Source organism: Rhizobium redzepovicii (genome assembly GCF_019793435.1).
Lineage (GTDB): Bacteria > Pseudomonadota > Alphaproteobacteria > Rhizobiales > Rhizobiaceae > Rhizobium > Rhizobium redzepovicii.
The window spans coordinates 1-228007 of record NZ_JAILYH010000005.1 but is presented as its reverse complement, the minus strand read 5'-3'; the positions used below and the strand labels follow the sequence as shown (position 1 = coordinate 228007).

Sequence of the window (228007 nt, the reverse complement as noted above, 5' to 3'; positions counted from 1 at the left end):
TTGCGGCCGATGTCGTTCATCAGCGCGTCAATGTCAGGGCTTAGCGCAACGGTATCAAGCATGGGCCGCGTCCTTCTTCTGCCTTTCCGATTTCTGTCTGATCTGCGCGGTCATCACCATGTCGTCGCGATGGACCATGGCGGCACGGCCGGGATAACCGAGAATGGCCTCGATCTCCGCCGACTTGCGGCCGGCAATCCGGCGGGCATCCTCGGCATCGTAGCTGACAAGCCCGCGGGCGATCTCACGACCTTCAGGGCCGACGATCGCCACCGTATCGCCGCGGCTGAACAGGCCGGAAACGCCGCGCACACCGGCCGGAAGCAGGCTCTTGCCGGCGCCGAGGGCGGTGACGGCGCCGTCATCGACACGCAGTTCGCCGGCCGGCTGCAACTGTCCGGCGATCCAGGTCTTGCGGGCGGTGACCGGCGTGCCCGACGGCGCGAACCAGGAAGAACGGGCGCCGTTTTCGATCGCCGACAGTGGGCTTTCAGTCTTGCCGGAGGCGATGATCATGGCGCAGCCCGATGTCGTGGCGATCTTGCCGGCATCGATCTTGGTGCGCATGCCGCCGCGCGAAAGCTCGGAAGCCGCGCCGCCGGCCATCGCCTCGATCTCCGGGGTGATTTCGGAAATCGTCTCCAGAAACGTCGCGTTCGGGTCGAGATGCGGCGGCGCGGTGTAGAGGCCGTCGATATCGGACAAAAGGACGAGCAGATCGGCGCCGGTCATCGTCGCGACGCGGGCAGCCAGGCGGTCGTTGTCGCCATAGCGGATTTCGCTGGTGGCGACCGTATCGTTCTCGTTGATGATCGGCACGGCGCCGATTTTCAAAAGCTGATTGATGGTGGCGCGCGCATTGAGATAACGGCGGCGCTCCTCGGTATCCCCGAGCGTCAGCAGGATTTGGCCGGCGACGATCTCGCCGTGCGACAGGCTTTCCGACCAGGCGCGGGCCAGCGCGATCTGGCCGACGGCCGCCGCCGCCTGGCTTTCCTCCAGTTTCAGCGCGCCGGACGGCAGGTCGAGCACCGAGCGGCCGAGCGCGATGGCGCCGGAGGATACGACGAGCACGTCGATGCCCTTGGCCTTCAGCCCCGCAATGTCGGCGCACATGGCGTCAAGCCAGGCCTTTTTCAGCCCGGCCTTGCGATCGACCAGCAGGGCCGAGCCGATCTTGATGACGATGCGGCGGTAGCGGCCGAGCGGCTTACGGCTGGTCATCGGCCCCATCCTCGCCAAGGTCCTCAGCCTCATCGGCGACAGCAATGTCGCGATGGCGCAGCTTCGGCACCTTGGCCGGCTTTTCCTCGGCATTTTCTTCGACGATGATGTCGCGCAGCGCACGCAGCACCTCGGTCATGCCCTTGCCGGTGACGGCCGAAATCTGGAACGGCGTCTTGCCGCAGGCCTTGGCCAATTCCTTCGTCTTTTTCTTCAGTTCGGCTTCGTCGAGCACGTCGATCTGCGACAGCGCCACGATCTCGGGCTTGTCCGTCAGATCGTTGCCATAGGCTTCGAGCTCGTGCTTCACCGTCTTATAGGCCTTGCCGACCTTTTCCTCCTGGGCGGAGACGAGATGGAGCAGCACGCGGGTGCGCTCGACATGGCCGAGGAAACGGTCGCCGATGCCGACGCCCTCATGGGCGCCTTCGATCAGGCCCGGAATGTCGGCCAGGATGAATTCCCGCTCGTCGATGGTGGCGACGCCGAGATTGGGGTGCATCGTGGTGAAGGGATAATTGGCGATCTTCGGCCGGGCGCGGGTGACTGATGCCAGGAAGGTCGACTTACCGGCATTGGGCATGCCGACGAGGCCGGCATCGGCAATCAGCTTCAGCCGCAGCCAGATGGTCTTTTCCTCGCCGGGCAGGCCGGGATTGGCCCAATCCGGCGCTTGGTTGGTCGAGGTCTTGAAATGAGCGTTGCCGAAGCCGCCATTGCCGCCATGGGCGAGGCAGTAACGCTGACCTTCGACGGTGAGATCGCAGATCAGCGTTTCCCGGTCTTCCTCGAAGATCTGGGTTCCGACGGGAACCTTGAGCGTCACGTCGCTGCCATTGGCGCCGGTGCGGTTCCTGCCCATGCCATGGGTGCCGATCGTCGCCTTGAAATGCTGCTGAAAACGGAAATCGATCAGCGTGTTGAGGCCGTTGACGGTCTCGACCCAGACATCGCCGCCACGACCGCCATCGCCGCCGTCGGGGCCGCCGAACTCGATGAATTTCTCGCGCCGGAAGGAAACGCTGCCCCCGCCGCCGTCTCCGGATCGGATATAGACCTTTGCTTCGTCGAGAAATTTCATTTTACTTCCAGTATCCGGTGGCAGTTGGACGGCCCGTCTTGGCCCATTCGATATAGGCGGTTCCGACGGAGGTCAAAGATTATCGTGAATTTTGCGAGCTATAACATACAGTACGGCTTCGGTCTTGACGGCAGATACGATCTCGCGCGCATTGCCCGGAGCCTTGAGGGCGCCGATGTCATCGCACTGCAGGAGGTGACCCGCGGCTTCTCGCGCAACGGTTTTGCCGACATGGCGGCCGACTTTGCAGCCTGCTTTCCCGACTATTTCTGGGTGTATGGGCCGGCCTGCGACATCCATGTCGAGGCGGATAGCGGTGGTCGTCAGCCGGTGCGGGGCACCCGCTTCCAGTTCGGCAATATGGTGCTGTCGCGCTGGCCGATCCTTTCGACCCGGACGCTGCTTTTGCCGCGCAGCCGCACGATCGGCAAGATCAACCTGCAGCGCGGCGCGACCGAGGCGGTGATCGCGGTACCGGGCGGGGCGATCCGCGCCTATTCCGTTCATCTCGACCATGTCTCTCCCGACGAGCGCATTCGCCAGCTGCAATTTCTGAACGCGCATATCAACGCTTTCGTCCAGGAGGGCGGGTCGCTGACGGGGGGTAGCGAATTCGATCTGCCGGAGCCGCCGCTGCCGGAGGATTACGTCGTCATGGGCGATTTCAACATGGAGCCGGAATCGCCGGAATATTGCGCACTTGCCGGCGCCGGCGGCGGATATTACGGCCGCATCTCCAGGATCGGCACGCCGGTCGACGCCTTTGCGGCGCTCAAAGCTTACCGCCCGGAGAGCTACAGCTGGATGAATCCCGACGATCACGGCGAACGCATGCATCTCGATTATTGCTTCGTCAGTTGCGGCCTCGAGGGCCGGTTGAAATCCGCCCGGATCGATACGCAATCCGTCGGCTCTGATCATTTTCCCCTATGGGTCGAGATCGGCAATTGACGGAGACGCCGCCGCGGGCGGCGGCATCTCCTTTGTGATTACGCCACCTTGCGCGGCTGCAGCATGCCCGGCTGCAGCACGGTTTCGATGTGCGAGACCATGGTGTTGCGGGCGAAACAATAGATTTCGCCGCAACCGGTCATGCGGAAACCGAGCTTCTCCTGCAGCCGCAGCGAAGCCGGGTTGTCGGCGAAGACGCCGGAATGGATCGGCGTCTCCGGCATGCGGCGCGAAAAGCGCTCGATAATCCCAGCCACCGCCTCGCTCATATAGCCGCGCCGCCAGTAATAGCGGTTCAGCCAATAGCCGAGGTGCCAGCGGCCGTGGCGCAGCTCGATCGAGACGTTGCCGATATGGACATCGTCCTTGCCGGTGATCGCCAACGGCCAGTCCGGCAAGGCGCCCGAGGTGACCGGAACCAGCCAGTCCAGTGCATCCTGCCGGTCGAACGGCGCGGGCACGCGGGACAGCATGCGCGTGACGGCGAAATCGGAAAGCGATTCCGCAATCGCTGGCGCATCGCTCAGCCTGTGGGGGCGGAGCGTCAGCCGGGCGGTCGAGATGACAGGCGCGGGGCCTGGCATCATCGGCTTTGTCTCCGGCCTTTGCAGCGCGGTCGTGCTCATGCGATGTTCCCCCAGCTTCGGAGCGACATCCAGGTCTTGCGGTCGAGCCTGTACCATTCCACCGGCACGTTGCTGCCGAGCGCCAGCGAAGCGGCAAGCCCCGATCCCTGGAACTGGAAGCCGCACTTCTGGATGACGCGGCGCGAGGCGACGTTCATCACCCGGCAGCGGGCGTCGATCTGGTCGATATCCTGGCGTGTTCTGAACACCATATCGACCAGGGCATGGCAGGCCTCGGTGGTATAACCCTTGTTCCAATAGGGCTCGCCCAGCCAGTAGCCGATCTCGACGGTCCTGCCGTCGGCATGCGGCTCGACACCGCAGCAGCCGATAAAGGCGCCGTTTTCGGCTTTGGTGATTGCATAGACGCACTTGCCAATCTCGCCATTTTTCGTGCGACGCACGAAGTCGGCAGCATCATCGGCGGTATAAGGGTGCGGCATACGCGATACCATGGTGGCGACTTTGGCGTTATTGGCGAGATGGGCAAGGGCGTCGATGTCTTCTTCGTGGGGCGCGCGCATGACGAGCCTTTCCGATAACAAGACAGGGCAATCGGTCCTTAACCGCTCCGGCCTCAGCCGTTCTTGGGAAGCCACCTGGCCTTCCCGGGGCGACCGAGATTGGTCAACCCTTAACAATTCGCCTTGCATGTTCAGTCCTCCTGTTTGGACAAAGAAAAAGGGGAGATGGCGCCCCATCTCCCCTGTTTTCTGGACTGAACCTGGTACGGCCAGCCGGGTCGATGAGACGCCGGCTGTTTTAGAGCGCTACCGGCTTATTCCGCTGCTTCCGCTTTCGGCATGACAGACACGTAGACGCGACCGTTGGCCTTGGTTCGGTAGTTCACATTGCCGGCGGTAAGCGCAAAAATCGTGTGATCCTTGCCGAGGCCGACGTTGGAACCCGGATGCCACTGCGTCCCGCGCTGACGCACGAGGATGTTGCCTGCGATGACGGCTTCGCCGCCGAACTTCTTCACGCCAAGGCGCTTGGATTCGGAATCGCGACCGTTGCGCGAGGAACCGCCAGCTTTTTTGTGTGCCATTGGAGTTCTCCTTTAAACCTTGTCCCGTTGATCTTACTTGGCAGCCACGATGTCCGTGATACGGACGACCGTGTGATGCTGACGATGGCCGCGCGAACGCTTCGAATTCTGACGGCGGCGCTTCTTGAAGGCAATGACCTTCTTGCCGCGGTTCTGTTCGACGACTTCTGCCTTGACAGAGGCGCCGGTGACGAAGGGCGCACCGATCGCAGCGTCGGCGCCTTCGCCGATCACGAGCACTTCGGTGAATTCAATGGAGTCGCCAGCGGTGGCTTCCAGCTTTTCGATGGTCAGCACGTCGTTGGCTGCCACACGGTACTGTTTACCGCCGGTCTTGATGACTGCGAACATTTTTTATCCTTTCATGTTCGTTCCAGCTCTCCCCGCTGATCAGCAGGGTGGCCGTCTTTTTATCAGTCGAAGTTAAGCAGGGATTTCAGAGGGCTGGCCTCGAGCTCTTCCTGCCGGTGAAACGCCCCACGCGAGCGCGGGACTGGCAAGGCACGGATTACTCCGAACCTATTGCGCAGCCGAGATACGCGAGTGACAAAAAAGTGTCAAGGCAAAAGGATGGAATGCTTCGACTTTTCGGCTTGCCAACCCGTCACAGGCTCGTTATGAGAACGCCCGCGCCGAACAAGCGCCGACCTGACCGCGGAGAGGTGGCAGAGTGGTCGAATGCACCGCACTCGAAATGCGGCATACCTGCAAGGGTATCGTGGGTTCAAATCCCACCCTCTCCGCCATGAATTTCCCGGGATTATTAACGTTTTGAGATTACCGGGAGATTGCCGTGACCGGCGCTCAGAATCGCATGCATTCCAAGGCCGCACGAGAGCCGCTCCCGAATCAAACATCGCGCTTTGCTTGCGCTGATTCTGCCCGATATGCATTGAGCGAAACAGGCAGGAGACAAATATACGGGGTGGCTCTTGGTGCGGTATCTCGTCAGGTACCCAGCACCTTCTTCACCCAGGTGCCAACCTCATCACCGCTGCTCATATCTGCCTGCACCAGCCCATCGATCATGAAGGTCGGCGAGACGTGGATGCCGTTTTGCCGGGCATATTTGCAGTGCCACTTGATCTCCCGGTCGAGATCCGGGATTGCGAAGGCTTCTTTCAGCTTGACGCCGCTGTAGCGTTCCAGGCGCTCGATGATCTGGTTCGGCGTCACATCCATATTCGGGCCGCCGGCATGGCGCTCGAATTCGAATTCCTCCCGGTGAGCCGCGATGGCGGCCATCACCTTCTTTGCTGTCTGCTTGCCACCTTCCAACGTTGAGGCTGCGATGATGCAGCGGACGAGGACACCCGAATACATATGCCAGGGCTGCGACTGCAGGCGGATCTTCACGGTGATCCTGTCTTCGCCCGCCTGGCTCAGCAGTTCTTCGAACTTATTGAACGCTCTGACCGAGTAAGGGCAAGTCGGCTCCAGAAAGGCTTCGAAGATGCGGGATCCAGTGCCCCAAGTCAGCGGATCGGCGTGCCAGGAAGTGGTCGTCATGGAATTCCTCTCTGAGGTAAAGTATCCGGAGCAACTTAGGTCACCAGGCTCCAGAAGCCATGCTTCTTGCCGTGCCGACGTTTGAGTTCCGCGACATAGAGGTCATGGGATCTGGTGTTGCCGAAATCATCGATATGAGGCGCAAAGGATGCACAGTCCGCCAGATGCCTCGCCGCATGCTTATAGCGGCCGGACCGGCCGCTATCGAGCGCGAAATCGATAATGGAGCGCAAGACAATGGTTGCCGCGAGCGGATGTTTCTCCGCCAGAGCTTCGGCCGCCAGCGTCATCAGCTCATAGAGATTGCCATCCAGTTCCGCCTTTCTGCTCACTACAAGTTTTGCCGCCTCGGCAGGCGTCGGCCAATTGAGAAAAAACGCAAGTGCCTGGTGGACGTCAGGAAAAGCCCGGGCATGGACAAATGCCTTCTCCTCGGCCTCAAGATCGTCGAAATCAGGCAGCCGCCTGAGGAAAGCCTTGAGGTGCTCGCTATGCAGCGACTGCTCGAAACATGTCCATCTATAGGTCTGTGCCTCCGCTGCACGCCCCAGGGCCTCGAGCGTCTCAACGCGCGCGCGCTGCCATTCGAATGGCATGTCGGCCCAGCCTCTCCTGTCGGCCTCATCCAACGTCTCAAGCGCTTCCTTCGCCCGACCGGCCGAGAGCAGACGATTGGCGATGTCGGCAGCTATCATCGGCGCCTTGCGCGCGTCCTCGGGGTGTTGGCCAATGTAGGCATCAACATCGCCCTGGGCGTCGGCAATTTCCTGCAAGGCTATGCGCACCGTTAGATCTCGCTGCGTGCCGCCGATCTCATCTTCGTAAAGGGGGCCCGCGCTGCCCCAGCCGATGATCTCGCGCTCGTCTTCCGCCGGCTTGTCTTTCGGCTCCTTGGACCATTGGACGAAGAGGGTCTTCAAGCAATCGAGACCATCCTTGCCGAGAGCTGGCGCCATCGCCGCAATCAGGTTGTCGTACTGGCCGTAACCATCGTCTTGCACGGCTTTGAACACCTTCTCGGCCAGGACATTGGAGTCAATCTTGGCGGACGCGGCGATTGCGGCAGCATCCTCGCAAGCCTGATGAAAACTTTGGATGACAGAACCGCTGCTCTCGTTGGATCTCTCAAAGATCGAATTCGCCAGGGCGAGGAACTGCCATATCAGTTCGAAGGCCTCCTGGGGATCATCTGCGGCAACCGTCTCTGTGATCGTCTTGCGCTGCGTTTCCAGGTCGGTCTTCAGCGCCTTCACTTTGCGCCAGTTGATGAGGGTGCGAGCGCGGGCGATGCTGGCAAGCCGCTTTCGTACCTCACGCGCGACCTCGGCGCTGCCGTAATTGCCGGCAAGCTCCATTCGAAGCCGTCGCTTGTGGGCAGCACTGCCCATGCTGATCTCGACCAGCAGCTCGGCAAGGCGATGCGCACCAAGGGATTCAAGATTCTTCGCATTGAGTGTTGTCTTGGCTGCCATCGGTCATCGCTATCGTTTCTGCGATGACCCTACCCTGCAGGCGGTGCGAGGCCAAGGTCCGGGAATGTGCACAGGGATAATCCTCTGTGCCTCGCTATTAGCTAAAAACTAACGCTGCCTCGTAACGACTCCTAAAGCCGGTTTTGGCACCTTGTTGCCTGTCGAATATTGCTTCCAATTTCTCGCTGGGGTTGATTATGAGTCATAATAAAGACGCCTGGGTCAGCCAGCGCGCTTATTCACTATGGGAATCGGAAGGCAGGCCGGATGGGCGTGGGGAAAGCCATTGGGCGCAGGCGCTGAGGGAGTTCGAGCAACTGGAGCTGACGAAGGCCTCGCCTGATGGAAACGATCTCATCGAGAAGCTGAAGGCAGCCGGGCGGCTGATGCGGATCTATGACGAGTCGGCGCCCGCCGTTCAGAACGACCGGCAGATGAAGGCGGCTCGCTAGGCCGTATTTTTCAATCCTTGGGTTGCCGAAATATTCAGCGGCATTCCAGGCGGACGATCGGCCTTGCCGGCAGGCGTCTTGCCACCTCGACGAAACCGGCATCCAGAAACATCGACAGCGTTCCCGGATAGAGCTCGGCTCCGTTCGAAGCACGGGCTGCCTGATCGACAGGGTAGGCTTCGAGACATTCGGCGCCGTTCGCGCTTGCGAATTCGACGGCGTGTTTCAATAACAATCGCGACAGACCCTGCCGCCGGAACGGCTTGCGGGCGATGAAGCAATTGATCGACCAAACCGGCTTGTCATCCACCGGCGCAAAGGGTTTTGAGCGGCGCAGCCGATCGAATACGGCGCGTGGCGCGACACCGCACCATCCGGCCGGTTCATTCTCGTGATAACCGAGAATACCGGGCGGGCGCCGTTCGGCGACGAGGCTTCGGAACCAGGTGCGATTTCCCTCGCCCCATCCTGCCTTGTAGTCGGCATTCGGACGATACCAGTAAGCGCAGCGACAATTCCGGCCGTCGGCGCAATCGTCGAAGACCGCTTCGATATCGGCCAGGCGGTCGGTGGTTGCGGGGAAGAAAGAGAAGCGATCCTGCATCCGGGCAAATTATGGCGCGGGCGGGTGATCGGCAAGCAGTCGCCCGTGCCGGCCGATCAGCCGCGGCGGCCCACCAGCTTGCAATGCTTATTCTTTAGCGGCCGACGTCGTCCGGCTGTCGCCGCCGGTCGGCATTCGCCGGCGTGCGGCTCGCCCTGACGCTACTGGCGTGCGGCCCAGCTCAGGCCACGCCGCAGGATGAGGGGCATGTAGGGATGGTCGAATTCGGCTGCGACATGGCCGAGGGCGGAATAGAAGATGCGGCCGGCACCGAAATGGCGCTTGAAGGCGACCGGCATCACGACATTGCGGGCTGCCGGATCATAGGCGCCGGTGAAGGTGGTGGTCGCCAGGATTTCGACTGTCGGATCATAATGCAGATAATATTGCTCCGACCGGTAGTCGAAATCGGGAATGCCGTCCATGACCGGATCGTCCTGGCGGGTGACGGCGACGCGGAAGTCGATGATGTTGCCGGGATGAGCGACCCAGGTGACGCCGGAGACATAGCGGAAAGGCGCGCTTTCCTTGAAGGAGGTGGCGAGCGCGCCGTGATGGCCGGCAAGCCCCAGCCCGCCGCGCACGGCTTCGACCAAGGCGCTAGCGTGGGGTTTTTCCAGCGTTTCGCCGGTGATGATCGGCACCAGCAGATCGGCTTTGGCGAGCGTCGGCGATCCGAATATGCCGAGATCGCCGGTGACCTCGACCGTAAAATCGTCCTCGCGTAAGAGATCGGCGACGATATGAGCGCATTGCTCCGGCTCATGGCCCTGCCAGCCGCCCCAAACGACCAATGCCTTCCTCATTCGCGCGCTCCCCTGTCCGATTGCCGCGGTCCGTTGCATCATGGTGGTGAACGCCCCTTAGAGGGGGCGGCTATGCAAATCACGCGAATAATTCGCGAAGGTTGGCGGTTCGGGCCAAATCATATAGGGCCGGGGCAGTTCGGCATTTGACGTATTGTCCGTTCACGCCGATCGTAATTCCTTCTTTTTATTGACGTGTATCTCGTCTAGGTTTCTTTCATCTCTCGCTAATAATAAGGGTGGTGCATGGCAGGTGAAACTGTTCTTGTCGTCGGCGGCGCCGGTTATATCGGCTCGCATACGTGTCTCGACTTGGCGAACAAGGGCTACAAGCCTGTCGTCTTCGATAATTTTTCCAACGGCCATCGCGAGTTCGTCAAATGGGGGCCGGCCGAGGAAGGCGATATTCGCGATCGCCCCCGGCTGGACGAGGTGCTCGCCAAGCACAAGCCGGCAGCGATCCTGCATTTTGCAGCACTGATCGAGGTCGGCGAATCGGTCAAGGATCCGGTTTCCTTCTACGAGAACAATGTGATCGGCACGTTGACGCTGCTTTCGGCGGCGCAGGCGGCCGGCATCAATGCCTTCGTCTTCTCCTCCACCTGCGCCACCTACGGCCTGCCGCAGAGCGTGCCGCTCGACGAGACGCATCGGCAGGTGCCGATCAATCCCTACGGGCGGACGAAATATATCGTCGAACAGGCGCTTGCCGATTACGACCAGTACAAGAGCCTGCGCTCGGTGGTGCTGCGCTATTTCAATGCCGCCGGCGCTGATTTCGAAGGCCGGATCGGCGAATGGCACCAGCCGGAGACGCATGCGATCCCGCTGGCGATCGACGCGGCACTCGGCCGCCGCCAAGGCTTCAAGGTGTTCGGCAGCGATTATGAGACGCGCGACGGCACCTGCGTGCGCGACTATATCCATGTGCTGGATCTTGCCGATGCGCATGTGCGCGCCGTCGAATATCTGCTGAAGGGCGGAGAGTCCGTCGCGCTCAACCTCGGCACCGGCACCGGCACCACGGTCAGGGAATTGCTCGGCGCGATCGAGGATGTGTCGAACCGGCCTTTCCCGGTCGAATATATCGGCCGACGCGAAGGCGATTCGCATACGCTGGTCGCCAATAACGACAAGGCGCGCGACGTGCTCGGCTGGGTGCCGCAGTATGATCTCAATCAGATCATCCGTTCCGCCTGGAACTGGCATGCCAAAACCAACCAGCATTGAGCCCGGAATTGAGAAGGGCGCTAGGCCGAACATCCTGCTGATCACGGCGGACCAGTGGCGTGGCGATTGCCTGTCGGTCGTCGGTCATCCTTGCGTGAAAACGCCCAATGTCGATGCGCTGGCGCGCCAGGGCACGCTGTTCCGGCGGCACTATGCAGGGGCGGCGCCCTGCTCGCCGGCGCGGGCCACACTCTATACCGGCCTCTACCAGATGAACCATCGCGTCTGCCGCAATGGTTCGCCGCTTGATGCCCGCTTCGACAATCTGGCGCTGGCCGCCCGGCGGGCGGGATACGACCCGACGCTGTTCGGCTATACGGACACGGCGCCCGATCCGCGTGGCATGGATGCCAATGATGCGCATCTGACGAGTTATGAAGGCGTGTTGCCAGGCTTTACTTCACGCCAGCTTCTGCCGGAGCATGAAAGGCAGTGGCTCTCCTGGCTCCGATCCCGCGGTCATCGGGACGCCGTCAGCCGCGACATCCATATTCCCGTCGGCGCTGCAGCCGGCGACATTTCCGATGCGGCGCCGGCCTATTCCAGCGACGAGACCCAGACGGCGTTCCTCGCCGGCGAGTTCATCCGCTGGCTGGGTGAGCAGGACAGGCCGTGGTTTGCGCATGTCTCTTTCCTGCGCCCGCATCCGCCCTTTTCGGTGCCGGAGCCATTCAACCGGATGTTCACGCCGGGCGAGGGGCCGGCTTTTGCGCGAGCGGCAAACGCCCAAGCGGAAGAGGCGCGTCATCCCTATCTCGCCTATGCGATGCCGCGCACCGGCAAGGGCAGTTTCATCCACGGCGCGAAGGGGCCGCTCAGCGATTGGAACGGCGAGGATTTCGCGGCGATCCGGGCGATCTATTACGGCATGATAGCAGAGGTCGATGCGCAGCTCGGCCGGATCTGGCAGGCGCTGCAGGATGCCGGCGCTTGGGACGATACGCTTATCGTCTTCACCTCGGACCACGCCGAGATGGCGGGCGACCACTGGACGCTGGGGAAGGGCGGCTTCTTCGACGGCAGCTACCATATTCCGCTTGTCATTCGCGATCCCGCAAGCGGGGCGGCGGCCGGGGTCGTCGACGATTTCACCAGCGCTGCGGATGTTTTTCCGACCCTCTGTCAAAGGCTAGGCATCGAGGCGCAGAACGGGCTCGACGGCCGATCGCTCATGCCTTTCGTCGAGGGCGGTAGCGCGGACGGCTGGCGGGATGCGGCATTCTGGGAATTCGATTTCCGCGATATCGCCGGCGGCGAGACGGAGCGGTATTTCGGGCTCAGGTCGAACGAGTGCAATCTCGCGGTGATCCGCGACGCGCGGTTCAAATATGTGCATTTTTCCGCCTTGCCGCCGTTGCTCTTCTATCTCGGCGACGATCCGATGGAGCTTAAGAATGTCGCGGCCGATCCCGCCTATGCGGCGATCCGGCTCGACTATGCCGAAAAGCTGCTGTCGCTGAGGGCGCGGCACCTCGATCAGACGCTCGCCTATACCGAGCTGACGGAAAAAGGGCCGGTGACGCGCCGGCCCTGATGCCTTTTACCCGAGATAATCGCGCTTGCCGATCGGCGCACCCTGGTTGCGCAGGATGGCGTGGGCGGTAGTGACGTGGAAATAGAAGTTTGGTAGGGCGAAGGCGGTGACATAGTCGACGCCCGGAAGCACGATGCCGCTCTTGCCCGGCAGGGTGATTTCCCGCGCTTCCGTGCCCTCCAGCGCTTCCTCAGAGAAGCCGGCGAGATAGGCTTCGGTCTTGGCCAGACGCTCGCGCAGTTCGTCGAACGTCTTCTCATTGTCCTCGAATTTCGGGGCGTCGGTGGCGGTCAGCCTAGAGAGGGTGAATTTGGCGCTGTCGCTGGCGCGCTGATACTGGCCGGAGAGCGGCAGCATGTCGGGCGCGAGACGCGCGGCGACCAAGACGGCGGGATCGATGTTCTTTTCCTTCGCATAGGCTTCCGCCTTGTCGAGATAGGTTTTCAGGCTGGCGAGGCCGCGCTGGAACATCGGAACGGTGAGGCGATAGATCGAAATGGACATCTGTCCTGTCTCCAAAATCTTTAAATGACTGGCCGCGTCGAGAAATCGAAGACGCCTGCGGCCGCGGTCCCGCCTTCGATCTCCATAGATGGAGGCGGTCTTGGTCTTTCACAACAGAGGCAATGCAGGCGGTGATCGCGACGTGCGCGGCCTTGCGTCTTCTTCCCGATCTCGTCGCCGCGAAAGAGGCTTGACGCCGTTCCCAGAAAATGGAATGAATATTCCGAAGAGCAAATTTTACGGTTTGTTTGTTCCGTTTTGCACGGAGCGCCGCAGGAGAGGCGGCAGGAAATCGCGGCTCCAGGGCAAATGCCTGGGGCTCCGGCGTGAGGAGGGTGCAGCCGGGCACCGTTTGTGGAGGAAGTAAAATGAAAAAGTTTATCCTGGGCACTGCGATGGCGCTCGTCATGTCGACGGCCGCTCACGCAGAAACCGTCGGCGTTTCGATGGCGAAATTCGACGACAACTTTCTGACCGTGCTGCGAAACGGCATGACCGATTATGCCAAGACGCTGAGCGGCGTAACCCTGCAGGTCGAAGACGCGCAGAACGACGTTTCCAAGCAGCAGAGCCAGATCCAGAATTTCATCGCCTCCAAGGTCGATGCCATCATCGTCAACCCGGTCGATACCGACGCGACCACGGCAATGTCGAAGCTCGCCGCCGATGCCGGCATTCCGCTGGTTTACGTCAACCGCCAGCCGGTCAATGTCGACACGTTGCCGGACAAACAGGCCTTCGTCGCCTCCAACGAGCAGGAATCCGGTACGCTGGAAACCAAGGAAATCTGCCGCATTCTCGGCGGCAAGGGCAAGGCCGTCGTCATCATGGGCGAGCTTTCCAACCAGGCTGCGCGCATGCGCACCCAGGACGTCCATGACGTCATCAAGACCGATGAATGCAAGGGCCTGGAGATCGTCGAAGAGCAGACGGCCAACTGGGATCGTACCCAAGGCGCCGACCTGATGACCAACTGGCTCTCCAGCGGCATCGAATTCGACGCGGTTATCTCCAACAACGACGAAATGGCGATCGGCGCCATCCAGGCGCTGAAGGCAGCCGGCAAGGACATGACCAAGGTCGTCGTCGGTGGTGTCGACGCCACGCAGGACGCGCTTGCCGCCATGCAGGCAGGCGATCTCGACGTCACGGTGTTCCAGGATGCCGCCGGCCAGGGCAAGGGTTCGCTCGACACGGCGCTCAAGCTCGCCAAGGGCGAAAAGACCGAGAAGAAGGTTTATATTCCCTTCCAGCTCGTCACGCCTGAAAACGTCAAGGACTTCGTCACCAAGAACTGAGGCGAACGCCAAACCGGATGCGGGCTTTGCCCGCATCCTTTTCGCCTGTCCGGAGGAGATGATATGGCCGTCAGCCCGACAACCATGGCCGCCGTGCGCGCGAGCGGCGCAGTCCCGAATGCGGAATATCTGTTGAGCGCCGAGGGCGTTCGCAAGGAATTTCCCGGTGTCGTCGCCCTCGACGACGTGCAGTTCCGGCTGAAGCGCGCCTCCGTGCATGCGCTGATGGGCGAAAACGGCGCCGGCAAATCGACGCTGATGAAGATCCTCGCCGGCATCTACATACCCGATAAAGGTGACATCCGCCTGAAAGGCATCGAGATCCAGCTGAAATCTCCGCTCGACGCGCTGGAGAACGGCATTGCCATGATCCATCAGGAACTGAACCTGATGCCGTTCATGACGGTTGCCGAAAATATCTGGATCCGCCGCGAACCGAAGAACCGCTTCGGCTTCGTCGATCACGGCGTGATGCATCGCATGACCGAAGAGCTGTTTGCCCGGCTGAATATCGACATCGATCCCGATATCGAGGTCCGGTACCTGTCGGTCGCCAACCGGCAGATGGTCGAGATCGCCAAGGCGGTTTCCTATAATTCCGACGTGCTGATCATGGACGAGCCGACTTCGGCGCTGACCGAGCGCGAGGTCGAGCACCTCTTTCGCATTATCCGCGACCTCAGGGCGCAGGGCATCGGCATCGTCTACATCACCCACAAGATGAACGAGCTTTTCGAGATCGCCGACGAGTTCTCCGTCTTTCGTGACGGCCGTTATATCGGCACGCATGCCTCCACCGATGTGACCCGCGACGACATCATCCGCATGATGGTCGGGCGCGAGATCACCCAGATGTTCCCCAAGGAAGAGGTGCCGATCGGCGAGGTCATGCTCTCGGTCAAGGATCTTTGCCTCAACGGTGTCTTCAAGAACGTCTCCTTCGAGGTGCGGGCGGGCGAGATCCTCGGCGTGGCCGGCCTGGTCGGTTCCGGGCGGTCGAATGTCGCCGAAACGCTGTTTGGCGTGACGCCGGCAAGCTCCGGCTCGATCGAGCTCTACGGCAAGCCGGTGACGATTTCCTCGCCGACCGAGGCCATCCGCCACCAGATGGCGTTCCTGACCGAGGACCGCAAGGATACCGGCTGTCTGCTGATCCTCGATATTCTCGAGAACATGCAGATCGCCGTGCTGCAGGACAGATACGTCAAGGGCGGCTTCGTGCAGCAGGGTGCCATCGAGGCGACCTGCGAAGACATGGCAAAAAAGCTGCGGGTGAAAACCCCCAATCTCTACGAGCGGGTGGAGAATCTTTCGGGCGGCAATCAGCAGAAGGTGCTGATCGGGCGCTGGCTGCTCACCAATCCGCGGATCCTCATCCTCGACGAGCCGACGCGCGGCATCGATGTCGGGGCCAAGGCGGAAATCCACCGGCTGGTGACCGAAATGGCGCGAAACGGCGTGGCGGTCATCATGATCTCATCCGAGATGCCCGAGGTTCTCGGGATGAGCGACCGCATCATGGTCATGCATGAGGGACGCGTGACCGGTTTCCTCAATCGCGATGAAGCAACGCAGATCAAGGTGATGGAGCTGGCTGCGCAGTGATGCGCCGTCCGTCATCGCCCAAGGGAGGTTTGACATGAGTACCAAGGCAGCAGAGGGCGCGGCTCCGCTCGCAACCCGGCAACGGCGGCGGCGTTTGCCGACCGAGCTCAGCATTTTCCTCGTGCTCGTCGGCATCGCGCTCATCTATGAAGCGCTCGGCTGGATGTTCATCGGCCAAAGCTTCCTGATGAATTCGCAGCGCCTGACGATCATGATCCTGCAGGTCTCCGTCATCGGCATCATCGCCGTCGGCGTCACCCAGGTCATCATCACCGGCGGTATCGACCTGTCATCCGGCTCGGTCGTCGGCATGACGGCGATGATCGCCACGAGCTTCGCCCAATCGTCGACCTGGGGACGGGCGGTCTTTCCGTCGCTGACCGACCTGCCGGCTTTCGTGCCGATCATGATCGGGCTGCTGATCGGGGCGGCCGCCGGTCTCGCCAACGGCGCGCTCATCGCCTACACGAAAATCCCACCGTTCATTGCAACGCTCGGCATGTTCGTTTCGGCCCGCGGTGTCGCGAAGTGGTATACGAAGGGACAGCCGGTTTCCGGGATCACCGAGCAGTTTCACTTCATCGGCACCAAGGCGTGGCCGGTCGTCGTCTTCCTGGTCGTTGCGCTGATCTTTCACATCGCGCTGCGCTACACCCGTTACGGCAAGTTCACCTATGCCATCGGCGCCAACCCGCAGGCGGCACGCGTTTCCGGCATCAACATCGAGGCGCATCTCGTCAAGGTCTATGTGATCGCCGGATTGCTGGCCGGCTTGGCCGGCATCGTCACGGCGGCACGCGCCGAAACCGCGCAGGCCAGCATGGGCGTCGGATATGAACTCGATGCGATCGCCGCGACCGTCATCGGCGGCACTTCGCTCACCGGCGGCGTCGGGCGCATCACCGGCACCGTCATCGGCACCATCATCCTCGGGGTCATGACATCAGGTTTCACCTTCCTTAGGATCGACGCCTATTACCAGGAGATCGTCAAAGGTCTGATCATCGTCGCGGCTGTGGTCATCGACGTCTACCGCCAAAAGAAGCGCCGCAAGCACTGATCTCAGATAGTGCGATCCGAATTGTTTTCGCGGGGGCTTCGGCCCCCGTTCCGTTTTTAGAGCGCGAGAACGGATTTATAAAAAAGAGGTGGCGAATTCCGTCAGCTTTTCTATTCTGGTCTTCCCGCTCGGGCAGCGCAGGAAGACAGATGCAATTCGTATTTGACGGCCACAACGACGTTCTCCTTCGACTCTGGACACATTCAAAAGACGGCAGCGATCCGATCGCGGAATTTGCAGAGGGCACGACGGTCGGGCATATCGATGCGCGCCGGGCCAGGGAGGGTGGCCTTTCAGGCGGTCTTTGCGCCATCTATATTCCCTCCGGCGATCTGGTCTTTGCCGATCCGGATGCCGAAGGCCGTTATATCACGCCGATGGCGGCCCCTCTCGATCCGCTCCCTTCCCTTGCCATTGCCACTGAAATGGCCGCGATCGCGCTGCGGCTCGACCAGGCCGGCGCCTGGCGGCTCTGCCGGACGGTAAAAGATATCCGCGGCGCCATGGCCGACAATATTTTTGCCGCCGTCCTGCATATGGAGGGCTGCGAGGCTATCGGCGCCGATCTTGCGGCGCTCGAGGTGTTCTACGCAGCCGGGCTGCGGTCGCTCGGGCCGGTCTGGAGCCGGCACAATGTCTTCGGTTACGGCGTGCCCTTCGCCTTCCCGATGTCGCCGGACACGGCGCCCGGTCTTACCGATGCCGGCTTCGCGCTGGTCAGGGAATGCAATCGTCTCGGCATCGTGGTCGACCTGGCCCATATCACCGAAAAGGGCTTTTGGGACGTGGCGAAGACGACAGACCAGCCGCTGGTCTCCAGCCATTCCAATGCCCACGCATTGACGCCGGTCGCGCGCAATCTGACCGACAGGCAGCTCGATGCGATCCGCGAAAGCCGCGGGCTCGTCGGCATCAATTATGCCACCGCCATGCTGCGTCCCGACGGCCGCTCGGATAGCGATACACCGCTTGCCGACATGGTCCGCCATATCGACTATCTGGTGAACCGCATCGGCATCGATTGCGTGGGCCTCGGATCGGACTTCGACGGGGCCACAATTCCTGAGGAAATCGGCGATGCCAGCGGCAATCAGAAGCTGATTGCCGCTCTCAGGGAGGTTGGTTATGGTGAGGCCGATCTCACGAAACTTGCCCGTGAAAATTGGCTTCGCATCCTCGCACAAGCCTGGCGGGAGGACGACGCCTAAAGCGTTGCGCACCTCTGGACGCGCCAGGAATGGGCAATAGTTTTAATGAGGCAGGACCGACAAAACGCTTCGTAATCAATCAAAACAGGGGGAACTGACCATGATGATGACCAAGCTTAGCCGCAATTTCCGCATGCTTTCCACGGGGGCTGCTCTTTCGCTGCTGATGATGACAGCACCCGCCGCCTTCGCCGAGACACCCAAGGATACGCTGGTCGAGGGCTTTGCCATCGACGACATCATCACGATGGATCCCGGCGAGGCGTTCGAGCTTTCGACCGCCGAAGTCACCAGCAACAGCTACAGCCTGCTCGTCCGTCTCGACATGGAGGACACGTCCAAGGTGAAGGGTGATCTGGCCGAGAGCTGGAGCGTTTCCGATGACGGTCTGACCTATACGTTCAAGCTTAAATCCGGCATGAAATTCGCTTCCGGCAACCCGATCACCGCCGAGGACGTCGCGTGGTCGTTCGAGCGCGCCGTCAAGCTCGACAAGAGCCCGGCCTTCATCCTCACCCAGTTCGGCCTGACCGGCGACAACGTCACCGAAAAGGCCAAGGCGGCCGATGCCGGCACCTTCGTCTTCACCGTCGACAAGGCCTATGCGCCGAGCTTCGTGCTCAACTGCTTGACGGCAACGGTTGCCTCCGTCGTCGACAAGAAGCTGGTGATGGAGCATGTGAAGGCGGTGACACCCGATGCCCAGCACAAATACGACAATGATTTCGGCAATGAATGGCTGAAAACAGGCTATGCCGGCTCCGGGGCCTACAAGCTGCGCGAATGGCGCGCCAACGAAGTGGTCGTTCTGGAACGCAACGACAATTATTACGGCGACAAGGCAAAGCTCAACCGCGTCATCTACCGCTATATGAAGGAAAGCGCTGCCCAGCGCTTGGCGCTCGAAGCCGGCGATATCGATATCGCCCGCAACCTCGAGCCTGGCGACATCGACGCCGTTTCCAAAAATGCCGATCTCGCGACGACGAGCGCGCCGAAGGGCACGATCTATTATGTCAGCCTCAACAACAAGAACGAGAACCTGAAGAAGCCCGAGGTCCAGGAAGCCTTCAAATACCTGGTCGACTATGATGCGATCGGCGCAACGCTGATCAAGGGGATCGGCGAAATCCACCAGACCTTCCTGCCGAAGGGCCAGCTCGGCGCGCTCGACGAAAATCCCTACAAGCTCGATGTCGCCAAGGCCAAGGAACTGCTCGCCAAGGCCGGCGTGCCCGATGGTTTCTCGATCACCATGGATGTGCGCAACACGCAGCCGGTGACCGGGATCGCCGAATCCATGCAGCAGACGCTGGCGCAGGCCGGCGTGAAGATGGAAATCATCCCGGGTGACGGCAAGCAGACGCTGACCAAGTACCGCGCCCGCACCCACGACATGTATATCGGCCAGTGGGGCTCGGATTATTTCGACCCGAATTCCAATGCCGATACCTTTACCGGCAATCCCGACAATTCCGACGCCGGCACGGTGAAGACGCTCGCATGGCGCAATGCCTGGGAAGCGCCGGAGCTCGACAAACAGGCGAAGGCCGCACTGCTGGAACGCGATGCCGCCAAGCGCGCCGCCATATATCAGGATATCCAGAAGAAATATCTGGCCAATAGCCCCTTCGTCTTCATCTTCCAGCAGACCGAAGTGGCCGGCTACCGCAAGAACCTGAAGGACTTCAAGCTGGGTCCGAGCTTCGACACCAATTTCGTCGGTCCGATCGCCAAGGAATAGTCCGGCAGGATCGATCGCTTGAGCACCGTCGAAACAACACAGGAGGCGCGGCCCCGCAAGGGCCGTGCAGGGGCCTTTACAAAGGCTGCCGGGCGGTTCCTGTTTGCCGCCGTCACCACCTATCTCGGCCTCCTGGCCGTCACCTTCTTCATCGGCCGCGTCGTGCCGATCGATCCCGTGCTCGCCATTCTCGGTGACCGCGCGCCCAGCCACGTCGTCGAGCGGGTGCGCCAGGAAATGGGCTTCAACCTGCCGCTCTATCAGCAGTTCTTCATCTATATCAAAGGTATCCTGTCCGGTGATTTCGGCAATTCGGTGCTGACGACCAATCCCGTCATGGTCGATATCCGCCGCGTCCTGCCGGCAACCATCGAGCTTGCGACGCTCGGAACGCTGATCGGCGCTTTCGTCGGCGTGCCGCTCGGCGTTCTCGCCGCCGTGCGCCGCGGCAGCATCGCCGACCAGGTGGTGCGCGTCGTCGGCCTCGTCGGTTATTCGGTGCCGATCTTCTGGCTGGCGCTGATTTCGCTCGTCATCTTCTATGCGCAGCTGCGCTGGGTGGCATTTCCCGGCCGCATCGACATCGTTTTCGAATATACGTTCACGCCGATCACGGGCCTGTATCTGCTAGATAGTGCCTGGCAGGGTCAATGGGACGTCTTCTACGACGTCTTTCGCCACATCATCCTGCCTGCATCGCTGCTCGGCTATTTCTCGCTCGCCTATATCAGCCGCATGACGCGCAGCTTCATGCTGAACGAGCTTTCCCAGGAATATATCGTCGCCGCGCGCGCCAAAGGGCTTTCGGAAACGCGGGTGATCTGGGGCCACGCGCTGCGCAATGCCGCCGTGCCGCTGGTCACCGTCATCGCGCTTTCCTATGCCGGCCTGCTCGAAGGATCGGTGCTGACCGAGACCGTCTTCTCCTGGCCCGGCATCGGGCTTTACATCACCAATTCACTGCAGAACGCCGATATGAACGCCGTGCTCGGCGGCACCATCGTCATCGGCACTGTTTTCATCGGCATCAACCTTCTGTCCGATCTTCTCTACCGGACGCTCGACCCGAGGACGCGAAACCGATGACCGCTCCCGCCAGCCCATCTCCTGCGATGAGCCGCCGCGAATGGTTGTTGTCCGACCGGCCGCAATCGCGTCTGCAGGCGCGTCTTGGCCGCGCCTACGTCACCTGGCGGCAGTTCACGGCCAACCGGCTTGCCGTCGTCGGCCTGCTGATCATCGTCGCGCTGCTTTTCGTCGCCGCCTTCGCCAATCTCATCGCCACGCATGATCCCGTCGTCGGCGATCTGCGCAATGCACGGCTGCTGCCGCCGGGAACGGCTGAATACCTGCTCGGCACCGACGACCAGGGCCGCGATATCTTTTCGAGGCTGATCTACGGATCGCGTTTGACGCTGCTCGTCATCGTGCTCGTCGCCGTTATCTCGGCGCCGATCGGCCTGATCGTCGGCACGGTTTCCGGATATGCCGGAGGCTGGGTCGATGCGACGCTGATGCGCATCACCGATATTTTTCTCGCCTTTCCGAAGCTGGTGCTGGCGCTCGCCTTCGTCGCCGCGCTCGGCCCTGGCATTCAGAACGCGATCATCGCCATCGCCATCACATCCTGGCCGCCCTATGCCCGCATCGCCCGCGCCGAGACGCTGACAGTCCGGCGCTCCGACTATATCTCGGCGGTGAAGCTGATGGGCGCCTCGCCGTTCCGCATCATCCTGCGCCATGTCATGCCGCTCTGCATTTCCTCGCTGATCGTGCGCGTGACGCTCGACATGGCGGGCATCATCCTGACGGCGGCCGGTCTCGGCTTCCTTGGCCTCGGGGCGCAGCCGCCGCTGCCGGAATGGGGGGCGATGATCGCCTCGGGACGGCGTTTCATTCTCGATCAATGGTGGGTCGCAGCCATGCCCGGCATCGCCATCCTCATCGTCAGCCTCGGTTTCAATCTGCTCGGCGACGGCCTGCGCGACGCGCTCGATCCGAAGGAGGCCGGCCAGTGACGACACTTCTGACGGTCGACAATCTCAAGGTCAGCTATCCCACGCGCACCGGGGTGATCGAGGCCGTGCGCGGCGTCTCCTTCACGCTCGGCAAGGAAAGGCTCGGCATCGTCGGCGAATCAGGCTCCGGCAAGTCGCAGACCGGCCGGGCGATCATGGGCCTGACGCCGAAACACGGCGTTGTCACCGCCGACAGGCTAGACTTCAACGGCATCGACCTCATCAAAGCCTCCACCGGCGAAAGGCGCAGGCTGCGCGGCAAGCGCATCGCCATGATCCTGCAGGATCCGAAATATTCGCTCGACCCGGTCATGTCGATCGGGCGGCAGATCTGCGAAACCTTGCGCACGCATGAAAAAGTCGGCAAGGCGGAGGCGCGCGAGCGGGCGCTCGCCATGCTGGAAGCGGTGCAGATCCGCGACCCGAAACGGGTCTTCGACCTGCATCCGCACGAGGTTTCGGGCGGCATGGGGCAGCGGGCGATGATCGCCATGATGCTGATTGCCGGGCCCGAACTGCTGATTGCCGACGAGCCGACCTCGGCGCTGGACGTGACGGTGCAGCTCGATGTGCTCAGAATCATGGACAGGCTGGTGGCGGAGCGCGGCATGGGGCTGATCTTTGTTTCCCATGATCTCAGGCTGGTTTCCTCCTTCTGCGACCGGGTGATCGTCATGTATGCCGGAAAGATCGTCGAGGAGCTCGCGGCCGCCGATCTCAAACATGCGCAGCATCCCTATACGCAAGGACTGCTGAACTGCATGCCCGAGATCGGCTCGAACCGTCATCCGCTGCCGGTGCTCGACCGCAGGCCGGAGTGGGCGGCATGATCGCAGCTCTGGAGATCGACAATCTCAGCGTCGTCTACGATGAATTTCATGCGCTGAAGGATGTCAGCCTTGCGGTCGAACGCGGCGAATCCTTTGGCCTCGTCGGTGAATCCGGTTCGGGAAAATCGACCTTGCTGCGCGCTGTCGCCGGCCTTGCGCCGATCAGCAGCGGGGCGATCCGCATCGATGGCGAAGCGCTGAGGGGTTCGAAGCGCAGTAAAACCTTCTATCGCCGCGTGCAGATGGTCTTTCAGGATCCCTATGGTTCGCTGCATCCGCGCCAGACCATCGACCGGCTTCTGCTCGAGCCGCTGGCAATCCATGATATTGACGACAGCGAGAGGCGCATCGAACGCGCCCTCGACGAGGTCGGCCTCGGCAATGGTTTCCGTTTCCGCTATCCGCACCAGCTCTCGGGTGGCCAGCGGCAGCGCGTGGCGATCGCCCGGGCATTGATCGTCGAGCCGTCGATCCTGCTGCTCGACGAGCCGACCTCGGCGCTCGACGCCTCGGTGCAGGCCGAGGTGCTGAACCTGCTGGAGCAGATCCGGCGCGACCGCAAGCTCACCTTCGTGATGGTGAGCCATGATCTAGGCGTCGTCACCCATATGTGCGAAAGGCTGGCGGTGATGCGCAACGGCGCCGTCGTCGAGCGGCTGAGCTCCCGGGAACTGGCGGAGGGTGCGGTTCATGAGGACTACACGAGAAATTTGATGATCGCCAGCAAGGGGTTCGTCAAAGCCTGAAAGCCAATCTTTTCAGCGCGTTGAAAAGAAAAGACCAGCGGCGGCGTTAAGGATAAGATTTTCCTAAAAGACGACCATTCAACTAGACTATTGACAGCTGCCCCGCTTCTGTCATGATCCTGTTAACGATTGTTAGCTTTCGTGATCGATGGAGGTTGAGGCATGTTCTTTCTCGGTGGGATGACCATGGGCTACCTCGATCCTCCCGTGAAAGCCGATCGCCGGGAACAGGTTTCGGCCTCCATTCCTGCGGAAAAGGATCGTCGGCTGATCGAGATCCCCGCCAACCCGTCTCAGACCGAGGACAGCGTCGAGCGTCCGTGGATCTGGGCATGGCGCACAGTCTGCTAAAATGCGGACTGCTAAAAAGACAGGCTGCTGAAAGGGCTGGTTGAATTTTCTCTTTCGTTCGCTCTGGACGGAAATTTATCTCTACCTACTTGATAGAGAATATAAGAATATCAACGCGAGCCGCACAACCGGCCGCTTAAAAACAACGGAGGCGACATATGGCAGATCTGGGTATTTCGCATGCTCACGTGAACCAATACGGTTCCGTAGAGACCAAGAAGCCGCTGACCACACGCCATAGGCTTCAAACGATGCTCCATGGAGCCATTTTCACCGCGGCATTCCTGTTCGTCGTGGCCATGGTTTGCGGCGTCGTCGGCTGATCGGCGAATGTTAGACGCCGGCGAATGCCGGCGTTGCGGCGGTTTTCGCCTGGTTGATCGGTATCCGATCCCCTTTTTTCTTCTGTACGTCTTCATTTCATCACGAGCGGCCGCATCGAACTTACTCGTGCGACGCATTTCCGATCTTTTGTCTGCATGTCGGCGTTTTCGAACCGATGATGCCATCCGAGATCGCGCGTCTTCTCCCAAAATCGAAGAGCTTTTGCATTACCGGAACCGGGGCGGGCATTGTGTCGTTCATGCACGTCCCAAGCGCGCCGGGCGCGCCGCTCATGCCTCTTGACTTGAATTATCCCGATAGTGTCCAATTTTCGACATGGCTTTCGCGGAGAGGGTATCGATGGTCTTGATCACCCGTCGGGCCGCGCCCTGGACCGGGGCTTAACCCGTTCGCATCGCTTGGCCCAAGCGTCATTTATCCCGGCTTCATCGATCTTCGAAGAAACGGGCTCCGTTCATGTAGCAGTCATGATAAGCAGTGCAAAAGGCTGAGCAAAACAGCCATAACTTCGTTTGGATCCAGAACCGAACCCATGTCTATTTCAAATCTTTCTCCGAGCCTTCCGCGCGAACCCGAGACGAAGCAGATCGATCACAATGATTCGATCCGCTCGACCTATCTTGCCATCGAGGACATCAAGGCGATCGGCAATACGGTCGCCCGCGGCGGCGTCGACCGGCTGCCGGCTTTCGCTCCCTTCGACTTCTTCGCGCGTCACAAGGAAAACGAGAAGGAAATTCTGCGCGTCTACCGGACTACGGCGACCGACGTAGAGGCAGGAGAGACGATCACACCTGCGGCGGAATGGCTGCTGGACAATCATTATATCGTCGAAGAGGCGATCCAGGAGGTGCGGCGCGACTTCCCCCGCCGCTTCTATCGCGAATTGCCGACTATGGTGGTTGGCGGTGTCGAGGTGCCGCGCACCCTCGTGCTGGCCTGGCTCTATGTCGCTCACACCCACAGCACGATCTCGCAGGAAAGCCTGACGGCGCTGGTCGACGGTTTTCAGGCCAGCGAGACGCTGAGGATCGGCGAACTGTGGGCGTTGCCTTCGCTTGTGCGTTACGTGCTCGTGGAAAATCTTCGCCGCATTTCCAGCCGTGTCGAAGCCAGCCGCCGCCTGCGCCGCCGCGCCAACGAGGCGGCCGACGAATTGGTGCGCCTGACCGATCCGGCCGCGGCGGCCGCCTATCTGAAGACGCTGGAACCGCTTGCCGAGGACAATACCTTCTCGACGCAGTTCCTCTATCGCATGCGTGACGGCTCGCAGACGTCGAGCCTTGCGATCACCTGGCTCGACGAGCGGCTGGAAGAGCTTGGCCGCAACACCGAAGAGGCGACGACGGCCGAACACAGCCGTCTCTCTTCCGGCAACGTGACGATGGGCAACATCATCCGCAGCCTTCGCGAGATCGACGATGCCGAATGGTCGGTCTGGGTCGAGCAGGTCAGCCATGTCGACAAGTTGCTCTGGGAGCATTCTGATTACGGCATTCTCGATTCCGGCTCGCGCAATAAATACCGCAAGCAGATCGAAAAGCTGGCCAAACGCTCGCCGCTGACGGAAATGGAAATTGCCCAGCTGGCGCTCGACATGACGGATGCCGCCAAGGCCTCCGACGAGCCGCAGCCGCATGAACCGAATGTCGGCGGATTCCTGTCCGGCGCCCAGCGGCCGAAGCTCGAGGCGCGGGCGAACTATCGCCCGACAGTCACCCAACATTTCGTGCGCGCGGTGCGCCGGTTCAACTGGCTGGCAATTGCCGTGCCCGTCATGCTTTTGACGATCATCGCCATGGCGGTCGTCGGCCGATTCATGGCCAATGCCGGCATGGGGCCGATCGAAATCGCCCTGCTGCTGATCATGTTCTCACTGCCCGCGTCGGAGGGGGCGACGGGCCTCTTCAACACCGTGCTTTCCTTCTTCGTGACGCCCGCGCGCCTTGTCGGCTACGAGTTCAAGGAAGGCATTCCGGAGGATGCCCGCACACTGCTCGTCGTTCCCTGCCTGATCTCGAACCGCGACAGCGTTGACGATCACGTGCGCAATCTCGAAGTGCATTATCTCGCCAATCCGCGCGGCGAACTCTATTTCGCGCTGCTCAGCGATTGGCCGGACAGCGAGGCTGAGGAAACGCCCGCCGATCTCGAGGTTCTCGATTATGCCAGGCGCGAGATCGCCAATCTTTCCGCCCGTTATGCCTATGATGGCAAGACGCGTTTCTATCTGCTGCATCGCCGCCGCCTGTACAATCCGTCCGAAGGTGTGTGGATGGGCTGGGAACGTAAACGCGGCAAGCTGCACGAGCTGAACATGCTGCTGCGCGGCGACCGCGACACGACCTATCTGCCGGGCGCCAACACCGTGCCGGCCAATGTGCAATATGTCATGACGCTCGATGCCGATACGCGCCTGATGCGCGATGCCGTCACCAAGCTCGTCGGCAAGCTCTATCATCCGATCAACCGCCCGGTCATCAACCCGAAAACCGGCCGTGTCGAAAGCGGCTACGGCGTGCTGCAGCCGCGCGTGACCCCGTCGCTGACGACGGGCAAGGACGCGTCGGTCTTCCAGCGCGTCTTTTCGATCAATCGCGGCCTCGACCCTTACGTCTTCACCGTGTCCGACGTCTATCAGGATCTCGCCGGCGAAGGCACCTTCACCGGCAAGGGCCTCTATCATGTCGATGCCTTCGAAGCCTCGCTGAAGGGCCGGATCGACGAAAACTCCGTGCTCAGCCACGATCTTCTCGAAGGCTCGATGGCGCGCTGCGCGCTGGTCACCGATCTCGAACTGGTGGAGGATTTCCCGATCCGATACGAGGTCGAAACCTCGCGCCAGCATCGCTGGGCGCGCGGCGACTGGCAGCTGCTGCCTTATATGTTCAATCCGAAATACGGCGTCACAGCACTCGGCCGCTGGAAGATGTTCGACAATCTGCGCCGCTCGCTGACGCCGATCGCCTGGTTCTTCGCCTCCGTGCTCGGCTGGTATTTTATGGGCCCGCTCGGCGCGCTTATCTGGCAGATTCTGCTGATCTTCTGCCTCTTCGTCGCGCCGACGCTGTCGCTGATCAACGGTATCATTCCGCGCACCAGCGATATCGTCGCCCGCGCCCATCTCTATACCGTCTGGTCCGATATCACGGCCGCCAATGCCCAGGTTGCTCTGCGGATCGTCTTCATCGCCGATTCCGCCGCCATGATGGCCGATGCGATCGGCCGGTCGCTCTACCGTCTGTTCGTCAGCCGCAAGCTGATGCTGCAATGGCGGACCGCCGCCAGCGTTCAGGCCGGCGGCCAGGGGACGCTGATTTCCTACTACAAGGCGATGTGGCATGCGCCGGTGCTGGCGCTGCTGGCCCTTGGTTTTGCCGCCCTGCCCGGCGACAACGCCTTCGTCGTCGGCATACCCTTCGCGCTGTTGTGGATCCTGTCGCCTGTTGTCGCCTGGTATGTCAGCCAGTCGGCGGAGACCGAGGACCGGCTCGAGGTCGCCGATTCGGTGTCGAGCGAACTGCGCAAGATCGCCCGGCGCACCTGGCGTTATTTCGAGACCTTCACCACCGCCGAGCAGAACTATCTGCCGCCTGACAATATCCAGGAAACGCCGCATGTGATCGTCGCGGCGCGCACCTCGCCAACCAATATCGGCGTCTATTTGCTCTCCGTCGTCTCCGGCCGGCAATTCGGTTGGTTCTCCTTCGAGGAGACGCTCGATCGGCTGGAGCAGACGATTTCGACGATCGACAGAATGGAGAAATTCCGCGGCCATCTGTTCAACTGGTATCACACCGATACGCTGCAGACGCTCGGGCCGCGTTATGTCTCGGCCGTCGACAGCGGCAATCTCGCCGGTCATCTGATCGCCATTTCGTCGGCCTGCCGCAACTGGGCCGAGGCGCCCTCCGCCCATATGCAGGGCAATCTCGACGGCGTCGGCGACACGGCCGGCATTCTCGGCGAAGTGCTGGCGGACCTGCCGGATGACCGCAAGACCGTGCGGCCGCTGCGCCGGCGCCTGGAAGAGCGCATCGTCGGTTTCCAGAACGCGCTTGCCGCCGTCAAGCGCGAGCATGAATTCGCCTCGATCCGCATCATCAACCTCGCCGTTCTCGCCCGCGATATCGAGAAGCTCGCCGCCAATCTCGACCATGAGGTCAAGTCGAAACAGAGCGAAGAGGTCACCCAATGGGCGGCATCCCTGGTGAAGGTCTGCGAGGCGCATATTTCAGACAGCACTTTCGACCTTTCCAAGGTCGATGCGTTGAGGCCGCGCTTGGTGGCGTTGCGCGACAAGGCCCGCGATCTGGCTTTCTCAATGGATTTCGGCTTCCTGTTCCGGCCGGAGCGGCGCCTGTTGTCGATCGGCTACCGCGTCGAAAGCGGTGAACTCGACCAGGCTTGCTACGACCTTCTCGCCTCGGAATGCCGCCTGACCAGCCTGTTCGGCATCGCCAAGGGCGATCTGCCGACGGAGCACTGGTACCGTCTCGGCCGCCAGGTCGTGCCTGTGGGGTCGCGCGGCGCGCTGGTCTCCTGGTCCGGCTCGATGTTCGAATATCTGATGCCGCCGCTCGTCATGCAGGAGCGCGGCGGAGGCATTCTCAACCAGACCAACAATCTGGTCGTCGTCGAACAGATGAATTACGCCCGCAAGCTCGGCATTCCGTGGGGCATTTCGGAAGCGGCCTTCAATGCCCGCGACCATAACCTCAACTATCAGTACACGAATTTCGGCGTCCCGACACTCGGCCTGAAGCGTGGCCTCGGCCACAATGCCGTCATAGCGCCCTACGCCTCGCTGCTCGCCAGCCAGTACGACCCGCCGGGCGCGCTCGAAAATCTGCAGAGGCTGCGCAAGGTCGGTGCGCTCGGCAAATTCGGCTTCCACGATGCCGTCGACTTTACGCCGACGCGCGTGCCGGAAGGCAAGAAATGCGCCGTGGTCTATAATTATTATGCCCACCATCACGGCATGTCGATCGCAGCCGTCGCCAACGTCGCCTTCAACGGCCATCTGCGCGAACTCTTCCACGCCGATCCGGTCATCGAGGCGGCGGAGCTTCTGCTGCAGGAAAAGGCGCCGCGCGACATTCCGGTGATGAGCGGCAAGCATGAATCCGACACACCGGCCAGCATCCAGGAGGATCTGCTGCGGCCGGAGATCAGGAAGATCAGCGATCCGGCGTCACGCGACCGCGAACTCGTATTCCTGTCGAACGGCCATTATTCGCTGATGTTGACGGCGACAGGCGCCGGTTATTCCCGCTGGAACGGCCTTTCCGTTTCCCGTTGGAAAGCCGATCCGACCGAAGACCGCTGGGGCAGCTTCATCTTCCTGCGCGATACCGCCACGAACGAATGGTGGTCGACGACATCGGAGCCGAAGGGTGTCGAAGGCGAAGCGATCAAGGTCGAATTCGCCGACGAGAAGGCGCAGTTCACCAAGACGGTCGGCGACCTGACGAGCGAGGTGGAATGCATCATCGCGACCGAGCATGATGCCGAGGCCCGCCGCGTCACCCTGCTCAACATGGGTACGGAAGACCGTTTCATCGAAGTCACCTCCTATCTCGAACCGGTGATCACCTCCGACGATACCGACAATGCGCATCCGGCGTTCGCCCGCATGTTCGTCAAGACCGAGATCGGCAAGCGCGGCGACGTCATCCGCGCCGAACGCAACAAGCGCGATCCGAACGAGCCGAACATCAGCATCGCCCATCTGATCGTCGACAATGCCGGCGACACCCGCCATACGGAATTCGAGACCGACCGCCGCAAGTTTATCGGCCGCGGCCGCAGTCTTGCCAATGCGGCGGCCTTCGATCCGGGGGCGACGCTTTCCGGCAGCGACGGCTTCATGCTCGATGCGGTGATGTCGCTGCGCCGCACCGTCCGCGTGCCGGCCGGCAAGAAAGTCAGTGTCATCTTCTGGACGATCGCAGCGCCGAGCCGCGACGAAGTGGACAAGGCGGTCAATCGCTACCGTCATCCCGACGCCTTCACCCACGAACTGGTCCAGGCCTGGACGCGCACGCAGGTGCAGATGCGTCACGTCGGCGTCACCTCGCAGCAGGCGGCGGCCTTCCAGCATCTCGGCCGCTACCTCGTCTATCCCGACATGCAGCTGCGCAAGGATGAAGCGACCGTCGAGGCCGGCCTGCAGTCGCAATCGGCGCTGTGGCCGCTGGCGATCTCCGGCGACTTCCCGATCTTCACGCTGCGCATCAACGACGACATGGATCTCGAAATCGCCCGCGAGGCGCTGCTGGCGCAGGAATATCTGCGCTCGCGCGGCGTCACCGCCGATCTCGTCATCATGAACGAACGCGCCTCTTCCTATGCGCAGGACATGCAGCATGCGCTCGACGCCATGTGCGAAAACGTGCGCCGAATGGGCCAAGCCGACGGCTTGCGCCAACATATCTTTGCGGTTCGCAAGGACCTGATGGAGGAGAGCACCTATCACGCGCTGATCGCGGCTTCCCGCGTCACGCTGCATACGAAGAACGGCAAGGTGGTCGACCAGATCAACCGCGCCGTCGCCCTGTTTGCCCCCTCCAAGGAGGAGCTGCAGGAGATGGAACGGGCCGAGCGCAACAAGGTCCCGGTCAAGCGCGTCGCGCCGGTGCCGCCACCCGCCGTGCCCGCCGTCGTCATCGAGGAAGAGGGCGATCTCGACTTCTGGAACGGCATCGGCGGCTTTGCCCGTGACGGACGCGAATATATCGTTCGCCTGCCCGGAGGCCACGCGACGCCGCAGCCCTGGATCAATGTTATCTCCAATGACAGGTTCGGCTTCCACGTCTCGGCCGAGGGCGCGGGCTTCACCTGGAGCGCCAATTCGCGCGACTATCAGCTGACCTCCTGGTCGAACGATGCTGTGATCAACCGGTCGGGCGAGGCGTTCTATCTCGCCGATCTCGACAGCGGTGCGGTCATGACACCGTTCGCAGCACTTTCCCGCCGGCCGGACATCCGTTTCGAAGCCCGCCACGGGCTCGGCTATTCCGTTTTCTCCAGCGTTCAGCACGATATCGCGCTGGAGCTGACGCAGACGATCGACCGCGAAAGGCCGGTGAAACTGCAGCGCCTGCGCCTGCGCAACACCGGTTCGACCAGCCGCAGGCTGCGTCTCTACGGTTACGTCGAGTGGATCCTCGGCAGCAATGCGGCACGCACCGCGCCCTTCATCCTGTCGAAACACGACGAGGAGACGGGGGCGCTGTTTGCCAGCAATCCCTACAGCATCGATTATTCCAACCGCACCGCCTTCTTCGCGGCGAGCGAGGCGCTTTCGAGCTTCTCGGCAAGCCGTCGCGAATTCGTCGGCAAGGCGGGAACGATCCAAGCGCCGCAGGCCGTGATCTCCGCCGCCTCGCTTTCCGGCACGGCCGACCTCGACGGCGATCCGGCCGCAGCCCTTGCGATCGACGTCCAGCTTGCCGCCGGCGAGGAGCGCGACTTTACTTTCTTCCTTGGCGATACCCCGACGGAGGACGAAGCGCGCAGCATCATCGCCGATATCCGCAAAGTTTCGTTCGACGATGCCGTCGAGACGAACCGGGCCTTCTGGCGGGATTTTACCGGCAGGCTGCAGATATCGACGCCGGATCGCGGGATGAACAATCTCGTCAACACCTGGCTGCCCTATCAGAGCCTCGGCTGCCGGATCATGGCCCGCACCGCCTTCTACCAGGCAAGCGGCGCCTTCGGCTTCCGCGATCAGCTGCAGGACACGCTGGCCTTCGTGCTGCACGAACCCTCGCTTGCCCGCGGGCAGATCCTGAATGCCGCTTCGCGCCAATTCCGCGAAGGCGACGTGCAGCATTGGTGGCTGCCGGGAACGGGTGCCGGCGTGCGCACATTGATTTCGGACGATGTCGTCTGGCTCGCTTACGCGATCCATCATTATTGCACCGTTACCGGCGATAAGAGCGTGCTCGACGAGGAGATCGCCTTCCTGGAGGGACCGGCTCTGCTCGAAGGCCAGCACGACTCCTTCTACCGGCCGGAGATTTCCGAGGATAAGGCGAGCGTCTACGAGCACGCGGCGCTGGCGCTCGATCTCGCCATCGCCCGCAAGGGAGCAAACAGCCTGCCGCTGTTCCTTGGCGGCGACTGGAACGACGGCATGAACCGCGTCGGCATCGGCGGGCGCGGCACCAGCGTCTGGCTCGGCTGGTTCCTGGCAGGCGCCTTGCGCTCCTTCATTCCCTATGCCGAAGAACGCGGCGACACGGCCCGCACAGAGCGCTGGTCGGCGCATCTGACCGAGCTGAAGAAGGCGCTCGAAACCGCGGCCTGGGACGGCGGCTACTATCGCCGCGGCACGTTCGACGACGGCGCGCTGCTCGGCTCCAGGGAAAGCCCGGAATGCCGGATCGATTCGATTGCGCAGTCATGGAGCGTGCTGTCGGGAGAGGGGGATCCGGCCCGCGCCGTAAAGGCGATGGATGCCGTGCTCGACCAGCTGGTCGACGAGGATGCCCGCATCATCCGGCTGTTCACGCCGCCTTTCGTCAACTCCGCCAGGGATCCCGGCTATATCAAGGCCTACCCGCCGGGTGTGCGCGAAAATGGCGGGCAATATACCCATGCCGCTACCTGGGTGGTGATGGCGCTGGCGGAACTGAAGCGGGGCGACGACGCGTTGCGCTGCTTCCAGATCCTCAACCCGATCACCCATGCGCTCGACAAGGCTTCGGCGGAGCAATACCGCGTCGAACCCTATGTCGTGGCGGCCGACGTTTATGGTCATGAGCCCTATACATCGCGCGGCGGCTGGACCTGGTATACCGGCTCTGCCGGCTGGCTCTACCGCGCCGCCGTCGAGGGCATCCTCGGCATCCGGCTGAAGGGCGACCGGCTCTACGTGCGGCCGTCGCTCCCGTCGGAATGGGACGGTTTTGCGGCAGAGGTGGAACAGGGCGGCGACAAATACCGCATTTCGGTCTCAAAAGCGTCCAATGACAGCGGCTACACTCTGTCTATCAACGGCTGCGAAGTCACCGATCCCGAAGAGGGATATCCGCTCGGATAACAGCGTTCTCCACGCTGAAAAACACGGCGATTCGCGACGGCCAAAACGGAACCCTTTTGGCCGTCGTCGCGTTTGCAAATCGGATAATAAGGAGAAACCCATGGCTAGCACGCCGACCGAAGCCATTGTCACCGGGCGCAGTTCCCTATCCGCAACTGCGCCGATGCGTGACACCAGGCTCGATGTCTTGCGCGGCGTGGCGCTGATCATGATCTTCATCAATCATGTTCCCGGACAGATCTTCGAATATGTGACGACGAAGAATTTCGGCTTCTCGGATGCTGCCGAGGCCTTCGTGCTGATCTCGGGCATAGCCGTCGGCCTTGCCTATGGTTCCGGGTTCCGGCCGGGCAACCGGCTGAAGATGGCGGTCAAGGCGGCAAAACGTGCCTTTACGCTCTATCTCGCGCATATGATTACCACCTTCATGACACTGGCGCTGTTCATCTGCGGCGCATGGCTGTTTCACCGGCCGGGCCTGCTGGTCGAAATCAACATTCTGGCGGTGCTGATGAACCTGAAGGAGGGTATTCCGGCGCTGCTGCTGCTCGGCCATCAGATCGGCTACAACAATATCCTGCCGATGTACGGCGCCTTGATGCTGATGGTGCCGATCATCCTGCTCTTGAATGCGCGCAGCCCGTTGCTGGCGCTCGGCGTTTCCGGCACGGTCTGGCTGCTTGCGGGCATTTATCAGGTGGCGCCGCACAACATGCTGATCGAGAGCTATTGGTTCCTCAATCCGCTTTCCTGGCAGTTCCTGTTTACGATCGGCATCGTTTCGATGCTGCATATCAAGCGGGGCGGCACGATCCCGCGGCATCCGCTGCTGTTTGCGGCCGCTGCCGGCTACGTCGCCCTATCCTTCGTCTGGGTGACCGGCCATCTCTGGGCCTTCGGCAATTCGCTGGCAGCCCTTGGCCTGCCGCCTGTCATCACCGGTTTCGACAAGACCTTCCTGTCGCTGCCGCGGCTGCTGCATGTGCTGGCGCTGACCTATCTCGTCATCAACATTCCGGCGCTCTCACGCATTCTGCGCCGCCCTGCGGATCATCCGCTGACCATCCTCGGCCGCCATTCGCTCAACATTTTCGTCGCCGGCACGATCCTCGCCATGATCGGCCAGGTGGTGCTCTATATCACCAACAAGGACCCGCTGGTCGGCCCGCTGTTCGTGATCGCGGGCGTCGCGACGCAATTCGCCTATGCCTATTATCTCGAACGCAAGCGCCAGCAGGGCAAGGTCAAGGGGAAACTCGTCACCGAGCCCGCCAGCATCCCGGTGCCCGTCCGTATCGGCGGAACGGCCAACGCCTATCGCCGCAACGAACGGAAATAGGTCTCGGATGCGGCTGCCAGATGAAGGAGCCGGTGGCCGATGGCCGCCGGCTCAATTTTTATGGACGAGAATGTTCACCAGCTTGCCCAAGGGATCGCGTACATAAAAGCGCCTGACGCCCCAAGGTTCGTCGGCCGGCCCATACTCGATCGCAAAACCGGCAGCCGACATCGCCTCGAACACGGCATCGAGCTCATCAACTTCGATCGATAGATCGGGCACCGGCGTTCCGGAACCGCCCTCGGTAGCGATGCTCAGCTGAACGTTCATCGGTCTCGCGGCGCCGAAGGTCGTGATCCAGCCGTGATCCATGACGACGTCAAGACCGAGGATATCCTGATAGAAGCGCCGGGCCGGCGTGATGTCGGGTGTCTGGATATTAGCGACGATGCGCAAGACCTTCATGGGCTTTCCTTCCGATGCTTGCTGACAAGGCGGAAGGTAGGAAGATCGGCAGGGTGGTCAATCGGGGTTTGGCTTAGAATGGCGACGCGGCGGAGTGTAGGCCCCCTCTGCCCTGCCGGGCATCTCCCCACAAGGAGGGAGATCGGCTGGGCGCGATGGTTTCCCCAAGCAATGACCAACTGATGTTCCGCACCGCAGTAGAGAGGGATTGAGGGTCAACCACTGGCCAATCTCCCGCCTTGTGGGGAGATGCCCGGCAGGGCAGAGGGATAGCCACACGGCAAACTGCCAATGCATTATTGTCCATATCAGCAGTGGGAGAAAGCAAAGTCCTAAAGCGTGGCATATGAAGGCGCGCCTAACCCAGCCCAACAAAAAAGGCCGGAAGGGAGCTACCCTTCCGGCCTTTGTCTTGAAAACCGAACCGATCAGGCGGCTTCGGTTGCGTGGGCCTTGCGGACTTCTTCGTCCGTCAGGATGCCGCTGGCGCGCAGCAGGGCGGCGAAGCGGCCGTTGCTGTGGCTTAGTTCATCGAAGCTGCCCTGTTCGACGACGCGGCCGTCATCCAGGAAGAGCACCATATCGGCTTCGCGGACCGTCGACAGGCGGTGGGCGATGATGAAGGTGGTGCGATTCTCACGCAGATTGTCGATCGCGACCTTGACGCGGTTTTCGGTCTCGACGTCGAGCGCCGAGGTCGCCTCGTCGAGCACCAGGATCGGCGCGTCCTTGAGGATGGCGCGGGCAATCGCGATGCGTTGGCGCTCGCCGCCGGAGAGCTTGTTGCCGCGTTCACCGACATGCGTATCGTAGCGATCCTCACGGGTCTCGATAAAGTCGGCGGCGGCGGCGGCTTCGGCCGCACGGCGCATTTCCTCTTCGCTCGCACCTTCGCGGCCGAGGCGGATATTCTCGCTGATCGAGCGGTTCAGCAGGCCTGCGTCCTGGAAAACGGTAGCGATGTGGCGACGCAGCGACTTGCGAGTCACCTTGGTGATGTCGGTGCCGTCGACGAGGATCTGGCCGCCCTGGGCGTCGTAGACGCGCTGCAGCAGATTGACGAGCGTCGTCTTGCCGGCGCCGGTCGGGCCGACGATCGCAACCGTCTGGCCTGCCTTCACCGAGAAGGAGACATTGTGCAGGCCCTGCGAGCTATTGCCGAAGCCGAAGGAGACGTCGCGGAATTCGATCGCACCCTTGACGTCCTTGATCTCGCCATTGCCGGCCGGTTCTTCGCGTTCACGCACCGAGTCTTCGAGCACATAGAATTCCTCGAGCTTGGAACGGGCTTCGAAAATCTGCGTGGCGAACTGGCGCATCAGGTCGAGGCGGCCGATCAGCAGGTTGGCAAAGCCGATGAAGGCGATGACGTCGCCGACGCGCAGCTGGCCGGCCTGGACGAGCATGGTGCCGATGATCAGGACCACCATCATCGCAATTGTCGAGGCCATGCGGTTCAGCGCGCTGGCGATCGCCCACCAGTCGAGCACCGGATACTGGGCTTCGAGCAGGCGGTCGGCAAAGGATTTCAGCGCCCGGGTTTCAGCCTCGATGCGGTTGTAGCTGTGCAGGACCGAAACGTTGCTGATCGAGTCGCTGACATGCGAGAAGACCGTGTGATAGTGGTTTTCGACCGAAGCCTGACCGTCCTTGGTGCGGCTCATGACGACGCGGCCGATCAGCCAGTAGGCGACGGCGAGCACCATGAGCACCGCGGAAAGGCGCAGGTCCATCGACATTGCGGTCGGGATCAGAAGGGCAAGCGCGATGACCGTCGACAGGTGGTTGCGCATGAATTCCAGCCAGAGGCCGAACAACGTCTCGCAGGCGCGCAGCAATGTATGCAGCGCGTTGGAGGTACCGCGCTGATGGTGCCAGCCGAGCGGCATGGAAATGATCCGGCCGAAGGCTTCCGTCAGCAGCGTCGCCCGCCGGCCATGGGCCAGCCGGTCGGCCTCGCGGGCGACCAGGACAAAGGCGACGGTGTTGAAGACGGCGAAAGTCGCCCACATGAAAAGGATGGGCTTGACCTCACCCTTGCCGGAAATCGCATCGATAATGCGACCGAACAGGATCGGCTCCGCGATGGTAATCGTTGCCAGAACGATGTTTGCCACCACGACCAGGGATACGCGCAGCTTGTAGGCGCCAAGATAGCGCAGAGCTCTTGCATAGACCTTGAATAGCGTCACGTCGAACCTCTTGTGCATCTGCGAAAACGGGATGATGCCATGCTACAAAAGGCTACCTGAACCGGCGATTAACGGAGTATTCAGGGTTCAATCCAGGCGACGATTCACCCCATCGTACTATCGCAGGATGCGACGAGATAGGCTATGGCGCTGAAATTGTTACTCGGCTATATCCCCGCAACAATTTGCGCTTGCATTTTAATAAATTTTTAGCGCAGCATTAAATTAGAGACTGCATTTTTTGAGACGACCGTTTCGCGACCCATTTGAAAGCCGCCGACGGCCTCGGATGCGGGCGTCACGTCCGGGCAAGGGGCATTTTGTGAATATTAATTTGTTAATTCAATTGCTTATAGTTCTGGAAGAATCGCCGAACTCTCGGGCTGTGGTGACCGAGCTCGAACGGGTGATCGACGATAGCGGCTTCGAATATTACGGCCTGCTGCGCTATTTGCCGCAAAATCCTGTGCAGCGGAATCCGGAACCTCGGGCGGCGGCGCTTGCCGATCGCTGGCCGGAACAATGGCCGCAAATCTATTCCGCGAAAAAATATGTCATGATCGATCCGATGGTGCGCTATCTCGCCCATGCCCAGCGGCCTTTCCGCTGGCGGGAAAGTTTGGCAGCCTTCGGCAAGGATGCGCAGCGGCGCCGCATGGAGCAGATGATGGTCGATGCTTTCGGTCACGGACTGGAAGACGGTTATATCTTTCCGGTCCACGGACGGAACGGCATTCTCGGCAGCCTCAGTCTCGCCGGCAAACCTGTCGAGCTGTCGCCGGTGGAGATCGCCTTGTTTGAAGCGGTGGCGCGCAAGAGCTTCTGGCGATTGCTCGAACTGAAGGACGAGGCGCAGGCGCTGGAATCCGTGCTGCCGGCCGACACGCCGCTGACGCGACGTGAAATGGAGATCCTGCATTATCTCGCCGAAGGCATGACCTCGATGGAAATCGGCAAGGTGCTGAAGATCTCAAACCACACCGTGGACTGGTATATGAACGGCTTGCAGAACAAGCTGAAGGCGAAAAACCGGCAACAGGCGGTGGCGCTTGCCTTTCGTCACCGGCTGATAAGCTAAAGCAGCCTGCTGACAATATAAGCGATTTTCATACTACCTCTTTGATTTCGATCAGGATTCGGATCTGGGCCGATCCGGCGAGGCTGCATCCGCATCCAGAATGGCGAGAAATTGCATTTCGCAGTCGCAAGAGAAATTGAACTTCCTGTGACAAGAAGTTAAGAATTTCCTTCGCGGGTGCAGCATGCCCGCGTCTGAACGTCTGAGGAGACCGTTTTGCCCATTTCCAAGATTCTCGTTGCCAATCGCTCCGAAATTGCCATTCGCGTGTTCCGCGCGGCCAACGAGCTTGGAATAAAAACCGTGGCGATCTGGGCTGAGGAGGACAAGCTGGCGCTTCATCGCTTCAAAGCGGACGAAAGCTATCAGGTCGGCCGCGGCCCGCATCTGGCGCGTGATCTAGGACCGATCGAGAGCTATCTGTCGATCGACGAGGTGATCCGCGTCGCCAAGCTCTCGGGCGCCGACGCCATTCACCCGGGTTACGGCCTGCTGTCGGAAAGCCCCGAATTCGTCGATGCCTGCAACAAGGCCGGTATCATCTTCATCGGCCCGAGGGCCGATACGATGCGCCAGCTGGGCAACAAGGTTGCCGCCCGCAATCTGGCGATCTCGGTCGGTGTGCCTGTCGTGCCGGCGACCGAGCCGTTGCCCGACGATATGGCCGTGGTGGCGAAGATGGCGAAAGAGATCGGTTATCCCGTGATGCTGAAGGCCTCTTGGGGCGGCGGCGGGCGCGGCATGCGCGCCATCCGCGACCCGAAGGATCTTGCCCGCGAGGTGACCGAGGCCAAGCGCGAGGCGATGGCCGCCTTCGGCAAGGACGAGGTCTATCTGGAAAAGCTCGTCGAGCGCGCCCGCCATGTCGAAAGCCAGGTTCTCGGCGATACGCACGGCAATGTCGTGCATCTGTTCGAGCGCGACTGCTCCATCCAGCGCCGCAACCAGAAGGTTGTCGAGCGGGCGCCGGCCCCTTATCTATCCGAGGCGCAGCGCCAGGAACTTGCCGCCTATTCGCTGAAGATCGCCGCGGCGACCAATTATGTCGGTGCCGGTACCGTCGAATATCTGATGGATGCCGATACCGGCAAATTCTACTTCATCGAGGTCAATCCGCGCATCCAGGTCGAACATACGGTGACCGAAGTCGTCACCGGCATCGACATCGTCAAGGCGCAGATCCACATCCTTGACGGCGCCGCGATCGGTACGCCGGAATCCGGCGTTCCCGCTCAGGCCGACATCCGTCTCAACGGCCATGCGCTGCAGTGCCGTATCACCACCGAAGATCCGGAGCACAACTTCATTCCGGATTATGGCCGCATCACCGCCTATCGCTCGGCCTCCGGCTTCGGTATCCGCCTTGATGGCGGCACCTCCTATTCGGGCGCCATCATCACCCGCTATTACGATCCGCTGCTCGTCAAGGTCACGGCCTGGGCGCCGAACCCCTCCGAAGCGATTTCCCGCATGGACCGGGCGCTGCGCGAATTCCGTATTCGCGGCGTCGCCACCAATCTGACCTTCCTCGAAGCGATCATCGGCCACCCGAAATTCCGCGACAACAGCTACACCACCCGTTTCATCGACACGACGCCGGAGCTCTTCCAGCAGGTCAAGCGCCAGGACCGCGCAACGAAGCTGCTCACCTATCTCGCCGACGTCACCGTCAACGGCCATCCCGAAGCCAAGGACCGACCGCGGCCGCTGGAAAATGCTGCCCAGCCGGTCGTTCCCTATGCCAACGGCAATGGCGTCAAGGACGGCACCAAGCAGCTGCTCGACACGCTCGGCCCGAAGAAGTTCGGCGAATGGATGCGCAATGAGAAGCGCGTGCTCCTGACCGACACGACGATGCGCGACGGCCACCAATCGCTGCTCGCCACCCGCATGCGCACCTATGACATCGCCCGCATCGCCGGCACCTATGCGCATGCGCTGCCGAACCTGCTCTCGCTTGAATGCTGGGGCGGCGCCACCTTCGACGTCTCGATGCGCTTCCTGACCGAAGATCCGTGGGAACGGCTGGCGCTGATCCGCGAGGGCGCGCCGAACCTGCTCTTGCAGATGCTGCTGCGCGGCGCCAACGGCGTCGGCTACACCAATTACCCCGACAATGTCGTCAAATACTTCGTCCGCCAGGCGGCCCGCGGCGGCATCGATCTCTTCCGCGTCTTCGACTGCCTGAACTGGGTCGAGAACATGCGGGTGTCGATGGATGCCATCGCCGAGGAGAACAAGCTCTGCGAGGCGGCGATCTGCTATACCGGCGATATTCTCAATTCCGCGCGCCCGAAATACGATCTGAAATATTATACCGACCTTGCCGTCGAGCTGGAAAAGGCCGGCGCCCATATCATCGCGCTCAAGGACATGGCCGGCCTGCTCAAGCCCGCGGCGGCGAAGGTGCTGTTCAAGGCGCTGCGCGAGGCGACCGGCTTGCCGATCCATTTCCATACGCATGATACGTCGGGGATTGCGGCGGCAACCGTGCTTGCCGCGGTCGAAGCCGGCGTCGATGCCGTCGATGCGGCGATGGATGCGCTCTCCGGCAATACCTCGCAGCCCTGTCTCGGTTCGATCGTCGAGGCGCTGCGCGGGTCGGAGCGCGATCCGGGCCTCGATCCGGAATGGATCCGCCGCATCTCCTTCTATTGGGAGGCCGTTCGCAACCAGTATGCCGCCTTCGAAAGCGATCTGAAGGGGCCGGCCTCGGAAGTCTATCTGCATGAAATGCCGGGCGGCCAGTTCACCAACCTCAAGGAGCAGGCCCGCTCGCTCGGTCTGGAGACCCGCTGGCACCGGGTGGCGCAGGCCTATGCCGACGCCAACCAGATGTTCGGCGATATCGTCAAGGTGACGCCGTCTTCCAAGGTGGTCGGCGACATGGCGCTGATGATGGTGTCCCAGGACCTGACGGTTGCCGACGTCGTCAGCCCCGAACGCGAGGTCTCCTTCCCGGAATCGGTCGTCTCGATGCTGAAAGGCGATCTCGGCCAGCCGCCGTCGGGATGGCCGGAGGCGCTGCAGAAGAAGGCGCTGAAGGGCGACAAACCCTATACAGTGCGTCCCGGCTCGTTGCTGAAGGAGGCCGATCTCGATGCCGAGCGTAAGGTCATCGAGACGAAGCTGGAGCGGGAGGTCAGCGACTTCGAATTCGCTTCCTATCTGATGTATCCGAAGGTCTTCACCGATTTCGCGCTCGCTTCCGATACCTACGGCCCGGTCTCGGTGCTGCCGACGCCTGCCTACTTCTACGGCCTCGGTGATGGCGAGGAGCTGTTTGCCGATATCGAACGCGGCAAAACTCTTGTCATCGTCAACCAGGCGATGAGCGCCACCGACAGCCAGGGCATGGTCACCATCTTCTTCGAGCTCAACGGCCAGCCGCGCCGCATCAAGGTGCCGGACCGCGCCCATGGGGCGACGGGAGCAGCGGTCCGCCGCAAGGCCGAACCCGGCAATGCCGTCCATGTCGGTGCGCCGATGCCGGGCGTCATCTCGCGCGTCTTCGTCTCCTCAGGCCAGGCCGTCAGCGCCGGTGACGTGCTCGTCTCGATCGAGGCGATGAAGATGGAAACGGCGCTGCATGCCGAGAAGGACGGCACGATCGCCGAGGTGCTGGTCAAGGCGGGCGATCAGATCGACGCCAAGGACCTGCTCGTCGTCTACGGCGGCTAAGCAATTCGGCCTGCCGGAGCGCTCGACGTCGCTCCGGCAGCGCATCATTCGTGATCAATCACCCGATTGTGTGCGTTCGGCCGACGGGAATGCGGAACTTTTGACCGTTTCCTGCAGCCCCCGGCTTGCCGGGCATGGGGCTTATTTCCTAGAAATGGCGGGCGCATAACCCTAAAGGATTATACGCCATTGAAAGCGAGGAGCGTTCGTAGCGCGTCCTATCGGCCGTAACGTTCCAGCAAACCCGTCATTCAACAGGAAAGATCCCCATGAGCAAGCTGAAGATTGCCGTCATTGTCGGCAGCACGCGTATCGGCCGTTTCGCCCAGCACCCGGCCAAGTGGATCGCTGACCTCACCGGCCAGCGTTCCGATCTGGACGTCGAGGTTCTTGATCTTTTCGACTATCCGATGCATTTCTTCGGCGAAGAGCGCGCCACCACGGCGGAAAGCGAATCCGCCGAGCGCTGGAAAAAGAAGCTGCGCGAATTCGACGGCTTCATCTTCACCGTCGCCGAGTACAACCATGCTCCGACGGCGGTTCTGAAAAACGCGATCGATCTCGGCGAATTCATCCAGAAGCCGGTCGGTTTCGTTGGTTACGGCGGCGTCGGTGGCGCACGGGCGGTCGAGCAGCTGCGGCTGATCTTCGTGGAAATGAGCGCTGCTTCCGTCAAGACCGGGGTCCACATCGCATTCAGCGAATACCTTGCCGTTCTCAAGGAGGGCAAGGGCCTTGGCGACTACCCGCATCTCAACGAAGCCGCCAAGAACCTGCTTGACCAGATCACCTGGTGGGGCAATGCGCTGAAGGCCGCGCGCGCCGTCGTCACGGCCTCCTGACCGGTATTCCGGCAATGCCGGGATGGCAGCATCCCGGCATTGCCTCAGATATCGTAGGTATGGGCGGCGGCGTTGATCGTCGAGATGAAGCGCTTGGTGCGTTCGCGTTCCGGCGCAGTAAAGATCGCCCTGGCGCTGCCCGTCTCGACGACGCTGCCCGCTTCCAAGAAGACGACGTCATTGGCGATCTTCGAGGCGAGCCGGAGATCGTGGGTCGCCATCACCATCGTCGTGCCCTCGCGGGCAAGCTGACCCAGTACGTCGACCACTTCGGCCGAGAGTTCCGGATCGAGCGCCGAGGTCGGCTCGTCGCAGAGAAGTACGCGCGGCGACGGCGCCAAGGCGCGTGCGATCGCCACACGCTGCTGCTGACCGCCTGAGAGCGTCGACGGCCAGGCGTCGGCCTTGTGGGTCATGCCGACCTTGGTCAACAGCTCCATAGCGCGTTCACGCGCCTTTTCCCGCGGCCATTTCAGCACTGTCACCAAGCCCTCCATGACATTCTCGATCGCGGTCTGATGCGGGAAAAGCTGAAAATTCTGGAAGACCATGCCGGTCTGGCGGCGGATCTTCTGGATCGCCTGCCAGCTCGTTCGTTTGCCCGGGGCAAAGGACAGCGTTTCTACGCCGAGTCGGATCGCGCCTGATGTCGGGATTTCGAGCAGGTTGATGCAGCGCAGCAGCGTGCTTTTGCCGCCGCCTGAGGGGCCGACCAGCGCGGTGACGCTGCCTTCGGGAATACGGATGGTGATATCCTTGAGGATGACGGCGTCGCCGAAGCGCTTTTCGATGTTGGAAAGCTCGATCATGCATTGGCCTCCAGCATGCCGCCATACCGTGCGAAGCGGCGTTCCAGCCGTACCTGCAGCTGCGAAAGGACGGAGCTCAGCACGAGATAGAGCAGCGCCGCCTCGATATAGAGGATCAGCGGCTCATAAGTGGTGGCAACGATGCGCTGCGCCGCCTGGAAAAGCTCCGGCACGGTGATGGCGGCGGCCAGCGAAGTATCCTTGACCAGCGAGATGAAGGTGTTCGACAGCGGCGGCACGGCGACGCGGGCGGCCTGCGGCAGGATGGTGCGGCTCATTGCCTGCCGCCAGCTCATGCCGATCGAATAGGCGGCCTCCCACTGGCCCTTGGGCACCGAGGAGATGACGGCGCGAATGATCTCGGAGCTGTAGGCGCCGATATTCAGGGTAAAGCCGATCAGGGCGGCGGGAAAGGCATCGAGCAGAATGCCGATGCTCGGCAGGCCGTAGAAAATCACGAAGAGCTGCACGAGCAGCGGCGTGCCGCGGATGACCCAGACATAAAAACGGGCGATGGCCGCGACAGGTCCCGGGCCGAAAAGCCGGGCAATCGCGGTGATCAGGCCGAGGATCAGGCCGAAGACGAAGGACAGCAGCGTGAGGGGAATGGTAAAGATCAATCCCGCCCAGAGGAGCGAGGGGAGCGATTCCGCCATCAGTTGAAGCCAGTGGGGCAAAGGGGTGCTCCCTCTCGTGGATTGGTGCGTTCGAGCTGTACCCCTCCCCAACCCCTCCCCACAAGGGGGAGGGACTTGCCCAGTCTCTCGCCGCGCGAAATAGCAGCCGAACTGCGGGCCGAAACGGTTATTTTGAGATGAGGCGGTCCGCCTTCGAAATCCCTCCCTTGTGGGGAGGGGTTGGGGAGGGGACTTTCTTGAATGGACTTACTTCGAAACGTCCTGGCCGAAATACTTGTCGGCGATCTTCTTATAAGTGCCGTCGGCCTTGATGTCGGCGAGCGCCTTGTTGATTTCGGCCAGAAGCTCCGGCTCATTCTTGCGGATGATGACGCCGGAATAATCGGCATTTTCCTGTTCGGCGGCGATCTTCACCGGCGCGTCCGGCTTGTGCTTCTTGAAATCGAGGAAGGAGAGGCTGTCGTTGATCGTCGCGTCGGCGCGCTTGGTCAGCACGAGCTGGATCGACTGGTCGAAACCATCGGTGCCGACGAGTTCGGCGCCGGCTTCGGTTGCGATCTTGCCGAAGTTGCTGGTCAGCGACTGGGCGGATTTCTTGCCCTTCAGGTCTGCGAAGGTCTTGATGCTGTCGTCGCCGTCGCGGACGATCAGCACGGCCTTGGAGGCGATATAGGGCTCGGAGAAATCATATTTCTGCTTGCGGGCTTCGGTGATGCCGACCTGGTTGATGACGGTGTCGTAGCGCTTGGCATCGAGGCCGGCGATCAGGCCATCCCACTTGCCTTCGACGAACTCGGCCTTGACGCCGAGCTTGGCAGCGATCGCTTCGCCGATCTCGACGTCGAAGCCGACGAGCTTGCCGCTTTCGTCATGATAGGTGAAGGGCGCATAGGTGCCCTCGGTACCGATCTTGAAGACGCCGGCCGATTTGATGGCGGCGAGGTTTTCGCCGGCATGGGCGGGCAGGAGGGCGGCGGCCTGAATGAGGGCGGCTACGGCGACGGTTTTCAACCAGTTCATTGTTTTATCCATCCTTGGGAGGTTGTCATCGGATGAGGGATAGTTCGCAGAAATTTAGGGCGCCGGAAGCGTAAAAAACTGCGAATAAAAGCAGCAACTGCAAATATTTTTCTCAAGCGGCCGTCTGAGCTGTGAATCCTGCAGAAACGGGCATCACGCCGCGATGCGGCGGCGCAGCTTTTCGCTGACGATGATAATCAGTCCGGCGGCGAGGATCATGGCCGCGCCGAATACGACATTGGGCGTGGGGATATCGGCCCATATCAGATGACCCAAGAGAAAGGCCCAGACGAGGGAAGTATATTCGAACGGCGCGAGCACGGAGACCGGCGCCTGCCGCATGCCCTCGAAGAGAGCGAACTGCGCGGATCCGGCGACGACGCCGGTGGCAATGAGAAGCGGCAGCTGTGCCATGTCGGGGGTCTTCCATGTGCAGAGAACGGCAACACCGGTCATCACAAGGAAAAAGACGTTGGAAACGGTAAGCTGGACGATGGTTTTCTCGTGCAGCGAAGTCTTGCGCAGCAGCACCATGGCCGAGGCCCAGAGAACGGCTGCCTGCAGTGCCAGGTAAACCGGCCAGGAAATGGTGAGACCGATGGGGTTGCAGGCAATTAGCACGCCGACGAAACCGACGCCGACGGCAAGCCAGCGCGCAGGCGTGACCTCTTCTTTCAAGATGAGCCATGCAAGCACGGTGCCGACGATGGGTGCTGCGTAATAGAGCGTCGTCACTTCGGCCAGCTGCAGGCGGCTTGCCGCGGAATAATAGGAAAGCCAGGCACAGAGAAGAAGGATGCTGCGGGCGATCATCGGCTTGATGATCGGCGATCGCATCGTCTGGCGGACGAGCTTGCCGCGGCCAAAGGTAAGGATGGTGAGACTGCGGAAAAACAGGATCTGCCAGACCGGAATGCTTGAGGTCAGGATCTTGATAATCGCATCATGGAATGTGAACGCCATATAGGCGAGGCTCGTGAGCAGGATGCCCAGGCTGACGGAGTTTTTCACGGGAGCGCACCAGATGGCAGAATGCCGGCGGGGAAGTGGGGAATGGTCGATCGATAGGCCTCTTGACCGGTCAATAGGCGATCTTTCGCATGGTGGAGCTTTGTTTCACAACGTCAGGAAATGTGTGTTTGTGCATATTGTGTGCCGGATCATAAGCGTTTATGCACGTTTCTAGTTTCACAGATTTCAATCCGGTAAAAACATGCAGGATTTTTTGTTGCGCGAGCGCCAGGGCGTGATTTCCGAGAGGCTGCGGCTGAACGGCCGCGTGCTGGCGACGGAACTTGCGCTCGAATTCGGCGTCTCCGAAGATACGGTGCGGCGCGATCTGCGCGAAATGGCCGCGGCAGGGCTTTGCGAGCGGGTCTATGGCGGCGCATTGCCGATCTCGCCGGCGCATGGAAGTCTGACACAGCGGATCGGTTTTGCCGTTGACCGGAAACGGGCGCTGGCGCGCGCTGCGACACAGCAGATTGCCGCCGGTTCGACGGTATTCTTCGATGCCGGCAGCACCAATCTGGCGATTGCCAACGCACTGCCGGCTGAACTTGCGCTGACGGCTGCAACGAATGCGCCGGCGATCGCCGCGGCGCTGATCGACAAGCCTGCCGTCAACGTCATTTTGATCGGCGGAATGGTGGACCGGCAGACGGGCGGTTCGCTCGGTGCCAAAGCCTTGCGGGATATGGAGCAGATTTCGCCCGATCTCTGCATTCTCGGCGCCTGCGGCGTCGATCTTGAGGCCGGCATCACCGTGTTCGGTTTCGAAGATGCCGAGTTCAAGCGCTATGCGGCGTCGCGAAGCAGAAAGGTATTGGTGGCGGCAACCTCGGAGAAATTCGGCACTGCCGCCCCCCATAGCATTCTGCCAGTTGCCCATTGCGAATGCCTGGTGGTCGAGCACGATGCCGATCCGGCCATTCTCGCCGATTACCGCGCGCGCGGATGCAGGACCGTCGTCGCCGAGAAAACGAACTGAGACCCTCGTCATCGAGTTTAGGGAAACCGGGCGTGCAAGCCCGGCAATGAGGAAAGACCGAGAAATGGACAGTCATGTGAATGCGCCGCCGGCAGCTCGAAGCGGCTTCATCACCAGAAGCAGGGCGGCGGTTTCCCTGCTCTTTCTCATGAACGGCTTCGTCGTCGGCTGCTGGGCGCCGAAGATCCCGGATTTTGCCGAGCGGTTGGCGCTCTCCAAGTTCGAACTCGGGCTGATGATCCTTGTCTTCGGCGTCGGCTCGCTGGTGATGATGCCGATCGCCGGGGCGCAGATTGCCAAACACGGCTCGCGTATCGTCGTTCAGCTGCTGGCTGTCTGCGTGCTGCCGCTGCTCCTGGCATTGACGCTCGCGCCGAATGTGATCACCGGGGCAATCTCGCTCTTCCTGTTCGGCGGTTTTATCGGCGCCATGGATGTGGCGATGAATGCCAATGCCGTGTCGGTCGAAAAATCCATGCGTCGCTCCATCATGTCGTCCTGCCACGCTTTCTGGAGCCTCGGCGGGCTGATCGGCTCGGGTCTCGGCGGCATCGTGATCTCCAAGCTGGGCATTCTCGGCCATGCCGAACTGGCGACGGTGCTGGCGGCGATCTTTCTCGCGATCGCCTGGCCAATGATCCTGGCCGATCCGCCGCATCCCGATGCCAAGAAGGAAAAGACCAGGCTGCCGATGGTGCCGCTGCCGTGGCTGCTCGGATTGATGGCCTTGTTCTCCATGGTGCCGGAAGGCGCGGTTCTGGACTGGGGCGCGCTCTATCTCCGCCAGGAAATGGATGCCTCCGTGGCGCTCTCCGGCCTTGGTTTTGCAGCCTTTTCGGCGACGATGGCAATCATGCGCTTTGCCGGCGACCTGGTGCGCGACCGTCTGGGCGGCGTCAAAACGCTGCGGATCTGCACCGTGTTTGCCATCGTCGGCATGCTGCTTGCAGGTCTGGCGCCGAATGCGGAGATTGCCATTCTGGGCTTTGCCTTTTGCGGCATCGGCATCTCCAACATGGTGCCGATCGCCTTCTCGGCGGCGGGCAACATTCCCGGCCTCAAGCCCGGCATCGGCATCTCGGTCGTCACGACCATGGGCTATTCCGGCATGCTGGTTGCGCCGTCCTTGATCGGCTTCGTCGCCGAGCATGTCGGCTTTGCGGCGGTCTTCATGGCGCTGCCGGTACTCCTGCTCGTCGTTCTGCTGTTCTCCAAACTAGCCCGTTATGCCGACGGAGTCTCCGGCGGCGGCCATTAAGCCGCCTCCCAACAAAAGTGATATCAGGAGCGGTTGACAAGAAAGCAGTCATGATCCACCTGAAAGGCACTGTTTTCAGGGGTCCAGGAACTCTTAATGTCTCCAATTGCCGATTTTGATCCGAAACCGCGCCGCGCATCCGTTGCCGTCGATGTCGGCGGCGTCATCGTTGGCGGCGGGGCGCCGGTCGTCGTGCAATCGATGACGAACACCGATACGGCCGATATCGATTCGACCGTCGCGCAGGTCGCCGCACTCCACCGGGCTGGCTCGGAGCTGGTGCGCATCACCGTCGACCGAGACGAAAGTGCGGCCGCCGTGCCGAAGATCCGCGAGCGGCTGTTGCGGCTCGGCATGGACGTGCCATTGATCGGCGACTTCCACTATATCGGCCACAAACTGCTTGCCGATCATCCTGATTGTGCCGCAGCGCTGGCGAAATACCGCATCAACCCCGGCAATGTCGGCTTCAAGGACAAGAAGGACAAGCAGTTCGCCGAGATCATCGAGATGGCGATCCGCTATGACAAGCCGGTGCGCATCGGCGTCAACTGGGGTTCGCTCGATCAGGATCTCCTGACGGCGCTGATGGATGAGAATGCCGCAGCCGGCTCGCCGTTTTCGGCCCGGCAGGTGACGCGCGAGGCGATCGTGCAATCGGCGCTGCTTTCGGCGGCCCTTGCCCAAGAGATCGGCTTGCCGCGCAACCGCATCATCCTGTCGGCCAAGGTCAGCCAGGTCCAGGACCTGATCGCCGTCAATTCCATGCTCGCCGAGCGTTCCAATCACGCGCTGCATCTCGGCCTGACCGAAGCCGGCATGGGCACCAAGGGCATCGTCGCTTCGTCGGCGGCGATGGGCTTCGTGCTGCAGCAGGGCATCGGCGATACGATCCGCGTGTCGCTGACACCGGAGCCGAACGGCGACCGCACGCGCGAAGTTCAGGTGGCGCAGGAAATCCTGCAGGTCATGGGCTTCCGCCAGTTCGTGCCCGTCGTTGCCGCCTGTCCCGGCTGCGGACGCACGACGTCGACGGTGTTCCAGGAGCTTGCTCAGAACATCCAGAACGACATCCGCAAGAACATGCCGGTCTGGCGCGAGAAATATCCGGGCGTCGAGGCGCTGAACGTTGCCGTCATGGGCTGCATCGTCAACGGACCGGGCGAAAGCAAACATGCCGATATCGGCATTTCGCTTCCCGGCACCGGCGAGACTCCGGCAGCCCCCGTCTTTATCGACGGCCGGAAGGCGCTGACGTTGCGCGGTCCCAATATCGCCGCCGACTTCGAGGCGCTCGTCGTCGACTATATCGAGAAGCGTTTCGGCCAGCGGACGGCGGCGGAATGAAGGTCGGCGAATTCGCATGAGCCGCTACTGGTCGCCCATCGTCAGCAAGCTCCGACCCTACGTCGCCGGGGAGCAGCCCCGCATTCCCGGTCTGGTCAAGCTCAACACCAACGAGAACCCCTACGGGCCGTCCCCGAAGGCGATCGAAGCGATCGGCCAAGCGGCGGATGATCGTTTGCGGCTCTATCCCGATCCGGCGGCGACGGAATTGCGCGAGACGATCGCTGCCCGTCACGGCCTGACGGCGGATGAGGTCTTCGTCGGCAACGGCTCCGACGAGGTCCTTGCGCATACGTTTCAGGCGCTGCTGAAACATGAGCTGCCGCTTCTCTATCCCGATGTGAGCTACAGCTTCTATCCGACTTATAGCCTGCTATACGACATCGAAGCGATCGAAGTGCCGGTCGATGACAAGTTCCAGGTCCGGCTTGCGGATTACGACAGGCCGTGCGGTGCGATCATCATACCCAATCCGAATGCGCCGACCGGCATCGGCCTGCCGCTTGCCGACATAGAGGCGCTTGTCGCCGCCCATCCGGATGCGGTCGTGGTGATCGACGAGGCTTATGTCGATTTCGGCGGTGACAGCGCCATTCCGCTCATTTCCAAATATCCCAACCTGCTTGTCGTTCAGACCCTGTCGAAATCCCGCTCGTTTGCGGGCCTGCGAGTCGGCTTCGCGCTCGGACAGCGGGACCTGATCGAGGCGCTGGTGCGCGTCAAGGACAGCTTCAATTCCTATCCGCTCGATCGCCTGGCGCAGGTTGCCGCAACGGCAGCGATCAAGGACGAGGCGTGGTTCGAGACATGTCGGAGGAAGCTGATCGCCAGCCGGAACGGTCTCGTCCGGGACCTCGAAGCGTTGGAATTCGAAGTGCTGCCGTCTCAGGCGAATTTCGTTTTCGCAAGGCATGAAAGCCGGTCGGGTGCTGCGCTTCAAGCGGCTCTGCGGGAGCGTGGCGTTCTCGTCCGGCATTTCGCCAAGCCGCGCATTTCGGATTTCCTGCGCATCAGCATCGGCACGGACGAGGAATGCGCGCGTCTGGTTTCCGCCCTCAAGGAAATACTGGCAGCCTGAGTGACGCTTCAGCTCTTCCGGTCGGCGATGAAATGTGCCGCCGCGATCAGCGTCGAGGCGCGGGCGCCGTAGGGGGCAAGCAGCGCCTCGGCATCGCGGACATGCTGGCGGAGCTGCTCCTCGGCCCATTCGATGCCATGCAGCGCCACGAGCGTTCCCTTGCCGCGGGCCGCATCCTTGCCGGTCGCCTTGCCCATGGTCGCGGCATCAGAGGTCAGGTCGAGAATGTCGTCGGCGAGCTGAAAGGCAAGGCCGATCTTTTCGCCGAAAGCACGCAGGCGGCGACGATCTTCCGGCGGACTCGCCGCGATGAGGGCGCCGGCTTCGCAGGCGAAGCGGATCAGCGCGCCGGTTTTCATCGCCTGCAGGCGGATGATGCCGGCCTCGTCAGGGGCTTGTTTTTCCGCCGCGAGATCGAGCGCCTGGCCGCCGGCCATGCCGCCGAGACCGGCGGCGCGGGCAAGCGCCAGCACCAGCGAGGCCTTGCTCGTATCGGCAAGCGTAGTTTCCGGCGCGGCGATGATATCGAAGGCGTAGGTCAGCAGGCTGTCGCCTGCGAGGATCGCGGTGGCTTCATCGAACTTAATATGAACAGTCGGTTTGCCGCGGCGGAGATCATCATCGTCCATGGCGGGCAGATCGTCATGCACCAGCGAATAACAGTGGACGCATTCGAGTGCGGCGCCGACGCGGCGTGCGGCCTCGGCATCACCGCCAAGAAGGGCGGCGCTTTCGACCACCAGGAACGGGCGCAGCCGCTTGCCGCCGTTCAGCACGGCATAGTGCATGGCGCTGCGCAGCGTCTCGGGCCTGGCGATTTCGTCGGAAAGGGCGTTCGGTAAAAGCAATGCATCGAGCAGCGCCTCGATCTCGCGGGCGTTGTTCTTCAGCCTCGTCTCGAAAGTGTCCCGGTTCGCATCCATGGGCGCTGTTTGGCATGAGCGCCCCCGGGCTTGCAACGGAATTGTCGATGGCGCGGCAAGATTCGCCACGCACTCTGGCATAAGCGGCCTACAGGCGTTATGAGAACGACAGGAGCGAAATCGGGTTGGGGACATTGGATATAGCGCCGGAGAGAGAGGACATCGCCGACATGCCGGCTCGCCGGCAATGGTTCGGAGACCGGCGCGTGTTGAAACGCATCGTGCTTGCCGTGCTGGCGCTGGTGATCCTTCCTTACGCGCTGATCTTTTTCTACGTGCTGCCGTTCATTCACCCCGTCTCGACGCTGATGCTGCGCGATCTCGTACTGCTGCGCGGCTATGACCGCAGATGGGTGTCGCTTGATGAGATCGCCCCGGTTGTGGTGCAGTCGGTGATGATGTCCGAAGACGGGCAATATTGCTTTCACGGCGGTGTCGACTGGGCGGAAATGCGCCTGCTGGTCGAAGATACGCTGAAGGGCCAGGCAACGCGCGGCGGCAGCACCATCCCGATGCAGACGGCGAAGAACCTCTTTCTCTGGAACAGCCGCTCCTTCGTGCGCAAGGCGATGGAGCTTCCGCTGGCCGTCTCCACGGATTTCGTCCTGTCGAAACGGCGGCTGATGGAAATCTATCTCAACATCGCCGAATGGGGTCCGGGCATTTACGGCATCGAGGCGGCGGCTCAGCATCATTTCATGGTGCCGGCCTCGAAGCTGACACGGCGCCAGGCATCGCTGCTTGCGGTCTCGCTGCCGAACCCGATCGACCGCAATGCCGGCAAACCAGGCCGCGGCCTTCGCCGGCTTGCCGGCGTGATCGAGAGACGCGCACAGGGTTCCGGCGATTACATCAAATGCATCTATGAGTGAGAGCAGAACTTGTCATTGGTAGCCTCGAGCGTCATCTGACATTCTTGGTTCTGCCATATGGGCGGTGCAGTCCAAACAGAACCTTCGAGTCGCCCATGACCGCTACGATGTTTTCTCCCGAGCTTCTCTTCTATTCGAAGACGCACAATCCGAACCCGCCCGCCCATCTCGGCAGCCGTTATCGCAAGGTCGGCGGCTTTTTGCCTGAAGCCGGGAACACCATTGTCTGCCATGCCGAGAAAGGCTCGCGGACGCAGACGGTGCTAATCGAGGCGCGGGAGAAATATCTGGCGATGCCGGAGGCCCAGCAGTTCCTCTTCACGCCGATATCGAGCCTTCACATGACGCTTTTCGAAGGCGTCATCGAGACCAGGCGCCGGCAGGATTTCTGGCCGGGCGATCTTCCGCTCGAGACGCCGATCGGCGACATGACCGAACTGATGGCGGCGCGGCTCGAAGGTTTTTCGATGGCCGACCCCTTCAATGTCGCCGTGGTCGAAGCGCGCCCGTCGGGCCTGCTCCTCGACGGAGCGACGGAGAACGACCGCAAGGTCATGCGCGCCTGGCGCCACGCGTTTGCCGATCTCCTCGGCTATCGCCAGCCGAACCATGAAGACTACAAGTTTCACATGACCTTCGCCTATGCGATCGAACGGCTGGAGGACGAAGCCTTGCCGCGCTGGCAGGCGATGCTCGATGACGTTGCCGAGGACATCCGCCGCAAGGCCCCTGTTTTCGAGCTGACGCTACCGGCATTCTGCGTCTTCGAGGACATGAACCATTTCCACGAATTGCTGATTTTCGATTTCGACGTCTGAACGGGAGAAGCCCATGGATAGACCGACGCTCTATATCGCCAACAAGAACTATTCCTCCTGGTCTTTCCGGCCGTGGATGGCGCTGACGGGCCTCGGTATCGATTTCGAGGAGGTCCTGATCCCCTTCGACGACGCAGCGGGCAATCCCAATATCAAGGCCGTGTCTCCGACCGGGCGGGTGCCGCTTCTGCAGCATGGCGCGTTGAAGATCTGGGAATCGCTGGCGATCATCGAATATGCCGCCGAGCTGCATCCGGACGCCGGTCTTCTGCCCGCCGATCGCGCCCAGCGGGCGCTCGCCCGGTCGGTTTCGATGGAGATGCTCTCGAGCTTCCGGGCTCTGCGCAGCGCCTGCCCGATGAATATCCGCCGGCCGAAGGCGAGGATCGCGCTGCCGGATGGTGTCGATACCGATATTAGCCGCATCGAGGCGATCTGGCGGGATCTCTTGCAGCAATCCGGCGGGCCGTTTCTCTTCGGCGCTTTCGGGGGCGCAGATGCGATGTTTGCGCCCGTCGTCAACCGGTTCGAGATCTATGAGCTGGTCGACCGAAGCGATACGCTCGCCTATATGCAGACCATGAAGGCGCATCCGGCTTGGCGCAAATGGGAAGAGGCGGCGCGCGCCGAGCCTTGGGTTGTGCCGGAAGACGAAGTCTGAGGTGGGAATCATCGGCGTGTCAAAAAATATGCATGGGGACTGGTCAAGGCCGCGCCTTGCATGTATAAGCGCGCAAAATTCCGAAATCGCGACATGTCCGTTTCGGCCGCCAGTCTGGCCGTGGGAATGTTTTGCCCGCAAGTGGAGTAATAGAAATGGCTGTACCGAAGAGAAAAACAAGCCCGTCCAAGCGCGGGATGCGCCGTTCGGCTGATGCGCTGAAGGCTCCGACCTATGTCGAAGACAAGAACTCCGGCGAACTTCGCCGTCCGCATCACATCGACCTGAAGACCGGCATGTATCGCGGCCGCCAGGTTCTGACGCCGAAGGAAAGCGCATAATTTCCGATTAGGCTCGTCCGATCGAACGCTTAAAGGCCGGCGTCACGCCGGCCTTTTCATATTCAGCGATATAATATTTGCAATGACTTGCGGTGGGGCAATGCTTTGCGGCAGTATTCTTCCAGCCGCCAAGGAGATTGCCGATGATAGCTGCAATGCCGCTGATGATTATCCCGTTCGTTCTCTACAACCTGGCGATGCTCGGCCTGATGGGCGAGGGCGGTATTCCGGCGCTGCAGCATGACGTCATCGTGTTGTCGATGATATCAGGCGCGATCTGGAGCATGGCGCTCGGCGATCTTTTCATCGTCATCGCGCTCGTCGTGCTGTTCTTCGAAATCCTGAAAGCGACCAGAACGGGTCCCGGCAACCTCATCAACCACATATTGTCGATGCTGGTTTTCATCGCCTTCCTGGTCGAGTTTCTGCTCGTCCGAGATGCTGCAACGCAGGTCTTCTTCATTTTGATGACGATCGCTCTGATCGATGTGATTGGCGGGTTTGCCGTGTCGATCCGGAGCGCCGGACGGGATGTCTCGATCGGATTATAGGTTGTCGAGTTTGTTCTGAAGGGCGCGGAGCTGTTCCTTCAGCTCATCGATATCCTTGGCCTCGGCCTTGCGGCTTTCCTTGGCCGGCGGCGTCATGAAGGGCGAGAACATCTGCATCGCCTGCTGAAACAGCTCGGTGTTGCGGCGAACCTGGTCCTCGACCATCTGCATCGGCAGTTGCAGGTTCTTGCCGAGCGGCGTTTCACCGAAGGCCCGGTTTACCTGCTCGCGCATCTGGGATTGCTGTTCGCTGAAGGCGCGCATCGAATGTTCGAGAAAGCTCGGCACGACCATCTGCATCTGGTCTCCGTAATAGGTGATGAGCTGGCGCAGGAAGGAGATCGGGAGAAGCGTGTTGCCGGTCTTCGATTCCTGCTCGAAGATAATCTGGGTCAGCACCGAATGAGTGATGTCATCTCCGCTTTTTGCATCCTGGACGGTAAATTCTTCGCCCTTCTTCACCATCTCCGCCAGGTCTTCCAGCGTGACGTAGGTGCTGGTGCCTGTATTGTATAGGCGGCGATTGGCGTATTTCTTGATGACTATCTGACCCTCATGCTTCGCCATATCAGTCTCCTGGACCCCCGTCTGAATTATGGATATTCCTCCACTTCAGACTGTAAACGCAAAAGAAGGCCGGTGACAATCTCTTTGTGCGATGCGGCAAACCTTTCACAGAGCAGATGAATTCGGGCTTTCGCGTTCGTGCCGAAAAATGACCCCGGCCGGTCTTCGCGTTTGACTTGCGCTCCAAGCTTTGCCAGTTTCCTCTTATGTAAGTGAGACGAAAACGAGGAGCGTCCCCATGAGCAATTCATCCATCGTCATCGCCAGTGCAGGTCGAACGGCCGTCGGCTCGTTCAACGGCGCTTTCGCAACGGTTCCGGCGCATGAGCTCGGCGCGGCCGTCATCAAGGGTGCGCTCGCGCGCGCCGGCGTCGATGCCGGCGAAGTGGATGAGGTGATCCTCGGTCAGGTGCTCGCTGCAGGCGAGGGCCAGAACCCGGCGCGCCAGGCGGCGATAAAAGCCGGCATTCCGAAGGAGGCGACAGCCTGGGGCGTCAACCAGCTCTGCGGTTCGGGTCTGCGCGCCGTCGCGCTCGGCATGCAGCAGATCGCCACCGGCGACGCCAAGATCATCGTTGCCGGCGGCCAGGAATCCATGTCGATGGCACCGCATGCCATGCACTTGCGCGGCGGCGTCAAGATGGGCGACGCCAAGATGGTCGACACCATGATCAAGGACGGCCTGACCGATGCGTTCCACGGCTACCACATGGGCATCACCGCCGAGAATATCGCGCGTCAGTGGCAGCTTTCGCGTGACGAGCAGGATCAGTTCGCCGTCGCCTCGCAGAACAAGGCGGAGGCGGCGCAGAAGGCCGGCCGCTTTGCCGACGAGATCATCCCCTACATCATTCAGACGCGTAAGGGCGACGTTACGGTCGATGCCGACGAATATATCCGTCATGGCGCCACGCTGGAGGCGATGGGTAAGCTGCGCCCGGCCTTCGACAAGGAGGGCACGGTGACGGCAGCGAATGCTTCCGGCCTCAACGACGGCGCCGCTGCCGCGGTGCTGATGAGCGAAGCGGAGGCGGTCCGTCGCGGTATCCAGCCGCTCGCCCGCATCGTCTCTTGGGCGACCGCCGGCGTCGATCCTTCGATCATGGGCACCGGCCCGATCCCGGCGTCGCGCAAGGCGCTCGAAAAGGCCGGCTGGTCGGTCGGCGATCTCGATCTCGTCGAAGCCAACGAGGCTTTCGCGGCGCAGGCCTGCGCCGTCACCAAGGATCTCGGATGGGATCCTGCGATCGTCAACGTCAACGGCGGGGCGATCGCGATCGGCCATCCGATCGGCGCTTCCGGCGCGCGCGTTCTCAATACGCTGTTGTTCGAAATGAAGCGCCGCGGCGCCAAGAAGGGGCTGGCCACGCTTTGCATCGGTGGCGGCATGGGTGTCGCCATGTGCTTCGAAGCACTTTAAACAGCATACGATCCGTCATTGATTGAAAAATCCCGCCAGAGCGGGGCGAAAACAAAAGGGGAGCGGAACATGAGCAGAGTGGCTGTGGTCACCGGGGGTACGCGCGGCATTGGTGCGGCCATATCCGTGGCGCTGAAAAACGCCGGATACAGGGTTGCCGCCAATTATGCCGGCAACGACGAGAAGGCCAAAGCCTTCCACGACGCCACCGGCGTGCCGGTGTTCAAATGGGATGTTTCGGATTACGCCGCCTGCGGCGAGGGGATCGCCCGGATCGAAAGCGAGATCGGGCCGGTGGAAGTGCTCGTCAACAATGCCGGCATCACCCGCGACGCGATGTTCCACAAGATGACGCCGCAGCAGTGGCACGAGGTGATCAATACCAACCTCACCGGCCTGTTCAACATGACGCATCAGGTCTGGACCGGCATGCGTGACCGCAGCTTCGGCCGCATCGTCAATATTTCGTCGATCAACGGCCAGAAGGGGCAGATGGGTCAGGCGAACTATTCGGCGGCCAAAGCCGGCGATCTCGGCTTCACCAAGGCGCTGGCCCAGGAAGGGGCGGCCAAGAACATCACCGTCAATGCCATCTGCCCCGGTTACATCGGAACCGAGATGGTGCTCGCCGTGCCGGAGAAGGTGCTGAACGAACGTATCATTCCGCAGATTCCCGTCGGGCGTCTCGGCGAGCCTGAGGAAATTGCGCGCTGCGTTACCTTCCTCGCCTCCGACGATGCCGGCTTCATCACCGGCTCGACGCTGACCGCCAATGGCGGGCAGTTCTTCGTCTAACCGGCCCCGGAAATCGGAATCGACTTGAAAGCGATAGCGCGTCTTGCCGGACGCGCTATCGCTCTTTGTATGGATGCCCGCCGTGCGGACATCAGGAACGGCCGCCGGTGTTTTGGTGACGCCGTGGCGGAATCTTGACCGGCACGCGCTGCGGCGAGCGATCCTGGCCGCGAAGAGCTGAAATCGCGCTTGTGAGGAAAGCCAAGGCGATGAGAATGGCGACAGCGGAATTCAGGAAAATCTGACCCATGGAAGCGTTCCTTTCAGATGCGCCGGGCGGATTCGCCTGCCCACTGCGCTCATGAAGGAAATGTGCACCTGCCTGATGGAGGTCGGTAGGTTTGGCTTTGGCGACCGATCGTCAACGCCGCGTTGACGGAGGCGGCCATCAAAGAAAAACGGGCGCCGAAGCGCCCGTTGGGAAGTCCGATATGCTTTTGCCGATCAGTAGCGGCAACGGGCCTCGTAGCGGCGGCCGTAGCGGTCGCGATAGACGCAGTAGCCGCGGCGTTCGACCGACTGGCCGATGAGAGCGCCGGTCAGACCGCCGGCAACGGCGCCGACGGCGGCACCACCCCAGCTGTTGGTCACGGCACCGCCGATGACCGCGCCGGTGCCGGCGCCGATCGCCGTTCCCTGCTCGGTCGCTGTGCAGGATGCCAGGGCGCCGACGAGCGCACCAATAAGAACAATCTTCTTCATCATGTCGTAACTCCCCAGGTTTGTTGGCCTTTAGATGCGGCCCATGAGTACAAGGATAATGATAATCACGAGAACTAGCCCCAAACCGCCAGAAGGTCCATAGCCCCAGCCACGGCTATAACCCCAATTCGGCAAGGCTCCGATCAAGAGCAGAATGAGGATAACAAGAAGTATTGTGCCAAGCATGGTGTGTTTCCTTCATTTCATCCGCAATTTGAATGGACCAGAAACACGCATTGGCGATTTTTGTTCCCGGTTAAGCCAGGAAATGTGACGCGCTGGGACCCCCGCCCTATCGAAAACCTGCCCGTATGGTTAAAAAGGCGTTTAAATACAACATGTTGCGGTGAACAAAGCGAGAAGGTCCCGATGTCGCCGATTCGTCAGCGATTCGTTCCGTATTTGATCGGCGCGCCGCCGGCGACCATCCCGGCTTAACGGGATATGAATCCGGCTTCCGAAAGATTAATGCCGATGGACAAGGCGGAACGGGGACGCCGATCGGCGATACGCATATAGCGCATGGACCGAGTTTCGCCACCAGATGTGGCCGTGAACGAAAGGCGAAAACGATGCGGTCAGCGATTCGTCGCCGATTCGTTCCGGCTTTGGTCGAGAGGTTAATTTCAGGCGCAATTTTTGATTGTTCGCCACTGGCCGGATTCGCCGATGGCGGCGACGAAAATGCCAAGCGGAGGGAGTCAGACGATTCAGCATCTAGTGGGAAAAAGTGATTCAAAATCAATACTTAGCCGTGAACAAAAGCTGAATCATCGGGAGTCAGCGATTCGTCGCTGATTCGTTCTCACGCTGTTCCGAATCGCAAATACCGGCGGTCCGCGTGACTCGCCAAGGTCGTAATCCCGGCAGCATTTTAAAATCTGCCCTTGCGTTTGCGGCGGCGGCTGTCCATGTGTTCTCTGGCTTCCGTCGCGGGAGCACTGTTTTCCTGGGGGCTGCCCGCCTCATTTGCATGGACCATGACTCTGACTTCGCAGCCGATGATTCTGAGCGGGCGCGGTGTGACCGCGGTGCTTGGGCCGACCAATACCGGTAAGACCCATTATGCCATCGAGCGCATGGTCGCTCACGGGACCGGCGTGATCGGCCTGCCGCTCAGGCTGCTGGCGCGTGAGGTCTATACGCGGGTGGTGGAGAAGGTCGGCGCGCAGAATGTGGCGCTGGTCACCGGCGAGGAAAAGATTTCGCCGCCCAATGCGCGCTTTTCGGTCTGCACCGTCGAGGCGATGCCGCGTGAGACCAAGGCCGCCTTCGTCGCAATCGACGAGGTGCAGCTCGCCGGCGATCTTGAGCGCGGCCATATCTTCACCGACCGCATCCTGCATCTTCGCGGCCGCGAGGAAACGCTGCTGCTCGGCGCGGCAACGATGCAGCCGATCCTGCAGCAGCTCCTGCCCGGCATCACGATCGTCGAGCGGCCGCGGCTTTCGCATCTTTTCTATGCCGGGCAGAAGAAGATCACCCGGCTGCCGCAGCGCTCGGCCATCGTCGCCTTCTCGGCCGACGAGGTCTATGCGATCGCCGAACTCATCCGCCGGCAGCGCGGCGGCGCGGCTGTCGTGCTCGGCGCGCTCAGCCCGCGCACCCGCAATGCGCAGGTGGCGCTTTATCAGGCGGGCGATGTCGAATATCTGGTGGCGACCGATGCGATCGGCATGGGCCTCAACCTCGATGTCGATCACGTCGCCTTCGCCCAGGACCGGAAGTTCGACGGCTACCAGTTTCGCAATCTCAATCCGGGCGAACTCGGCCAGATCGCCGGACGCGCCGGGCGGCACGTTCGCGACGGTACCTTCGGCGTCACCGGACAGGTTTCGCCCCTGGACGAGGAGCTGGTACAGCGCATCGAAGGGCATGAATTCGACAACGTCAAGGTTTTGCAGTGGCGCACCACCGAAATGGACTTCTCCTCGATCCAAGCGCTGCGCGCCAGCCTCGAGGCGGGACCGCGCGTAGCGGGGTTGACGCGGGCGCTGCCTGCGGTCGACCAGCAGGCGCTGGAACAGCTTTCACGTTATCCCGAGGTGATCAACCTTGCCGACAGGCCGGCCCGGGTCGAAAAACTCTGGGAGGCTTGCGCGCTTCCCGACTATCGGCGTATCACCCCGGCACAACATGCCGATCTTATCTCGACCCTCTTTTCCGATCTCGTGCGCTATGGCACGGTGAACGAGCAGTTTCTCGCGGAACAGGTTCATCGCTCCGATCGGACAGATGGGGAAATTGACACGCTTTCGGCGCGAATCGCGCAGATAAGAACCTGGACCTATGTTTCGAATCGGCCTGGTTGGCTTGCCGATCCGACACACTGGCAGGAAAAGACGCGGGAAATCGAAGATCGATTGTCCGACGCGTTACATGAAAGGTTGACGAAACGCTTTGTTGATCGCAGGACATCTGTGCTCATGAAGCGCCTGAGAGAGAATGCGATGCTGGAAGCTGAAATCAGTGTGAATGGCGATGTCTTCGTTGAAGGACATCATGTAGGGCAATTGAGCGGATTCCGCTTCACGCCGGTGGCGGGAACGGACGGACCGGATGCCAAGGCGGTTCAGGCTGCGTCGCAGAAAGCGCTCGCGCTCGAATTCGAGGCCCGTGCGGCTCGAATCCATGCCGCTGGCAACAGTGACCTGGCGATCGGTTCGGATGGCCTGATCCGTTGGATCGGCGACCCGGTGGCGCGGCTTTCGGGCAGCGATCACATCATGCGTCCGCGGGTGATTCTGCTGGCCGACGAGCAGTTGACGGGCAATGCCCGCGATCATGTCGCCGCCCGTGTCGAACGCTTCGTCAATCATCATATCAGCACGGTGCTGAAGCCGCTCGATGATCTGTCGCGCGCCGAGGACCTGCAGGGTCTGGCAAAGGGGCTCGCGTTCCAGCTCGTCGAAAACCTCGGCGTGCTGTTCCGCCGTGACGTGACCGAGGAGGTCAAGTCGCTCGATCAGGAGGCCCGCGCCTCGATGCGCCGCTACGGCGTGCGTTTCGGCGCTTACCATATTTTCGTTCCGGCACTTCTGAAGCCGGCGCCGGCCGAGCTCATCACGCTGCTCTGGGCGCTGAAGAACGACGGTTTGGACAAGCCGGGCTACGGCGATCTCATTCCGGTGCTTGCCGCCGGCCGCACCTCGGTCGTCACCGACCCAAGTTTCGAGCGGATGTTCTATAAGCTCGCCGGCTTCCGCTTCCTCGGCAAGCGTGCCGTGCGCATCGACATCCTCGAGCGGCTTGCCGATATCATCCGGCCGCTGCTGCAGTGGAAGCCCGGTCAGAGCAACCGGCCGGAGGGCGCCTATGACGGCCGCCGCTTCACGACGACGACGGCGATGCTGTCGATCCTCGGGGCGACGCTCGAGGACATGGAAGAAATCCTCAAGGGTCTCGGCTATCGCGCCGATGCGGTGAAGGCGGAAGAGGCATCGGCACATCTTGCGACGCAGGATGCGGCCTCAGTGCCGGCAACGGCCGCGGAAGCGCCTGCCGACGATACAGCTGAAAAGGCCGATCACGACGATGCCGACGGCGCGACGGAAGAAACTGCCGCCGAGCCATCTGTGGCCGAGGCAGCTTCTGCTGATGTCGACACGCCGGTGGCGGAAACGGTGAAAACCGCGGCTCCTGATGAAGCGGTCGAGACATCTGCTCCTGATGAAGCTTCCGCGCCTGAGGAAGCGGTGTCCGCTTCCGAGGAAACCGGCGAGCCGGTGGAACCGAAGCCGGTTCTTCTGTGGCGTCTCGGCGGCCGCAACGACAATCAGCGCCAGGCGCGCGGCGGGCATGGCGAACGCCGTGGCGGCCAGGGCCAGGAGCGGGGCCAGAACCAGGAACGCGGCGACCGCAATCGCCGGCCGGGTGGTGGTGAAGGCGGCGATGGCAATCGCGGCGGCGAAGGCCGCGACAATAATCGTCACAACCGCGGCAAGGACGGCGGCAACCGCGATGGCGGCCGGCCGCAGCAGCCAAGAGGCGACCGCAACAACCAGCCACGGGGCGACCAGCCACGCGGTGACCGGCAGGACCGCAAGGATCGCGGCGAGCGAAATGACCGCAACGATCGCAACAACAACCGCGGCGGTTCGCAGCCGCTGCGCTTCGAAGCCAAGCCGCCGCGCAAGGAGAAGCCGATCGATCCGGATTCGCCTTTCGCCAAGCTCGCGGCTCTCAAGGAGCAGATGAAGAAGTAATCATGAGCGGGGAGACACAGCCGACAAGCGGTTCGCGCCAGCGCATCGACAAGTGGCTGTTCTTCGCGCGTATGGTGAAGTCGCGCTCGCTGGCGCAGAGCCATATCCAGTCGGGCCATGTGCGTATCAACGGCGAGCGCTGCAATCATCCGAGCCAGATGGTCAAGCCGGGCGACCGTATCGAGCTGACGCTGGAGCGGCGCGACGTCGTTCTCGTCATGCGACTCGCCGGCGAGCGGCGGGGGCCTTACGAGGAGGCCCGCCTGCTCTACGAGGACCTGTCGCCGCCGCCGGATGAGGCAAAACGCCTCAGCCCCTACGAGCAGGCGATCCGGGCGACCGGCACCGGCCGGCCGACCAAAAAGGAACGACGCGCAATCGACAGGCTGATGTCGGACGAGGATTAGAAAACTCTGCCCGCGGTGGCGGCTTTTGCAGATCGTTTATCCTTGAAATCCGGCGTTAAAGCCGATACGTCACTGACAACCTGCCGGAAGCGTGCTTGCCTCCCAAGCCTGCCCACGCTTTTCCTCCGGCACGGGGATAGGCGCGACGTTCCAGGTTGCCCGGCCCCATCAGCATGGAATCCTGGAGTTCTTCATGACCTACGTCGTGACCGACAATTGCATCAAGTGCAAATACACCGATTGCGTGGAAGTCTGCCCCGTCGATTGCTTCTACGAGGGCGAGAATTTCCTCGTCATCCACCCCGACGAATGCATCGATTGCGGCGTCTGCGAACCTGAATGTCCCGCCGAGGCGATCAAGCCGGATACCGAGCCGGGCCTCGACAAATGGCTGAAGATCAACACCGAATATGCCACCATCTGGCCGAATATCACGGTCAAGAAGGAGCCGTTGCCGGAGGCCAAGGAGATGGATGGCGAGACCGGAAAGTTCGAGAAGTATTTCTCGGAAAAACCCGGTTCCGGCGATTGAGACGGCGGCCATAATCGGCCGCCGGATTGAGGCGGCTGTGGGGTAAAACGTTTTAAAAGCTGCGTGAGGAATATGGGGGACATGTGTTGCCCGCATGACTCAAGCGAAGCAAATTATTGATTTCCTCATATTTTTATGATAGGTTTCGTCTACTGTTCCATTTGTGGCATGACGCATGCCCAAAACCATCACGAAAGCAAAACCAAATCCGTACGCGGTTTCCGTGACATATCAACGCTTTGAGCGCCGGGTCCCAAGATCGTGCGCAAGAAGTTCTTTGCTTTTGCCCGATGGGACCAGAGTGAAGTCACCCGACGGATTCTACCGTCTCACCCGGGCCTGACTGACCCGGCTCCGGCCGCCGCCGGAAGCGTAACAGGGAGTTTTTGAATAGAATGACGACTCAGCAGAAAAAGCCTTCCACAGCACGCCATGGCTTCAAGACCGGTGAATCGATCGTCTACCCCGCTCACGGCGTCGGTACCATCACCGCTATTGAAGAGCAAGAAGTTGCCGGCATGAAGCTCGAACTTTTCGTTATCGATTTCGAAAAGGACAAGATGCGCCTGAAGGTTCCGGTCGCGAAGGCGATGAGCATCGGCATGCGCAAGCTTTCGGAAACGGATTTCGTCGAGCGTGCATTGAAGGTCGTGCAGGGCAAGGCCCGCGTCAAGCGCACTATGTGGTCCCGCCGCGCCCAGGAATACGATGCCAAGATCAATTCCGGCGACCTGATTTCCATCGCTGAAGTCGTGCGCGATCTCTATCGTGCCGAAAACCAACCTGAACAGTCCTATTCCGAGCGCCAGCTTTATGAGGCTGCACTCGACCGCATGGCGCGCGAAATCGCCGCCGTCAACAAGATGTCGGAAACCGAAGCCGTCCGCCTCGTCGAGACCAATCTCAACAAGGGTCCGAAGCGCGGCAAGGCGATCGAAGAAGACGATTCGCAGGACGAAGCCGCTTAAGGCGACCCTGTTTTTCTTTGTCAAAAAACCCGGTGCAAGCCGGGTTTTTTATTGGAACTTTTTCACGGCTGCCGCGTTTAACACACGTAATTGCGGACTGCTCGCCGGGCAATGTGCCTCGACGGGCGAACTGCTATTCCGTCAATGTTCGATGAGGAGCGGATCATGCCTTTTCAATATTGCCCATCCGGCAAGGTGAAGAAACAGGTCCAGCCCGGCCGTCTTAACGGCCCATGATGAGAAATAGGGCCTCCCCCTGAAAAGTCCAGGGGCGAGGCCTTTATGCATTCAGATCCCCCATTCAGTCCGGACCGCGATGTTCCGGAAGGTGCGTTTTATTGTTCATTTAGGGCGAGAGGCCTGTTTCAGGAGATCGAAATGAAGAACATGTCTGCAGACCGGCGCATGATCAAGATCGCGATGGCCGCCCCCTACCTCGCCCGTCAGGAAGAGCACGATCTTGCCATCCGCTGGAAGGATCACGACGACCGCGGCGCGCGCAACCAGATCGCCATGGCCCATATGCGGCTCGTCATATCGATGGCGGGCAAGTTCCGCAATTTCGGCCTGCCAATGAGCGATCTTGTGCAGGAGGGCTATGTCGGCCTGCTCGAGGCGGCCGCCCGCTTCGAGCCGGAACGCGATGTGCGTTTTTCGACCTATGCAAGCTGGTGGATCAGGGCTTCGATTCAGGATTATATCCTGCGCAACTGGTCGATCGTGCGCGGCGGCACGAGCTCGGCCCAGAAGGCGCTGTTCTTCAATCTGCGTCGTCTGCGCGCCAAGCTCGCCAAGGGCGACACCCAGCTGACGCTGCAATCCATTCACCAGGAAATCGCCGCGGCGCTTGGCGTCAGCCTCGCCGATGTGCAGACGATGGATGCCAGGCTTTCCGGCAACGACGCCTCGCTGCAGGCGCCTTCGGTCTCCGGCGATGCCGAGAGTGCAGAGAAGATGGACTTCCTCGTCAGCGACGATCCCCTGCCGGATGAGCAGGTTTCCAACATGATCGACGGCGAGCGCCGCCGCGTCTGGCTCGCCTCGGCGCTGAAACATCTCAACGAACGCGAGATGAAAATCATCAGCGCCCGGCGTCTGGCGGAAGACGGCGCCACGCTCGAAGAACTCGGCGCCGATCTCGGTATTTCCAAGGAACGTGTGCGGCAGATCGAAAGCCGGGCGATGGAGAAGCTCCGCAGCGCGCTGGTCAACGCCGATCCGCACATGGCGGCCTATGCTTAGATTTAAAGTTCTGCTGCGTCCCGAGGGCGTCGAAAGACGCCCGGCGCCGTAACTTCGTTCCCCTCCAGCAGCACTGACTCGCCCGGCGTAAGCCGGGTTTTTTTATTCGGCGATGATCTTGACGCGATCGCCGGGTGAAACGGCTGCACCCGTGGGCAGGGCATTGATGAGTTTGAAGAGATCGAGTTTGCGATCGGTGCCCATCATGCGGGCGGCGAGCGTCGAGATGTTTTCACCCGGTCGGACGGTGACGACACGGATGCGCAGCGGCTTCAGCGAGGCTGCCTCCGCCGGCGTCATGCGCCGGAAACTTGCGCGCAGGACATTGGCGGTCGGCTCAAGGGCGTCGCTGCCTTTCGGCACGGCGGTCAGGAAACGGAAGATCTGCGAATTGTTGCGGATCACGGTAACGTCGAAATCCCAGCGATCCGCGCTTGCACGCGCTGTGGCTGCTTCCATGCCGTTGATGGTGACTGGCTGGATGGTCGACGGGTCGAGGCCGGTCACCCAGCCGCTGGAGATATAGTTGGTGAGGCTCTGGTTCTGATTGTCGGCGACGCCGTCGAAGCGGACAGCGATGTCGTTCGGGCCGGTGGCCATCACGGCTTCGACCTTGTTGTCGATGTGAAAATCCGGTGGCACGTCAAAGCGGATGCCGAGGCCTCCATGCAGGAAGGTCTGGCCGCGCACATAGCCTTCCTCCGGGCTGTCGCCGTAGAGCAGGCCGTCTATGCCGTCGAGATAATAGTCGCGGCCCTTGTCGCCGACCGACCCTTCCTGGCCGAAGGCCCGCGCATGGGTGCGGGCAAGCTCGATGCGCTGGGCGGAATTCGGATGGCTCGACAGGAAGTCGAGGCTTTGATCGGCTTCGGGATCGACCGACATGAAGCGGCTGTACGCCGCCATGGAATCGAGGAAGCGGGCAGCGGAATAGGGGTCGTAGCCGGCTTCGCCGAGCATGCGCACGCCGATGACATCGGCCTGCAATTCCTGCTGGCGGGAGAAGGCGGCGAGCCGCAGTTTGCCGCGGGCTAGCGCCTGCTTGCCGGCGATATCGCTGGAAAGGACCTCGGCGACGACGCGGCTGGCGATGACCTCAGCCTCTTCGCGCTTCTGCCGCTCGATGCCGTGGTTCGCCGTCACATGGCCCATCTCGTGCGACAGCACGGCGGCGACCTCGGAGGCGTCGTTGGCAAGGGCGAGCAGGCCGCGGGTGACGTAGAGATAGCCGCCCGGCAGCGCAAAGGCGTTGATCGCCGGTGAATTCAGGATGGTGATGCGGTAGGACTGGCTCGGATTTTCCGACACCGCCGTCAGCGCGCCGGCGATGCGGGCGACGAGGCGCTCGGTCTTGGCGTCCTTGTATTCGCCGCCGTAGCTTGCGACGATGCGCGGATGTTCGCGGGCGCCCATTGCCGCGCGCGGGTCGTTCTTCTGCACCTCGTCGACGATCTGCGGATTGGAAGAAGGCGACACGCTCGGCTGATAGGATTGCTCGATCAGCGTTTGACAGCCATTCAGCGCCATTGCGATGGTCGAAAGCAGCATCAGGCGACGCGCGAAGCGCCGGGGCGCGAAGATGGCATCACTGGAAAGCGCGGGCGATTTCCACGTCGTCAAGCTTTCCAGTCTGGTTCTCCGCATCATGTCGCTATTTTGCCGGTTCGCCGCAGATTGGCACCGACCGTGGCAAGGGGAATTCAACAGGTGCCCACCCCTGATCTCGCGCTGCACAATCGGCCGATACAAGTCCTTGCTGTAGCTGATTTACGCATCGGTTGCATAGCGAGACTCTGCTTAAATGTGGCGGCGTTGCATTTTGGCAAGCCTCGGGCGTTGAGGCCTCCCTTCGCTCGGATGAAATTATGGCGAAAGTTCCGTCAGAAAGCGGAGATTCGTCGACTGCGCGGAAAAAGAACGGCCCGATTGAAGCAATCGAGCTGATGGGGGCAGTCAGCCGGGAAAATTACAATCCTTGATGGTCCTGTTCCAGAAGAACGCCTTCCGATGAGGTATCCGCCCCGATTCGTTATTCCGCGGCTTCGGCCGTCGTCGGTTGTGGTCTTATCGTCTCGCCGGCGCGGGGCAGTTGCACAGGCTTCAGCATGAGAGCGGCCACAAGGCCGATCACCGCAAAGGCGCAGGCCGTCAGGAAGAGCGGCGAGAAGGCGGCGGCATAGAGGTCGGCGACAGACTGGCGGCTTGCTTCGGGAAGGGAAGCCATCATCTTCGGCGTCAGCTGCTCGATATCAGCGACACCGGGAATGGACACGCCGACCTTGTTAAGCTGAGAGGCGATGATGGCGCCATAGATGGAGATAGCGATCGACGCACCTCCCATGCGCGACAGCGTCACCGAACCGGTGGCGGCGCCGACGTCGCGGGCGGACGCTGCATTCTGCACGCCGATGACGGGAACCTGCTGGGCAAGGCCGATGCCGATACCATGCAGCATCATGATCGCGCCGATGAAAGCGATCGGCGTTCCCGCATGGATCTGCGACATCAGTGCGAAGGCGATGGCGCTGCAGGTCAGGCTTGCAATGGCGAAGGGCTTGTAGCGCCCCGTCTTTGAGATGATGCGGCCTGCGGACAGCGATCCGCAGACGAGGCCGCCCGTCAGAAGGATGAAGAGAAGGCCGGCGGCAGAGGGCGAAAGGCCGGTGGTGGTCTGGAGAAAGAGCGCGAGGTAATTGACCATGCCGATGGCGATGGCGCCGCCCATAATCGAGATCACCAGGAGCAGGTTGAAGGTCGAATTACGAAAGAGCTCCAGCGGCACGATCGGCTCCGGCGCGCGGCGTTCGACGAATACCCAAGTGACGGCGCAGACGACGCCGAAGGCGACGATGGCGATACTCTGCGGCGAGACCAATGCGCCGAACAGTTCGCTGCTGTCAGTGGCAAGCACGATACTGGTTGTCGTCAGCGCGAGCAGCAGCGCACCGGCATAATCGATCCTCGGGCGGCGATGCGGCTTGCGATAAGGTAACATCATGGCAAGTCCGGCGAGCGCGATCAGGCCGATCGGCACGTTGACGAGGAAAATCGAACGCCAGCCGAAAAGGTCGCTCATCGTGCCGCCGAGCACCGGACCGATCGCGCCGGACGCCATCAGCACGAGGCTGGAATAGCTCTGGTAACGCGCCCGCTCGCGCGGCTCGAACAAATCGGCATTGACCGCGAAGATCGACACCATGATGCCGCCGCCGCCGAGACCCTGCAGCACGCGGGCGGCGATTAGCGTGTTCATCGAGACCGCGAGGCCGCAGACCGCCGAGCCGACGGTGAAAATCATGATCGCCGCCATCATCACATATTTGCGGCCGAAGAGATCGCCGAGCTTGCCATAGAGCGGCATGACGGCGCTGAGCGCCAGGAGATAGGCCGAGCCGATCCAGCCGAAACGCTCGAGATGGCCGAATTCGCCGACGATCGTCGGCAGCGCCGTCGAAACGATCTGATTATCGAGCGTCGCCATGAACATGGCCGTCATCAGGAAGAAGAAGAGGATAAGCCGGCGACGAGGATCCGTCACGAGCGGCTGAGGCGCGAATTGCATGTCCATGGGAGCATCGTTCCGGGTTGGCCGCTTTTTATGTGCTGACAGCATATATTTGTCAATAGCACATTAATGACATCGGCATATTCAAAATCTGAAACGGCTCTGATATGGTCCGATTATGAATGACGTGCTGACCAAGACCAATTCCCCGGAACCGGCTGCGCCGGATGAGAAAAACGTCCCACGCATCGGCCGGAGCATGGGGCGCATGCGGTTGATGACCGGGCGGCGGTTGATCGGCCGGTTGGCGATCCAGAGTGCCGCGCCGGGCCTCGAACTTTCGCATCTCGATGTGCTCGATGCTGTGCGCAGGGCGCAGCCTGCCGGCGAAGTCACGGTCGGCATGATCGCGGAGATGCTGCGCATCGATCCGTCACGGGCAAGCCGGGTGGTGGCCGACATGGTCGGGCGTAACGTGCTGCGCCGCGAGGCTTCACAGGCCGATGCCCGGCGGATTGTCGTCGTCATGACCGAGGTCGGCCAGAAACTGCTTGCCGAGATCGTCGCGCAGAAACTAGCGATCATCTCCGAGATCGTCTCCGACTGGTCCGAGGAGGATGTCGATCGCTTCGCCATATTGTTCGAACGTTTCATCGGCGGCTACGAGGCGGTCTTCCAGTCGCGCGACAAGGACACGCCGGGCTAGCGTCATTTTCACATGAGCGCGGGCGCGTCCTGTTGGATGCGCGGCGCTAGACGGCAAATGGGGCCGATCCAGCCGCGCCCCTTCCCCTCGACCCCTCGTTTGCGCTAAGGGCAATGCCCATGAGCCAATCCACCTTTACCATTCTCCTTGGCGGCGAACTCAGCCTGACGGAGCGTCTGCGCCATGCCGTCGGCGGCAGCCGTTTCATCGCAGCCGATGGCGGTATGCGGCATGCGGCGGCACTTGGCATTACGCCGGAGATCTGGGTCGGCGATTTCGATTCGACCCCGGCCGATCTCGAAGGCGCCTTTCCCGATGTGCCGAAACAGCCCTATCCCGCGGCAAAGGCGGCGACGGACGGCGAAATCGCCGTGTCGGAAGCAATCGCGCGGGGTGCGCGGCGGCTGATCCTGGCCGGTGCGCTTGGCGGCGAACGCTCGGACCACGCGCTTCAGCATCTGCTGTCGGCCGTCAGTCTGGCGGAACAAGGTTTCGACCTGCTGCTGACCTCGGGCAAGGAGGAGGCGGTGCCGCTGCTTGCCGGAACGATCGAGCTGCATCTTCCCAAGGCCAGCCTGTTTTCCGTGCTCGGGTTCAGCGAGCTGACCGGGCTTTGCATCGACAATGCGCGTTATCCGCTGGCCGATTTCCATCTGCCTTTCGGCTCGTCGCGCACCATTTCCAATGTCGCGGAAGGCAAGGTTTGCTTTTCGCTCCGCAGCGGCCGGGCGATTGTGCTCGCCAGGCCCTATGATCTTTCCGGAGTCTGATTTTTGGCCCCTCCCATTCTGAAACTCGACGATATCTTTCTGAGCTTCGGCGGCGCGCCGCTTCTGGCCGGTGCCAGCCTGCAGATCGAGCCCGGCGACAAAATCTGTCTCGTCGGGCGCAACGGCTCGGGAAAATCGACGCTTCTGAAGATCGCCGCCGGCCTGGTCGAGGCGCAATCCGGCGAGGTCTTCCGTCATCCGTCTTCGACGGTGCGTTATCTCGAACAGGCGCCCGATTTTGCTGGTTTCAACACTGTCCAGGCCTATGCCGAGGCCGGCCTCGGGCCGGGCGACGACCCATATCGCGTCACCTATCTGCTGTCCCATCTCGGGCTGACCGGCGAGGAAGATCCGAGCACCCTTTCCGGCGGCGAATCGCGCCGCGCAGCACTTGCCCGCGTGCTGGCGCCGGAGCCCGACATTCTCCTGCTCGACGAGCCGACCAACCATCTCGACCTTCCCACAATCGAATGGCTGGAGGGCGAGCTGCAGAAGACGCGCAGCGCCCTGGTGCTGATCTCGCACGACCGGCGCTTCCTCGAAAAGGTCTCGACGGCAACCGTCTGGCTCGACCGCGGCACCTCGCGCCGGCTCGACAGGGGATTTTCGCATTTCGAGGCCTGGCGCGACCAGGTGCTCGAAGCCGAAGAGCTGGAGCAGCATAAACTCGGCAAGGCGATCGAGCGCGAGGAGCACTGGCTGCGTTACGGCGTCACGGCGCGGCGCAAGCGCAACATGCGCCGCCTCGGCGAGTTGCAGACGATGCGCTCGCAATATCGCGGCCACAAGGGGCCGCAGGGAACGGTGCAGGCGACGGCTTCGGACGCGCAGGAATCCGGCAAGCTGGTGATCGAGGCCGACAAGATCACCAAGAGCTTCGGCGACCGGCCGATCGTCACGCCCTTCTCGATCCGCGTGCATCGCGGCGATTGCATCGGTCTGGTCGGGCCGAACGGCGCCGGCAAGACGACGCTGTTGAAGATGCTGACCGGGCAGCTTTCGCCGGATAGCGGCACGATAAAGCTCGGCACCAATCTGGAGATCGCGACACTCGACCAGAAGCGCGAGGATCTCGATCCCGAGGATACTCTCGCCAATTACCTGACGGATGGGCGCGGCGAAAACCTGCTCGTCAACGGCGAACAGCGCCATGTCACCGGCTATATGAAGGAGTTCCTGTTCCAGCCGGAGCAGGCGCGAACGCCGATCAGAAGCCTCTCCGGCGGCGAGCGCGCCCGGCTGATGCTGGCGCGTATTCTCTCGCGCCCTGCAAATCTGTTGATCCTCGACGAACCGACCAACGATCTCGATATCGAAACGCTCGATCTGCTGCAGGAGATCGTCGCCGGTTTTCCCGGCACCGTCATTCTCGTCAGCCACGACCGCGATTTTCTCGACCGCACCGTGACCTCGACGATTGCACCCGCCGTGCCGCATGCGCCTGATGGCCGCTGGATCGAATATGCCGGCGGCTATTCCGACATGCTTGCGCAGCGCAAGGGCGCGATCGACGAGCGCAAGCGGGCCGAGAAGGCGACGGAGAAGCCGAAGCCCCAGGAGGCGGCACCTTCCGGCGGAAGCTCGAAGAGCAAGCTCTCCTTCAAGCAGAAATTCGCGCTGGACAATTTGCCGAAGGAGATGGCGAAAGCCGAAGCCGAGATCGCCAAACGCGAACAGGCGATGGCCGATCCCAACCTCTTTACGCGCGATGCCGCTGCCTTCAACCGGCTTGCCAGCGAGATGGAGAAACTGCGGGCCAGCCTCACCAAGATGGAAGAGGAGTGGCTGGAGCTCGAAATGCTGCGGGAAGAGCTGGAAGGCTGAGGCTTTCCAACTCCACCCGCCTCACCTTTCCTTGATTGGCCAGTCTGCCGTTGCGCGGCATAAGGTGCCGTCCGGCAGAAAATCCAAGTGTTGCAGCGTCTGCTGTGCGGTTGAAAAGACGCGCGGCGCTGCTGGGCTATGCCGATCGCAATGGCGATAAGGAAAACTCATATGTCCCTCAAGCCTAATTCCAGAATTTTCACGATACTTGCGGCCGGCGGCCTCGCTGCGCTTGCCGCTTTGCAGGCCGCACAGGCACAGGATGGCAACCGCATTCGCGTTCGCGGTGCCATTGAAAGCTTCAGCGGCGATAGTCTCGTCGTCAAGACGCGCGAAGGCGGCGATGAGACGATCACGCTGAAAGCCGGTTGGAAAGTCGGTGGCATCAAAAAAGCGTCGGTCGAGGATATCAAGCCCGGCGATTTCGTCGGTGTTGCCGCGCTCCCGAAAGGCAGCGGCCCGGATGGGGCGATCGAGGTGCTGATCTTTCCGGCGTCGATGAAGGGAACCGGCGAGGGCAACCGCCCCTGGGATGCGCAGCCGAACAGCCAGATGACCAACGCGACCGTCAGCAATGCCGTCAAATCCGTCGACGGCCATACGGTCACGCTGACCTATCAGGGCAAAGAAAAGACGATCACCATCGCCGATGCGACACCGATCGTGACCTTGGCGCCGGCGACCAAGGACGATCTGAAGGCCGGCGCCGGCGTCATCGTCACCGGCGAGAAAGCGGCGGACGGCAGCATTTCGGCCAGCCAGGTGGCCGTCGGCCTGAACGGTATCACGCCGCCGATGTGACCATTCGTGAAATTCAAAGGTATGTAGCGGCTGTCGGCGCGGCGCTCTACAGTGCCGGCGCGGGCATGGCGGCAGCACCGGTGGCGGCGCTGGCGCCGGTACGGGTGACTTGCTGCTGTTGCTGCTGCTGTTCCTCGGATTTTGCCGGCAGCGCCTGCAGATGCAGCACGCGCGGCTTCAATGCCTCGAGATAGGCTTCGGAACGGCCGATATAGATCATGCCGCTCTCTGGCATGGAAGTGAGCAGCCCGGCCATCGTTTCCTGCCATTCCGGCTCCATGCCCTCCAGCACTTCGTCGAAAATGATCCAGCGCGGACGGGCGAGAAGCAGACGGGCGAAGCCGATTGCCTTCTGTTCGTCGCTATCGAGCAGTTTGTCCCAGCGGGCGCGGGTATCGAGCCTTGATATCAGCGAATGCAGGCCGGCCTTGTCGAGGGCTGCCTCGACGGCGGCTTTGTCATAGGCATCGGGGCTTTCGGGGAAGGCCAGCGCCTCACGCAGCGTACCGCCGGGAATATAGGCGATCTGCGGGACGAACAGCATGTCGTCGACCGGCGGCAGGCCCATCGTGCCGCTGCCGCACGGCCAGAGGCCGGCCATCGCCTGGAACAGCAGCTTGCGGTTGACGCTGTGATCGCCGTTGATCATGATCTTTTCGCCTACCTTGATCACGACATCGGTTTCGCGCAGGCGGAAGCCGCCGCATTCGTCGATGTCTTCACCGATCTTGGCGACGATCACCACGTCCTTCAATGTCAGCGTGTCGGGCGCGGTGTTTTCATAGGCGATGCCGTCTTTCAGGGCGAATTCCTCTTCCATGTCGAGCAGCGCCTGGCGGAAATCGGTGACGCGCATCAGTGTGGCGCGCCATTCGGCGATCGGACCGAAATTCGCGACATACCAGCGCAGCGCCGTGTTGACTTGGTTGAAGGCGCCGACCGACATCATCAGCTGACCGAGGGTGAGGCCGCCGGAGAAATAGGCCGGTGCGGCGACGATGATCGGAATGACGATGACCAGCCAGCCGTAGCCGGCCGAAACCCAGGTGAGGTTGGTATTGGCCATGGCGAGCCGCTTGACCACCCTTAGCACCGAGCTGATGTCGGTGTTGATGCGCCGGCGTTCGTTCTCCTCGCCGCGGGCAACCGTGATCGCCGGCATGTTCTCGTTGGCATGCATCAGCGTGAAGCGAAGCTCGGCCTCCTTCGAGAAGCGGTCGGCATTGAGCTTTACCAGCTTGCGGCCGACGACCTGGCTCAGCACCGAGGCGGAAGCGGCGTAGAAAATCGCCGCCCAGACCATATAGCCGGGAATGGAGAAGCTGTGGCCGCTGATGTGGAAGATGAAGCCGCTGGAAAGCTCCCAGAGTACGCCGATGAAGCTTACGAGAAGAATGGTCGACTGCAGCAGGCCGAGAACGAGCCCTGTCGTGCTCTCGGCGAGGTTGCGGGAATCCTCGTGCAGCCGCTGGTCCGGATTGACGCCGATCAGGCCGCTGGAGGCGAGCCGCAACGCCCGCTTGCGCTTCAACCACTGGTCGACGAGGTCGCGCGACAGGCCCTCGCGCATATAGAGCGCGGTCATCTGATTCAGCCATGCCTGCAGCACGTTGAGCAGGAGCAGCGTGCCGGCGATCATCGCGAAGATTTCGAGCTGGTGGAAGAATTCACCGAGGTCGCGGCGCTCCAGCGAATCGTAGAAGGGTGCATTCCACTTGTTGAGGATGACCTGGCCGTAGGACGTCGCCAGGATGACGAGGATCAGCACGGTCGCCAGAAACAGCACCTTGCCACGCACTTGCGAATTCCAGAATGCTGAGAACATCACCCCGAGGCGGTCAGTCAGGCTGAGATCATAGCCTACCCTATCCTGCCTTCGGATGCCCGGCCTCCCCTCGGTCTTATCTGCCATCACGCTTTTCCAACATCGCCCATGCTTACCATTATTAACATGGTGGCGTTACCGGTCTATCAACAGATTCTATCAGTCATTAAACTGTGATGATGCTTGCATGAGTCGCTCCCGCATGCATTCGACAGTTGATTCGTGGCTCGACTGGGTCTATTTAAGCGTTCCGTGGTGATTTGGCCGGCCGGCTTGCAGCCACGTTAAAAAATTCGCTAAAGGGCCGCGTGCGGACCGGTAGCGATTTTTTTCGCCGCCGGTTTTTTGTTTTTTGATCGAGTGACCGCAATGCCCATCAAGATCCCCGACACGCTGCCCGCCTTTGAAACCCTCGTTCAAGAGGGTGTACGGGTGATGACCGAGACGCTGGCGATCCGTCAGGATATTCGTCCGCTGCAGATCGGGCTGCTCAACTTGATGCCGAACAAGATCAAGACCGAATTGCAGATGGCCCGCCTTGTCGGCGCCTCGCCGCTGCAGGTCGAGCTGTCGCTGATCCGCATCGGCGGCCACAAGGCGAAGAACACCTCCGAAGATCACCTGCTTGCCTTCTACCAGACCTGGGAGGAGGTGAAGCACCGCAAATTCGACGGCTTCATCATCACCGGGGCGCCGATCGAGCTTTTGCCCTATGAGGACGTTACCTATTGGCCGGAGATGCAGGAGATTCTCGACTGGACGGAAACGAATGTGCATTCGACGATGAACGTCTGCTGGGGCGCGATGGCGGCGATCTATCATTTCCACGGCGTTCCGAAATACGAGCTGAAGGAGAAGGCCTTCGGCGTCTACCGCCACCGCAACCTGAAGCCTGCGTCGATCTATCTCAACGGCTTTTCCGACAATTTCGAGGTGCCGGTGTCGCGCTGGACCGAAGTGCGCCGCGACGATATCGAGAAATCGGACAAGCTGGAGATCCTGATGGAATCCAGCGAGATGGGCGTCTGCCTCGTGCACGAGAGGCGAGGCCGGCGGCTCTATATGTTCAACCACGTCGAATATGATTCCACCTCGCTGTCCGACGAATATTTCCGCGACGTCAATGCTGGCGTGCCGATCAAGATGCCGCACAACTATTTCCCGCATAATGATCCGGCGCTTGCGCCGCAGAACCGCTGGCGCAGCCATGCGCATCTTTTGTTCGGCAACTGGATCAACGAGATCTACCAGACGACGCCGTTCGATGTGGAGGAGATCGGCACGGATCTGTGAGCCGTACCCCTTTCTCATCGTGGCCGGTTGCGGTTTGGAACAAATGCGGGCAGGTTCCGGTCGGAATGCTAGATATCAAATGGACGGTCGATCATGTCGGATAAGTTGGAGCGGGAAGTTTTCGGGCAGACGAAGGCGGGCGAGACCGTCTATCGCGTCGTCATCAGCGGCGGCGGGCTGACCGCCAAGATCATCAGCTGGGGCGCGGTCATCCAGGATCTGCGCCTGGAAGGGCATGACGCGCCGCTGCAGCTCGGCTTTGAGGAATTCGACAGCTACCCGCTCCATTCAGCCTATTTCGGCGCGACGCCCGGCCGCTGCGCCAACCGTGTCGGCGGCGGTGCCTTCATGCTCGACGGCAAGGATCACCAGCTCGAGCTGAACGAAAACGGCGTGACGCATCTGCATGGCGGCAGCGACAATATTGCCAAACGCAACTGGACGGTCGTCGAGCATGATGTCGACCGCGTGGTGCTGAAGATCGTCGATCCCGATGGCCGCGCCGGCTATCCCGGCAATTGCACCATCCAGGCAACCTTCTGGGTGCACGGCAACGGCGAACTGTCGGTGACCTACGAATCCACAAGCGACCAGCCGACGCTCGCCAATGTCTGCCAGCATGCCTATTTCAATCTCGACGGTCGCGAGGACGCGCTTGGCCACGACATCATGATCGCTGCCGACCACTACCTGCCGACCGACGAGAAACAGGTGCCGACCGGCGAGATCCGTTCCGTCGCCGGCACGGAATTCGATTTCCGCGAGATGGCGCCGATGAAGCGTTTCGCCGGCAGCGAGCAGGTGCTGTACGACCATAATTTCTGCCTGTCCGGCGAACGAACCGCCAAGCGCAGCGTCGCGCTCGCCCGCAGTCTCTATTCCGGCGTGTCGCTTGAAGTGCGCAGCACCGAGCCGGGCGTGCAGTTCTATGCCGGTTTCAAGCTCAATACCGGTGCTCCCGGCCTCGGCGGACGCAAATACGGCCCCTTCGCTGGCTTCTGCCTGGAGACGCAGGTCTGGCCGGATGCCATCAATCACCAGGGTTTCCCGAATGCGGTGCTGCGCCCCGGCGAAGTGCTGCGCCAGGAGACGGATTACATCTTCACCAAGAACTGAGCGTCTTTTTGAGACGCGGCGCCGGGACGTACGGCTGTCAAATTTTATCGCTATGAAAACCTCTCCGGCCCGCGCCGGGGAGGTTTTTTCTCGCTTGCCGGTAATTATATCTTGCCGATTGGTTCTAAATAGGTTCTATTGCTTGCCCATGGATAGGACCAGTCTGATAGCGGAGCTAAAGAGTCGCGGCCTGCGTGACGCGGCGCTGACCGGGCCGCTCTACAAGCGGCTGGCGCAGACGCTGACCGGCCTTATTCAGGAAGGATTGCTGAAACCCGGCACGGCGCTGCCGGGGGAGCGCGATCTTGCCGAGGCCTTGAAGCTCGGCCGCGTCACCGTGCGCACCGCCTATCGCGATCTGATGGCATCCGGCGCATTGGAATCGCGCCACGGAAGCGGTACTTTCGTATCGAGCAAGGTCGAGCGCATGGAGCAGTCGCTCTGGCGGCTGTCCTCCTTCTCCGCCGACATGCGCTCGCGCGGGCGTCAACCGGCCGCAAAGATATTGTCACGGACGGTCAATACGCCGTCGCCGGACGAATCCTTCCTGCTCGGGCTTGGCGGTGACGAGCCGGTGCTCAGGCTCGACCGATTGCGTCTCGCCGACGGCCTGCCGCTGGCGATCGAACGTGCCGTGGTGCCGATCAAATTTTTAGGCGACGATGCCGGCGGCGAGGGATCGCTCTATGATGCGCTGACCGCCAACGGCCACAGGCCGGTGCGGGCGCTGCAGCGGCTGACCGCGGTGACGCTTGACCCGTCCTCTGCGGCGATCCTGAATGTCGATGCCGGCGCGCCAGCGCTGCTGATCGAACGCGTCTCGCGCCTGGAAGACCAGCGCGTCGTTGAATACACCCGCTCGCATTATCGCGGCGACGCCTATGATTTCGTTGCCGAATTGAGAATCGGAGATGACCTATGAGTGAGAACCAGTCGCTGATGCTTCAAGAAGCGGGCCAATCGCCGGAGGTGGTGGCCACGCTTCTCGAAAAGGAAAAACCGGTCTTTGCCGAGATCGCCCGGCTGTTTTCCTCAGCCCGCCCGAGCGTGGTGACGACGGCGGCGCGCGGCTCCTCGGACCATGCCGCCACCTTCTTCAAATATCTTTTCGAGATCACCTGCGGCGTCCCGGTCGCATCGGTCGGCCCGTCGATCGCTTCGGTCTACGGCGCTGCCCTCCATCTGAAGGGTGGCGTTCATTTCACCGTCTCGCAGTCGGGCGCCAGCCCCGATATCGTCGCGCTGCAGGAGGCGGCCAAGAAGGGCGGGGCGACGACGATCGCCGTCGTCAACGTCATCGACAGCCCGCTGGCGAAACAGGCCGATATCGTTCTCGGCCTCAATGCCGGAGCGGAAAAGAGCGTCGCGGCGACGAAATCCTTCATCGCCTCGGTCGCTGCCCTTTCCGGGGTGACGGCTGCGATCGGCGGCGCGTCCGAGCTGCAGGCTGCACTCGGCAAACTGCCGGAGGCGCTTTCGGCCACCGCCGGGATCGACACGGCGGCAGCCGAAGAGGTGCTCTTCAACGCGACCTCGCTCTATACGGCCGGCCGCGGCCCGGCCTTCGCGATCGCGCTCGAAGCGGCGCTGAAGGCCAAGGAAACGTCCGGCCTGCATGCCGAAGCCTTCTCGCTGGCGGAACTGATGCACGGTCCGATGCGCCTGGTGCAGCCGGGCTTTCCGATCGTCGCCTTTGCGCCCGACGATGCGGCCTTCGCCAATAACGGCCTAGCGCTGGAGCGTCTGCAGAAGCTCGGCGCCACCACTGTCGGTTTTTCCACCCAGCCGCTTTCCGGCATCAATCTGCGCGTGCCGACGACGGGCAACGGCCTGGTCGATCCGCTGGTGTCGCTGCTCGTCTATTATCGGCTGATCGAGTCGGTGACGCGGCGCAAGGGCTTCGATCCCGACAGGCCGGCAAACCTGCTCAAGGTGACGGAGACGGTCTGATGGCCCGCAAGATCTTTGTCGGCGCGCGCATCTTCGATGGCGAGCGCTTCCATGACGACAAGGCGCTCATCGTTGCCGATGGCCGGGTCGAAGCGATTGCTGCTGGAAACGATCTGCCGGATGGCGAGACGGTGACGCTTTCCGGCGGCGTGCTATCGGCCGGCTTCATCGATGCGCAAGTCAATGGCGGCGCCGGACGGATGCTGAACGACGAACCTTCGGTTGCCTCGATGGAGATCATCGCCGGCGGGCACCGCCCCTATGGCACGACATCGCTGCTGCCGACGCTGATCACCGATACGGCTGAAGCGTCCATTGCCGCGATCGAGGCGGCGACAGAAGCGGTCAAGGCGAACCGCGGCGTCGCCGGTCTGCATCTCGAAGGCCCGCATCTGGCACCGGCACGCAAGGGCGCGCATCTGGCCGAACTGATGCGGCCGGTCGAGGGCCGCGACGTCAAGGCGTTCATCCAGGCGCGCGAGGCGATCGGCACGCTGCTCGTCACCATGGCCGCCGAGCAGGTGACGGTTGCCCAGGTGCGCGAACTTGCGGAAGCCGGCGTGACCGTCAGCATCGGCCACTCCGATTGTTCGAGCGAGGCAGCGGCGGAACGTTTCGACGCGGGGGCGCGCGGCGTCACGCATCTCTTCAACGCCATGAGCCAGCTGGGGCACCGAGCGCCCGGCCTCGTCGGCGCGGCGATCGATCATCCCTCGACCTGGTGCGGCATCATCGCCGACGGTCATCACGTCGATCCGAAGGCCTTGCGCACGGCGCTGCGCGCCAAGCGCGGTGAAGGCAAGCTGTTCTTCGTCACCGACGCGATGTCGCTCGTCGGGTCTGAGAAGGACTCGTTCACGTTGAACGGGCGCACCGTCCGGCGCGAAAGGGGAGGCTTCTGCTCGAAGCTTGTGCTGTCCGACGGCACGCTGGCCGGTTCCGACGTCGACATGATCTCGACGATCCGCTACGGCGTCACCTATCTCGACCTGACGCTCGCCGAAGCCTTGCGCATGGCGACGCTTTACCCCGCCCGTTTCCTCAGGCTTGCCGATCGCGGCCATCTCTCGCCGGGCGCGCGCGCCGACCTCGTGCATCTCACCGATGCGCTTACCGTCATCGCCACCTGGCTTGCCGGCGAAACGGCGTGACCTCAAGGAGACGTGGGATGACCGATATCACCGATGCCTATTTCTCCAACCTGATCGGCCGGCTGGAAGAATTGAAGCAGACGCTTGCCGAGCCGATGGCGCAGGCGGCGGCCGTCATTCTCGATGCTGCCCGCGGCGACAAGCGCGTCTATGTCTTCGGCACCGGCCATTCGCATATGCTGGCCGAAGAGGTGCATTATCGGGCCGGCGGGCTCGCCTTCACCGTGCCGGTGCTCGTCGGCTCGGCCATGCTGCATGAGGGTGCGGTCATCAGTTCGGTCTATGAGCGCACGCAGGGCCTGGTGCGGCCGATGTTGGAGCGATACGGCATGCAGCCGGGCGATGTCATCATCATCGCCTCCAATTCGGGCGTGAACGCCGCGCCGATCGAGGCTGCCGACTATGCGCGCGAAATCGGCGCAAAGGTGATCGCCATCACGTCGATCGCCTATTCCTCAGCGATCGCCAATGGCCGCCGGCGGCTTGCCGACGCGGCCGATGTGGTGCTCGACAACGGGCTGCCGCCGGGTGACGCCGTTCTCGATCTGGAAGGCACGGGCCTTCGGGTTGGGCCGGTCTCGACGGCGGTCGGAGTGACGGTCATCAATGCGATCTTCGCCGAAGTCGCCTCGGAGCTTTCGAAATCCGGCGATGCGCCGGTTTATCTCAGCGCCAATATGCCGGGTGCCGCCGAGATCAATCAGAAGCTCGTGCGGAAATACCGGCCGCGCAACCCGCATCTCTAAAGCGCATCGCATCGAATTTGATTCATGCAATTTATGCATGTCGTTATCCCGGAACCGCTGCACACTTCCTGATGACATGCATTGACCGGAAATTCCCTGTTGGCGGCGGACACAAAAAAGCCGGTCGAAACCGGCCTTTTGCATGCGATGATGACCAGGATCAGTCCTTGGCGCGTTCGACGTAGGAATTGTCTTCCGTTGCGATGACGACGCGGGTGCCGGCATTGATGTGCGGCGGCACCATGGTGCGCACGCCGTTCGACAGCATCGCCGGCTTGTAGGAAGACGATGCCGTCTGACCCTTGACGACCGGCTCGGTCTCGGTGATTTCGAGCGTCACGTGGCGCGGCAGTTCGAGCGCCAGCGGAATGCCTTCATGGATCGACAGGACGCAGGACATGCCTTCCTGCAGATAGGCCTTCTGATCGCCCATGGTTTCGACATCGACCACGACCTGATCGTAGTTGCCGGGGTTCATGAAGTGGAAGCCTTCGCCGTCTTCATAGAGATACTGGAAGGAGACGTCCTCGACGAAGGCGCGCTCGACCTGCTCGGTGGTGCGCCAGCGCTCGGAGACCTTCACGCCGTCGACGATGCGGCGCATGTCGACCTGGGTGACCGGCGTGCCCTTGCCCGGGTGAAAGTTCTGAGCGGTGAGAACGACGTAGAGCTTGCCGTCGACATCGAGAACGTTGCCCTTGCGGACCGAAGAGGCGATGACCTTGACCATAAGACTTCCTTGTAACTCGGCTTTCGGCGTCGTAGATGACTGTCGAGACGCCTCGGAGACGCAAATATTTTTCTTTGGGGCGCAACTAACCTAAAATCCGGGAAATAGCCATCCCCATACCGGCTTCTCCGGCGAAGAAAGCTTGGAATGAACTCTTCGGCGAAAGCGTCCCCCTGGTGGACCCCGTCCGTGCATGCCGATCGCCGTCCGTTCCTGATCGGGCGCAATGCGATCCAGGCGGCGCTGCGCGGCTTTTTTGCGCGCGAGGATTTCATCGAGGTGGATACGGCGGTGCTGCAAATCTCGCCGGGCAACGAGGCGCATCTGCATGCCTTCGCCACGGAAGCGCTGACGACGGACGGGCAAAAGGCGCCATTCTATCTGCACACCTCGCCGGAATTCGCTTGCAAGAAGCTGCTTGCGGCGGGTGAGGAACGTATCTCGTGTTTTGCCCATGTCTATCGCAACCGCGAGCGCGGGCCGCTGCACCATCCCGAATTCACCATGCTCGAATGGTACCGGGCCGGCGAAAGCTATGAGAGCCTGATGATGGATTGCGAGCGGATTCTGGCGCTTGCGACCGAGACGGCAAACACCGAAAAGCTTGCCTATCGCGGCGGCGAGAGCGATCCTTTCGCCGGTCCGGAGCGGATCAGCGTTGCCGAAGCCTTCGAGCGCCATGCCGGCATCGATCTTCTCGCCTCGGTCGCCGCCGACGGTTCGACCGATCGCGATCATCTGGCCGCCGAGATGAAGCGTGTCGGCATGCGTGTTGCCGATGACGACGGCTGGGCCGATCTGTTCAGCCGGGTGCTTGTGGAAAAAATCGAGCCGCATCTCGGCTTCGGCCGCATCACCATCCTCGACGAATATCCGGTCTCGGAAGCAGCGCTCGCGCGCCCTTCGGCCCGCGATCCACGCGTTGCCGAGCGTTTCGAGCTCTATGCCTGCGGAGTCGAACTTGCCAACGGCTTCGGCGAACTCACTAGTGCTGCCGAGCAGCGGCGGCGGTTCGAGATCGAGATGGCCGAGAAGGCGCGTGTTTATGGCGAGACCTATCCGCTCGACGAGGATTTCCTCGCCGCACTGTCGCTGATGCCCGAGGCAAGCGGCATCGCGCTCGGCTTTGACCGGCTGGTGATGCTGGCGACGGGAGCGTCGCGCATTGATCAGGTGCTTTGGGCGCCGGTCGCGGAGTATGGACGATGAATGCCGTCAAACCGGTCAAGAGCGTCGACGATCTGGTGATGGCGGGGCTGGTCTCTTCCGCCGATCGCAGAGCGCTCGAGGAGGTTGCCGTGCGTTACGCAATTGCCTTGACGCCTGTTATGACCAGGCTGATCGATCGCGCCGATCCCGCTGATCCGATCGCGCGGCAGTTCGTGCCCGATGCCGCCGAACTCACGGTCTTGCCTGAAGAACGCGCCGATCCGATCGGCGATCACGCCCATAGCCCGGTCGAAGGCATCGTCCACCGCTATCCCGATCGCGTGCTGCTGAAGGCCGTGCATGTCTGCCCGGTCTATTGCCGCTTCTGCTTCCGGCGCGAAATGGTCGGGCCGCAGGGTCTCGGCACGCTCGATGCGGCGGCGATGCAGGCAGCCTTTGACTATATCAGAGGTCACGAGGAGATCTGGGAGGTCATCCTCACCGGTGGCGATCCGCTGGTGCTGTCCCCGCGCCGCCTTCGCGAGATCATGGAGGCGCTGGCGGACATTGCGCATGTGAAGATCGTGCGTTTCCACACGCGTGTTCCCGTCGTCGATCCCGACAAGATCGACGACGCACTGATCGCCGCGCTGAAGGCGAGCGGCAAGACGGTCTATGTGGCGCTGCACGCCAATCACGTGAGGGAACTGACGGCGGAAGCGCGTGCCGCCTGCGCCCGTCTGGTCGATGCCGGCATTGCCATGGTCAGCCAGTCGGTGCTGCTCAAAGGCGTCAACGACGATCCCGACGTGCTTGCGGCGCTGATGAAGGCCTTCGTCGAAATCCGCGTCAAACCTTATTACCTGCATCACCCGGATCTGGCGCCCGGCACCGGCCACTTCAGATTGACGATCGAGGAGGGACAAAGGATCGTCTCGGCGTTGCGCGGACGGGTTTCCGGGCTCTGCCAGCCGACCTACATCCTCGATATCCCGGGCGGTTACGGCAAAACCGTCGTCAGCGGCAGCACCGTGCAGGCCAGGGGCGATGGATGTTATTCCGTCTCGGATTATCGCGGTGACGAGCATTCCTACCCACCCGCTGAATGACGTGAAACGGCGTTTTCCGTGTCATTTCTGTACTCGCCGCGGCGAAAATTGCGTCGAGCGCCGTCGACGAAATAGGCGTAATGCGTTGATTTTAAATCGATATTGGAACTCCTGCCACGGCGATCGCTAAAATTCTAGCTGTGAGCCTTAGTCATATTTAACGCTATAAATTAGCGGAATTTTCTGTTTTCCGCACTAAAAGAACGCTCATGACAAGGCGATGAACGCCGGTTCGGGATCATGAGAATCTTGGAGTGATGGGATGAATAAGACAATCCGCGACCTTGTAGCCAAATTCGGCAAACTTCCGGCGTCGATCGACCAGGTCGCCGACGATGCCGATCTTTATGCGGCAGGTCTGACGTCCTTTGCTTCGGTGCAGCTGATGCTTGGCATCGAAGAAGCCTTCGACATCGAATTTCCCGACAATCTCCTGAACCGTAAATCCTTCGCGAGCATCTCGGCGATCGCCAGGACGGTCGATCTCATTCGGGACAGCCGGAAGGTCGCCTGATGAATTTCCCCGTCAAGATCATGCAGGACGGTCTTGTCGCGCGGGTCGCCCGAGTCGCCGAAATCGCGGCGAAACACGCCGATGCCGTCGATGTCGAAGCCCGCTTCCCCAGGGAAGCCGTGGATGCAATGAAGGCCGAAAGACTGCTCGGCATCCAGGTGCCGCGCCAATTCGGCGGCGAATCCGCCTCAATCACTGAGATCGCCGAATTGTGCTCGATGCTCGGTCAGGCCTGCGCTGCAAGCGCCATGGTCTTCGCCATGCATCACATCAAGCTGTCGAGCCTTGTCGAACATGGCGCCGACAGCGAATGGCATGGCGACTTCATGCGCCGCATTGCGGCCGAGCAGCTGCTGATCGCATCGGCCACCACCGAGGGCGGTATCGGCGGAAACCTGCGCAACAGTATCTGCGCTGTCGAAGTCGACGGCGATACCTGCCGTCTCGAAAAGGATGCGACCGTCATTTCCTACGGTTCGCATGCCGACGCCATCCTCATCACCTCGCGTGCCCATGCGAAGGCGGCTTCCTCAGACCAGGTGCTGACGGCCTTTCTCAGGGACCAGTACACGCTCGAGAAGACGCACGCCTGGAATACGCTCGGCATGCGTGGCACCTGCTCCGATGGCTTCCTCTTCAAAGGCGAAGCGCCGGCGCATCAGATCCTGCCGAAGCCTTTCGCCGAGATCGCGGCGCAATCCATGCTCGCTTCGTCGCACCTGTTATGGAGCGGCGTCTGGTACGGCATCGCGGTCGACGCCGTCGCGCGCGCCCAGGCCTTCGTGCGCGCTGCCGCGCGCAAGGCGCCGGATACTCAGCCGCCGGGCGCCTTGCGCCTCGCCGAAGTTTCGAACCTGCTGCAGATGGTCAAATCCAACGTGGTTGCCGGACTCAAGGCCTATGAGGATGCAAAGGCCGATGTCGACAGGCTGTCCTCGATGGGCTTTGCCGTGGCGATGAACAACGTCAAGATCGCCTCTTCCGAGACGATCCTGGAGATCGTCAACCATGCCATGCTGATCTGCGGCATCATGGGCTACAAGAACGGCACGCCCTTCAGTCTCGGACGCCATCTGCGCGACGCGCATTCGGCTCAGCTCATGATTTCGAACGACCGCATCCTCGGCAATACGTCGAGCATGCTTCTTGTCCATAAGCAGGACACTAGCCTACTGGGGTGACAGTCATGGATATGCAGACCTCGTTTCTCGACCGGCTTTTCGAAGCCGGCCTGCTGATCGATACGGGCATCGATGGGCTCTATGGCCGCAGCGGCCAATTCGAGGAGGTGATCGCTGCCTTCGAGCGTCTCATCGACAAGGTTGGCGGCGGCGACGGTGCGGAGGCCATGCGCTTTCCGCCCGGCATGAATCGCGCCTTCTTCGAAAAGAGCGGCTATATGAAGAGCTTCCCGCAGCTTGCAGGAACGGTGCATAGTTTCTGCGGCAGCGAACTCGATCATGTCAGCCTGCTGCAATGCATGGAAGTCGGCGAGGACTGGACCAAGGGTCAGGAGGCGACCGATATCGTGCTGACCCCGGCTGCCTGCTATCCGCTCTATCCGACGGTTGCCAAGCGCGGCAATCTGCCGAAGACGGGCGGCCTGTTCGATCTGCAATCCTATTGCTTCCGCCATGAGCCGTCGAAAGATCCGGCCCGCCAGCAGCTGTTCCGCATGCGCGAATATGTCTGCATGGGCACCGAAGAGCATGTCACCGATTTCCGCCAACGCTGGATGGATCGCGGCGTCGAGATGATGAAGGCCGTCGGCCTCGATGTAACGATCGATATCGCCAACGATCCGTTCTTCGGCCGCGCCGGCAAGATGCTCGCCAACAATCAGCGCGACCAGAACCTGAAGTTCGAACTGCTGATCCCGATCACCTCGGCCGCCAATCCGACCGCCTGCATGAGCTTCAACTATCATCAGGATGCCTTCGGTTCGAAGTGGGGCCTGAACCTCGAAGACGGCAGTGTCGCGCATACGGCCTGCGTCGGCTTCGGGCTGGAGCGCATCGCGCTTGCCCTCTTCCACCATCACGGGCTCGAGGTGAAGGAATGGCCGGCCAACGTACGGAAAGCGCTGTGGGGCTGAGCCGGTCGATGACATCGGTATTTTCGGGAATCGACCCGGAAACCTACCGTCAGCACGCGCTGCATTCCGGCGAACGCGCCTGGCCGGAAACCAATTGCTACGTCGATCTCTGGATCGAAGTGCTGGCGACCTCGGGGGTGGCGCCCGAGGCGATGCTCGGTTTCACCCTGACGCAGGATTTCGAGGGCGATCAGTTCACCTTCTTTAAGGTGCCGCTCGAGGATCTCGACGCGCTCTATGGCATTCGCGCAACCGAGCTTGCCATCTACGACCGTGTCGAACGCCATGTCGAAGTCCAGATCGCGCGGGGCCGTCTCTGCCTGATCGAGATGGATTCCTTCTACATGCCGGATACGCGCGGCACCGCCTACCGGCAGGAGCACGGCAAGACGACGGTTGCGATCAACCGGCTGGACGTTGCGGCCAAGCGCGTCGATTATTTCCACAATGCCGGCTATTTCCGCCTCGAAGGCGAGGATTTCGATGGGCTGTTCCAGCTGCAGCTGACGGAGAACGAGCCGCCGTTCCTGCCCTATACGGAATTTGCACGGTTCCCGGAAAAGCCCGCTGACGAAGCGCATCTCAGCGCCACTGCCCGGCGGCTTGCCGGCGTTCATTTCAGCAGGCGCCCGAGCGAAAATCCGATCCGCGCCTTTGCAGCCGTCTTTCCGCAGCAGGTCGAAGCGGTTGCCGAGCGGCCGTTCGGATTCTTCCACAAATATGCCTTCAACACGCTTCGCCAGGTCGGCGCCAATTTCGAGCTGGCGGCCGATTATCTGGCCTGGCTTTCCGCAGATGAATTCGCCGCCGCCGCCGAGCATGCCCGGCGCATTTCGGACGTGGCGAAATCGGTGCAGTTCCAGCTTGCGCGCGCCATTGCCCGCCGGAAGTTCGAGCCGCTGCAGGCAGCCCTTGATCCGGCCGCCGATGCATGGGATTCCATGATGACATCGCTTGCGGAGCGAATCTGAGGCCGGAGATCTGACCATGCGCGGGCGTTTGGCAAGCATCGGTGCCGAGGAAAGCCTGCTTTCCGAAGGCTGGAACCTGATCCTGACGGAGCCGGGCGCCTGCGCCGTGCCGCATGATATTCCGCTCTCCGCGCAGTTCACTCCCGCCCCCGTTCCCGGGACCGTTGCCGCAGCACTCGAAAAGGCCGGACTGTTCGACCGGGAAAATCCAGAGCCGTTGAATACGCGGGATGCCTGGTATCTCTGCCGGCTGTTCGATGCCGAGCCGGGTGAAGCGATCCTGCGTTTCGCGGGACTTGCCACGCTTTGCCATGTCTTCCTCAACGGCCAGGAAATCCTTTTTTCCGAGAGCATGTTCACGGCCCATGAAATCCCGGTGACGCTGGTGGGTGGCGACGAGCTGGCGCTGTGTTTCCGGGCGCTCGGCCCCCGCCTGTCGGAGCCCGGCCCGCGTGCGCGCTGGCGGCCGCAGATGATCACGCCGGCGGGTCTCAAAAATTTCCGCACGACGCTGCTCGGCCATATGCCGGGCTGGTGCCCCGATATCCATGCGGTCGGGCCATGGCGGCCGATCTCGCTGGTGCGGCGCAACCCCGTCTCGATCGACAATGTCTCCGTCCGCGCCGTGTTAGACGAGAACGGCGTCGGCCGTCTCAGCGTTTCCCTGCACAGCAATGCCGAGAATCCGGCAATGCTGCTGCGCTGCGGCGGCATGGAGCAGCCTTTCGAGAAGATCGGCGACAGTCATTACTCTTCTATCCTCAAGCTTGCCGACATCGAGCCCTGGTGGCCGCATACGCACGGCGCTCCGCGTCTCTATGAGCTGACGCTCGTTTCCGACGGCGTGGACTATCCGCTCGGCACGACCGGCTTCCGGCGGATCGACGTCGAGCGCGGCGCCGATGGCGACGACTTCGCGCTCCTTATTAACGGCGAACGCATCTTCTGCCGCGGCGCGGTGTGGACGACAGCCGATATCGCGCGTCTGCCGGGCACGCGGGCGGATTATGAGCCGTTCCTGCGGCTTGCCGCGCAAGCCGGCATGAACATGATCCGCATCGGCGGCACCATGGCCTACGAGACACCGGATTTCTTCGGGCTTTGCGACGAACTCGGCCTGCTGGTCTGGCAGGATTTCATGTTCGCCAACTTCGATTATCCGCGCAACGACAAGGCTTTTCTCGGCCACGTGCATGCGGAGGTCGAGGAATTCCTGCACGGCGTCCAGGCGTCGCCATCGCTGGCGGTGCTCTGCGGCGGCAGCGAAATCCATCAGCAGGCGGCGATGCTCGGTCTGCCCGTGGAATTCTGGAGCGGACCGGTTACCGATGAAATCATCCCGGCCATCGTTACGCGCATGCGTCCCGACGTGCCCTACGTTCCGAATTCGCCTTATGGCGGGGCGATGCCGTTTTCGCCGAATGCCGGTATCGCCCATTATTACGGCGTCGGCGCCTATATGCGGCCGATTGCCGATGCGCGCCGCGCCGATGTGCGTTTTGCCTCAGAAAGCCTTGCGTTTGCGCATGTGCCGCAGCTAAGGACGCTGCATCGTCATCTCGACGTGCCGGCCGTCCACAGCCCGCTCTGGAAGGCCCGCGTGCCGCGCGACCGCAGCGCATCCTGGGATTTCGAGGACGTTCGCGATTTCTATCTGGAGCTTCTCTATGGTTTCGATCCGGCCCGCCTGCGGCGCGAGGATTCGGAACTTTATCTCGATTTCTCCCGCGCCGTCACTGGCGAGGTGATTGAGGAGACGTTTGCCGAATGGCGGCGCAAGGGTTCGGCTTGCAACGGCGCGCTCGTCTGGACGCTGCAGGACCTGCTGCCCGGTCCCGGCTGGGGGGTGATCGATTCCACCGGCGAGCCGAAGCCGGTCTGGTATGCGATGCGCCGCGCCTTTCGGCCGGTGCAGACGGTGTTCACCGACGAGGGAACCAACGGCCTCGACGTGCATGTCGTCAACGAGACGGACGCAGACCTCGACGTCGAGCTCGAAGTCGTCTGCCTGCGCGATGGAAAGCAGCAGGTCGTCAGCGGCAGCAGGGCCTTCAAACTGGCGGCAAGGGACACGGAACGTCTTGCCGCGACCGCGCTGTTCGGTGCCTTTTTCGATACGACCTATGCCTTCCGCTTCGGACCGCCGTCGCATGATGTCAGTGTGGCGCGCCTGCGTTCGCTTGCGGATGGCGCCGTTCTAGCCGAAAGCTTCCACTTTCCCTGCGGACGGGACAAGGCGCTGCATGAAGCAGGCATCGAGGCATCGCTCGGAAGAGATGGCGACGACTGGTTCGTCGATCTCAGGACCGACCGGCTGGCGCAATCGGTGCATATCGACGTCGACGGCTATCGGCCCGATGACGACTGGTTCCATCTCGCGCCCGGCGCGATGCGGCGCGTGAAACTCGTCGCGCTGTCGGGCACTGAGAGCGATATCGCGCCCGCAGGCGAGGTCAGAAGCCTAGGCAGTTCGCATCGTGTCGTGCTCTCGGGCTGACGCTCTCTGTGAAAAACGATGCCCATCCATTGAGAAAGACCGTGATTTGAGAACGACATACCGCTTTTTGCGTGCCCATGTCCTGCAGCGGCTGATCCCGCGGTCGCGCCTTGCCTTCAATCCGCGCCGGCCGGTGGAAATCGTCGGCTATCTCTCGATGGCTGTCGGCGTCGGCGAATCGGCAAGGCTCTGCGCCGGTGCGCTCTCCGAAGCCGGAAGGGCAATTTCGCTCTCCGACGTCAGCACGCATCGCGACGAGAAGTCCTTCCCCGGATGGACGTCGTCGCGTCTTTCCACCGAGCCGCCAGGAAGCCGTATCTGGCACCTCAATCCGCCGATGCTGCCGCGCGCCATCCTGAAGAAGGGTGTCGGCAATTTCACCCGCACCTTCAATATCGGCTACTTCGCCTGGGAGCTCGAAGTGGTGCCGGCGGAATGGCGCAATGCCATGCACTACATGAACGCGGTCTTCGTGCCGTCGGAATTCACCCGGCGGGCGATTGCGCCGCTCACCAAGGCACCGGTCCTCGTCGTTCCCCATCCGGTGATCGAGGCGCCGGCGACCGAAGGCATGCGGGAGAGGTTCGGCATCGAGAAGGACGCCTTTCTCGTCAGCTTCATCTTCAGCGCCGGCTCGTCGATCAACCGGAAAAATCCGCAGGCCGTCATCGAGGCTTTCAGGATATTTGCCGCCGAAGCCCCAAGCGCCTTCCTGTTGATGAAGGCCAGCGGCGATGTGAACAAGGATGAAGCCCTCAGCGCGCTGGTCGCTTCGGTCGCGGGCGACGCCCGGATCAGGATCGTCACCGACAGGCTGTCGAACGCCGATATCAACGGCCTCATCCGCTCTTCCGACGCCTATCTTTCGCTGCATCGTTCAGAGGGTTTCGGGCTGACGGTCGCCGAGGCGATCATGCAGGGCACGCCCGTCGTCTCCACGGCCTGGTCCGGCACAGCGGATTTCTGCGACCCCCGCAATAGCTGGCTGGTCCCCTCTCCTCTGATCCCCGTCGTCGATACCCATCCCGAATTTGCCGGGCTTGAGGGTGCGGTCTGGGCGGATCCCTCTCCCGAAGCCGCCGCCGCCCATTTGAGCGACATCTTCCGCGCGCCCGAGCTCGCGCGAGGAAAGGCCGAGAACGCGCGGGAGTTCCTACGGCACCATCTCGCAGACAACAGCTATGAGAGGGCGCTCCAGACGCTGGCGGCGATGCAATCCAGCTAAGGTGAGGTCGTCACTCCGCTTTATTTTAACATTTTCGCATTAGAGATGACGGGTATGCGGCTTTAGAGCATGGCGCGCAAAAGTGTGCGGCGGTTTTGCGATAACGGCATGCTTAAAAACGAGAGCTAAAGCGCGAGGAGCGAATCTGAAAGATCGCAGCGCGCTTTAGGCCGATGCCGGCGGATGGACAGATGTCGAAGGGTATTATCGCAAATTCGGTGATGAATGCGGCGGCAGGCATGCTGCTGCTGCTGACGGGTTTCGTTTCGTCGATCATAACCGCGCGGCTGCTCGGGCCGGAGGCCAACGGCATCGTCGCCTTCTCGCTGTGGCTGGTGGTCACGGGCGCCTCGATCGCCGAACTCGGTTCCAGCATCACGCTGTTGAAGACCCTGCCGCAGCTTTCGGCGGAAGGTTACGATATGCGCCGTCGGCGGGGTTTTGCCGCCATCCTCGTCAGCTTCATGATGTTTTCGACCGTCGTGCTGCTGGCGCTCTACGCGCTGTTCTTCCTGACGTCGGAGGAGATGCACTGGGCCGATACCGCGCCGTCCGTCGCGCTTGTCACCGGCGTGCTGTTCTTCGTCCAGGCAATCGGATCCTTCGTCAAATTCTACCTGATCGGCGAAAAGAAACTGGGCGCCTTCTTCCGCCTGACGGTTGCCGTCTCGATCGTGCAGCTTGCCGGCGTTGCCGTCGGCGCTGTGCTCTATGGGGTGGAAGGCGTGCTCGTCGGTTATGCGCTCGGCCAGCTCGTGCTGTTTTTCGCCACACTGCCGATCCTTCTTGCGCGGCGCGACTGGTGCGGGGTCTCTCTCAAAGCGCTCGCCTCCTCCTCGGTCATCCTGTCGATCCAGTTTATTATCGATTCGATCTTCCTTAATCGGCTCGAGCTGCTCTTCCTGCAGCAGTTCTGGTCGGTGGAGATGGTCGGCTACTACGCCGTCGGCCTGTCGATCGCCAATATCGCGCTGCAGCTGCCGATCCAGATGACCGGCAGCCTGCTGCCCTATTATTCCGAGCGGCGGCACAACAGCGACGATTCGACCTTGCCGGTCGAGGTCTTCGCCGCCGTCACCCGCAGCATGGCCTATATCGTATTGCCGATGAGCCTCGGGCTGGCGGCGATCTCCAGTGAATTGGTGCTCGTGGTGTTCGGCGAAGCGTTCCGCCGCAGCGGAACGGTGGTAGCGCTGCTTGCGCTGGTCGCGCCCGCCTATACCTTCATGCAGATCCTCAGTCTCTACCTCTTGTCGATGGACAGGGTTCGCTCCCGCCTGAACATCAGTGTGATAGGTGGCCTTCTGATGGTAGTCGGTTGTTTACTGATCATACCTAGGCTTGCAGCCGAGGGTGCCGCACTCGTGCGCATCCTCGTCTTCGTTGCGATGTCGGTGATGATGATCAGACAGACAGGATTCGGATCCCAGCTTTCAGGCCTCTACACAAGCCTGACGAAGGTGACCCTTGCCGCCGTGCTTTGTGCTTGCGGGGCGCTCTCGGTGCTGGAATTCATCCAGGGGCCGGTCGGTCTCGTCGCCGCGATCCTTGCCGGCACATTCTGCTATCTCGTGGCACTCCGCCTGCTGCGCGTCATGCCGGCCGAAGATGTCGAGGTCATGCGCTCCATTCTCGCCAAGATGCCGCGGGTGCTGCAGCGCCCTGTAGGCTACGCGATCAATTTCATTGCGCCGCGGCTTCCGGGCGACCCTGACCGCGCCAAGGTCGCGCCCGGGGAATTTTCGCTCGAACCGGCCGAGGGTGCCGGGCGCAACGCCGCCCTGCCTGTCGTCTTCGACGGCACGATCGGGCTGTTCATGCCTGAAAACCCTCTGGCGAAGAAGCGTTCAGCCGCCGTGCTCTTCGTCAGCCCCTGGGGTTTCGAGGAGATGTGCAGCCGCAAATTCTTCCGTGTGGCCGCCGAGCATTTCTCGGATATCGGCGTGGCGAGCCTGCGTTTCGACTATCGCGGCACTGGCGACGCGCTCGATTTCGGCGCGCTGCCGGCAAGGCTGGAAACCTGGGAAAATTCGATCCGCGCGGCGGCCGCCAAGCTCAAATCGCTGAGCGGCTGCGACCGTATCATCCTCATCGGACAGGGGCTCGGCGCAACGCTTGCTCATCGCATCGGCGCCTCGATCGACGGCGTCGACAGCCTCGTCATGCTGGCGCCGGTGCTGAGCGGCCGGGCCTATCTGCGCGAACTCAACATGTGGTCCAAGATCATCGATGCCGATCTCGGCCTCGGCAAGGAACATGTCCAGACCGCGAAGGTGCAGATCGCCGGGCTCGTCATGCCCGAAGAGATCGCCGCCGAACTCGGCAAGCTCAACATCGCCCCGCCGCAGGGGCTTGCTGCGTCGCGTTATCTGATCCTCGAGCGTCCCGCCAAGGTCGACGATACCGGCTTTGCCGATGCGCTGAAGGCGCTCGGCGCCGACGTCGAACAGACGGTTTTCGAAGGCTATGACGAGCTCGCCACCAATCCGCTGTTTGCCAAGACGCCGGCTGAGGTCGTCGAGTTGCTGAAGACGTGGCTGGAGAGGATGACGACGGAGACGTCCGGCGCGCATTCGCCGGCGACGATCGAAAATGCGCCGCTTGCCGGCGAGGGTTTTGTCGAAACACCGGTGCGTTTCGGCAGCCACGACCATCTGGTCGGCGTCGTCAGCCGGCCGCTCGGCGAGATCAAGGGCAATGCGGTTCTCTTCCTGTCGACGGCCTATGACCGGCATGCCGGCTGGGGACGGACGACGGTGGATATGGCGCGTGAGCTCGCACGTCAGGGCGTCGTTTCGCTGCGCTTCGATTCCGCCAATGTCGGAGACAGCCCGCCGCGGCCGGATGCGCCGGAACAGGTGCTTTATTCCAGCACGCAGACCGAGGATGCGGTTGCCGCGCTCGATCTGCTCGAAAGCGTCGTTGCAGGTCCGGTCATGGTGGCCGGCCGGTGCAGCGGCGGCTACGTCGCCTTCCGCGCCGGCGTCGCCGACGAGCGGTTGAAGGCGGTGGTCTCGATCAATCCCTTCGTCTATTACTGGGATCCCGAGGTGCCGGTGCGTCGGGAGCATGTCGTTTCCGTCCCGCGCAGCCTGGATGACTACGGTCAGCGCCTGGCGCGGGTGGATACGCTGAAGCGGCTGCTCAGCGGCCAGGTGGACGTGGTGTCGGCGCTGCAGAATATCGTCATCGCCGGTGGCCGGCGTCTGTCACCCTTTATCGCGCCGCTGCTGGAACTGCTTCCCGACCGGCGCCATATTGCTCGCGAGGTTCGGCATTCCTTCGCGCTGTTCGGCAAGCGCAAGGTGCCGCTGACGCTGATTTACAGCGAGGGCGATGTCGGGCTCGACCACGTCTATTTCCATTTCGGACCGCGCGGCGCCAAGCTTTCCCGCTATCCGAATGTGCGGCTGCTGATGCTGCCGGATGCCGACCACAATCTGACGCCGCCGCAATCGCGCAAATTCGTGCTCGACGAGATCATCCGCCTGGCGAGGGCGTGAGGAATTTCAGGCCGGTAGTTCAGATGCTGTCTGCAGTGGCGACGTTCAGCGACCGATAGAGATCGATATAACGCCCGGCAACAATGTCCCAGGAGTAACCGCGCGCGGCGTCGAGAAGCCCGGCGCGGACGGCGTCAGGTTGGCGTGCGAGCGTTTCATAGGCCGCTTCGATCCCGGTCGCGGCGGTCTCCGGATTGGTGAAATCGGCAAGCGTGATGACGGGATGCCGGCCGGCAAGTGTCGTAAAGGCGTCGTTGGCGTTCAGCACCGGCAGCAGGCCGGCGCTCATCGCCTCCAGCGCCACCAGGCCGAAACCTTCATATTCCGAGGCGGAGGCGAAGAGCGAGGCGTCGGCGATGATGCGCCGGATGGCGGCGTTGTCGGGTGAGACGTGCAGGGTGACGCGGCCGGACAGGTCGCGGCCTTCGATCGCGGCTTCGACGTCGGCCCGGTTCTGATCGGATTCGGCCCCGACGATGTCGAGATGCCATTCCGCATTGCGCGTCTTCAGCTCGGCCATCGCATCGAGCAAATGGTCCAGCCGCTTGTTGACCGAGAACCGGCCGATGGTGACGATGCGGCGCCGCGCCCGGCGCGAAGCAGTGTCGGCAAATTTACCGATATCGGCGCCGTTTTCGATCAGCAGGCTGTCGGGCACGATTTCGGAAAACTGCTTGAGGTCGGAGGCGCTGCAGCAGACGACCCGCCGGTAAGCCAGTGCCGAAGCGCGGGTCAGCGTCCGGAACCAGATCTTCTTGATCGCCGCGTATTTCCTGGTGTGGAAGAAGCCGCCATGGGTGGTGACGATCATCGGCTTGCGGTGCAGCAGCCGGCCCCAGGCGAGCGCGTCGAAGAAGAAATCGATGGCATGGACGTGGACGAGATCGGCATCGGCGAGATGGCCGAAAACTTTGGGCGCCAGTGGATAACGGCTGCTGCCGGACCAGGGAATGCGCACCACCTCGATGCCGTCGATATCTTCGCGCGGCGGCAGCTTGTCATCAGGTGCGGTGAACAGCGAATCGAGGGTGACGACGCGGACGCGATAACCGCGGCGAACGGTCTGGCGGGCGAGATTGGCGACAACGTCTTCCAGGCCGCCCCGGTTGGGCAGGAACTGGCGCACGACATGGACGATCAGCGGCGCCGTTTCCGGCTGCGGCCTCTCGCGCATCCTGTCTGCCTCGACGATCACCATTTTCCACCTATCGCTGCACGCGCCGCCTCATGCCGAGACGGGACTCTTATAGCAACGACCAGATATCTCAGGCGTTAAGCCGTGGTTTAAGCGGCATCCCGAGAGGCGATTCTTCGTAAAAAGGTTAACCGCGTCTGACGGAGTTCAGAGCATTTCCGTTTTTCTTCGCATCACGGAAATGCTCTGTCTTTTGTTTTTACGCAATTCCCGACAAAAGCGCTTCGCGCTTTGCCTGGCAAAACCGCTGCACACTTTTGCTGGAATTGCTTTAGAAGGCCTTGAAAGTCAGGGTCGTCAGCGAGCGGACGATGCCGGGAATGTTGGCGATGTTGTCGTTGATGAACTTGCCGATATCCTGGCCTTCCTCAATGTAGACCTTCAGCAGCAGGTCGTAGTCGCCGCTTGTGGAATAGAGCTCCGAGACCAGTTCGGTCTGGTAGATGGCGTCGGCGACCTCATAGGTCTTGCCGGGGGCGCATTGGAGCTGGACGAAGATCGGCTTCATGGGGATTTCCTGCAAAGGGTTGTTTGGCTAATATAATGGTCGAAAGCGCCATGCCGATGCAAGCCGTTCGTCAAGCTGCCGGCTCGGCGGCCGCTTCCGCGACGATCCAGTCGCGGAAGGCGGCAAGCGGCGCATAGTGGGCACGCTCGGGCGGAAAGGCGAGATAATAGCGCTCGCGGCTTTCCATTTCGCCGTCGATGGCGGCGACGAGATCGCCGCGCCGCAGCTCTTCCTGCATCAGAAATTTCGGCAAAAGAGCGATGCCGAGACCGGCGATCGCCGCTTGCGCGGCGGTGGCGAACTGGTCGAAGAGCATGCCGTGCACGCTTTCGAAAGACACGCCGTTGCCGGCGAACCATTGCTCCCAGGCGTCGGGCCGGGTCGTCAGATGCAGCAGCGGAACGGACAGCAGATCCTGCGGCCCGGAGATCGTGTATCGCTTCAGAAAATCGGGGCTGCAGGCCGGCACCGTGCGCTCCGACATCAGAAAGGCGAGTTCGGCGCCCGGCCAGTGCGGATGGCCGAAATGGATGGCGGCGTCGATCGAATCGAGGCGGAAATCGAAAGGCGAAAGCCGGGTCACCAGATTGATCGTCACGCCGGGATTGGCAACGAGGAAGCGCCCGAGGCGCGGCGCCAGCCAGCGCGTGCCGAAGGTCGGAAGGATGGCGAGGTTGAGCGTGCCGCCATGCGGATTGGCGCGCAGGTTCAGCGAGGCGCTCGATATGCGCCGCAGCGCCTCGCGGATCTCGCGGGCATAACTGTCGCCGGCTGGCGTCAGCCGCATGGTCTGACGTTCGCGCAGGAAGAGTTCGACACCAAGCTGCTCCTCCAGCGCGCTCACCTGGCGGCTGACGGCGCTCTGCGTCAGATCGAGTTCACGGGCGGCGGCCGTGACGCTGCCGGTGCGGGCAACGGCTTCGAAAGCGGCGAGATGCGAAATCGACGGCAGAAAACGTCTTGAAGCGAACATGTTCATTCCATTTCAGAATGAGCTATTTCCAAAATGTCGATATTTCCGCCTTTATGGCCGTTGTAAAGAGGCTCATCCTGCAAAAACGGAATGAGCCGGAGTTTCCGAGATGCCGCAAGCCTTCGTTTCCACAGACCGTATCCGCTCGCTGTTCACCGAAGCGATGTCGCAGATGTATCGGGCCGAGGTGCCGCAATATGGCACGCTGATCGAACTGGTGGCGGATGTGAATGCCGGCTGCCTCAAAAACAATCCCGATCTGCGCGAAAGGCTGGCCGGCGCCGGCGAACTGGAGCGCATTGATGTCGAGCGCCACGGCGCCATCCGGCTCGGCACGGCGGAAGAGCTTTTCACCATCCGCCGGCTGTTTGCGGTCATGGGCATGCAGTCGGTCGGCTATTACGATCTCTCGGTCGCCGGCGTGCCTGTTCACTCTACCTGCTTCCGGCCGATCGACGAGGCCGCACTCAACATCAATCCGTTCCGCGTCTTCACCTCGCTGTTGCGCTTGGAGCTGATCGAGGACGAAGGGCTGCGCAGCGAAGCCGAAGCCATTCTGGCAAAGCGGCGCATCTATACGCCGCGCGCCGTCGCGCTGATCGAGCGTCACGAGCAGAATGGCGGCCTGACGGAGGCGGAGGCGACGGAGTTCGTCGCCGAGGCGCTTGAAACCTTCCGTTGGCACGGCGAGGCGACGGTTAGCGCCGAAACCTATAAGCGCCTGCATGATGCGCACCGGTTGATCGCCGACGTTGTCAGCTTCAAGGGCCCGCATATCAACCACCTGACGCCGCGCACGCTCGATATCGATGCCGTCCAGGCCCGCATGCCGGAACGCGGCATCACCCCGAAGGCCGTCATCGAAGGACCGCCGCGCCGCCATTGCGATATTCTGCTGCGGCAGACGAGCTTCAAGGCGCTTGAAGAAACGATCGTCTTTGCCGGTGACGTGGAAGCGGTTCAAGGGACGCATACCGCCCGTTTCGGCGAGATCGAACAGCGCGGCGTGGCACTGACGGCCAAGGGCCGGGCGCTCTACGACCGGCTGCTCGCCTCGGTCCGCGGCGAAGTGCAGGTCGGCGCCGGCGGCGCCAAGGCCGGCGCCTACGATCAGGAACTTGCCGAGCGTTTCAAGGCGCTGCCGGACAGCTGGGAAGAGCTGCGCAGGCAAGGTCTCGCCTTCTTCCGTTACTGCGCGACGCCTGCGGGCATTGCTGCGGCCGTAGGCGCCCCGCTCCCCGGCGATCCGGAAGCGCTGATCGCCAAGGGTTACCTTGCCTTCTCGCCGATCGTCTACGAAGATTTCCTGCCCGTCAGCGCGGCCGGCATCTTCCAGTCGAATCTCGGCACCGATCAGCAGCAGAATTATGCGACACGTTCGAACCGCGACGCCTTCGAGGCGGCGCTCGGCGCCACCGTTCAGGACGAGTTGGCGCTTTATGCCGAGCGCCAGGCCGCCTCGCTGGATGCGGCAATGGAAGCGCTGGGGCTCGCGCCGCTGCAGTTGAAGACCGTCGCGTAAAATGGCCTTCAACACTTCATCATATGCGTTAGAGTACCGCGATTTCGTTCCGATCGGACTAGACCATGCTGAATGATCCGCGCTCCCACGGCCTCTGGGAAAAGACCGCAGCCGAGCCGCCGGCGACCTTGCCTCTCGAAGGCGCGGTGTCTGCCGATGTCGTCGTGGTCGGTGGTGGCTACACCGGTCTGTCCTCCGCCCTGCATCTTGCCGAAGCCGGGTCGAGGGTGGTGCTCTTGGAGGCGAAGGAAATCGGTTTCGGCGGCGCGGGGCGCAATGTCGGCCTGATCAATGCCGGCATGTGGGTGATGCCCGACGATCTGCCCGGTGTGCTCGGCCCGGTGCATGGCGAGCGCCTGCTCGAGCTGCTCGGCAATGCGCCGAAGCTCGTCATGGAGCTGATCGACAGGCACCGGATCGCCTGCGAACTCGAACGCAACGGCACGCTGCACTGCGCCGTCGGCGCCGACGGGCTGAAGGAGATCGAGGCGCGCGCGGCGCAATGGTCCGCGCGCGGCGCGCCCGTGACGCTGCTCGATGCGGCGGAGACAGCCAGACGCATCGGTAGCGACGCCTATACCGGTTCGCTGCTCGACATGCGCGCCGGCACGCTGCAGCCGCTGGCCTATGCGCGCGGCCTTGCCCATGCCGCCGTCAAGGCGGGCGTTGCCATCCACACGTCGAGTCCCGTCATCGCAACGGAGCGCAACGGCAGCCGCTGGACCGTGAAGACGGCAAACGGCGCGGTCAGCGCCGACTGGATCATCGTCGCGACCGATGCCTACAGCACCGGCCCCTTCGAGCAGGTGCGCAACGAGCAGGTCTATCTGCCCTATTTCAACTTCGCCACCGTGCCGCTCGGCCATAATCTGCGCCAGTCGATCCTGCCGGGGCGGGAAGGCGCATGGGACACCAAGGACATCCTCTCCTCCTTCCGCATGGACCAGGCCGGGCGTCTCGTTTTCGGCAGTGTCGGGGCGCTGCGCAATACCGGGCTAGCCGTGCACAAGGGCTGGGCTAAGCGCGCCTTGAAGCGGCTGTTCCCGATTATCGGCGATGTCGAATTCGAATGCGAATGGTACGGCCAGATCGGCATGACCGACAATGCGCTGCCGCGCTTTCATAAATTCGCGCCCGGTGTCGTCGGCTTTTCGGGTTACAATGGCCGCGGCATTGCCCCCGGCACGGTGTTCGGCCGGACACTGGCCGAGCATATTCTCGGCCGGCTGACCGAAGACGCTCTGCCGCTGCCTTTGACATCACCCACCGAGCCGAGCTTCCGTGCGCTCAAGGAACTATGGTACGAAGCCGGCGCTCAGGTCGCCCATTTCGCCGATGCTCGCTTCTGAGAAGCGATGAACGCTTCTGAGAATAATAAGATTGGAACCACGACAATGACTATCGCCGTCCTCGATCTCGCCACCGAAACCGCCAAGCTGCTTGCCGAACTCGGCGTTGACGCCGGCCGCTATCACGGCGGCACGCTTTCCGTCGCCTCGCCGGTGACGGGCAAGGAAATCGGTAAATTGAGGGAGCATACCGTCTCCGAGACCAAAGCAGCAATCGAAGAGGCGCACAAGGCCTTCCTCGAATGGCGCTCCGTCCCGGCGCCGAAGCGCGGCGAGCTGGTCCGCCTGCTCGGTGAGGAGCTGCGTGCGGCAAAGACGGCGCTCGGCCGTCTCGTCTCGATCGAGGTCGGCAAGATCACCTCGGAAGGTCTCGGCGAAGTGCAGGAGATGATCGATATCTGCGATTTCGCCGTCGGCTTGTCCCGCCAGCTCTACGGCCTGACGATCGCCACCGAACGCTCCGAGCACCGGATGATGGAAAGCTGGCATCCGCTCGGCGTGGTCGGCATCATCTCCGCCTTCAACTTCCCCGTCGCCGTCTGGTCATGGAATGCGGCACTTGCAATGGTCTGCGGCAATTCCACCGTCTGGAAGCCCTCGGAAAAGACGCCATTGACCGCACTTGCCGTGCAGGCGCTGTTCGAAAAGGCGCTGAAGCGTTTCATCGCCGAGGGCGGCACGGCGCCGGCCAATCTATCGACATTGATCATCGGCGGCCGTGAGGTCGGCGAGGTCCTCGTCGACCATCCGAAAATCCCGCTCGTCTCCGCCACCGGTTCAACGGCTATGGGCCGCGCCGTCGGTCCGCGCCTGTCGCAGCGTTTTGCCCGCGGCATTCTCGAACTCGGCGGCAACAATGCGGCGATCGTCTGCCCGAGCGCCGATCTCGACCTGACGCTGCGCGGCGTCGCCTTCTCCGCCATGGGCACGGCCGGCCAGCGCTGCACGACGCTGCGCCGTCTCTTCGTGCATGAGAGCGTCTACGACCAGCTGGTGCCGCGGCTCCAGAAGGCCTATGGTTCCGTCACCATCGGCAATCCGCTCGAAACAGGCACGCTGGTCGGACCGCTGATCGACGGCCAGGCTTTCGAGAAGATGCAGGCAGCACTCAGCCAGGCGACATCGGCCGGCGGCAAGGTGACCGGCGGTGATCGCGTCGGCAACGGTTTGACCGATGCCTTCTACGTTCGCCCGGCGCTCGTCGAAATGCCGGCGCAAACCGGCCCGGTCGAGCACGAGACCTTCGCGCCGATCCTCTACGTGATGAAATACAGCGATTTCGATACGGTACTGGCCCTGCACAATGCGGTGCCGCAGGGGCTGTCGTCGTCGATCTTCACCAACGACATGCGCGAGGCCGAAACCTTCGTCTCCGCCCGCGGCTCGGATTGCGGCATCGCCAACGTCAATCTCGGCCCGTCGGGCGCCGAAATCGGTGGCGCCTTCGGTGGCGAGAAGGAAACCGGCGGCGGCCGCGAATCCGGCTCGGATGCCTGGAAGGCCTATATGCGCCGCTCTACGAACACGATTAATTACGGCAGAACGCTGCCGCTCGCCCAAGGCGTCAAGTTCGACGTCGAATAAGCCGGCTTGCAGAAAGGCTCGAAAAAGGAGGGCTGCACCCCCTAAACCGCGTCGCACGCAATTCGATTCCTGCGACGCGCTTTAGCTCTTCTTTTGACGCATGTCGTTGTCCCGGAACCGCTGCACACTTCCGGGCGACATGCGCGGAATGCCGCTTTTTCGACCGATCGAGATTTATTCCCTTTTAATATGAAATATTTAGTCAAGATATTGTGATGGCTTTTCCTTGCAGGCCAAACTTGAAATAGGCAGTCAGGAAAAATATACGCCTCTCATCGCCCTTGTGGAGCTCGGGCGGCATTGCCACGGAGGCCATCATGAACTTTGCTCTCAACCGTTTTTCCCAAGCGCTTGCGCTTGCCGCTTCGTTTCTCTCCGCCACTGCGCTCGCCGGCAGGGCCAATGCGCAGGACGAAGGTCTCGTCGTCTACAATGCCCAGCACGAAAGCCTGGGCCGCGAATGGATCGACGCCTTCACCAAGGAGACCGGCATCAAGGTCACCATGCGCCAGGGCAGCGACATGCAATTCGCCAACCAGATCATCCAGGAAGGCGATGCCTCACCGGCTGACGTATTCCTCACCGAGAATTCGCCGGCGATGACGCTGGTCGACGGCGCAGGCCTCTTCGCCCCCATCGAAAAGGACACGTTGGACCAGGTGCCGGATCAGTACCGCCCGGCCGACGGCATGTGGACCGGTATTGCCGCCCGCACCACCGTTTTTGCCTATGACAAGACCAAGCTCACCGAAGACAAGCTGCCGAAGTCGATGCTCGACCTCGCCGATCCGGCCTGGAAGGGCCGCTGGGGTGCAGCGCCTGCCGGTGCAGACTTCCAGGCCATCGTCGCCTCGCTGCTGCAGCTCAAGGGTGAAGACGCCACCAAGGCATGGCTGAAAGGCCTCAAGGACAACGCGACACCCTACAAGGGCAACAGCGTCGCCATGAAGGCCGTCAATGCAGGCGAAGTCGAAGGCGCGATCATCTATCACTATTACTGGTTCGGCGATCAGGCCAAAACCGGTGAAAACAGCAAGAATGTCGGCCTGCATTACTTCAAGAACCAGGATCCGGGCGCTTTCGTCAGTGTTTCGGGCGGCGGCATCCTGAAGTCGACCCAGCATATGAAGGACGCCCAGGCTTTCTTGAAGTTCATCACCAGCAAGGCCGGCCAGGCGGTTCTGAAGGACGGCACGTCCTACGAATATGCCATCGGCAAGGATGCCGCTTCCAACGACAAGCTGACGCCGCTCGCCGATCTCAATGCGCCGAAAGTCGAAGCTTCGACGCTGGACAGCAGGAAGGTCGTGGAGCTGATGACGATTGCCGGGCTGATCTGACGCTTCTGCCGCAGGCTTGCCATGGCCAAAACTATTGCTTTTGGCTCAAGAAAACCTTAGGGCATGACGATATCCGGCAACCGCTCCTCAAAAGCGGTTGCCTTCCTTTTTCGGCGTATGAAGGCATCGGCCTTGCTGCAGGACAACAGATTGCTCGCATCCGGCAACAAGGCGCCGGTCGCGTCGAAGGCCACGCGTATGGGTTTGCCGCGCGCGCGCGCGCCGCACGCCTCCGTGCTCCTGCTTGCCACCATCGTCGCGATCTTCAGTCTGGTGCCGCTCGGCTTCATCGGCTGGGTCACCTACGACGTAGGCTGGGAAACGGTGAAGGCCCTGGTTTTCCGGCCGCGCGTCGGCGAACTGCTCGTCAACACGGTCCTGCTGGAATCGATCACCATTCCGCTGTCGATCGCGCTTGCCGTGACGCTTGCCTGGCTGACCGAGCGGACCGACATTCCTTTCGCCAGGCTCTGGGCCTGGCTTGCCATCGCCCCGCTCGCCGTGCCCGCCTTTGTGCACAGCTATGCCTGGGTCAGTCTCCTCCCCGGCATGCGCGGCCTGCAGAGCGGCGTCTTCATCTCGGTGATCGCCTATTATCCCTTCCTCTACCTGCCGGTCGCCGCAGCCCTGCGCCGCCTCGATCCGGCGATCGAGGATGCCGCGGCCTCGCTTGGCCTTAATCCCTGGCGGGTCTTCTTCCGGGCGGTTCTGCCGCAGCTCCGGCTCGCCATTTGCGGCGGCTCGCTGCTGATCGGGCTGCATCTGCTGTCGGAATACGGCCTGTTCGTGATGATCCGCTTCGACACGTTCGCGACGGCGATCGTCGACCAGTTCCAGTCTTCCTACAACAGCCCTGCCTCCAACATGCTTGGCGGCGTGCTCGTCGCCTGCTGTCTTTTTCTGCTCGGCTTCGAGGTGCTGGTGCGCGGTAACGAACGTTATGCCCGCGTCGGCACCGGCTCGCCGCGTCCCACGGACCGCCGGCGGCTCGGCTGGTTCATGCTGCCAGCCATCTTGCTGCCCATCGCCCTGGCGGTGCTGACGCTCGGCGTGCCGCTGGTGACGCTTGGCCGCTGGCTCTATCTCGGCGGTACCGAGATCTGGCGCATCGAGGTCGGCAGCGCCTTTCTGCAGACGATCGTGCTTGCCATTGTCGGCGGCGTGCTGGCGACGATTGCAGCAGCCCCGATGGCCTGGCTTTCCGTGCGTGCGCCCGGCCGCTTCCAGCGCCTGCTCGAAGCCTGCCACTATTACGTCGGCTCGCTGCCGGGTGTCGTGGTGGCGCTGGCGCTGGTGACGATCACCGTGCGTCTCGTGCTGCCACTCTATCAGACCTTCGCAACGCTGCTCGTCGCTTATGTGATGCTTTTCCTGCCGCGCGCCATGGTCGGGCTGCGCGCCAGCATCGCCCAGGCGCCGGTGGAGCTGGAGCGCGCCGCGATGGGGCTGGGCCGCACGCCGGGCCAAGCGGTGCGGCAGATCACCATGCGGCTTGCCGCACCAGGCGCGGCCGCCAGCGTGGCGCTAGCCGCGCTCGGCATCACCAACGAACTGACGGCGACACTGATGCTGTCGCCCAACGGCGTCGATACGCTGGCGACCAAATTCTGGTCGCTGACCAGCGAGATCGACTATGTCTCGGCCGCACCATATGCCTTCATGATGGTCGTGCTGTCGCTGCCGCTCACCCTCATGCTCTATACGCAATCGAAACGGACCGCCGGCCAATGACGCTGCTTACGATCGAAAACATCAGCAAGCGCTACGGGCCTGTGCAGGCGCTGAAGGATATTTCGCTCGATGTCCAGGCGGGCAGCCGCACGGCCGTCGTCGGCCCGTCCGGTTCGGGCAAGACGACGCTGCTGCGCATTATTGCCGGCTTCGAGCAACCCGATGTCGGCAGGGTAACGCTCGACGGCGAAGTCCTTGCCGATGGGCCTGCGACGGTGCCGGCCCATAAGCGTGGCATCGGCATCGTTTCGCAAGACGGCGCGCTGTTTCCGCACTTGAGCGTCGCCGAAAATATCGGCTTCGGCTTCGAGCGGGGGGCAGCGGATCGCGAGAAGCGCATCGTCGAGCTGCTCGATATGGTCGAGCTCGACCGTGGCATGCTGGTGCGGCGTCCGCACCAGCTTTCCGGCGGACAGCAGCAGCGCGTGGCGCTTGCGCGTGCCCTCGGCCGCAAGCCGCGGCTGATGCTGCTCGACGAACCGTTCTCGGCACTCGATACCGGCCTGCGTGAGAACATGCGCAAGGCAGTGGCGCGCGTGCTGCAGGCGGCCGGCATCACCGCCGTGCTCGTCACGCATGATCAGGAAGAGGCGCTGACTTTTGCCGATCAGGTTGCGGTTCTGAGAGAGGGGCGGCTGATCCAGGCCGGGTCGCCGCAATCATTGTATCTGCATCCGCGGGATCGCGAGACGGCGCTGTTTCTCGGCGATGCCGTGCTGCTTCCGGCCATCATCCGCAATGGCCTCGCCGATTGTGCGCTCGGCCGCGTCGCCGTCGAAGGCAATCGTCAGGGCAAGGCGGAGATCATGCTGCGGCCCGAGCAGATCCGCGTCGTTGCCGATGAAGGCGATCGCCGCTATGGCGGGCGTGTCGTTGAGGTGGAGTTCGGCGGCGCGGTCTGCACCGTTGCGGTTTCGCTCGACGGTGTCGCCCTGCCGCCGATCCTGATCAAGACCTCAAGCGTCGCGCTTCCCTCACGAGGCGATCTCGTTCGCTTGGATATCGCGGGCAAGGCGCATATCTTCGAAAACTAAATTCAGCCGAACTTGCGCACCACTTCTTCCGGTTCGATGCCTTCGAGCCAGCCGCCGGTGAAGCCGGCGCGCTCGAGCCCGAGGCGGATGGCCGGCGATTGCCGCATCAGTTTCCAGATGAAGTCGGAGCGCTCGTTCTCGATGGTCATGACGACGAGACCCTGGTCGATGCCGACGGTGCGGTCATCGACCCAGCCTTCCGGCCGCTTGGTCTTGACGGTCGGGTTGAAGCCACCAGGAAAGCCGCCTTCCAGAAGCAGGTTCGGATAGCTGGTCAGCAGCGCCTTGGTGCCGTCGAGAGCCGCCTGCCGGTCGTAGGGCAGGCAGGCAAGCGCGGCCCAGGGCGCGATCGTGCCGTCGTCCGGGCCGAGTGGCGCGCCACGGGCGGCGTAACCCAGAACCTTCGGCTGGCGGCCGCCGCGCATGCGCCGTGTCGGCGGCGGACCGTCGCAGGCGGAGAAACCCCAGATATTCCGGTTATAGCCGACGAACTGGCCGGGATTGCGCTCGGCATAATCCCGCTGGACGTTGATCATCACCTGGGTGTTGCGGAAATAGTCCCAGTTCCGCTCTGCCATCGGTCTGTCCTGAATGCCGCGGAAATCGATCCAGGCATGGGAGAAGAGGTGGATGAACAGTGGACCGGCATAGAGATAGGGCTGCTCGCCATGCATCATCCAGGAATAGCTCGACGTAAAAGCGTCGTAGCATGACTGCGGGATGGGGTGCGTGGGCGATGCGAGCGCCAGCGCATAGAGGATGATCGCCTCGTCGAAGCCGTGATAGCGCCAGCGCAGGAAGCCGGAAGAGGGCTTCCAGCCCATGGCAATCGTATCGCCCTTGTTCAGGGCCCAGCGCCAGTCGACGCGCTCGTAGATGAAGGTCGCGAGCGCGCGGATTTCCGTTTCCGTCTCGTCGTCTTCGCGATCGAAATACTGCGCTGCCGTTAGGATGCCGGCGATAAGCAGTGCCGTGTCGATGGTCGAGAGTTCACTGTTCCAGGCGCGATTGCCGGTATCCATGTGCAGGAAATGGTAGAAGAAGCCGCGGTGGCCCGTTGCGTGACGTTCCTCGCCCTGACGCGCCTCGGCAAAGAAACGCAGCGTATTGACCGTCCGTTCGGCTGCTTCCCTGCGGGTGATCCAGCAACGTTCGACACCGACAGGATAGGAGGAAAGGGCAAAGCCGACGGCTGCGATGCTCGCCGGCACGCCGCCGATCGAAGTATCGGCCACCAGGCCGTTTTCGGGATTGGTATATTTCAGGAAGTACTTGAACGCCGAATGCTGCAGCCTGTCGACGAGCGCTGCATCAATGTCTTCAATCCGTTGCAGCATAGGCTCCTACCCAACTGTTGCATCGCCCCATGCTTGAACATGGCGACCGTCCCCGGGCAAATCAAACCTTTTTGATTCGCAGGGATAAGAGAACACAAATGGGCGGAAGTGGTCGTTAATAATTATTGGTGAAATAATATCTAGCAGAAGTCATATAAGCAGTGCAGCAAAAAGGGTGGGCCGTGCGCCACCGGCCCGGGTTATTTTCCCGTAATACTTGTTGCCTCCACCCTCCGGGGAAGCGGCCGACGACGCGCGCTCCGGCGCTATCGTCCGACCGCATAGGCCTGCATGAGACGCGGGGTGGCCGCAGCGCGCAGCAGCCCGTCGGCATCGCGCCGCGCTGCGGTCAGCCGGCCGATGGTCCAGGGATCGGTAACCGTCAGCCTGTGGCCCTTGCGGGCGAGCGCATCAAGCACATCGGGGCCGAAATTCGCCTCCGCCATCAGGCTGCCCGGCTCGCGGGTGCGCGGATAGAAGGAACTCGGAAAATGGGCTGTGTGAAACAGCGGCCGGTCGATCGCCGCCTGCAGGTTCAGCTTGTGATTGACATGGCGCAGGAAGAAGGAGAGCTGCCATTGTTCCTGCTGGTCGCCGCCCGGCGTGCCGAAGGCCAGTGTCGGGCGGCCCTCGTAAAGGCCCAGCGAGGGCGTCAGTGTCGTGCGCGGACGCTTTCCCGGCGCCAGCGAGGTCGGCAGTTCCGGCTTCAGCCAGAACATCTGGGCCCGGGAATTGAGGCAGAAGCCGAGGCCGGGAACGGTTGGTGAAGACTGCAGCCAACCGCCGGATGGCGTGACGGAGACCATGTTGCCGTCGCGGTCGATCACGTCGATATGCACGGTGTCGCCGCGTTTTTCCAGATGCGCCATGGTCGGTTCGTAGACGGCGCCCGTCTTGGACGCAGCGCCGAGCATCGTCATCGTCAGATCATGCTGCGTTTCGAAACCTGGAACGATGCCGGGGCGAAGATCAAGGGAGGCGTCCGCGCCGATCAGCTTGCGGCGCTCGCTCGCATAGGCATCCGACAGCAGATGGGTGACGGGAACCTCGGAAAAATCGGGATCGCCATAATAGACCTCGCGATCGGCGAAGGCGAGTTTCATCGCTTCGGTAACGGTATGGACGAAATCGGCGCCATCAGGGTTCATCGCGGCGAGATCGAAACCTTTGAGGATCGACAGGGTCTGCAGGAAGACCGGACCCTGGCCCCAGGGACCGGTCTTGGCGATCGTCCAGCCGTGATAGTCATAGGTCAGCGGCTCCTCGATCGTTGCCGACCAGGTCGCCATGTCGTTGGCGGTCAGCACGCCTTTATGGCGGCTGCCGCTCGCATCCATCACTTCGGCGGTCTTCAGATAGGTATCGATCTTTTCGGCGATGAAGCCGCGGTAGAAGGCGTCGCGTGCCGCCTCCACCTGTGCCTCCTGGCCGCTCTTTGCCTCGGCTTCGGCAATGACGCGCTTCCAGGTTTCGGCAAGCACCGGATTCCTGAAATTCGCCTGTGCTGCGGGGACGCTGCCGCCGGGCAGCCAGGTCGCGTAGGAGGTCGGCCATTCCTTTTCGAAGAAGGCCGCAAGCCCCTTGATGGTCGCGGAGACGCGCGACAGCAGGGGATGGCCGTCCTCGGCGTAATAGATCGCCGGTTCCAGAACGTCGCGCACGCTCATCGTGCCGTAGTCACGCAGCATCAGCATCCAGCCGTCGAAGGCGCCGGGGATGACTGTCGCAAGCAGGCCGTCGCCGGGGATCAGCGTCAGGCCTTCGCTGGTATAATGCTCGATCGTCGCGCCGGCGGGTGCCGGCCCCTGGGCCGAGATGACCTCGACCTTGTCCTTCTTCTTGGAATAAATCACCGCGGGCAGGTCGCCGCCCGGGCCGCAGAGATGCGGCTCGACGATCTGCAGCACGAATCCGGTCGCCACCGCGGCATCGAAGGCATTGCCGCCCTTTTCGAGAATGCTCATGCCGACCGCCGAGCCGATCCAGTGGGTCGAGGTAACGACACCGAAGGTGCCGAGGATTTCGGGACGGGTCGTGAATTCGGTCATTCGGGACGCCCTTCTGGCCGGATGTCTTTTCTGGCCGAATGTCTTTCCTGGGAAGTCGGATGGTTCGAAGCTCAGGCGCGCGCCGAGCGCGCGGAGAGAAAGACCTGCGGCTCGAAGACAAAATCCTTATCGAAGGGGTAGGTCGGATGCTGTTTGCGCAGCCGTGGCAGGCGCTCGACGAACTGGTCGACGACACCTGTCGACAGCGCCATCAGGTTCGGATTGGCGATCGGCGCCAGCTCGGGCGAGAGATATCCCGATTTGACGACGATGATCCTGGCGCCGTGCGGATCAAGTCCGAGCCGGGTGAAATCGACGATATTGTGATAGGGCCGGCGTTTTGCGGAGAGCACAAGATCGATGCCATCGATCGAAACCACTGCCTGGCGGTCGGCCGGGTCCGACGTTTCGTGCAGGAATTTCACGGTGAAGCGGGCCGTGACCGGTTGGCTGCCCTTGGTGTCGAGCGAGGCGCCGACGCTGAGATCGAGCGCCGCGCCGATGCCGCCGGCATAACAGTCCTCGGTCGCCGCCCTGTCGGCAATGCCGGCGAAAACAACGCCCGTCGCACCCTTGGCGATCAGCTCGGCCAGCACGTCGGCCCGGTCACCGACGCCACCGCCTGTGGGGTTGTCGCCGGATTCGGCGAGCACGACAGGAGCGGTCGGGCTTGCGATGGCTTTCGCAACACATTCCTCGACCGAGCCGGTCTCGCAGCCGAAGACGAAATCTCCTCGTGCCTGCCAATAAGCCTTCGCGAGGCGTCTGGCTTCACGCTCCAGCACGGCCCGATCGGTGCCGGTCATGATGGCGGCGGCCGTGGCGCGCGGTTCGTCGGCCCAGACATAGCCGACCATTAAGGATGCGTCCCAGACGCCGTCGATCGCGTCGATCCCGGGCAGCATGTCGTAGAGGCTTTTAGCCGGCTCATCGACTGTGCTGGTGCGCTCGCCGGGCAGCACGACCGGGATCGGCGCCCAGAGAACGACCGGCCTCACGCCTGTTTTCAGGCTCTTCACCAGCATGGCGACCGAACGGCGCATCGTCTCCTCGACATCGACATGCGGCGCGGTGCGGTAGGTGGAATAGATGTCGAGCGCATCGATGATGCGCTGGGTGACGTTGCCGTGCAGGTCGTAGCTTGCCGAAACCGTGCAATCTTCGCCGACCAGCGCGCGGGCAGCACCGATCCAGTCGCCTTCGGCATCCTCCATGCCCTCGACATACATGGCGCCATGCATGGCGAGATAGAGACCGTCGAGCGGCAGCAGCGGTTTGAGTCGCTCGAGGAATTCGCTCTTGAAGGCCTCGTAGGCGGCGCGCGATACCGGACCGCCGGCAATGGCGCGGGCATGGATCGTCGGCAGGAATTCAGCGTCGTAATCCTTAAGGAAGCCGAAGTAAGAGGATTCCAGCAGTCCTGCCCCGCGCAAAACGCGAAAATCCTTCTCTTCGTTCAGGACGGGATTGTATGTGCTGCACTCGATATGAATGCCACCGACGGCGATTCGCATGAAGAACCTCAGATAATGTTAGGAGCGATCAGGATTTTATGGGTGATGTCGGCGCCGATGCGTCAGGGTGGGGGCGGCGGCGGCGGAAGGGGCTGAACTGAACATGAGAGTCTCGATCCGAAGACGTGTTCACTTTGCCTCGACAATAAGTTTACAGACGAAGCAATCAACCAAAATAAATTACAATCGATGCAGCGCATATCCGACCGGTCGAGGCGAGCGGTCCCGATATCGTCAGCAACGGAATTGCCCTATCCGGCACGGCCCATTGGATGTTCGATCGAGGATTGATCGGTCTGGCTGATGATATGGAGATTCTCATCTCACGAGACGTTAATGATCCCGACGCGCTACGGGGCCTGATCAATAACACCGGCCGCGCGATAATGCCCCGGCGCGCATTCGAACGACCGCATGTGCATTTTCTGCAATGGCATCGCGAACATTGCTTCAAGCGGTAAATCTGTCGGCTATTTTATTTGCTCGGGGATTGCAAAACGATAGCTAAGCCCGCGGCAGCGCACACGACGCCGTCACCCTGTCTCGGCTGCTTCCCGTACCCATGGCATCGGTATGAACAAGAGAGAAAACTGGAGCGGGCGAAGGGATTCGAACCCTCGACCCCAACCTTGGCAAGGTTGTGCTCTACCCCTGAGCTACACCCGCTCAATCCGCATCGGTCCGGGGTAGTTGTTGGACCGTGGGCGCCGCCTCGTGGCGACGGGCGCTATATGGCCTAACGGCTTTTCAAATGCAACAGGGAAATGACGAAGGGGCGAAGAAAAATTCGCAAGGTCGCATCAGGCCGGCGGAAAGGCCGCAAATGCGGGGGGTGAGCGTCGGTGGCGAAGATTGCCAAATGATGGGGACGGACTTAATCAAGATGCCTCGACTTTGTCCCCCCTGAGCAATGGATTGCCCGATGCCCGAAAATACCCCCAAGACCAGAGAAGAATTGTTCGCTTTCCTCGACGGGCTCGGCATTGCTCATAAGACGGTCGATCACGCGCCGGTTTTCACCGTGGCCGAATCGGTTGCGCTGCGCGACGAGATCCCCGGCGGCCACACCAAGAATCTTTTCATCAAAGACAAGAAGGACAGGTATTTTCTGCTGACCGTGGAGGAAAATGCCGAGGTCGACCTGAAGCAGGTTCACACTCTTATCGGCGGGTCCGGCCGGGTTTCCTTCGGCAGGGCGGAGAAGCTGATGGACTATCTCGGCGTCATCCCCGGCGCGGTCACGGCATTCGGGGCGATCAACGATACCGCGGGCAATGTCACTTTCGTGCTCGATGCGGATCTGATGCGCGAGGAAATCGTCAACTGCCATCCGCTCTCCAACGATGCGACGACATCAATTGCGAGCGGCGATCTTATCCGATTCATGGAAGCGACCGGGCATAAGCCGCTTGTCTTGAAAGTGACGTCCTGACATACGATTTTAGCGCTACAATGATGCCGGCTGGATCGGCGCGGCGGGAGATACCTATGAGCGGCAGTGACAACCCCTATAACGGTTCCTTCGGAAATCAGATGACGGCGACGACAAGCTTCGGCGCTCAGCCGGCAACCGCGGCTGCGGCAGGCGGCTACATCACCGACACGACGACCGCGAATTTCGGTAAGGACGTCATCGAGGAATCGCGCAATCAGCCGGTGCTGGTCGATTTCTGGGCGCCCTGGTGCGGGCCGTGCAAACAGCTGACGCCTGTTTTGGAGAAGGTGGTCAACGAAGCCAAGGGCCGCGTCCGGCTGGTCAAGATGAACATCGACGACCATCCCTCGATCGCCGGACAGCTCGGCATCCAGTCTATCCCCGCCGTCATCGCCTTCGTCAACGGCCGCCCCGCCGACGGCTTCATGGGCGCGGTGCCGGAAAGCCAGATTCAGCAGTTCATCGACCGTATCGCCGGTCCGGCCGGCGCCGACGAGGCGGCCGAGATCGAGGCCGTGCTCACCGAAGCCGCAGAATTGCTGGCCGCCGGCAATATCAATGAGGCAGCCCAGCTCTACGCCGCGGTGATGCAGGCCGATCCGGAAAATGCCAAGGCGGTTGCCGGAATGGCCGAATGCATGATCGCCGCAAACCAGCATGAGCGGGCGCGCCAAACTCTGACGGATCTGCCGGAAGAGCTGGCGAAAGACCCCGGCATCCAGGCGGTGCTGAAAAAGCTCGAACAGATCGAGGAAGCCCGCAAGCTCGGCGATCCCGTTGCGCTCGAACGTGATCTTGCCGTCAATCCCGACGACCACGAGGCGCGGCTGAAGCTTGCCAAGATCCTCAATGTCGAAGGCCGGCGCGACGAAGCGGCCGAGCACCTGCTGCTGATCATGCGCAAGGATCGCGCCTTTGACGATGACGGCGCCCGCCGCCAGCTGCTTCAGTTCTTCGAGGTCTGGGGTTTCAAGGATCCGGCGACGGTTTCGGCTCGGCGCAAGCTTTCGGCGATGCTGTTCTCCTAGGGCAACTGCGGCGTCCATAGGGCGCGGCAAGGCGCTGTACCGCTTTGAAGCCGCGTCCGATCCTGTTGAAAGTCGATTCCGATTTTCGGGGTTATGCGCTAAGTTTCGCGCATCTGCCCTTGCGTTTTTGGGCGCGGGCACCACATTCTCGTCAGGACGGGCATGCCCGTTAAAAGAATGCGGGACGGTTTCATGCAAGTCGGGAATGCCAGATACCTGAAGCCGGGCGATCTGCCTGATACGATCGCCGTCTTCCCCCTGACCGGTGCCCTTCTTCTGCCGGCCGGGCAGCTTCCGCTCAACATTTTCGAGCCGCGTTATCTGGCGATGCTGGATGCCGCACTGACGGGAAACCGGCTGATCGGCATGGTCCAGCCGGCGCTCGGCGAACACGAGGACAAGGGCGGCGATCCCAACCTTGCCGCTGTGGGTTGCCTCGGCCGCATCACCTCCTTCGCCGAGACCGGCGATGGGCGCTATATCGTCTCGCTGACCGGCGTCTGCCGTTTCCGGCTGCTGGAGGAGAAAACCACCAGCGATCCCTTCCGCACCTTCCGTATCGCTCCGTTCATCGCCGATCTCTCGGCCGCGAACGAGGAGGAGGCGGTCGACCGCGCGGCGCTTCTGACCGCCTTCAAGGCCTATCTCGATGCCAACAAGCTGGAAGCCGACTGGGAGAGCGTCGAGCGGGCGAGCAATCTGACGCTCGTCAATTCGCTGGCGATGATGTCGCCGTTCGGGCCGGCGGAAAAGCAGGCGCTGCTGGAGGCACCCGATCTCAAGACGCGGGCCGAAACGCTGATCGCCATTACCGAAATCGTGCTGGCGCGCGTCTTCGGTGACTCCGACACGGTTCTGCAGTAGACTTCAGCCATGGACGAAAAACTCAGCCGCGTCGATCCAAAGCTGCTCGATCTCCTGGTCTGCCCGCTCTCCAAGGGCCGGCTTTCCTATGATCGCGAGCACAATGAGCTTGTCTCGGAAAAGGCACGACTTGCCTATCCGATCCGCGACGGCATCCCGATCATGCTGGTCTCCGAAGCCCGCCGCCTTGACGAATAACGTCCCGGGAAATCGGCTTTAAATTGCTTGGCCGGCCAGCAGCCGCGGATTGTCCTTTGCCGTCGTTCCAGCCGCCTGACCGATGAAGAAGGATTTGAGGCGCGGCAGCCGGTCGACGAGGCCGAGACCGATGTCGCGGGCGATGCGGATCGGTGTTGCATCGTTGGAGAACAGCCGATTCAGCACGTCTGTCGTCATGCCCATACGGAAGGTGTCGAAGCGCCGCCAGGTCTGGTAGCGTTCGAGAATGTTGATCGAGCCGATATCGAGGCCTAGGCGATCGGCCTCGACGATCGTTTCGGCAAGGGCCGCCACATCCTTGAAGCCAAGATTCAGGCCCTGTCCCGAAATCGGGTGAATGCCATGCGCGGCGTCGCCGGCCAGCGCAAAACGCGGTGCGACGAAGGCGCGGGCGAGCGTCAGGCCAAGCGGAAAGGCGCGTTTGTCGCCGATGACCTTCAGCGCTCCGAGCTTGTGGCCGAAGCGGCGTTCGAGCTCCTCCTCGAAGACGAGATCGTCGGCGGCAATCAATCGGTCGGCGTCATGCGTCCGCTCCGTCCAGACCAGCGAGGAGCGGTTGTTGCGGAGCGGCAGGATGGCGAAGGGGCCGGCCGGCAGGAAATGCTCCTCGGCGCAGCCTTCATGCGGCCGCTCATGTTCGACCGTCGCAACGATGCCGGACTGGCCGTAGCCCCAGGTGACGGTCTTGATGCCGGCGAGGTCGCGCAGTTTCGAGCGCACGCCGTCGCAGGCCACCAGCAGCCGGCTCTCCAACGTGCTGCCGTCCGCAAGCGTGATAGTGACATGACTGTCTTCGGTCTTCAGCTCGGTGGCGCCGAGCCCATGGCGGATGTCGATACCGAGGCGCTCGCAGACACCGCGCAGGGCTGCGACCATCGTCACATTCGGGATCATGTGGGCGAAAGGCCGGCCCTCGGCCACTTCGCCGTCGAAGGTGAGAAAAACCGGGCGGACCGGATCTGAGGTTTTGGAATCGGTGACGATCATCTTGGTGATCGGCTGCGCTGCCGGCTCGATCTCGTTCCAGATACCGAAGATTTCGAGCATCTTCGCTGCCGCCGCAATGACGGCCGAAGCGCGCGTGTCGTTTTTCCAGACATGCTCGGGGGCCGCCTCGACGACCGCGACGTTCAGATGAGGTGCCGCCTGCTTGACCGCGACGGCGGCGGAAAGGCCGACATAACCCCCGCCCACAACCAGCATATCAAGCATCGCGCCGCTCCCGTACCTTGTGCCCCAGATGTGACCTATATAGATCATCGCAACTTCACTTCCTACCGCCGGGAGGCATACAAAATGATGCGCGAAACATCAGGGCCTTCGGCGATGGAGACGCTGCTTTCGACGCTCGACCTGGAGCCGATCGAGGTCGATATCTTCCGCGGGCGCAGCCCGCAGGCCGGCTGGCAGCGGGTCTTCGGCGGCCAGGTCATCGGCCAGGCGTTGATGGCGGCGCAACGCACCATCGAGGTCGAGCGTTTCGTCCATTCGCTGCATGCTTATTTCATGCGTCCCGGCGATCCCTCGGTGCCGATCATCTACCAGGCGGAGCGGATCCGCGACGGATCAAGTTTCAATACCCGGCGCGTCGTCGCCATCCAGCACGGCAAGGCGATCTTCACGCTGTCAGCTTCCTTCCAGGTGGAGGAGCCGGGCTTCGACCACCAGATCGCCATGCCCGAGGTCGAAATGCCGGAAGCGCTGCTCGGCGAACAGCAGATCAAGGACCAGTACCTGACGCATGCGCCGGAGGCGATCCGAAAATACTGGCAGCGCGAGCGGCCGATCGAGATCCGCCCCGTCTCGCTGACACATTATTTTTCCGACAAGAAGCTCGCCCCCAAACAGGATGTCTGGGTGCGCGCCACCGGCCCGGTTCCCGACGACCGGCTCTATCAGGCGGCGGTTCTTGCCTATCTTTCGGACATGACGCTGCTTGATACCTCGCTCTATGCCCACGGCACGTCCATCTTCGACCAGAGCCTGCAAGTGGCGAGCCTCGATCATTCCATGTGGTTCCACAGACCGTGCAAGCTCGACGACTGGCTGCTCTATACGCAGGACAGCCCGTCGGCTTCGGGCGCCAGAGGGCTGACCCGGGGCAGCCTCTTTACCCGATCGGGTGAGCTGATCGCTTCCGTTGCACAGGAAGGTCTGATTCGGAAAAAGGCAAATGAATAAATAATATGCATCTTTGAAAAATTGCGCATTATTTGTGCGCTTGTTGGGCGGTCATTTGCCGGTCATTTGCCTGTTTATTGGCACCATATATTATAGTTGTTGTTTTTCAATAAGTTATATCTCGCTTCGAATCTGGCACGTCCTTTGAATGTATATCGCCGGTCGCTGTTCAGGAACGTCAGCGGCAAGGAGAGTCGGCTCCGTGCCGAGGATAACGAAGGATGGGAAACCAGATGAAAATTGTGATGGCTATTATCAAGCCGTTCAAGCTCGATGAGGTCCGCGAAGCTCTTACGGCGATCGGCATTCAGGGGCTGACCGTGACCGAGGTGAAGGGCTACGGGCGCCAGAAGGGGCACACCGAAATCTATCGCGGCACCGAATATGCAGTCAGCTTCCTGCCGAAGCTCAAGATCGAAATCGCCGTTGCATCCGAACTCGTCGACAGGGCGGTCGAAGCCATCGCGGCGTCGGCCAAGACCGGTCAGATCGGCGACGGCAAGATTTTCGTCTATTCGATCGACCATGCCGTGCGCATCCGTACGGGCGAAACCGATTCAGAAGCGCTGTAAGCGGCAGATCAAGGAGCTTTTTTCAATGTCGATTTCGAAGTTTTCTTCCCCCTTTGCGCTGATCTGCGCAACGTCGGCCGCGCTTCTGGCGCCGGTTGTCGCTTTCGCGCAGGAAGCTGCGCCCGCCGCTGCCACCACCGCTGCTGCCGCTCCTGCCTTCACCATGGACAAGGGTGACAATGCCTGGATGCTCATCTCCTCGGCACTCGTCCTGCTGATGACCATCCCCGGCCTTGCGCTGTTCTACGGCGGTCTCGTGCGCGCCAAGAACATGCTCTCCGTACTGATGCAGGTGTTCATGATCACCGCCGTCGTGGCGCTGCTCTGGGTCACCTATGGCTATTCGCTCGCCTTCACCGACGGCGGCTCGCTGAACAGCTTCGTCGGCGGCTTCTCCAAGGCGTTCCTCGCCGGCGTCAACACCTCGTCGCTCGCCGAAACCTTCTCGAAGGGCGTCGCCATTCCGGAATACACCTTCATCGTCTTCCAGATGACCTTCGCCTGCATCACGCCCGGCCTGATCGTCGGCGCATTCGCCGAGCGCATCAAGTTCTCGGCCGTCATGCTCTTCGTCGTGCTCTGGGTCACCTTCATCTACTTCCCGATGGCGCACATGGTCTGGTTCTGGGGCGGTCCGAGCTCCTACACCTCGCCGGCCGGCCTGATCTTCTCCTACGGCGCAATCGACTTTGCCGGCGGCACGGTCGTCCACATCAATGCCGGTATCGCCGGCCTCGTCGGCGCCATCATGCTCGGCAAGCGCACCGGCTATAAGAAGGAAATCATGGCTCCGCATTCGATGACCCTGACCATGGTCGGCGCATCGCTGCTCTGGGTTGGCTGGTTCGGCTTCAATGCCGGCTCCAATCTCGAAGCCAATGGCTACGCCTCGCTTGCCTTTATCAACACCTTCGTCGCGACGGCTGCTGCCGCCGTCTCCTGGTGCATCATCGAAAGCCTGACCCGCGGCAAGGCTTCAATGCTCGGCGGCGCCTCCGGTGCGGTTGCCGGTCTCGTCGCCATCACCCCGGCTGCCGGTTTTGCCGGCCCTATGGGCTCGATCGTTCTCGGCCTGATCGTCTCGCCGGTCTGCTACTTCTTCGTCGACGTCGTGAAGAACAAGTTCAATTACGATGACAGCCTTGACGTCTTCGGCGTGCATTGCGTCGGCGGCATCATCGGCGCACTCGGCACCGGTATCCTCGTCAATCCGGCGCTCGGCGGTGCAGGCATCGTCGATTATTCCACCGCCGATTTTGCTGCCTCCTACGCCGGCACGGCAACCCAGGTCTTGGCCCAGGCCAAGGGCGTTCTGACGACGCTTCTGTGGTCGGGCATCGGTTCGGCGATCCTCTACAAGATCGTCGACGTCGTCATCGGCCTGCGCGTGAGCGTCGAAGCCGAGCGCGAAGGCCTCGACCTTTCGACCCACGGCGAAGCCGCCTACCACGCCTCTTGATCGCAGCGTTTGCGGCGCCCGGCACAAGGGCGCCGCTTCACGGCCCGTCGCGGCCTATCTAGAGCTTTTCCGGGTTAGACCCGGAAAAGCTGTCATAGACCGCATTTGGCCCGAACCTTTCCAGGTTCGGGCTTTTTTTGATTTCCATGCCCGGAATGCCCGTCCAGGCATGCATGGTTAACATCGCTTTAACCCGGCTCTGATTAGGTGGAGCGGACGCATTTTGGCATGGCGAAGCTTCGGTGATTCGCATGCGCAGGCATTGGACGGGTTAGACACATGGCAAGAAGCACGTCGCCGGCGATGGATGGCCGTCCGGATCGGTTCTCCTTCTCGGCATTCATGCTGCGGCAGATCCAGGCGCTCATCGGCTTTGCGATCTTTCTACTGCTGGCGCTCTGCGTCGCGGCGCTGGCGACATGGAACGTCGCGGATCCGAGCTATTCCTATGCCACGGCCAATCTGCCGACGAATATCCTCGGTTACAGCGGCGCCGCCTTCGCTGATATCGTCATGCAGTTCCTCGGCCTTGCCAGCGTCGTTTCGATGCTGCCGATCGTCGCCTGGGCGCTGACGCTGATCTCGGGCCGCCGCTTCAGCCGCATTCCTGCCCGTGCCGGCGCCTGGCTTGCCGGTACGGTGCTGTCCTGCGCCGTGATCGGCTGCTTTCCGCCGCCGCTCACCTGGCCGATCCCGAACGGCATCGGTGGCGTCGTCGGTGATATGATCCTGCGTTTTCCCGCGCTCTTCGTCGGCGCCTATCCGACCGGCACCTTCGCCATGGTTGTCGGCTGCATCTTTGCGGTGCCGACCGCCTGGATGATGCTGTTTGCCTCGGGCCTCGTCGGCCGCAGCGACGCGGACGACGAAATAGAGGACGATTACGTCGAGACGACTAGCAAGGCGCGGGTCGTCGGCGACGAGGACGAGGAGGACGAGTCGCGCTGGGTCGCTTTCAGCGGCGCGATGACCCATGCCTGGTACATGAGCCAGGGACGGCTGCGCCGCCTCCTCGGCATGGGACCGCGCAAGCGCCGCCAGGGCGATTTCGAATCGCCCTATGATTTCAACGATGATGAGTTTGGCACGCTGAACGAACCGGTTCGCGCCAAGGCGCCGGCTGCGCGCGGCGAGCGGATGGAACCGTCGATGGAGCCATCGATGGGAGCAAGGGCGGCTTCGCCGCGCCGCATTGTCGCGGCACCGTCGCTTTCCATCGATGACGAGGATGACGACGACGACCTGCCTTTCGACCCCGACATGCCGCCGCGCCCGGCCGATATCCTGCCTGACGACGATGATGACGACTGGATGATCCGCGCGCCGGCGAAAGCCGTCGGCAAGCCGGAGCCGCGCGTCGTTCCCGCCGTTACGCGTCCGAAGCCCGGCGCCCGCGTCGAGCGGGAGGCGCAGGGTTCGTTCATTCGTCCTGAAGGTTTCCAGCTTCCTTCGATGCATCTGCTTGCCGAACCGAAGAATGTCGTGCGCGATTCGACGCTTTCTGCCGATGCGCTGGAGCAGAATGCCCGCATGCTCGAAGGCGTGCTCGAAGATTTCGGCGTCAAGGGCGAGATCATCCATGTCCGCCCCGGTCCGGTCGTCACGCTCTATGAACTGGAGCCGGCGCCCGGCATCAAGTCGTCGCGGGTCATCGGTCTTGCCGACGATATCGCCCGCTCGATGAGCGCCATCGCCGCCCGCGTCGCCGTCGTGCCCGGCCGCAACGCGATCGGCATCGAATTGCCGAACCAGACGCGCGAGACCGTTTATCTGCGCGAACTTATCGCTTCCCGCGATTTCGACGGCAGCAAGGCCAAGCTCGCCATGGCGCTCGGCAAGACGATCGGCGGCGAGGCCGTCATAGCCGACCTCGCCAAGATGCCGCATCTGCTCGTCGCCGGCACCACCGGCTCGGGCAAGTCGGTCGCCATCAACACGATGATCCTGTCGCTGCTCTACCGCATGACGCCGGAACAGTGCCGGCTGATCATGATCGACCCGAAAATGCTCGAACTTTCCGTCTATGACGGCATCCCGCATCTGCTTTCGCCCGTGGTCACCGATCCGAAGAAGGCCGTCGTCGCGCTCAAATGGACCGTGCGCGAGATGGAAGAGCGCTACAAGAAGATGTCGAAGATCGGTGTCCGCAACATCGACGGCTTCAACACCCGCGTCGAGCAGGCCTTGTCGAAGGGCGAGGCGATCTCGCGCACGGTGCAGACCGGCTTCGACCGCCACACCGGCGAGGCAATGTACGAGACCGAAGAATTCGACCTCAAGCCGATGCCCTATATCGTCGTCATCATCGACGAAATGGCCGACCTGATGATGGTCGCCGGTAAGGATATCGAAGGCGCTGTCCAGCGCCTGGCGCAGATGGCGCGCGCGGCCGGCATCCACGTGATCATGGCGACGCAGCGCCCGTCGGTCGACGTCATCACCGGTACGATCAAGGCGAACTTCCCGACCCGCATCTCCTTCCAGGTGACCTCGAAGATCGACAGCCGCACCATTCTCGGCGAACAGGGCGCCGAGCAGCTGCTTGGCATGGGCGACATGCTCTACATGGCGGGCGGCGGACGCATTCAGCGTGTGCACGGCCCGTTCGTCTCCGATGTCGAGGTGGAAGAGATCGTCTCCTACCTGAAGACCCAAGGCTCGCCGCAATATCTCGACGCGATCACCGCCGATGACGACGAGGATGGCGATTACGGCGGCGGTGGCGGCGGCCCTGCCGGTACGTCGCACCTTTCGGATTCGGAAGATCCTTACGATCAGGCCGTCGCCATCGTGCTGCGGGATGGCAAGGCCTCGACCTCCTACGTCCAGCGCCGGCTGGGCATCGGCTACAACCGGGCCGCCTCTCTCATCGAGCGGATGGAGAAGGAAGGCATCATCGGTCCAGCCAACCATGCGGGCAAACGCGAAATTCTCGTTCCCACAGAAGGCGACATCCTCGACCGCTGAAATAATCGGCATATATTTCCAATGGGGGCCGCTTTTGCGGAAACCTGACGGCAGCCAAGCCGTTACCTCACTCGGGCTCGATCGCAATGCCTTGAAGACGCCGCCTTTCGGCAGCATGCAGATCGCATAAAGGAGATTTAGATGAGTAACTCCGACACCTTCCTCTCCGGCCTGACGGTAACGCGCCGCGATCTTCTCGGCGCCTTTGCCGTCGCTGCGATGGCAAGCGCCATTCCCTTCGGCGCGCATGCGCAGGCGGCGGCTCCCGCCTCCGGCACGGCACAGGCGATCGCCGACCATTTCTCCGGCGTCACCACGATGCAGGGCGAATTCGTGCAGTTCGGCCCGCGCGGTGAGCAGACCGGCGGCAAGTTCTTCATTCAGCGCCCCGGCAAACTGCGCTTCAATTATGACGACCCGTCGCCGATGCGGGTGATCGCCGACGGCAAGAACGTCGCCATCGGCAATACCAAGCTGAAAACCTGGGATCTCTATCCGCTCTCCAAGACGCCGCTCAGCCTGCTGCTGGCGCAGCATATCGACCTGTCGGCCGGCATGGTGAAGCGCGTGAAGGAAGAGTCTGATCTGACGACGATCGCGCTCGGCAACAATACCGTGTTCGGCAATTCGACGATCACCATGATGTTCGACCCGAAGACCTACGACCTGCGCCAGTGGACGATCACGGACAACCAGGGCAAGGACACGTCGGTGATGATCTTCAATGTCAAAACAGGCATGCAGTTCGACGATCGCGTGTTCCGCGTGCCTTACGAGAGCATTCCGGGCACGGCAGCCTCACGAGACTGAGGGTTTTCGGTTGATCGCCCGAGCCTTTTGCACGCGGCCGGTTCCCTCCTGTGCGCCTTTGTTCTAAAGCCCTTTCATGAAAGCACGCCGTCTCAACGCCCGGCGTGCGAGAAAGGGCGTGGGCATGGGCTTTTCGATCACCACCTGGAACATCAACTCGGTGCGGCTGCGCATGCCGATCGTCGAGCAACTGGTTCTCAAACATCGGCCGGATATTCTCTGCCTGCAGGAAACCAAGGTGACGAACGAGCTCTTTCCGGCGGCACCGCTGCGGGCGATGGGCTACGACCACATCATCATCCACGGCCAGAAAGGCTATCACGGCGTGGCGATCGCCTCGCGCATTCCGCTGACGGAGGATCACCGGCAGGATTATTGCGGAGTCGGCGATGCCCGCCACATCTCGGCGATCTTCGAGCACGGCAACCGCCGTATCCGGCTGCACAATTTCTACGTCCCGGCTGGCGGCGACGAGCCGGATCGCACGATCAATCCGAAATTCGGTCACAAGCTCGATTTCATCGAAGAGATGAAGCTCCTGAAAGCCAACGGCGAAGCCAACACCTCGGCCATTCTGGTCGGCGACCTCAACATCGCGCCGCTGGAGCACGATGTCTGGTCGCACAAGCAGCTGCTGAAGATCGTCAGCCATACGCCCGTCGAAACCGACGGGCTGCTCGAGGTGATGAAGCGCGGCAACTGGCTCGACCTCATGCGCCATCATGTGCCGGAAAGCGAGAAGCTCTATACCTGGTGGAGCTACCGCGCCAAGGACTGGGAGGCGGCCGACCGCGGCCGCCGTCTCGACCATATCTGGTCGTCATCGGATCTCGGACCGCATCTCAAGCGCATCGAGATCCTGAAAGAGGCGCGCGGCTGGGACCGGCCCTCGGACCATGTGCCGGTCACGGCGCATTTCGATTTCTAGTATTTTGCGGATGCGCAGAACCGCTCCAACGGCGGTCAGCTGAAGCGGTAGAACTGGCTTGCGGCCTTTGCCGCAAGTTCGGCGAGATTGTCGCGGATGCGGTTCTCGATCAGCCGGGCTGCGTCCGGATATTCTTCGATCAGCCGGTGGAAAAGGGCGCGGGTGATGCGAATGATGCTGGTGTCCTCGCGCGCGACCGCGGTGAATTTGCGCTCCACCAGCGTGACCAGCGCCAGCTCGGAAACCAGCGTTCCCGGGCCGACGACCCCCTCCGTCCTCTGTATGCCGTCACTGCTCGTCGCGCTCAGCTCCAGGCTGCCGCTGAGGACGACATAGGCGCTCTCGGCGGGCGAGCCCTGGCGAAACAGCATCTGGCCGGCGGCGATCATGCGCCGGTCGGCGCCGAAGGCAATCAGCCGGAGCTGATCCTCGTTCATGTCCTTGAACAGAGGAAGCTGCGCGAGCATGCGGATGTCGTCGGTCAGCGCCATGCGGGCTTTTCGCCTTAGAGCAATCCCGGCAAAACTGCGTCGCGGTCTTGCATCCGGAATTGCGTGAAAACAGAGAGATAGAGCATTTTCGTATTCTGAGAAAACGGAAATGCTCTAGGGTATGATCTTATAGCCGCCGTTTTCCGTAACCAGGATTTCGGCATTGGAGGGATCGCGTTCGATCTTCTGGCGCAGACGGTAGACATGGGTTTCCAGCGTATGCGTCGTCACGCCTGAGTTATAGCCCCAGACCTCTTCGAGGAGCACGTCGCGAGTGACGACCTTCTGTTCGGCGCGGTAAAGGTAGCGGATGATCGCCGCTTCCTTTTCCGTCAGGCGGATCTTCTGGCCGTTGTCGGTGGTCAGCAGCTTCTGGCTCGGCTTGAAGAGGTAAGGGCCGACGGTGAAGGTGGCGTCCTCGCTCTGCTCGTGCTGGCGCAGCTGCACCCGGATGCGCGCGAGCAGCACGGCGAAGCGGAAAGGCTTGGTGACATAATCGTTGGCGCCGGCTTCGAGGCCGAGGATCGTATCCGAATCTGTATCGTGGCCGGTCAGCATGATGATCGGCGCCTTGAAGCCGCCCTTGCGCAGCAGCTTCACCGCCTCGCGGCCGTCCATATCGGGCAGGCCGACATCCATGATCAACAGATCGACCGGTGTCGAGCGGGCGGTTGCGACACCCTTGCCGGCGTTGGCTTCCTGCAGAACCGAAAATTCCTCATACAGCGACAATTGCTCCGTCAGCGTCTGACGAAGGTCATCGTCGTCATCCACCAGAAGAATGGTGCGTGCGGTCATGCCCTTGCTTTCCTCATGTTAAGTCCCCTAGTCCTACGCCAAATTCCTCATTTGGCAAGGATCGCGCGGCGGGCCGTTGCAGCGCAGGTTTTGATATGATTTCAATCGGAGCCCCAGACAATGCAAGACATGCGAGAAAAATGGAAAAAACAAGGCGGGAGCCATGGGTGAAGCCGTCGACGATCGTGGTGCGGCCGGCGCCGGGGCGCAAAAGCCGGGCGATCATCCGGCTCGGTGCGATCACCGTCCCCGCCGCGATCGGCCGCTCCGGCCGCACCGTGATCAAGCGCGAGGGCGACGGCGCCACACCGATCGCCTCGATGCGGCTGATATCAGGCTTCCGGCGCGGTGAGCGGAACGGCCGGCTTGCCACTCCGCTTCCCATCCGCCGGATCCGCGCTGACATGCTCTGGTGCGATCAGCCCGGCAACGCCAGCTACAACCGCCTCGTCCGGGCGCCGTTCGGCGCAAGCCATGAGGAGATGCGGCGTAGCGACGGGCTCTACGATGTCTGCCTGGTCATGGATTGGAACATCTCCTCGCGGGCGCGCAATCGCGGCTCGGCGATCTTCTTCCATCTCATTCGACCGGGCTACGAGCCGACGGCCGGTTGCGTGGCGGTGAGCCTGGCCGACATGCGCCGGCTTCTGCCGCATCTTCGGAAGGGCACGATTGTTCGGGTCCTCTGATTGTCTTCCGGATCCGGCCGCCTATATGTTTCCGGTGACCGAGCGCTCAGGCTGAAATGCGCTCCGGGACGCCCCAAAGTGCGGGCGCAATTCATGCCTCGTCCCATTCTTTCAAACTCCCGGAGATATAGTGTGACCGCTCAACCCATCATCACTTTCCATGACGGACATTCCATTCCCCAGGTCGGGCTCGGCGTCTGGCAGACGCCGCAGGAGATTGCCGCTCCGACGGTGCGCGCGGCGATTGCCGCCGGCTATCGCCATATCGATACGGCGTCCGGCTACGACAATGAAGAGGGTGTCGGCGAAGGCATCCGCTCCTCCGGTCTGGACCGCAAGGACATCTTCGTCACCACCAAGCTCAGAAACACCGATCAGGGATACGACAATACGCTCAGCGCCTTCGACGGCAGCCTGAAGAAGCTCGGTTCCGATTATGTCGACCTCTATCTCGTTCACTGGCCGTCGCCGCATCGCGGCCTCTATACCGAGACCTGGAAGGCTTTCGTGCGCATCCGCGAAGAGGGCCGCGCCCGCTCGATCGGCGTGTCGAATTTCTGCCCCGAACATCTGGAGCGCATCATCGGCGAGACCGGTGTCGTTCCCGTCATCAACCAGATCGAGCTGCATCCCGACTTTCAGCAGAAAGCGGCGCAGGAGGCGCACAGGAAACTTGGTATCGCCACCGAATCCTGGAGCCCGCTCGGCCAGGGCAAGTTCATCTCGAACCCTGTTATCGGTGAGATCGCTGGGAAATATCGGAAGACGCCGGCCCAGGTCATCATTCGCTGGCATATCGATACCGGCCTCGTCGTCATTCCGAAGTCGGTGACGCCGTCGCGCATCGAGGAAAATTTCCAGGTGTTCGACTTCAAGCTCGATGCCGACGATATGGCGGCGATCGCCAGGCTCGACAGCGCCGGCGCCCGCATGGGACCGGATCCGATGACGGCAACTTTCTGATCGCCGTTGCGATCAGGCTAAAGCGCGTCGCGTCAAACTTGATTCATGCGACGCGCTTTAGCTCTTTGTTTTCACGCATGTCGTTGCCGCAAAACCGCGGCACACTTTTGCGCGACATGCTTTAAAGCAATCGCAGCGTGGGTCTTCCGGGTAAATTACCCGGGGCGACCGCCGCATGACGGTGAATGCAGGCTCGATCAATAGTTGCAGTTCGACGATCCGTTCGTCGGAGCAAAGCCGAAGTCGCAGCTATTGCGCATGCGCTGCGGCCGTCCGATCGAGCCGGTATATTCGTCCGAAGCGTTGAAAGCCCGCGCGGGATACCAATAGCCGTTCGAGCTCTTGCTATAGCCGGGCCGGGCGCTGCCATAGCCGCGATAGCCGTTGAGCGATGGGATCTTGTTTTGCGCGACCTGCTGCAGCAGGCCGGACGCGGTCATGACCGGCATCGCCGGATGGATCATCCCGGCGCCGGCGGCGTCGACCGAAGTCAGAGATGCAAAGACGATCAGGCTGGCTTGCAGTAAACTCCGTACTATTTTCTGCCTCATGGCCATTCCCTCGATGGCGCGTGTTTGCCGAAGCCGGAACGGTATCTGTCGCGTATCGCGCCCCATATCGATGAGGCCACAGGCGCTCCTGGATGTCGATTGCCCGAACGGATGAAATTGGGAAGGCGGCCGATGCGCAATCGGGCTTACCCGAATTACAGCGGGATAGGGAAGCACAGCCGCCATGAAAAGCAAAACCGCCCGATGCGCTGAGAGCACATCGGGCGGTTTTCATTCTCTTCCGTGGGACGACGGATCAGTTCCACTCGCGGATGTCGACGAAATGACCGGCGATCGCTGCGGCCGCGGCCATTGCCGGCGAGACGAGGTGCGTGCGGCCCTTGAAGCCCTGACGGCCCTCGAAGTTGCGGTTCGAGGTGGACGCGCAGCGCTCGCCCGGCTTCAGGCGGTCGTCGTTCATGGCAAGGCACATGGAGCAGCCCGGCTCGCGCCAGTCGAAACCGGCGGCCTTGAAGATCTTGTCGAGGCCTTCGGCTTCCGCCTGTTCCTTGACGAGGCCGGAGCCCGGGACGATCATCGCATCGACGGTTGAAGCAACCGTCTTGCCTTCGACCACCTTGGCGACTTCGCGCAGGTCCTCGATGCGGCCGTTGGTGCAGGAGCCGATGAAGACGCGGTCGAGCGTAATGTCGGTCATCTTGGTGCCGGGCTTCAGGCCCATATAGTCGAGGGCGCGCCACTTGGAGGTGCGCTTGGTCTCGTCCTGGATATCGTCGGGGTTGGGGACGATGCCCTGGACGGAGATGACGTCCTCGGGCGAGGAGCCCCAGGAGACGATCGGCGGCAGGCTGGCGGCATCGAGCACGACGACGCGGTCGTAATGCGCGCCCTCGTCGGTCTGCAGCGTCTTCCAGTAGGCGATCGCCTGCTCCAGCGCCTCGCCCTTCGGCGCGCGCGGCTTGCCCTTTATGTATTCGAAGGTCTTTTCGTCAGGGGCGATCAGGCCGGCGCGGGCGCCGCCTTCGATGGTCATGTTGCAGATGGTCATGCGGCCTTCCATCGATAGCGAGCGGATCGCTTCGCCGGCAAATTCGATGACATGGCCAGTGCCGCCGGCAGTGCCGATTTCGCCGATGATGGCGAGGATGATGTCCTTGGCGGTGACGTGTGGCGGCAGCAGGCCGTCGACCCGCACCAGCATGTTCTTCGCCTTCTTCTGGATCAGCGTCTGGGTCGCCAGCACATGCTCGACCTCAGAGGTGCCGATGCCGTGCGCCAGCGCGCCGAAGGCGCCGTGCGTCGAGGTGTGGCTGTCGCCGCAGACGATGGTCATGCCAGGAAGGGTGAAGCCCTGTTCAGGACCGACGATGTGAACGATGCCCTGGCGCTTGTCGCTTGCGGAATAATATTCGACGCCGAATTCGGCGGCGTTGGTCGCCAGCGCTTCCACCTGAATGCGGCTTTCCTCGTTCTTGATGCCGAGATGGCGATCAGGCGAGGTCGGAACGTTATGGTCAACGACGGCGAGCGTCTTTTCCGGGGCGCGAACTTTGCGGCCGGTCATCCGCAGGCCTTCGAACGCCTGCGGCGAGGTGACTTCATGGACCAGGTGCCGGTCGATGTAGAGAAGACAGGTGCCGTCTGCCTGTTCGTCGACCAGATGATCGTCCCAGATCTTGTCGTAGAGGGTACGCGGTGCGCTCATGGCGTTAAGTCCGTTTTTGGATGCTTTTGGGAAATCGAGTAAAAAGCGGATCAAGCTCCGCCGGCCGTCATTCGATCAACGAAGTCGGCTGTTGAGCGCACCGGATACGCATGCAAAGAACCGCGCCGGCAGGCGATAATGGTCCTGCAGCACGAAAATATGCGCGCCTGTGCATCTGAACTTGGATTCCATCGCCTGCATATAACGATTTTTCGCGGCGGCTTCAATTTGAATCATCAACAGCCCGTCTGGGGCCTCCTCATTGTGACGGCTTTAGCGTGATTTCATCCATTTCTCCGTCCGCCGCAGCGCCAGCGACAGGCCGATCGTCAGGATCAGGTAGATGTAGGTGACGATCGAGTAGGTCTCGAAGAAGCGAAAGGAGCCGGCGGCATAGACCTTGCCCATCTGGGTGATGTCGGCGACGCCGAGCACGGAGACGAGCGATGAATCCTTTACCATCGAAACGAAATCGTTGGAAAGCGGCGGGAAGATCACCCGGATCGCCTGCGGGAAGACGACGGAGCGGAAGCGCCGGTAGCGGGAAAGGCCGAGCGCCTTGGCAGCCTCGATCTGGCCGAGATCGACCGACTGGAAGCCGGCCCGGAAGATTTCGGCGATGAAGGAGGAGTAACCGATCGTCAGCGCGATGATCGCCCGCCACATCAGCGAGAGATCGCGCACCAGGATGGGTTCGGCCATGCCTGCGTTTACCAGCGGCGAAATCAGAAAATTATAACCGGCAACCAGGGCCGGGGCGCCGACGAAGGCGACGTAGAACAGGAGCACGAGGATCGGGATGCCGCGGATAATCTCGATGTAGAAACGCGCGATCTGCCGCGCGATCTGGCTGTCGGCCATGCCGAGCAGGCAGATGCCGAGGCCGAGCACGGTGGCGAGCACGAAGGCGACCAGCGTGACGAAGACGGTGATGCCGACACCGTTGACGACGGTGCGGAAAACCTGGGCGTAGATATCGTTGGTGACGATGACGGCGGCAAGGATGACGCCGATCGCGACGAGCGCGACCAGCCACCAGGGATAGTCGTCCTTGACGTGTCTGTCGGGAGAGGGTCGTAAAGCCATCAGCAATGGCTCGGCGTCATTCGCCCATCTTGTAGTCGAGGAACCACTTCTTGTTCAGCGCATCCAGCGTGCCGTCGGCCTTGAGGGCTGAAATGGCAGCGTTGACGGGCGCGACGAGATCGGAGCTCTTCGGGAAGATGAAGCCGAAATCCTCGGTGCCGAGCGGCTCGCCGATCAGCTTCAGCGCGCCATTCGAGGCGTCGACATAACCCTTGCCGGCGGTGCCGTCGGTCAGGACGACGTCGACGTCGCCTGCCTTCAAAGCCTGGACGGTGGCGCCGAAGGTTTCGAAGAGCTTGATGCGCGGGTTCTGCTCGTTGCCGTCGAGCACTTCATAGACAGCGGTATAGAAGGGCGTGGTGCCGGGCTGGGCGCCGACCAGACCATCCTTGAACGCGCCGAAGGACTTGGCGTCGGTGAAACGCTTCTCGTCGCCGCGCACCAGCATGAACTGCTGTGAGCGCATGTAAGGGTCGGAGAAATCCACCTTCTGCTTGCGGTCTTCCTTGATGGTGATGCCGGTCATGCCGATGTTGTACTGGCCGTCGGAAACCGCCTGGATCATCGCATCCCAGCTGGTGTTTTGATATTCGACCTTGAAGTTCAGCCGTTTGGCGATCTCGTTCATCGCATCATATTCCCAGCCGATCGCCTTGCCGGATTTCGGGTCGACGAACTGCAGCGGCGGATAGGCATTCTCGGTGACGACGACGACGCTCTTGCCGCCGAGATCGGGCAGCTCGGCTGCCGATGCGGCCAGGGGTGCGAGAGCAAGGGCAGCGAAGCTCGCAAGGACAGTACGACGGAACAACATTGAACGGCTCTCCGGGAGTGAACGGCGAAAATTGTCACGGAAAACGTACCGAAGGCAAGGCCACCGGCTGCGTGCCCAAGCAAAAAATAGAAAAGGCGACCCGAAGGCCGCCTTTTCAAGCGAAGAATTTTGCGTGACGCAGATCTTATTCTGCAGCCGGTTCCGCTGCTGCGGCTGCTGCTTCCGCGGCGGCCTTTTCGGCCGCTGCCTTGGCTTCGGCAGCTTCGGCTGCTGCCTTCTCGGCGGCGAGCGCCTGAGCGGCTGCAACCTTTTCAGCTTCGATGCGTGCCTTTTCCTCGGCAATGGCGGCGCGCTCGGCGTCGTTGAGCTTGCGGGCGCGGACGCCGGTGTCTTCAACGATACGGGCAGACTTGCCGCGACGATCACGGAGGTAATAGAGCTTGGCGCGACGGACCTTACCGCGGCGCACGACGTCGACGCTTTCGATCATCGGCGAGTAGACCGGGAATACGCGCTCGACGCCTTCGCCGTAGGAGATCTTGCGGACCGTGAAGTTTTCCTGCAGGCCGCCGCCGGAGCGGGCGATGCAGACGCCTTCATAGGCCTGAACGCGGGTACGGTTGCCTTCCGTGACCTTCACGTTGACGCGGACAGTGTCGCCCGGGGAAAATTCGGGAAGCGTGCGCTTGGCTTCGATCTTGGCGGCCTGTTCGGCCTCAAGCTGCTGAATGATGTTCATCGTCTTAACCTTTGGTTCTTCTGAAACAGCCAGAGCGCTCGACACTGATCCTTTGGAACTGGCCTCAGGACTTTGCCCTTCAGGGCGGGAGCGGGTTCGCCATTCTTTGTTTGCTGGCAGACGGGGATAACCCCATTTCCGCGTGCGCCAATACACGAAAGGCCGGGGCTTGTCATCCCTCGCACGACATTTTTGTGAAGGGGAGGCTGGAATCAGCCGTTTTTCTTAGGTTCAGCCTTTTCCAAGAGATCTGGCCGCCGCTCCCGCGTCAGCCGCACCGCCTCCTGGTGCCGCCATTTCTCGATGGCACCGTGATTGCCAGACGTCAGGATCGCGGGAATGTCCCGGCCTTCCCACGCCTGCGGCCTGGTATAATGGGGATGTTCCAGCAAGCCGCCTTCGAAGCTTTCGTGCAGACCGGAAAGATCGTTGCCCATGACACCGGGCAGGATGCGGATGATCGCGTCGAGCACGATCAGCGCCGCCGGCTCGCCGCCCGACAGCACGTAGTCGCCGATCGAAACCTCTTCCAGGCCGCGCGCCTCGATCACTCGCTGATCGACGCCCTCGAAGCGGCCGCAGACGATGATGACGCCGTCGCCAGCCGCAAGCTCGCGTACGCGCTTCTGTGTCAGCGGCTGGCCGCGCGGGCTCATCAGCAGGCGCGGGCGGGTGTCGTTTTCCGCGGTGCTGTCGATCGCGCGGGCGAGAACGTCGGGTTTCAGCACCATGCCGGCGCCGCCGCCGGCCGGGGTGTCGTCGACGGTGCGGTGCTTGTCGGTGGCGAAATCGCGGATCTGCACCGCATCCAGCGACCATTGCCCGCGCTCCATCGCCTTGCCGGCGAGCGAGAAGCCCAGATGCCCCGGAAACATTTCCGGATAGAGTGTCAGCACGCTCACTCGGAAAGCCATCACTTCTTCTTTTTCGGCTTGTCCGCGGTGAATTTCGAAAGCTCTTGGGGGTCGTCGACCAAGCCTGCCGCCAGCGGGTCGATCAGCAATGTGCCGGCCTCGAGGTCGATCTCCAGCACCGAGGCTTCGGAGAAGGGGATCAGCACCGGGCGCTTGCCCGGACCTTTGAGCTCCAGCAAATCGCCGGCGCCGAAATCGAAGACGCCGGTGACGGTGCCATAGCTGGCACCCTTGTCGTCGCGTGCTTCGAGACCTTCGAGATCAGCATAGTAGAACTCGTCATCTTCAAGCTCCTCGTCCGGCAGGTTGTCGCGCTCGATATAGAGCTCGAGGCCGTTCAGCGCCTCGGCGGCATTACGGTCGTTGACGCCGCGGAAACGGACGACGACGACATTCTTCGTCTCGCGGATTTCGAGGACTTCGAAGCTGCGGCCGTCCATGCTGTGCAGGTGGCCGTAGTCGCCAAGGGCGCTCGGATCGGCCGTGTAGGCCTTGGCGCGTACCTCTCCCCGGAGGCCTTGCGCGCCGCCGATCGTCGCCATCAGAACGGGGTTTTCAAGCTTTGTCATGGGTTCCTTCATGTGAAGCCGAAAGACAGGTTTCTCATAAACGAAGTGCGGGTAATTGGAAACGAAAACGGGCGGCATGTCGCCATGCCGCCCGTTAGACAAGGGATTGTCCCGATTATTCTGCGGCGTCGGCAGCAGCAGCGGCGGCGTCAGCCACCTTCTGAGCCTTTTCGGCGGCGCGTTCCTGGGCGCGCTTGCCCGGCTTTGCCTTGACCGGGTTGTTCTTGGCTTCGCGCTTGGCAACGCCGGCCTCATTGAGGAAGCGCAGAACGCGGTCGGTCGGCTGGGCGCCGTTTTCGATCCAGTGCTTGATGCGCTCGGCGTTCAGCTGAACGCGCTTCTCGTCGTCCTTGGCGAGCATCGGGTTCCAGGAACCGAGGTTTTCCAGGAAGCGGCCGTCACGCGGGCTGCGCGCGTCGGCGAGAACGACGTGGTAATACGGGCGCTTCTTGGAGCCACCGCGGGCGAGACGAATTTTCAGTGCCATGTTCTTTACTCCTTAGGCTTTTCTTGATCGCCTGATCAGGCGGGTTATCGGGCTGCGGCGCTTTGTTCAGCGTGATCCGCAGCGATCTGCTCATGATGCCGGATGACTTCCTTGATGACGAAGTTCAGGAACTTCTCGGCGAAATCCGGGTCCAGATTGGCGGCTTTCGCCAGCTGGCGAAGGCGTTCGATCTGGTATTCCTCGCGCGCCGGATCGGCCGGCGGCAGATTGTATTTGGCCTTCAGCACGCCGACCTCTTTGGTGCAGCGGAAGCGTTCGGCCAGCATATGCACGAGAGCGGCATCGATATTGTCGATCGACTGACGATAGCTCGCGAGCTGGGCTTTGACGTCTGGATCAATCATGGGGCAAGCGATCCTTTCACTTCTTCTTCGGCAATCCGGGCAATCCCGGGAAACCACCGCCAAGGCCCGGCAGCTTGGCGCCGCCGAGGCCAGGCAAACCACCCGGCAGACCGCCGAGACCGGGCATACCCCCACCCGGCTTTCCAAGTCCCGCTGCTTCGGCCTGCTTCTGCAGGGCCTCGAGCTGCCGAGGATCGATATTCGAGAGATCGGGCATGCCACCGCCCATACCGCCCAGGCCGCCGCCAAGCCCCATCTTGCCGGCAAGGCCGCCCATCATCTGCTTCATCATGCCGCCTTTGCCCTTGCCGCCCATCATCTTCATCATGTCGGCCATCTGGCGGTGCATCTTCAGAAGCTTGTTGATGGCGGCGGCATCGGTGCCGGAGCCGGCGGCGATGCGCTTCTTGCGCGAATGCTTGAGCAGATCGGGATTGGCGCGCTCGGCCTTGGTCATCGACTGGATGATGGCGATCTGGCGACCGAAAAGTCTGTCGTCGAGGCCGGCTGCGGCCATCTTGTCCTTCATACCGGCCATGCCGGGCATCATCCCCATGATGCCGCCCATGCCGCCCATCTTCTGCATCTGGCGCAGCTGGTCGGCGAGATCGTCGAGGTCGAACTTGCCCTTGGCCATCTTGGCGGCCATGGCGGCCGCCTTCTCGGCGTCGATGTTCTCCGCCGCGCGCTCCACGAGCGAGACGATGTCGCCCATGCCGAGGATGCGGTCGGCGATACGGCGGGGATGGAACTCCTCGAGCTCGCTCATCTTCTCGCCGACGCCGATCAGCTTGATCGGCTTGCCGGTGACGGCGCGCATGGAAAGGGCGGCACCGCCGCGGCCATCGCCGTCCATGCGGGTCAGCACCAGACCGGTGATGCCGACGCGTTCGTCGAAACTGCGGGCGAGGTTGACGGCGTCCTGACCGGTGAGTGAGTCGGCGACCAGCAGGATTTCATGCGGGTTCGAGCGCTTCTTGATGTCGGCCATCTCGACCATCAAGGGCTCGTCGATATGGGTGCGGCCGGCGGTGTCGAGGATGACGACGTCGTGGCCGCCGAGCCTTGCCGCCTGCACGGCGCGGGCGGCGATATCCGTCGGCGACTGGCCTGATATGATGGGCAGCGTGTCGATATTGGCCTGCGCGCCAAGCTGGCGAAGCTGCTCCTGGGCTGCCGGACGGCGCGTGTCGAGCGACGCCATCAGCACCTTCTTCTTCTCGCGTGTCGACAGGCGATGGGCAATTTTCGCCGACGTCGTCGTCTTGCCGGAACCCTGCAGGCCGACCATCATGACGACGACGGGGGCGGGCGCATGCAGGTCGATGCCGACCCCTTCGCCGCCCAGCATCTCGATCAGCTCGTCATGCACGATCTTGACGACCATCTGGCCGGGTTTGATCGACTTCAGAATCTCGGCGCCGACGGCCTTTTCACGCACGCGGTCGGTGAAGGAACGCACGACGTCGAGCGCGACGTCGGCCTCGAGCAGCGCACGGCGAACCTCTCGCAGCGCTGCGGAAACATCGGCTTCCGAAAGCGCGCCACGGCCTGTCAGTCCATTCAGAATGGATCCAAGACGGTCCTGGAGGTTTTCAAACATCGGCTCTTCCTTGATACGTTTCGGGCGGGTTCGATCTGCCCGGAAACGTCGTGCTTTTCCTTGACGAAAACAAGACGCAAAGCCAAAAAGCACCCGAGGGCGCATCGCGCTGTCGGGTGTTGACCTCCGGGATCTCAGGTCCCGGTCGGCGGCTCGGAGTCATGCGGCTCGTCGCAGATTGGGCGCGATAAACAGGAAAGCGGCGGGAAAGTCAAGCGAATGGGACCGAAGACCGCATAACGGGCGTTCCCAGAGCGTGCGTGGTCCGGGCACGACCGGTTTAATTTCCCGCGGACAGTCCAAACGCCATAGAGGCCAGTTGCAAAATATTCTGCTTATGATTCTACTTTCTACTTAAGTGCATCCTGTAAAAATGATTCGTGAATATCCTTGATGCCGGATGATCCGGCGGAGATACGAATGATCAATCCTGATATTGAAAGCTGGGCACTTGCACGGGCCCATCATATTGTTCTGAACGAAGGCCTTAGTCTTGCCAAAGCGGCACAGGATCTGGATCGCAAACGGTCCCGCTCGCTGGTCTACGAGCTGAGAAAGGTCATTACCGCCGCCATCGTCGAAGCGCATGCGGCGTCTTTTGCTTCCGACGGTGTTGAGCCGTAAAACCGGACGGCCTCGAAAGAGCGACCGGCGGCAATAGCTGCGCCGCACTCGCCCACTGGTAATTCCTTCGCATTTCCGCCATATACAGCGGAAACACGGACGGAATGATACCATGAGCGCAACGGTCGAATTCGCGAGGATGAACGGGCTTGGCAACAAGATCCTGGTCGTCGATATGCGCGGCCGGCCGGATAAGGTGACGCCTGCGGCGGCGGTGGCACTCAATGCCGATCCTGAGACCGAGTTCGACCAGATCATGGCGATCCATGATCCGAAGGCCGACGGCACCGATGCCTTCATCGATATCCTGAATTCCGACGGCTCGAAGGCGCAGGCTTGCGGCAACGGCACGCGTTGCGTCGTGCAGGCACTTGCCGCCGAGACCGGTAGGAAGGTCTTCACCTTCCAGACGGTCGCCGGCATCCTCAACGCCGTCGAGCACGAGGACGGGACGATTTCGGTCGATATGGGCCGGCCGGTCTTCGATTGGGACAGAATCCCGCTGGCGGAAGAATTCCACGATACCAGCCGCATCGAGCTGCAGATCGGCCCGATCGACAAGCCGGTGCTGCATTCGCCGTCCGTCATGTCGATGGGCAATCCGCATGCGATCTTCTGGGTGGACCGGGACGTTATGTCCTACGATCTCGCCCGCTTCGGGCCGCTGCTCGAAAACCATCCGATGTTTCCCGAGCGGGCCAATATCACGCTGGCGCAGGTGACCTCGCCGACATCGATGACGACGCGCACCTGGGAGCGCGGCGCGGGGCTGACGCTTGCCTGCGGCTCGGCTGCCTGTTCTGCTGCCGTCAGTGCTGCGCGCACCGGCCGCACCGGCCGTAAGGTGACGATCAATGTGGCAAGCGCCAAGCCGCCGGCCACGCTTTGTATCGAATGGCGCGAGCGCGACGATCACGTCATCATGACCGGCCCGGCCGAATGGGAATGGTCGGGCAGGGTCGATCCTTCGACCGGTCTCTGGTCGCGCGATGGTACCCGAGAGGCGGAGGCGCAGTGAGCGGCATCGAGGTCATTACCTTCGGCTGCCGCCTCAACACCTATGAATCCGAAGTGATGAAGGCGCAGGCTGAGAAGGCCGGGCTCAACAACGCCGTCCTGGTCAATACCTGTGCCGTGACCGGCGAGGCCGTGCGCCAGGCCCGCCAGGCGATCCGCCGGGCACGGCGCGACAATCCGCATGCCCGCATCATCGTCACCGGCTGCGCCGCGCAGACGGAAAAGCAGACCTTTGCCGCGATGGCGGAGGTCGATGCCGTGCTCGGCAACGAGGAGAAGCTGACGAGCGCCTCCTATCGCAGCCTGCCGGATTTCGGCGTTTCGGCCGAAGAGAAACTTCGCGTCAACGACATCATGAGCGTCAAGGCGACGGCGCCGCAGATGGTCAGGCATATCGACGGCCATGTGCGCGCCTTCATCCAGGTGCAGAACGGCTGCGACCATCGCTGCACCTTCTGCATCATTCCCTATGGCCGCGGCAATTCCCGCTCCGTGCCGATGGGAGCTGTCGTCGACCAGGCCCGCAATCTCGTCGACGGCGGTTACCGCGAAATCGTACTGACCGGCGTCGATGCCACCAGTTACGGCGGCGATCTGCCGGGCGCCCCGACGCTCGGGCTTTTGGCGAAGACCCTTCTGAAGCAGATCCCCGATATACGCCGCCTGCGGCTTTCCTCGATCGACAGCATCGAAGCCGATGCCCACCTGATGGATCTCATCGCCGACGAGCCACGCTTCATGCCGCATCTGCATCTCTCGCTGCAGCACGGCGACGACATGATGCTGAAGCGCATGAAGCGCCGGCATTTGCGCGCCGATGCGCTGCGTTTCATCGAGGATGCGCGTCGCCTTCGCCCCGAGATGAGCTTCGGCGCCGATATGATCGCCGGCTTTCCCACAGAAACCGAAGACATGTTCGACAATGCCGTGCGGCTGGCCGAAGAGGTTGGTATCGCCCATCTGCATGTCTTCCCCTACAGTCCGCGTCCCGGCACGCCGGCAGCGCGCATGCCGCAACTCGACCGGTCGCTGGTCAAGGATCGCGCCGCAAGGCTGCGCGCCACTGGACATAGGCTGCATCAATCCCATCTCGATGGGATGATCGGAACCCGGCAATGGCTGCTTGTTGAAAACAACGGCCTGGCGCATACGGAGAATTTCACGCTGGTCGCCGCGCCCGGCCTTCGTCCCGGCGAACTTGTGCCGGTCACGATCACCGGCCACAATGGCAAGCATCTCGACATGCAATTGACGGCCGCAGCCGCGGCCTGACTTTCACGGAATCCCCATGGCGCTCAGTTTCATCAAAAAGGTCTTCACCTTCGGCAAGCCGGCTGAAGAACCTGTGCCTGCGGCCGTGGAAAAGGAGTTGGAGCCGCGTTCGCGCGTCGAAGATCTGCCGGTTGCTGACGATCCAGTGCTGGCCGAGGAAATGGATACCGCCGGCGGGCCCGCTTCAGATATTGACGAGGGCGGGGTCGAGACGTCGGTTGCTGAAGATGATGTCGAATCCGCAATCCTGCCCGCCGCCGACCAATTGCGCGACATGGGTGTCGTGCCGCTTTCATTGCTGGAAGCCGAGGCAGCAGCGGAGGCGGAGACTGAAATCCAGGCGGTCGCCGAAACCCTTGCGGAAATACCCCTTTCTGTCCCTCTGGGACATCTCGCCCACCAGGCGGGAGATCATGTGGAGACCGGAGCACTAGAACAGCCGGCCGACCTCGAAGAGATCGTCGAAAAGCTTCCGGAAGAGATTCCAACTGAACCGGAAGACATTCCGACTCAGGATGATGCAGGACTGGATTCGCCCTCCCAGCCAATCTCCCCACCTGTGGAGGAGATGCCCGGCAGGGTAGAGGGGGGCAGCCCCCCGGCAAAACCGGAGATTGGCTCTCCCATCCTCCCCAAAGGCTTCGCCACCGGCCCGAAGGTCGTCGAGCCGGAGCCGGTTATGTTGCAGCCGAAGCTCAGCTGGTTCCAGCGTCTGCGCAACGGTCTTGCGCGCACCTCCTCGCAGCTGACCGGCCAGATCACCGCGCTCTTCACGAAGCGCAAGCTCGATGACGAGACGCTGCAGGATCTCGAAGACCTGCTGATCCAGGCCGATCTCGGCGTCGAGACGGCGCTGCGCGTCACCGACACGCTGGCGTCCGAGCGCTACGGCAAGGATGTCACCGGCGAGGATGTCAGCCGGATCATGGCGTCTGAAATCGCCAAGGTCCTGAAGCCGGTCGCCAAGCCGCTGCAGCTCGACCTCTCGCACAAGCCGCATGTCATCCTCGTCGTCGGCGTCAACGGCACCGGCAAAACGACGACGATCGGCAAGCTTGCAGCAAAACTTTCCGGCGCCGGGCTGAAGGTGATGCTGGCGGCCGGCGATACGTTCCGTGCGGCCGCGATCGAGCAGTTGAAGATCTGGGCCGAGCGGACGAACTCCGAATTCATCGGCACCAAGCTTGGCGCAGATGCCGCCGGCCTTGCCTATGATGCCTTCGAACAGGCGAAGGCGAAAAAATGCGATGTGCTGATCGTCGATACCGCCGGCCGCCTGCAGAACAAGGCCGAGCTGATGGCCGAACTCGAGAAGATCGTGCGCGTGCTCGGCAAACTCGATCCCGATGCGCCGCACACCGTGCTGCAGACGCTCGATGCCACGACGGGGCAGAACGCGCTCAGCCAGGTCGAGATCTTCCGCAACGTCGCCGGCGTCAACGGGCTGATCATGACCAAGCTCGACGGCACGGCGCGCGGCGGCATCCTCGTCGCCATTTCGGCCAAGCACAAGCTGCCGGTCTACTTCATCGGTATCGGCGAGGGCGTCGACGATCTGGAACCGTTCGAGGCCGAGGATTTCGCCCATGCCATTGCCGGACTTCCGCAATGATGCCACAGATATGCCGCCGAGAGCCTGCAAGGCACGGCCGGCAACCAGATTGTCAGGAATAGCAGGTTTGACGAACGCATGAGCACCGAAAGCGATATCACCCCGACCGCGGCCGACCGGCATCACCCGCTGCTGAAGCTGGCGCTCGAACTCGGGCCGCTGTTGATCTTCTTCTTTGCCAATTTGCGCGGTCCGTGGCTGGTGGAGAAATTTCCTGCTCTTTCCGAGCTTGGTGGACCGCTGTTCGTCGCAACCGGGCTTTTCATGGCGGCGACGATCCTTTCACTTGTCGTCTCGAAGATCGTGCTCGGCCATCTGCCGATCATGCCCTTCGTCTCCGGCATCGTCGTCGTCATCTTCGGCTCGTTGTCGATCTGGCTGCAGAACGAGACCTTCATCAAGATGAAGCCGACCATCGTCAACGCGCTCTTCGGGGTGGCGCTGCTCGGCGGGCTTGCTTTCGGCCGATCGCTGCTCGGCTATGTCTTCAACGCCGCGTTCCAGCTCGATGCCGAAGGCTGGCGCAAGCTCACCATCCGCTGGGGCATCTTCTTCCTGTTCCTTGCCGTGCTGAACGAAGTCGTCTGGCGCAATTTTTCGGACGATACCTGGGTGGCCTTCAAGGTCTGGGGCACGATGCCGATCACCATCATCTTCACCCTGGCGCAGATGCCGCTGGTGCTCAAGCATAGCCTCAACCCGGAAACGGACGGCGAAAAATGAGCGCTACAGAGGCCGAATATCGTGTGAGACACCAGAGTTTCTGGTTCGTCGCCTGCCTTGCGGTGCTGGTTGCTCAGATCGTCGCCGAATATCTGATGGGCCGCGTGCCGATCTGCTCCTGCGGTTATGTCAAGCTGTGGGAGGGCGGGGTCAATACCAGCGGCAATTCGCAGCATCTGTCGGATTGGTACACGCCGTCGCATATCATCCACGGCTTCCTGTTCTACGGGCTCGGCCATCTCGTCCTGCGCCGCAAGCCGCCGGCGGCAAAGCTGTTGCTGGCGCTCGTCATCGAATCCGGCTGGGAACTGCTCGAAAATTCGCCGCTGATCATCGACCGCTATCGCACGGCGACGATCGCACTCGACTATTACGGCGACAGCATCCTGAATTCGGCAATGGACACCGTCTTCATGTGCATCGGCTTCTTCTTCGCATCGCGGGCGCCGGTGGCGCTGACGGTGGCGATCGCGATCTTCTTCGAAGTTTTCACCGGCTATGTAATCCGCGATAATCTGACGTTGAACGTGGTGATGCTGATCTGGCCGGTGGAGGCGATCAAGGTCTGGCAGGGCGGGTAATAAACCGCGTTTGATTATGACCCCTCCGCAACCCTCTTCATAAGGGGGAGGGGCCTGAGTGCCGCGCCCGGCGTTTTCCACTTCACCGTTTCATCCGCAGAGGTTACTTTGGCACCATACGTGCGCCAAGTTAGTCCCTCCCCCTTGTGAGGAGGGGTTGGGGAGGGGTTTTCTTGGGAGAGCTCTTACGAACCTGGCTTCCCCAACGCTTTTTCCATCGCCGGAAACAGCCCTTCCTTCAGGCTGATATCGTCGAAGGGGCCGACGCGTTTGTAGAGGATCGTGCCGTCCGGGGCGACCAGATAGCTTTCCGGGATGCCGTAGACGCCCCAGTCGATCGCCGCCTTGCCGTTCGGGTCGATGCCGATCGCCTGATAGGGATTGCCGAGTTCGCCGAGGAAACGCAGGGCGTTGTCGTTCTGGTCCTTGTAGTTGATGGCGACGATGTTCAGCCGGCCGTCTTTCGCCAGTTCTTTCAACACGGGATGTTCGTCGCGGCAGGGGACGCACCAGGAGGCGAAGACGTTGACGAGGGTCAGCTTGCCCTTGATGGCCGTATCGGTCAGCGCCGGCAGATTGGCGCCCTCGAGCGGCGGCAGGTCCAGTGCCGGTGCCTTGGTGCCGATCAGGGCGGAGGGGATTTCGGCGATGTTCTTGCCGTGGAAATCCTGGTCGTAGAGCATCTTTGCGGCCGTTGCCGCAATGCCGCCGAAAACGATCAGCGGCAGAAGCGCCAGAGCATAACGGCCAAGGCCGTGCGGCTTGGTGATTCCGGTTTCGGGCGTCTCGCTCATTCGCTGTCCCTTTTGCGGGCCGAGCGGCGGCGGATGCCGGCGGCTTCAAGCGCTGCGAGTTCCCGGCGGCGCGCCCGACCGTCGGCCCAGGTCCAGAGCGTGACGGCGGCCGTCATGAATGCTGCAAAGCCGTAGGAGGCGTAAACGTAGAAGGCATGCGTCACCAGCTACTCCTCCCGGCTCGCCATGCGGGCGGCAAGACGGCGCTGGGCGGCGATGCGGCGGCGCCAGATCTCGTTGCGCATCGCCATGATATGCAGCGTGAAGAAGAGCAGGGTGAAGGCAATCGCCATGACGAAGAGCGGCCGCAGGAATTCCGGATCGATCGCCGGGCCGTCGAGGCGCATCACGCTTGCCGACTGATGCAGCGTGTTCCACCACTCGACCGAGAATTTGATGATCGGGATGTTGATGAAACCGACGAGGATGAGGACGGCGGAAACGCGCGCGGCCTTCGACGGATCGTCGATGGCGCGGCCGAGCGCAATCAGGCCGAGATACATCAGGAAGAGAACGAAAACGGAGGTCAGCCGCGCATCCCAGACCCACCAGGTACCCCACATCGGCTTGCCCCAGAGCGAGCCGGTGACGAGGGCGAGCAGGGTGAAGGTGGCGCCGAGCGGGGCTGCGGCCCTGGCGGATACGTCGGCGAGCGGATGGCGCCAGACCAGCGTGCCGATCGCCGAGACGCTCATGATCGTGTAGCACATCATCGACAGCCAGGCCGCGGGTACGTGGACATACATGATGCGCACGGTCTCGCCCTGCTGGTAATCGCCCTCTGTGGAGAAGCTGAGGTAGAGGCCGATCAGAAAACAGAGGGCGGTGATGCCGGCCAGCCACGGAATGACGCGTGCCGCCAGCGCCAGAAACCGCGTCGGGTTGGCGAGATCGCTGAATTTGCTGATGGCAAGGCTCGTTTGGCTCATGTCCGCTTCCTTACCTTGATCCGGCTTTTCCCGCAATCGAATGGCTGCTCAATCCGTCGTGTTTCGCAGCGCCAGCGCGGCGGCAGCCGGGCCGATGACGGCAAAGAACAGCGTCAGCGCGATGAGGATGAGGAAAGGCGGCAGGAACGGGGCGGGATCCTCGACCGCGGCATAGGCGGCGCTGACGCCGAAGATCAGCACCGGGATGGTCAGCGGCAACACAAGGATCGAGACCAGCAGGCCGCCGCGCGGCAGCGCCACGGCGACGGCGGCGCCGACGGCGCCGATGAAGGTGATGGCGGGCGAGCCGACAAGAAGCGTCAGCGCCGTCGCGCCGATCGCCGCCTCGTCCATGTTCATGAACAGGCCGAGCAGCGGCGAGGCGATGACCAGCGGCAGGCTGGTCGCCGTCCAGTGGGCGAAGCATTTGACGAGTACGGTGAGAACGAGCGGCGTATCCTGCATCAGCATCAGGTCGAGCGAGCCGTCGTCGCGCTCGGCCTGGAACAGCCGGTCGAGGCCGAGAAGTGCGGCCAGCAGCGCGCCGATCCAGACGATGGCGGGGCCGATGCGCGACAGCAGCTTGAGATCGGGACCGACGCCGAAGGGGATGACGGCGACGACCGTCAGAAAGAACAGCACCCCGACCAGCGCGCCGCCGCCGGCGCGGATCGAGAGTTTGAGATCGCGGAGGAAGAGGGCGATCATGCGGGGCGGCTCTGTGCGGTTGATGGGGCGGCACCCCCCTCTGCCCTGCCGGGCATCTCCCCCACAAGGGGGGAGATTGGCAAGATGCACCGGCTTCGCGAAACCTTAATCGTGCGCCGAGCGGCCGCGGCTATCTGCGGCGTTTCATTGGGGCAAGAGGGCCCCCCTGGCCGATCTCCCCCCTTGTGGGGGAGATGCCCGGCAGGGCAGAGGGGGGTAGCGACACGGCAAACCATCATCCCCATACCCCCGCATCCACACGTGAAAAACCCGTCATCTTCAATTCCTGCGTATTCTTCAATCCCAGCGGCTGATGTGTCGCTGCCAGCACGATGCCGCCTTCTGCCAGATGCGCTTCGATCAACCCGGCCAACAGCCGGTCGGCGCTGGCATCGAGTGCCGCCGTGGGTTCGTCGAGGATCCAGACGGGGCGGTGGGCGACGAGCAGTTTGGCGAAAGCTATCCGGCGCTGCTGGCCGGCGGAGAGGTAACCGAAGGGAAGATGGGTTATCCCCGACAGGCCGACGGCGTTAGCCGCATCCTCGACGGAGGAGCCGGTACTTCCGAGAAAGCTGCGCCAGAAGTCGAGATTTTCCGCAACCGTAAGTTCATTCTTCATTGCGTTCCGATGGCCGAGGTAGTGGCTGGCCTCGCCCGGATGCCTGTCTTCCCGGCCCTCTCCGTCGCGGAAGATGACAGTGCCCTTGTCCGGCCTCAGGAGGCCGGCGACGACGCGCAGTAAAGTGGACTTTCCCGATCCATTTCTGCCCGTCAGGACGAGCGCCCCGCCGGCGGCCAAGTGAAAGGAAATGTTTACGAAAATCAGGTCCTCACCGCGCCTTGCAGCCAGATTTTCGGCAGTGAGATGCATGCGTCGGCTCTTTCTTGGTTTCGGCTTCCGGAGTGGTCAAAAAATCTCCGATTTTGACCTTGCTCGGGTATGGCAAGTTTTTAGGAAATTATCTATAAGACCGGCAACCACGCCAGCGGTCGGCGTGAATTTCATCCTTGCGCCGAACTTGGAGCATCCGTTCCACGTGCGGACAGCGGAAATGGCCGTACCCGCATCCTGATGTGCATTAAGTGCATAGGCGTTCGCACGACTGTGTTGGCTATCAGAAACGGGGTCTCTCGTGTCTAAATCTCTTGACAGTTTCAATTGTCGTTCCACGCTTTCCGTTGGTGGAAAGGACTATGTCTATTACAGCCTGCCCAAGGCTGAGGCAAACGGTCTGCCCGGCGTCTCGAAGCTTCCCTATTCGATGAAGGTGTTGCTGGAAAACCTGCTGCGTTTCGAAGACGGCCAGTCGGTCACCAAGGAGCACATCCTGGCCGTTGCCGAATGGCTGAACAATAAGGGTGCAGTCGAAAACGAGATCGCCTATCGCCCGGCGCGCGTGCTGATGCAGGACTTTACCGGCGTTCCGGCCGTTGTCGATCTTGCCGCGATGCGCGACGCGATGGTGTCCCTCGGCGGCGATCCCGAGAAGATCAACCCGCTGGTTCCCGTCGATCTCGTCATTGACCACTCGGTCATCGTCGACGAGTTCGGTACGCCGCAGGCCTTCGCCCGTAACGTCGAGCTGGAATACCAGCGCAACGGCGAGCGCTACCGCTTCCTGAAGTGGGGGCAGCAGGCCTTCAAGAATTTCCGCGTTGTTCCCCCCGGCACCGGCATCTGTCACCAGGTCAATCTCGAATATCTCGGCCAGACCGTCTGGACCAAGGAAGAAGACGGCGAGACGATCGCCTATCCCGATACCTGCGTCGGCACCGACAGCCATACGACGATGATCAATGGTCTCGGCGTGCTCGGCTGGGGCGTCGGCGGTATCGAAGCTGAAGCGGCGATGCTCGGCCAGCCGGTCTCGATGCTGCTTCCTGAAGTCATCGGCTTCAAGCTGACCGGCAAGCTCAAGGAAGGCGTGACCGCGACCGACCTCGTTCTGACCGTCGTGCAGATGCTGCGCAAGAAGGGCGTCGTTTCGAAGTTCGTCGAATTTTTCGGTCCCGGCATGGACAATATGCCGCTCGCCGACCGCGCAACGATCGGCAACATGGGGCCGGAATACGGCGCTACCTGCGGCTTCTTCCCGGTCGATGGGGAAACCATCAACTACCTCACCATGTCCGGCCGCACGCATGACCGGATCGCGCTCGTCGAAGCCTATTCGAAGGCCCAGGGCATGTGGCGTGACGGCGACGGTTCGGATCTCGTCTTCACCGACACGCTGGAACTCGACCTCGGCGACGTCGTGCCGTCGATGGCCGGCCCGAAGCGTCCGGAAGGCCGCATCGCGCTCGAAAACATTGCCTCCGGTTTTGCCGGCTCAATGGAAGCCGACTACAAGAAGCCCGGCCAGCTCGACAACCGCTACGCGGTCGAAGGCACGGATTTCGATCTCGGTCATGGCGACGTGGCGATTGCCGCCATCACGTCCTGCACCAACACCTCCAACCCGTCGGTGCTGATCGCCGCCGGCCTTCTCGCCCGCAACGCCGTTGCCAAGGGATTGAAGACCAAGCCGTGGGTCAAGACCTCGCTGGCGCCGGGATCGCAGGTCGTCGGTGAATATCTCGCCAAGTCGGGCCTGCAGGCCGATCTCGATAAGCTCGGCTTCAACCTCGTCGGCTTCGGCTGCACCACCTGCATCGGCAATTCCGGCCCGCTGCCGGCGCCGATCTCGAAGACGATCAACGACAAGGGCCTGATCGTATCGGGCGTTCTCTCCGGCAACCGTAACTTCGAAGGACGCATTTCGCCCGATGTGCAGGCGAATTATCTGGCTTCGCCGCCGCTCGTCGTCGCCTATGCGCTCGCCGGCACGGTGCAGAAGGACCTGACCAAGGAGCCGATCGGCGAAGACCAGAACGGCAACCCGGTCTATCTCAAGGACATCTGGCCGACCTCGAAGGAAGTCCAGGAATTCATCCTGAAATACGTGACCCGCGAGCTTTACGAAAGCAAGTATGCCGACGTCTTCAAGGGCGACGTCAACTGGCAGGCCGTTCAGGTTCCGCCGGGCCAGACCTATGCCTGGGATGACAATTCGACCTATGTCCAGAACCCGCCTTACTTCGTCGGCATGGGCAAGAAGGGCACCGGCGTCTCCGACATCAAGGGCGCACGCGTCCTCGGCCTGTTCGGCGACAAGATCACCACCGACCACATTTCGCCGGCCGGTTCGATCAAGGCGGCGTCGCCGGCCGGCGCTTACCTCATCGACCACGAGGTCGCCGTTGCCGACTTCAACCAGTACGGCACGCGCCGCGGCAACCATGAAGTGATGATGCGCGGCACGTTTGCCAATATCCGCATCCGCAACCACATGCTCGGCCCGAACGGCAAGGAAGGTGGTTACACCATACACTATCCGTCGAAGGAGGAGACATCGATCTACGACGCCGCCATGCAGTACAAGGCCGAAGGCGTGCCGCTCGTCATCTTCGCCGGTGTCGAATACGGCAACGGCTCTTCGCGCGACTGGGCTGCCAAGGGCACCAACCTCCTCGGCGTCAAGGCTGTCGTCGCTCAATCCTTCGAGCGTATCCATCGCTCGAACCTGGTCGGCATGGGCGTCATCCCCTTCGTCTTCGAAGAGGGCACGACCTGGCAGAGCCTCGGCCTGAAGGGCGACGAGCTCGTCACCATCGAAGGCCTCGACAAGATCAAGCCGCGTGAGAAGAAGATCGCCAAGATCACCTATGGCGACGGCACCGTGAAGGAAGTTCCGCTGCTGTCGCGCGTCGATACGCTCGATGAGGTGGTCTACCTCAACAATGGCGGCATCCTGCAGACGGTTCTGCGCGACCTCGCTGCCTGATTGTTAATAGCCTCGCATGATAATGGCCGCCGGAGAGCAGTTTCCGGCGGCCTTTCTTTGTGGCGACGGGATTTGCGGGGGCTCACGATGATTTGTTTTATGCGGGTTCCGGTCGCGCTGCGTCTCACCCGTTCGTGACTTTTCGTTTGGACCCGGAAGGATTATTCGTACGTTCATATGTCAGTGCCTTCGGTTCAATCACGCCGTCGGCGCTGAAAAAGAGGTGCAGGTGAATGTCCCCCCGTTTTTTGATTCCGCTGATCGCCGGCGTTGTTCTCTCAGGCCCGCTACAGGCCGAAGACGGCACGCCGAAAGGTGTCGTCGAACTTTTCACGGCGCAGGGCTGCTCTTCCTGTCCTCCTGCTGACGCCGCTTTCCGCAAGCTGGTGAGCCAGGGCGATGTCATCGCGCTCGCCTATCATGTCGATTACTGGAATTATCTCGGCTGGGCCGATACGCTGAGCTCCAAGGAAAACACCGAGCGGCAATACGGCTATGCGAGAACAATGGGCCGCAGCAACGTCTATACGCCGCAGGCGATCGTCAACGGGCGCGGCCACCTGGCCGGCGCCGATCTCAACGGCATCAACAGCAAGATCGACACCTATAGCGGCGAAGGCAACGGGCTGACCGTTCCCATCAGCGCGGCAATGCGCGGCGACGAGCTGGAAATCAAGATCGGCGCGGGGCAGGGCAAAGCCAATGTGGTGATGGTCTATTTCGACAAGGAAAAGACGATCGAGGTCGAAAAAGGCGAGAACAGCGGAAAGAAGCTGTCCTATCTGCACAGCGTCACCAATGTCGAAACGGTCGGCATGTGGGACGGCAACGCGACCAGTCTGACGCTGCCGGCCAGCGTCCTGCAGCGGCCGCAGCTCGAGGGCTGCGCGATCCTGCTGCAATCGGCGGACGACAACGGCGATCCGGCGGCGATCCTTGGCGCGACCGTGGTAATGGCTGGCAAAAATATCTGAGATTTCATCCGCTTGCGGGTGAAGTACCGGGCGGCCCGGCTGAGCGTATTCGGGGCTGGGGTTAAGGTCGATACGCTCCGCCGGGCCCTTTGGCGCGCTGGCGCCAAACCGGGATTCATAAATCTCCTGCAAATGAGGCGCTGTTTTGACTGAAATGCGGCGCTGCCGAGAAAGCGACAGCGCTGTCACGCGCATCGGACGATGCGCCGATTCAAAGTGCTACAGCGTTCATGCGGGCTGCGCGCGGCGCTGTAGTGCGGCCGAATGTGACGGCCGGCGCTCTTGCAATTTGCGGCGGCTCGGGCACACTGTCACCCTCCTGTCACATGCAGAGGCCTTGGAGACTGAATGACAGATCAGCCGGATTTGCGACACGGCGAAAGCCGTTCCGTCGACAATAGTTCCTCAGTCGTCGTCGATCTCAGGGAATACAAGCAGAGCAAGGACCCGCTTCCGGTGACCTTTCATCGGCGCGAACTGGACGCGATCCTCTGGATCTACGGTCGTATGGTCGGTGACGGCGAATGGCGCGATTACGCCATCGATCACCTGAAGGACAAAGCGGTGTTCTCCGTCTTCAAGCGCTCCGGCGAAATGCCGCTCTTCCGCATCGAGAAAAATCCCAAGCTCGCCGCCAAACAGGGCGCCTATTCCGTGATCAACGTCCACGGCACCATCCTGAAGCGCGGTCACGAGTTGAACCAGGTGCTGAAGGTGTTCGACAAGGCGCTGAAGCTCGTCGACAAGTAGGACGCTTTTTTCTGCATGTCGTTATCCCGGAACCGCTTCACGCTTCCGGGCACATGCATCAGCCGGCAAACAGCGTGCCGGGATAGGCGGAGGGATCCGGATCGGTCGTCATGCCCTCGCCGAGGACGCGCTGCATGAGCATCGTATCCAGCCAGCGGCCGTGTTTGTAGCCGGCGCCCCGCATCAGGCCGACCTCCACGAAGCCCGTCTTGAGATGAAGCGCGATCGAGGCGGGGCTGGCGCCGCCGATGACGGCGATCATCTGACGAAAACCGAGATTGGTGCAGCGGTCGATCAGTTCGGCCATCAATGCTTTGCCGATGCCGAGGCCGCGGGCTTCGGGCGCCAGATAGATCGAATCCTCGACCATCCAGCGATAGGCCGGGCGGACGCGAAAGGCCGAGGCATAGGCATAACCGAGCATGCCGCCATCCGCACCGGCTGCGGCGATATAGGGATATTGCTGGCCGACGATCGCCGCAAAACGCTGCGCCATCTCCGCCTCGGATGGCGGGGTGATCTCGTAGCTCGACGTGCCGTTCAGAACGGATTCCCGGTAGATACCGGTGATGGCGGGAATATCGGCTTGCGACGCGTCGCGCAGGAGGAATGACATTGGCGGCTGGTCCATCAGGAAGGCAGGGCTCCTCTAAAACCATCCCGGCAAAATGAGCGCAACAAAAAAGGCGGCCGAAGCCGCCTTTTCGATCTCTGTCCGCTTGCTTATTTGCGGTTGCCCATGAACTGCAGCAGGAACATGAAGAGGTTGATGAAGTCGAGATAGAGCGTCAGCGCGCCCATGATCGCCTTGCGGCCGGCCACGGCGACGTCATCGGCTTCTAGGTACAGTTCCTTGATCCGCTGCGTGTCGTAGGCGGTGAGGCCGGCGAAGATCAGAACGCCGATCACCGAGATCGCAAACTGCATGGCCGACGAGGCCAAGAAGACGTTGACGATCGAAGCGATGATCAGGCCGAAAAGACCCATGACCAGGAACGAACCCATCGCTGACAGATCACGCTTCGTCGTGTAGCCGTAAAGCGACAGCGCGCCGAAGGAGGCGGCGGTGACGAAGAAGGTCTGAACGACGCTCTGGCCCGTGTAGACCAGGAAGATCGACGAGAGCGACAGGCCGACCAGGCCGGCATAGACCCAGAAGGTCGTCTGTGCGGCGGCCACGCTCATGCTATTGATGCGGAAGCTCAGGAAGAAGACAGCCGCGAGAGGCGCGAGGATCACGACCCAGCGCAAGGGCGACTGGAACAGCAGCACGCCGAACTGGGTGAGTTGTCCGTCCTGAACAGCGAAGTTGAATCCGAGATATGCCGCCACGCCGGTGATCGCCAGACCCAGCGCCATCAGGTTGTAAACCTTGAGCATATAAGCGCGCAGGCCTTGATCAATCATCTCGCCGGTCTGAGCGCGGCTTTGATAGTTACGAAGGTCAGCCATAGTTTCCTCTTAAAAGCTCCGATGGAGATACGGTGTCGGGTTTTCGACCCGGGCGCCGCTGCGGAGCTCCAGCATGCCTGCCGACAATATGAGGCTTTCGTTCATCGCAAACAAGAGGGTTGCAACAGCCCGGCCGGTTAAATCGCCGTAAGGTGAAGGGTTTGGCTGCCGCTGCCCGGTCAAAGCTCGCGCAGGACGGGTGCGGCCTTCTGGCCGAGGATGCGCCAGGTGCCGATCAGGCCGATGCCGACCGTCAGGACGAGGGCGGTGACGAGTGTCAGCCCCGCCACATCGGGCAGGAAGGTCGAGGGCAGGTGCATGATGCGGGCGACGATGAACCAGGCGGCAACGCTGCCGGCCATCAGCGCGAAGATCGCGGTTGCCAGCCCCAGGATCAGATATTCGTAGCTGAAGGCGCGAATGAGCATGGCGCGGGTGGCGCCGAGCGTCTTCAGCACCACCGCGTCGTGCGTGCGCGCCCGGTTTCCGGCGGCAAGGGCCCCGGCAAGGACGAGGATCGAGGCGATGAGGGCGACCGAGGCTGCGGCGCGGATTGCGGTTGCAAGCTGCGCCACCAGCTGGTTGACGATATCGATCGCGTCCTTGACGCGCACACTGGTGATCGTCGGATAGGTGTTGGTGACGGATTTCAGGATCGCCGCATCTTCTGCCGGCGTCGAGGCGGGATCGGTCAGCGTCGCCAGCCACGCATGCGGGGCGCCGCGAAAGGTATTCGGCGAGAAGACCATGACGAAATTGATCGATAGCGATTCCCATTGGACGCGGCGCAGATTGGCGATCTTCGCGGTGATGTTGCGGCCGAGCACGTTGACAGTGACCTTGTCGCCGATCTTCAGGCCGAGTTCATGGGCTTCTTCCGAGGAGAAGGAGACGAGCGGCTCGCCGCTGTAATCCTTGTCCCACCAGCTGCCTTCGGTCAGCGCGGCATTTTCCGGCAGGGTGTCGGCGTAGGTGATGCCGCGATCGCCGTTCAGCACCCAGCGGCCGGCGGCCGGGACGTTCATCTTGCTGACGTCCTCGCCGTTGAAGGCGATGATCCGGCCGCGCAGCATCGGCACTTCCATCAGCTTGCCCTTCGGCGCCTGTGCCTGGACGAGAGCACGGAAAGCATCGACCTCGGCGCTCTGGATATCGACGAAGAAGAAGTTCGGCGCGCCCTCATTCATGCGGCCGGTCAGCTGCTGGCGCAGGTTTCCGTCGATAAGGGTCAGCGTCACCAGCAATGCCAGGCCGAGGCCGAGCGAGAGCACGACCGAGGGCGTCAATGCGCCGGGGCGGTGGATGTTGCCGATCGCAAGCCGCAATGCCGGCGAGTTGACCCGCGGGCTGCGACGCGCAAGCCAGGCGATCGCTGCTGCGACCAGGCGCAGCACGACGAAGGCGAAGACGATCGCGCCGACGAAGACGACGGCAATGAAGCGGTCATAGGCGGTGAGGATGGCAAGGCCGGCAAGGGCGACCATGAACAGCGCGGCCAGCAGGATGTAGGGCCAGGAGGGAAGGCGGCGGGCCTCGAAGCCCTGCTCGCGGAAGAGCGCGGTCGCCGGCACTTCGCGGGCATGGCCGAGCGGCAGGATGGCGAAGGCGAGCGTCGTCAGGATGCCGAAGAGCGTCGCCAGCAGCAAGGCGCCGGGATAAAGCGTCGGCGCCGTCGAGACCGGCAGGAACTGCGCCAGAAACTGGGCGGCGAAGATCGGCGACAGGGCGCCGATGAGAAGGCCGATCGTGATGCCGCCAAGGGCGATGATGGCGATCTGGAAAAGATAGATCAGAACGACGACCTGCGCCGGCGCACCGAGGCATTTGAAGGTTGCGATGGTGGTGCGCTTGGAATCGAGGAAGGCGCGGACGGCATTGGCGACGCCGACGCCCCCGACGATCAGCGCGGTGAGGCCGACCAGCGTCAGGAACTGCGAGAAGCGGTTGATGTTTTCGGTGAGCGAGGGCGCGGCGCGGTCGCTGGTCCGAACGGCCCAGCCGGCAGAAGGGAATTCCTTGGCGGCGCGCGCCTGGATGCCCGACATTGCGCCCTTGTCTTCCAGCCGGATCTTATAGGCATGTTCGACCAGGCTTCCCGTCTGGATCAGCCCGGAGGCTTCGAGCGCCCGGCGGCTGACCAGCAGACGCGGCGCAAAACCGAAACCTTCCGACAGCGCATCCGGCTCGGTTTTGACGGTGCCGGTGATGCTGAGCTTGACGTTGCCAAGCAGCAATTCATCCCCGACCGCAAGCCCCAGCCGATCGAGAAGGAGGGGCGCTGCCACGGCGCCATAGGTGCCGCCCTGGCCCGAAAGCAGAGCTGCGAGCGGATAGTCCGGCTCGGCTTTGAAGCTGCCGTAGAGCGGGTAGGCGTCGTCGACCGCCTTGACCTCCACCAGCGCCTGATCGGAACCGTCAGGCTTGCGGGCCATCGAGCGCAGGCCGGTCGACACCGAAACGGTACCGAGGCCGTCGAGGAAAGCCATTTCCTCAGGCGTGGCTTCGCGGTTGTTGAGTTCGAAACGGACGTCGCCGGCCAAGAGCTCCTGTCCCTGCGAGGCGATCGTATCGATGATCGACTGTGAGACCGAATTGACGGCGGCAATCGCCCCGGTGCCGAGCGCGATGCAGGCGAGGAAGATGTAAAAGCCGCGAATGCCGCCGCGCAGCTCGCGGAGCGCCAGGCGAAAAGCGAGCGAAACGCGCGGCGTGATGATGCTCATGCGATTGCCGCCTCGCTACGGCGGGTGGCGCTGTCGCCTTCGATCCGGCCGGATCGGACGCGGATCTGGCGCGAGCAGCGGTTCGCAAGCGAGACGTCGTGGGTGACGAGAAGCAAAGTCATGCCGCGTTCGGCCTGTTTGGAAAACAGCAAGTCGGCGATCTGACGGCCGGTCTCGGTGTCGAGATTGCCTGTGGGCTCATCGGCGATCAGCAGGGCGGGCGAGGGGGCGAGCGCCCTGGCGATCGCCACGCGCTGCTGTTCGCCGCCGGAAAGCTGGCCGGGATAGTGGTTCAGCCGTTCACCGAGGCCGACCGACTTCAGCTCGCGATGGGCGATCTCGAAGGCGTTGCCGACATTGGCAAGTTCGAGCGGCACGGCGACGTTTTCCAGCGCCGTCATGTTGGCGATCAAGTGGAAGGACTGGAAGACGATGCCGATGTTGCGGCCGCGGAAATCGGCGACCTGATCCTCGCTCAGCGCGTGGATCGGCGTGTTGTTGATATTGATTTCGCCGCTGTCGAGCTTCTCCAGCCCGGCAAGCACCATCAGCAGGGTCGACTTGCCGGATCCGGACGGGCCGACGATGCCGACGGATTCGCCTGATGTGATATCGAGGTCGATGCCCTTCAGCACATGCACCGAAGCGGCCGCACTGCCAAGCGTCAGATCGGCGCCCTTCAACTCGATGATGGTTTTTGCCAACAGAAATCGCCCTATATAAATCTATAACGAAACAGCCGCATAACGGCACTTCGCCAATCTAGGGAAGCCAGAATGAGATTTAAAGTTGCCGCGCTTCAATTCACCGTCATTGCCGTCTCACTGATCTTTGCCGCCGCAGCCAATGCCCGGACGATCAACCTCGTCGGTTTTGGGGACAGTTTGATGGCGGGCTACCAATTGCCGCCCGGCGACGGCTTTCCGGAAAAGCTGCAGGCGGCCCTGAAGGCGAAGGGGCTAGACGTCACTATTGCCAATGCCGGGGTCTCCGGCGACACGACGACAGGGGGGCTTGCGCGGATCGACTGGTCGATACCCGACGGTACCGACGGCGTCATCCTCGAACTCGGCGCCAACGATGCGCTGCGCGGCATCCCGCCAGAAGAAAGCGAGAAAAATCTCGACCAGATGATAACGCGGCTGAAGGAGCGCGGCATTGCCGTGCTGCTGGTCGGCATGATGGCGCCGCCCAATATGGGGGCGGATTATGCTGCACGCTTCAATCCGATTTATCGGAAACTTTCGGAGAAACACGGAGTTAAGCTCTATGCCTTCTTTCTCGACGGCGTGGCGCTCGATGCGGGGCTTAAACTCGACGACGGCATGCATCCGAATGCGAAGGGCGTCGATGTCATGGTTCAGAAGATGGAAGCCGATGTCACAAATTTCGTCGGGACGATTTCTTCTGTGAAGAAATAGGGGCTTGCGCGGTCATTGATTGCATGATTCCGTGTAAGCACTGCAAAAGATTCGGGGAGTGCTCGTTATGCCGAGACTGTTTACCGCCCTCGAAATTCCGCGCAATGCGGCGATGAGCCTTTCATTGCTGCGCGGTGGCCTCCCCGGAGCACGATGGATCGATGTGGAAAATTACCACATCACCCTGCGCTTTATCGGTGATGTCGACGGCCGCACGGCCGATGAAATCGTAGAACGCCTCGACCGGATCGATCGGCCGGAATTCCAGTTCCGGCTCGAAGGCATTGGTTCCTTCGGCTCGAAGAAACCGCATTCGGTCTGGGCCGGCGTTTCTCAATCGCCGGAGATGTATGCCCTGCAGGGCGAGATCGAGCGGATCTGCCAGCGCATCGGGCTGCCGCCAGATCCCCGCAAATTCACTCCGCATGTGACGCTGGCACGGCTCAAATCCTCGCGGCTCGACGATGTCGTGCAATATCTGGCCGGACGCGGCAATTTCCACACGTCAACCTTCACGGCGCCGCGTTTCGTGCTGCTGTCGTCGCGCGAATCGGTCGGCGGCGGGCCCTACCTCACCGAGGAAGTGTTCCCGCTGCACGAGGCGCGCTCGGTGCCCAGCGCTTCGAGCAGGCTGCTGCAGCCGGTCAAGAGTCTGGTATAGACCAGCTCGAAACCTGCCGGGCCGCCATAATAGGGATCGGGAATATCCTCTCCCGTTCCAAGCGCGATATCGCCGAAGAGGCCGATGGTCGCCTCAGGCGGCGCGATCGTTTCGAGCGCCGCCACATTGTCGCGGTCCATCGCCAGGATCAGATCGAAATCCCTGAAATCGCTGGAGCGGATTCGGCGGGCGCGTTGCCTCAAGATATCGATGCCGTGGCTTTTGGCGGTGGCAATCGACCGCTGGTCGGGCGGTGCGCCTTCATGCCAGCCGCCGGTGCCGGCGGAATCGACCGTGAAACGGCCGGTCAAGCCCGCCTCGGCGACCAGATGGCTGAAAATTCCTTCCGCGAGCGGAGAACGGCATATATTGCCCATGCAAACGAAGAGGATGCTGATGCGTTTCATCGGTAAACCTATCGGCAGATGAGAGGACCATGGCATGAAAATGGAAAGACTGGAACGGACCGCGGTCGAGGCGCAACTGGCCGGGCTTGCGGGCTGGGTACTCAATGAGGCGGCTTCATCAATATCGAAGACCTTCAAGTTTTCGAATTTCATCGAGGCATTCGGCTTTATGACCGAGGCGGCGATCACCGCCGAAAAACTCAACCACCATCCCGAATGGTTCAACGTCTATTCCAGGGTGGATGTCACGCTGAATACGCATGATGCCGGCGGACTGACGGAGCTGGATTTCAAGCTCGCCAAGGCGATGGACAAGGCCGCGACCCGACGCGGCGTCTAAAAGCGGGGCCGATTGAAAGAGTTCGCGCCATCACCATATGTTCGCAGGGACGAAAGGATGGAAGGGATGGACGAGGTCAAGTTCGGGGAAATTCTGTTGCCAGGCGACGAGGACACCCAGAGCCGGCGGGAGAAGACGGTCAGGCAGAAATTCTGGCCGACCTTCCGCCGCGCCGTGCGGCAGATTCCGTTCTCACGCGATGTCATTGCCGGGTTTTACTGTGCGCTCGATCCGCAGACGCCGACGAAAGTGCGCGGCGTGCTGCTCGCAGCACTCGCCTATTTCGTCATGCCCGTCGACATGATCCCGGATGTTTTCGCCGTCATCGGCTTCTCCGACGACATCGCCGTGCTCTCGGCCGCCTTCGCCATGGTGCGCGGCCATATCCGCCCAGGTCACTACGAGGCAGCCGACCGCGTTCTGGCCGACCGGACTGAGGAAACGATGAAAACTATTTAAGCGTTTTCGCGCTCCAGCACCTTGCGGAGCTTGCCGAAGGCGAGCCGGATACGCGATTTCACCGTGCCGAGCGGCAGCCCGGTCGCTTCGGCGATCTCCGAATGCGATTGACCAAGGAAGAAGGCGGCACGCAGCATGTCGCGCTGCTCCTCCGGCAATTGGCCGACGGCGGCGCGGATCCTGGCGTCGCGATCATCATTGTCGATGATTTCATCTGCGCCGATCTCGGCCGACGGCTGCAGGGCCGGATCGGTCTCGTCGAAGATGCGGGTATTGGTGCGGCGCTGTACGTCGATGCGGCGGTTCCGAGCAATGCGGAAAAGCCAGGTTGAAAGGGAAGATCGCGTGGCATCGTAGAGATCCGCCTTATGCCAAAGCACGATCATGATCTCCTGGACCAGTTCCTCGGCCTCGGCTGATGTCATCTTCTGGCGCATCAGCCAGGCTTTCAGCCGCGGTGCGAAATAGTCGAACAGGATGGAAAAGGCCTGCTGGTCGCGATCCCTGGCGACGGCCTTCGCGAGGGCAGCGAAACGCTGTCTTTGCTCGGCATCCATGTCCCCTCACGAGCCCCCTGCGGCAATAATTTCGTATCGGATTTCCAAGTCTTACTGAGGTACAACGGATTTGGGAAAGGTCAAACTCTTGCCTGAATCTTTGTGTCTTAAATTCAGCCGAACGGACGGCCAGTGCCATCGGGGCACCGTGTCGCGGCCGATACCGTCAAAGGGGCGAAAATTGGTACCCGAGCTGAAATGACACAGGCAGATACAAATCGCAGCTATTGTTGACCATTTGGTAACCTGAATTAAGTCAAAATAAAGCAGATCGTGATTATGCGGCGCCCGCTATGATCGCTTCGGGCCTTGAATCGCAAGAACCGGCAGGAATCCATGTTTGTAAAAAGTATCGTATCCGCTCTCGCACTCACCCTTGCCATGGCCGGAGTTGCGGCAGCGCAGCAGGCCGCGCCGAACCGCATCCAGCAGTTCCAGGCATGGGGCGCCTACTCCTACAAGTCGGGCGCCAGCACCGTCTGCTACGTGTTGTCGGTTCCGACGGCAAAGCAGCCGGCAAGCGTCGACCACGGCGACAACTTCTTCATCGTCTCGCAGCGTCCGGGCCAGAACATCTCCTACGAACCGCAGGCGATGATGGGTTACACGGTGAAGGAAAATTCGAAGATCAATGTCGTCATCGACAATAAGACCTTCGTGATGTTCACCAAGGACAAGGCCGGCTGGGTCGAGAATGCGGCGCAGGAGCCCGCCCTGGTCGCCGCGATGAAGACCGGTCATTCGATGACGGTGAATGCCGTCTCGCGCAAAGGCACCGGCACCTCCTACAGCTATTCGCTTTCTGGCATCTCGGCTGCGCTGAAGCAGATTGAAAGCTGCAAGTAAGCGGTCTCCAGCCGCAGAGTTTCAAGAGGCCGGCCTTGCGCCGGCCTTTGCTGTTTTCCATCTATAGTGACGCGCGGACAAAATGATGCTAAAGGGCGCGCCAACAGCGGACAGATCGCGATATCAGTCGCCGTTCCGCCATTCATTTTCTGCCAATGTGCCGTCATGCGCCTCACCTCTTCCGGTTTGCTCCTGAAGTCCGCGGGCTTGCGGGGCGGTTACGTGTTTGAATTCGGGATCTAAAGACTATGTCCGTCACGGATGCGATCGTTGTCACCAAGCCGCAGGCGCACACGTCTGCCAGCGTCGAAAAGCCGTCCCTGATCGGGCTTTCACGTGAGGAGATGGGGGCGGCGCTTCGGGAAAAGGGCGTGGCCGAGAAGCAGATCAAGATGCGCGTCGCGCAGCTGTGGAACTGGATCTATGTGCGCGGGGTTTCCGATTTCGACCATATGACGAATGTCGCCAAGGACATGCGCGAAATGCTGAAGCAGCATTTCACCATCGCGCGTCCCGAAATCGTCGAAGAGCAAGTCTCGAACGACGGCACGCGCAAATGGCTGCTGCGTTTTCCCCCGCGCGGCGCCGGCCGCCCGGTTGAAATCGAAGCCGTCTATATTCCGGAAGAGGGCCGCGGCACGCTCTGCATCTCCAGCCAGGTCGGCTGCACGCTCACCTGCTCCTTCTGTCACACCGGGACGCAACGCCTGGTGCGCAACCTGACGGCGGAGGAAATTCTGTCGCAGCTGCTGCTTGCCCGCGACCGGCTTGGCGACTTCCCCGATCGCGAAGCGCCGCAAGGCACGATCATGCCTGCCGAGGGCCGCAAGGTCAGCAATATCGTGATGATGGGCATGGGCGAGCCGCTCTATAATTTTGACGCCGTCAAGCAGGCATTGCTGATCGCCACGGATGGCGACGGCCTGTCGCTCTCCAGGCGTCGCGTGACGCTTTCAACCTCCGGCGTCGTGCCGGAAATCTTCCGCACCGGCGAGGAGATCGGCGTCATGCTGGCGATCTCGCTGCATGCGGTGCGCGACGACCTGCGCGACATTCTCGTGCCGATCAACAAGAAGTATCCGCTGAAGGAGCTGATCGAGGCGTGCAAAGCCTATCCCGGCCTTTCCAATGCGCGGCGCATCACCTTCGAATATGTGATGCTGAAGGATGTCAACGACAGCCTCGAAGACGCCAAGGGGCTGATCAAGCTGCTGAAAGGCGTGCCGGCGAAGATCAATCTCATTCCGTTCAATCCCTGGCCCGGCACCAATTATCAGTGTTCCGACTGGGAGCAGATCGAGAAGTTCGCCGATTTCATCAATTCGGCCGGTTACGCCTCGCCGATCCGCACGCCGCGCGGGCGCGACATTCTTGCCGCCTGCGGCCAGCTGAAATCGGAGTCCGAACGCATGCGCAAGACCGAGCGCCTGGCCTTCGAGGCGATGATGATCGCCAATCACGGCGCCGACGACTGATCAGCAAGTTTGATCCTCGCTACAATTCTCCTGCATTGATTTAAGCATGCGCTTTTCCTAATAGTGCCGCCAAAATCAATCAGGAGGATACAAATGCGCCCGATTCTGCTCGCTCTTGCCGCCAGTTTGGCCCTTTCCCTGCCCGCAAAGGCTGACAACGTCACGGTCGCCGTGACGGCAATCGTCGAGCATCCGGCGCTGGATGCGGCCCGCAAGGGCGTTCTCGATGCGCTGACGGCCGCCGGCTATAAGGAGGGCGAGAACCTGAAATTCGTGTTCGAGTCGGCGCAGGGCAATCCGGCGACGGCAGCTCAGATCGCCCGCCAGTTTGCCGGCGACGAGCCGAATGTCATCGTGCCGATCTCCACGCCCTCTGCTCAGGCGGTCGTCTCCTCGACGCGCGACATTCCGGTCGTCTTCACAGCGGTCTCCGACCCGCTCGGCGCTCAGCTCGTCAAGAACATGGACAAACCAGGCGGCAACGTCACCGGCCTTTCCGACATGTCGCCGGTCGCCGAGCATCTGGCGCTGATCAAGGAAATCCTGCCCGATGTGAAAACCATCGGCTATCTCTACAATTCCGGTGAGGCCAATTCCGTTTCGCTGCTTGCCGTGCTGAAGGCCGAAGCCGAAAAGGCGGGCCTGAAGGTTGTGGAATCAGCCGCCACCAAGTCGGCCGAGGTCCAGGGCGCGGCCCGCGCCCTCGTCGGCCGCGCCGATGCGATCTACATCCCGACCGACAACACGATCATCTCCGCACTCGAAGGCGCCGTCGCGGTTGCCGAAGAAAGCAAGCTGCCGCTCTTCACCGCCGATACGGATTCGGTTTCGCGCGGTTCGGTCGCCGCCCTCGGCTTCAACTATTACGATGTCGGGAAGCAGACTGGCGAGATCGTCGTGCGGGTGCTGAAGGGCGAAAACCCGGGCGATATCGCGGTCAAGACCGCTGCCGGCAGCGACCTCGTCGTCAACAAGGCGGCGGCGGCCAAGATGGGCGTCACTCTGCCCGAGAGCGTGCTTTCCCGCGCCAACAAGGTCATCGAATAATCGGCCGTCGTTCGATCGACCATTCACATTCAGCCGCTCCCGTTTGCGCGGGGGCGGCTGAAGTATTAAAAAGCTGCGGTTTCGCGACGGGCGGAACGGTAACAAAAGGGGCTGAAAGCCTTGAGCCAAATCGCATTTTGGGGGGCCGTCGAGCTCGGTCTGGTCTATTCCTTCGTCGCTCTCGGCGTCTATCTCGCCTTCCGCATTCTCGACTTTCCCGATCTGACTGTCGACGGCTCGTTTCCGCTTGGTGCAGCGGTGACCGCGGTGCTGATCATTGCCGGCGTCAATGCCTGGCTTGCGGCTGTGGTCGCGATGGCGGCGGGTGCGGCCGCGGGCATGGTGACGGCGCTGCTCAACGTGCGCTTCAAGATCCTCAATCTGCTCGCCTCGATCCTGACGATGATCGCGCTGTTTTCCGTCAATCTGCGCGTGATGGGCAAACCCAACGTCGCCCTCATCAATGCCGATACGATGATCAGCCCGTTCTTCGGCCATGGCCTGCGCGATTTCTACGTGCGGCCGCTCTTCGTCGGCGTTCTCGTGATCGTCGCCCTCGTCCTGGTCTGGCGCTTCCTGGAAAGCGATGCCGGGCTTGCCATGCGGGCGACCGGCGCCAATGCGCGGATGGCCCGGGCGCAGGGTGTCGATACCAGCCGGCAGATCTATCTCGGCATGGCGATCTCGAATGCGCTGGTGGCGTTCGGCGGTGCGCTGTTTGCCCAGACCAACGGCTTTGCCGACGTCACCTCGGGTGTCGGCACGATCGTCGTCGGTCTGGCCGCCGTCATCATCGGCGAGACGCTGCTTGGTCGCCGCGGCCTGTTGATCGCGTTGATCGGCTGCGTGCTCGGCTCGATCCTCTATCGCATTGCGATCCAGCTGGCGCTGTCCAGCGACGTCATCGGCCTGCAGGCCTCCGACCTCAATTTCGTGACGGCAGTGCTGGTCACCGTGGCGCTCATCCTTCCCCGTCTTCGCGGAGGTGCTGCATCATGATCAGCGTCAAGGACATCAAGGTCGTTTTCGGGCGCGGTACGCCGCTGCAGAAGCAGGCGCTGAACGGTGTCAGCCTGACCATCGAGCAGGGCTCCTTCGTTACCGTCATCGGCTCCAACGGCGCCGGCAAATCGACGCTGCTCGGCGTGCTCGCCGGCGATGTCCTGCCGAGCGAGGGGCAGGTGCTGATCGGCAAGAACGAGGTGACGCGCAAGTCGACGGCATCACGCGCCGGTCTCGTCGCGCGGGTCTTCCAAGATCCGCTGACGGGAAGCTGCGGTTCGCTGTCGATCGAGGAAAATCTTGCTCTGGCCGCCCGCCGCGGCGAGAAGCGCGGACTTGCGCCGGCGCTCGGGGGCAGCAGGCGCGACTATTTCCGCGAGCGGATCGCCGAACTCAATCTCGGGCTGGAAAACCGGCTGAAGGACCGCATGGATCTGCTATCCGGCGGGCAGCGTCAGGCGGTTTCGCTCGTCATGGCCACACTTGCCGGCTCGGAAGTGCTGCTGCTCGACGAACATACGGCCGCACTCGACCCTGGGATGGCGGAATTCGTGATGAACCTGACGCAGAAGATCGTGGCCGAGCGCAAGCTGACGACGATGATGGTGACGCATTCGATGCGCCAGGCGCTGGACTATGGCCATCGCACGATCATGCTGCATGGCGGCGAGATCGTTCTCGATGTCGCGGGCGACAACAGAAAGAACCTGCAGGTCGAGGATCTGATCGCGATGTTCCGCAAGATGCGCGGCCAGACGCTCGACGACGATGCTTTGCTGATCGGCTAGCGCTGACAGCGTGCTGATCGGCTAATTGGCCTGACATGGTGCTGATCATCTGGCCTGCGTGAGCAGGATTTTCGCGGCGAAGATCGAGAAGACGCCGGCGAAGGTATAGTCCATGCCGCGCAGCACCTTTCTGTTGTTCTGCAGCCAGGAAGCCAGCCAGTCGGCGGCGAAGATCACGCTGGCATTGACGGGCATGCCGATCAGAATGAAGCAAAGCCCGAGGAACAGCAGCTTCTGCGTGACGGCGGGATCGCCGGCGCTGACGAATTGCGGCAGGAAGGTCATGAAGAAAATAATGACCTTGGGGTTCAGAAGATTGACCCAGAAGCCAGACGAGATGTTCGAAAGCACTGTGCCCTTCTGTTCCTCGACCTTGGCGACGGTGAGCTTCGAGCCGAAGCGGATCGCCTGCACCGCCAGCCAGAGCAGATAGCCGGCGCCGCCGGTTTTCAGGATCAGGAAGGCGCTCGGCGAGGCAGTGATCAGCGCCGAAATGCCGAAGGCGACCAGCATGGTGTGAACGACGATGCCGAGACTGGTGCCGACCACGACGAAGAGTGCTGCATACTTGCCCTGGGCGAGCGCGCGACTGATCGACAGCGTCATGTCGGGGCCGGGGGTCGCCGCGAGCAGCAGCGTCGCGGCGGCAAAGCCGAGCAGCGTCGGCAGGCTGGGCAGGAAATCCATGGCACACTCCGAAAGCCGGAAAGACCTGACGATCTCTTATCCGGCTTTCGGAAAATTACCAATCAAACCTTCTCATGCGCGTCGCATGAAGCTTGATTCATGCGACGCGCACTCGCTGTTTGTTTTGTGCATATCGTTCTCCCGGAACCGCTGCACACGTCCTGATGATATGCAGTGCCGCCGATCACTTCTGTTCGAGGAAGGCCTTGAACTTATCGGCATAGTCCTTGTGCCAGCGCGACAGCGGCGGGCGATTCTCGATGATGTCGCCGGCCGCCCAGGCCATTCGGCGTTCGTCGACCGGCCGGGCCACATCGTTGTCGGGGCAGAGGATATAGAAATCGCCGCGCTCGAGGCTTTCGACCATGAAGTCGACGGTCTGCTCCGGTGTCCAGGCGCCGGCCGGTTTTTCCGCGCGGTCGCCCTTGGTGAGGCCGGTGAAGACGAAGCCGGGGATCAGAAGATGGGCGGAGATCTTGCCGCCGTCGATGTTGCGAAGCTCATGCTCCAGCGCTTCGGTAAAGACCTTCACGCCCGATTTGGAGATATTGTAGGCGGGATTGCCGGGCGGCGTGGTGATGCCCTGTTTCGAACCGGTGTTGATGATCAGGCCGGGCTCGCCGTGCGACAGCATCTTCGGGCCGAAGGTGCGCGTGCCGTTGATGACGCCCATCAGGTTGACGGCGAAGATATGGTCCCAGTTGGCCTGTGGGCTGAAGATCGAGGTTTCCGGGCCGATGCCGGCATTGTTCATCAGCACGTGCACGCGGCCGAAACGCTGGAGCACGGCACGTTCGAGCGCCTCCAGCGAGTCCCTGGATGCGACGTCGGTTTCGACCGCCATCACATTTTCCTCGCCGGCAATGGCCTTGAGTTGGTCGGCGGCCTCGGCCAGCCGATCGCCGCCGAGATCGGCGATGGCGACGCTCATGCCGCGCCCGGCGAAATATTTCGCCGCCGCCAGGCCGATGCCGGACGCCCCGCCGGTGACGACGGCAACATTGGATTTCTTGAAAATGTCTTGAATATTGGTCACGGGGAGCCCCTCCTCGATCATTGCTCGGACGTTGGCGAATATGGGCTCCGCTTTGGCGCTGTCAACGCTATCGCGCCGGCGGCTTGGCACTTGCCCTTGCGTCACGCGCCAATCTCGCTAAAAGTGCCGCGACACCGGGTTTTCGCCGGCCTTTTTATGCAACGGACCTCATCATCATGGCATCATACAAAGACGTGAAGAAAGTCGTTCTCGCCTATTCCGGCGGCCTCGACACCTCGATCATCCTGAAGTGGCTGCAGACGGAACTCGGCGCCGAAGTCGTCACCTTCACCGCCGATCTCGGCCAGGGCGAAGAGCTGGAGCCGGCGCGCAAGAAAGCCGAGATGCTCGGCATCAAGGAGATCTACATCGAGGATGTGCGCGAGGAATTCGTGCGCGATTTCGTCTTCCCGATGTTCCGTGCCAATGCCGTTTACGAAGGCGTCTACCTGCTCGGCACCTCGATCGCCCGGCCGCTGATTTCCAAACATCTGATCGATATCGCCCGCAAGACGGGTGCGGATGCGATCGCCCACGGCGCCACCGGCAAGGGCAACGACCAGGTTCGTTTCGAACTCTCAGCCTATGCCCTGAACCCCGACATCAAGATCATCGCGCCGTGGCGCGATTGGTCCTTCAAGAGCCGCACCGACCTGCTCGCCTTCGCCGAACAGCATCAGATCCCCGTCGCCAAGGACAAGAAGGGCGAGGCGCCATTCTCCGTCGACGCCAACCTTCTGCATTCCTCTTCCGAGGGCAAGGTTCTCGAGGACCCCGCCCAGGAGGCGCCGGAATATGTGCATATGCGCACGATCTCGCCTGAGGCCGCGCCCGACAAGGCGACGGTGATAAAGGTCGGCTTCCGCAAGGGCGATGCCGTCTCGATCAACGGCGTCGAGATGTCGCCGGCGACGCTGCTGGCAACGCTCAACAATTACGGCCGCGACAACGGCATCGGCCGTCTCGACCTCGTCGAGAACCGTTTCGTCGGCATGAAGTCGCGCGGCGTTTACGAAACGCCCGGCGGCACGATCCTGCTCTCGGCGCATCGCGCCATCGAATCGATCACGCTCGATCGCGGGGCTGCGCATCTCAAGGACGAGATCATGCCGCGTTACGCCGAGCTGATCTATTACGGCTTCTGGTTCTCGCCGGAGCGCGAGATGCTGCAGGCACTGATCGACAAGAGCCAGGAGCATGTCGAAGGCGAAGTGACGCTGAAGCTCTACAAAGGCAATGTCATGGTCATTGGCCGCGAAAGCGAAAAGTCGCTCTATTCCGACAAGCTCGTCACCTTCGAGGACGATCAGGGCGCCTACGACCAGAAGGACGCAGCCGGCTTCATCAAGCTCAACGCGTTGCGCCTGCGCACGCTCGGGAAGCGCAACCTCGCGAAGTAAATCCCGGGTTCGCTTTCGAACTGGTTGGAGCCCGCCGGCATTGCCGCGCGGGCTCTATTTATTGCCGGTGATTCACGCGGCAGCTGCATCCAAGCACGGCCTGACGTCACCGCGACTCGGTCCCCAGCTTTCGGCCCAGAGCGGCAGGCCGACAAGACCGGCTATCTCAGACGCGGCTTTCGCAGGATCAAGCCGTATCAGCTCTTCGCAATCCGTCACGGCAAACCCGTCCTCCGCCTGATCGAGGCAGGTCACCGTCAGTCCGGCTCTAACCGTGGTACCGTTGCGGTCCACCGTCAGATCGCGGGTTATGGCCTCACGCAACAGGCCGAGATCAAGCGGGGCGAGCCTCAGGCACCCTTGCCACTCGTTCGGCGCGTTGGTGGGGTCGACGACATTGACGCCGGGAAGTGTCGGAGTTTCCCCCTTGAGGGGGCCTGCGCCGTGCCGGGTGGTGTAGCAGCGTGTCGCATATGTTGCTTCGAGTTCGGTGATGCCGGCTTCGGCTGCAATAGCGAGCATATTGGCGAGCCCGGTATTCGAGCGGGTGACGTGGGGGAAGGCGCCACAATCCTGATCGAGCCCGAGGCCCTGCGCCGCCTCGAAAATGACGGCACCGCGTTCGCACAGCCGTCGGTCGGGCCAGAGCGTGACGCAGTCGAGATAGGCGGCGCAATCGGCCTCGAAGCGGGCGATGGTGGTGTCGTCGGGCAGCGCGGCGGCCAGTTCTGCGGGCAGGGCGGTGATGCCGAGCGCGGCCAGCCGGATAGGCACCCAGGCATCGCGGATCGAAACAAGGCGGGCGTGCAGATCGGGGCGGAACAGATCCTTGGTCGAGAGGGCGAAATCCGGGTGCAGATTGCGCTCGATGGTCTCGCCGAAGCCGAGGCCGCAGCTGCCGTGACGGGCAGTGCCGCGCGCCAGCTCCAAGGCCTGGTTGATGATGACGTCGAAGGGCGTGGTGATCGGTGCCCGCGGGTCGCTGCTGATCTCAGGCCTCGCCCCGAGCTGGCTGAGATCCGCCAGCTCGCCGAGCAGCAGCATCGGATGGGCGACGAAAAAGCGGCTGAAATGCGTGGCGGCCCCGGCAAAGCTGCCCGAGCCGATGTGATGGAAGACATGGCGGCGGCCAGCGGGATCGACCACGGTGTGGCCGGCCTGAGCGCCGCCATTGCTGCGAACTACCACGGCCCTCGGCGTGGCCGCGGCAAGGCGATCGACCATCAGCCCCTTGCCTTCGTCGCCATAAAGCGCGCCGATCACGGCCTGTGCTCGAGTGCTCATCTTCTGCTCCTCAAAATGGTTCCCGGAGCGCGCCGGGCTTTTGTTCTCTACGATTTGGGGCCGGAGCGGTTCAGCTTTTTGTGGGTGCTCAGAACCGCTCCAACCTTTTGTTTTTAAATCCCCCGGAAAGCGTCTCGCACTTTCCCGGCTTAGAAGAACGGCAATAGGCGCCGCTTCGGGCGTTCGCCGATGGCCTTGGCGACGACTGCGGCAGCCGCACCCGGCCAGCTGGCGGCCACCTCGCCGGCATCCCGGCCCTCGGTGATCTCGATGATCGACACCACCAGTTCGGCGATGCGCCTGTGGTCATCGAGCACGAAGGTCCGGCCTGGCAGCAAGGGCTGCCAGCTCGCCAGCACCCGATCGAGCCGCGCGGCTGCGTAACCCTCGCGGATGACGATGTGGAAGACCTCATAGGCTCTCTGCGCCATCGCCAGGCATTCTCGGGCGCTCAGACCGCGCGGCGGTTCGATGCCGAAGATGCGAGCGATCTGGTCGGCAGTCAGGCCATTGTGAACCGGCTCGTCGCCAATGGTGAAAAGATAGCCTTTGCGGCCGCGCCTCTCGAAGGCATCGGTCGAGGTTTTGAGGGCTGCCAGAAGGTGGGCGGCGCTGTAGCTCTCGCCGTCATTGCCGCCGCCATTGCCTTCGAGCCACAGGGCGCGGATCTGGCTGGCAAGCGAGATGTCGGCCTCGAACTGGGTGGCCTGCAGCGGTGCGGTATCGGTATACGCATCTCCGATCGCCGCCACCATGATATGCGGATCGGATACCGGCCGGCGGTCATAGATCTCCGATGTCAGTGTGATGAGCCCGCCGCGCATGAGCTCGTGGGCGATCATGCCCATCGAGCCGGTCACATCCGAGGCGAGAATAATCGGAGTCGACTGCGGATTGTAGCCGCTGTCGCGGCTCTCGCGGGTGGGAAAGCGCGCCGGATCGAACCGGGGGTCGATGCCGGTGGCGCCGAATACTTCGGATCGGCTGCGGCCATCCACATGGCGTGCGTTGTAGGCCGCCCAGTCGGCTGTGCTGAAACGTCCCATACCCATGGCATCACTCCTTTGCTGTTGCCTTGGCGATCAGGCTTGCAGGTTCTGCCCGCTGCCCTCGTTAGCAATCATATAGACTTGCAAATTGCATTTTGCAAATTGCTATTTGCAAATTGTTATTTTTATGATTGGCCGTTATGAAAGCCCGGAACGCTCACCAGAAAGATGCCAATGGCAGAAGCTGAATTCGCGCGGCCGATCGTGACGGTCGACATCGTCTTGCTGACGCTGCACCAAGGACGATTATGCGTGGCCTTGCTGCCGCGGCCCGCCGAGCCCTTTGCCGGCGTTCCGGCGCTGATCGGCGGCTATCTGCACGTTGACGAGGACGCCGATGCGGAGTCGGCGGTGCGGCGCATCCTCAAGGCCAAGGCAGGGCTTGAGGGCATTTTCTTCGAACAGCTGGCGACCTTCGCTTCGGCGCGGCGAGATCCTCGCGACTGGTCGGTATCGATCGCCTATTTTGCGCTGGTCCCGCAGGGAGCGTTGGAGGGTGCCGCCAGCCCCCTGGAATTGCGGCCGGTCGAGACCGCAGGCGAACTGCCCTTCGACCATCAGGAGATCGTCATCGCCGCGCTGGCGCGGCTGCGCGGCAAGGGCGCCTACTCGACCATTCCGGCAAGGCTGCTTCCCGAGGTCTTCACGATGTCGGAACTGCAGGCAATCTATGAGACGGTGATGGGCGAGCGGCTGGACCAAAGCGCCTTTCGCCGCAAGGTCAACGATCTTGATCTGCTCGAAGTGGTCGAGGGCGAAAAACGACAGACCGAGCGGGCCCGGCGACCGACGACGCTCTATCGGCTGAAGACGCCGGTCGCTGTGTTCGATCGAAGAATTTGAGTGGCCAGCGTCCAGAGATCACTCCTGCGCAAGCAATGTCCTTACCGGGGCAAATAGGCGAGCATAGAAAATTCGTACTGACAGAACAACGCCAGCGATCAGGACTACCACCCCAGCGACTTCGATCGGTGTTGGCCAACGAGCGTGCACGATAAGTCCGCCGATGACACCGAAGGCTGTTTCCGAAACGATCAGCTGCGCAGCCAGGGCAACGGGCAGGCTGCGTGAGGCAATGTTCCAGGCCCAGACGCCGCCTGCGGTTGCCAGCAGCGCGAAAGACGCACCCCAAACATACAAGTTGCCGGCGGCACTCCAGCCGAATCCCAGTGCTGGAAGCTGGAAGAGGTCCATTGCGGCACCGACGGGATAGAAGGCCAGCATCAAGACGCCACCTCCGACCAATATCAGGGCCGACCACACACCGGAGGGCATTTCCGGGCGAGCGGCGAGTGCAGCCTGATTGGTGAGAGCGAACCAGACCCAAAGTCCCACGGCAGCGAGCGCCAGCGGCACGCCAACCCACAAGGATTCGACGGAGTTCAATCCCTGAGCCGTGAATGCCGTGCCGTTGACGAGGATAAGGCCGGCCAGCACAAGCGCCAAAGGCGCCATGAGGGACCGCCACGGCAATGATCCCTGACGTCGATTGCCAATGACCATCAACACGATCGGCACCAGACCGAGAAAGGCCGGAGCGATCACGGGGCCGGCAAAGACGGCTGCTCCCGTCACCGTCAGGAAGTAACCGACATATCCGATGAAGGCGAGCCAGATGGCCTGTAAACAGTTCCGAAGTGTGAGATGGCGCACGACGCGCTTTTCCGAAAACAGAATGTATAGCCCGACCAGACCCGAGACAACATGACGGATGAGGGCGAAATCAAAGGTGGAATAATCACCGATGATGAAGGGAACAACAAAGTTGAGCGAAAAGGCAAAGGCCGCAAACAGAGCGGCTGACACGCCGATATAGAAGAGTCTGTCCATCATGTTCACCCTCTTGAAGTTGCGTCACTTTAGCCTTCGACCTCGGTGATGCCGGCAGTCGGTTGGCAATCAAGGGAAAGCCTTGATCGAATGGGCGAAATTTACTTGCCGAAAGCCCAGGCCGGTACCCAGCGAAAATGAGAACCACCCTCTCGATGCTCATCCATGCCGCTTTACATCGCCATTTAACCGCCCTTGACGGATACCCGGGATGGCTTACTCTACCGCGGTCATCCTCCGGAGCATCTCCATGACTCAGTCCCTGGTCTTCGGCGCCTTCCTGGCGGCGCTCTTCTACGTGCTCATTCCGGGACCGGCCTTTCTGCAGCTGCTCGGCATCGGTGCCGGGCAGGGCCGCAAGGCCGGCGCTTTTTTCATGATGGGGCATCTGGTCGGGGATCTCATCTGGTCGTCACTGGCGCTGATCGCGATCGTCGGCGCCAAGACCATCGGAACCTTCGTCTTCGACCTGCTCGGCCTTGCCTGCGGCTTCTACCTTGCCTGGATCGGCTGGAGCGCCGTCAATGCCAAGCCGAAAGCCGAGGGACAGGCTCTGGTGGTGGTCGAGCGGCCGTTTCGCCGCGGGCTGATCTTCGGCGTCACCAATCCAAAGGGCTATCCCGTGGCGCTCGCCACCTTCACCGCACTGGTCGCGGGCTCGGCCGGGGCGCTTGATTTCGAGGCCTTGCCGATGCTTCTCTGCGTGTCCTTCGTCGGTTTCGTGACGGCCGACATCATCCTGATCGGCATCATCGGCGCCGGCGCGGTTCGCCGCTTCTATCGCGCCCATGAGCGGCTGATCGTGCGCTGCTCCGGCGTCCTCTTCATGGGGTTTGCCGCACAGGCACTCTGGCACGCAACGCCCGGCCTCATCGGCTGGCGCAAGGCCTGATTCAACTATCCAGGAAATCGACGATCGATTTCAGCGTCTGGACTTCATCGGGATCGCCGATCGATGTGGCGATCTGCAACTGACTTTTGTAATAATCGAGAAAGTTGAAGCTCGTGCCGTCGGTGACGCTGGAGAGGTCGATGACGTTGCCGAGCGGATCGATCGCGTGCATCGGCAGAGGCTCGGAGATCGCAGCGTAGGTGTTCTGATCGATCACGCCGCTGTCGAAACTCTGACGCGCGTAGTTGCGCAGTTCACCAGGGCTGACCGCAGTGAAATCCGGACTTTCATCACTATTGTCGTCGATCTGGAACGGGGCCGGGGCGGGAGCTCGGGTCTCGAATTCAATATCAGAGGTCTTCGAACTTTTTGCGTTATTAGGGTTGTTTTTAAATAGCAAACTCTGAGAAGACCGCACAGAAAAAATTTCCATGGCGCATGTCCCCGTGCAGGAAGAAACATGGGAAAACTAGCGCCCGCCCGTGATTCGCGTCAATCGTTAAAGAATGGTTAATTTTCGCGCGTCAATTTTTGTCCACCAGATTTTGCAGGCGAGGCAAAAGGTCCTTGCCGCATACCAATTCTACGACAGCTCTCCTATATTGACGAACCCGTGCATGCCAAAAAGGAATTCTCCGATGCCTTCTCCCCATGATTTCAATCCGGCGCTGGTGACTTGGGACGGCCTTCACGGCCTGCCGCGTTTCGATGCTGTCGATGACGGCGATTTCGCCGCCGCCTTCGAAGCGGCGCTTGCCGCCCATGAACGGGAGATCGACGAGATCGCCGAAAATGCCGAGGCGCCGACATTCGACAATACGGTCACGGCGCTGGAGATCGCCGGCGATGCACTGTCGCGCGTTTCGGCGCTGTTCTGGAACAAGGCGGGCGCGCATACCAATGATGTGATCCAGGCGCTGGAGCGGGAGATCTCGCCGAAGATGTCGCGCCACTATTCGAAGATCGGCATGAATGCCGCGCTCTTTGCCCGCATCGACACGCTCTGGGAAAAACGCGAAAGCCTCGGCCTGACGCTCGAACAGACACGCGTGCTGGAGCGCCACTGGAAAGGCTTCGTCAAATCGGGCGCCAAGCTCGAGAAGGCCGAGCAGGAGAAACTCGCCGAGATGAATGAAAAGCTTGCCGGTCTCGGCACGCAATTCGGCCAGAACGTGCTTGCCGATGAGAAGGCCTGGGCCTTGGTGCTTTCCGATGGGGCCGAACTCGACGGGCTGCCGGCATTTCTGCGCGACGCGATGGCCGCGGCGGCGCGCGAACGCGGCGACGAGGGCAAATATGCGGTGACGCTGTCGCGCTCGATCATCGAGCCGTTCCTCACCTTTTCGGAGCGCCGCGATCTGCGCGAGCAGGCTTTCAAGGCTTGGGTGGCGCGCGGCGAAAATGACGGCGAAACGGACAATCGCGGCGTCATCAAGGAAACGCTGGCGCTGCGCCATCGGGTGGCGAGCCTGCTCGGTTACGGCAATTTCGCCGAGCTGAAGCTCGACAACACGATGGCAAAGACGGCGGAGGCGGTGAACGACCTGCTCAAAGCCGTCTGGGCGCGGGCGGTGAAACGTGCCGGCGAGGAGGAGGCCGATATCGCGGCGCTGATCGCCGAGGAGGGGCGTAACCACGAGGTGATGCCCTGGGACTGGCGCCATTACGCCGAAAAGATCAGGGCGCGGAAATTCGATTTTTCCGAAGCCGAGCTCAAGCCCTATCTGCAACTCGAGAAGATCATCGAGGCCTGCTTCGACGTGGCCCAACGGCTGTTCGGTATCCGCGCCGTCGAGAAGAAGGGCGTGGCCGCCTATCACCCGGATGTCAGGGTGTTTGAGATCCGGGACCGCGAAGACCGGCTGGTCGCCCTCTTCCTCGGCGATTATTTCGCCCGCGGCTCGAAACGATCGGGCGCTTGGATGAGCTCGCTGCAATCGCAGCACAGGCTCGAACTGAAGAATGGCCGCCACGGCGAGCTGCCAATCATCTACAATGTCTGCAACTTCGCCAAGCCGGCCGAGGGCAAACCGGCGCTGCTGTCGCTCGACGATGCGCGCACGCTGTTCCACGAATTCGGCCACGCGCTGCACGGCATGCTGTCGAATGTCACCTACCCCTCGGTCTCCGGCACCGGCGTTTCGCGCGATTTCGTCGAGCTTCCCTCACAGCTCTACGAGCACTGGCTGACAGTGCCCGCTATTTTGAAGCGTTATGCCGTGCATGTCGAAACCGGCGAGCCGATGCCGCAGGCGCTGCTCGACAAGGTGTTGGCCGCGCGCACTTTCAATGCCGGCTTCAACACCGTCGAGTTCACCTCGTCGGCGCTTGTTGATATGGCCTTTCACACGCGAGAGGCGGTCGCCGACCCGATGGCGGTGCAGGCCGAGGTGCTGGCCGAGATCGGCATGCCGAAGTCGATCGTCATGCGCCACGCGACGCCGCACTTCCAGCATATCTTCTCCGGCGGTTATTCGGCCGGCTATTACTCCTACATGTGGTCGGAGGTGCTCGACGCCGACGCCTTTGCCGCCTTCGAGGAGACGGGCGACGCCTTCAACGGCGAGATGGCGCGCAAGCTCAAGGAAAACATCTATTCCGTCGGCGGCTCGGTCGATCCGGAGGACGCCTACAAGGCTTTCCGCGGCAAGCTGCCGAGCCCGGATGCGATGCTGGTCAAAAAGGGACTTTCGACCTTCGAGGAATTGACAGGCAGCGACGCCTAAGACAATTTGATGACACGCTTCGATGCGGCATGGCGGCAGCCATGCCGCAGCTTTTGCGCGTTCCCCTCTTTCGCAAACGCAAAAAAAACTGTATGGACGCCCCAAACCAATAGGCGCGTCCTCAAGAGCGTGCGCCGCAGCCTCAGAGATTTCACATATGGCACTTCGCAATATCGCGATCATCGCGCACGTTGACCATGGCAAGACGACCCTGGTGGATGAGCTTCTCAAGCAGTCCGGCTCGTTCCGCGAAAATCAGCGTGTCGCTGAACGCGTGATGGACTCGAACGATCTCGAAAAAGAACGCGGCATCACCATTCTCGCCAAGGCAACCTCGGTCGAGTGGAAAGGTGTGCGTATCAACATCGTCGATACGCCCGGCCACGCCGACTTCGGCGGTGAGGTCGAGCGCATTCTCTCGATGGTGGACGGCGCGATCGTTCTCGTCGATGCGTCCGAAGGCCCGATGCCGCAGACCAAGTTTGTCGTCGGCAAGGCGCTGAAGGTCGGCCTTCGCCCGATCGTCGCGATCAACAAGATCGACCGTCCGGACGGCCGCCACGAAGAAGTCATCAACGAAGTCTTCGATCTTTTCGCCAATCTCGACGCGACCGACGAGCAGCTCGACTTTCCGATCCTCTACGGTTCGGGCCGCGACGGCTGGATGAACGTCAATCCGGAAGGGCCGAAGGATGAGGGCCTTGCACCGCTTCTCGACCTGGTGCTCAAGCATGTTCCGGAGCCGACGGTCGAAGAAGGCCCGTTCCGGATGATCGGCACGATCCTCGAAGCCAACCCCTTCCTCGGCCGTATCATCACCGGCCGCATCGCATCGGGCTCGATCAAGCCGAACCAAGCCGTCAAGGTTCTCGGCCAGGACGGCAAGCTGATCGAAACCGGCCGCATCTCCAAGATCCTCGCCTTCCGCGGCATCGAGCGCACGGCAATCGACGAAGCCCATGCGGGCGACATCGTCGCGATCGCCGGCCTCTCCAAGGGTACTGTCGCCGATACGTTCTGCGACCCGGCCGTCTCGGAAGCCATGAAGGCCCAGCCGATCGACCCACCGACGGTCACCATGTCCTTCATCGTCAACGACAGCCCGCTGGCGGGCACCGAAGGCGACAAGGTGACCTCACGCGTCATCCGCGACCGTCTCTTCAAGGAAGCCGAAGGCAACGTCGCCCTGAAGATCGAAGAAGCCGAAGGCAAGGATTCGTTCTACGTGTCCGGCCGCGGCGAACTTCAGCTCGCCGTTCTCATCGAAACAATGCGTCGCGAAGGCTTCGAGCTTGCCGTGTCGCGACCGCGCGTCGTCATGCACAAGGATGAAAGCGGACAGCTTCTGGAGCCGATCGAAGAAGTCGTCGTCGACGTCGATGAAGAACATTCCGGTGTCGTCGTCCAGAAGATGTCCGAGCGCAAGGCCGAAATGGTCGAGCTGCGTCCGTCGGGCGGCAATCGCCTCCGCCTGCGTTTCTACGCACCGACCCGCGGCCTGATCGGCTACCAGTCGGAACTGCTGACGGATACGCGCGGCACGGCGATCATGAACCGCCTGTTCCACGACTACCAGCCCTACAAGGGCGTGATCGGTGGCCGCGTCAACGGCGTGCTGCTCGCCAATGCTCCCGGCGAAGCCGTCGCATATGCGATGTTCAACCTGGAAGACCGCGGCCCGATGATCATCGAGCCGGGTGAAAAGGTCTATGCCGGCATGATCATCGGCATCCATACGCGCGACAACGACCTTGAAGTGAATGTCCTGAAGGGCAAGCAGCTGACCAATATCCGCGCCGCCGGCAAGGACGAAGCCGTCAAGCTGACGCCGCCGATCCGCATGACGCTCGATCGTGCGCTTTCCTGGATCCAGGAAGACGAGCTGATGGAAGTGACGCCGAAGAATATTCGCCTGCGCAAGATGTATCTCGACGCAAACGATCGCAAGCGTTTCGAGAAGTCGAAAGCGGCTCTCTGAGAGCTTCAAAGCACCCTTTGAAACCCCGGCCTTCGTGCCGGGGTTTTTTATTGTGCGCCGCGCTGATTCCGACTTGTGACAATCGTTAAAAAAGCGTTAAATTTTATCTGTCGTCCACATATCAAGTCTGTGGGCAATCGATCACGATGCGCTGGCTGCATATGGTTAATTGCCTTCGGCGGGACCAGAGTAAACGTTATGAAGACGTTGTCGATCGATGTTCGGCGGGCCGAACCACACGATGCCCGAGCCATATCGGAAACGCACAGGCTTGCCTGGCAGCACACATACGCAGGCATTATCCCGCATCGGGCGCTGACGCAAATGATCGAACGCCGCGGTGAAAACTGGTGGCGCAAGGCGACGCGTGGACCGGCGACGCTCCTGGTTCTCGATGTCGCGGGAACGGTTGCCGGCTACGCGACGCTCGGTCTCAACCGCGCCCGCGCTTTGCCGCAGGAAGGCGAAATCTACGAGCTCTATCTTCGGCCGGAATATCAGGGCATCGGCCTCGGCCGAATGCTGTTCGGCGAGGCGCGCCGGCTGCTGAAGTCGCTCGGCTGCAACGGGCTGGTCGTCTGGTGCCTCGAGGAAAACGAGAGCGCCGGCCGGTTCTACCGCCATCACGGCGGTGTCGATTTCTGCGAAGGCATGGAAAATTTCGACCACAAGCAGCTGAAGAAAATCGGCTTCATCTGGAACTGACCGGCTAGGTCGGTAATCGCCTGCCCCTCTTCGAAAGTTTCGAGTTCTTTGCGCCGATGCCATCACGCATTGGTGATCTCAAATGTTGCGTTGCGAGATGAAACTGATTATCTGGCTGCGAGAAATTCAACCCCGCGGGAGTTCCTATGCGCATCGACGCCATTTCCATCGGTAATAATCCACCTGAGGACGTCAACGTTATCGTCGAGGTTCCCGTCGGCGGCCATCCCATCAAGTATGAAATGGACAAGGAAGCCGGCACGCTGGTTGTCGATCGTTTCCTCTACACGCCGATGACCTATCCGGGCAATTATGGTTTCGTGCCGCACACGCTGTCTGAAGACGGCGACCCGATCGACGTGCTGATCGCCAGCACCCGTCCGTTGGTTCCGGGCTGCGTCATCAATGTGCGCCCGATCGGCGTCCTGAAGATGGAAGACAATTCCGGCAAGGACGAAAAGATCATCGCCGTGCCGTCGCCGAAGCTGACGCTGCGCTATGAGAAGGTCAAGGACTACACCGACCTTCCCGAGATCACGCTGAAGCAGATCGAGCACTTCTTCGAGCACTACAAGGATCTGGAACCCGGCAAGTGGGTGAAGATCTTCGGCTGGGGCGATTCCAAGGAAGCCGGCCAGCTTATCCTCGAAGCCGTCGAGCGCGCCAAGAAGACGAAGGGCTGATTGTTCAGCCTAAAAGCGTTTCAAGCTTTTTTGCCAAATCCTCCGGGTCGCCGTCGATCCGGAGGATTTTATTGCGCGCAGTGTCGCCGGAGACGAGGCTGATGCTGGATTTGGGGATGCGCAACGATTGGGCGACCAGAAGGATCAGGGCCTTGTTGGCCTTGCCCTTTTCCGGGACGGATGTGACGCGCGCCTTCAGGTGCGTTTCGCCCTCGCCATCCGCCTCGATGCCATCGATCGCGTCACGCCCGCCATTCGGCGTAAGCCGGACGGCGAGGCGGACATGATCATCGAAAAGGCTCCAGGGACGGCTCAAGCGACCAGCGGATACAGCGTTGTCCAAAGCAAGGTGCGCAGGAAGAAAATGATCAGCAGCAGGATGATCGGCGAAATGTCGATGCCGCCAAGGTTCGGCAACCGGCTGCGGATCGGCTTCAGCACCGGTTCGGTGACGTTATACAGGAATGTGCCGACCGAATTGACGAACTGATTGCTGGAGTTGATGACGTTAAAGGCATAGAGCCAGGAAAAAATGGCACTGGCAATCAGGATCCAGGTGTAAATATTCAAAGCCAAATCAATGGTTTGAAACAGCGCAAACATCGTCTTCTCCAATTCGTTGTTGACAGACATGTAGACATTGGCGACTAAACGAGCAAGTGCCGTGTGGGAACGCGCGGTGAATCATGTTTAACGGGCGGCCTTTCAGCTATTCCCGCGCCCGTCTCCTCGGAAAACATCCATGTCGTTTTCGCCCACCGGAGACCGTTTTGCCGCGTTCCGGCATTCGTCCTACACGCGGTTCTTCCTAGCGCGCTTCCTGCTGTCCTTCTCACAGCAGATCGTCAGCGTCGCTGTCGGCTGGCAGATGTACGACCAGACGGGCAAGGCGATCTATCTCGGCCTGATCGGTCTCGTGCAATTCCTGCCGTCGCTGCTGCTCATGCTCGTCACCGGCTCGGTGGCCGACCGGTACAATCGCCGGGCAATCGCCGCCCTCTGCTCGCTGGTGAGTGCGCTCTGCACGCTGGTGCTGCTGATCATGACTGTAATGGGGACTTTCACGCCGCTGCCGGTTTTCGCGGTGCTTCTGATCTTCGGCATCGAACGCGCCTTCATGTCGCCGGCGGTGCAGTCGCTGGCTCCAAATCTGGTGCCGGAGCAGGATCTTTCCAATGCGATCGCCTGGAATTCGTCGTCCTGGCAGCTCGCGGCAATCACCGGGCCGGTGATCGGCGGTCTGCTCTACGGCGTCAGCGCGACGACCGCCTATACGGTGGCGGTGGTCTTTTCCATCCTCGGGGCGGCTCTCCTCTACATGATCCCGAAGCCTGAACAGAAGACGACGGGCGAGGCCAAGAGCTGGGCGATGATCCTCGGCGGTTTCAGTTTCATCCGTGCCGAAAAGGTCGTGCTCGGGGCGATCTCGCTCGATCTCTTCGCCGTTCTGCTTGGCGGCGCGACGGCACTGATGCCGATCTTCGCCCGCGATATCCTGACGCTCGGCCCCTGGGGGCTCGGCCTGCTGCGCGCGGCACCGGGGCTCGGCGCCATCGTCATGGCGATCTTCCTCGCCGCCTATCCGCTCAAACACCGCGCCGGTATCTACATGTTCATCGGTGTTGCCCTGTTCGGTTTGGGAACCATCGTCTTCGGCATCTCGACTAACACCGAGGTCTCGATCGCGGCGCTGGCGCTGATGGGGGCGGCCGACATGGTATCGGTCTATGTGCGCGAGAGCCTGATTGCGCTCTGGACGCCCGATCAGCTGCGCGGCCGCGTCAATGCGGTCAACATGGTCTTCGTCGGCGCTTCGAACGAACTCGGCGAATTCAGGGCGGGCACGATGGCATCGATCTTCGGCGCGGTGCCGGCGGTCGTTATCGGCGGAATCGGGACTTTGGCGGTGGCGGCGATCTGGGCTTCGAGTTTCCCCAAATTGCGCAGGATCGATACGCTCGACGCGCCCAGCACGTGAGATAGGGCGGATACGCAGTCCTTTATGCCGGAAGTGTGATCGAAGAGGCGGCCTTTGCCGGTTTGCCTTCGAAGACGATATCGAGGAATTCGGTCAACCAGGCTTTCAGCGGCGCGTCGAACAGCATGCGGCCTTCGAGGTGTTCGCGGCCCTGCTGGGCGTTCGGCAGGATGAAGCGGTGCGCGCCGTGCACCACCCAGCGATGCATCATCACCCGGGTCAGTTCGGCGTGGAACTGCAGGCCCCAGGCGTTGCCGTCATAGCGGAAGGCCTGGTTCGGATAGGTGTCGCCTTCAGCCAGAAGATCGGCGCCGTGCGGCAGCTCGAAGCCTTCGCGGTGGAAATGATAGACCATCTTCGGCCAATGCATCAGCAGGCGGCCCTTCTCGGTCGGGCGCAGCGGATACCAGCCGATCTCCGTCGAGCCGTCGGCATTCGACTGGACCTTGCCGCCGAGATGACGCACCAGCATCTGCGCGCCGAGACAGATACCGAGATAGGGACGTTTTTCCCGCAAGGGAATGTCGATCCAGCCGATCTCCTTCTTGACGAAGTCGTCAGGATCATTGGCGCTCATCGGCCCGCCGAAGACGACGGCGCCGGCATGGTCTTGAAGCGTCGTCGGCAGCGGTTCGCCGAGAACCGGGCGGCGGATATCGAGACGATAGCCCTTTTCGACGAGCAATTGGCCGACACGGCCGGGGCTCGACCGCTCCTGATGCAGGACGATGAGGATCGGACGCCCGTCGCGGTCCGATTTTTGCTCAGTCGCTATCATCTTGCGCTACCCGGACATCCGTCACCCTGGCGGCCGCTTCCTGCCGCTTCTGGATGCGCTCGCGGGAGGAGACGCCGAGCAGATCGGCGATACGCCAGATCACATGGTCCTCCATTTCGCTGCGTTCGCCATCGGCATAGACGATGTCCCAGAGAATGCCGATCAGCTCCAGCCGTTGCTCGGTATTGAGGTGGCGTTTCAGGTCGGCGGTGAAGCGATAATAATCGACGGCGGTGCTTTCGGCCTCGAGGCCGGCCGCCATCAGGGCATCCAGCTGCTTGCCGTCGAGCGCGTATTGCTCCTTCAACAGCTTGCGCAGCCGCTTCTTCTCGCTGGCTTTGATCTGACCGTCGGCTTCCATGACCTGCATACAGAGGGCGGCCACTGCGATGCGCGGATCGTCAGGGGCAAAACCTTTCTTTGGGTGGTCGGCTGTGAGCTTCTGGAAGAAGGCCTGAAAGCGTTCGAACATGCGGTTTTCGTTCCATTTCAGAAAAGGCGGAGCCGCGTCTTGGGTTCCGGGTCCACCCTGGGGTCGCGAACGCCGGGATCATCCGGCAGGCCGCCAAAGAAAGGTTTCGCTTCGCCCGGTGCAGGCGCTTTGCCGCTGGCGGGTTCGACGGGCTTCGGTTTTGCCGGCGCCGGCGTCGGGCGCACAGCCTCGGCGATCGTCGCGGCGCGTTCCAGTTCGATGATCCGATGGTCGTTGACCGGGCTTTCCGGCCTGACGTCGCGCAGCGGCGGCAAGGTCTTCAGGGCGGTTTCGATCGAGGCAGGCGTCGAACCGTCTTCGAGCGGACCCTCGATCTGGCCGAAGGGCGCCTTCCATTCGAAGGCGTCGAGGTGGCCGGTCACCGGCGATACCGGCAGCCATTTGTCCGACACGAAACCATCAGCGACCCAGGCCGGATCGCGCGGTGCCTTGAGTGCCTGGGCCAGCCAGTGGCGCACGCGGCCCTGGTCTCCGGTTTCGGCCTCTTCGATGTCGGCCAAAAGCAGGAAGGCGGCTTCGCGCGGCTGCATGCGGGCTGCCGCTTCCGCCTTGGCGCGGGCCTTGGCGAATTCCTGCGCGTCGAGTGCGGCCTGGGCGACGACGAGAAGGGATTCGACGTTGTTCGGGCGCAGCGCCTCCAGCCGTTCGGCGCGCTTCAGCCGGTCGAGCGTGGAATCGCCGCTGCGGGCCCTGACATAGGCCTGGCCGATTTCGGGATGCGGTGTCGATTTCCATGCCTGTTCGAGGATTGAGGCGGCCCTGCGCACCCCGCCTTCGCGAAACAACGCCTTCGCGGCAATGAGGGCTGCCGGAATGAAATCGGCGGCGAGCTTCAGCGCCTGTTGCGCGTCGTCGCGGGCACCCGTCGGGTTGCCTTCCAGCTTTTCGCCGGCGCGCGCCGTCAAGAGGACCGCGTGCAGACGGTTGGCGTCGCCCTTTTCGACGACACGGGCGGCCTTTTGCTGTTCGAGCAGCCGGATCGCATCGTCCCATCGGCCGGCCTGGCTGCGATATTCGAGCGTCGCCTGTGCGGCCCAGGGCAGATAAGGCGCATTGTCTGCAGCCTTCTCGGCATATTGACGGGCGGCCTCGTTGGCCCCGAGGCGGCGGGCCTCCAGATAAAGGCCGCGCAGACCGAGTTCGCGTGTCTCGGGATCGTTGGCCATCGCCTCGAATTTGGCGCGCGCCTCGTCATGGCGGCCTTCGATCAGGGCCGCCTGGGCCTCGAGCAGGTTGATCAGCGGCTCCTGATCGGCGCGGATAAGGCCGCGCGAGCGGGCGGCCATCTTGCGGGCGAGCAGCGCGTTGCCGGCGCCGGCGGCGATCAGGCCGGTCGACAACGCCTGATAACCGCGGTCGCGCTTGCGGGCACGGAAATACCGCGTCACCGAATGCGGCGAGGTCCAGACCAGGCGGATGAACCACCAGACGATCATCACGGCGGCGATAAGAGCGATGATCGCGCTGACCGCGACGATTAGCTTGGTCTGGTAGATCTGACCCTCCCAGATCAGCGAGAGGTCGCCTGGACGATCGGCGAACCAGGAGAAGCCATAGGCGAGAAGCAGCACGAAGAGGGCAAAGAGGACAAGGCGGATCAGCATGGTCTCATCCCTCCTTGCCGGTGCCGGAAACGGCTTTCGACAGCGCCCCGCCGACCAGTTCCTCGACGCGGATACGCGCCTCGAGCGATTGCTTGAAGGCGGCGGACGCCTGCTTGCCGGGAGCCGGCAGATTGTTCCATTCGGCGGAAGCAGCTGGCAGATCGCCGCTCTTCACTTTGTCCTCCATGCGGGCGGCGATGGCTTCGACGCTGTCGCCCTCGATATTGCCGACGGGACGGACTGATACCAGCGACTTGGCGCTCGACATCAACCGGTCCGACCAGCTCTCGTTCGGATCCGGCTGGTTGACGGCTTCTATGATCGCCGTGGCAACATCTGGAACTTGACGCATGAGTTCCGCGCGCGAGGGAATGCCGGTCTCGGCAAAGGCTCGGAGGTCGGCAACGGCGGGATCGTCAGGGGCGACGCCGGCGAAAGTATCGAGTTCGGCCAGGAACGGCCCACCGCGATCGATCGCCGCCTTGAGGGCGGCCGCCGCGATTGCCCGGGCGACGGCAACATCCTCGCGCGGCTCGTTCAGTTTCTTCTCAGCCTCGTCGAGACGCTTGGCGATATCGGCGCCGCTCGTCGTCTGGTGCTCGGAAGACTGGGCGAGCGTGGCGCGCAGCTGGTCGACCTGGCCGGTCAGCTCGGCAATCTTCTGGTTGAGTGCCTCGACATTTGCCGAATCGGCCGGTGCGGCGGCTGCGGGCGCCTTGGCAGTCGTTTCCAGCGCGGCGATGCGCTTTTCAAGCGCGCCGTCATCTGTACTCGCTGGATTGGCGGCAAGATTCGCGAGCGTCTGCTTCAAGCCATCGATCTCCCCGGAAAGATCGGCGATGTCAGGCGATGTCGCCTGCGGCTCGGAGGAACCCGGGAGATAGCCGGCATATTGAATGGCGCCGGCGCCAAGCAGCGCCACCAGGCCGCCGAAGATGCCGGCGGCGATCAGGCCGGAGGTGGCGGCGCGGCGCGGCTGCTCGGGAGGAGGCGCGAAGGCAGGCTCCGGGGCTGCCGGTTCCTCCTCCGGAACGTCCGTTGCAGGCTGGTCCTCTTGTTCGGCTTGTTCGTGTTCGGGTTGCTCCTGCTCGGCCCGTCCCTGTTCGAACTGCGGCGCAGCCTCGGTTTCGGGCGTCACGCCGGCATCGGCGGAGCTGTTGTCGGCGTTGCCGACATCATTCTCAACCGGCTTTTCGGTATCGGCTGCAGAGGCGAAATCCTGTGCTTCGAGGTCGATCGTGACCGGCTCGTCGGCGCTCTTCGAATGGCGTGGCGGGTTTCCCGATACCATGAGGTCCTCTTTATCCTGCATTGCAACGAAACTAGACAGTGATGCCAATTAAGGGAAGAGGTTAGATCAAATTTGGGCGGCTAAAGCATTCAAAGCAGCGACAAAAGACTTTTCTCATCCGGCATCGGCGCAATCGCCGCATTTTTTTTCAGCGCCGCCGGGACAGCCTGCGCGACGGCCTCGCTGAGGCAGAGAAGGCGGATTCCGCTTCCTACCGACAGGGCCGAGCGAAGTTCCGCCACGCCAAAAAAATCGTCAGCTGTCTGCCGGGAATAGAAGAGAACGGCCTGCGGCGGCGTGCCTGCGAAGATAGCCTCGATCTCGGCCGGGCCAGGGGCGACAGGCTGCATGCGGTAACATTCGGCGACGGAAAAGCCGATGCCGAGCTGGCGCAATCCGGCTTCGAACGTTTCCGCACGCGGCGTGCCGGCAAGGTAGAGCAGGCCGTCTGCCGCCTGCGCGGCGACGAGCTCAGCGAGATTGCGGCCGTTGCCGCTAGAGGACGCGACCGATCGGAAGCCGAGGCCGCGCGCTGCCTTGGCCGTTGTCTCTCCAACCGCGAAAAGCGGGCGGGCAAGATGCGGACGGAGTTGTTCGCCGAGAACGGAGATGACCCTGACGGCTTCGGCGCTGGTCACGGCGATCGCGCCGCTGGTTCTTGCAAGCGCGGCTGCGGCTGCGGCGCTGTCGTGCGCCGGCTGGCGTATTGGCAGCAGCAGCGGCTCGTGGCCCATGTCGCGCAGACGTTGTGCGGTTTTCTCAGCCGAATGCGCGGGGCGGGTGACGAGCACGCGCATGGCCGCGTCAGTGCCAGTCGTCGAAAAAGGCGCTGCCGGCCCTTGCGCGCACGTCCTGGCCGGCGCGGGTGCCGAGTGCGGCCGCATCGCGGCGGTGGCCGTCGGTCGTCACCGCATGCTGGCTGCGGCCGTCGGGGGTGATGATGAGGCCGGAGAAGCGGATCAGATCGCCTTCGCAGACGGCATAACCGCCGATCGGCGTGCGGCAGGAGCCGTCGAGCGCGGCGAGGAAGGCGCGTTCGCAGGAGACGGTGTCGAAGGTCGCGGCATCGTTGACCGGCGCCAACAGATCGTCGATCTGAGTGTCGCCGATACGGCTTTCGAGGCAGATCGCCCCCTGCGCCGGCGCCGGCGGGAAGGTGTCGGGGTCGAGAATATCTGTGAGAACCTCGACCTTGCCCAGGCGTTTCAGGCCAGCAAGCGCCAGCAAGGTCGCGTCGACCTGGCCCTCTTCGAGCTTGCGCAGGCGTGTTTCCACCAGGCCGCGGAAGGTCACGACATTGATATCCGGCCGCATGCGGCGGATCAGCGCCTGGCGGCGTAGCGACGACGAGCCGACGGTAGCGCCATGCGGCAGGTCGATCAGTTTGGGCGCGGTGCGGCCGATGACGGCGTCGCGGATATCTTCGCGCGGCAGATAGGCAGAGAGATAGAGGCCTTCGGGCAGTGTCGTCGGCATGTCCTTGGCGGAGTGCACGGCGAAATCCAGCTCGCCGGATACAAGCTGCTGTTCGAGCTCCTCGGTGAAAAGGCCCTTGCCGCCGATCTCGGCCAGCGACCGGTCGGTGATGCGGTCGCCCTTGGTCGTCAGCACGACGATCTCGAACATCTCCTCGGGCAGATGATGCGCCGCCATCAGCCTGTCGCGGGCCTCATGCGCCTGGGCAAGCGCCAGCGGGCTGCCCCGCGTGCCGATCCGGAAAGGTTTTGTTTGCATCCGCTCAGTTCCGTTGTTACCGGAGTTCTCGTAAACGGGTTTCCATCCCATCGCAATCAACGAACAGGCCTCATGGTTCCCTTTCTGCGCATCCTTGGCATCGAAACGAGCTGCGACGAGACCGCGGCGGCGGTCGTCGAGCGCGATGCGGAGGGAAATGCCAACGTGCTCTCCGACGTGGTGCTGTCCCAGCTCGACGAGCATAGCGCTTATGGCGGCGTGGTGCCCGAGATTGCGGCGCGCGCCCATGTCGAGGCGCTGGACGAGCTGATCGAGGAGGCGCTGGACCGCGCCAATGTGTCGCTTGATGAAGTCGACGCCATCGCGGCGACGTCCGGGCCGGGGCTGATCGGCGGGCTGCTGGTCGGATTGATGACCGGCAAGGCGATCGCGAGGGCCGCCGGCAAACCGCTCTATGCGGTCAACCATCTCGAAGGCCATGCGCTGACGGCGCGGCTGACCGACGGACTTGCCTTTCCCTATCTGATGCTGCTCGTCTCCGGCGGCCATACCCAGCTTATCCTGGTGCGCGGCGTCGGCGAGTATCAGCGCTGGGGCACGACGATCGACGATGCGCTCGGCGAGGCTTTCGACAAGACGGCAAAGCTGCTCGGTCTGCCCTATCCCGGCGGTCCGGCGGTGGAACGGATGGCGCGGGACGGCAATCCCGACCGCTTCGCCTTTCCGCGGCCGCTGGTCGGCGAGGCGCGGCTCGATTTCTCCTTCTCCGGCTTGAAGACGGCGGTGCGGCAGGCGGCACAGGATATCGCCCCGCTCAGCGATCAGGATGTGGCCGATATCTGCGCCTCGTTCCAGAAAGCGATTTCGCGGACGTTGAAGGATCGCATCGGCCGCGGCTTGCAGCGGTTCAAGACGGAATTTGCTGCGATCGATGAGAAGCCCGCTCTCGTCGTTGCCGGCGGTGTCGCCGCCAATCTCGAACTGCGCGGCACGCTGCAGGCGCTCTGTGATAAAAATGGCTTCCGCTTCATTGCGCCGCCGCTGCACCTCTGCACCGACAATGCGGTGATGATCGCCTGGGCGGGACTGGAGCGCATGGCGACGGGCGTTGCGCCGGATTCGCTCGACGTCCAGCCGCGTTCGCGCTGGCCGCTCGATTCCAATGCGGAAACGCTGATCGGTTTCGGCAAGAGAGGGGCCAAGGCATGAGCGAAAATATCGCCGTCGTCGGATCGGGAGCTTTCGGAACGGCGCTCGCCGCCGTCATCGCCCTTGCCGGCCGCAGCGCGGTGACGCTTGTCGGGCGCAATCCGTCGCTGATTTCAGATCTGAAGGCCGAACGGCTGCATGACGCGGTGCTGCCTGGCATATCTCTTCCCGATACGCTGGAATTTGCCGCCGAGCCGGAGGCAATCGCCGGCGCCTCCATCGTGCTTTTTGCCATGCCGTCGCAGGCGCAGGCCGATGCGGCCCGGCAATACGGCCCCTATCTCGCCAAGGATGCCATCGTCGTCACCTGCGCCAAGGGCATCGAGCGGGCGACCGGTAATCTTCTGACCGACATGCTGGAACGGGAACTGCCGGACCATGCCGTCGCCGTGCTTTCCGGCCCGGGTTTTGCCGCCGATATCGCCAAGGGCCTGCCGACCGCGATGGCGATTGCGGCTGAGGATATGCAGATCGCCGAGCGGCTCGCCCAGGCGATATCAGGCCGGACCTTCCGGCTTTATGCCTCCAGCGACCGCATCGGCGTGCAGCTCGGCGGCGCATTGAAGAATGTGCTGGCGATCGCCTGCGGCATCGTCGAAGGCGGCGGCATCGGCGATTCCGCCCGTGCGGCGCTGATTGCGCGTGGGCTTGCGGAAATGTCGCGCTTCGTCGTCGCCAAGGGCGGTCAGGCCGATACGGTGCGCGGGCTTTCCGGTCTCGGCGATCTGGTGCTGACGGCAACCAGCCATCAATCGCGAAACCTTCGCTTCGGCATCGCGCTCGGGCGCGGCGAAAAGGTCGATCCGCTGCAGGGCGCGCTGGTGGAAGGCGCGCTTGCCGCCTCCGTCGCCTCGCGGCTTGCCGCGGAGCTTGCAGTCAGCATGCCGATCACCGACGCCGTTTCCGCCATCATCGACGGCAGGCTCGACATAGCAGAAGCGATCGAGCAGCTGATGACGCGCCCCATTACCACCGAATAGGAGACAGACATGCTTTTCGCCCTTCTCTGCAAGGACAAGCCGGGCCATCTGAAAGTGCGCATGGAAACACGGCCGCCTCATCTTGAGTATCTGAACGGGCTGAACGCCGAGGGCACGCTGAAGATCGCCGGCCCGTTTCTCGATGATGAGGGTAAGGCCTGCGGCAGCCTGATTATCGTCGAAGCTGAGACAAAGGAGGCGGCGCGGGCGCTTGCCGATGCCGACCCTTATGCCAAGGCCGGCTTGTTCGAAAGCGTCGAGGTGAAGGCCTACAACTGGGTATTCAACAAGCCGGAGGCGTGAGGCATGGCGCACTGGCTCTATAAATCAGAACCTGCCTCCTGGTCCTGGGAGCAGCAGAAGGCCGCCGGCGAAAAGGGCACGGAATGGACCGGCGTTCGCAACTATCTGGCGCGCAACAACATGCGGGCGATGCAGATCGGCGACAAGGGCTTCTTCTACCACTCCAATGACGGGCTGGAGATTGTCGGGATCGTCGAAGTCTCAGCCCTGTCGCAGCCCGATTCCACCGCCAAGGGCGATCCGAAGTGGGATTGCGTCCACATTCGCGCCGTCATGGACATGCCGAAGCCGGTGACGTTGAAGGACGTCAAGGCGAGCGAGAAGCTTGCCAAGATGTCGCTCGTCACCTCCATGCGGCTTTCCGTGCAGCCGGTGACGGATGACGAATGGGCCGAAGTCTGCCGCATGGGCGGGCTGGACAATCCGCCGCGTTGAAGACCGATCCGGAAGCCTTCATCCGCGCCAATACCAGCGTGATGGCGCCGCCGCATGTGCCGGAGATCTCGCTGCATCTGGCCAGCGAAGCGCATGAGCTCTGGCTGAAGACGGAGGAGGAGCTGGAGGCGACCGGCCTGCCGCCGCCCTTCTGGGCTTTTGCCTGGGCGGGCGGCCAGGGACTGGCGCGCTACGTCCTCGATCATCCGGAGATGGTGCGCGGCAAGCGCGTGCTGGATTTCGCCAGCGGTTGCGGCCTCGTCGGCATTGCGGCTGCGATGGCCGGTGCCCTGGAGGTAACGGCCGCCGATATCGATCCCTGGACGGAGAGCGCGATCCGGTTGAATGCCGAGACCAATGGCGTTGCGCTGGGGTTTAACGGCACCGATCTGATCGGCAAACCCGTCGATGCGGATATCGTGCTTGCCGGCGACGTCTTCTACGACCGCGCGTTTGCCGATGCGCTCATTCCCTGGCTGTCGCGGCTGGCGGTGGAGGGCAAGCTGGTTCTGGTCGGCGATCCCGGCCGCAGCTACCTGCCTCGGGACCGGCTGGAATTCTGCGCGGTTTACGAGGTGCCGGTGACGCGGGCGCTCGAAGACAGCGAAATCAAGAAGACGACGGTGTGGCGGTTCGGTCCCGGCTCAGCCGAATCCAGAGTATGATGCCGAAAAGTGTGAGCGGTTTTCGGGCGATATCATGCTCTAACCCTTTAATTTAGAACAGGATTCAGATTTTAGGCCGACAGGGCCTAAAATCATCGTGTTCTAAGGCCGGATGACGCAGACATTGGCCTCGTAGGTGCAAGGGTCGTCCTGGACGGCGACGTCGATGACCTTTGCCTTCGGGGCCAGCGGCTCGGGCCGCGGCGCGGGATAGAAACCGTAGCCGGCGCCGCCGACATAGGTTCCGCCATCGACCTGATAGACATAGGAAGAGCCGGCATAGTTATCGCCGCCGTCCTCAACCCGTGCCTGAGGCAAGACGACGATGAGGCTGCCGCGGGTCACCCGATCTGTTGCCGCCGACGAAAACTGCTTCAAGAACGGCATCCGCTCTCTGCCGTGCCGGCGGCCATAGCTGTTGTCGAAACGGATGCCGCGATCGCGCCAGCTTGCCCGTTCGCCGAGAAACAATCCGTTGTGAAGGGCGTGGCGATGGGCAAGGAAGCGTTGATCGGGAAAGCGACGGTCGGTGAAGCGATGATCAACACGGCGCTCGCCGGCAGCGGCGGGCAGTGCGGCAAGCGCGGCGAGTGCAAGCAGGGTGACTGCGCATAGACTGCGAAACATGGACGCCGGCCTCCGGAATTCCGATCGTTAACAAATCGTTAACGCCAGATTGCGCCAAAAGCGGCAGCTTGTCCATGCAGCTCGGGAGAACGGCCCAATTATTGAGCCGGAAACACCAGTTTCGTTAGCCTGCAAATTTCGTGGTAACCCCAATCGATTAAATTAAGGCAAGACAGCGATTGTGCTTGTCGTCGGCGTTTCCGGTGATTAAACGTCGCAATTGATGCAACGCACACAGAGAATACGTCATCGTGTGGTTGACTGAGCATGCTCCGAAATCCGGGAGCGCAGAGAAGCCGCCGCGAGGTTCTGATGGCGAACGTGACAAATAACCGGCCCCTGTCGCCGCATTTGCAAATCTACAAACCTATTCCCACCATGGTCATGTCCATCGTCCACCGCATTACCGGTGGCGCGCTGTATGTCGGGACGCTGCTCGTCGCCTGGTGGCTGATCGCAGCGGCAAGCGGCCAAGGCTCCTACGACTGGGCCAACTGGGTGCTCGGCAGCCTTCTCGGCAAGCTCGTGCTGCTCGGCTATACCTGGGCGCTGCTGCACCACATGCTCGGCGGCTTCCGCCACTTCATGTGGGATCTCGGCTACGGCTTCGGGAAGGAATTCTCGACCAAGCTCGCCATTGCCAACATCATCGGGTCGCTCTGTCTGACCGTGCTGGTCTGGGTGATCGGCTTCCTCATTCGCTTCTGAAGGTCCTCTCATGGATATGCGCACCCCCCTCGGCAAGGTTCGCGGGCTCGGCTCCGCCAAGGACGGCACGGACCATTTCTGGCGCCAGCGTCTGACGGCCGTCGCCAATGTTCCACTCATCCTTTTCTTCCTCTTCTTCATGATCGCCTATGCAGGCGCGCCGTATGCGGATGTGGTTCGCGCCTTGTCGAACCCCTTCGTCGCGGTCGTCATGGGACTTATGGTGATTTCAGGCGTCATCCACATGAAGCTCGGCATGCAGGTGATCATCGAGGATTACGTGCACGGCGAGTTCGGCAAGATCGCTCTTCTGATGCTGAACACCTTCTTTGCGATCCTGATCGCCGGCCTCTGTCTCTTCGCCATTCTGAAAATCGCATTCGTAGGATAAGCTCGATATGGCACCGACTTCACCCGCCCAGAACGGCAAGGCCTACAAATATGTCGATCACTCCTACGACGTGATCGTCGTCGGCGCCGGCGGCGCCGGCTTGCGCGCCACGCTGGGGATGGCCGAGCAGGGTTTCCGCACGGCCTGCATCACCAAGGTGTTCCCGACCCGCTCGCACACGGTCGCGGCGCAGGGCGGGATTGCCGCCTCGCTGCGCAACATGACGCCCGACAGCTGGCAGTGGCATCTCTACGACACCGTCAAGGGGTCCGACTGGCTCGGCGACGTCGACGCCATGCAGTATCTGACCATGGAAGCGCCGAAGGCGGTCTATGAGCTCGAGCATTACGGCGTGCCGTTCTCGCGCAACGAGGAAGGCAAGATCTACCAGCGCCCGTTTGGCGGCCATATGCAGAATTACGGCGAAGGCCCGCCGGTGCAGCGCACCTGCGCCGTTGCCGACCGCACCGGCCACGCCATCCTGCACACGCTCTACGGCCAGTCGCTGCGCCACAACGCCGAATTCTTCATCGAGTATTTCGCGCTCGACCTGATCATGTCGGAAGACGGCAGCCGCTGCACCGGCGTTGTCGCCTGGTGCCTCGATGACGGCACGATCCATCGCTTCGCTGCCAAGATGGTGGTGCTGGCGACCGGCGGCTACGGCCGCGCCTATTTCTCGGCAACCTCAGCCCATACCTGCACCGGCGACGGCGGCGGCATGGTGGCGCGCGCGGGCCTGCCGTTGCAGGACATGGAATTCGTGCAGTTCCACCCGACCGGCATCTACGGTTCGGGCTGTCTGATCACCGAAGGCGCACGCGGCGAAGGCGGTTATCTGGTCAACTCCGAGGGCGAACGCTTCATGGAGCGCTACGCGCCGTCGGCCAAGGACCTTGCCTCGCGTGACGTCGTTTCGCGCTGCATGACGCTGGAGATCCGCGAAGGCCGCGGCGTCGGCAAGAACAAGGACCACATCTTCCTGCATCTCGACCATCTCGATCCGGCCGTGCTGCACGAGCGGCTGCCGGGGATCTCCGAGAGCGCCAAGATCTTTGCCGGCGTCGACGTCACCCGCGAGCCGATCCCGGTCCTGCCGACGGTTCATTACAATATGGGCGGCATTCCCACCAATTATTGGGGCGAGGTGCTGAACGCCGACGGCGCCAATCCGGAACGGATCATCCCCGGGCTGATGGCCGTCGGTGAAGCCGGCTGCGCGTCGGTGCACGGCGCCAACCGCCTCGGCTCCAACTCGCTGATCGACCTCGTGGTCTTCGGCCGCGCCGCGGCGATCCGCGCCGGCGAAGTGATCGACCGCGCCGCGCCGATCCCACATCTCAATGTCGCAGCCTGCGACAAGATCATGGACCGTTTCGACGGGCTGCGCCACGCCAGCGGCGCCACGCCAACGGCGGAACTGCGCGAGAAAATGCAGCGCGCCATGCAGGAAGACGCGGCCGTCTTCCGCACCCAGGAATCGCTGGAATCCGGCTGCCGGCGCATCTCGGCGATCTGGCAGGAAATGCGTGATATCAAGGTTACCGACCGCTCGATGATCTGGAACTCGGATCTTGTGGAGACGCTGGAGCTGCAGAACCTCATGGCCAACGCCATCACGACGATCTACGGCGCCGAGGCCCGCAAGGAGAGCCGCGGTTCGCATGCCCGCGAGGATTATACCGAGGGTGCATTTGCCGGCCGCGACGACGTCAATTGGCGCAAGCACACGCTCGCCTGGGTCGGCGAAGCAGGCGACGTCAAGCTCGACTACCGCCCGGTTCACACCCAGCTGATCGCCGAAGGCATCGATCCGTACAAGATCGAGCCGAAGGCTCGCGTGTACTGATCTCAAGAGGAACCGGATATGGTTGAACTCGCTCTCCCCAAGAATTCTCAGATGCGCGAAGGCAAGGTCTGGCCGAAGCCGGCGGGTGCGACAAACACCCGCGAATTCCGCGTATACCGCTGGAGCCCGGATGACGGGCAGAACCCGTCGATCGATACCTTCTACATCGATGTCGACGATTGTGGCCCGATGGTGCTCGACGGCCTGCTGTACATCAAGAACAAGATCGACCCGACGCTGACGCTGCGCCGGTCCTGTCGCGAGGGCATCTGCGGCTCCTGCGCGATGAATATCGACGGTACGAACACGCTTGCCTGCACCAAGGGCCTCGACGATATCACCGGCGCGGTGAAGATCTATCCGCTGCCGCATTTGCCTGTCGTCAAGGATCTGGTGCCTGACCTCACCAACTTCTACGCCCAGCATCGTTCGATCGAGCCCTGGCTGAAGACGGTATCGCCGGCGCCCGCCAAGGAATGGAAGCAGAGCCATGAGGACCGGCAGAAGCTCGACGGTCTTTATGAATGCATCCTCTGCGCCTGCTGCTCGACCTCCTGTCCGAGCTATTGGTGGAACGGCGACCGCTATCTCGGTCCGGCCGTTCTGCTGCAGGCCTATCGCTGGCTGATCGACTCCAGAGACGAGGCCACCGGCGAACGTCTCGACAACCTCGAGGATCCGTTCCGCCTGTATCGCTGCCACACGATCATGAATTGCGCGCAGACCTGCCCGAAGGGTCTCAACCCGGCCAAGGCGATCGCCGAAATCAAGAAGATGATGGTCGAGCGCCGGGTCTGATCAACGTATGCATGCCAATGGCGGAATAGACGGCTTCGATCCCGAAGCCGTCAGAGAGATCAGGTCACGGCTCGCCTCGGTGCGCGAGCAGGGTATCCGTATCGGTTTTGCGATCGAAAGCGGCAGCCGCGCCTGGGGATTTCCGTCGCCCGACAGCGATTATGACTGCCGCTTCGTCTATATCCGTCCCGTCGAGCACCACCTCGCCCTTGCTTCCGTGCGCGATGTCATCGAATTTCCGATCATCGGCGATATCGATACCGGCGGCTGGGATCTGCGAAAGGCGCTGCTGCTTGCGCTCAAGGGAAACGCGGTGGTGGTCGAATGGCTGAAATCGCCGATCGCTTATGAAGAGGAATCGGGTTTTCGCTCGCGTCTCGCCGCGCTGCTCGATCTCATCATGGTGCCGGAAAAGGTCGCTGCTCATTATGTCGGGCTCATGCGGCAGCATTTTCAGAGCCAGGGCGAGGGGGCGATTAAGCTGAAGAAGTTTCTTTATGCCGTGCGTCCGGCCATCGCGCTCGAATGGATGCGCCAGCGTTCGTTTCGCGTGCTGCCACCGATGAATATGCTGGAATGTCTCGAGGCGATCTCGATCGCTCCTGACCTTCGAACGGCGATACTCGATCTCGTGCATGTCAAGAAACAGACGCGCGAAATGGGGGAGGGGCTGCCGCCGATGCTGGTGCAATCCTTTCTGAAGAGCTCGTTCGAGCGTTATTCCGAGATATTGCGGGAGTTCGACCGGGATCCGGATAGAGATCAGCACGCGCAACACCTTGCTGACAAATTCTATGTGCAGGAAGTTTTGCAGCGGGACAGTTGAACTGTATCGTTTTTCGGTTAGTTGTTGTCACGGGCAATTTATGCCGTCCGACTTGATTAACCAAAGCGAGTTACGATAATCGGACTTGTCTCACGCCCGTTTCTCTGCGGCGCTAGCCGAAATCAGGAGTATGATGATGCAGTTGCGATATGCGATGACAGGTCTGGTGGTGGCTCTCGCTCTAGCCGGTTGTCAGCGTACGGCATATGATTACAACTCCAGCCCGAATGCCGGGCCGGCGCCGTTGACGGCGCAGCCGGTTCCCTCGGTTCAGGGTGGGCAGCTTCCGCCGGTCAACAATTCGCAATTCCCGGCGGCGCCGGCATCGACGGCACCGATGCCGGGCGCGCAGTCCGGCGCAATGGCTGCGAATGCGCTCGATGTCACCAAGGAATCGATGGTCGGAAGCTGGCGTGTCAATGGCAGCTGCGACATGTTCCTGACGCTCACCAATCTCGGCAGTGGTTCGCGCGGCGGCACGCGCGGCTGTGTCGGCGAGCTGACGGCGATGGGATCCTGGGAGGTTGCCGGCAAGCAGGTGCTGCTCAAGGACCGTTCGGGCAACCAGCTCGGCAGCGTCTACAAGACGGCCGACAACCGCTTCGAGGGCCAGACCAGCACGGGCCAGCAGATCAGCCTCAGCCGGTAACAAATACCGGCGCGGTAACAAATACCGGCGCGGTAACGATCCGGCGGCCCCGCCGATGACTGACAGGCGGATATGCCCTCATGCAGCCAATGCCAGATTATGCGCTCAGCGTCTGCGAACAGCTTAAATCGCTGACACTTTCCGGTGCGCTGCAGGTCGATGCCGCCCAGATGGATGTGGCCAAAAGCCTGGATCGGGTGCTTGCCGGGCTGAAGCAGCAACGGCCAGCGGCAAAATCGAGCGCGCTTGGCTGGCTGTTTGCCGCCAAGAAGAAATCCGCCGCCGGCATCAAGGGACTGTATATCCACGGCAGCGTCGGACGCGGCAAGACCATGCTGATGGACATGTTCTTCTCGATGGCGCCCTGCAAAAAGAAGCGGCGGGCGCATTTCCACGAATTCATGGCGGATGTGCATAACCGCATCGCAACGCATCGGCTGAAGCTCAAGAACGGCGAGACGAAGCAGGCCGACCCGATGCCGCCGGTTGCCGCCGCCCTCTACGAGGAAGCGGAGCTGCTCTGCTTCGACGAATTCACGGTCACCGATATCGCCGATGCGATGATCCTGTCGCGGCTGTTCTCCGAGCTTTTCGCGCGCGGATGCGTGCTGGTCGCGACCTCGAATGTTGAGCCCGACAATCTGTACCCGGATGGCCTCAACCGCGGCCTCTTCCTGCCCTTCGTCGCCCTTCTCAAGCAGCACGTCGACGTCGTCACCCTGGATTCGCCGACCGATTACCGGATGGAGAAGCTGAGCAGCCAGCCGGTCTATCTGGTGCCGATCAACGATCATAACGACATGGCGATGGATGCGTCCTGGACGCAGGCGCTGCACGGGCGCAAGGCGCAGCCGCTGGATATTCCGATGAAGGGGCGCCACATCCACGTGCCGCTCGCCGCCGAGCGCATGGCGCGGTTTTCCTTCATCGATCTGTGCGACAGGCCGCTCGGGGCGGTCGACTTTCTGGCGATCGCCGAGCGCTTCGACACGGTCTTTCTCGATCACGTTCCCTTGCTCGGGCCGGAAAAACGGAACCAGATCAAACGCTTCATCATTATGGTCGATACGTTCTACGACCATGCCGTGCGGCTCTACATTTCCGCGGCGGCCATGCCGGAGGAACTATTGCTGCACCGTCGGGGCACGGAGGGGTTTGAATTCGACCGCACGGCATCACGGCTATTTGAGATGCGCAGTGCCGAATATCTTGCGCTGCACCACGAGAAGCGCGCCGCCGAATAACAATTTGGTGACATAATATCTTACGTTTACGTAAGAATTTTTGTATCTAAACGATTGAAATTGCTGCATCAAAATTAATGGATTGCCATTTTTGGGCTTTCGGTCTATGCGATTGCGTCATTGGGCGGTGCCTTGACGCGTCGTTCACCGAATTTGATGGCAAAGGAAACAGCGAAATGGCGCGTAACAAGATCGCACTCATTGGTTCTGGCATGATTGGTGGCACGCTGGCGCACCTCGCCGGCCTGAAGGAACTGGGCGACATTGTCCTCTTCGACATTGCGGACGGCATTCCTCAGGGTAAGGGTCTCGATATCTCTCAGTCCTCGCCGGTCGAAGGCTTCGACGTCAATCTGACGGGCGCCAGCGACTATTCCGCGATCGAAGGCGCTGACGTCTGCATCGTCACCGCCGGCGTTGCCCGCAAGCCGGGCATGAGCCGCGACGATCTTCTCGGCATCAATCTCAAGGTCATGGAGCAGGTCGGCGCCGGCATCAAAAAATACGCCCCGAACGCTTTCGTAATCTGCATCACCAACCCGCTCGACGCCATGGTCTGGGCGCTGCAGAAGTTTTCCGGCCTTCCGGCCAACAAAGTCGTCGGCATGGCCGGCGTTCTCGACTCCTCGCGCTTCCGTCTGTTCCTCGCCAAGGAATTCAACGTCTCCGTCCAGGACGTCACCGCCTTCGTGCTCGGCGGCCACGGCGACACGATGGTGCCGCTCGCCCGCTACTCGACGGTCGGCGGCATTCCGCTCACCGACCTCGTCACGATGGGCTGGGTCACCAAGGAACGCCTCGAAGAGATCATCCAGCGCACCCGTGACGGCGGCGCCGAAATCGTCGGCCTGCTGAAGACCGGCTCGGCCTATTACGCGCCGGCCGCCTCGGCGATCGAGATGGCCGAATCCTACCTCAAGGACAAGAAGCGCGTTCTGCCCTGCGCGGCTCACCTGAGCGGCCAGTACGGCGTCAAGGACATGTATGTCGGCGTTCCCACCGTCATCGGCGCCGGCGGCGTTGAGCGCATCATCGAGATCGATCTCAACAAGACCGAGAAGGAAGCCTTCGACAAGTCCGTCGGCGCCGTCGCCGGTCTCTGCGAAGCCTGCATCAATATCGCGCCTGCCCTCAAGTAATTGGCGCTGACGTAATCCAAACAGGGATAGACCCATGAACATTCATGAATATCAAGCCAAGGCTCTGCTGAAGGGCTATGGCGCGCCAGTCGCCGAGGGTGTGGCTATTCTTAAGGTCGAAGAGGCTGAGGCTGCCGCCAAGTCGCTTCCCGGCCCGCTTTACGTGGTCAAGAGCCAGATCCACGCCGGCGGCCGCGGCAAGGGCAAGTTCAAGGAACTGTCGCCGGAGGCCAAGGGTGGCGTGCGTCTCGCCAAGTCGATCGACGAAGTGGTTGCCCATGCCAAGGAAATGCTCGGGCATACGCTGGTGACGGCGCAGACCGGCGACGCCGGCAAGCAGGTCAACCGCCTCTATATCGAAGACGGCGCCGACATCGCTCGCGAGCTCTATTGCTCGCTGCTGGTCGACCGTTCGGTCGGCCGCGTGGCTTTCGTGGTTTCCACCGAGGGCGGCATGGACATCGAGGCTGTCGCCCATGACACGCCGGAGAAGATCCAGACGATTGCCATCGATCCGGAAGCTGGCGTGACGGCTGCCGACGTTACTGCGATTTCCAAGGCTCTGCAGCTCGACGGTGCGGCCGCCGAAGATGCGAAGTCGCTCTTCCCGGCGCTCTACAAGGCCTTCAACGAGAAAGACATGGCGCTGCTCGAGGTCAATCCGCTGATCGTCATGAAGGATGGTCATCTGCGGGTTCTCGACGCGAAGATGTCCTTCGACGGCAATGCGCTCTTCCGTCACGACGACGTCAAGACGCTGCGCGACGAAACCGAAGAAGACGCCAAGGAAATCGAGGCCTCGAAGTGGGACCTCGCTTATGTCGCGCTCGACGGCAATATCGGCTGCATGGTCAACGGCGCGGGCCTTGCCATGGCGACGATGGATATCATCAAGCTTTACGGCAAGGAGCCGGCCAACTTCTGCGACGTCGGCGGCGGCGCCGGCAAGGAGAAGGTTGCTGCGGCTTTCAAGATCATCACTGCAGACCCCAAGGTCGAAGGCATTCTCGTCAACATCTTCGGCGGCATCATGAAGTGCGATGTCATCGCCGAGGGCGTCATTGCCGCGGTCAAGGAAGTCGGCCTCAAGGTTCCGCTGGTCGTGCGCCTTGAAGGCACCAATGTCGAGCTCGGCAAGAAGATCCTGAACGAGTCGGGTCTGGCGATTACGGCGGCTGACGACTTGGACGATGCGGCCAAGAAGATCGTCGCGGCGATCAACGGCTGAGAGCGATCATGGCCTTCCAGTCGACGCCATCTGCTGCTCATCTCCGCCTCAATGCCTTCGCCGGCACCTGGGAAGGGGAAGAGCATGTCGCGGCGTCGGCGTGGACGAGCGAAGGCAGGGCCAGCGCCGAGCTTTCCGGCGAGACGCTGTTCGGTGGATTCTTCATCGAGCAGCGCTACCGCCAGACGCGCGATGGTGCTGTTTCGTTCGAGGCCCGAAATGTTTTCGGCTTCGATGTCTCAGACCAGGCCTACAAGCTCTACCAATTCGACACCGCGGGTTTTGCGCCGCCTTCGCCGGCTTCCGGCGAGTGGCCCGGCAATGAACTCGTGCTGATGAAGACTTCGCCGCGCGGCAGACAGCGCACCGTATTCGCATTTGAAAATGAAGACTGCTACCGGATGGGCGTCAGCTTTTCGCCTGCAGGCAGCGATACTTGGCAGGAGGTCGTCAGCGGCATCTATCGTCGTTCGTCCCCCACGTCTTCCAACCTCTCCTAGACAAAGGCCTCGCATGTCTATTCTCGTCAATAAAGACACCAAGATCCTCGTGCAGGGTCTGACCGGCAAGACCGGCACGTTTCACACCGAACAGGCGCTCGCCTACTACGGCACGCAGATGGTCGGCGGTATCCACCCGAAGAAGGGCGGCGAAACCTGGTCCGGCGGAAAGGGCGAAAGCCTGCCGATCTTCGCGACCGTTGCCGAGGGCAAGGAAAAGACCGGCGCCGACGCGACCGTCATCTATGTTCCGCCGGCCGGTGCCGCCGACGCGATCATCGAGGCTATCGATGCCGAGATCCCGTTCATCACCTGCATCACCGAAGGCATCCCGGTCATGGACATGGTGCGCGTCAAGGCTCGCCTCGACCGCTCCAAGTCGCGGCTGCTCGGCCCCAATTGCCCGGGCATCCTGACGCCGGAAGAATGCAAAATCGGCATCATGCCGGGCTCGATCTTCCGCAAGGGTTCGGTCGGCATCGTGTCCCGCTCGGGCACGCTGACCTATGAAGCCGTCTTCCAGACCTCCAACGAAGGCCTCGGCCAGACGACGGCCGTCGGCATCGGCGGCGACCCGGTCAAGGGCACCGAGTTTATCGACGTGCTGGAAATGTTCCTGGCCGACGAAGCCACGACCTCCATCATCATGATCGGCGAAATCGGCGGCTCCGCAGAAGAAGACGCCGCGCAGTTCCTCAAGGACGAGGCCAAGAAGGGCCGCAAGAAGCCGATGGCCGGCTTCATCGCCGGCCGCACCGCACCGAAGGGCCGCACCATGGGCCATGCCGGTGCTGTGGTCTCCGGCGGCAAGGGCGACGCGGAATCGAAGATCGCGGCGATGGAATCGGCAGGCATCAAGGTGTCGCCGTCTCCGGCCCGCCTCGGCAAGACGCTGGTTGAAGTCCTCAAGGGCTAAACCAACTTAATACCCGGGCGGAGGACGGCATCTGCGCTTCCGCCCGGTCTTGACGGCACGAGACATGCAGATGCGCCGCGGACAGGCGGCGATCGGAATGCGGCAGCCGGCGATCGAGCCGGCAAATTCATCAAAGTCAGGAGGCGGACGGAAGCGTCCGCATATCACCATGGCACGGCAAGAAGCCAATGAGCAGTTTCAGATCACCTCGTTTCTGGATGGCGCCAACGCTGCCTATATCGAGCAGCTTCATGCGCGGTACGAAGAGGACCCGGCATCGGTCGACGATCAGTGGCGCACCTTCTTCAAGGCGCTGGAGGAAGATCCCAGCGATGTGAAGAGGGCGGCCAAGGGCGCTTCCTGGCGCAAGAAGAACTGGCCGCTTCAGGCTGGCGGCGACCTGGTGTCGGCTCTCGATGGCGATTGGGGCATCGTCGAGAAGGTCATCGAAACCAAGGTGAAGGCCAAGGCCGAAGCGCAGGGCAAGCCCGCCGACGGCGCCGACGTTCTGCAGGCGACGCGCGATTCCGTCCGCGCCATCATGATGATCCGCGCTTACCGCATGCGCGGCCACCTGCATGCCAAGCTCGACCCTCTCGGCATCGCCGCTTCGGTCGACGACTATCGCGAGCTGTCGCCGGAGAATTACGGCTTCACCTCAGCCGATTACGACCGCAGGATCTTCATCGACAACGTGCTCGGCCTGGAATACGCGACCATCCGCGAGATGATCGATATCCTCGAGCGCACCTATTGCTCGACGCTCGGCGTCGAATTCATGCACATCTCCAATCCGGAAGAGAAGGCCTGGATCCAGGAGCGCATCGAAGGCCCGGACAAGGGTGTTGCCTTCTCGGCCGAAGGCAAGAAGGCGATCCTCGCCAAGCTGGTCGAAGCTGAAGGCTACGAACAGTTCCTCGACGTCAAGTTCAAGGGTACCAAGCGCTTCGGCCTCGACGGCGGCGAGTCGCTGATCCCGGCTTTGGAGCAGATCCTCAAGCGCGGCGGCCACCTCGGCCTCAAGGAAGCCGTGTTCGGCATGGCCCATCGCGGCCGCCTCAACGTGTTGTCCCAGGTCATGGGCAAGCCGCACCGGGCGATCTTCCACGAGTTCAAGGGCGGCTCCTACGCACCCGACGAAGTCGAAGGTTCGGGCGACGTCAAGTACCATCTCGGCGCCTCTTCCGACCGCGAATTCGACGGCAACAAGGTGCATGTCTCGCTGACGGCAAACCCCTCGCATCTGGAAATCGTCGATCCGGTCGTCATGGGCAAGGTTCGCGCCAAGCAGGATATGAGCGCTACCGTCTGGGACGGCGACATCATCCCGCTTTCCGAACGCGCCAAGGTTCTGCCGCTGCTGATCCATGGCGACGCAGCTTTTGCCGGCCAGGGTGTCATTGCCGAAATCCTCGGCCTGTCCGGCCTGCGCGGCCACCGCGTCGCCGGCACCATGCACGTCATCATCAACAACCAGATAGGCTTCACCACGAACCCGGCCTTCTCGCGTTCGTCGCCCTATCCGTCCGACGTCGCCAAGATGATCGAGGCGCCGATCTTCCACGTCAACGGCGACGATCCGGAAGCGGTGGTCTATGCGGCCAAGGTCGCGACCGAATTCCGCATGAAGTTCCATAAGCCCGTCGTGGTCGACCTGTTCTGCTACCGCCGCTACGGCCACAATGAAGGCGATGAGCCGTCTTTCACGCAGCCGAAGATGTACAAGGTGATCCGCGGCCACAAGACCGTGCTGCAGCTCTATGCGGCGCGCCTCGTCGCCGAGGGCCTGCTGACCGAAGGCGAAGTCGAGAAGATGAAGGCCGACTGGCGCGCTCATCTCGAACAGGAGTTCGAGGCCGGCCAGCACTATAAGCCCAATAAGGCCGACTGGCTTGATGGTGAGTGGTCGGGCCTGCGCGCCGCTGACAATGCCGACGAGCAGCGCCGCGGCAAGACCGCCGTGCCGATGAAGACGCTGAAGGAAATCGGCCGCAAGCTGTCCGAGATCCCGGCGGGCTTCAATGCGCACCGCACGATCCAGCGCTTCATGGAAAACCGCGCCAATATGATCGCCACCGGCGAGGGCATCGACTGGGCGATGGCCGAAGCGCTCTCCTTCGGCGCGCTCTGCGTCGAAGGCAGCAAGATCCGCCTGTCCGGCCAGGATTGCGAACGCGGCACCTTCTCGCAGCGCCACTCGGTTCTCTACGATCAGGAAACCGAGGAACGCTACATTCCGCTCGCCAATCTTTCGCCGACGCAGGGTCGCTACGAAGTCATCAATTCGATGCTTTCGGAAGAGGCCGTGCTCGGTTTCGAATATGGCTATTCGCTGGCCCGCCCGAATGCGCTGACGCTCTGGGAAGCGCAGTTCGGCGATTTCGCCAACGGCGCGCAGGTCGTCTTCGACCAGTTCATCTCGTCGGGCGAGCGCAAGTGGCTGCGCATGTCGGGCCTCGTCTGCCTGCTGCCGCATGGCTATGAGGGCCAGGGTCCGGAACACTCTTCGGCCCGCCTCGAGCGTTTCCTGCAGCTTTGCGCTGAGGACAACATGCAGGTCGCCAACGTCACGACGCCGGCGAACTACTTCCACATCCTGCGCCGCCAGCTGAAGCGCGACTTCCGCAAGCCGCTGATCCTGATGACGCCGAAGTCGCTGCTGCGCCACAAGCGGGCGGTCTCGACGCTTGCCGAAATGGCCGGTGAATCCGCCTTCCATCGCTTGCTCTGGGACGATGCCGAGGTGATCAAGGACGGCCCGATCAAGCTGCAGAAGGACAACAAGATCCGCCGTGTCGTCATGTGCTCCGGCAAGGTCTATTACGACCTTCTCGAAGAGCGTGAAAAGCGCGGCATCGACGACATCTATCTCCTGCGTGTCGAGCAGCTCTATCCGTTCCCGGCAAAGGCGCTGATCAACGAGCTGTCGCGCTTCCGCAATGCGGAGATGGTCTGGTGCCAGGAAGAGCCGAAGAACATGGGCGCATGGTCGTTCATCGATCCCTTCCTCGAATGGGTGCTCGCCCACATCGACGCAAAGTACCAGCGCGTCCGCTACACCGGCCGTCCGGCCGCCGCCTCGCCGGCGACAGGCCTGATGTCCAAGCATCTGTCGCAGCTCGCCGCATTCCTCGAGGATGCATTGGGCGGCTAATACAAGGGGGGCGCAAATGGCTTATTTCTTTCTGAGACTGCTGCCGCCGCGCCCCACTTTCCCGCATGACGGGACCGGAGAGGAAATCGCGGCGATGAAGCGCCATGTCGAATACTGGCACCGGCACGCGCTTGCGGGATCGGCGATCGTCGTCGGCCCCGTCTTCGAGGGTGAAGGCGCCTTCGGCATGGCAATCGTCGAAGTCGAGGATCAGGCGGCGGCGCAGGCTCTTGCCGACGGCGACCCGGTCATTGCTTCCGGTTTCGGTTTCCGTTTCGATATCCTGCCGATGCCCTCGATCATCTTGCGGCCGCCCGCCGTCTGAAACGCTTAAAACGAACACACACGAAATCAGGATCTGAACAATGGCCACAGAAATCCGCGTTCCAACTCTCGGTGAATCCGTCAGCGAGGCAACCGTCGGCACCTGGTTCAAGAAGGTCGGCGACGCCATCAAGGCCGACGAGCCGATTCTCGAGCTTGAAACCGACAAGGTGACCATCGAAGTTCCGGCACCCGCTTCCGGCACGCTTTCGGAAATCGTTGTCGCCGCCGGCGAGACCGTCGGCCTCGGCGCACTGCTCGGCCAGATCGCCGAAGGTGCGGTCGCTGCGGCCGCACCGGCTGCTGCTGCACCGGCCGCCGCGCCTGCCCAGCCGGCCGCTGCTGCTCCCGCTCAGCCGGCGCCGGTTGCCGCTGCTGCCGCATCGGCGTCGAGCGCCTCCGTCTCCACCATGCCGCCGGCACCGGCGGCTTCGAAGATGCTTGCCGAAAGCAACCTTTCGGCCGATCAGGTCGACGGCAGCGGCAAGCGCGGCCAGGTGCTGAAGGGTGATGTTATCGCTGCCGTCGCCAAGGGCATTTCCGCTCCGGCTGCAGCACCCGCCGCCGCTCCTGCCGCTGCACGCGGCCCGTCGACGGTCGAGGATGCCTCGCGTGAAGAGCGCGTGAAGATGACGCGCCTGCGCCAGACGATCGCCAAGCGCCTGAAGGACGCGCAGAACACCGCCGCCATGCTCACCACCTATAACGAGGTGGACATGAAGGCGGTCATGGATCTGCGCAACAAGTACAAGGACATTTTCGAGAAGAAGCACGGGGTCAAGCTCGGCTTCATGGGCTTCTTCACCAAGGCCGTCACGCATGCGCTGAAGGAACTGCCGGCGGTTAATGCCGAGATCGACGGCACCGACGTCATCTACAAGAACTACTGCCATGTCGGCATGGCCGTCGGCACCGACAAGGGTCTCGTCGTTCCCGTCATCCGCGATGCCGACCAGATGTCGATCGCCGAAGTCGAGAAGGAACTCGGCCGTCTTGCCAAGGCAGCCCGTGACGGCTCGCTCTCGATGGCCGACATGCAGGGCGGCACCTTCACCATTACCAATGGCGGCGTTTACGGCTCGCTGATGTCGTCGCCGATCCTCAACGCGCCGCAGTCCGGCATTCTCGGCATGCACAAGATCCAGGAGCGGCCGGTGGCGATCGGCGGCCAGGTGGTCATCCGTCCGATGATGTATCTGGCGCTGTCCTACGATCACCGCATCGTTGACGGCAAGGAAGCGGTCACCTTCCTCGTGCGCGTCAAGGAGAGCCTGGAAGATCCGGAACGTCTGGTTCTCGATCTCTAAGGGAGCGCTTTCGATGCGGAACCGGATCATGCGAGCGGCGCGCCTTCTTCTCTGCGCTGCCGCCGCGCATGTCCCGGTCTCCGCGGCGGCGGCCGGCTTGGATATCGGCAAGGCAAGCAGCAATTTCGAGCTGGTGGCGCTCAGCGACGCCGAACTTTCCGGACGGTCGATAGGCGTGATCCATATGGGCAATGTCGAGCTGACCTCCGGGCGCATCGTCGCGGCCGATCCGCTCGCCCAGCCCGATCGTCCGGCGCTCGCAAGAACGGTTGCGCCGGGCGAATATCCGGTGACGCTCTACCAGGCCTTCGGGCGCATCGCTGCCGCCAGCATGCGGTTTGCCGAGGGCAAGCTTGATCATTGGGAGCTTGCCGTCCTGCCCGGCCAGGACGTCGCGACGCTGAAGGACGGCGAGATTTTCGGCTACCCGGTCGATGCCGGCCTCGGCTGTTACATGGATGCCGATACGCTTGAGCTGATCGGAGAGCGTGAAGCGCAGGCGCAGGCGCAAAAACCTGACGCCGATGTCAATTATTACGACGATGTGCTGGCTGCGGACCTTGATGCCAACAAGGGCCGTTATGCGTTGCACCGGCCGATTACCGGCAAGAAGGGCAGTGTCGCGGTGTTCTGGAGCGGCTGGGGCGACGGTTTCTATCCGGTTTTCTGGGGGCTCGACCGGGATGGCCGGGCGCTGGTGCTGCTGACGGATTTCAACGTGGTCGAGAATGCCGACGGGCGGAAGGAACCGAAGCTGCAATGAGCGGGAGTGTCGGGATCACGGCGAGGCGGAAAGGCGTGGCTACAGTCGCCGCCGCTGCGTTTTGCGCCGTTCCGGTGTCCTTGCTCGGGGCGGAATGCAAGCAGGAGCGGGCCGTTTATGTCGATCGCGATGGCGCCTATGAATTGCGCTTTGCACCGCTGAATTCCGCCTCGGCTGCCGCCAGCAACCAGTTCAAAGTCCATGCCCTCAAGACGCCGGTCGTGATGGAAGGCTATGTCATGCCATCCGAAGATCCGGTGCGCGCCATCGGCATTCTGATGTTCAATTGCCCCGAGGGTGATGCGACCGGCGCCGATCTCGATGCCTGCACGGTCTGGCAGGGCGCCGTCTATGGCGTGGATGCCAAGGGGGAGATGGACAATCTGCAGCCGGAAGGGGCCGCGGCGGCCGAAAGGCTGGTGCTGCCCGGCCTTGGCCCTGCCATCCGGGAATCCAGCGCCTGGGGCGAGGGCAAGGCGTCGGTGGCGCCCTGGGATGTGCTGACATTCAAGGAGTGTGCGACATGAGCGATACCCCTGTTGTTCTGGTGACCGGTGGGAGCCGGGGCATTGGCGCCGCTGTCTGCCGTCTCGCTGCGCGCCAGGGCTGGCGTGTCGCGGTGAATTACGCGTCCAACCGCAAGGCCGCAGATGTGGTCGTGGCGTCGATCGTCGAGAATGGCGGCGAGGCGGTGGCGATCGAGGGCGATGTCGGCAAGGCTGCGGATATCGCTGCGATGTTTGCGGCGGTCGACGGCCATTTCGGCCGGCTGGACGGTCTCGTCAACAATGCCGGCATCGTCGACTATCCTCAGCGGATCGATGAGATGTCGGCAGAGCGGATCGAGCGCATGCTGCGCGTCAATGTGACCGGCTCGATGCTCTGCGCCGCAGCGGCCATACGCCGGATGTCGAGCCGGCACGGCGGACGGGGCGGGGCGATCGTCAACGTCTCGTCGATGGCGGCGATCCTCGGCGCGGCGACGCAATATGTCGATTATGCCGCCTCGAAGGCGGCGATCGACACGTTCACCGTCGGGCTTTCGCGCGAGCTCGCTGCCGAGGGCATTCGCGTGAATGCGGTCAGGCCCGGCATCATCGAAACCGACCTCCATGCTTCGGGCGGGCTGCCGGACCGGGCGCGCGAGATGGCGCCGTCGGTCCCGATGCAGCGGGCCGGCACGGCCGAGGAGGTGGCGGATGCGATCCTCTATCTTCTTTCCCCTTCGGCTTCCTATATAACCGGCGCGATCCTCAATGTGAGCGGCGGCCGCTAGAAGACAGGGCATAAAACAGCATGCAGTATATTCTCGAATTTCTCGGCCTGATGGCGGTTTTCTCGATCTTCATCGTCGTGCCGGGGGCCGATTTCGCCGTCATCCTGCGCCAGAGCATCGTGCATGGGCGCCGCGCCGCTGTTATGACCGGGCTCGGCATGGGCTTCTCGCTGCTCTTCCATATCAGCTACACCATCCTCGGCCTCGGCCTGATCGTGTCGAAATCGCTGATGCTGTTTGCGATGATCAAATGGGCGGGTGTCGCCTATCTGGTCTATCTCGGCATCAAGTCGTTCCGCGAGCCGGGCTTCAAGGTGCAGGAGATCGAAGTGACGGCCGAGGACCGCAAGCCGGTCTCGATGCTGAAATGCCTCGGCATGGGTTTCATCACCAATGCACTGAACCCGAAGCCGGTGCTGTTCTTCCTGTCGCTGTTTTCGACGCTGGTGCATCACGACACGCCGGCGCTGATCCAGTTCTCCTACGGCATCGGCATGGCGACGGCGCTGGTCGCCTGGTTTGCCGGTGTCTCCTATTTCTTCACGGTCAAGGCGATCCGTGACCGCTTCATCGCCAGCGGCAAATGGTTCAACCGCGTTACCGGAGCGGCGCTCGTCGGCTTCGGCTTCCGCCTCGCGCTGTCGCGCGCGGCCGACTAATTGAAAAATCCAAAGGGAAAGAAGCAATGTCTTACGATGTGATCATTATCGGAACCGGCCCGGGCGGCTATGTCTGCGCCGTCAAGGCAGCCCAGCTCGGCCTCAAGGTCGCCGTCGTCGAAAAGCGCGCGACCTATGGCGGCACCTGCCTGAACGTCGGCTGCATTCCGTCGAAGGCGCTGCTGCATGCCTCCGAAATGTTCCATCAGGCCGGCCACGGCATGAGCGCGCTCGGCATCGACATTGCGGCGCCGACGCTCAATCTCGGCAATATGATGGCTCACAAGGACGCCACGGTGAAGTCGAATGTCGACGGCGTCGCCTTCCTCTTCAAGAAGAACAAGATCGATGCTTTCCAGGGCAGCGGCAAGATCGTCTCGGCCGGCAAGGTCGCCATCACCGCCGAAGACGGCACGATGCAGGAGATCGAAGGCAAGAACATCGTCATCGCCACGGGCTCCGACGTCGCCGGCATCCCCGGCGTGCAGGTCGAGATCGATGAAAAGACCATCATCTCCTCCACCGGCGGCATTGCGCTGGAGAAGGTGCCGGAAACGCTGATCGTCGTCGGCGGCGGCGTCATCGGGCTCGAGCTCGGCTCGGTCTGGTCGCGCCTCGGCGCCAAGGTCACGGTCGTCGAATTTCTCGACACCATCCTCGGCGGCATGGACGGCGAAGTCTCCAAGCAGTTCCAGCGCATGCTCGCCAAGCAGGGCATCGATTTCCACCTCGGCGCCAAGGTCACCGGCGTCGAAAAGGGTGACAAGGGCGCCAAGGTCACGTTCGAGCCGGTCAAAGGCGGCGACAAGGTGACGCTCGATGCCGAAGTCGTGCTGATCGCCACCGGCCGCAAGCCCTATACGGCGGGGCTCGGTCTTGAGGAGGCTGGTGTTGCGCTCGACAATCGCGGCCGCGTCGAGATCGACGGCCACTTCAAGACCAACGTCGCCGGCATCTATGCGATCGGCGACGTGGTCAAGGGCCCGATGCTGGCGCACAAGGCGGAAGACGAAGGCGTGGCGCTGGCCGAAATCCTCGCCGGCCAGCATGGCCACGTCAATTATGACGTCATTCCGAGCGTCGTTTACACCCAGCCGGAGATCGCCTCGGTCGGCAAGACCGAGGAAGAGCTGAAAGCGGCGGGTATCGCCTATAAGGTCGGCAAGTTCCCGTTCACCGCGAACGGCCGTGCGCGCGCGATGCTGGCGACCGACGGTTTCGTCAAGATCCTCGCCGATAAGGAAACCGACCGGGTGCTCGGCGGCCATATCGTCGGCTTCGGTGCCGGCGAGATGATCCACGAGATCACCGTGCTGATGGAGTTCGGCGGCTCTTCGGAAGATCTCGGCCGCACCTGCCATGCGCATCCGACGATGTCGGAAGCGGTGAAGGAAGCCGCACTCGCGACCTTCTTCAAGCCGATCCATATGTAATCTTAAAGCGCGTCGCATCAAACTTGATTCATGCGACGCGCTTTAGCTCTTTGTTTTGATGCATGTCGTTATCCCGCAACCGCTGCTTCCGGGCGACATGCATTAGATAATCGTAACAAAGCATACAGCCGCTTGCCGCGAGGCAGGCGGCTGTTTTGGTTCTATTGCCTGCCGCCGGACAAGCTGGCCGCGACAGGCGCAGGGAGGTTCAGTCGAAAAAGCCCGCATCCTCTTCGCTCAGATATTTCCTGGCCCCTTCAGCGTCGATGTCGAGGCCCAGCCCCGGCGCTTCCAGGAGGTCCACCATGCTGTCCTTCACGATTTGCGGCGGCAATCCGATTACCAGATCCTCCCACCAGGGGTCGGAGGCGCTCGGGTACTCGAACGCGACGTAATTTGCCGGCAACGTGGCGCAGACATTGATCAGCGCGCCGAGGCCCAGCAGGCCGTTGGCAGTGCCGTGCGGTGCCATCAGGATCGAGTGCATATAGGCGTGCTCGGCGACCCATTTGAGCTCGGCAATGCCACCAATATCGGCTGGATCGGGGCCGATGACGCGTACCGCCTGCGTCTCGATCAGTTCCTTGAAATTGTGCCGCAGATAGATCTGCTCACCAGTGTGGATGGGCGTCGAGGTGGAGGTTGTCAGTTCCCGATAGGCCTGCGGATTGACCCACGGCACGTAGTCGCCAGTCAGCATGTCCTCGAGCCACATCAAATTGTACTTTTCGACCGCGCGGGCGAATTTGATCGCGTCGGGCAGCATCCAGCCGGGACCGCAGTCGAGCGCCAGGCTGACTTTGTCGCCGAGCACTTCCTTCATGGCGATCACGCAATCGAGCATGTGATTGAAACCGCGCTCGCTGATCACGCCCTGATCCATGGCGCCGTGATAGCCGGCCTTCTTCTGCGTTACGCCGTAGTGGAAATCTTCGATGGTGTCCTTCATGTTGGAGTGGAACGAGATTCCTTGCTTGATCATGAAGAAGTTCTGCGGCTGCTCCATCATCCACTTGACGTCGGCGGCGTAATCCTCCGGCCGGTCGCCTGTGCGTTTCCGGCGAACAGAGCCGTTATAGACGCGCACCTTGTCCCGCACCTTGCCGCCGAGCAGTTTGTAGACGGGCACACCGGCGGCCTTGCCGGCAATATCCCACAGCGCATGCTCAATCGCGCTCACCGCCGCGCCATAGGGCTTGAAGGAGCCGCGTTGGCGGATCTTCAGCATGACTCGCTCGACGTCGGTCGGGTCCTCGCCGATCAGCGCGTCGCGAAAATGCAGCACCCAGGGCTTCAGATAGGACTTGGTGAATTCGACTTCGCCCAAGCCGTAGAGGCCCTCGTCCGTGACGATGCGGACGATCGGGTGTTTGCCGATGACGGCACAGCGGAGATCGGTGATCTTCATCTTCGGTTCCCTTTCGCCTCAGCTCCAGGTGCGGTCCCAGGAATACTCATCGTCCCAGTGGTCGGTAGGCTGCCATATGGCGGCGACACCCGGCTGCAGATGCTGCGAGATCACCTCGTCGACGACGTCGTCAATCCCGAGGCCCGGTTTGTCCGGAACTGTGATGAAGCCGTTTTGCACCAGCGGCTTCGGAAGGCCGGTGACGATATCGTCCCACCAGTCGACATCGGCGGAATGGTATTCGAGCGCCATGAAATTTTCGGTCGCGGTCGCGACATGTGCCGCGGCCATTGCCGCGATCGGACTTTCCGCCATATGGATGGCCATGGCGACGCCGCGGTCCTGCGCCATATCGCCGATTTTCTTGGTCTCGAGGATGCCCCCGCTGGTGAGCAGGTCCGGGTGGATAACGGAGACGCCGCCGCTCTTGAGAAGAGGCTCGAAGCCCTCCTTGAGGTAGATGTCCTCGCCGGTGCAGATCGGCACCGTGGTGGCGTCCTGCAGTTGTCGGTATTGCTCGGTATACTGCCATGGGATCACATCCTCGAGCCAGGCCGGCACGTATTTTTCAATTCGCCTGGCAAGGCGAATGCCGTTCTGCATCGAGATATGGCCGATATGGTCGATCGCGAGCGGCACATCCATGCCGATGACCTCGCGAACCTCGGCGATGTATTGTTCCAGCAGGTCGAGGCCCTTGTCGGAAAAGTGAAGGCCGGTAAACGGGTGCTGGACGTTATGCAAATCGTAGGCAGCATTGCGGACGCGCCGCTCTTCAATAGTTTTCAGCGGCCCGCGATTGGGAGGATCGCGGTATCCTTCCAATGAGCCGGCAGGAAACACGACCGCCCCGGGCACATCCGCGATCTGCATCAATCCCAAATCCATCTTGAGAAAGGTGAAGCCGAACTCCATGCGCTGCTTGAGGCGCTTACCAGTCTCGGTGCCGCTCGGTACGGCGGCGTCGGTATCGCAGTAGACGCGCACTTTCTCCCGAAAACGGCCGCCGAGCATCTGATAGACCGGGACGCCATATGCCTTGCCGGCAAGATCCCACAACGCGATTTCAATCGCCGATACGCCGCCGCCTTGCCGGCCGTGTCCGCCGAACTGCTTGATCCGGCGAAACAGTCGGTCGATGTTGCATGGGTTCTCGCCAAGCAACCGGCTCTTCAGCATCAGCGCGTAGGTGGCGCTGGCGCCGTCGCGCACCTCGCCAAGCCCGACGATGCCTTGGTTGGTGTAAATCTTCAGCAGCACCGAGGTGAACGGCGCGCCGACGATTTCGGCGACCCGCATGTCGGTGATGCGAAGGTCGGACGGTTTGGAATGCGTGTTCACCCGATTGAGCGCCTCGTCGGCTCCATCTGCCTCTGGCATGATTTATCCTCGTTTTGGTCGGGCGGGCTCGCTGCCGCGCGAGTTGGGACGGCGGAGAGCGTTGCTAGTCCAGCTCTATCTCGTGGTTTTGAAGGTAGTCGCGGTTCATTTCGACGCCGAGACCAGGCTTGGGCGTAAGCTTGAGGCTGCCGTTCGAAACATCGAGCGGTCTGTCGATGAGGTGATCGTATTTGCCCAGGTTCCATTCCGACGTTTCGAGTTTGTAGAAATTGGGAACGGTCATCATCACCTGCGCTCCCGCAACCACGTTGATCGGGCCTGCGGCATCATGCGGCGAGACCGGGATATAGTAGGCTTCACAGAGCGCAGAAATCTTCTTGAGTTCGGTAATGCCGCCGGTCCAGGTGACATCAGGCATGATGTAGTCGGCGAGCCTGTTTTCGAGCACCGGCACGAAATCCCACTTCGTGTGGCCGCGCTCGCCCCACGAGATAGCGGCGCTGACCTTCTCACGAACCTGCCTCAGCGCGTTGAGGCTCTCCGGTGGACAAGGCTCTTCGAACCAGTCGATCTGACCAGCTTCCTCAAGGCTCCGGCAAAGGCGAATGGCGGTGGGAACGTCGAACCGGCCATGCGCATCGATGAGGATGTCGACATCGGGCCCCGCCGTTTCGCGGATGAGGGCCGTCAGTTCGGCGGCTTCGCGCTCATCCTTGCGGGTCATGCTGCCATCGAGGTAGCCGTCTCGCTGTTCGCGCGGCAGTCCATCGGCCGTGCGCCCCTGGTGAGGGAAAGGATCGAACTTGAGCGCCGTGTGGCCGGATTCGACGATGTCTCGGATTTCGCGGACCACAGCCTCATTGCTGGTAAATTTGGCCTGGTTGGGATGGGTGTAGAGCGTAATCTCATCGCGTACCGGCCCGCCCAACAGCTCGTAAATCGGTTTACCCAGGACTTTGCCCCGGATGTCCCAGAGGGCTATGTCGATGGCGCTCACGCATTCGACTGCGGCGCCGCGACTGCCCATGTAGGTGAAACTGCGGAATATCTTGTGCCACAGATACTCGATACGCGCCGGATCCTCGCCTGTCACAGCAGCACCGATCTGCCGCAGGATCGTGCAGAGGGCGCGATTGGCGAGCCTAGTCGTGGTGGTGATTTCTCCCCAGCCGCTCACCCCCTCATCGGTCGTCACTTCGACGAACAGAAACTCTCCCCAATAAGAAGCATCGGACTTGATCAGCCACGGCCGAACGCTGGTGATTTTCATCTCAACTGCCTTTGTCTGAAGTGGTCGGGATAACGATATTCCGGGCGATCTTTTTATCCTGCCCGAGCGGCGTTCCGCGCACGCATGTGTTCGAGGATGTGCCGGCCGGAGCCTTCGACATGGCGTGCAATGAGTTCGCCTGCCTCGTTCGCATTTCCCGCTTTGACATGCGCGATGAGCTCGCGATGCTCGCTCAGGATCGCGGCACGGCGGGCGAGCGTGAAGTTGAAACGCCGGCTCACGGCTCGAAGCACTTCGCGATGCTTCCACCAGAGCTCGGCGGCATGGCGGTTGTAGTGCCTTTGGTACATGACGGTGTGAAAGGTGGTGTCCAGCTCGCTATGCCTGAACGTGTCGGCGAAGTCGTTCTCTTCAATCAAGTCTTGGATGCGTTCGAGTTCAGCAATGTCCTCGACGGTGGCCATATTCACGAACCATCGCGTCAGTGCCGGCTCGATCAAGACTCCTATCTCGTAGATGTCCCGAACAAAATCCTGATCTATGGGCCGGACGCGGGCTCCGCGGTTGGGGACGAAGGTGACAAAGCCCTCCCCGCGCAACAGTTGCAGCGCCTCGCGCACGGGGTTGGTCGAGGTGCCGTGGCGCCGGGCGAGATCGGTAACCACAAGCCGTTCGTTGGCAGCAAGCCGCCCTTCGATGATGTCGTCCCTGATCAGCTGATAGAGCGAGGCACCTTCGCTGGAGGCCCCGATCGCGTCGATCCCTTCGGGTGGCTGCGCTCTAAAATCACTTGTTTCGGCCAAAGTTGTCCCCAATCAATACATGTATTCCTTCGATATCACGCAAGGTTTATGCAAACAATGTACGATTTCTCCAGTTGACAGGCAATCTATCATCTGAAAACGTATGATCTGTCCAAAGAGATACATTGGCCGAAAACGTCCCGCAGCCAATGAGCAAAGACCGCTCGCCTCGACGCAGAGCGGCACGGGGAGAACCTGGAGGATACCTATGACGAGGATTTCACTCGGTGGTGCCATCCTGCGCGGCACTGTTTCCACTGCTTTGATGGTATGGTTGCTGTCCGCGTCGGCGCTGGGAGCGCCGGTCGACCTGAGCAAGTGGTCGCCGGAATATGTGCGCTCCATTGCCGGCACGCAGGATTTTGACACGGCGGCCGATTGCGGCAAGGTCACCCCGCTCGACTATAAGGGGCGACTGACTTTCTGGTATCAGGGCGTGTTCGAGGGCGATCCCGATCTCCTGCGCCAGTATTACAAGGAGTTCTTCGAGACCTTCCGCAAAACCTATCCGAACATCCAGCTTGAGGAGCAAGCCCTCACCTATAACGACCTGCTGGATAAGTTCCGGACCGCGCTCCTTGGCAATGCAGCGCCCATGGCGGTCCGCCTGCAGATCCTGGGTGGCACCGAGTTCGCCTCGAAGGGCTATTTGCAGCCGCTCAAACCCGAGGACGTAGGCTATTCGACCGAGGATTTCTGGCCCGGCGCAATGAAGGCTGTAACCTGGGATGGGGTAACCTACGGCATCCCGACCAATAACGAGACGATGGCGTTCATTTGGAATGCCGACATCTTCAAGCGTGCAGGCCTCGATCCGGACAAGGCTCCGGCAACTTGGGACGACGTCGTCAAGGATTCCAAGCAGATCCACGACAAGCTCGGCATTGCCGGTTACGGCCTCGTGGCTCGCAAGAATGCCGGCAATACGCCGTACCGCTTTATGCCGCAGCTTTGGGCCTATGGCGGTGGCGTCTTCGACGAAGCGACCGCCAACCCGACCTATAAGGAGGTCGAGCTCAACAGTCCGCAGAGCAAGGCGGCATTGCAAGCCTCCTACGATATGTATGTTCGCGACAAGTCGGTTCCGGTTTCGGCGCTCACCAACCAGCAGGCCGACAACCAGCCACTTTTCCTCGCCGGCCAACTCGGGATGATGATCTCGCACCCGTCCGACTACAACGTCATGCTCGACCTGCAGAAAAAGGCGACGGATACCGACAAGGACAAGGCGCAGACGGTAATCGACAATATGCGCTACGGCCTGATTCCGACTGGCCCCGACGGCAAGCGTGCGGTCGTGTTCGGCGGCTCCAACATTCACATCCTGAAGCCCGAATATGTCGAGGGCGGCAAGGTAGACGAGCCGGCTGCAAAGGCGATCATCTGCATGTGGACGAGCCCGGAATGGTCGCTGAAGATGGCCTATGCCGGCTCGAACCCGGGAAACCTCAACGGCTTCAAGACCAAATGGATGAAGGAACGTCTGGATAATATCAAGTTCCTCGATGTCACGACCTCGATGCTGCCATACGGCATTCCGTTCCCGGCGCTGCCACAGTCCCCCGAGATCATGAACATCATCGTCCCGGATATGCTGCAGAATGCCCTGACCGGGGCCATGACCGTCGACCAAGCAGCCGACGACGCAGCCAAGAAGGTAAAAGACCTGATGGACGGCGGACTCTAGTCGAAGCCAGGCGATCTGACCGGCTGCCGACCGCAGCCGGTCTGTTCCAAAGAACAAGGGCGCGGCATAGTGACGATCTTGACTGGCAAGGCCGAGGCTCTCCGAAGACCGCAACCCGATAGGTCCGGCGTGCTGCGAAAGATTTGGGAGCATCGGGCCGACTACGCCTATGTGCTTCCTGCGATCGCGGTGATGCTCATCGTCATAGCCTACCCTATCTATTACACGATCGAGCTGTCGTTCTTTAACACACCGCCTGGCCTGCAGCTGCGGGACAAGATTTTCATCGGCTTCGACAACTACGTTTCCATCCTCACAAGTCCGGTGTTCTGGAAGGTCACCTCGAACACGCTTATCTGGACAGTGGGATCGACGTTCATCTCATTTGTCCTGGGGTTTGGCTGCGCCCTGGCGCTCCATCGTGACTTTGTCGGCCGTGGCATTCTGCGCGCCGTCCTGATCATTCCCTGGGTCATCAGCGCGGTCGCCGCGTCCTATATCTGGAAGTGGATCTACCATTCTGACTTCGGGATCATTGGCGCGGTGCTGGTCGGTCTTGGATGGGCCGACCGGCCGCCGAATTTCATCGACAGCGTAAGAACGGTGCTGCCCTCGCTGATCGTCGTCAATATCTGGCGAGAGTTTCCGTTTGCCATGATCATGATGATGGCTGGCCTGCAGACGGTTCCCGACCAGTTGTTGCGCGCCGCGAAAGTCGACGGAGCCAATGCATGGCAGCGGTTCTGGCATGTCACCTTTCCGCACTTGAGAAACGTCTCGACGGTGACGATCCTTCTGCTGGCAGTGGCCAACTTCAATTCTTTCATCATTCCCTGGATCATGACCGGCGGCGGGCCGTCGAACGCATCGCATATCTGGATCACCCACATTTATGAACTCGCCTTCGGCCGCCAGCGCTGGGGGGTGGCATCGGCCTATTCGGTGCTGCTGTTCCTGATCCTGATGTCGCTCGGCTACTTCTACGTTCGTGCGCTGAGCGGCAATGAGCAGAAGGGCGGAAGCGAATGAGCACGATTGCCGAGACTGCTCATCGAGGCCAGGCGCGTCGCCGTATGCGCATCGATGGATGGCGGTGGAGCGGACGCATCTTCCTTGTGTTCATGCTGCTTTACACTGCATTACCGATGATCTGGATGCTGATCACCTCGATCAAATCCGGCTTCGCGGCCATGCAGTTCCCGCCGCAGTGGTGGCCGGACCAACCCACCCTCGCCAGCTACCAGAAGCTGCTCGATCCGCAAAACAGCGTCGGCCAGGACTTCCTGCGCTTCTTCTGGAACAGCCTTTTCGTCTCCACCGCGACGACTATCCTTTCGGTGATCGTGGCGGTTCCAGCGGCCTACGCGTTTTCTCGTTTCACCTTCCCCGGCCGGAACTTTCTGTTCTTCGCCGTCTTGCTCCGCAACATGTTTCCGGCAGTAATCTTTCTCGTGCCGCTCTTCATCCTGATGCGCGCAATCGGGCTGGTAAACACGCATGGGTCGCTCGTCCTCACCTACCTCACATTCGGCCTGCCGCTGGCAATCTGGCTCCTCAAAGGCTTCTACGACAATATCCCGGTGCAGCTCGAGCAGGCGGCACGCATCGACGGGGCAACGCGGTTCCAGGCGTTTTTTTTGATCGTCATGCCGCTCTCGGCGCCAGGAATCATCGCCACGGCGATCTATTCCTTCATTGGCGCGTGGAACGAGTACATCTACGCCTACACCTTCCTCTCCAAGAACGAGCAGTTGACGCTGCCGGTCGGCATCCAGCGCTTCTTCTCGGAAAATACAACGGACTTTCCGGGCCTGATGGCGGCCAGCTTCATGATGAGCGTGCCCGTGGTGGTCCTGTTCCTCGTCCTGCAACGATATTTCGTACGGGCGCTTACGGAAGGCGCAGTCAAACACTAGGGGAGTTGCCGGTGGCCCACGTGGTCCTTCAAGATCTGGTCAAGACCTATGGCAGCTTCAAAGCTGTCAACAATGTTTCGCTGACGGTCAACGACGGCGAATTCGTCGCGCTCGTCGGCCCTTCAGGCTGCGGCAAGACCACCACACTCAATCTCGTGGCCGGGCTGATCCCCATCACATCCGGCGACATCGTCATCGGCGACCGCGTGGTCAACGACCTCGACCCCAAGGACCGCGACATCGCAATGGTGTTCCAGAACTACGCGCTCTATCCGCAGAAATCGGTCTACAAAAATCTGGCGTTCCCGCTGCAGATGCGCAAACTGCCAAGGGACGAGATCGACAAGAAGGTCAAGGAAGCAGCACGCGTGCTCGACATGACGCAGCTGCTCGAGCGCAAGCCGCGCGAACTTTCGGGCGGGCAACAGCAGCGTGTGGCGCTCGGCCGGGCCCTCGTTCGCGATCCGGCGGTATTCCTGATGGATGAACCACTCTCCAACCTCGATGCAAAGCTGCGCGTGCAGATGCGGTCGGAGATCAAGCGTTTCCACCAGGATCTCCAGGCGACAATCATCTACGTGACGCACGACCAGCTCGAAGCGGTCACCATGGCCGACCGGATGGCGGTGATGAACGGCGGCTACCTGCAGCAGTACGATTCCCCGGCGCAGGTCTTTGCCCATCCGGTGAACATGTTCGTCGCCAGCTTCGTCGGCAGCCCGGCGATGAGCCTTGTTCCGCTCGAGGCATCGACTGCAGGCGGCAACACCGTGTTGACCAGCGCGGAGGGCTGGCGCCTCGAGCTCTCGCCAACCAATGCCCGGAAGGTCGAAAGGGCAACAACCAGGAAAGTCGTGCTCGGCGCACGTCACTCGACGATCAAACTGCACAAGAGTGCGATGCCTGGAAGCATCCCCGCCAAAGCCTACACCGTGGAGCCGACCGGAGACGTCACCTTCGTACAGGCGTTCCTATCCGGCGCCATCGTCAATGTCAGCGTGCCGCCAACCGTTGCCGTCGCGCCCGACGAACAGATTTGGCTCGAGTTCGATCAGGAGCGAATGCATCTGTTCGACGGCGAAACAGAAATGGCCCTCAAGGCCAACTGAGGCCCAGCGGATGCGTGTGAAAAACGAGAGCGTAGATGACGACGAAGCTTAAGATCACGGCGATCAAGCCCTATCCGGTATGGGTCGGAACGCGCAACCAGATGCTGGTCAAGGTCGAGACCGACAGCGGCATCTTCGGCTGGGGCGAGAGCGGCTTGAGCGGTCGCGAGAAGGCCGTGACCGGCGCCGTCGAGCATTATCGCGAGTTTCTCATCGGCCGCGATCCGATGCAGATCGGTCGGATCTGGCAAGAGGTTTATCGCAGCCAATACTTCGAAGGCGGGCGTGTCCTGCAGGCAGCGATTTCAGCCATCGACATTGCCCTTCACGACATCAAGGGCAAAGCGCTTGGGGTGCCGGCCTACGAACTGCTGGGCGGCAAGCAGCGCGACCGCATTCCTACCTTCGCCTCGACCGGTGACGAGGCCGAGGGCGAGGTTGCCATCGAACGAGCCCGCGAACTACGCGCACAAGGGTGGCAGGCGATCCGTTTCTTCCCCATCGGGCAAAACAGCAAGGACATTTTCGAGCCGCGGGAGTCGATCGGCGCGACCGCAGCAATGCTGAACAAGGCGCGGGAGGCGCTGGGCGACGACGTCGTCCTCGGCATCGATTATCATCATCGGCTGTCGGTGGCAGAGGCGGCGAGCTTCTGTAACAAGCTCGGTCGTGGCGTGCTTGATTTCCTCGAGGAGCCGATACGAGACGAGGCACCCGAGGCCTACGAATCCCTGCGCACGATGACCGACATCCCGTTCGCCATCGGCGAAGAATTTGCCAGCAAGTGGCAATTCCTGCCTTACATCGAGCGTGGCATCCATCAGTTCAATCGGCTCGATGTCTGCAATGTCGGCGGGCTCACCGAAGCGATGAAGGTCGCAGGCTGGAGCGAGGCGCACTATGTGGACCTGATGCCGCACAATCCGCTCGGCCCGGTCTGCACGGCCGCAACCATCCATCTCGCCGCCGCGGTGCCGAATTTCGCATGGCTCGAGACAAGGGCGCCCGAAGCAAAGCTCGGCTTCGATAATTCCGACTTCTTCCCCGTGCAGCCACGGCTCGACGGTCCCGACTATCCGGTCAGCGATCTGCCGGGGCTCGGCGTCGAGGTCAACGAAGAGGCGATCAGGGCGGAGAGCTTTCGGTTCTGGGAAGCGCCGCATCTGAAGCGCCGCGATGGTTCTGTCACAAACTGGTAGTTTCACCCACCGGAGCCCAAGATGACGCATAAGCACGACATTCCGCGACCGCCCAGAGAGCTGATCGACGCACTGAAGGAAATCGGCGCCGCGACGGTCTCCGGCACGCTCGGCCACATGGGCTTCCGCAATCCGCACATGGTCGGTCCCGTGCCGCAGAATCGCGGGAAGTCGATCGTCGGGCCGGCCCTGACCCTTCAATTCATGCCGCAGCGGCCGGACCTCTTCACCGAGGGAGAATATGCAGATCCGGAGACGCAGTTGCACCGCCATGTGCTTTATCAGGTGCAGGAGGGCGATGTGGTCGTGGTCGACGCGCGCGGCGACATGAGCTCGGGCGTCTTCGGCGATATGATGTCGACCTATTTCAAAGGCAGAGGCGGTGCCGGCATCGTGATCGATGGGTGCATGCGGGATCGGCCGAATGTCGAAAAGCTGGATCTTCCTCTATGGCTGCGCGGCTGGACGCCCAACTATCATGTGCAGACCGGCATCTATCCCAACGCCGTCAACGTTCCGATTGCCTGCGGCGGTGTGACGGTCATCCCCGGGGACATCATTGTCGCCGACGATGACGGGGTGGTGATGCTTCCAGTCGCGATGGCGCCGAAGGTTATCGAAGAATCGCAAAAGCATCACGATTGGGAGGAGTTCTCGCGAGTGAAATTGATGGGAGGCGGGTCGTTGCAGCGCTACTATCCGCTGCATGACGACGCCCGCGAAGAGTACGAGAAGTGGCGCAAAACAAACCGCTTGGGAACAACTTAGCCATGAATTACCCTTAGTCTGGTGTTCTGAATCTCAGAGTAAACATTTGACGAAGGTCGAGAAAATGCAGCAGCCGTCCACCATGGCTTACAGTCTCAATCAACGCTTCCTGCATTGGGCGATCGCGCTTTTGATCTTCTTCAATCTGCTGTTTCCCGACGGCATGAATGTCTGGCATCGGCTGATGCGCAGGGGCGAGGTGCCGACACCCGAGCAGGTTGCGTCGGCGAATATCCATGCCTATGTCGGCATCGCCATCCTGCTGCTTGCGATCATACGGCTCGGACTGCGATTTACCAGAGGCGCGCCGGCCGAGGTGGTGGAGGAGCCGGCGATCTTCCGCCTTGCGGCGAAGCTTACCCATATTGGTCTGTATATCCTGATCTTCGCCATGCCGCTTACGGGCATCGCCGCCTACTATTTCGGCATCAATCCCGCCGGGTCGTTCCACGCGGACGTTCTGAAGATCATTCTCTGGGCGCTGATCGCGGCCCATGTCGCGGGCGCGCTTGTCCATCAGTTTTATTGGAAAACCAATGTGTTGCGCCGGATGACGCTCGGCTGAGCGCCTGGTCGGTTCAGTTCACGGCGGTGACGGTGAAGCCCTGCCGGCGCAGCAGTTCAACCAAACCGTCGTCGCCGGGCAGATGCGCCGCTCCGACGGCGATCATGGTGCGCCCTTTGTCGAGATAGGGCTTTGCCCGTTCAGCCATGACCTTGTTTCGATCCGTTATCACACGGTTTTCGAATGCTTTTGCAGCAGTCTGATCTGTCGAAACGAACTCCATCAATGAGTAGATCATTCCGACGTCGCCGTGATCGTATAAGTCGATCATCGTCTCGGATATGTCATCCACACCATTGGGAAGCGCCAGAAATTCCCTCAGGTTTTGAAGCATGAGATTGTCTGGGACATCCGACATGGCTTCAAGCTGTTCGACCGGCGTTTCCAGGCCGAAGCGCAAGGAGCGGATCTGAAAGATCGCGGCGCGCTTTAGTTCACCGCAGTCACGGTAAACCCCTGCTGGCGCAGCAGTTCGATGACGCCGGCCTTGCCGGGCAGGTGCAGGGCGCCGACCGCCATGAAGACGTTGCCGCCGTCGAGAATGGGGGCGGCGCGCTCGGCCATCACCTTGTTGCGGTCGAGGATGACGCGCTGTTCGAAGGCGGCGTAGTTGCTGTCTTCGCCTTCCGTCTCCGGCGTCACGGTCTTCAGCATCGGCATGGTCAGGCCGATATCGCCGGAGAGATAGAGGTCGGTCATCGTCTCGACGACGTCACTCATCTTGTCGCCGAGCTCCAGCGTCTCGATCAGCGACTTCAGATGGAATTCGATCGGCAGGTCGGCCATGGCCTGGATCTGCTCGGCAAGGGTCTCCAGCCCCTTGACCTGTTTTCCCTCGGCAGCCGCATCAGCGGCGATTTTCTGGTCGAGGAACTGCACGCCTTTGGCCTTTCGGGCGATTTCGCAGGCCGGCAGGGCGACGGCGCTCGAGATCATCCAGGGCCGCATGCGGGAGACGGCACCGAGCGGAATGCCGCGCTGCTTCAGGCCGGCTTCGAGGCGCTTGTAGTCCTCGGGGGAGAGCAGCTTGTCGATCGTCGTGCCGTCGGTGAACATCGTCAGTTCCGGCTTTGCAAGCAGGGCGGCGGTCGCCTTCCGCTCATCGAGGATCTCGTCGGATTCGATGATGATCGTATTGGCCGCGTCGTGGGCGGCCTGGGCTCGCGGCGGCAGGGCCAGCACGCGCGGATCGGTGACATGCATGCTGCCAAGCAGCCATGAAGGCTGAAGTCCTGCCTTTTCGATCTTCCAGAAGATGCCCTTGCCGTTTGGCGTCGCGTCGGCTTCCTTCAGCGCCTCGCCGTAGCGGGCGGGATCGTTCTGCTGCAGCTCGACCATCAGGTTGCGGCCGGTGCAGGCCGCGTCTTCGGCCGCCGCCGGCCTTGCCGCCAGGAAGGCCAAAAACAGGGCCGCAAGAAGCAGCATATGAAAGGCCGCAATCAGCCAGAGCAGCAGATTGCCGGATGCTGCGAGAAAAGTCCGGCGGCCGATGGATGTCGTCATAATGATGTTCCGGTCACATGCCTTGTGGTTTCAAGCTCTACGCCCGGCTTGCGCATAATCCTTTAAGAGAATGCGTTAACGAAAGCTTAGAGTCTTCCTTGCTCCGGCAGGATGTTTCGATCCGACCAGAAAAGGCTCTACGCGCGCGGATGAGCGCGATCATACACCTCAAGCAGCCGCGATGCATCGACGCCGGTATAGACCTGTGTCGTCGACAGGCTGGCATGGCCGAGCAGCTCCTGGATGGTGCGCAGATCGCCGCCGCCGGCAAGCAGGTGGGTGGCGAAGGAATGGCGCAGCGCATGGGGCGTCGCCGTCTCCGGCAAGCCGAAGGCGCTGCGCAGCTTCTGCATGGCGCGCTGGATGATCGCCGCCTGCAGCTTGCCGCCGCGGGCACCGCGAAACAGCGGCTCGCCGGGCTCGAGATGATAGGGGCAGAGCGTGCGGTATTTCTCGACCGCGTCGAAGACCACGGACAGCAGCGGCACCAGCCGCGTCTTGTTGCCCTTGCCGGTGATGCGCAGCGTTGTGGCGCCCTTTTGCAGGTCTGAGGGAATGAGATCGAGCGCTTCGGAGATGCGCAGGCCGCAGCCGTAGAGCAGCGTCATGACAGCCGCATCGCGGGCGGCGATCCAGGGTTCGTCATGAAGCTGGGCTTCGTTGCTGACGACGGTGATCGCCTGCGTGTCCGACAGCGGTTTCGGCAGCGATTTCGGCTGTTTCGGCGAACGGATCGCGCCGGCGCCGGCGGCATTGACCAAGCCCATTTTTTCCAAATGGCGCAGCAGCGAACGAAGGCCGGCGAGATTGCGGCCGAGCGAGCGGGCGCCGGAGCCTTGCTTGCGCCGTGCGGCCAGGAAGGCGCGGAAATCGGCGGGACGCAGCTCCCTGATATCGCCAAGCGTCGCCGGGCCGGCGAGATGGCCGGTCAGGAAGGTCAGGAACTGGCGGGTGTCGCGCTCATAGGCATCGAGTGTATGCTCGGAAAGACGACGCTCGCGGGCGAGATTTTCGAGCCATGCGGCCCGTTCCGCCATCAGGCGCGGATCGGCGATAACAAGTAGTTCGTTCACGTCGCTGGCCTTGAATTTGCCTTCAAGTCCGCCAATTTGAAACAGGAACGGTTATGGAATTGCTAATGCCCGCCAAGCCTTTGTCATCCTTAGATCATATTCCACTGCGATAGCTTATAGCCCATAGACAGGATCTTTCATGGCACGGCGCGACTCCATGACGGCTTTCGGACAGCTCGCGGAAGCGATCGCTCTCGTTTCACAGGGAAAGCCCGGTCATATCGTCGATACGCTGATTGCCGAACGTGGCCAGAGGATCGTAAAACATCCGCTCTGGCCGGTCATGCGGCCGTTCCTCTACACGCTGCTGCGCTACAACAAGGCGATCGAATTCGCCAATGCCGTCGCCAAGATGCCGGGTTTCCAGTCGTTCGAATATCTGAGCGACGTGCTGAAACTCGATATCGGCGTCACCAACGGCGAACGCATTCCCGATGCCGGCGGCTTCATTCTCGTCAGTAACCACCCCACCGGCATCGCCGACGGTGTCGCCGTGTTCGATCTCCTGAAGACGCGCCGGCGGGATATGATGTTCTTCGCCAATCGCGATGCGATCCGCGTCAATCCGCGGTTTGCCGAGATGATCATTCCCGTCGAATGGCGCGAGGAGCACAAGAGCAAGCTCAAGGCGCGCGAGACGCTGCAATTGACCAACCACGCGGTCAGGGAAGGCAAGGCGACGGTGCTCTTCCCATCAGGCCGCATCGCCTATTGGGCCAACGGCCGGCTGAACGAACGCCCGTGGAAAACCTCGGCCGTCGGGCTGGCGCGCAAATACAATCTGCCGATCCTTCCCGTCCACATGACCGCGCGCAATTCCGGCCTGTTCTACTGGCTGGCGAAGTGGTCGACCGAGCTTCGCGACATGACGGTCTTTCACGAGCTGTTGAACAAGCGCGGCGACCGTTTCGATTTCGTGATCGGCAACCTTATTCCCGCCGAACATCTGGACGGTGATCTCAACGATGTGACCAAGGCGCTGGAGAAACATACGGTGCACGATATGGCGGCGGATGGCGACGCGACCTTCGTGCCTGTCAGCCTCCCGGCTGCGGCAACGCCTCGCGAGCTTGCCGTTCCCGCAGTCTAATAGGTTTTGCCATGTCGGTCGACATCCGCGTGATCCGCGATCGATTGCCGCGGGAGATCGCCGACCTCGAAAGCGAGGCCCGGCGGGAGGGTCATCTCCATATCGCCCGCCTTATAGACGAATGGTCGGCCGGCGACATCAGGTTCGAGCGTGGCGGCGAGAGGCTGCTTGGCGCCTATGCCGGGGAGGCGCTTGCCGGCGTCGGGGGTGTGACCGTCGAACCCGCCCTATCGCAAGCGTTGCGGATGCGGCGTTTCTACGTCAGCCCCGAAATGCGCGGCCACGGCATCGGCCGGCTGCTGGCCTTGGCGCTGCTCAATCATGCGCGGGATTTCTGCAGTGTCGTCACCGTTCATCCGGGCAATCCCGGCGCAGCCAAATTCTGGGAGGCTCTCGGGTTCCGACCTCACGCGCCTGATGGCGATATGCTTTATGTCGAAATTGCCCGCATCCCCTCCGGTCGGGATGTTTCAGGCTCGTTCTTCACGTTTTAAGCTTCAGGCCCCGATCTCTTTGAGACGAATGGCCTGACGGGCCAGCAGCCGCTCGACATCGGCAATATCGGGTGCCGAGAGCTTGGCGCCCGGCTTGCGCAGAGTGGCGGATTTGATGACGCCGCGCTTGGCAAGCACATATTTGCGGGAGGCAAGCCCGATGCCCTGCTGCTGCTCATAGCGGGCGAGCGGCAGATAGGCGTCGAAGATCTCGTGGGCGCGGCCCGGATTTCCGGCTGCATAGGCCGCGACGACGCCGACCATCATCTCAGGATAACAGAAGCCGGTCATGGCGCCATCGGCGCCCCGGCCCATCTCTTCAGGCAGAAAAAGCCCGCCATTGCCGCAGAGGATGGAGATGCGCCGCATGGCGCCGCTATCGCTGGCGGCGCGGAGCGCGGTGATTTTTGAAAGGCCCGGCCAGTCCTCGTGCTTGAGCATGACGCAATTTTGCACCTCGTTGACGATGCGCTCGATCACCTTGGGCGCAATCGTCACATTGGTGGTGAGCGGATAATCCTGGAGCACGAAGGGTGTCTCGCCGAGGGCCTCCCCGACCGACTGGTAAAAGGCGAAAGCCTGGTCGTCGGTCTTGACGGTCCAGGGCGGCGCGACCATGACGCCGGCCGCACCTTCGCCCATGACGGCTTCGGCAAGTTCGCGCATCGGAGCAAGTCCCGGCGCCGACACGCCGACAACGACGGGCAGCCGCCCGTCGAGGCGCTTCAGCACACGCTCGACCACCGTGCGCGATTCCTCGGCGGTCAGCTTCGGGGCCTCGCCGAGCTGGCCAAGCACCGTCAGGCCGGTAACGCCGGCGCCCTCGTAGAAATCGACCATGCTGTCGATGCTGCCGAGATCGAGCGCGCCGTCATCGGTGAACGGGGTTACGGCGATCACATAGACGCCCTTGGCATCTTCGGTCAGTCTGGCCATCGAGGCTCTCCAATTCAAGCGGCCGAAGAACAAAGGCCCCGGCATTTCGAACAATCCTTCCGGCAATCTATGCGGCCAATCGCTCGCCCGGCAAGCTTTTCGTAAGGGTGCCGGCGATCTCCGACGCCACACTCCTTGCCGACGCTCAGCCGTGTCTTTGCGGTTCCAATTGCATCGATTTGCGGGCATGGTCTCGCCCGATGAGCACAGATTCGTCCGACCTCTTTGGCGCGCTTTTCGACGCACCGCTCGCGAACCGAACGGTTCCCGTGCTGGTGCCGATGCCGGCGCCCAAACCCTATTCCTATTCGGTGCCTGAGGGCATGGCGGTCGAGCCCGGCTCGGTCGTGCAGGTGCCGCTCGGGCCGCGGCAGGTGATCGGCGTCGTCTGGGACGGCGGCGAGGATGGAGTGGACCCGAAGAAGCTCCGGCCGATCAGCCATGTCTTCGACTGCCCGCCGCTTACCCGGGAGATGCGCGATTTCATCGATTGGGTTGCGGCCTACACGCTCTCGCCGCCCGGCCTCGTCGCCCGTATGGCGCTGAGAGCCCCCAACGCCTTCGAGCCGGAGCCGATGGTGGAGGGGCTGAAATTCGTCGGCGGCGAACCGGAGCGGACGACGCCGGCGCGCGCCCGCGTGCTTGACACGGCTTCCGACGGTTTGTCCTGGACGCGCAGCGGCCTGGCGCATGCGGCGGGGGTCTCGACCAGCGTCGTCGACGGGCTGATCACGCTCGGCATTTTTGAGACGATATTCCTGCCGCCGCCGCCGGTCGTGGCGATACCGGATCCCGAATTTGCCGCCGCCCGCCTCGAAGGGCCGCAAAAAGAGGCGGCCGCGGAGATCGTTTCCGATGTCCGCAAGGGCGAATTTTCGGTGTCGCTGATCGACGGAGTGACCGGATCGGGCAAGACCGAGGTCTATTTCGAGGCGATCGCCGAGACGCTGAAACGCGGTAAGCAGGTGCTGATCCTGCTGCCGGAGATCGCGCTGACGGCCAGTTTCATGGAGCGCTTCCAGGATCGCTTCGGGGCAAAGCCGGCCGAATGGCATTCCGATCTGGCACCGCGCATGCGCGAAAAGGTCTGGCGCCAGGCGGTGACCGGCGAGGTCCGCGTCGTGGCCGGCGCCCGCTCGGCGCTCTTCCTGCCCTTCGAGGATCTCGGCTTGATCATCGTCGACGAGGAGCACGATCCCGCCTACAAGCAGGAGGACCGCGTCTTCTACAATGCCCGCGACATGGCCGTGGTGCGCGGCCGGATCGGCGATTTTCCCGTTGTCCTGGTGTCGGCGACGCCGTCGGTCGAAAGCCAGGTCAACGGACAGAGTGGGCGCTACAGCACCGTCCACCTGCCGACGCGTTTCGGCGACGCGGCGCTGCCGGACTTGCACCTCATCGATATGCGCCGCCACGCACCTGAGCGCGGCGGCTTCCTGTCGCCGGTCTTGATCCGGGCGATCGGCAAGACGGTGGAGAAACGCGAACAGGCGCTGCTCTTTCTCAACCGCCGCGGTTATGCGCCGCTGACGCTCTGCCGGGTCTGCGGCCATCGCTTCCAATGCCCGCAATGTTCGAGCTGGCTGGTCGAGCATCGCTTCCGCAAGCAGCTGCAATGCCATCAATGCGGCCATGCCGAGCGCACGCCGGAGGCATGCCCCGAGTGCGGCACGCTCGACCATCTGGTTGCCTGCGGACCTGGAGTCGAGCGCATCGCCGAGGAGGTGGAGCGGCATTTTCCGGAAGCGCGGACGATCGTTCTCTCCTCGGATATCATGGGCGGAGTGAAGCGGCTGCGGCTGGAGCTGGAGGCGATCGCCAAGGGTGAGGCCGATATCGTCATCGGCACCCAGCTCGTCGCCAAGGGGCATAATTTTCCGCTGATGACGCTGGTCGGCATCGTCGACGCCGACCTCGGCCTTGCCAATGGCGATCCGCGCGCGGCCGAGCGCACCTTTCAGCTCCTGTCGCAGGTGACGGGCCGGGCCGGGCGCACCGGCCTCAAGAGCCATGGGCTGCTGCAGACTTACCAGCCGCAGCATCCCGTCATGCAGGCGATTGTCTCAGGCGATTCCGATGCCTTTTACGAGCGCGAGATCAGCGAACGCGAACGCGCCATATTGCCGCCCTTCGGCAGGCTCGCCTCGATCATCGTTTCGGCCGAAACCCGCCATGACGCGGAAAACCATGCGCGCGGCATGCGCAATGCAGCGCCGCAGGTATCCGGCATCTCGGTGCTCGGTCCGGCGGAAGCCCCGCTGGCGCTGGTGCGCGGGCGCCACCGCTTCCGCCTTTTGGTGCACGGCCGGCGCAACTCCGACATGCAGGGCTTTTTGCGGGCAATGCTGTCGCAATCGCCGAAGGAGCGCGGGTCTGTGCAGGTGCAGCTCGATATCGATCCGCAGAGTTTTCTCTAAAACGCCACGCCGCCATTTCCTCCCTTTCCGGCCCATGTCATAAAACACTGATTCTTCCGGGTGATTTGGGGCTGATGCATGGAGTTTTATTTTCCGACCGAGCTCGGCGAGCAACTCGCCTTTTGCTCCGCCGCCTTCACGGCGCTTGCCGGCTTCATCATGATGTTTGCACCGGGCCATAGCTTCCGTCTTCTCGGTCTGCAGGCGCAGGAGGGGCGGCCGGAGGGGTATGGGGA

General features: G+C 61.9%; 214 protein-coding genes, 2 tRNA genes, 2 pseudogenes and 1 riboswitch (1 of these 219 cut by a window edge). Of the genes and pseudogenes, 136 read left to right on the top strand and 82 right to left on the bottom strand.

Going from position 1 to position 228007, the window contains the following annotated elements; translation table 11 throughout:
* The 3 genes in view from K6N12_RS10085 to obgE are tightly spaced (each overlapping or abutting the next) and all read right to left on the bottom strand, a layout consistent with a single transcriptional unit that may run on beyond the window.
* A protein-coding gene (locus K6N12_RS10085) for a glutamate-5-semialdehyde dehydrogenase (protein ID WP_097625048.1) crosses the window boundary here: on the bottom strand, positions 1-62 show its 5' portion. Its footprint begins 1222 nt before the window's first position; 62 of the gene's 1284 nt are visible here — the first part of the coding sequence; the start codon lies at positions 60-62; its stop codon lies off the left edge, out of view.
* Positions 55-1224, bottom strand: a complete 1170-nt coding sequence (gene proB, locus K6N12_RS10080; protein ID WP_097625151.1) for a glutamate 5-kinase — start codon at positions 1222-1224, stop codon at positions 55-57. Before proB ends, K6N12_RS10085 begins: the two co-directional genes overlap by 8 nt.
* Positions 1211-2305 carry a GTPase ObgE gene (gene obgE / locus K6N12_RS10075; RefSeq protein WP_097625047.1) on the bottom strand — a complete coding sequence of 365 codons (1095 nt, stop codon included), beginning with the start codon at positions 2303-2305 and terminating at the stop codon, positions 1211-1213. Before obgE ends, proB begins: the two co-directional genes overlap by 14 nt.
* 84 nt (positions 2306-2389) lie before the next feature.
* Between obgE and K6N12_RS10070 the strand changes: the two genes are divergently transcribed.
* Positions 2390-3256 carry an endonuclease/exonuclease/phosphatase family protein gene (locus K6N12_RS10070; protein ID WP_097625046.1) on the top strand — a complete coding sequence of 289 codons (867 nt, stop codon included), beginning with the start codon at positions 2390-2392 and terminating at the stop codon, positions 3254-3256.
* Positions 3257-3294: 38 nt separating this feature from the next.
* Here K6N12_RS10070 and K6N12_RS10065 read toward each other — a convergent pair whose 3' ends face one another.
* The 4 genes from K6N12_RS10065 to rplU all read right to left on the bottom strand — a co-directional run bounded on the left by K6N12_RS10065 (position 3295) and on the right by rplU (position 5281).
* Positions 3295-3882 (bottom strand): GNAT family N-acetyltransferase, encoded by a 588-nt coding sequence (locus K6N12_RS10065; RefSeq protein WP_097625045.1) that lies wholly within the window; start codon positions 3880-3882, stop codon positions 3295-3297.
* The gene (locus tag K6N12_RS10060; RefSeq protein WP_097625044.1) at positions 3879-4535 is read right to left on the bottom strand and encodes a GNAT family N-acetyltransferase; all 657 of its coding nucleotides are present in this window, start codon (positions 4533-4535) and stop codon (positions 3879-3881) included. Before K6N12_RS10060 ends, K6N12_RS10065 begins: the two co-directional genes overlap by 4 nt.
* Positions 4536-4660: 125 nt before the next feature.
* Positions 4661-4930 (bottom strand): 50S ribosomal protein L27, encoded by a 270-nt coding sequence (rpmA, locus tag K6N12_RS10055; protein ID WP_003567620.1) that lies wholly within the window; start codon positions 4928-4930, stop codon positions 4661-4663.
* Between the two features lie 33 nt (positions 4931-4963).
* Positions 4964-5281 (bottom strand): 50S ribosomal protein L21, encoded by a 318-nt coding sequence (gene rplU / locus K6N12_RS10050; protein WP_003543907.1) that lies wholly within the window; start codon positions 5279-5281, stop codon positions 4964-4966.
* 305 nt (positions 5282-5586) lie between these two features.
* Between rplU and K6N12_RS10045 the strand changes: the two genes are divergently transcribed.
* Positions 5587-5676 (top strand) — tRNA-Ser (locus tag K6N12_RS10045).
* A 202-nt stretch (positions 5677-5878) separates the two neighbouring features.
* Here K6N12_RS10045 and K6N12_RS10040 read toward each other — a convergent pair.
* On the bottom strand, positions 5879-6439 hold the full coding sequence (locus tag K6N12_RS10040; RefSeq protein ID WP_097625043.1) for a DsbA family protein: 561 nt from the start codon (positions 6437-6439) through the stop codon (positions 5879-5881).
* A gap of 35 nt (positions 6440-6474) precedes the next feature.
* The gene (locus K6N12_RS10035; protein ID WP_097625042.1) at positions 6475-7911 is read right to left on the bottom strand and encodes a DUF6880 family protein; all 1437 of its coding nucleotides are present in this window, start codon (positions 7909-7911) and stop codon (positions 6475-6477) included.
* 197 nt (positions 7912-8108) lie between these two features.
* Here K6N12_RS10035 and K6N12_RS10030 point away from each other — a divergent pair, with 197 nt between their 5' ends.
* Complete coding sequence (locus K6N12_RS10030; protein ID WP_097625041.1) at positions 8109-8363, top strand: DUF2934 domain-containing protein; 255 nt, start codon at positions 8109-8111, stop codon at positions 8361-8363.
* Between the two features lie 34 nt (positions 8364-8397).
* On the opposite strand, the gene K6N12_RS10025 is transcribed toward K6N12_RS10030, so the two are convergent.
* Both K6N12_RS10025 and K6N12_RS10020 read right to left on the bottom strand, forming a co-directional pair.
* Positions 8398-8967, bottom strand: coding sequence for a GNAT family N-acetyltransferase (locus K6N12_RS10025; protein WP_097625040.1), 570 nt, complete (start codon positions 8965-8967; stop codon positions 8398-8400).
* A 161-nt stretch (positions 8968-9128) separates the two neighbouring features.
* Positions 9129-9773 carry a ThuA domain-containing protein gene (locus K6N12_RS10020; RefSeq protein ID WP_097625039.1) on the bottom strand — a complete coding sequence of 215 codons (645 nt, stop codon included), beginning with the start codon at positions 9771-9773 and terminating at the stop codon, positions 9129-9131.
* A gap of 246 nt (positions 9774-10019) precedes the next feature.
* Here K6N12_RS10020 and galE point away from each other — a divergent pair, with 246 nt between their 5' ends.
* A complete protein-coding gene (gene galE / locus K6N12_RS10015) occupies positions 10020-11003 on the top strand; it encodes a UDP-glucose 4-epimerase GalE (RefSeq protein ID WP_097625038.1) in 984 nt (327 codons plus the stop codon).
* Positions 10981-12537: an alkaline phosphatase family protein gene (locus tag K6N12_RS10010; RefSeq protein ID WP_097625037.1), complete on the top strand. Its 1557-nt coding sequence runs from the start codon at positions 10981-10983 to the stop codon at positions 12535-12537. Before galE ends, K6N12_RS10010 begins: the two co-directional genes overlap by 23 nt.
* Before the next feature lie 6 nt (positions 12538-12543).
* Here the strand turns inward: K6N12_RS10010 and K6N12_RS10005 are convergent, their stop codons facing one another.
* Positions 12544-13041: a DUF1993 domain-containing protein gene (locus K6N12_RS10005; RefSeq protein ID WP_097625036.1), complete on the bottom strand. Its 498-nt coding sequence runs from the start codon at positions 13039-13041 to the stop codon at positions 12544-12546.
* A 368-nt stretch (positions 13042-13409) separates the two neighbouring features.
* Between K6N12_RS10005 and K6N12_RS10000 the strand changes: the two genes are divergently transcribed.
* The 13 genes from K6N12_RS10000 to K6N12_RS09940 all read left to right on the top strand — a co-directional run bounded on the left by K6N12_RS10000 (position 13410) and on the right by K6N12_RS09940 (position 34637).
* Complete coding sequence (locus K6N12_RS10000; RefSeq protein ID WP_088936927.1) at positions 13410-14339, top strand: sugar ABC transporter substrate-binding protein; 930 nt, start codon at positions 13410-13412, stop codon at positions 14337-14339.
* A gap of 63 nt (positions 14340-14402) precedes the next feature.
* Positions 14403-15944 (top strand): sugar ABC transporter ATP-binding protein, encoded by a 1542-nt coding sequence (locus K6N12_RS09995; protein ID WP_085743472.1) that lies wholly within the window; start codon positions 14403-14405, stop codon positions 15942-15944.
* A 34-nt stretch (positions 15945-15978) separates the two neighbouring features.
* On the top strand, positions 15979-17004 hold the full coding sequence (locus K6N12_RS09990; RefSeq protein ID WP_049733299.1) for an ABC transporter permease: 1026 nt from the start codon (positions 15979-15981) through the stop codon (positions 17002-17004).
* 149 nt (positions 17005-17153) lie between these two features.
* Positions 17154-18212, top strand: a complete 1059-nt coding sequence (locus tag K6N12_RS09985) for a dipeptidase (RefSeq protein ID WP_097625035.1) — start codon at positions 17154-17156, stop codon at positions 18210-18212.
* A 100-nt stretch (positions 18213-18312) separates the two neighbouring features.
* The gene (locus tag K6N12_RS09980; RefSeq protein ID WP_222148806.1) at positions 18313-19956 is read left to right on the top strand and encodes an ABC transporter substrate-binding protein; all 1644 of its coding nucleotides are present in this window, start codon (positions 18313-18315) and stop codon (positions 19954-19956) included.
* Positions 19957-19974: 18 nt separating this feature from the next.
* Entirely contained in the window at positions 19975-21042 is a 1068-nt protein-coding gene (locus K6N12_RS09975) for an ABC transporter permease (protein WP_097625033.1), read from the top strand.
* On the top strand, positions 21039-21974 hold the full coding sequence (nikC, locus tag K6N12_RS09970; RefSeq protein ID WP_097625032.1) for a nickel transporter permease: 936 nt from the start codon (positions 21039-21041) through the stop codon (positions 21972-21974). Before K6N12_RS09975 ends, nikC begins: the two co-directional genes overlap by 4 nt.
* Positions 21971-22804, top strand: a complete 834-nt coding sequence (locus K6N12_RS09965; RefSeq protein WP_097625031.1) for an ABC transporter ATP-binding protein — start codon at positions 21971-21973, stop codon at positions 22802-22804. The genes nikC and K6N12_RS09965 overlap by 4 nt, the downstream gene beginning before the upstream one ends.
* Entirely contained in the window at positions 22801-23550 is a 750-nt protein-coding gene (locus tag K6N12_RS09960) for an ABC transporter ATP-binding protein (RefSeq protein WP_097625150.1), read from the top strand. Before K6N12_RS09965 ends, K6N12_RS09960 begins: the two co-directional genes overlap by 4 nt.
* Positions 23551-23712: 162 nt before the next feature.
* Complete coding sequence (locus K6N12_RS09955; protein ID WP_097625030.1) at positions 23713-23901, top strand: hypothetical protein; 189 nt, start codon at positions 23713-23715, stop codon at positions 23899-23901.
* A gap of 158 nt (positions 23902-24059) precedes the next feature.
* The gene (locus tag K6N12_RS09950) at positions 24060-24224 is read left to right on the top strand and encodes a hypothetical protein (protein ID WP_165503891.1); all 165 of its coding nucleotides are present in this window, start codon (positions 24060-24062) and stop codon (positions 24222-24224) included.
* 554 nt (positions 24225-24778) lie between these two features.
* The gene (locus K6N12_RS09945) at positions 24779-33298 is read left to right on the top strand and encodes a glycoside hydrolase family 94 protein (protein WP_131710926.1); all 8520 of its coding nucleotides are present in this window, start codon (positions 24779-24781) and stop codon (positions 33296-33298) included.
* Positions 33299-33398: 100 nt separating this feature from the next.
* On the top strand, positions 33399-34637 hold the full coding sequence (locus K6N12_RS09940; RefSeq protein WP_097625028.1) for an OpgC family protein: 1239 nt from the start codon (positions 33399-33401) through the stop codon (positions 34635-34637).
* 51 nt (positions 34638-34688) lie between these two features.
* On the opposite strand, the gene K6N12_RS09935 is transcribed toward K6N12_RS09940, so the two are convergent.
* Together K6N12_RS09935 and K6N12_RS09930 are read right to left on the bottom strand one after the other, a co-directional pair.
* Positions 34689-35042 carry a VOC family protein gene (locus K6N12_RS09935; protein ID WP_097625027.1) on the bottom strand — a complete coding sequence of 118 codons (354 nt, stop codon included), beginning with the start codon at positions 35040-35042 and terminating at the stop codon, positions 34689-34691.
* Between the two features lie 428 nt (positions 35043-35470).
* Complete coding sequence (locus K6N12_RS09930) at positions 35471-37234, bottom strand: glucan ABC transporter ATP-binding protein/ permease (RefSeq protein WP_097625149.1); 1764 nt, start codon at positions 37232-37234, stop codon at positions 35471-35473.
* Positions 37235-37556: 322 nt separating this feature from the next.
* On the opposite strand from K6N12_RS09930, the gene K6N12_RS09925 reads away from it, so the two are divergent.
* From K6N12_RS09925 to K6N12_RS09915, 3 genes are all read left to right on the top strand, one after another.
* Positions 37557-38312 carry a LuxR family transcriptional regulator gene (locus tag K6N12_RS09925; protein WP_097625148.1) on the top strand — a complete coding sequence of 252 codons (756 nt, stop codon included), beginning with the start codon at positions 37557-37559 and terminating at the stop codon, positions 38310-38312.
* A 216-nt stretch (positions 38313-38528) separates the two neighbouring features.
* Positions 38529-41993, top strand: coding sequence for a pyruvate carboxylase (gene pyc, locus K6N12_RS09920; protein WP_097625026.1), 3465 nt, complete (start codon positions 38529-38531; stop codon positions 41991-41993).
* A gap of 269 nt (positions 41994-42262) precedes the next feature.
* Positions 42263-42835, top strand: a complete 573-nt coding sequence (locus K6N12_RS09915; protein WP_097625025.1) for an NADPH-dependent FMN reductase — start codon at positions 42263-42265, stop codon at positions 42833-42835.
* Between the two features lie 44 nt (positions 42836-42879).
* Here the strand turns inward: K6N12_RS09915 and K6N12_RS09910 are convergent, their stop codons facing one another.
* From K6N12_RS09910 to K6N12_RS09895, 4 genes are all read right to left on the bottom strand, one after another.
* Entirely contained in the window at positions 42880-43644 is a 765-nt protein-coding gene (locus K6N12_RS09910; RefSeq protein ID WP_097625024.1) for an amino acid ABC transporter ATP-binding protein, read from the bottom strand.
* A complete protein-coding gene (locus K6N12_RS09905; protein WP_064841116.1) occupies positions 43641-44321 on the bottom strand; it encodes an amino acid ABC transporter permease in 681 nt (226 codons plus the stop codon). Before K6N12_RS09905 ends, K6N12_RS09910 begins: the two co-directional genes overlap by 4 nt.
* Positions 44322-44528: 207 nt before the next feature.
* Positions 44529-45302 carry an amino acid ABC transporter substrate-binding protein gene (locus K6N12_RS09900; RefSeq protein WP_097625023.1) on the bottom strand — a complete coding sequence of 258 codons (774 nt, stop codon included), beginning with the start codon at positions 45300-45302 and terminating at the stop codon, positions 44529-44531.
* Positions 45303-45455: 153 nt separating this feature from the next.
* Entirely contained in the window at positions 45456-46313 is an 858-nt protein-coding gene (locus tag K6N12_RS09895; RefSeq protein WP_097625022.1) for a DMT family transporter, read from the bottom strand.
* A 202-nt stretch (positions 46314-46515) separates the two neighbouring features.
* Between K6N12_RS09895 and K6N12_RS09890 the strand changes: the two genes are divergently transcribed.
* From K6N12_RS09890 to hisC, 4 genes are all read left to right on the top strand, one after another.
* Positions 46516-47292 carry a DeoR/GlpR family DNA-binding transcription regulator gene (locus K6N12_RS09890; protein ID WP_097625021.1) on the top strand — a complete coding sequence of 259 codons (777 nt, stop codon included), beginning with the start codon at positions 46516-46518 and terminating at the stop codon, positions 47290-47292.
* 64 nt (positions 47293-47356) lie between these two features.
* Positions 47357-48550, top strand: a complete 1194-nt coding sequence (locus K6N12_RS09885; protein ID WP_097625020.1) for an MFS transporter — start codon at positions 47357-47359, stop codon at positions 48548-48550.
* A gap of 96 nt (positions 48551-48646) precedes the next feature.
* Positions 48647-49897: a flavodoxin-dependent (E)-4-hydroxy-3-methylbut-2-enyl-diphosphate synthase gene (gene ispG, locus K6N12_RS09880; RefSeq protein ID WP_097625019.1), complete on the top strand. Its 1251-nt coding sequence runs from the start codon at positions 48647-48649 to the stop codon at positions 49895-49897.
* 16 nt (positions 49898-49913) lie between these two features.
* Positions 49914-50975: a histidinol-phosphate transaminase gene (gene hisC / locus K6N12_RS09875; RefSeq protein WP_097625018.1), complete on the top strand. Its 1062-nt coding sequence runs from the start codon at positions 49914-49916 to the stop codon at positions 50973-50975.
* A gap of 8 nt (positions 50976-50983) precedes the next feature.
* Here hisC and K6N12_RS09870 read toward each other — a convergent pair whose 3' ends face one another.
* Entirely contained in the window at positions 50984-51898 is a 915-nt protein-coding gene (locus K6N12_RS09870) for a polyprenyl synthetase family protein (protein WP_097625017.1), read from the bottom strand.
* Positions 51899-52032: 134 nt separating this feature from the next.
* On the opposite strand from K6N12_RS09870, the gene K6N12_RS09865 reads away from it, so the two are divergent.
* The 5 genes from K6N12_RS09865 to K6N12_RS09845 all read left to right on the top strand — a co-directional run bounded on the left by K6N12_RS09865 (position 52033) and on the right by K6N12_RS09845 (position 55141).
* On the top strand, positions 52033-52770 hold the full coding sequence (locus tag K6N12_RS09865; RefSeq protein ID WP_097625016.1) for a transglycosylase domain-containing protein: 738 nt from the start codon (positions 52033-52035) through the stop codon (positions 52768-52770).
* A 95-nt stretch (positions 52771-52865) separates the two neighbouring features.
* Complete coding sequence (locus K6N12_RS09860; RefSeq protein WP_097625015.1) at positions 52866-53588, top strand: DUF1868 domain-containing protein; 723 nt, start codon at positions 52866-52868, stop codon at positions 53586-53588.
* Positions 53589-53601: 13 nt separating this feature from the next.
* Positions 53602-54249: a glutathione S-transferase family protein gene (locus tag K6N12_RS09855; RefSeq protein ID WP_097625014.1), complete on the top strand. Its 648-nt coding sequence runs from the start codon at positions 53602-53604 to the stop codon at positions 54247-54249.
* Between the two features lie 155 nt (positions 54250-54404).
* Entirely contained in the window at positions 54405-54590 is a 186-nt protein-coding gene (rpmF, locus tag K6N12_RS09850) for a 50S ribosomal protein L32 (protein WP_003543812.1), read from the top strand.
* Between the two features lie 143 nt (positions 54591-54733).
* The gene (locus K6N12_RS09845) at positions 54734-55141 is read left to right on the top strand and encodes a hypothetical protein (protein WP_003589652.1); all 408 of its coding nucleotides are present in this window, start codon (positions 54734-54736) and stop codon (positions 55139-55141) included.
* Here K6N12_RS09845 and phaR read toward each other — a convergent pair.
* Positions 55136-55708, bottom strand: a complete 573-nt coding sequence (gene phaR, locus K6N12_RS09840; RefSeq protein WP_003583046.1) for a polyhydroxyalkanoate synthesis repressor PhaR — start codon at positions 55706-55708, stop codon at positions 55136-55138. The two genes, K6N12_RS09845 and phaR, sit on opposite strands and share 6 nt — an antisense overlap.
* A gap of 238 nt (positions 55709-55946) precedes the next feature.
* Between phaR and K6N12_RS09835 the strand changes: the two genes are divergently transcribed.
* Together K6N12_RS09835 and phbB are read left to right on the top strand one after the other, a co-directional pair.
* The gene (locus tag K6N12_RS09835; protein ID WP_097625013.1) at positions 55947-57128 is read left to right on the top strand and encodes an acetyl-CoA C-acetyltransferase; all 1182 of its coding nucleotides are present in this window, start codon (positions 55947-55949) and stop codon (positions 57126-57128) included.
* A gap of 69 nt (positions 57129-57197) precedes the next feature.
* Positions 57198-57923: a beta-ketoacyl-ACP reductase gene (gene phbB, locus K6N12_RS09830; RefSeq protein ID WP_012559314.1), complete on the top strand. Its 726-nt coding sequence runs from the start codon at positions 57198-57200 to the stop codon at positions 57921-57923.
* A 91-nt stretch (positions 57924-58014) separates the two neighbouring features.
* On the opposite strand, the gene K6N12_RS09825 is transcribed toward phbB, so the two are convergent.
* The 3 genes from K6N12_RS09825 to K6N12_RS09815 all read right to left on the bottom strand — a co-directional run bounded on the left by K6N12_RS09825 (position 58015) and on the right by K6N12_RS09815 (position 58811).
* A complete protein-coding gene (locus K6N12_RS09825) occupies positions 58015-58173 on the bottom strand; it encodes a hypothetical protein (protein WP_165503890.1) in 159 nt (52 codons plus the stop codon).
* 194 nt (positions 58174-58367) lie between these two features.
* Complete coding sequence (locus K6N12_RS09820) at positions 58368-58628, bottom strand: YMGG-like glycine zipper-containing protein (protein WP_003543792.1); 261 nt, start codon at positions 58626-58628, stop codon at positions 58368-58370.
* A 27-nt stretch (positions 58629-58655) separates the two neighbouring features.
* Positions 58656-58811, bottom strand: coding sequence for a DUF3309 family protein (locus K6N12_RS09815; RefSeq protein ID WP_003543790.1), 156 nt, complete (start codon positions 58809-58811; stop codon positions 58656-58658).
* A 794-nt stretch (positions 58812-59605) separates the two neighbouring features.
* Here K6N12_RS09815 and K6N12_RS09810 point away from each other — a divergent pair.
* From K6N12_RS09810 to K6N12_RS09790, 5 genes are all read left to right on the top strand, one after another.
* On the top strand, positions 59606-62830 hold the full coding sequence (locus K6N12_RS09810) for a helicase-related protein (protein WP_222148805.1): 3225 nt from the start codon (positions 59606-59608) through the stop codon (positions 62828-62830).
* A 2-nt stretch (positions 62831-62832) separates the two neighbouring features.
* Entirely contained in the window at positions 62833-63237 is a 405-nt protein-coding gene (locus K6N12_RS09805; protein ID WP_097625012.1) for an RNA-binding S4 domain-containing protein, read from the top strand.
* A 193-nt stretch (positions 63238-63430) separates the two neighbouring features.
* Positions 63431-63769: a ferredoxin FdxA gene (fdxA, locus tag K6N12_RS09800; RefSeq protein ID WP_007632346.1), complete on the top strand. Its 339-nt coding sequence runs from the start codon at positions 63431-63433 to the stop codon at positions 63767-63769.
* A gap of 395 nt (positions 63770-64164) precedes the next feature.
* Positions 64165-64737, top strand: coding sequence for a CarD family transcriptional regulator (locus K6N12_RS09795; protein WP_003543775.1), 573 nt, complete (start codon positions 64165-64167; stop codon positions 64735-64737).
* Positions 64738-65115: 378 nt separating this feature from the next.
* The gene (locus K6N12_RS09790) at positions 65116-65979 is read left to right on the top strand and encodes an RNA polymerase factor sigma-32 (protein ID WP_097625011.1); all 864 of its coding nucleotides are present in this window, start codon (positions 65116-65118) and stop codon (positions 65977-65979) included.
* Positions 65980-66081: 102 nt separating this feature from the next.
* On the opposite strand, the gene K6N12_RS09785 is transcribed toward K6N12_RS09790, so the two are convergent.
* Positions 66082-67626 (bottom strand): M48 family metalloprotease, encoded by a 1545-nt coding sequence (locus tag K6N12_RS09785; RefSeq protein WP_097625010.1) that lies wholly within the window; start codon positions 67624-67626, stop codon positions 66082-66084.
* Positions 67627-68008: 382 nt separating this feature from the next.
* Positions 68009-69547, bottom strand: a complete 1539-nt coding sequence (locus tag K6N12_RS09780) for an MDR family MFS transporter (protein WP_097625009.1) — start codon at positions 69545-69547, stop codon at positions 68009-68011.
* 115 nt (positions 69548-69662) lie between these two features.
* Between K6N12_RS09780 and K6N12_RS09775 the strand changes: the two genes are divergently transcribed.
* The 4 genes from K6N12_RS09775 (at position 69663) to K6N12_RS09760 (ending at position 73585) form a co-directional block, all read left to right on the top strand.
* Positions 69663-70190, top strand: a complete 528-nt coding sequence (locus tag K6N12_RS09775; RefSeq protein WP_097625008.1) for a MarR family winged helix-turn-helix transcriptional regulator — start codon at positions 69663-69665, stop codon at positions 70188-70190.
* 113 nt (positions 70191-70303) lie between these two features.
* The gene (locus K6N12_RS09770; RefSeq protein WP_179867093.1) at positions 70304-70960 is read left to right on the top strand and encodes a thiamine diphosphokinase; all 657 of its coding nucleotides are present in this window, start codon (positions 70304-70306) and stop codon (positions 70958-70960) included.
* A 3-nt stretch (positions 70961-70963) separates the two neighbouring features.
* A complete protein-coding gene (locus K6N12_RS09765) occupies positions 70964-72784 on the top strand; it encodes an ABC-F family ATP-binding cassette domain-containing protein (protein WP_097625006.1) in 1821 nt (606 codons plus the stop codon).
* Between the two features lie 171 nt (positions 72785-72955).
* Entirely contained in the window at positions 72956-73585 is a 630-nt protein-coding gene (locus K6N12_RS09760) for a DUF5666 domain-containing protein (RefSeq protein ID WP_097625005.1), read from the top strand.
* A 46-nt stretch (positions 73586-73631) separates the two neighbouring features.
* On the opposite strand, the gene K6N12_RS09755 is transcribed toward K6N12_RS09760, so the two are convergent.
* Positions 73632-75497 carry an ABC transporter ATP-binding protein/permease gene (locus K6N12_RS09755; RefSeq protein WP_097625004.1) on the bottom strand — a complete coding sequence of 622 codons (1866 nt, stop codon included), beginning with the start codon at positions 75495-75497 and terminating at the stop codon, positions 73632-73634.
* 155 nt (positions 75498-75652) lie between these two features.
* Positions 75653-75730: riboswitch (SAM riboswitch) on the top strand.
* A gap of 49 nt (positions 75731-75779) precedes the next feature.
* On the opposite strand from K6N12_RS09755, the gene metA reads away from it, so the two are divergent.
* The 6 genes from metA to K6N12_RS09725 all read left to right on the top strand — a co-directional run bounded on the left by metA (position 75780) and on the right by K6N12_RS09725 (position 81666).
* A complete protein-coding gene (gene metA / locus K6N12_RS09750; RefSeq protein WP_097625003.1) occupies positions 75780-76703 on the top strand; it encodes a homoserine O-acetyltransferase MetA in 924 nt (307 codons plus the stop codon).
* Between the two features lie 93 nt (positions 76704-76796).
* Positions 76797-77819 carry an aldose epimerase family protein gene (locus K6N12_RS09745; RefSeq protein WP_097625002.1) on the top strand — a complete coding sequence of 341 codons (1023 nt, stop codon included), beginning with the start codon at positions 76797-76799 and terminating at the stop codon, positions 77817-77819.
* Positions 77820-77967: 148 nt separating this feature from the next.
* Positions 77968-78741, top strand: coding sequence for a GntR family transcriptional regulator (locus K6N12_RS09740; RefSeq protein ID WP_097625001.1), 774 nt, complete (start codon positions 77968-77970; stop codon positions 78739-78741).
* Positions 78738-79769 (top strand): SIS domain-containing protein, encoded by a 1032-nt coding sequence (locus K6N12_RS09735; protein WP_097625000.1) that lies wholly within the window; start codon positions 78738-78740, stop codon positions 79767-79769. The genes K6N12_RS09740 and K6N12_RS09735 overlap by 4 nt, the downstream gene beginning before the upstream one ends.
* Positions 79769-80920 carry an N-acetylglucosamine-6-phosphate deacetylase gene (nagA, locus tag K6N12_RS09730; protein ID WP_097624999.1) on the top strand — a complete coding sequence of 384 codons (1152 nt, stop codon included), beginning with the start codon at positions 79769-79771 and terminating at the stop codon, positions 80918-80920. The genes K6N12_RS09735 and nagA overlap by 1 nt, the downstream gene beginning before the upstream one ends.
* 17 nt (positions 80921-80937) lie before the next feature.
* Entirely contained in the window at positions 80938-81666 is a 729-nt protein-coding gene (locus tag K6N12_RS09725) for an SIS domain-containing protein (protein ID WP_097624998.1), read from the top strand.
* 160 nt (positions 81667-81826) lie between these two features.
* On the opposite strand, the gene efp is transcribed toward K6N12_RS09725, so the two are convergent.
* The gene (efp, locus tag K6N12_RS09720) at positions 81827-82396 is read right to left on the bottom strand and encodes an elongation factor P (RefSeq protein WP_097624997.1); all 570 of its coding nucleotides are present in this window, start codon (positions 82394-82396) and stop codon (positions 81827-81829) included.
* Positions 82397-82543: 147 nt separating this feature from the next.
* Here efp and epmA point away from each other — a divergent pair, with 147 nt between their 5' ends.
* The 9 genes from epmA (at position 82544) to K6N12_RS09675 (ending at position 95459) form a co-directional block, all read left to right on the top strand.
* Entirely contained in the window at positions 82544-83605 is a 1062-nt protein-coding gene (gene epmA, locus K6N12_RS09715; protein WP_097624996.1) for an EF-P lysine aminoacylase EpmA, read from the top strand.
* A complete protein-coding gene (locus tag K6N12_RS09710) occupies positions 83602-84654 on the top strand; it encodes a lysine-2,3-aminomutase-like protein (protein ID WP_097624995.1) in 1053 nt (350 codons plus the stop codon). Before epmA ends, K6N12_RS09710 begins: the two co-directional genes overlap by 4 nt.
* A gap of 262 nt (positions 84655-84916) precedes the next feature.
* Positions 84917-85168: an acyl carrier protein gene (locus K6N12_RS09705; RefSeq protein WP_012559298.1), complete on the top strand. Its 252-nt coding sequence runs from the start codon at positions 84917-84919 to the stop codon at positions 85166-85168.
* Entirely contained in the window at positions 85168-86349 is a 1182-nt protein-coding gene (locus K6N12_RS09700; RefSeq protein WP_097624994.1) for an acyl-CoA dehydrogenase family protein, read from the top strand. The genes K6N12_RS09705 and K6N12_RS09700 overlap by 1 nt, the downstream gene beginning before the upstream one ends.
* 5 nt (positions 86350-86354) lie before the next feature.
* The gene (locus K6N12_RS09695) at positions 86355-87263 is read left to right on the top strand and encodes an amino acid--[acyl-carrier-protein] ligase (RefSeq protein WP_097624993.1); all 909 of its coding nucleotides are present in this window, start codon (positions 86355-86357) and stop codon (positions 87261-87263) included.
* A complete protein-coding gene (locus K6N12_RS09690; RefSeq protein WP_179867097.1) occupies positions 87254-88234 on the top strand; it encodes a DUF1839 family protein in 981 nt (326 codons plus the stop codon). The genes K6N12_RS09695 and K6N12_RS09690 overlap by 10 nt, the downstream gene beginning before the upstream one ends.
* 16 nt (positions 88235-88250) lie before the next feature.
* Positions 88251-90731 (top strand): glycoside hydrolase family 2 protein, encoded by a 2481-nt coding sequence (locus K6N12_RS09685; RefSeq protein ID WP_097624992.1) that lies wholly within the window; start codon positions 88251-88253, stop codon positions 90729-90731.
* A gap of 46 nt (positions 90732-90777) precedes the next feature.
* Positions 90778-91956 (top strand): glycosyltransferase family 4 protein, encoded by a 1179-nt coding sequence (locus K6N12_RS09680; RefSeq protein WP_097624991.1) that lies wholly within the window; start codon positions 90778-90780, stop codon positions 91954-91956.
* A gap of 191 nt (positions 91957-92147) precedes the next feature.
* Complete coding sequence (locus K6N12_RS09675) at positions 92148-95459, top strand: oligosaccharide flippase family protein (protein WP_097625145.1); 3312 nt, start codon at positions 92148-92150, stop codon at positions 95457-95459.
* Between the two features lie 19 nt (positions 95460-95478).
* On the opposite strand, the gene K6N12_RS09670 is transcribed toward K6N12_RS09675, so the two are convergent.
* From K6N12_RS09670 to K6N12_RS09660, 3 genes are all read right to left on the bottom strand, one after another.
* Positions 95479-96657: a glycosyltransferase family 4 protein gene (locus tag K6N12_RS09670; protein ID WP_097624990.1), complete on the bottom strand. Its 1179-nt coding sequence runs from the start codon at positions 96655-96657 to the stop codon at positions 95479-95481.
* A gap of 268 nt (positions 96658-96925) precedes the next feature.
* Positions 96926-97162: an Lrp/AsnC ligand binding domain-containing protein gene (locus K6N12_RS09665; protein ID WP_003567502.1), complete on the bottom strand. Its 237-nt coding sequence runs from the start codon at positions 97160-97162 to the stop codon at positions 96926-96928.
* 70 nt (positions 97163-97232) lie between these two features.
* Complete coding sequence (locus tag K6N12_RS09660; protein WP_097624989.1) at positions 97233-98141, bottom strand: LysR family transcriptional regulator; 909 nt, start codon at positions 98139-98141, stop codon at positions 97233-97235.
* Between the two features lie 103 nt (positions 98142-98244).
* Here K6N12_RS09660 and hglS point away from each other — a divergent pair, with 103 nt between their 5' ends.
* The 6 genes from hglS to K6N12_RS09630 all read left to right on the top strand — a co-directional run bounded on the left by hglS (position 98245) and on the right by K6N12_RS09630 (position 106695).
* A complete protein-coding gene (gene hglS / locus K6N12_RS09655) occupies positions 98245-99657 on the top strand; it encodes a 2-oxoadipate dioxygenase/decarboxylase HglS (RefSeq protein WP_097624988.1) in 1413 nt (470 codons plus the stop codon).
* A 65-nt stretch (positions 99658-99722) separates the two neighbouring features.
* Positions 99723-101006: an NAD(P)/FAD-dependent oxidoreductase gene (locus K6N12_RS09650; protein WP_097624987.1), complete on the top strand. Its 1284-nt coding sequence runs from the start codon at positions 99723-99725 to the stop codon at positions 101004-101006.
* Positions 101007-101051: 45 nt separating this feature from the next.
* Complete coding sequence (gene amaB / locus K6N12_RS09645; RefSeq protein WP_097624986.1) at positions 101052-102590, top strand: L-piperidine-6-carboxylate dehydrogenase; 1539 nt, start codon at positions 101052-101054, stop codon at positions 102588-102590.
* A gap of 317 nt (positions 102591-102907) precedes the next feature.
* Positions 102908-103930 carry an iron ABC transporter substrate-binding protein gene (locus K6N12_RS09640; protein ID WP_097624985.1) on the top strand — a complete coding sequence of 341 codons (1023 nt, stop codon included), beginning with the start codon at positions 102908-102910 and terminating at the stop codon, positions 103928-103930.
* 63 nt (positions 103931-103993) lie between these two features.
* Entirely contained in the window at positions 103994-105661 is a 1668-nt protein-coding gene (locus K6N12_RS09635; RefSeq protein WP_097624984.1) for an ABC transporter permease, read from the top strand.
* Complete coding sequence (locus tag K6N12_RS09630) at positions 105658-106695, top strand: ABC transporter ATP-binding protein (RefSeq protein ID WP_097624983.1); 1038 nt, start codon at positions 105658-105660, stop codon at positions 106693-106695. Before K6N12_RS09635 ends, K6N12_RS09630 begins: the two co-directional genes overlap by 4 nt.
* Before the next feature lie 2 nt (positions 106696-106697).
* Here the strand turns inward: K6N12_RS09630 and K6N12_RS09625 are convergent, their stop codons facing one another.
* From K6N12_RS09625 to K6N12_RS09615, 3 genes are all read right to left on the bottom strand, one after another.
* Positions 106698-108032 (bottom strand): glucoamylase family protein, encoded by a 1335-nt coding sequence (locus tag K6N12_RS09625; protein ID WP_097624982.1) that lies wholly within the window; start codon positions 108030-108032, stop codon positions 106698-106700.
* A 266-nt stretch (positions 108033-108298) separates the two neighbouring features.
* Positions 108299-110080 carry a gamma-glutamyltransferase family protein gene (locus tag K6N12_RS09620; RefSeq protein ID WP_097624981.1) on the bottom strand — a complete coding sequence of 594 codons (1782 nt, stop codon included), beginning with the start codon at positions 110078-110080 and terminating at the stop codon, positions 108299-108301.
* A 71-nt stretch (positions 110081-110151) separates the two neighbouring features.
* Entirely contained in the window at positions 110152-111594 is a 1443-nt protein-coding gene (locus K6N12_RS09615; protein ID WP_097624980.1) for a M81 family metallopeptidase, read from the bottom strand.
* Between the two features lie 185 nt (positions 111595-111779).
* Between K6N12_RS09615 and K6N12_RS09610 the strand changes: the two are divergent.
* A pseudogene (locus K6N12_RS09610) lies at positions 111780-112055 on the top strand (HNH endonuclease); the annotation flags it as partial.
* 130 nt (positions 112056-112185) lie between these two features.
* Here K6N12_RS09610 and K6N12_RS09605 read toward each other — a convergent pair.
* A tRNA-Gly gene (locus tag K6N12_RS09605) sits at positions 112186-112260 on the bottom strand.
* 256 nt (positions 112261-112516) lie between these two features.
* Between K6N12_RS09605 and K6N12_RS09600 the strand changes: the two genes are divergently transcribed.
* The 4 genes from K6N12_RS09600 (at position 112517) to K6N12_RS09585 (ending at position 115119) form a co-directional block, all read left to right on the top strand.
* A complete protein-coding gene (locus K6N12_RS09600; protein WP_097624979.1) occupies positions 112517-113026 on the top strand; it encodes a prolyl-tRNA synthetase associated domain-containing protein in 510 nt (169 codons plus the stop codon).
* A gap of 56 nt (positions 113027-113082) precedes the next feature.
* Complete coding sequence (gene trxA, locus K6N12_RS09595; RefSeq protein WP_097624978.1) at positions 113083-114057, top strand: thioredoxin; 975 nt, start codon at positions 113083-113085, stop codon at positions 114055-114057.
* A 177-nt stretch (positions 114058-114234) separates the two neighbouring features.
* The gene (locus K6N12_RS09590; protein WP_172643304.1) at positions 114235-114921 is read left to right on the top strand and encodes an LON peptidase substrate-binding domain-containing protein; all 687 of its coding nucleotides are present in this window, start codon (positions 114235-114237) and stop codon (positions 114919-114921) included.
* Between the two features lie 9 nt (positions 114922-114930).
* The gene (locus K6N12_RS09585) at positions 114931-115119 is read left to right on the top strand and encodes a Trm112 family protein (protein ID WP_003589705.1); all 189 of its coding nucleotides are present in this window, start codon (positions 114931-114933) and stop codon (positions 115117-115119) included.
* An 18-nt stretch (positions 115120-115137) separates the two neighbouring features.
* Here the strand turns inward: K6N12_RS09585 and K6N12_RS09580 are convergent, their stop codons facing one another.
* A complete protein-coding gene (locus K6N12_RS09580) occupies positions 115138-116352 on the bottom strand; it encodes a ubiquinone biosynthesis hydroxylase (protein WP_097624977.1) in 1215 nt (404 codons plus the stop codon).
* Positions 116353-116436: 84 nt separating this feature from the next.
* Here K6N12_RS09580 and tesB point away from each other — a divergent pair, with 84 nt between their 5' ends.
* The 6 genes from tesB to K6N12_RS09550 all read left to right on the top strand — a co-directional run bounded on the left by tesB (position 116437) and on the right by K6N12_RS09550 (position 124057).
* Positions 116437-117321: an acyl-CoA thioesterase II gene (gene tesB, locus K6N12_RS09575; RefSeq protein WP_097624976.1), complete on the top strand. Its 885-nt coding sequence runs from the start codon at positions 116437-116439 to the stop codon at positions 117319-117321.
* Positions 117322-117542: 221 nt separating this feature from the next.
* Positions 117543-117893 carry a P-II family nitrogen regulator gene (locus tag K6N12_RS09570; RefSeq protein WP_003543684.1) on the top strand — a complete coding sequence of 117 codons (351 nt, stop codon included), beginning with the start codon at positions 117543-117545 and terminating at the stop codon, positions 117891-117893.
* Positions 117894-117918: 25 nt separating this feature from the next.
* Complete coding sequence (locus K6N12_RS09565) at positions 117919-119352, top strand: ammonium transporter (protein ID WP_097624975.1); 1434 nt, start codon at positions 117919-117921, stop codon at positions 119350-119352.
* A 279-nt stretch (positions 119353-119631) separates the two neighbouring features.
* Positions 119632-122319, top strand: coding sequence for an FtsK/SpoIIIE family DNA translocase (locus K6N12_RS09560; RefSeq protein ID WP_097624974.1), 2688 nt, complete (start codon positions 119632-119634; stop codon positions 122317-122319).
* A 141-nt stretch (positions 122320-122460) separates the two neighbouring features.
* Positions 122461-123129 (top strand): outer membrane lipoprotein carrier protein LolA, encoded by a 669-nt coding sequence (locus tag K6N12_RS09555; protein WP_003589714.1) that lies wholly within the window; start codon positions 122461-122463, stop codon positions 123127-123129.
* 124 nt (positions 123130-123253) lie between these two features.
* Positions 123254-124057, top strand: a complete 804-nt coding sequence (locus K6N12_RS09550; RefSeq protein WP_131710940.1) for an exodeoxyribonuclease III — start codon at positions 123254-123256, stop codon at positions 124055-124057.
* 35 nt (positions 124058-124092) lie between these two features.
* On the opposite strand, the gene K6N12_RS09545 is transcribed toward K6N12_RS09550, so the two are convergent.
* Positions 124093-124548 (bottom strand): cyclic nucleotide-binding domain-containing protein, encoded by a 456-nt coding sequence (locus tag K6N12_RS09545; RefSeq protein ID WP_097624972.1) that lies wholly within the window; start codon positions 124546-124548, stop codon positions 124093-124095.
* A 114-nt stretch (positions 124549-124662) separates the two neighbouring features.
* Positions 124663-125346: a response regulator transcription factor gene (locus tag K6N12_RS09540; RefSeq protein ID WP_003582964.1), complete on the bottom strand. Its 684-nt coding sequence runs from the start codon at positions 125344-125346 to the stop codon at positions 124663-124665.
* A gap of 167 nt (positions 125347-125513) precedes the next feature.
* Here K6N12_RS09540 and K6N12_RS09535 point away from each other — a divergent pair, with 167 nt between their 5' ends.
* Both K6N12_RS09535 and K6N12_RS09530 read left to right on the top strand, forming a co-directional pair.
* Complete coding sequence (locus K6N12_RS09535; RefSeq protein WP_097624971.1) at positions 125514-126035, top strand: L,D-transpeptidase family protein; 522 nt, start codon at positions 125514-125516, stop codon at positions 126033-126035.
* Between the two features lie 132 nt (positions 126036-126167).
* Positions 126168-126998 carry an aldo/keto reductase gene (locus K6N12_RS09530; protein ID WP_097624970.1) on the top strand — a complete coding sequence of 277 codons (831 nt, stop codon included), beginning with the start codon at positions 126168-126170 and terminating at the stop codon, positions 126996-126998.
* A gap of 197 nt (positions 126999-127195) precedes the next feature.
* On the opposite strand, the gene K6N12_RS09525 is transcribed toward K6N12_RS09530, so the two are convergent.
* The 11 genes from K6N12_RS09525 to ffh form a co-directional block, all read right to left on the bottom strand.
* A complete protein-coding gene (locus K6N12_RS09525) occupies positions 127196-127549 on the bottom strand; it encodes a cell surface protein (protein WP_097625144.1) in 354 nt (117 codons plus the stop codon).
* A 256-nt stretch (positions 127550-127805) separates the two neighbouring features.
* Positions 127806-129215, bottom strand: a complete 1410-nt coding sequence (gene leuC / locus K6N12_RS09520; protein ID WP_097624969.1) for a 3-isopropylmalate dehydratase large subunit — start codon at positions 129213-129215, stop codon at positions 127806-127808.
* Between the two features lie 75 nt (positions 129216-129290).
* Positions 129291-129452 (bottom strand): hypothetical protein, encoded by a 162-nt coding sequence (locus K6N12_RS09515; RefSeq protein ID WP_003589725.1) that lies wholly within the window; start codon positions 129450-129452, stop codon positions 129291-129293.
* A 36-nt stretch (positions 129453-129488) separates the two neighbouring features.
* Entirely contained in the window at positions 129489-130301 is an 813-nt protein-coding gene (locus K6N12_RS09510) for an amino acid ABC transporter permease (protein WP_097624968.1), read from the bottom strand.
* Between the two features lie 16 nt (positions 130302-130317).
* A complete protein-coding gene (locus tag K6N12_RS09505; RefSeq protein ID WP_097624967.1) occupies positions 130318-131115 on the bottom strand; it encodes a transporter substrate-binding domain-containing protein in 798 nt (265 codons plus the stop codon).
* 145 nt (positions 131116-131260) lie between these two features.
* The gene (gene rplS, locus K6N12_RS09500; RefSeq protein WP_028758031.1) at positions 131261-131815 is read right to left on the bottom strand and encodes a 50S ribosomal protein L19; all 555 of its coding nucleotides are present in this window, start codon (positions 131813-131815) and stop codon (positions 131261-131263) included.
* Positions 131816-132027: 212 nt separating this feature from the next.
* Entirely contained in the window at positions 132028-132729 is a 702-nt protein-coding gene (trmD, locus tag K6N12_RS09495) for a tRNA (guanosine(37)-N1)-methyltransferase TrmD (RefSeq protein ID WP_097624966.1), read from the bottom strand.
* Complete coding sequence (gene rimM, locus K6N12_RS09490) at positions 132729-133298, bottom strand: ribosome maturation factor RimM (protein WP_097625143.1); 570 nt, start codon at positions 133296-133298, stop codon at positions 132729-132731. The genes trmD and rimM overlap by 1 nt, the downstream gene beginning before the upstream one ends.
* Before the next feature lie 115 nt (positions 133299-133413).
* Positions 133414-133785 (bottom strand): 30S ribosomal protein S16, encoded by a 372-nt coding sequence (rpsP, locus tag K6N12_RS09485; protein WP_097624965.1) that lies wholly within the window; start codon positions 133783-133785, stop codon positions 133414-133416.
* Between the two features lie 44 nt (positions 133786-133829).
* Complete coding sequence (locus tag K6N12_RS09480) at positions 133830-134150, bottom strand: chorismate mutase (protein WP_011427149.1); 321 nt, start codon at positions 134148-134150, stop codon at positions 133830-133832.
* Positions 134151-134166: 16 nt separating this feature from the next.
* Entirely contained in the window at positions 134167-135753 is a 1587-nt protein-coding gene (gene ffh, locus K6N12_RS09475) for a signal recognition particle protein (RefSeq protein WP_097624964.1), read from the bottom strand.
* Between the two features lie 420 nt (positions 135754-136173).
* Between ffh and K6N12_RS09470 the strand changes: the two genes are divergently transcribed.
* The 6 genes from K6N12_RS09470 to K6N12_RS09445 all read left to right on the top strand — a co-directional run bounded on the left by K6N12_RS09470 (position 136174) and on the right by K6N12_RS09445 (position 141582).
* Positions 136174-136377: a hypothetical protein gene (locus K6N12_RS09470; RefSeq protein WP_097624963.1), complete on the top strand. Its 204-nt coding sequence runs from the start codon at positions 136174-136176 to the stop codon at positions 136375-136377.
* A gap of 112 nt (positions 136378-136489) precedes the next feature.
* Positions 136490-137395: a diaminopimelate epimerase gene (dapF, locus tag K6N12_RS09465; RefSeq protein ID WP_097624962.1), complete on the top strand. Its 906-nt coding sequence runs from the start codon at positions 136490-136492 to the stop codon at positions 137393-137395.
* Positions 137392-138666: a tRNA (N(6)-L-threonylcarbamoyladenosine(37)-C(2))-methylthiotransferase MtaB gene (gene mtaB, locus K6N12_RS09460; RefSeq protein ID WP_097624961.1), complete on the top strand. Its 1275-nt coding sequence runs from the start codon at positions 137392-137394 to the stop codon at positions 138664-138666. Before dapF ends, mtaB begins: the two co-directional genes overlap by 4 nt.
* Positions 138667-138682: 16 nt before the next feature.
* On the top strand, positions 138683-140278 hold the full coding sequence (gene ftsY, locus K6N12_RS09455; protein ID WP_097624960.1) for a signal recognition particle-docking protein FtsY: 1596 nt from the start codon (positions 138683-138685) through the stop codon (positions 140276-140278).
* Between the two features lie 78 nt (positions 140279-140356).
* Positions 140357-141001, top strand: a complete 645-nt coding sequence (locus K6N12_RS09450; RefSeq protein ID WP_097624959.1) for a septation protein A — start codon at positions 140357-140359, stop codon at positions 140999-141001.
* Positions 140998-141582 (top strand): DUF2585 domain-containing protein, encoded by a 585-nt coding sequence (locus K6N12_RS09445; protein ID WP_131710924.1) that lies wholly within the window; start codon positions 140998-141000, stop codon positions 141580-141582. The genes K6N12_RS09450 and K6N12_RS09445 overlap by 4 nt, the downstream gene beginning before the upstream one ends.
* A 185-nt stretch (positions 141583-141767) precedes the next feature.
* Here the strand turns inward: K6N12_RS09445 and K6N12_RS09440 are convergent, their stop codons facing one another.
* From K6N12_RS09440 to ccmA, 5 genes are all read right to left on the bottom strand, one after another.
* A complete protein-coding gene (locus tag K6N12_RS09440) occupies positions 141768-142376 on the bottom strand; it encodes a DsbE family thiol:disulfide interchange protein (protein ID WP_097624957.1) in 609 nt (202 codons plus the stop codon).
* Positions 142373-142540 (bottom strand): heme exporter protein CcmD, encoded by a 168-nt coding sequence (ccmD, locus tag K6N12_RS09435; RefSeq protein ID WP_097624956.1) that lies wholly within the window; start codon positions 142538-142540, stop codon positions 142373-142375. The genes K6N12_RS09440 and ccmD overlap by 4 nt, the downstream gene beginning before the upstream one ends.
* A gap of 3 nt (positions 142541-142543) precedes the next feature.
* Positions 142544-143305, bottom strand: coding sequence for a heme ABC transporter permease (locus K6N12_RS09430; protein WP_097624955.1), 762 nt, complete (start codon positions 143303-143305; stop codon positions 142544-142546).
* A 48-nt stretch (positions 143306-143353) separates the two neighbouring features.
* Positions 143354-144013: a heme exporter protein CcmB gene (gene ccmB / locus K6N12_RS09425; RefSeq protein WP_097624954.1), complete on the bottom strand. Its 660-nt coding sequence runs from the start codon at positions 144011-144013 to the stop codon at positions 143354-143356.
* Between the two features lie 235 nt (positions 144014-144248).
* Positions 144249-144884, bottom strand: coding sequence for a heme ABC exporter ATP-binding protein CcmA (gene ccmA / locus K6N12_RS09420; protein ID WP_097624953.1), 636 nt, complete (start codon positions 144882-144884; stop codon positions 144249-144251).
* A gap of 262 nt (positions 144885-145146) precedes the next feature.
* Here ccmA and acnA point away from each other — a divergent pair, with 262 nt between their 5' ends.
* The 3 genes from acnA to K6N12_RS09405 all read left to right on the top strand — a co-directional run bounded on the left by acnA (position 145147) and on the right by K6N12_RS09405 (position 149561).
* On the top strand, positions 145147-147837 hold the full coding sequence (gene acnA, locus K6N12_RS09415; RefSeq protein WP_097624952.1) for an aconitate hydratase AcnA: 2691 nt from the start codon (positions 145147-145149) through the stop codon (positions 147835-147837).
* Between the two features lie 233 nt (positions 147838-148070).
* Positions 148071-148811, top strand: a complete 741-nt coding sequence (locus tag K6N12_RS09410) for a DUF1223 domain-containing protein (RefSeq protein ID WP_097624951.1) — start codon at positions 148071-148073, stop codon at positions 148809-148811.
* Between the two features lie 348 nt (positions 148812-149159).
* Entirely contained in the window at positions 149160-149561 is a 402-nt protein-coding gene (locus K6N12_RS09405) for a DUF2794 domain-containing protein (RefSeq protein ID WP_097624950.1), read from the top strand.
* Positions 149562-149619: 58 nt separating this feature from the next.
* On the opposite strand, the gene K6N12_RS09400 is transcribed toward K6N12_RS09405, so the two are convergent.
* From K6N12_RS09400 to K6N12_RS09385, 4 genes are all read right to left on the bottom strand, one after another.
* Positions 149620-150177, bottom strand: coding sequence for a GNAT family N-acetyltransferase (locus K6N12_RS09400; protein ID WP_097625142.1), 558 nt, complete (start codon positions 150175-150177; stop codon positions 149620-149622).
* A gap of 107 nt (positions 150178-150284) precedes the next feature.
* Complete coding sequence (locus K6N12_RS09395) at positions 150285-151013, bottom strand: Bax inhibitor-1/YccA family protein (RefSeq protein WP_097624949.1); 729 nt, start codon at positions 151011-151013, stop codon at positions 150285-150287.
* Positions 151014-151192: 179 nt separating this feature from the next.
* Entirely contained in the window at positions 151193-153736 is a 2544-nt protein-coding gene (locus K6N12_RS09390) for an ABC transporter permease (RefSeq protein WP_131710922.1), read from the bottom strand.
* Positions 153733-154440, bottom strand: a complete 708-nt coding sequence (locus tag K6N12_RS09385) for an ABC transporter ATP-binding protein (protein ID WP_097624947.1) — start codon at positions 154438-154440, stop codon at positions 153733-153735. Before K6N12_RS09385 ends, K6N12_RS09390 begins: the two co-directional genes overlap by 4 nt.
* A 72-nt stretch (positions 154441-154512) precedes the next feature.
* On the opposite strand from K6N12_RS09385, the gene K6N12_RS09380 reads away from it, so the two are divergent.
* Entirely contained in the window at positions 154513-155157 is a 645-nt protein-coding gene (locus tag K6N12_RS09380; RefSeq protein WP_097624946.1) for an arylesterase, read from the top strand.
* 67 nt (positions 155158-155224) lie between these two features.
* Positions 155225-155818 (top strand): RNA 2',3'-cyclic phosphodiesterase, encoded by a 594-nt coding sequence (thpR, locus tag K6N12_RS09375; RefSeq protein ID WP_064841016.1) that lies wholly within the window; start codon positions 155225-155227, stop codon positions 155816-155818.
* Here the strand turns inward: thpR and K6N12_RS09370 are convergent.
* Positions 155725-156225, bottom strand: coding sequence for a low molecular weight protein-tyrosine-phosphatase (locus K6N12_RS09370; RefSeq protein WP_097624945.1), 501 nt, complete (start codon positions 156223-156225; stop codon positions 155725-155727). The two genes, thpR and K6N12_RS09370, sit on opposite strands and share 94 nt — an antisense overlap.
* Before the next feature lie 34 nt (positions 156226-156259).
* Between K6N12_RS09370 and K6N12_RS09365 the strand changes: the two genes are divergently transcribed.
* Positions 156260-156565 (top strand): 4a-hydroxytetrahydrobiopterin dehydratase, encoded by a 306-nt coding sequence (locus K6N12_RS09365; RefSeq protein ID WP_097624944.1) that lies wholly within the window; start codon positions 156260-156262, stop codon positions 156563-156565.
* A 66-nt stretch (positions 156566-156631) separates the two neighbouring features.
* Positions 156632-157024: a YkvA family protein gene (locus K6N12_RS09360; RefSeq protein WP_097624943.1), complete on the top strand. Its 393-nt coding sequence runs from the start codon at positions 156632-156634 to the stop codon at positions 157022-157024.
* Here the strand turns inward: K6N12_RS09360 and K6N12_RS09355 are convergent.
* Positions 157021-157581, bottom strand: a complete 561-nt coding sequence (locus K6N12_RS09355) for a sigma-70 family RNA polymerase sigma factor (RefSeq protein ID WP_097624942.1) — start codon at positions 157579-157581, stop codon at positions 157021-157023. The two genes, K6N12_RS09360 and K6N12_RS09355, sit on opposite strands and share 4 nt — an antisense overlap.
* A 336-nt stretch (positions 157582-157917) precedes the next feature.
* Here K6N12_RS09355 and K6N12_RS09350 point away from each other — a divergent pair, with 336 nt between their 5' ends.
* The 5 genes from K6N12_RS09350 (at position 157918) to K6N12_RS09330 (ending at position 162739) form a co-directional block, all read left to right on the top strand.
* Positions 157918-158427, top strand: a complete 510-nt coding sequence (locus K6N12_RS09350) for an invasion associated locus B family protein (RefSeq protein WP_003589764.1) — start codon at positions 157918-157920, stop codon at positions 158425-158427.
* A gap of 248 nt (positions 158428-158675) precedes the next feature.
* On the top strand, positions 158676-159902 hold the full coding sequence (rlmN, locus tag K6N12_RS09345; protein WP_097624941.1) for a dual-specificity RNA methyltransferase RlmN: 1227 nt from the start codon (positions 158676-158678) through the stop codon (positions 159900-159902).
* Positions 159903-159995: 93 nt separating this feature from the next.
* On the top strand, positions 159996-160949 hold the full coding sequence (locus tag K6N12_RS09340; RefSeq protein ID WP_097624940.1) for an ABC transporter substrate-binding protein: 954 nt from the start codon (positions 159996-159998) through the stop codon (positions 160947-160949).
* A 120-nt stretch (positions 160950-161069) separates the two neighbouring features.
* Positions 161070-161948, top strand: coding sequence for an ABC transporter permease (locus K6N12_RS09335; RefSeq protein WP_012559241.1), 879 nt, complete (start codon positions 161070-161072; stop codon positions 161946-161948).
* Positions 161945-162739: an ABC transporter ATP-binding protein gene (locus tag K6N12_RS09330; protein ID WP_097624939.1), complete on the top strand. Its 795-nt coding sequence runs from the start codon at positions 161945-161947 to the stop codon at positions 162737-162739. Before K6N12_RS09335 ends, K6N12_RS09330 begins: the two co-directional genes overlap by 4 nt.
* Before the next feature lie 45 nt (positions 162740-162784).
* Here K6N12_RS09330 and K6N12_RS09325 read toward each other — a convergent pair whose 3' ends face one another.
* Complete coding sequence (locus K6N12_RS09325; RefSeq protein ID WP_097624938.1) at positions 162785-163426, bottom strand: LysE family translocator; 642 nt, start codon at positions 163424-163426, stop codon at positions 162785-162787.
* Between the two features lie 184 nt (positions 163427-163610).
* Entirely contained in the window at positions 163611-164462 is an 852-nt protein-coding gene (locus K6N12_RS09320) for an SDR family NAD(P)-dependent oxidoreductase (protein ID WP_097625141.1), read from the bottom strand.
* 176 nt (positions 164463-164638) lie between these two features.
* On the opposite strand from K6N12_RS09320, the gene K6N12_RS09315 reads away from it, so the two are divergent.
* Positions 164639-165862: an argininosuccinate synthase gene (locus K6N12_RS09315; RefSeq protein WP_097624937.1), complete on the top strand. Its 1224-nt coding sequence runs from the start codon at positions 164639-164641 to the stop codon at positions 165860-165862.
* 72 nt (positions 165863-165934) lie between these two features.
* Here the strand turns inward: K6N12_RS09315 and K6N12_RS09310 are convergent, their stop codons facing one another.
* Both K6N12_RS09310 and K6N12_RS09305 read right to left on the bottom strand, forming a co-directional pair.
* Entirely contained in the window at positions 165935-167146 is a 1212-nt protein-coding gene (locus K6N12_RS09310) for an adenylosuccinate synthetase (RefSeq protein ID WP_097624936.1), read from the bottom strand.
* A gap of 149 nt (positions 167147-167295) precedes the next feature.
* The gene (locus K6N12_RS09305; protein WP_097624935.1) at positions 167296-168198 is read right to left on the bottom strand and encodes a hypothetical protein; all 903 of its coding nucleotides are present in this window, start codon (positions 168196-168198) and stop codon (positions 167296-167298) included.
* A gap of 171 nt (positions 168199-168369) precedes the next feature.
* Between K6N12_RS09305 and K6N12_RS09300 the strand changes: the two genes are divergently transcribed.
* Positions 168370-169038, top strand: coding sequence for an NUDIX hydrolase (locus tag K6N12_RS09300; RefSeq protein WP_097624934.1), 669 nt, complete (start codon positions 168370-168372; stop codon positions 169036-169038).
* 18 nt (positions 169039-169056) lie between these two features.
* Here K6N12_RS09300 and K6N12_RS09295 read toward each other — a convergent pair whose 3' ends face one another.
* Positions 169057-170025 carry a DMT family transporter gene (locus tag K6N12_RS09295; RefSeq protein ID WP_131710939.1) on the bottom strand — a complete coding sequence of 323 codons (969 nt, stop codon included), beginning with the start codon at positions 170023-170025 and terminating at the stop codon, positions 169057-169059.
* Positions 170026-170275: 250 nt separating this feature from the next.
* Between K6N12_RS09295 and K6N12_RS09290 the strand changes: the two genes are divergently transcribed.
* Positions 170276-170917 (top strand): LysE family translocator, encoded by a 642-nt coding sequence (locus tag K6N12_RS09290; RefSeq protein WP_097624933.1) that lies wholly within the window; start codon positions 170276-170278, stop codon positions 170915-170917.
* 1 nt (position 170918) lies between these two features.
* On the opposite strand, the gene K6N12_RS09285 is transcribed toward K6N12_RS09290, so the two are convergent.
* Entirely contained in the window at positions 170919-171350 is a 432-nt protein-coding gene (locus K6N12_RS09285) for a hypothetical protein (protein WP_097624932.1), read from the bottom strand.
* Between the two features lie 205 nt (positions 171351-171555).
* Here K6N12_RS09285 and K6N12_RS09280 point away from each other — a divergent pair, with 205 nt between their 5' ends.
* The 4 genes from K6N12_RS09280 to ppa all read left to right on the top strand — a co-directional run bounded on the left by K6N12_RS09280 (position 171556) and on the right by ppa (position 177009).
* Positions 171556-173643, top strand: a complete 2088-nt coding sequence (locus K6N12_RS09280) for a M3 family metallopeptidase (RefSeq protein WP_097624931.1) — start codon at positions 171556-171558, stop codon at positions 173641-173643.
* 157 nt (positions 173644-173800) lie between these two features.
* Positions 173801-175621: a translational GTPase TypA gene (typA, locus tag K6N12_RS09275; protein WP_097624930.1), complete on the top strand. Its 1821-nt coding sequence runs from the start codon at positions 173801-173803 to the stop codon at positions 175619-175621.
* 198 nt (positions 175622-175819) lie between these two features.
* A complete protein-coding gene (locus K6N12_RS09270; protein WP_097624929.1) occupies positions 175820-176326 on the top strand; it encodes a GNAT family N-acetyltransferase in 507 nt (168 codons plus the stop codon).
* Positions 176327-176472: 146 nt separating this feature from the next.
* Positions 176473-177009, top strand: coding sequence for an inorganic diphosphatase (ppa, locus tag K6N12_RS09265; RefSeq protein ID WP_012559229.1), 537 nt, complete (start codon positions 176473-176475; stop codon positions 177007-177009).
* Between the two features lie 4 nt (positions 177010-177013).
* Here the strand turns inward: ppa and K6N12_RS09260 are convergent, their stop codons facing one another.
* The gene (locus K6N12_RS09260) at positions 177014-177325 is read right to left on the bottom strand and encodes a DUF167 domain-containing protein (protein ID WP_097624928.1); all 312 of its coding nucleotides are present in this window, start codon (positions 177323-177325) and stop codon (positions 177014-177016) included.
* Positions 177322-177612 (bottom strand): YggT family protein, encoded by a 291-nt coding sequence (locus K6N12_RS09255; RefSeq protein ID WP_003543619.1) that lies wholly within the window; start codon positions 177610-177612, stop codon positions 177322-177324. The genes K6N12_RS09260 and K6N12_RS09255 overlap by 4 nt, the downstream gene beginning before the upstream one ends.
* Positions 177613-177751: 139 nt before the next feature.
* Between K6N12_RS09255 and K6N12_RS09250 the strand changes: the two genes are divergently transcribed.
* A complete protein-coding gene (locus K6N12_RS09250; RefSeq protein ID WP_097624927.1) occupies positions 177752-178987 on the top strand; it encodes an MFS transporter in 1236 nt (411 codons plus the stop codon).
* 22 nt (positions 178988-179009) lie between these two features.
* On the opposite strand, the gene K6N12_RS09245 is transcribed toward K6N12_RS09250, so the two are convergent.
* The 6 genes from K6N12_RS09245 to hemC form a co-directional block, all read right to left on the bottom strand.
* Positions 179010-179765, bottom strand: coding sequence for a glutamine amidotransferase (locus tag K6N12_RS09245; protein WP_097624926.1), 756 nt, complete (start codon positions 179763-179765; stop codon positions 179010-179012).
* On the bottom strand, positions 179752-180237 hold the full coding sequence (locus K6N12_RS09240; RefSeq protein WP_003589787.1) for a tellurite resistance TerB family protein: 486 nt from the start codon (positions 180235-180237) through the stop codon (positions 179752-179754). The genes K6N12_RS09245 and K6N12_RS09240 overlap by 14 nt, the downstream gene beginning before the upstream one ends.
* A gap of 17 nt (positions 180238-180254) precedes the next feature.
* A complete protein-coding gene (locus K6N12_RS09235) occupies positions 180255-181862 on the bottom strand; it encodes a heme biosynthesis protein HemY (RefSeq protein ID WP_097624925.1) in 1608 nt (535 codons plus the stop codon).
* A 4-nt stretch (positions 181863-181866) separates the two neighbouring features.
* A complete protein-coding gene (locus tag K6N12_RS09230; protein WP_179867091.1) occupies positions 181867-183174 on the bottom strand; it encodes a COG4223 family protein in 1308 nt (435 codons plus the stop codon).
* A gap of 68 nt (positions 183175-183242) precedes the next feature.
* Positions 183243-183950 (bottom strand): uroporphyrinogen-III synthase, encoded by a 708-nt coding sequence (locus tag K6N12_RS09225; RefSeq protein WP_097624923.1) that lies wholly within the window; start codon positions 183948-183950, stop codon positions 183243-183245.
* Positions 183951-183957: 7 nt separating this feature from the next.
* Entirely contained in the window at positions 183958-184887 is a 930-nt protein-coding gene (gene hemC, locus K6N12_RS09220; protein ID WP_131710919.1) for a hydroxymethylbilane synthase, read from the bottom strand.
* 72 nt (positions 184888-184959) lie between these two features.
* Here hemC and tsaD point away from each other — a divergent pair, with 72 nt between their 5' ends.
* Genes tsaD through K6N12_RS09195 form a run of 5 tightly spaced genes read left to right on the top strand, consistent with a single transcriptional unit; the run spans position 184960 to position 188440 of the window.
* Positions 184960-186057, top strand: coding sequence for a tRNA (adenosine(37)-N6)-threonylcarbamoyltransferase complex transferase subunit TsaD (tsaD, locus tag K6N12_RS09215; RefSeq protein ID WP_097624921.1), 1098 nt, complete (start codon positions 184960-184962; stop codon positions 186055-186057).
* Complete coding sequence (locus K6N12_RS09210; RefSeq protein WP_097624920.1) at positions 186054-187037, top strand: NAD(P)H-dependent glycerol-3-phosphate dehydrogenase; 984 nt, start codon at positions 186054-186056, stop codon at positions 187035-187037. Before tsaD ends, K6N12_RS09210 begins: the two co-directional genes overlap by 4 nt.
* 9 nt (positions 187038-187046) lie before the next feature.
* The gene (locus K6N12_RS09205) at positions 187047-187340 is read left to right on the top strand and encodes a YciI-like protein (protein ID WP_097624919.1); all 294 of its coding nucleotides are present in this window, start codon (positions 187047-187049) and stop codon (positions 187338-187340) included.
* A gap of 3 nt (positions 187341-187343) precedes the next feature.
* Positions 187344-187775, top strand: coding sequence for an EVE domain-containing protein (locus K6N12_RS09200; RefSeq protein WP_049733437.1), 432 nt, complete (start codon positions 187344-187346; stop codon positions 187773-187775).
* The gene (locus K6N12_RS09195) at positions 187772-188440 is read left to right on the top strand and encodes a class I SAM-dependent methyltransferase (protein WP_097624918.1); all 669 of its coding nucleotides are present in this window, start codon (positions 187772-187774) and stop codon (positions 188438-188440) included. Before K6N12_RS09200 ends, K6N12_RS09195 begins: the two co-directional genes overlap by 4 nt.
* A 102-nt stretch (positions 188441-188542) precedes the next feature.
* Here the strand turns inward: K6N12_RS09195 and K6N12_RS09190 are convergent, their stop codons facing one another.
* On the bottom strand, positions 188543-189067 hold the full coding sequence (locus K6N12_RS09190; RefSeq protein ID WP_097624917.1) for a hypothetical protein: 525 nt from the start codon (positions 189065-189067) through the stop codon (positions 188543-188545).
* A gap of 312 nt (positions 189068-189379) precedes the next feature.
* Here K6N12_RS09190 and sdhC point away from each other — a divergent pair, with 312 nt between their 5' ends.
* From sdhC to lpdA, 19 genes are all read left to right on the top strand, one after another.
* Positions 189380-189775, top strand: coding sequence for a succinate dehydrogenase, cytochrome b556 subunit (sdhC, locus tag K6N12_RS09185; RefSeq protein WP_012559217.1), 396 nt, complete (start codon positions 189380-189382; stop codon positions 189773-189775).
* Positions 189776-189785: 10 nt separating this feature from the next.
* Complete coding sequence (gene sdhD, locus K6N12_RS09180) at positions 189786-190166, top strand: succinate dehydrogenase, hydrophobic membrane anchor protein (protein WP_003567272.1); 381 nt, start codon at positions 189786-189788, stop codon at positions 190164-190166.
* Between the two features lie 7 nt (positions 190167-190173).
* Positions 190174-192015 carry a succinate dehydrogenase flavoprotein subunit gene (gene sdhA / locus K6N12_RS09175; protein ID WP_097624916.1) on the top strand — a complete coding sequence of 614 codons (1842 nt, stop codon included), beginning with the start codon at positions 190174-190176 and terminating at the stop codon, positions 192013-192015.
* 18 nt (positions 192016-192033) lie between these two features.
* On the top strand, positions 192034-192813 hold the full coding sequence (locus K6N12_RS09170) for a succinate dehydrogenase iron-sulfur subunit (protein ID WP_049733450.1): 780 nt from the start codon (positions 192034-192036) through the stop codon (positions 192811-192813).
* Between the two features lie 7 nt (positions 192814-192820).
* On the top strand, positions 192821-193639 hold the full coding sequence (locus K6N12_RS09165; RefSeq protein WP_097624915.1) for a nucleotidyltransferase domain-containing protein: 819 nt from the start codon (positions 192821-192823) through the stop codon (positions 193637-193639).
* Between the two features lie 136 nt (positions 193640-193775).
* Positions 193776-194288 carry a protease inhibitor Inh/omp19 family protein gene (locus K6N12_RS09160; protein WP_012559213.1) on the top strand — a complete coding sequence of 171 codons (513 nt, stop codon included), beginning with the start codon at positions 193776-193778 and terminating at the stop codon, positions 194286-194288.
* 80 nt (positions 194289-194368) lie between these two features.
* On the top strand, positions 194369-195532 hold the full coding sequence (gene zapE / locus K6N12_RS09155; RefSeq protein ID WP_097624914.1) for a cell division protein ZapE: 1164 nt from the start codon (positions 194369-194371) through the stop codon (positions 195530-195532).
* Between the two features lie 176 nt (positions 195533-195708).
* The gene (mdh, locus tag K6N12_RS09150; RefSeq protein ID WP_003543522.1) at positions 195709-196671 is read left to right on the top strand and encodes a malate dehydrogenase; all 963 of its coding nucleotides are present in this window, start codon (positions 195709-195711) and stop codon (positions 196669-196671) included.
* Positions 196672-196705: 34 nt separating this feature from the next.
* Positions 196706-197899, top strand: coding sequence for an ADP-forming succinate--CoA ligase subunit beta (sucC, locus tag K6N12_RS09145; RefSeq protein ID WP_097624913.1), 1194 nt, complete (start codon positions 196706-196708; stop codon positions 197897-197899).
* Between the two features lie 8 nt (positions 197900-197907).
* Positions 197908-198399, top strand: coding sequence for a DUF1579 family protein (locus K6N12_RS09140; protein WP_097624912.1), 492 nt, complete (start codon positions 197908-197910; stop codon positions 198397-198399).
* A gap of 13 nt (positions 198400-198412) precedes the next feature.
* Positions 198413-199315 (top strand): succinate--CoA ligase subunit alpha, encoded by a 903-nt coding sequence (gene sucD, locus K6N12_RS09135; protein ID WP_097624911.1) that lies wholly within the window; start codon positions 198413-198415, stop codon positions 199313-199315.
* 169 nt (positions 199316-199484) lie between these two features.
* A complete protein-coding gene (locus K6N12_RS09130) occupies positions 199485-202469 on the top strand; it encodes a 2-oxoglutarate dehydrogenase E1 component (RefSeq protein ID WP_097625140.1) in 2985 nt (994 codons plus the stop codon).
* Positions 202470-202485: 16 nt separating this feature from the next.
* Positions 202486-202794 (top strand): YciI family protein, encoded by a 309-nt coding sequence (locus K6N12_RS09125; RefSeq protein WP_097624910.1) that lies wholly within the window; start codon positions 202486-202488, stop codon positions 202792-202794.
* 40 nt (positions 202795-202834) lie between these two features.
* Positions 202835-204100, top strand: coding sequence for a 2-oxoglutarate dehydrogenase complex dihydrolipoyllysine-residue succinyltransferase (gene odhB / locus K6N12_RS09120; RefSeq protein ID WP_097624909.1), 1266 nt, complete (start codon positions 202835-202837; stop codon positions 204098-204100).
* A 13-nt stretch (positions 204101-204113) separates the two neighbouring features.
* A complete protein-coding gene (locus K6N12_RS09115; RefSeq protein WP_131710918.1) occupies positions 204114-204863 on the top strand; it encodes a DUF4241 domain-containing protein in 750 nt (249 codons plus the stop codon).
* Positions 204860-205390, top strand: coding sequence for a hypothetical protein (locus K6N12_RS09110; RefSeq protein ID WP_097624907.1), 531 nt, complete (start codon positions 204860-204862; stop codon positions 205388-205390). The genes K6N12_RS09115 and K6N12_RS09110 overlap by 4 nt, the downstream gene beginning before the upstream one ends.
* Positions 205387-206139 carry an SDR family oxidoreductase gene (locus tag K6N12_RS09105; RefSeq protein WP_097624906.1) on the top strand — a complete coding sequence of 251 codons (753 nt, stop codon included), beginning with the start codon at positions 205387-205389 and terminating at the stop codon, positions 206137-206139. The genes K6N12_RS09110 and K6N12_RS09105 overlap by 4 nt, the downstream gene beginning before the upstream one ends.
* A 20-nt stretch (positions 206140-206159) precedes the next feature.
* Positions 206160-206798, top strand: coding sequence for a LysE family transporter (locus tag K6N12_RS09100; RefSeq protein WP_097624905.1), 639 nt, complete (start codon positions 206160-206162; stop codon positions 206796-206798).
* Positions 206799-206824: 26 nt separating this feature from the next.
* On the top strand, positions 206825-208231 hold the full coding sequence (lpdA, locus tag K6N12_RS09095) for a dihydrolipoyl dehydrogenase (RefSeq protein ID WP_097624904.1): 1407 nt from the start codon (positions 206825-206827) through the stop codon (positions 208229-208231).
* Between the two features lie 208 nt (positions 208232-208439).
* On the opposite strand, the gene K6N12_RS09090 is transcribed toward lpdA, so the two are convergent.
* The 4 genes from K6N12_RS09090 to K6N12_RS09075 form a co-directional block, all read right to left on the bottom strand.
* Positions 208440-209639: a mandelate racemase/muconate lactonizing enzyme family protein gene (locus K6N12_RS09090; RefSeq protein ID WP_097624903.1), complete on the bottom strand. Its 1200-nt coding sequence runs from the start codon at positions 209637-209639 to the stop codon at positions 208440-208442.
* 18 nt (positions 209640-209657) lie between these two features.
* Positions 209658-211019 (bottom strand): mandelate racemase/muconate lactonizing enzyme family protein, encoded by a 1362-nt coding sequence (locus K6N12_RS09085; protein WP_097624902.1) that lies wholly within the window; start codon positions 211017-211019, stop codon positions 209658-209660.
* 64 nt (positions 211020-211083) lie between these two features.
* Positions 211084-212250, bottom strand: a complete 1167-nt coding sequence (locus tag K6N12_RS09080; RefSeq protein ID WP_097624901.1) for a mandelate racemase/muconate lactonizing enzyme family protein — start codon at positions 212248-212250, stop codon at positions 211084-211086.
* Between the two features lie 53 nt (positions 212251-212303).
* Positions 212304-213014, bottom strand: coding sequence for a GntR family transcriptional regulator (locus tag K6N12_RS09075; RefSeq protein ID WP_097624900.1), 711 nt, complete (start codon positions 213012-213014; stop codon positions 212304-212306).
* Between the two features lie 208 nt (positions 213015-213222).
* Here K6N12_RS09075 and K6N12_RS09070 point away from each other — a divergent pair, with 208 nt between their 5' ends.
* The 7 genes from K6N12_RS09070 to K6N12_RS09040 all read left to right on the top strand — a co-directional run bounded on the left by K6N12_RS09070 (position 213223) and on the right by K6N12_RS09040 (position 220258).
* Entirely contained in the window at positions 213223-214701 is a 1479-nt protein-coding gene (locus K6N12_RS09070) for an ABC transporter substrate-binding protein (RefSeq protein WP_097624899.1), read from the top strand.
* Between the two features lie 69 nt (positions 214702-214770).
* Positions 214771-215730, top strand: coding sequence for a carbohydrate ABC transporter permease (locus K6N12_RS09065; RefSeq protein WP_097624898.1), 960 nt, complete (start codon positions 214771-214773; stop codon positions 215728-215730).
* Positions 215727-216617 carry a carbohydrate ABC transporter permease gene (locus K6N12_RS09060; protein WP_097624897.1) on the top strand — a complete coding sequence of 297 codons (891 nt, stop codon included), beginning with the start codon at positions 215727-215729 and terminating at the stop codon, positions 216615-216617. The genes K6N12_RS09065 and K6N12_RS09060 overlap by 4 nt, the downstream gene beginning before the upstream one ends.
* Positions 216618-216628: 11 nt before the next feature.
* A complete protein-coding gene (locus K6N12_RS09055) occupies positions 216629-217726 on the top strand; it encodes an ABC transporter ATP-binding protein (RefSeq protein WP_097625139.1) in 1098 nt (365 codons plus the stop codon).
* Between the two features lie 35 nt (positions 217727-217761).
* A complete protein-coding gene (locus tag K6N12_RS09050; protein WP_097624896.1) occupies positions 217762-218925 on the top strand; it encodes a mandelate racemase/muconate lactonizing enzyme family protein in 1164 nt (387 codons plus the stop codon).
* Positions 218926-218946: 21 nt separating this feature from the next.
* Positions 218947-219693, top strand: a complete 747-nt coding sequence (locus K6N12_RS09045; RefSeq protein ID WP_097624895.1) for a ribonuclease activity regulator RraA — start codon at positions 218947-218949, stop codon at positions 219691-219693.
* A gap of 64 nt (positions 219694-219757) precedes the next feature.
* Positions 219758-220258 carry a cytochrome b gene (locus tag K6N12_RS09040; RefSeq protein WP_097624894.1) on the top strand — a complete coding sequence of 167 codons (501 nt, stop codon included), beginning with the start codon at positions 219758-219760 and terminating at the stop codon, positions 220256-220258.
* A gap of 13 nt (positions 220259-220271) precedes the next feature.
* Here K6N12_RS09040 and K6N12_RS09035 read toward each other — a convergent pair whose 3' ends face one another.
* The 3 genes from K6N12_RS09035 to K6N12_RS09025 all read right to left on the bottom strand — a co-directional run bounded on the left by K6N12_RS09035 (position 220272) and on the right by K6N12_RS09025 (position 222834).
* Positions 220272-220658, bottom strand: a complete 387-nt coding sequence (locus K6N12_RS09035; RefSeq protein ID WP_239620012.1) for a TraB/GumN family protein — start codon at positions 220656-220658, stop codon at positions 220272-220274.
* A 29-nt stretch (positions 220659-220687) separates the two neighbouring features.
* Positions 220688-221761 (bottom strand): TraB/GumN family protein, encoded by a 1074-nt coding sequence (locus tag K6N12_RS09030; RefSeq protein WP_097624893.1) that lies wholly within the window; start codon positions 221759-221761, stop codon positions 220688-220690.
* 137 nt (positions 221762-221898) lie between these two features.
* Positions 221899-222834: a tyrosine recombinase XerC gene (locus K6N12_RS09025; RefSeq protein ID WP_097624892.1), complete on the bottom strand. Its 936-nt coding sequence runs from the start codon at positions 222832-222834 to the stop codon at positions 221899-221901.
* A 139-nt stretch (positions 222835-222973) separates the two neighbouring features.
* Between K6N12_RS09025 and K6N12_RS09020 the strand changes: the two genes are divergently transcribed.
* Both K6N12_RS09020 and K6N12_RS09015 read left to right on the top strand, forming a co-directional pair.
* A complete protein-coding gene (locus tag K6N12_RS09020; RefSeq protein WP_097624891.1) occupies positions 222974-223924 on the top strand; it encodes a GNAT family N-acetyltransferase in 951 nt (316 codons plus the stop codon).
* A gap of 11 nt (positions 223925-223935) precedes the next feature.
* On the top strand, positions 223936-224418 hold the full coding sequence (locus K6N12_RS09015; protein WP_097624890.1) for a GNAT family N-acetyltransferase: 483 nt from the start codon (positions 223936-223938) through the stop codon (positions 224416-224418).
* 3 nt (positions 224419-224421) lie between these two features.
* On the opposite strand, the gene K6N12_RS09010 is transcribed toward K6N12_RS09015, so the two are convergent.
* Complete coding sequence (locus K6N12_RS09010; protein WP_131710917.1) at positions 224422-225354, bottom strand: dihydrodipicolinate synthase family protein; 933 nt, start codon at positions 225352-225354, stop codon at positions 224422-224424.
* 200 nt (positions 225355-225554) lie between these two features.
* On the opposite strand from K6N12_RS09010, the gene K6N12_RS09005 reads away from it, so the two are divergent.
* A complete protein-coding gene (locus K6N12_RS09005; RefSeq protein WP_097624888.1) occupies positions 225555-227771 on the top strand; it encodes a primosomal protein N' in 2217 nt (738 codons plus the stop codon).
* 78 nt (positions 227772-227849) lie between these two features.
* A pseudogene (locus K6N12_RS09000) lies at positions 227850-228007 on the top strand (AGROH133_08824 family phage infection protein); the annotation flags it as partial.

Excerpts from the sequence above, each read along its gene's own strand:
- galE (WP_097625038.1), top strand. The coding sequence starts at position 10,020 with ATGGCAGGTGAAACTGTTCTTGTCGTCGGCGGCGCCGGTTATATCGGC.
- K6N12_RS09350 (WP_003589764.1), top strand. The coding sequence starts at position 157,918 with ATGTTTGTAAAAAGTATCGTATCCGCTCTCGCACTCACCCTTGCCATG.
- K6N12_RS09820 (WP_003543792.1), bottom strand. The coding sequence starts at position 58,628 with ATGATGAAGAAGATTGTTCTTATTGGTGCGCTCGTCGGCGCCCTGGCA.
- K6N12_RS10020 (WP_097625039.1), bottom strand. The coding sequence starts at position 9,773 with ATGAGGAAGGCATTGGTCGTTTGGGGCGGCTGGCAGGGCCATGAGCCG.
- K6N12_RS09770 (WP_179867093.1), top strand. The coding sequence starts at position 70,304 with ATGCCCATGAGCCAATCCACCTTTACCATTCTCCTTGGCGGCGAACTC.
- K6N12_RS09900 (WP_097625023.1), bottom strand. The coding sequence starts at position 45,302 with ATGAACTGGTTGAAAACCGTCGCCGTAGCCGCCCTCATTCAGGCCGCC.
- sucC (WP_097624913.1), top strand. The coding sequence starts at position 196,706 with ATGAACATTCATGAATATCAAGCCAAGGCTCTGCTGAAGGGCTATGGC.
- K6N12_RS09115 (WP_131710918.1), top strand. The coding sequence starts at position 204,114 with ATGCGGAACCGGATCATGCGAGCGGCGCGCCTTCTTCTCTGCGCTGCC.
- trxA (WP_097624978.1), top strand. The coding sequence starts at position 113,083 with ATGAGCGGCAGTGACAACCCCTATAACGGTTCCTTCGGAAATCAGATG.
- K6N12_RS09015 (WP_097624890.1), top strand. The coding sequence starts at position 223,936 with ATGTCGGTCGACATCCGCGTGATCCGCGATCGATTGCCGCGGGAGATC.
- K6N12_RS09945 (WP_131710926.1), top strand. The coding sequence starts at position 24,779 with ATGTCTATTTCAAATCTTTCTCCGAGCCTTCCGCGCGAACCCGAGACG.
- K6N12_RS09315 (WP_097624937.1), top strand. The coding sequence starts at position 164,639 with ATGGCATCATACAAAGACGTGAAGAAAGTCGTTCTCGCCTATTCCGGC.
- K6N12_RS09700 (WP_097624994.1), top strand. The coding sequence starts at position 85,168 with ATGAATTTCCCCGTCAAGATCATGCAGGACGGTCTTGTCGCGCGGGTC.
- K6N12_RS09020 (WP_097624891.1), top strand. The coding sequence starts at position 222,974 with ATGGCACGGCGCGACTCCATGACGGCTTTCGGACAGCTCGCGGAAGCG.
- K6N12_RS09835 (WP_097625013.1), top strand. The coding sequence starts at position 55,947 with ATGAGCAATTCATCCATCGTCATCGCCAGTGCAGGTCGAACGGCCGTC.
- K6N12_RS10010 (WP_097625037.1), top strand. The coding sequence starts at position 10,981 with ATGCCAAAACCAACCAGCATTGAGCCCGGAATTGAGAAGGGCGCTAGG.
- hisC (WP_097625018.1), top strand. The coding sequence starts at position 49,914 with ATGAGCCGCTACTGGTCGCCCATCGTCAGCAAGCTCCGACCCTACGTC.
- K6N12_RS09805 (WP_097625012.1), top strand. The coding sequence starts at position 62,833 with ATGAGCGGGGAGACACAGCCGACAAGCGGTTCGCGCCAGCGCATCGAC.
- proB (WP_097625151.1), bottom strand. The coding sequence starts at position 1,224 with ATGACCAGCCGTAAGCCGCTCGGCCGCTACCGCCGCATCGTCATCAAG.
- K6N12_RS09200 (WP_049733437.1), top strand. The coding sequence starts at position 187,344 with ATGGCGCACTGGCTCTATAAATCAGAACCTGCCTCCTGGTCCTGGGAG.
- ftsY (WP_097624960.1), top strand. The coding sequence starts at position 138,683 with ATGGCGCTCAGTTTCATCAAAAAGGTCTTCACCTTCGGCAAGCCGGCT.
- K6N12_RS09505 (WP_097624967.1), bottom strand. The coding sequence starts at position 131,115 with ATGTTGTTCCGTCGTACTGTCCTTGCGAGCTTCGCTGCCCTTGCTCTC.
- hglS (WP_097624988.1), top strand. The coding sequence starts at position 98,245 with ATGCCGCAAGCCTTCGTTTCCACAGACCGTATCCGCTCGCTGTTCACC.
- K6N12_RS09660 (WP_097624989.1), bottom strand. The coding sequence starts at position 98,141 with ATGAACATGTTCGCTTCAAGACGTTTTCTGCCGTCGATTTCGCATCTC.
- K6N12_RS09225 (WP_097624923.1), bottom strand. The coding sequence starts at position 183,950 with ATGCGCGTGCTCGTCACCCGCCCCGCGCATTCGGCTGAGAAAACCGCA.
- K6N12_RS09635 (WP_097624984.1), top strand. The coding sequence starts at position 103,994 with ATGACGATATCCGGCAACCGCTCCTCAAAAGCGGTTGCCTTCCTTTTT.
- K6N12_RS09480 (WP_011427149.1), bottom strand. The coding sequence starts at position 134,150 with ATGATTGATCCAGACGTCAAAGCCCAGCTCGCGAGCTATCGTCAGTCG.
- hemC (WP_131710919.1), bottom strand. The coding sequence starts at position 184,887 with ATGCAAACAAAACCTTTCCGGATCGGCACGCGGGGCAGCCCGCTGGCG.
- K6N12_RS10035 (WP_097625042.1), bottom strand. The coding sequence starts at position 7,911 with ATGGCAGCCAAGACAACACTCAATGCGAAGAATCTTGAATCCCTTGGT.
- K6N12_RS09070 (WP_097624899.1), top strand. The coding sequence starts at position 213,223 with ATGACGAGGATTTCACTCGGTGGTGCCATCCTGCGCGGCACTGTTTCC.
- K6N12_RS10030 (WP_097625041.1), top strand. The coding sequence starts at position 8,109 with ATGAGTCATAATAAAGACGCCTGGGTCAGCCAGCGCGCTTATTCACTA.
- K6N12_RS09815 (WP_003543790.1), bottom strand. The coding sequence starts at position 58,811 with ATGCTTGGCACAATACTTCTTGTTATCCTCATTCTGCTCTTGATCGGA.
- K6N12_RS10025 (WP_097625040.1), bottom strand. The coding sequence starts at position 8,967 with ATGCAGGATCGCTTCTCTTTCTTCCCCGCAACCACCGACCGCCTGGCC.
- K6N12_RS09445 (WP_131710924.1), top strand. The coding sequence starts at position 140,998 with ATGAGCGCTACAGAGGCCGAATATCGTGTGAGACACCAGAGTTTCTGG.
- K6N12_RS09745 (WP_097625002.1), top strand. The coding sequence starts at position 76,797 with ATGTCGGATAAGTTGGAGCGGGAAGTTTTCGGGCAGACGAAGGCGGGC.
- rimM (WP_097625143.1), bottom strand. The coding sequence starts at position 133,298 with ATGACAAAGCTTGAAAACCCCGTTCTGATGGCGACGATCGGCGGCGCG.
- K6N12_RS09780 (WP_097625009.1), bottom strand. The coding sequence starts at position 69,547 with ATGGACATGCAATTCGCGCCTCAGCCGCTCGTGACGGATCCTCGTCGC.
- ffh (WP_097624964.1), bottom strand. The coding sequence starts at position 135,753 with ATGTTTGAAAACCTCCAGGACCGTCTTGGATCCATTCTGAATGGACTG.
- K6N12_RS09740 (WP_097625001.1), top strand. The coding sequence starts at position 77,968 with ATGGATAGGACCAGTCTGATAGCGGAGCTAAAGAGTCGCGGCCTGCGT.
- K6N12_RS09190 (WP_097624917.1), bottom strand. The coding sequence starts at position 189,067 with ATGTTTCGCAGTCTATGCGCAGTCACCCTGCTTGCACTCGCCGCGCTT.
- K6N12_RS09365 (WP_097624944.1), top strand. The coding sequence starts at position 156,260 with ATGAAAATGGAAAGACTGGAACGGACCGCGGTCGAGGCGCAACTGGCC.
- K6N12_RS09995 (WP_085743472.1), top strand. The coding sequence starts at position 14,403 with ATGGCCGTCAGCCCGACAACCATGGCCGCCGTGCGCGCGAGCGGCGCA.
- K6N12_RS09390 (WP_131710922.1), bottom strand. The coding sequence starts at position 153,736 with ATGAGCATCATCACGCCGCGCGTTTCGCTCGCTTTTCGCCTGGCGCTC.
- K6N12_RS09470 (WP_097624963.1), top strand. The coding sequence starts at position 136,174 with ATGATCAATCCTGATATTGAAAGCTGGGCACTTGCACGGGCCCATCAT.
- K6N12_RS10000 (WP_088936927.1), top strand. The coding sequence starts at position 13,410 with ATGAAAAAGTTTATCCTGGGCACTGCGATGGCGCTCGTCATGTCGACG.
- K6N12_RS09515 (WP_003589725.1), bottom strand. The coding sequence starts at position 129,452 with ATGATTCAAATTGAAGCCGCCGCGAAAAATCGTTATATGCAGGCGATG.
- K6N12_RS10060 (WP_097625044.1), bottom strand. The coding sequence starts at position 4,535 with ATGCAAGGCGAATTGTTAAGGGTTGACCAATCTCGGTCGCCCCGGGAA.
- K6N12_RS09430 (WP_097624955.1), bottom strand. The coding sequence starts at position 143,305 with ATGAGCCAAACGAGCCTTGCCATCAGCAAATTCAGCGATCTCGCCAAC.
- rplU (WP_003543907.1), bottom strand. The coding sequence starts at position 5,281 with ATGTTCGCAGTCATCAAGACCGGCGGTAAACAGTACCGTGTGGCAGCC.
- K6N12_RS09290 (WP_097624933.1), top strand. The coding sequence starts at position 170,276 with ATGACTCAGTCCCTGGTCTTCGGCGCCTTCCTGGCGGCGCTCTTCTAC.
- K6N12_RS09795 (WP_003543775.1), top strand. The coding sequence starts at position 64,165 with ATGACGACTCAGCAGAAAAAGCCTTCCACAGCACGCCATGGCTTCAAG.
- K6N12_RS09230 (WP_179867091.1), bottom strand. The coding sequence starts at position 183,174 with ATGCAGGATAAAGAGGACCTCATGGTATCGGGAAACCCGCCACGCCAT.
- K6N12_RS09395 (WP_097624949.1), bottom strand. The coding sequence starts at position 151,013 with ATGGCTGACCTTCGTAACTATCAAAGCCGCGCTCAGACCGGCGAGATG.
- K6N12_RS09005 (WP_097624888.1), top strand. The coding sequence starts at position 225,555 with ATGAGCACAGATTCGTCCGACCTCTTTGGCGCGCTTTTCGACGCACCG.
- K6N12_RS09250 (WP_097624927.1), top strand. The coding sequence starts at position 177,752 with ATGTCGTTTTCGCCCACCGGAGACCGTTTTGCCGCGTTCCGGCATTCG.
- K6N12_RS09665 (WP_003567502.1), bottom strand. The coding sequence starts at position 97,162 with ATGAAGCCGATCTTCGTCCAGCTCCAATGCGCCCCCGGCAAGACCTAT.
- K6N12_RS09550 (WP_131710940.1), top strand. The coding sequence starts at position 123,254 with ATGGGCTTTTCGATCACCACCTGGAACATCAACTCGGTGCGGCTGCGC.
- K6N12_RS09380 (WP_097624946.1), top strand. The coding sequence starts at position 154,513 with ATGAGATTTAAAGTTGCCGCGCTTCAATTCACCGTCATTGCCGTCTCA.
- K6N12_RS09205 (WP_097624919.1), top strand. The coding sequence starts at position 187,047 with ATGCTTTTCGCCCTTCTCTGCAAGGACAAGCCGGGCCATCTGAAAGTG.
- K6N12_RS09735 (WP_097625000.1), top strand. The coding sequence starts at position 78,738 with ATGAGTGAGAACCAGTCGCTGATGCTTCAAGAAGCGGGCCAATCGCCG.
- odhB (WP_097624909.1), top strand. The coding sequence starts at position 202,835 with ATGGCCACAGAAATCCGCGTTCCAACTCTCGGTGAATCCGTCAGCGAG.
- ppa (WP_012559229.1), top strand. The coding sequence starts at position 176,473 with ATGCGCATCGACGCCATTTCCATCGGTAATAATCCACCTGAGGACGTC.
- typA (WP_097624930.1), top strand. The coding sequence starts at position 173,801 with ATGGCACTTCGCAATATCGCGATCATCGCGCACGTTGACCATGGCAAG.
- K6N12_RS09915 (WP_097625025.1), top strand. The coding sequence starts at position 42,263 with ATGAGCAAGCTGAAGATTGCCGTCATTGTCGGCAGCACGCGTATCGGC.
- K6N12_RS09630 (WP_097624983.1), top strand. The coding sequence starts at position 105,658 with ATGACGCTGCTTACGATCGAAAACATCAGCAAGCGCTACGGGCCTGTG.
- K6N12_RS09615 (WP_097624980.1), bottom strand. The coding sequence starts at position 111,594 with ATGCGAATCGCCGTCGGTGGCATTCATATCGAGTGCAGCACATACAAT.
- K6N12_RS09085 (WP_097624902.1), bottom strand. The coding sequence starts at position 211,019 with ATGCCAGAGGCAGATGGAGCCGACGAGGCGCTCAATCGGGTGAACACG.
- K6N12_RS09670 (WP_097624990.1), bottom strand. The coding sequence starts at position 96,657 with ATGGTGATCGTCGAGGCAGACAGGATGCGCGAGAGGCCGCAGCCGGAA.
- K6N12_RS09710 (WP_097624995.1), top strand. The coding sequence starts at position 83,602 with ATGAATGCCGTCAAACCGGTCAAGAGCGTCGACGATCTGGTGATGGCG.
- K6N12_RS09860 (WP_097625015.1), top strand. The coding sequence starts at position 52,866 with ATGACCGCTACGATGTTTTCTCCCGAGCTTCTCTTCTATTCGAAGACG.
- ccmB (WP_097624954.1), bottom strand. The coding sequence starts at position 144,013 with ATGATCGCCCTCTTCCTCCGCGATCTCAAACTCTCGATCCGCGCCGGC.
- mdh (WP_003543522.1), top strand. The coding sequence starts at position 195,709 with ATGGCGCGTAACAAGATCGCACTCATTGGTTCTGGCATGATTGGTGGC.
- K6N12_RS09935 (WP_097625027.1), bottom strand. The coding sequence starts at position 35,042 with ATGAAGGTCTTGCGCATCGTCGCTAATATCCAGACACCCGACATCACG.
- dapF (WP_097624962.1), top strand. The coding sequence starts at position 136,490 with ATGAGCGCAACGGTCGAATTCGCGAGGATGAACGGGCTTGGCAACAAG.
- K6N12_RS09525 (WP_097625144.1), bottom strand. The coding sequence starts at position 127,549 with ATGAGGCAGAAAATAGTACGGAGTTTACTGCAAGCCAGCCTGATCGTC.
- K6N12_RS09090 (WP_097624903.1), bottom strand. The coding sequence starts at position 209,639 with ATGAAGATCACCGATCTCCGCTGTGCCGTCATCGGCAAACACCCGATC.
- rpsP (WP_097624965.1), bottom strand. The coding sequence starts at position 133,785 with ATGGCACTGAAAATTCGTCTCGCCCGCGGTGGCTCCAAGAAGCGCCCG.
- K6N12_RS09030 (WP_097624893.1), bottom strand. The coding sequence starts at position 221,761 with ATGACGACATCCATCGGCCGCCGGACTTTTCTCGCAGCATCCGGCAAT.
- K6N12_RS09040 (WP_097624894.1), top strand. The coding sequence starts at position 219,758 with ATGCAGCAGCCGTCCACCATGGCTTACAGTCTCAATCAACGCTTCCTG.
- nagA (WP_097624999.1), top strand. The coding sequence starts at position 79,769 with ATGGCCCGCAAGATCTTTGTCGGCGCGCGCATCTTCGATGGCGAGCGC.
- nikC (WP_097625032.1), top strand. The coding sequence starts at position 21,039 with ATGACCGCTCCCGCCAGCCCATCTCCTGCGATGAGCCGCCGCGAATGG.
- tesB (WP_097624976.1), top strand. The coding sequence starts at position 116,437 with ATGATGCGCGAAACATCAGGGCCTTCGGCGATGGAGACGCTGCTTTCG.
- K6N12_RS09110 (WP_097624907.1), top strand. The coding sequence starts at position 204,860 with ATGAGCGGGAGTGTCGGGATCACGGCGAGGCGGAAAGGCGTGGCTACA.
- K6N12_RS09960 (WP_097625150.1), top strand. The coding sequence starts at position 22,801 with ATGATCGCAGCTCTGGAGATCGACAATCTCAGCGTCGTCTACGATGAA.
- K6N12_RS09885 (WP_097625020.1), top strand. The coding sequence starts at position 47,357 with ATGGACAGTCATGTGAATGCGCCGCCGGCAGCTCGAAGCGGCTTCATC.
- K6N12_RS09685 (WP_097624992.1), top strand. The coding sequence starts at position 88,251 with ATGCGCGGGCGTTTGGCAAGCATCGGTGCCGAGGAAAGCCTGCTTTCC.
- epmA (WP_097624996.1), top strand. The coding sequence starts at position 82,544 with ATGAACTCTTCGGCGAAAGCGTCCCCCTGGTGGACCCCGTCCGTGCAT.
- K6N12_RS09130 (WP_097625140.1), top strand. The coding sequence starts at position 199,485 with ATGGCACGGCAAGAAGCCAATGAGCAGTTTCAGATCACCTCGTTTCTG.
- K6N12_RS09955 (WP_097625030.1), top strand. The coding sequence starts at position 23,713 with ATGTTCTTTCTCGGTGGGATGACCATGGGCTACCTCGATCCTCCCGTG.
- K6N12_RS09725 (WP_097624998.1), top strand. The coding sequence starts at position 80,938 with ATGACCGATATCACCGATGCCTATTTCTCCAACCTGATCGGCCGGCTG.
- K6N12_RS09640 (WP_097624985.1), top strand. The coding sequence starts at position 102,908 with ATGAACTTTGCTCTCAACCGTTTTTCCCAAGCGCTTGCGCTTGCCGCT.
- lpdA (WP_097624904.1), top strand. The coding sequence starts at position 206,825 with ATGTCTTACGATGTGATCATTATCGGAACCGGCCCGGGCGGCTATGTC.
- K6N12_RS09555 (WP_003589714.1), top strand. The coding sequence starts at position 122,461 with ATGAGTAACTCCGACACCTTCCTCTCCGGCCTGACGGTAACGCGCCGC.
- K6N12_RS09340 (WP_097624940.1), top strand. The coding sequence starts at position 159,996 with ATGCGCCCGATTCTGCTCGCTCTTGCCGCCAGTTTGGCCCTTTCCCTG.
- K6N12_RS09580 (WP_097624977.1), bottom strand. The coding sequence starts at position 116,352 with ATGCTTGATATGCTGGTTGTGGGCGGGGGTTATGTCGGCCTTTCCGCC.
- K6N12_RS09590 (WP_172643304.1), top strand. The coding sequence starts at position 114,235 with ATGCGGGACGGTTTCATGCAAGTCGGGAATGCCAGATACCTGAAGCCG.
- K6N12_RS09210 (WP_097624920.1), top strand. The coding sequence starts at position 186,054 with ATGAGCGAAAATATCGCCGTCGTCGGATCGGGAGCTTTCGGAACGGCG.
- sdhD (WP_003567272.1), top strand. The coding sequence starts at position 189,786 with ATGGATATGCGCACCCCCCTCGGCAAGGTTCGCGGGCTCGGCTCCGCC.
- K6N12_RS09545 (WP_097624972.1), bottom strand. The coding sequence starts at position 124,548 with ATGGCGCTGACCGACGACATCCGCATGCTCGCGCAGCTTCCTCTGTTC.
- sdhA (WP_097624916.1), top strand. The coding sequence starts at position 190,174 with ATGGCACCGACTTCACCCGCCCAGAACGGCAAGGCCTACAAATATGTC.
- K6N12_RS09510 (WP_097624968.1), bottom strand. The coding sequence starts at position 130,301 with ATGGCTTTACGACCCTCTCCCGACAGACACGTCAAGGACGACTATCCC.
- K6N12_RS09295 (WP_131710939.1), bottom strand. The coding sequence starts at position 170,025 with ATGGACAGACTCTTCTATATCGGCGTGTCAGCCGCTCTGTTTGCGGCC.
- K6N12_RS09845 (WP_003589652.1), top strand. The coding sequence starts at position 54,734 with ATGATAGCTGCAATGCCGCTGATGATTATCCCGTTCGTTCTCTACAAC.
- phaR (WP_003583046.1), bottom strand. The coding sequence starts at position 55,708 with ATGGCGAAGCATGAGGGTCAGATAGTCATCAAGAAATACGCCAATCGC.
- amaB (WP_097624986.1), top strand. The coding sequence starts at position 101,052 with ATGACTATCGCCGTCCTCGATCTCGCCACCGAAACCGCCAAGCTGCTT.
- fdxA (WP_007632346.1), top strand. The coding sequence starts at position 63,431 with ATGACCTACGTCGTGACCGACAATTGCATCAAGTGCAAATACACCGAT.
- zapE (WP_097624914.1), top strand. The coding sequence starts at position 194,369 with ATGCAGCCAATGCCAGATTATGCGCTCAGCGTCTGCGAACAGCTTAAA.
- K6N12_RS09400 (WP_097625142.1), bottom strand. The coding sequence starts at position 150,177 with ATGTCATTCCTCCTGCGCGACGCGTCGCAAGCCGATATTCCCGCCATC.
- K6N12_RS09825 (WP_165503890.1), bottom strand. The coding sequence starts at position 58,173 with ATGGGTCAGATTTTCCTGAATTCCGCTGTCGCCATTCTCATCGCCTTG.
- sucD (WP_097624911.1), top strand. The coding sequence starts at position 198,413 with ATGTCTATTCTCGTCAATAAAGACACCAAGATCCTCGTGCAGGGTCTG.
- K6N12_RS09890 (WP_097625021.1), top strand. The coding sequence starts at position 46,516 with ATGCAGGATTTTTTGTTGCGCGAGCGCCAGGGCGTGATTTCCGAGAGG.
- K6N12_RS09105 (WP_097624906.1), top strand. The coding sequence starts at position 205,387 with ATGAGCGATACCCCTGTTGTTCTGGTGACCGGTGGGAGCCGGGGCATT.
- K6N12_RS09125 (WP_097624910.1), top strand. The coding sequence starts at position 202,486 with ATGGCTTATTTCTTTCTGAGACTGCTGCCGCCGCGCCCCACTTTCCCG.
- K6N12_RS09585 (WP_003589705.1), top strand. The coding sequence starts at position 114,931 with ATGGACGAAAAACTCAGCCGCGTCGATCCAAAGCTGCTCGATCTCCTG.
- K6N12_RS09990 (WP_049733299.1), top strand. The coding sequence starts at position 15,979 with ATGAGTACCAAGGCAGCAGAGGGCGCGGCTCCGCTCGCAACCCGGCAA.
- K6N12_RS09280 (WP_097624931.1), top strand. The coding sequence starts at position 171,556 with ATGCCTTCTCCCCATGATTTCAATCCGGCGCTGGTGACTTGGGACGGC.
- K6N12_RS09245 (WP_097624926.1), bottom strand. The coding sequence starts at position 179,765 with ATGATAGCGACTGAGCAAAAATCGGACCGCGACGGGCGTCCGATCCTC.
- K6N12_RS09785 (WP_097625010.1), bottom strand. The coding sequence starts at position 67,626 with ATGATGCGGAGAACCAGACTGGAAAGCTTGACGACGTGGAAATCGCCC.
- tsaD (WP_097624921.1), top strand. The coding sequence starts at position 184,960 with ATGGTTCCCTTTCTGCGCATCCTTGGCATCGAAACGAGCTGCGACGAG.
- K6N12_RS09045 (WP_097624895.1), top strand. The coding sequence starts at position 218,947 with ATGACGCATAAGCACGACATTCCGCGACCGCCCAGAGAGCTGATCGAC.
- rpmF (WP_003543812.1), top strand. The coding sequence starts at position 54,405 with ATGGCTGTACCGAAGAGAAAAACAAGCCCGTCCAAGCGCGGGATGCGC.
- K6N12_RS09870 (WP_097625017.1), bottom strand. The coding sequence starts at position 51,898 with ATGGATGCGAACCGGGACACTTTCGAGACGAGGCTGAAGAACAACGCC.
- K6N12_RS09910 (WP_097625024.1), bottom strand. The coding sequence starts at position 43,644 with ATGATCGAGCTTTCCAACATCGAAAAGCGCTTCGGCGACGCCGTCATC.
- K6N12_RS09855 (WP_097625014.1), top strand. The coding sequence starts at position 53,602 with ATGGATAGACCGACGCTCTATATCGCCAACAAGAACTATTCCTCCTGG.
- K6N12_RS09050 (WP_097624896.1), top strand. The coding sequence starts at position 217,762 with ATGACGACGAAGCTTAAGATCACGGCGATCAAGCCCTATCCGGTATGG.
- K6N12_RS09410 (WP_097624951.1), top strand. The coding sequence starts at position 148,071 with ATGTCCCCCCGTTTTTTGATTCCGCTGATCGCCGGCGTTGTTCTCTCA.
- K6N12_RS09285 (WP_097624932.1), bottom strand. The coding sequence starts at position 171,350 with ATGGAAATTTTTTCTGTGCGGTCTTCTCAGAGTTTGCTATTTAAAAAC.
- K6N12_RS09235 (WP_097624925.1), bottom strand. The coding sequence starts at position 181,862 with ATGCTGATCCGCCTTGTCCTCTTTGCCCTCTTCGTGCTGCTTCTCGCC.
- K6N12_RS09565 (WP_097624975.1), top strand. The coding sequence starts at position 117,919 with ATGTCGATTTCGAAGTTTTCTTCCCCCTTTGCGCTGATCTGCGCAACG.
- K6N12_RS09790 (WP_097625011.1), top strand. The coding sequence starts at position 65,116 with ATGAAGAACATGTCTGCAGACCGGCGCATGATCAAGATCGCGATGGCC.
- K6N12_RS09705 (WP_012559298.1), top strand. The coding sequence starts at position 84,917 with ATGAATAAGACAATCCGCGACCTTGTAGCCAAATTCGGCAAACTTCCG.
- K6N12_RS09165 (WP_097624915.1), top strand. The coding sequence starts at position 192,821 with ATGCATGCCAATGGCGGAATAGACGGCTTCGATCCCGAAGCCGTCAGA.
- K6N12_RS09980 (WP_222148806.1), top strand. The coding sequence starts at position 18,313 with ATGATGATGACCAAGCTTAGCCGCAATTTCCGCATGCTTTCCACGGGG.
- K6N12_RS09405 (WP_097624950.1), top strand. The coding sequence starts at position 149,160 with ATGACAGATCAGCCGGATTTGCGACACGGCGAAAGCCGTTCCGTCGAC.
- K6N12_RS09060 (WP_097624897.1), top strand. The coding sequence starts at position 215,727 with ATGAGCACGATTGCCGAGACTGCTCATCGAGGCCAGGCGCGTCGCCGT.
- K6N12_RS09140 (WP_097624912.1), top strand. The coding sequence starts at position 197,908 with ATGGCCTTCCAGTCGACGCCATCTGCTGCTCATCTCCGCCTCAATGCC.
- K6N12_RS09355 (WP_097624942.1), bottom strand. The coding sequence starts at position 157,581 with ATGGATGCCGAGCAAAGACAGCGTTTCGCTGCCCTCGCGAAGGCCGTC.
- K6N12_RS09755 (WP_097625004.1), bottom strand. The coding sequence starts at position 75,497 with ATGGCAGATAAGACCGAGGGGAGGCCGGGCATCCGAAGGCAGGATAGG.
- K6N12_RS09160 (WP_012559213.1), top strand. The coding sequence starts at position 193,776 with ATGCAGTTGCGATATGCGATGACAGGTCTGGTGGTGGCTCTCGCTCTA.
- thpR (WP_064841016.1), top strand. The coding sequence starts at position 155,225 with ATGCCGAGACTGTTTACCGCCCTCGAAATTCCGCGCAATGCGGCGATG.
- efp (WP_097624997.1), bottom strand. The coding sequence starts at position 82,396 with ATGGTCAAGGTCATCGCCTCTTCGGTCCGCAAGGGCAACGTTCTCGAT.
- K6N12_RS10005 (WP_097625036.1), bottom strand. The coding sequence starts at position 13,041 with ATGTCCATTTCGATCTATCGCCTCACCGTTCCGATGTTCCAGCGCGGC.
- K6N12_RS09325 (WP_097624938.1), bottom strand. The coding sequence starts at position 163,426 with ATGGATTTCCTGCCCAGCCTGCCGACGCTGCTCGGCTTTGCCGCCGCG.
- leuC (WP_097624969.1), bottom strand. The coding sequence starts at position 129,215 with ATGAGCGCACCGCGTACCCTCTACGACAAGATCTGGGACGATCATCTG.
- metA (WP_097625003.1), top strand. The coding sequence starts at position 75,780 with ATGCCCATCAAGATCCCCGACACGCTGCCCGCCTTTGAAACCCTCGTT.
- ispG (WP_097625019.1), top strand. The coding sequence starts at position 48,647 with ATGTCTCCAATTGCCGATTTTGATCCGAAACCGCGCCGCGCATCCGTT.
- K6N12_RS09370 (WP_097624945.1), bottom strand. The coding sequence starts at position 156,225 with ATGAAACGCATCAGCATCCTCTTCGTTTGCATGGGCAATATATGCCGT.
- K6N12_RS09440 (WP_097624957.1), bottom strand. The coding sequence starts at position 142,376 with ATGAGCGAGACGCCCGAAACCGGAATCACCAAGCCGCACGGCCTTGGC.
- K6N12_RS09760 (WP_097625005.1), top strand. The coding sequence starts at position 72,956 with ATGTCCCTCAAGCCTAATTCCAGAATTTTCACGATACTTGCGGCCGGC.
- K6N12_RS09570 (WP_003543684.1), top strand. The coding sequence starts at position 117,543 with ATGGGAAACCAGATGAAAATTGTGATGGCTATTATCAAGCCGTTCAAG.
- K6N12_RS09270 (WP_097624929.1), top strand. The coding sequence starts at position 175,820 with ATGAAGACGTTGTCGATCGATGTTCGGCGGGCCGAACCACACGATGCC.
- K6N12_RS09240 (WP_003589787.1), bottom strand. The coding sequence starts at position 180,237 with ATGTTCGAACGCTTTCAGGCCTTCTTCCAGAAGCTCACAGCCGACCAC.
- K6N12_RS09330 (WP_097624939.1), top strand. The coding sequence starts at position 161,945 with ATGATCAGCGTCAAGGACATCAAGGTCGTTTTCGGGCGCGGTACGCCG.
- K6N12_RS09625 (WP_097624982.1), bottom strand. The coding sequence starts at position 108,032 with ATGCTGCAACGGATTGAAGACATTGATGCAGCGCTCGTCGACAGGCTG.
- K6N12_RS10040 (WP_097625043.1), bottom strand. The coding sequence starts at position 6,439 with ATGACGACCACTTCCTGGCACGCCGATCCGCTGACTTGGGGCACTGGA.
- K6N12_RS09100 (WP_097624905.1), top strand. The coding sequence starts at position 206,160 with ATGCAGTATATTCTCGAATTTCTCGGCCTGATGGCGGTTTTCTCGATC.
- K6N12_RS09600 (WP_097624979.1), top strand. The coding sequence starts at position 112,517 with ATGCCCGAAAATACCCCCAAGACCAGAGAAGAATTGTTCGCTTTCCTC.
- K6N12_RS09255 (WP_003543619.1), bottom strand. The coding sequence starts at position 177,612 with ATGTTTGCGCTGTTTCAAACCATTGATTTGGCTTTGAATATTTACACC.
- trmD (WP_097624966.1), bottom strand. The coding sequence starts at position 132,729 with ATGGCTTTCCGAGTGAGCGTGCTGACACTCTATCCGGAAATGTTTCCG.
- rlmN (WP_097624941.1), top strand. The coding sequence starts at position 158,676 with ATGTCCGTCACGGATGCGATCGTTGTCACCAAGCCGCAGGCGCACACG.
- K6N12_RS09940 (WP_097625028.1), top strand. The coding sequence starts at position 33,399 with ATGGCTAGCACGCCGACCGAAGCCATTGTCACCGGGCGCAGTTCCCTA.
- K6N12_RS09540 (WP_003582964.1), bottom strand. The coding sequence starts at position 125,346 with ATGACCGCACGCACCATTCTTCTGGTGGATGACGACGATGACCTTCGT.
- K6N12_RS09650 (WP_097624987.1), top strand. The coding sequence starts at position 99,723 with ATGCTGAATGATCCGCGCTCCCACGGCCTCTGGGAAAAGACCGCAGCC.
- K6N12_RS09620 (WP_097624981.1), bottom strand. The coding sequence starts at position 110,080 with ATGACCGAATTCACGACCCGTCCCGAAATCCTCGGCACCTTCGGTGTC.
- K6N12_RS09810 (WP_222148805.1), top strand. The coding sequence starts at position 59,606 with ATGACTCTGACTTCGCAGCCGATGATTCTGAGCGGGCGCGGTGTGACC.
- K6N12_RS09450 (WP_097624959.1), top strand. The coding sequence starts at position 140,357 with ATGAGCACCGAAAGCGATATCACCCCGACCGCGGCCGACCGGCATCAC.
- K6N12_RS09360 (WP_097624943.1), top strand. The coding sequence starts at position 156,632 with ATGGACGAGGTCAAGTTCGGGGAAATTCTGTTGCCAGGCGACGAGGAC.
- K6N12_RS09695 (WP_097624993.1), top strand. The coding sequence starts at position 86,355 with ATGGATATGCAGACCTCGTTTCTCGACCGGCTTTTCGAAGCCGGCCTG.
- ccmA (WP_097624953.1), bottom strand. The coding sequence starts at position 144,884 with ATGCATCTCACTGCCGAAAATCTGGCTGCAAGGCGCGGTGAGGACCTG.
- phbB (WP_012559314.1), top strand. The coding sequence starts at position 57,198 with ATGAGCAGAGTGGCTGTGGTCACCGGGGGTACGCGCGGCATTGGTGCG.
- K6N12_RS10065 (WP_097625045.1), bottom strand. The coding sequence starts at position 3,882 with ATGAGCACGACCGCGCTGCAAAGGCCGGAGACAAAGCCGATGATGCCA.
- K6N12_RS09305 (WP_097624935.1), bottom strand. The coding sequence starts at position 168,198 with ATGGGTATGGGACGTTTCAGCACAGCCGACTGGGCGGCCTACAACGCA.
- K6N12_RS09300 (WP_097624934.1), top strand. The coding sequence starts at position 168,370 with ATGGCAGAAGCTGAATTCGCGCGGCCGATCGTGACGGTCGACATCGTC.
- obgE (WP_097625047.1), bottom strand. The coding sequence starts at position 2,305 with ATGAAATTTCTCGACGAAGCAAAGGTCTATATCCGATCCGGAGACGGC.
- K6N12_RS09950 (WP_165503891.1), top strand. The coding sequence starts at position 24,060 with ATGGCAGATCTGGGTATTTCGCATGCTCACGTGAACCAATACGGTTCC.
- K6N12_RS09985 (WP_097625035.1), top strand. The coding sequence starts at position 17,154 with ATGCAATTCGTATTTGACGGCCACAACGACGTTCTCCTTCGACTCTGG.
- K6N12_RS09310 (WP_097624936.1), bottom strand. The coding sequence starts at position 167,146 with ATGAGCACTCGAGCACAGGCCGTGATCGGCGCGCTTTATGGCGACGAA.
- K6N12_RS09775 (WP_097625008.1), top strand. The coding sequence starts at position 69,663 with ATGAATGACGTGCTGACCAAGACCAATTCCCCGGAACCGGCTGCGCCG.
- K6N12_RS09560 (WP_097624974.1), top strand. The coding sequence starts at position 119,632 with ATGGCAAGAAGCACGTCGCCGGCGATGGATGGCCGTCCGGATCGGTTC.
- sdhC (WP_012559217.1), top strand. The coding sequence starts at position 189,380 with ATGGCGAACGTGACAAATAACCGGCCCCTGTCGCCGCATTTGCAAATC.
- rpmA (WP_003567620.1), bottom strand. The coding sequence starts at position 4,930 with ATGGCACACAAAAAAGCTGGCGGTTCCTCGCGCAACGGTCGCGATTCC.
- K6N12_RS09675 (WP_097625145.1), top strand. The coding sequence starts at position 92,148 with ATGTCGAAGGGTATTATCGCAAATTCGGTGATGAATGCGGCGGCAGGC.
- rplS (WP_028758031.1), bottom strand. The coding sequence starts at position 131,815 with ATGAACATCATTCAGCAGCTTGAGGCCGAACAGGCCGCCAAGATCGAA.
- K6N12_RS09170 (WP_049733450.1), top strand. The coding sequence starts at position 192,034 with ATGGTTGAACTCGCTCTCCCCAAGAATTCTCAGATGCGCGAAGGCAAG.
- K6N12_RS09010 (WP_131710917.1), bottom strand. The coding sequence starts at position 225,354 with ATGGCCAGACTGACCGAAGATGCCAAGGGCGTCTATGTGATCGCCGTA.
- K6N12_RS09080 (WP_097624901.1), bottom strand. The coding sequence starts at position 212,250 with ATGAAAATCACCAGCGTTCGGCCGTGGCTGATCAAGTCCGATGCTTCT.